This window comes from Streptomyces sp. NPDC026301 (genome assembly GCF_055567935.1).
Genome location: NZ_JBVHPN010000007.1, coordinates 1 through 225,220 on the forward strand (window position 1 = coordinate 1; position 225,220 = coordinate 225,220).

200 protein-coding genes and 12 pseudogenes (1 of these 212 cut by a window edge) are annotated in these 225,220 nt (G+C 70.2%); 109 read left to right on the forward strand and 103 right to left on the reverse strand.

Going from position 1 to position 225,220, the window contains the following annotated elements:
• Positions 1–898, reverse strand: an 898-nt coding sequence (locus ACZ4MH_RS13465; protein WP_467754501.1) for a LysR family transcriptional regulator, incomplete at its 3' end; no start/stop codon positions are given.
• Between the two features lie 126 nt (positions 899–1,024).
• On the opposite strand from ACZ4MH_RS13465, the gene ACZ4MH_RS13470 reads away from it, so the two are divergent.
• Genes ACZ4MH_RS13470 through ACZ4MH_RS13480 form a run of 3 tightly spaced genes read left to right on the forward strand, consistent with a single transcriptional unit; the run spans position 1,025 to position 3,407 of the window.
• Entirely contained in the window at positions 1,025–1,411 is a 387-nt protein-coding gene (locus tag ACZ4MH_RS13470) for a YybH family protein (RefSeq protein WP_351590257.1), read from the forward strand.
• Positions 1,408–2,592 carry a flavin-dependent oxidoreductase gene (locus ACZ4MH_RS13475; RefSeq protein ID WP_351590260.1) on the forward strand — a complete coding sequence of 395 codons (1,185 nt, stop codon included), beginning with the start codon at positions 1,408–1,410 and terminating at the stop codon, positions 2,590–2,592. Before ACZ4MH_RS13470 ends, ACZ4MH_RS13475 begins: the two co-directional genes overlap by 4 nt.
• Positions 2,593–2,624: 32 nt before the next feature.
• On the forward strand, positions 2,625–3,407 hold the full coding sequence (locus ACZ4MH_RS13480; RefSeq protein WP_351590263.1) for a nucleotidyltransferase domain-containing protein: 783 nt from the start codon (positions 2,625–2,627) through the stop codon (positions 3,405–3,407).
• Here ACZ4MH_RS13480 and ACZ4MH_RS13485 read toward each other — a convergent pair.
• Together ACZ4MH_RS13485 and ACZ4MH_RS13490 are read right to left on the reverse strand one after the other, a co-directional pair.
• Positions 3,352–3,852: an NUDIX hydrolase gene (locus ACZ4MH_RS13485; RefSeq protein WP_351590265.1), complete on the reverse strand. Its 501-nt coding sequence runs from the start codon at positions 3,850–3,852 to the stop codon at positions 3,352–3,354. The two genes, ACZ4MH_RS13480 and ACZ4MH_RS13485, sit on opposite strands and share 56 nt — an antisense overlap.
• Positions 3,849–5,402: an ATP-dependent DNA ligase gene (locus ACZ4MH_RS13490; protein ID WP_351590268.1), complete on the reverse strand. Its 1,554-nt coding sequence runs from the start codon at positions 5,400–5,402 to the stop codon at positions 3,849–3,851. Before ACZ4MH_RS13490 ends, ACZ4MH_RS13485 begins: the two co-directional genes overlap by 4 nt.
• Before the next feature lie 244 nt (positions 5,403–5,646).
• On the opposite strand from ACZ4MH_RS13490, the gene ACZ4MH_RS13495 reads away from it, so the two are divergent.
• The 5 genes from ACZ4MH_RS13495 to ACZ4MH_RS13515 all read left to right on the forward strand — a co-directional run bounded on the left by ACZ4MH_RS13495 (position 5,647) and on the right by ACZ4MH_RS13515 (position 9,713).
• Positions 5,647–5,799 (forward strand): hypothetical protein, encoded by a 153-nt coding sequence (locus ACZ4MH_RS13495; RefSeq protein ID WP_181138642.1) that lies wholly within the window; start codon positions 5,647–5,649, stop codon positions 5,797–5,799.
• Positions 5,800–5,853: 54 nt separating this feature from the next.
• Positions 5,854–7,131, forward strand: a complete 1,278-nt coding sequence (locus tag ACZ4MH_RS13500) for a phenylacetate--CoA ligase family protein (protein WP_351590272.1) — start codon at positions 5,854–5,856, stop codon at positions 7,129–7,131.
• Positions 7,132–7,139: 8 nt separating this feature from the next.
• A complete protein-coding gene (locus ACZ4MH_RS13505; protein ID WP_351590275.1) occupies positions 7,140–7,658 on the forward strand; it encodes a glycine-rich domain-containing protein in 519 nt (172 codons plus the stop codon).
• Positions 7,655–8,965: an MFS transporter gene (locus tag ACZ4MH_RS13510; protein ID WP_351590278.1), complete on the forward strand. Its 1,311-nt coding sequence runs from the start codon at positions 7,655–7,657 to the stop codon at positions 8,963–8,965. The genes ACZ4MH_RS13505 and ACZ4MH_RS13510 overlap by 4 nt, the downstream gene beginning before the upstream one ends.
• A 145-nt stretch (positions 8,966–9,110) precedes the next feature.
• Positions 9,111–9,713, forward strand: a complete 603-nt coding sequence (locus ACZ4MH_RS13515) for a carbonic anhydrase (RefSeq protein WP_351590429.1) — start codon at positions 9,111–9,113, stop codon at positions 9,711–9,713.
• 87 nt (positions 9,714–9,800) lie between these two features.
• On the opposite strand, the gene ACZ4MH_RS13520 is transcribed toward ACZ4MH_RS13515, so the two are convergent.
• From ACZ4MH_RS13520 to ACZ4MH_RS13530, 3 genes are all read right to left on the reverse strand, one after another.
• The gene (locus ACZ4MH_RS13520) at positions 9,801–10,349 is read right to left on the reverse strand and encodes a CchlQ (protein ID WP_351590281.1); all 549 of its coding nucleotides are present in this window, start codon (positions 10,347–10,349) and stop codon (positions 9,801–9,803) included.
• A gap of 135 nt (positions 10,350–10,484) precedes the next feature.
• Positions 10,485–10,724, reverse strand: coding sequence for a hypothetical protein (locus ACZ4MH_RS13525; protein ID WP_351590284.1), 240 nt, complete (start codon positions 10,722–10,724; stop codon positions 10,485–10,487).
• 318 nt (positions 10,725–11,042) lie between these two features.
• The gene (locus tag ACZ4MH_RS13530) at positions 11,043–11,771 is read right to left on the reverse strand and encodes an ANTAR domain-containing protein (protein WP_351590286.1); all 729 of its coding nucleotides are present in this window, start codon (positions 11,769–11,771) and stop codon (positions 11,043–11,045) included.
• Between the two features lie 409 nt (positions 11,772–12,180).
• Between ACZ4MH_RS13530 and ACZ4MH_RS13535 the strand changes: the two genes are divergently transcribed.
• From ACZ4MH_RS13535 to ACZ4MH_RS13550, 4 genes are all read left to right on the forward strand, one after another.
• Positions 12,181–12,609, forward strand: a complete 429-nt coding sequence (locus ACZ4MH_RS13535; protein WP_467754502.1) for an STAS domain-containing protein — start codon at positions 12,181–12,183, stop codon at positions 12,607–12,609.
• A 139-nt stretch (positions 12,610–12,748) separates the two neighbouring features.
• Entirely contained in the window at positions 12,749–13,348 is a 600-nt protein-coding gene (locus tag ACZ4MH_RS13540; RefSeq protein ID WP_351590292.1) for a COG4315 family predicted lipoprotein, read from the forward strand.
• 11 nt (positions 13,349–13,359) lie between these two features.
• Positions 13,360–14,442 carry a catalase family peroxidase gene (locus tag ACZ4MH_RS13545; RefSeq protein WP_351590295.1) on the forward strand — a complete coding sequence of 361 codons (1,083 nt, stop codon included), beginning with the start codon at positions 13,360–13,362 and terminating at the stop codon, positions 14,440–14,442.
• Positions 14,442–14,990 (forward strand): cytochrome b, encoded by a 549-nt coding sequence (locus ACZ4MH_RS13550; protein WP_351590298.1) that lies wholly within the window; start codon positions 14,442–14,444, stop codon positions 14,988–14,990. The genes ACZ4MH_RS13545 and ACZ4MH_RS13550 overlap by 1 nt, the downstream gene beginning before the upstream one ends.
• Here the strand turns inward: ACZ4MH_RS13550 and ACZ4MH_RS13555 are convergent.
• Positions 14,977–16,257 carry a cytochrome P450 gene (locus ACZ4MH_RS13555; protein ID WP_351590301.1) on the reverse strand — a complete coding sequence of 427 codons (1,281 nt, stop codon included), beginning with the start codon at positions 16,255–16,257 and terminating at the stop codon, positions 14,977–14,979. The genes ACZ4MH_RS13550 and ACZ4MH_RS13555 overlap by 14 nt on opposite strands.
• A 44-nt stretch (positions 16,258–16,301) precedes the next feature.
• Positions 16,302–17,621, reverse strand: coding sequence for a glutamine synthetase family protein (locus ACZ4MH_RS13560; protein ID WP_351590432.1), 1,320 nt, complete (start codon positions 17,619–17,621; stop codon positions 16,302–16,304).
• Between the two features lie 292 nt (positions 17,622–17,913).
• Here ACZ4MH_RS13560 and ACZ4MH_RS13565 point away from each other — a divergent pair, with 292 nt between their 5' ends.
• From ACZ4MH_RS13565 to ACZ4MH_RS13605, 9 genes are all read left to right on the forward strand, one after another.
• The gene (locus tag ACZ4MH_RS13565; protein WP_351590303.1) at positions 17,914–18,102 is read left to right on the forward strand and encodes a ferredoxin; all 189 of its coding nucleotides are present in this window, start codon (positions 17,914–17,916) and stop codon (positions 18,100–18,102) included.
• A gap of 3 nt (positions 18,103–18,105) precedes the next feature.
• Positions 18,106–19,335 carry an NAD(P)/FAD-dependent oxidoreductase gene (locus ACZ4MH_RS13570; protein ID WP_351590306.1) on the forward strand — a complete coding sequence of 410 codons (1,230 nt, stop codon included), beginning with the start codon at positions 18,106–18,108 and terminating at the stop codon, positions 19,333–19,335.
• A 15-nt stretch (positions 19,336–19,350) separates the two neighbouring features.
• Complete coding sequence (locus tag ACZ4MH_RS13575) at positions 19,351–20,157, forward strand: acetoacetate decarboxylase family protein (protein WP_351590308.1); 807 nt, start codon at positions 19,351–19,353, stop codon at positions 20,155–20,157.
• Between the two features lie 31 nt (positions 20,158–20,188).
• Positions 20,189–21,715, forward strand: coding sequence for an aldehyde dehydrogenase (locus ACZ4MH_RS13580; protein ID WP_351590310.1), 1,527 nt, complete (start codon positions 20,189–20,191; stop codon positions 21,713–21,715).
• Complete coding sequence (locus tag ACZ4MH_RS13585; protein ID WP_351590313.1) at positions 21,708–22,631, forward strand: 3,4-dihydroxyphenylacetate 2,3-dioxygenase; 924 nt, start codon at positions 21,708–21,710, stop codon at positions 22,629–22,631. Before ACZ4MH_RS13580 ends, ACZ4MH_RS13585 begins: the two co-directional genes overlap by 8 nt.
• Positions 22,624–23,472 (forward strand): fumarylacetoacetate hydrolase family protein, encoded by an 849-nt coding sequence (locus ACZ4MH_RS13590; protein WP_351590315.1) that lies wholly within the window; start codon positions 22,624–22,626, stop codon positions 23,470–23,472. Before ACZ4MH_RS13585 ends, ACZ4MH_RS13590 begins: the two co-directional genes overlap by 8 nt.
• 54 nt (positions 23,473–23,526) lie before the next feature.
• A complete protein-coding gene (locus ACZ4MH_RS13595) occupies positions 23,527–24,153 on the forward strand; it encodes a TetR/AcrR family transcriptional regulator (protein WP_351590317.1) in 627 nt (208 codons plus the stop codon).
• Between the two features lie 148 nt (positions 24,154–24,301).
• Positions 24,302–25,465: a S8 family peptidase gene (locus ACZ4MH_RS13600; protein WP_351590319.1), complete on the forward strand. Its 1,164-nt coding sequence runs from the start codon at positions 24,302–24,304 to the stop codon at positions 25,463–25,465.
• A gap of 203 nt (positions 25,466–25,668) precedes the next feature.
• Positions 25,669–26,349: a pyridoxamine 5'-phosphate oxidase family protein gene (locus ACZ4MH_RS13605; RefSeq protein WP_351590322.1), complete on the forward strand. Its 681-nt coding sequence runs from the start codon at positions 25,669–25,671 to the stop codon at positions 26,347–26,349.
• Between the two features lie 4 nt (positions 26,350–26,353).
• Here the strand turns inward: ACZ4MH_RS13605 and ACZ4MH_RS13610 are convergent, their stop codons facing one another.
• Both ACZ4MH_RS13610 and ACZ4MH_RS13615 read right to left on the reverse strand, forming a co-directional pair.
• Positions 26,354–27,241 (reverse strand): serine hydrolase, encoded by an 888-nt coding sequence (locus ACZ4MH_RS13610; RefSeq protein ID WP_467754503.1) that lies wholly within the window; start codon positions 27,239–27,241, stop codon positions 26,354–26,356.
• Between the two features lie 23 nt (positions 27,242–27,264).
• A complete protein-coding gene (locus tag ACZ4MH_RS13615) occupies positions 27,265–28,143 on the reverse strand; it encodes a LysR family transcriptional regulator (RefSeq protein ID WP_351590328.1) in 879 nt (292 codons plus the stop codon).
• A 97-nt stretch (positions 28,144–28,240) separates the two neighbouring features.
• On the opposite strand from ACZ4MH_RS13615, the gene bla reads away from it, so the two are divergent.
• A complete protein-coding gene (gene bla / locus ACZ4MH_RS13620; RefSeq protein WP_351590331.1) occupies positions 28,241–29,161 on the forward strand; it encodes a class A beta-lactamase in 921 nt (306 codons plus the stop codon).
• A 61-nt stretch (positions 29,162–29,222) separates the two neighbouring features.
• Positions 29,223–30,500 (forward strand): APC family permease, encoded by a 1,278-nt coding sequence (locus ACZ4MH_RS13625; protein ID WP_351590333.1) that lies wholly within the window; start codon positions 29,223–29,225, stop codon positions 30,498–30,500.
• Between the two features lie 22 nt (positions 30,501–30,522).
• Here the strand turns inward: ACZ4MH_RS13625 and ACZ4MH_RS13630 are convergent, their stop codons facing one another.
• Positions 30,523–30,990, reverse strand: coding sequence for an SsgA family sporulation/cell division regulator (locus tag ACZ4MH_RS13630; RefSeq protein WP_351590336.1), 468 nt, complete (start codon positions 30,988–30,990; stop codon positions 30,523–30,525).
• A gap of 224 nt (positions 30,991–31,214) precedes the next feature.
• Between ACZ4MH_RS13630 and ACZ4MH_RS13635 the strand changes: the two genes are divergently transcribed.
• Both ACZ4MH_RS13635 and ACZ4MH_RS13640 read left to right on the forward strand, forming a co-directional pair.
• Positions 31,215–32,486 carry a tetratricopeptide repeat protein gene (locus ACZ4MH_RS13635; protein ID WP_351590339.1) on the forward strand — a complete coding sequence of 424 codons (1,272 nt, stop codon included), beginning with the start codon at positions 31,215–31,217 and terminating at the stop codon, positions 32,484–32,486.
• Positions 32,483–33,829 (forward strand): MFS transporter, encoded by a 1,347-nt coding sequence (locus ACZ4MH_RS13640; RefSeq protein WP_351590342.1) that lies wholly within the window; start codon positions 32,483–32,485, stop codon positions 33,827–33,829. The genes ACZ4MH_RS13635 and ACZ4MH_RS13640 overlap by 4 nt, the downstream gene beginning before the upstream one ends.
• A gap of 37 nt (positions 33,830–33,866) precedes the next feature.
• Here the strand turns inward: ACZ4MH_RS13640 and ACZ4MH_RS13645 are convergent, their stop codons facing one another.
• On the reverse strand, positions 33,867–36,476 hold the full coding sequence (locus ACZ4MH_RS13645; protein WP_351590345.1) for a PA14 domain-containing protein: 2,610 nt from the start codon (positions 36,474–36,476) through the stop codon (positions 33,867–33,869).
• A 189-nt stretch (positions 36,477–36,665) separates the two neighbouring features.
• On the opposite strand from ACZ4MH_RS13645, the gene ACZ4MH_RS13650 reads away from it, so the two are divergent.
• The 5 genes from ACZ4MH_RS13650 (at position 36,666) to ACZ4MH_RS13670 (ending at position 42,495) form a co-directional block, all read left to right on the forward strand.
• Positions 36,666–37,682, forward strand: coding sequence for a LacI family DNA-binding transcriptional regulator (locus ACZ4MH_RS13650; protein ID WP_351590347.1), 1,017 nt, complete (start codon positions 36,666–36,668; stop codon positions 37,680–37,682).
• Between the two features lie 197 nt (positions 37,683–37,879).
• Positions 37,880–38,980 (forward strand): ABC transporter substrate-binding protein, encoded by a 1,101-nt coding sequence (locus ACZ4MH_RS13655; protein WP_351590350.1) that lies wholly within the window; start codon positions 37,880–37,882, stop codon positions 38,978–38,980.
• Position 38,981: 1 nt separating this feature from the next.
• The gene (locus tag ACZ4MH_RS13660; protein ID WP_351590353.1) at positions 38,982–40,505 is read left to right on the forward strand and encodes a sugar ABC transporter ATP-binding protein; all 1,524 of its coding nucleotides are present in this window, start codon (positions 38,982–38,984) and stop codon (positions 40,503–40,505) included.
• The gene (locus ACZ4MH_RS13665; protein WP_351590356.1) at positions 40,502–41,464 is read left to right on the forward strand and encodes an ABC transporter permease; all 963 of its coding nucleotides are present in this window, start codon (positions 40,502–40,504) and stop codon (positions 41,462–41,464) included. Before ACZ4MH_RS13660 ends, ACZ4MH_RS13665 begins: the two co-directional genes overlap by 4 nt.
• Positions 41,461–42,495 (forward strand): ABC transporter permease, encoded by a 1,035-nt coding sequence (locus tag ACZ4MH_RS13670; protein WP_351590359.1) that lies wholly within the window; start codon positions 41,461–41,463, stop codon positions 42,493–42,495. Before ACZ4MH_RS13665 ends, ACZ4MH_RS13670 begins: the two co-directional genes overlap by 4 nt.
• A gap of 15 nt (positions 42,496–42,510) precedes the next feature.
• On the opposite strand, the gene ACZ4MH_RS13675 is transcribed toward ACZ4MH_RS13670, so the two are convergent.
• A complete protein-coding gene (locus ACZ4MH_RS13675; protein ID WP_467754504.1) occupies positions 42,511–43,143 on the reverse strand; it encodes a TetR/AcrR family transcriptional regulator in 633 nt (210 codons plus the stop codon).
• A gap of 181 nt (positions 43,144–43,324) precedes the next feature.
• Here ACZ4MH_RS13675 and ACZ4MH_RS13680 point away from each other — a divergent pair, with 181 nt between their 5' ends.
• From ACZ4MH_RS13680 to ACZ4MH_RS13690, 3 genes are all read left to right on the forward strand, one after another.
• Positions 43,325–44,605, forward strand: a complete 1,281-nt coding sequence (locus ACZ4MH_RS13680) for an MFS transporter (RefSeq protein WP_351590362.1) — start codon at positions 43,325–43,327, stop codon at positions 44,603–44,605.
• 47 nt (positions 44,606–44,652) lie between these two features.
• Positions 44,653–47,169 carry a glycoside hydrolase family 3 protein gene (locus ACZ4MH_RS13685; RefSeq protein WP_351590365.1) on the forward strand — a complete coding sequence of 839 codons (2,517 nt, stop codon included), beginning with the start codon at positions 44,653–44,655 and terminating at the stop codon, positions 47,167–47,169.
• Positions 47,170–47,399: 230 nt separating this feature from the next.
• Positions 47,400–49,451 carry an MFS transporter gene (locus tag ACZ4MH_RS13690; protein ID WP_467754505.1) on the forward strand — a complete coding sequence of 684 codons (2,052 nt, stop codon included), beginning with the start codon at positions 47,400–47,402 and terminating at the stop codon, positions 49,449–49,451.
• A gap of 25 nt (positions 49,452–49,476) precedes the next feature.
• Here the strand turns inward: ACZ4MH_RS13690 and ACZ4MH_RS13695 are convergent, their stop codons facing one another.
• The gene (locus ACZ4MH_RS13695; protein ID WP_467754522.1) at positions 49,477–50,757 is read right to left on the reverse strand and encodes a ricin-type beta-trefoil lectin domain protein; all 1,281 of its coding nucleotides are present in this window, start codon (positions 50,755–50,757) and stop codon (positions 49,477–49,479) included.
• A gap of 185 nt (positions 50,758–50,942) precedes the next feature.
• Here ACZ4MH_RS13695 and ACZ4MH_RS13700 point away from each other — a divergent pair, with 185 nt between their 5' ends.
• Positions 50,943–51,422, forward strand: coding sequence for a hypothetical protein (locus tag ACZ4MH_RS13700; protein ID WP_351590374.1), 480 nt, complete (start codon positions 50,943–50,945; stop codon positions 51,420–51,422).
• An 18-nt stretch (positions 51,423–51,440) separates the two neighbouring features.
• Here the strand turns inward: ACZ4MH_RS13700 and ACZ4MH_RS13705 are convergent, their stop codons facing one another.
• From ACZ4MH_RS13705 to ACZ4MH_RS13735, 7 genes are read right to left on the reverse strand one after another with little or no spacing between them, the layout of a single operon-like run.
• Positions 51,441–51,902: a DUF3237 domain-containing protein gene (locus tag ACZ4MH_RS13705; RefSeq protein ID WP_351590377.1), complete on the reverse strand. Its 462-nt coding sequence runs from the start codon at positions 51,900–51,902 to the stop codon at positions 51,441–51,443.
• Positions 51,903–51,951: 49 nt separating this feature from the next.
• Positions 51,952–52,755: an ABC transporter ATP-binding protein gene (locus ACZ4MH_RS13710; RefSeq protein WP_351590380.1), complete on the reverse strand. Its 804-nt coding sequence runs from the start codon at positions 52,753–52,755 to the stop codon at positions 51,952–51,954.
• Entirely contained in the window at positions 52,748–53,776 is a 1,029-nt protein-coding gene (locus ACZ4MH_RS13715) for an ABC transporter ATP-binding protein (protein ID WP_351590383.1), read from the reverse strand. The genes ACZ4MH_RS13710 and ACZ4MH_RS13715 overlap by 8 nt, the downstream gene beginning before the upstream one ends.
• A complete protein-coding gene (locus ACZ4MH_RS13720) occupies positions 53,773–54,654 on the reverse strand; it encodes an ABC transporter permease (RefSeq protein ID WP_351590386.1) in 882 nt (293 codons plus the stop codon). Before ACZ4MH_RS13720 ends, ACZ4MH_RS13715 begins: the two co-directional genes overlap by 4 nt.
• Before the next feature lie 37 nt (positions 54,655–54,691).
• A complete protein-coding gene (locus tag ACZ4MH_RS13725; RefSeq protein WP_351590389.1) occupies positions 54,692–55,642 on the reverse strand; it encodes an ABC transporter permease in 951 nt (316 codons plus the stop codon).
• On the reverse strand, positions 55,639–57,312 hold the full coding sequence (locus tag ACZ4MH_RS13730) for an ABC transporter substrate-binding protein (protein WP_351590392.1): 1,674 nt from the start codon (positions 57,310–57,312) through the stop codon (positions 55,639–55,641). Before ACZ4MH_RS13730 ends, ACZ4MH_RS13725 begins: the two co-directional genes overlap by 4 nt.
• 35 nt (positions 57,313–57,347) lie before the next feature.
• Entirely contained in the window at positions 57,348–59,072 is a 1,725-nt protein-coding gene (locus ACZ4MH_RS13735) for a CocE/NonD family hydrolase (protein ID WP_351590395.1), read from the reverse strand.
• A 122-nt stretch (positions 59,073–59,194) separates the two neighbouring features.
• On the opposite strand from ACZ4MH_RS13735, the gene ACZ4MH_RS13740 reads away from it, so the two are divergent.
• From ACZ4MH_RS13740 to ACZ4MH_RS13755, 4 genes are all read left to right on the forward strand, one after another.
• The gene (locus ACZ4MH_RS13740) at positions 59,195–59,797 is read left to right on the forward strand and encodes a TetR/AcrR family transcriptional regulator (RefSeq protein ID WP_351590398.1); all 603 of its coding nucleotides are present in this window, start codon (positions 59,195–59,197) and stop codon (positions 59,795–59,797) included.
• Between the two features lie 114 nt (positions 59,798–59,911).
• Positions 59,912–61,444 carry an amidase gene (locus ACZ4MH_RS13745; RefSeq protein WP_351590400.1) on the forward strand — a complete coding sequence of 511 codons (1,533 nt, stop codon included), beginning with the start codon at positions 59,912–59,914 and terminating at the stop codon, positions 61,442–61,444.
• Between the two features lie 63 nt (positions 61,445–61,507).
• Entirely contained in the window at positions 61,508–62,494 is a 987-nt protein-coding gene (locus ACZ4MH_RS13750) for an alpha/beta fold hydrolase (protein WP_351590402.1), read from the forward strand.
• A 101-nt stretch (positions 62,495–62,595) separates the two neighbouring features.
• A complete protein-coding gene (locus ACZ4MH_RS13755) occupies positions 62,596–64,647 on the forward strand; it encodes a pectinesterase family protein (protein WP_351590405.1) in 2,052 nt (683 codons plus the stop codon).
• Positions 64,648–64,690: 43 nt separating this feature from the next.
• Here the strand turns inward: ACZ4MH_RS13755 and ACZ4MH_RS13760 are convergent, their stop codons facing one another.
• The 3 genes from ACZ4MH_RS13760 to ACZ4MH_RS13770 all read right to left on the reverse strand — a co-directional run bounded on the left by ACZ4MH_RS13760 (position 64,691) and on the right by ACZ4MH_RS13770 (position 69,031).
• Positions 64,691–66,322, reverse strand: a complete 1,632-nt coding sequence (locus ACZ4MH_RS13760; protein WP_351590408.1) for a Vgb family protein — start codon at positions 66,320–66,322, stop codon at positions 64,691–64,693.
• Positions 66,323–66,368: 46 nt separating this feature from the next.
• Positions 66,369–68,156, reverse strand: a complete 1,788-nt coding sequence (locus ACZ4MH_RS13765) for a flavin-containing monooxygenase (RefSeq protein ID WP_351590411.1) — start codon at positions 68,154–68,156, stop codon at positions 66,369–66,371.
• 101 nt (positions 68,157–68,257) lie between these two features.
• On the reverse strand, positions 68,258–69,031 hold the full coding sequence (locus tag ACZ4MH_RS13770) for an SDR family NAD(P)-dependent oxidoreductase (protein ID WP_351590414.1): 774 nt from the start codon (positions 69,029–69,031) through the stop codon (positions 68,258–68,260).
• Positions 69,032–69,185: 154 nt separating this feature from the next.
• Here ACZ4MH_RS13770 and ACZ4MH_RS13775 point away from each other — a divergent pair, with 154 nt between their 5' ends.
• Entirely contained in the window at positions 69,186–69,845 is a 660-nt protein-coding gene (locus ACZ4MH_RS13775; RefSeq protein ID WP_351590417.1) for a TetR/AcrR family transcriptional regulator, read from the forward strand.
• 29 nt (positions 69,846–69,874) lie between these two features.
• Here ACZ4MH_RS13775 and ACZ4MH_RS13780 read toward each other — a convergent pair whose 3' ends face one another.
• The 3 genes from ACZ4MH_RS13780 to ACZ4MH_RS13790 are packed head-to-tail and all read right to left on the reverse strand — an operon-like array spanning position 69,875 to position 72,682.
• Complete coding sequence (locus tag ACZ4MH_RS13780) at positions 69,875–70,912, reverse strand: NAD(P)-dependent alcohol dehydrogenase (protein WP_467754506.1); 1,038 nt, start codon at positions 70,910–70,912, stop codon at positions 69,875–69,877.
• Complete coding sequence (locus ACZ4MH_RS13785; RefSeq protein ID WP_351590420.1) at positions 70,909–71,682, reverse strand: metal-sulfur cluster assembly factor; 774 nt, start codon at positions 71,680–71,682, stop codon at positions 70,909–70,911. Before ACZ4MH_RS13785 ends, ACZ4MH_RS13780 begins: the two co-directional genes overlap by 4 nt.
• Position 71,683: 1 nt before the next feature.
• Positions 71,684–72,682, reverse strand: coding sequence for an amidohydrolase family protein (locus ACZ4MH_RS13790; protein ID WP_351590423.1), 999 nt, complete (start codon positions 72,680–72,682; stop codon positions 71,684–71,686).
• Between the two features lie 199 nt (positions 72,683–72,881).
• Here ACZ4MH_RS13790 and ACZ4MH_RS13795 point away from each other — a divergent pair, with 199 nt between their 5' ends.
• A complete protein-coding gene (locus ACZ4MH_RS13795; protein WP_467754507.1) occupies positions 72,882–74,366 on the forward strand; it encodes an AAA-type ATPase lid domain-containing protein in 1,485 nt (494 codons plus the stop codon).
• Positions 74,367–74,416: 50 nt separating this feature from the next.
• Here ACZ4MH_RS13795 and ACZ4MH_RS13800 read toward each other — a convergent pair whose 3' ends face one another.
• A complete protein-coding gene (locus ACZ4MH_RS13800; RefSeq protein WP_351585819.1) occupies positions 74,417–75,970 on the reverse strand; it encodes an acetolactate synthase large subunit in 1,554 nt (517 codons plus the stop codon).
• Between the two features lie 233 nt (positions 75,971–76,203).
• On the opposite strand from ACZ4MH_RS13800, the gene ACZ4MH_RS13805 reads away from it, so the two are divergent.
• Together ACZ4MH_RS13805 and ACZ4MH_RS13810 are read left to right on the forward strand one after the other, a co-directional pair.
• Entirely contained in the window at positions 76,204–77,541 is a 1,338-nt protein-coding gene (locus ACZ4MH_RS13805; protein WP_351585821.1) for an MFS transporter, read from the forward strand.
• Positions 77,542–77,736: 195 nt separating this feature from the next.
• Entirely contained in the window at positions 77,737–79,083 is a 1,347-nt protein-coding gene (locus tag ACZ4MH_RS13810; protein WP_351585823.1) for an MFS transporter, read from the forward strand.
• On the opposite strand, the gene ACZ4MH_RS13815 is transcribed toward ACZ4MH_RS13810, so the two are convergent.
• Positions 79,067–80,275: a cytochrome P450 gene (locus ACZ4MH_RS13815; RefSeq protein WP_351585825.1), complete on the reverse strand. Its 1,209-nt coding sequence runs from the start codon at positions 80,273–80,275 to the stop codon at positions 79,067–79,069. The two genes, ACZ4MH_RS13810 and ACZ4MH_RS13815, sit on opposite strands and share 17 nt — an antisense overlap.
• A 183-nt stretch (positions 80,276–80,458) precedes the next feature.
• Between ACZ4MH_RS13815 and ACZ4MH_RS13820 the strand changes: the two genes are divergently transcribed.
• A complete protein-coding gene (locus tag ACZ4MH_RS13820; protein WP_467754508.1) occupies positions 80,459–81,133 on the forward strand; it encodes a helix-turn-helix domain-containing protein in 675 nt (224 codons plus the stop codon).
• 22 nt (positions 81,134–81,155) lie between these two features.
• Here the strand turns inward: ACZ4MH_RS13820 and ACZ4MH_RS13825 are convergent, their stop codons facing one another.
• Positions 81,156–82,952, reverse strand: coding sequence for an acyclic terpene utilization AtuA family protein (locus ACZ4MH_RS13825; protein WP_351585827.1), 1,797 nt, complete (start codon positions 82,950–82,952; stop codon positions 81,156–81,158).
• A gap of 166 nt (positions 82,953–83,118) precedes the next feature.
• Between ACZ4MH_RS13825 and ACZ4MH_RS13830 the strand changes: the two genes are divergently transcribed.
• A complete protein-coding gene (locus tag ACZ4MH_RS13830) occupies positions 83,119–83,724 on the forward strand; it encodes a TetR/AcrR family transcriptional regulator (RefSeq protein WP_351585829.1) in 606 nt (201 codons plus the stop codon).
• Between the two features lie 7 nt (positions 83,725–83,731).
• On the opposite strand, the gene ACZ4MH_RS13835 is transcribed toward ACZ4MH_RS13830, so the two are convergent.
• From ACZ4MH_RS13835 to ACZ4MH_RS13860, 6 genes are all read right to left on the reverse strand, one after another.
• Positions 83,732–84,616: a crotonase/enoyl-CoA hydratase family protein gene (locus ACZ4MH_RS13835; protein ID WP_351585831.1), complete on the reverse strand. Its 885-nt coding sequence runs from the start codon at positions 84,614–84,616 to the stop codon at positions 83,732–83,734.
• Entirely contained in the window at positions 84,613–85,401 is a 789-nt protein-coding gene (locus ACZ4MH_RS13840; protein WP_351585834.1) for an enoyl-CoA hydratase/isomerase family protein, read from the reverse strand. The genes ACZ4MH_RS13835 and ACZ4MH_RS13840 overlap by 4 nt, the downstream gene beginning before the upstream one ends.
• A 61-nt stretch (positions 85,402–85,462) precedes the next feature.
• Positions 85,463–86,500 (reverse strand): LLM class F420-dependent oxidoreductase, encoded by a 1,038-nt coding sequence (locus tag ACZ4MH_RS13845; RefSeq protein WP_351586186.1) that lies wholly within the window; start codon positions 86,498–86,500, stop codon positions 85,463–85,465.
• A 5-nt stretch (positions 86,501–86,505) separates the two neighbouring features.
• Positions 86,506–87,687, reverse strand: a complete 1,182-nt coding sequence (locus tag ACZ4MH_RS13850; protein WP_351585836.1) for a CaiB/BaiF CoA transferase family protein — start codon at positions 87,685–87,687, stop codon at positions 86,506–86,508.
• The gene (locus ACZ4MH_RS13855; protein WP_351585838.1) at positions 87,687–88,451 is read right to left on the reverse strand and encodes a crotonase/enoyl-CoA hydratase family protein; all 765 of its coding nucleotides are present in this window, start codon (positions 88,449–88,451) and stop codon (positions 87,687–87,689) included. Before ACZ4MH_RS13855 ends, ACZ4MH_RS13850 begins: the two co-directional genes overlap by 1 nt.
• A gap of 75 nt (positions 88,452–88,526) precedes the next feature.
• On the reverse strand, positions 88,527–89,288 hold the full coding sequence (locus ACZ4MH_RS13860) for a 3-hydroxyacyl-CoA dehydrogenase (RefSeq protein ID WP_351585840.1): 762 nt from the start codon (positions 89,286–89,288) through the stop codon (positions 88,527–88,529).
• 195 nt (positions 89,289–89,483) lie between these two features.
• Between ACZ4MH_RS13860 and ACZ4MH_RS13865 the strand changes: the two genes are divergently transcribed.
• The 5 genes from ACZ4MH_RS13865 to ACZ4MH_RS13885 all read left to right on the forward strand — a co-directional run bounded on the left by ACZ4MH_RS13865 (position 89,484) and on the right by ACZ4MH_RS13885 (position 95,620).
• A complete protein-coding gene (locus ACZ4MH_RS13865) occupies positions 89,484–90,542 on the forward strand; it encodes an MBL fold metallo-hydrolase (RefSeq protein WP_351585842.1) in 1,059 nt (352 codons plus the stop codon).
• Between the two features lie 67 nt (positions 90,543–90,609).
• Positions 90,610–91,431 (forward strand): acyl-CoA thioesterase, encoded by an 822-nt coding sequence (locus ACZ4MH_RS13870; RefSeq protein ID WP_467754509.1) that lies wholly within the window; start codon positions 90,610–90,612, stop codon positions 91,429–91,431.
• 66 nt (positions 91,432–91,497) lie between these two features.
• Entirely contained in the window at positions 91,498–93,126 is a 1,629-nt protein-coding gene (locus tag ACZ4MH_RS13875) for a long-chain-fatty-acid--CoA ligase (RefSeq protein ID WP_351585847.1), read from the forward strand.
• A 94-nt stretch (positions 93,127–93,220) separates the two neighbouring features.
• Positions 93,221–94,378 (forward strand): acyl-CoA dehydrogenase family protein, encoded by a 1,158-nt coding sequence (locus ACZ4MH_RS13880; protein ID WP_351585849.1) that lies wholly within the window; start codon positions 93,221–93,223, stop codon positions 94,376–94,378.
• Between the two features lie 69 nt (positions 94,379–94,447).
• Complete coding sequence (locus ACZ4MH_RS13885; RefSeq protein ID WP_351585851.1) at positions 94,448–95,620, forward strand: thiolase family protein; 1,173 nt, start codon at positions 94,448–94,450, stop codon at positions 95,618–95,620.
• An 11-nt stretch (positions 95,621–95,631) separates the two neighbouring features.
• Here ACZ4MH_RS13885 and ACZ4MH_RS13890 read toward each other — a convergent pair whose 3' ends face one another.
• Both ACZ4MH_RS13890 and ACZ4MH_RS13895 read right to left on the reverse strand, forming a co-directional pair.
• Entirely contained in the window at positions 95,632–96,582 is a 951-nt protein-coding gene (locus ACZ4MH_RS13890; protein WP_351585853.1) for a TauD/TfdA dioxygenase family protein, read from the reverse strand.
• Positions 96,583–96,726: 144 nt separating this feature from the next.
• Positions 96,727–96,831: a putative leader peptide gene (locus ACZ4MH_RS13895; protein ID WP_351585855.1), complete on the reverse strand. Its 105-nt coding sequence runs from the start codon at positions 96,829–96,831 to the stop codon at positions 96,727–96,729.
• 256 nt (positions 96,832–97,087) lie between these two features.
• On the opposite strand from ACZ4MH_RS13895, the gene ACZ4MH_RS13900 reads away from it, so the two are divergent.
• The 9 genes from ACZ4MH_RS13900 to ACZ4MH_RS13940 all read left to right on the forward strand — a co-directional run bounded on the left by ACZ4MH_RS13900 (position 97,088) and on the right by ACZ4MH_RS13940 (position 109,080).
• On the forward strand, positions 97,088–98,371 hold the full coding sequence (locus ACZ4MH_RS13900; RefSeq protein ID WP_351585857.1) for an ROK family transcriptional regulator: 1,284 nt from the start codon (positions 97,088–97,090) through the stop codon (positions 98,369–98,371).
• 44 nt (positions 98,372–98,415) lie between these two features.
• A complete protein-coding gene (locus ACZ4MH_RS13905) occupies positions 98,416–98,487 on the forward strand; it encodes a putative leader peptide (RefSeq protein WP_351586188.1) in 72 nt (23 codons plus the stop codon).
• A 180-nt stretch (positions 98,488–98,667) separates the two neighbouring features.
• Positions 98,668–100,257, forward strand: coding sequence for an ABC transporter substrate-binding protein (locus tag ACZ4MH_RS13910; protein ID WP_351585859.1), 1,590 nt, complete (start codon positions 98,668–98,670; stop codon positions 100,255–100,257).
• Positions 100,258–100,259: 2 nt separating this feature from the next.
• Entirely contained in the window at positions 100,260–101,204 is a 945-nt protein-coding gene (locus tag ACZ4MH_RS13915) for an ABC transporter permease (protein ID WP_351585862.1), read from the forward strand.
• Positions 101,205–101,209: 5 nt separating this feature from the next.
• Positions 101,210–102,094, forward strand: a complete 885-nt coding sequence (locus ACZ4MH_RS13920) for an ABC transporter permease (protein WP_351585864.1) — start codon at positions 101,210–101,212, stop codon at positions 102,092–102,094.
• A complete protein-coding gene (locus ACZ4MH_RS13925; RefSeq protein ID WP_351585866.1) occupies positions 102,091–104,001 on the forward strand; it encodes an ABC transporter ATP-binding protein in 1,911 nt (636 codons plus the stop codon). Before ACZ4MH_RS13920 ends, ACZ4MH_RS13925 begins: the two co-directional genes overlap by 4 nt.
• Entirely contained in the window at positions 103,998–104,960 is a 963-nt protein-coding gene (locus tag ACZ4MH_RS13930; protein ID WP_467754510.1) for a formylglycine-generating enzyme family protein, read from the forward strand. Before ACZ4MH_RS13925 ends, ACZ4MH_RS13930 begins: the two co-directional genes overlap by 4 nt.
• Positions 104,957–106,765, forward strand: coding sequence for a sulfatase (locus tag ACZ4MH_RS13935; RefSeq protein ID WP_351585869.1), 1,809 nt, complete (start codon positions 104,957–104,959; stop codon positions 106,763–106,765). Before ACZ4MH_RS13930 ends, ACZ4MH_RS13935 begins: the two co-directional genes overlap by 4 nt.
• Positions 106,762–109,080, forward strand: coding sequence for an arylsulfatase (locus ACZ4MH_RS13940; RefSeq protein ID WP_351585871.1), 2,319 nt, complete (start codon positions 106,762–106,764; stop codon positions 109,078–109,080). Before ACZ4MH_RS13935 ends, ACZ4MH_RS13940 begins: the two co-directional genes overlap by 4 nt.
• Before the next feature lie 32 nt (positions 109,081–109,112).
• Here the strand turns inward: ACZ4MH_RS13940 and ACZ4MH_RS13945 are convergent, their stop codons facing one another.
• The 4 genes from ACZ4MH_RS13945 to ACZ4MH_RS13960 form a co-directional block, all read right to left on the reverse strand.
• The gene (locus ACZ4MH_RS13945; protein WP_351585874.1) at positions 109,113–110,288 is read right to left on the reverse strand and encodes a globin domain-containing protein; all 1,176 of its coding nucleotides are present in this window, start codon (positions 110,286–110,288) and stop codon (positions 109,113–109,115) included.
• 95 nt (positions 110,289–110,383) lie between these two features.
• Positions 110,384–110,812, reverse strand: coding sequence for an RrF2 family transcriptional regulator (locus tag ACZ4MH_RS13950; RefSeq protein WP_351585876.1), 429 nt, complete (start codon positions 110,810–110,812; stop codon positions 110,384–110,386).
• 91 nt (positions 110,813–110,903) lie between these two features.
• Complete coding sequence (locus ACZ4MH_RS13955) at positions 110,904–112,139, reverse strand: YncE family protein (protein WP_351585878.1); 1,236 nt, start codon at positions 112,137–112,139, stop codon at positions 110,904–110,906.
• The gene (locus ACZ4MH_RS13960) at positions 112,139–112,942 is read right to left on the reverse strand and encodes a polysaccharide deacetylase family protein (protein WP_467754511.1); all 804 of its coding nucleotides are present in this window, start codon (positions 112,940–112,942) and stop codon (positions 112,139–112,141) included. Before ACZ4MH_RS13960 ends, ACZ4MH_RS13955 begins: the two co-directional genes overlap by 1 nt.
• Positions 112,943–113,042: 100 nt before the next feature.
• Between ACZ4MH_RS13960 and ACZ4MH_RS13965 the strand changes: the two genes are divergently transcribed.
• The gene (locus ACZ4MH_RS13965) at positions 113,043–114,545 is read left to right on the forward strand and encodes an MFS transporter (protein WP_351585882.1); all 1,503 of its coding nucleotides are present in this window, start codon (positions 113,043–113,045) and stop codon (positions 114,543–114,545) included.
• 1 nt (position 114,546) lies between these two features.
• Here the strand turns inward: ACZ4MH_RS13965 and ACZ4MH_RS13970 are convergent, their stop codons facing one another.
• The 4 genes from ACZ4MH_RS13970 to ACZ4MH_RS13985 all read right to left on the reverse strand — a co-directional run bounded on the left by ACZ4MH_RS13970 (position 114,547) and on the right by ACZ4MH_RS13985 (position 121,344).
• Entirely contained in the window at positions 114,547–115,281 is a 735-nt protein-coding gene (locus ACZ4MH_RS13970) for a sugar phosphate isomerase/epimerase family protein (protein WP_351585884.1), read from the reverse strand.
• A 316-nt stretch (positions 115,282–115,597) separates the two neighbouring features.
• Entirely contained in the window at positions 115,598–117,079 is a 1,482-nt protein-coding gene (locus tag ACZ4MH_RS13975) for an MFS transporter (protein ID WP_351585886.1), read from the reverse strand.
• Positions 117,080–117,235: 156 nt separating this feature from the next.
• Positions 117,236–118,846: a carboxylesterase/lipase family protein gene (locus ACZ4MH_RS13980; RefSeq protein ID WP_351585888.1), complete on the reverse strand. Its 1,611-nt coding sequence runs from the start codon at positions 118,844–118,846 to the stop codon at positions 117,236–117,238.
• Positions 118,847–118,857: 11 nt separating this feature from the next.
• Positions 118,858–121,344: a beta-glucosidase family protein gene (locus ACZ4MH_RS13985; RefSeq protein ID WP_351585891.1), complete on the reverse strand. Its 2,487-nt coding sequence runs from the start codon at positions 121,342–121,344 to the stop codon at positions 118,858–118,860.
• A 426-nt stretch (positions 121,345–121,770) separates the two neighbouring features.
• Between ACZ4MH_RS13985 and ACZ4MH_RS13990 the strand changes: the two genes are divergently transcribed.
• Positions 121,771–123,489, forward strand: coding sequence for a sensor histidine kinase (locus tag ACZ4MH_RS13990; RefSeq protein WP_351585893.1), 1,719 nt, complete (start codon positions 121,771–121,773; stop codon positions 123,487–123,489).
• A gap of 196 nt (positions 123,490–123,685) precedes the next feature.
• Here the strand turns inward: ACZ4MH_RS13990 and ACZ4MH_RS13995 are convergent.
• From ACZ4MH_RS13995 to ACZ4MH_RS14015, 5 genes and pseudogenes are all read right to left on the reverse strand, one after another.
• Positions 123,686–123,925: pseudogene (locus tag ACZ4MH_RS13995) on the reverse strand (response regulator transcription factor); the annotation flags it as partial.
• 72 nt (positions 123,926–123,997) lie between these two features.
• Positions 123,998–124,255: an SHOCT domain-containing protein gene (locus tag ACZ4MH_RS14000; protein WP_351585895.1), complete on the reverse strand. Its 258-nt coding sequence runs from the start codon at positions 124,253–124,255 to the stop codon at positions 123,998–124,000.
• A complete protein-coding gene (locus ACZ4MH_RS14005; RefSeq protein WP_351586192.1) occupies positions 124,255–125,172 on the reverse strand; it encodes an FAD/NAD(P)-binding protein in 918 nt (305 codons plus the stop codon). Before ACZ4MH_RS14005 ends, ACZ4MH_RS14000 begins: the two co-directional genes overlap by 1 nt.
• A gap of 32 nt (positions 125,173–125,204) precedes the next feature.
• Positions 125,205–125,657, reverse strand: coding sequence for a cyclic nucleotide-binding domain-containing protein (locus tag ACZ4MH_RS14010; RefSeq protein WP_351585897.1), 453 nt, complete (start codon positions 125,655–125,657; stop codon positions 125,205–125,207).
• 333 nt (positions 125,658–125,990) lie between these two features.
• A complete protein-coding gene (locus ACZ4MH_RS14015) occupies positions 125,991–128,237 on the reverse strand; it encodes an ATP-binding protein (RefSeq protein ID WP_351585899.1) in 2,247 nt (748 codons plus the stop codon).
• 424 nt (positions 128,238–128,661) lie between these two features.
• Between ACZ4MH_RS14015 and ACZ4MH_RS14020 the strand changes: the two genes are divergently transcribed.
• Positions 128,662–129,138, forward strand: coding sequence for a trypco2 family protein (locus ACZ4MH_RS14020; RefSeq protein ID WP_351585901.1), 477 nt, complete (start codon positions 128,662–128,664; stop codon positions 129,136–129,138).
• A gap of 48 nt (positions 129,139–129,186) precedes the next feature.
• Here ACZ4MH_RS14020 and ACZ4MH_RS14025 read toward each other — a convergent pair whose 3' ends face one another.
• Positions 129,187–129,771 (reverse strand): TetR/AcrR family transcriptional regulator, encoded by a 585-nt coding sequence (locus tag ACZ4MH_RS14025; RefSeq protein WP_351585903.1) that lies wholly within the window; start codon positions 129,769–129,771, stop codon positions 129,187–129,189.
• A 304-nt stretch (positions 129,772–130,075) separates the two neighbouring features.
• Here ACZ4MH_RS14025 and ACZ4MH_RS14030 point away from each other — a divergent pair, with 304 nt between their 5' ends.
• The 3 genes and pseudogenes from ACZ4MH_RS14030 to ACZ4MH_RS14040 all read left to right on the forward strand — a co-directional run bounded on the left by ACZ4MH_RS14030 (position 130,076) and on the right by ACZ4MH_RS14040 (position 134,198).
• On the forward strand, positions 130,076–131,029 hold the full coding sequence (locus ACZ4MH_RS14030) for an alpha/beta fold hydrolase (RefSeq protein WP_351585905.1): 954 nt from the start codon (positions 130,076–130,078) through the stop codon (positions 131,027–131,029).
• An 854-nt stretch (positions 131,030–131,883) separates the two neighbouring features.
• A pseudogene (locus ACZ4MH_RS14035) lies at positions 131,884–133,295 on the forward strand (family 2 encapsulin nanocompartment cargo protein terpene cyclase).
• A gap of 6 nt (positions 133,296–133,301) precedes the next feature.
• Positions 133,302–134,198, forward strand: a complete 897-nt coding sequence (locus ACZ4MH_RS14040; protein WP_351585910.1) for a geranyl diphosphate 2-C-methyltransferase — start codon at positions 133,302–133,304, stop codon at positions 134,196–134,198.
• A gap of 87 nt (positions 134,199–134,285) precedes the next feature.
• Here the strand turns inward: ACZ4MH_RS14040 and ACZ4MH_RS14045 are convergent, their stop codons facing one another.
• Positions 134,286–134,459 (reverse strand): hypothetical protein, encoded by a 174-nt coding sequence (locus ACZ4MH_RS14045; RefSeq protein WP_351585912.1) that lies wholly within the window; start codon positions 134,457–134,459, stop codon positions 134,286–134,288.
• Positions 134,460–134,753: 294 nt separating this feature from the next.
• Here ACZ4MH_RS14045 and ACZ4MH_RS14050 point away from each other — a divergent pair, with 294 nt between their 5' ends.
• Positions 134,754–135,020, forward strand: coding sequence for a hypothetical protein (locus ACZ4MH_RS14050; RefSeq protein WP_351585914.1), 267 nt, complete (start codon positions 134,754–134,756; stop codon positions 135,018–135,020).
• A gap of 337 nt (positions 135,021–135,357) precedes the next feature.
• Here the strand turns inward: ACZ4MH_RS14050 and ACZ4MH_RS14055 are convergent, their stop codons facing one another.
• Entirely contained in the window at positions 135,358–135,573 is a 216-nt protein-coding gene (locus ACZ4MH_RS14055) for an EF-hand domain-containing protein (RefSeq protein ID WP_351585916.1), read from the reverse strand.
• 159 nt (positions 135,574–135,732) lie between these two features.
• Here ACZ4MH_RS14055 and ACZ4MH_RS14060 point away from each other — a divergent pair, with 159 nt between their 5' ends.
• Complete coding sequence (locus tag ACZ4MH_RS14060; protein ID WP_351585918.1) at positions 135,733–136,338, forward strand: class I SAM-dependent methyltransferase; 606 nt, start codon at positions 135,733–135,735, stop codon at positions 136,336–136,338.
• A gap of 98 nt (positions 136,339–136,436) precedes the next feature.
• On the opposite strand, the pseudogene ACZ4MH_RS14065 reads toward ACZ4MH_RS14060, so the two are convergent.
• Positions 136,437–136,622: pseudogene (locus ACZ4MH_RS14065) on the reverse strand (DUF1062 domain-containing protein); the annotation flags it as partial.
• 367 nt (positions 136,623–136,989) lie between these two features.
• Here ACZ4MH_RS14065 and ACZ4MH_RS14070 point away from each other — a divergent pair.
• Positions 136,990–137,130 (forward strand): hypothetical protein, encoded by a 141-nt coding sequence (locus ACZ4MH_RS14070; protein WP_351585921.1) that lies wholly within the window; start codon positions 136,990–136,992, stop codon positions 137,128–137,130.
• 257 nt (positions 137,131–137,387) lie between these two features.
• Here ACZ4MH_RS14070 and ACZ4MH_RS14075 read toward each other — a convergent pair whose 3' ends face one another.
• A complete protein-coding gene (locus ACZ4MH_RS14075) occupies positions 137,388–139,133 on the reverse strand; it encodes a hypothetical protein (RefSeq protein ID WP_351585923.1) in 1,746 nt (581 codons plus the stop codon).
• 403 nt (positions 139,134–139,536) lie between these two features.
• Here ACZ4MH_RS14075 and ACZ4MH_RS14080 point away from each other — a divergent pair, with 403 nt between their 5' ends.
• The 5 genes from ACZ4MH_RS14080 (at position 139,537) to ACZ4MH_RS14100 (ending at position 144,500) form a co-directional block, all read left to right on the forward strand.
• On the forward strand, positions 139,537–140,031 hold the full coding sequence (locus ACZ4MH_RS14080) for a Pycsar system effector family protein (protein WP_351585925.1): 495 nt from the start codon (positions 139,537–139,539) through the stop codon (positions 140,029–140,031).
• On the forward strand, positions 140,028–140,762 hold the full coding sequence (locus ACZ4MH_RS14085) for a Crp/Fnr family transcriptional regulator (protein WP_351585927.1): 735 nt from the start codon (positions 140,028–140,030) through the stop codon (positions 140,760–140,762). Before ACZ4MH_RS14080 ends, ACZ4MH_RS14085 begins: the two co-directional genes overlap by 4 nt.
• Before the next feature lie 110 nt (positions 140,763–140,872).
• Positions 140,873–141,658, forward strand: a complete 786-nt coding sequence (locus tag ACZ4MH_RS14090; RefSeq protein ID WP_351585929.1) for a hypothetical protein — start codon at positions 140,873–140,875, stop codon at positions 141,656–141,658.
• Positions 141,658–143,700, forward strand: coding sequence for a hypothetical protein (locus ACZ4MH_RS14095; RefSeq protein WP_351585931.1), 2,043 nt, complete (start codon positions 141,658–141,660; stop codon positions 143,698–143,700). Before ACZ4MH_RS14090 ends, ACZ4MH_RS14095 begins: the two co-directional genes overlap by 1 nt.
• Positions 143,697–144,500, forward strand: a complete 804-nt coding sequence (locus tag ACZ4MH_RS14100; protein ID WP_351585933.1) for a hypothetical protein — start codon at positions 143,697–143,699, stop codon at positions 144,498–144,500. The genes ACZ4MH_RS14095 and ACZ4MH_RS14100 overlap by 4 nt, the downstream gene beginning before the upstream one ends.
• A 1,270-nt stretch (positions 144,501–145,770) precedes the next feature.
• Here ACZ4MH_RS14100 and ACZ4MH_RS14105 read toward each other — a convergent pair.
• Positions 145,771–146,088, reverse strand: a complete 318-nt coding sequence (locus tag ACZ4MH_RS14105; protein ID WP_351585935.1) for a hypothetical protein — start codon at positions 146,086–146,088, stop codon at positions 145,771–145,773.
• 196 nt (positions 146,089–146,284) lie between these two features.
• Here ACZ4MH_RS14105 and ACZ4MH_RS14110 point away from each other — a divergent pair, with 196 nt between their 5' ends.
• Positions 146,285–146,473 (forward strand): hypothetical protein, encoded by a 189-nt coding sequence (locus ACZ4MH_RS14110; protein WP_351585937.1) that lies wholly within the window; start codon positions 146,285–146,287, stop codon positions 146,471–146,473.
• A gap of 44 nt (positions 146,474–146,517) precedes the next feature.
• A pseudogene (locus ACZ4MH_RS14115) lies at positions 146,518–147,234 on the forward strand (transposase); the annotation flags it as partial.
• Between the two features lie 117 nt (positions 147,235–147,351).
• On the opposite strand, the pseudogene ACZ4MH_RS14120 reads toward ACZ4MH_RS14115, so the two are convergent.
• Positions 147,352–148,122: pseudogene (locus ACZ4MH_RS14120) on the reverse strand (transposase family protein).
• 841 nt (positions 148,123–148,963) lie between these two features.
• On the opposite strand from ACZ4MH_RS14120, the gene ACZ4MH_RS14125 reads away from it, so the two are divergent.
• Genes ACZ4MH_RS14125 through ACZ4MH_RS14135 form a run of 3 tightly spaced genes read left to right on the forward strand, consistent with a single transcriptional unit; the run spans position 148,964 to position 154,671 of the window.
• Positions 148,964–149,515, forward strand: coding sequence for a hypothetical protein (locus ACZ4MH_RS14125; RefSeq protein WP_351585939.1), 552 nt, complete (start codon positions 148,964–148,966; stop codon positions 149,513–149,515).
• 25 nt (positions 149,516–149,540) lie between these two features.
• A complete protein-coding gene (locus ACZ4MH_RS14130; RefSeq protein WP_351585941.1) occupies positions 149,541–153,587 on the forward strand; it encodes an nSTAND1 domain-containing NTPase in 4,047 nt (1,348 codons plus the stop codon).
• A 49-nt stretch (positions 153,588–153,636) separates the two neighbouring features.
• Positions 153,637–154,671: a hypothetical protein gene (locus ACZ4MH_RS14135; protein WP_351585943.1), complete on the forward strand. Its 1,035-nt coding sequence runs from the start codon at positions 153,637–153,639 to the stop codon at positions 154,669–154,671.
• Between the two features lie 743 nt (positions 154,672–155,414).
• Here the strand turns inward: ACZ4MH_RS14135 and ACZ4MH_RS14140 are convergent.
• The gene (locus ACZ4MH_RS14140; RefSeq protein ID WP_351585945.1) at positions 155,415–155,903 is read right to left on the reverse strand and encodes a glutathione peroxidase; all 489 of its coding nucleotides are present in this window, start codon (positions 155,901–155,903) and stop codon (positions 155,415–155,417) included.
• Positions 155,904–156,023: 120 nt separating this feature from the next.
• On the opposite strand from ACZ4MH_RS14140, the gene ACZ4MH_RS14145 reads away from it, so the two are divergent.
• Complete coding sequence (locus tag ACZ4MH_RS14145; RefSeq protein WP_351585947.1) at positions 156,024–156,170, forward strand: hypothetical protein; 147 nt, start codon at positions 156,024–156,026, stop codon at positions 156,168–156,170.
• A 303-nt stretch (positions 156,171–156,473) separates the two neighbouring features.
• Here the strand turns inward: ACZ4MH_RS14145 and ACZ4MH_RS14150 are convergent, their stop codons facing one another.
• Positions 156,474–157,316: a helix-turn-helix transcriptional regulator gene (locus tag ACZ4MH_RS14150; protein WP_351585949.1), complete on the reverse strand. Its 843-nt coding sequence runs from the start codon at positions 157,314–157,316 to the stop codon at positions 156,474–156,476.
• Between the two features lie 252 nt (positions 157,317–157,568).
• Here ACZ4MH_RS14150 and ACZ4MH_RS14155 point away from each other — a divergent pair, with 252 nt between their 5' ends.
• Positions 157,569–158,507, forward strand: a complete 939-nt coding sequence (locus ACZ4MH_RS14155) for an SDR family oxidoreductase (RefSeq protein ID WP_351585951.1) — start codon at positions 157,569–157,571, stop codon at positions 158,505–158,507.
• A 70-nt stretch (positions 158,508–158,577) separates the two neighbouring features.
• On the opposite strand, the gene ACZ4MH_RS14160 is transcribed toward ACZ4MH_RS14155, so the two are convergent.
• The 10 genes from ACZ4MH_RS14160 to ACZ4MH_RS14205 form a co-directional block, all read right to left on the reverse strand.
• Positions 158,578–159,972, reverse strand: a complete 1,395-nt coding sequence (locus ACZ4MH_RS14160; protein WP_351585953.1) for an FAD-binding oxidoreductase — start codon at positions 159,970–159,972, stop codon at positions 158,578–158,580.
• Positions 159,969–161,183 (reverse strand): acyl-CoA dehydrogenase family protein, encoded by a 1,215-nt coding sequence (locus tag ACZ4MH_RS14165; RefSeq protein WP_351585955.1) that lies wholly within the window; start codon positions 161,181–161,183, stop codon positions 159,969–159,971. The genes ACZ4MH_RS14160 and ACZ4MH_RS14165 overlap by 4 nt, the downstream gene beginning before the upstream one ends.
• Positions 161,180–162,220 carry an ABC transporter substrate-binding protein gene (locus tag ACZ4MH_RS14170; RefSeq protein WP_351585957.1) on the reverse strand — a complete coding sequence of 347 codons (1,041 nt, stop codon included), beginning with the start codon at positions 162,218–162,220 and terminating at the stop codon, positions 161,180–161,182. Before ACZ4MH_RS14170 ends, ACZ4MH_RS14165 begins: the two co-directional genes overlap by 4 nt.
• Positions 162,217–163,320: an LLM class flavin-dependent oxidoreductase gene (locus ACZ4MH_RS14175; protein WP_351585959.1), complete on the reverse strand. Its 1,104-nt coding sequence runs from the start codon at positions 163,318–163,320 to the stop codon at positions 162,217–162,219. Before ACZ4MH_RS14175 ends, ACZ4MH_RS14170 begins: the two co-directional genes overlap by 4 nt.
• A 7-nt stretch (positions 163,321–163,327) precedes the next feature.
• Positions 163,328–164,329: an ABC transporter substrate-binding protein gene (locus tag ACZ4MH_RS14180; RefSeq protein WP_351585961.1), complete on the reverse strand. Its 1,002-nt coding sequence runs from the start codon at positions 164,327–164,329 to the stop codon at positions 163,328–163,330.
• Complete coding sequence (locus tag ACZ4MH_RS14185) at positions 164,326–165,162, reverse strand: ABC transporter ATP-binding protein (protein WP_351585963.1); 837 nt, start codon at positions 165,160–165,162, stop codon at positions 164,326–164,328. Before ACZ4MH_RS14185 ends, ACZ4MH_RS14180 begins: the two co-directional genes overlap by 4 nt.
• A gap of 14 nt (positions 165,163–165,176) precedes the next feature.
• Positions 165,177–166,079 (reverse strand): ABC transporter permease, encoded by a 903-nt coding sequence (locus ACZ4MH_RS14190; protein ID WP_351585965.1) that lies wholly within the window; start codon positions 166,077–166,079, stop codon positions 165,177–165,179.
• Between the two features lie 99 nt (positions 166,080–166,178).
• Entirely contained in the window at positions 166,179–167,051 is an 873-nt protein-coding gene (locus tag ACZ4MH_RS14195) for a sulfurtransferase (RefSeq protein ID WP_351585967.1), read from the reverse strand.
• Positions 167,048–167,779, reverse strand: a complete 732-nt coding sequence (locus tag ACZ4MH_RS14200; RefSeq protein WP_351585969.1) for an alpha/beta hydrolase — start codon at positions 167,777–167,779, stop codon at positions 167,048–167,050. Before ACZ4MH_RS14200 ends, ACZ4MH_RS14195 begins: the two co-directional genes overlap by 4 nt.
• A 301-nt stretch (positions 167,780–168,080) precedes the next feature.
• Positions 168,081–168,242, reverse strand: coding sequence for a hypothetical protein (locus ACZ4MH_RS14205; protein WP_467754512.1), 162 nt, complete (start codon positions 168,240–168,242; stop codon positions 168,081–168,083).
• 96 nt (positions 168,243–168,338) lie between these two features.
• Here ACZ4MH_RS14205 and ACZ4MH_RS14210 point away from each other — a divergent pair, with 96 nt between their 5' ends.
• A complete protein-coding gene (locus ACZ4MH_RS14210; protein ID WP_351585971.1) occupies positions 168,339–169,217 on the forward strand; it encodes a LysR family transcriptional regulator in 879 nt (292 codons plus the stop codon).
• Between the two features lie 231 nt (positions 169,218–169,448).
• Here the strand turns inward: ACZ4MH_RS14210 and ACZ4MH_RS14215 are convergent.
• The 7 genes and pseudogenes from ACZ4MH_RS14215 to ACZ4MH_RS14245 all read right to left on the reverse strand — a co-directional run.
• Positions 169,449–169,695 (reverse strand): annotated as a pseudogene (locus ACZ4MH_RS14215) (transposase); the annotation flags it as partial.
• Positions 169,696–169,876: 181 nt separating this feature from the next.
• Positions 169,877–170,644: an SDR family NAD(P)-dependent oxidoreductase gene (locus tag ACZ4MH_RS14220; protein WP_351585972.1), complete on the reverse strand. Its 768-nt coding sequence runs from the start codon at positions 170,642–170,644 to the stop codon at positions 169,877–169,879.
• On the reverse strand, positions 170,620–171,600 hold the full coding sequence (locus tag ACZ4MH_RS14225) for a Gfo/Idh/MocA family protein (protein ID WP_351585973.1): 981 nt from the start codon (positions 171,598–171,600) through the stop codon (positions 170,620–170,622). Before ACZ4MH_RS14225 ends, ACZ4MH_RS14220 begins: the two co-directional genes overlap by 25 nt.
• Complete coding sequence (locus tag ACZ4MH_RS14230) at positions 171,597–172,517, reverse strand: sugar phosphate isomerase/epimerase family protein (protein ID WP_351585975.1); 921 nt, start codon at positions 172,515–172,517, stop codon at positions 171,597–171,599. Before ACZ4MH_RS14230 ends, ACZ4MH_RS14225 begins: the two co-directional genes overlap by 4 nt.
• Positions 172,514–173,086: a VOC family protein gene (locus ACZ4MH_RS14235; RefSeq protein WP_351585977.1), complete on the reverse strand. Its 573-nt coding sequence runs from the start codon at positions 173,084–173,086 to the stop codon at positions 172,514–172,516. Before ACZ4MH_RS14235 ends, ACZ4MH_RS14230 begins: the two co-directional genes overlap by 4 nt.
• Positions 173,083–174,078, reverse strand: a complete 996-nt coding sequence (locus ACZ4MH_RS14240) for a LacI family DNA-binding transcriptional regulator (RefSeq protein WP_351585979.1) — start codon at positions 174,076–174,078, stop codon at positions 173,083–173,085. The genes ACZ4MH_RS14235 and ACZ4MH_RS14240 overlap by 4 nt, the downstream gene beginning before the upstream one ends.
• Complete coding sequence (locus ACZ4MH_RS14245) at positions 174,071–175,060, reverse strand: Gfo/Idh/MocA family protein (protein WP_351585981.1); 990 nt, start codon at positions 175,058–175,060, stop codon at positions 174,071–174,073. Before ACZ4MH_RS14245 ends, ACZ4MH_RS14240 begins: the two co-directional genes overlap by 8 nt.
• A 169-nt stretch (positions 175,061–175,229) precedes the next feature.
• Between ACZ4MH_RS14245 and ACZ4MH_RS14250 the strand changes: the two genes are divergently transcribed.
• The 7 genes from ACZ4MH_RS14250 to ACZ4MH_RS14280 all read left to right on the forward strand — a co-directional run bounded on the left by ACZ4MH_RS14250 (position 175,230) and on the right by ACZ4MH_RS14280 (position 181,069).
• Positions 175,230–175,877, forward strand: a complete 648-nt coding sequence (locus tag ACZ4MH_RS14250; RefSeq protein ID WP_351585983.1) for a bifunctional 4-hydroxy-2-oxoglutarate aldolase/2-dehydro-3-deoxy-phosphogluconate aldolase — start codon at positions 175,230–175,232, stop codon at positions 175,875–175,877.
• The gene (locus ACZ4MH_RS14255; RefSeq protein WP_351585985.1) at positions 175,874–176,461 is read left to right on the forward strand and encodes a P-loop nucleotide/nucleoside kinase family protein; all 588 of its coding nucleotides are present in this window, start codon (positions 175,874–175,876) and stop codon (positions 176,459–176,461) included. The genes ACZ4MH_RS14250 and ACZ4MH_RS14255 overlap by 4 nt, the downstream gene beginning before the upstream one ends.
• Before the next feature lie 129 nt (positions 176,462–176,590).
• On the forward strand, positions 176,591–177,388 hold the full coding sequence (locus tag ACZ4MH_RS14260; RefSeq protein ID WP_351585987.1) for an IclR family transcriptional regulator: 798 nt from the start codon (positions 176,591–176,593) through the stop codon (positions 177,386–177,388).
• A gap of 89 nt (positions 177,389–177,477) precedes the next feature.
• Positions 177,478–178,899 carry an MFS transporter gene (locus tag ACZ4MH_RS14265; RefSeq protein WP_351585989.1) on the forward strand — a complete coding sequence of 474 codons (1,422 nt, stop codon included), beginning with the start codon at positions 177,478–177,480 and terminating at the stop codon, positions 178,897–178,899.
• Positions 178,900–178,956: 57 nt separating this feature from the next.
• Positions 178,957–179,769, forward strand: coding sequence for a sugar phosphate isomerase/epimerase family protein (locus ACZ4MH_RS14270; RefSeq protein ID WP_351585991.1), 813 nt, complete (start codon positions 178,957–178,959; stop codon positions 179,767–179,769).
• Between the two features lie 168 nt (positions 179,770–179,937).
• Entirely contained in the window at positions 179,938–180,729 is a 792-nt protein-coding gene (locus tag ACZ4MH_RS14275) for an SDR family NAD(P)-dependent oxidoreductase (RefSeq protein WP_351585993.1), read from the forward strand.
• Positions 180,730–180,934: 205 nt separating this feature from the next.
• Complete coding sequence (locus ACZ4MH_RS14280) at positions 180,935–181,069, forward strand: hypothetical protein (protein ID WP_467754513.1); 135 nt, start codon at positions 180,935–180,937, stop codon at positions 181,067–181,069.
• Between the two features lie 234 nt (positions 181,070–181,303).
• Here the strand turns inward: ACZ4MH_RS14280 and ACZ4MH_RS14285 are convergent, their stop codons facing one another.
• From ACZ4MH_RS14285 to ACZ4MH_RS14295, 3 genes and pseudogenes are all read right to left on the reverse strand, one after another.
• The gene (locus ACZ4MH_RS14285) at positions 181,304–181,693 is read right to left on the reverse strand and encodes a VOC family protein (RefSeq protein ID WP_351585997.1); all 390 of its coding nucleotides are present in this window, start codon (positions 181,691–181,693) and stop codon (positions 181,304–181,306) included.
• Between the two features lie 91 nt (positions 181,694–181,784).
• A pseudogene (locus ACZ4MH_RS14290) lies at positions 181,785–182,544 on the reverse strand (IS5 family transposase).
• A pseudogene (locus tag ACZ4MH_RS14295) lies at positions 182,530–182,820 on the reverse strand (MBL fold metallo-hydrolase); the annotation flags it as partial. The pseudogenes ACZ4MH_RS14290 and ACZ4MH_RS14295, both read right to left, overlap by 15 nt.
• A gap of 49 nt (positions 182,821–182,869) precedes the next feature.
• Between ACZ4MH_RS14295 and ACZ4MH_RS14300 the strand changes: the two are divergent.
• Positions 182,870–183,481 (forward strand): annotated as a pseudogene (locus ACZ4MH_RS14300) (transposase family protein); the annotation flags it as partial.
• A 253-nt stretch (positions 183,482–183,734) separates the two neighbouring features.
• Here the strand turns inward: ACZ4MH_RS14300 and ACZ4MH_RS14305 are convergent.
• Positions 183,735–184,403 (reverse strand): TetR/AcrR family transcriptional regulator, encoded by a 669-nt coding sequence (locus tag ACZ4MH_RS14305; RefSeq protein ID WP_351585999.1) that lies wholly within the window; start codon positions 184,401–184,403, stop codon positions 183,735–183,737.
• A gap of 133 nt (positions 184,404–184,536) precedes the next feature.
• Here ACZ4MH_RS14305 and ACZ4MH_RS14310 point away from each other — a divergent pair, with 133 nt between their 5' ends.
• The 6 genes from ACZ4MH_RS14310 (at position 184,537) to ACZ4MH_RS14335 (ending at position 189,713) form a co-directional block, all read left to right on the forward strand.
• Entirely contained in the window at positions 184,537–184,824 is a 288-nt protein-coding gene (locus ACZ4MH_RS14310; RefSeq protein WP_351586001.1) for a putative quinol monooxygenase, read from the forward strand.
• Between the two features lie 38 nt (positions 184,825–184,862).
• Complete coding sequence (locus tag ACZ4MH_RS14315) at positions 184,863–186,113, forward strand: FAD-dependent oxidoreductase (RefSeq protein ID WP_351586003.1); 1,251 nt, start codon at positions 184,863–184,865, stop codon at positions 186,111–186,113.
• 346 nt (positions 186,114–186,459) lie between these two features.
• Positions 186,460–187,167, forward strand: a complete 708-nt coding sequence (locus tag ACZ4MH_RS14320) for a DUF4158 domain-containing protein (protein WP_351586005.1) — start codon at positions 186,460–186,462, stop codon at positions 187,165–187,167.
• Positions 187,168–187,179: 12 nt separating this feature from the next.
• Positions 187,180–188,304 (forward strand): hypothetical protein, encoded by a 1,125-nt coding sequence (locus ACZ4MH_RS14325; protein WP_351586007.1) that lies wholly within the window; start codon positions 187,180–187,182, stop codon positions 188,302–188,304.
• Between the two features lie 9 nt (positions 188,305–188,313).
• Entirely contained in the window at positions 188,314–188,754 is a 441-nt protein-coding gene (locus ACZ4MH_RS14330) for a Tn3 family transposase (protein ID WP_351586009.1), read from the forward strand.
• Positions 188,697–189,713, forward strand: coding sequence for a hypothetical protein (locus ACZ4MH_RS14335; RefSeq protein ID WP_467754514.1), 1,017 nt, complete (start codon positions 188,697–188,699; stop codon positions 189,711–189,713). Before ACZ4MH_RS14330 ends, ACZ4MH_RS14335 begins: the two co-directional genes overlap by 58 nt.
• A 95-nt stretch (positions 189,714–189,808) precedes the next feature.
• Here the strand turns inward: ACZ4MH_RS14335 and ACZ4MH_RS14340 are convergent, their stop codons facing one another.
• The 5 genes and pseudogenes from ACZ4MH_RS14340 to ACZ4MH_RS14360 all read right to left on the reverse strand — a co-directional run bounded on the left by ACZ4MH_RS14340 (position 189,809) and on the right by ACZ4MH_RS14360 (position 193,255).
• On the reverse strand, positions 189,809–190,918 hold the full coding sequence (locus ACZ4MH_RS14340) for an NADH:flavin oxidoreductase/NADH oxidase (RefSeq protein ID WP_351586011.1): 1,110 nt from the start codon (positions 190,916–190,918) through the stop codon (positions 189,809–189,811).
• An 82-nt stretch (positions 190,919–191,000) separates the two neighbouring features.
• Positions 191,001–191,668 (reverse strand): annotated as a pseudogene (locus tag ACZ4MH_RS14345) (SDR family oxidoreductase).
• A gap of 2 nt (positions 191,669–191,670) precedes the next feature.
• Entirely contained in the window at positions 191,671–192,072 is a 402-nt protein-coding gene (locus ACZ4MH_RS14350) for a RidA family protein (RefSeq protein ID WP_351586014.1), read from the reverse strand.
• 49 nt (positions 192,073–192,121) lie between these two features.
• Complete coding sequence (locus tag ACZ4MH_RS14355) at positions 192,122–192,775, reverse strand: NAD(P)H-binding protein (protein WP_351586016.1); 654 nt, start codon at positions 192,773–192,775, stop codon at positions 192,122–192,124.
• Positions 192,776–192,823: 48 nt separating this feature from the next.
• Positions 192,824–193,255, reverse strand: coding sequence for a VOC family protein (locus tag ACZ4MH_RS14360; RefSeq protein WP_351586018.1), 432 nt, complete (start codon positions 193,253–193,255; stop codon positions 192,824–192,826).
• A gap of 128 nt (positions 193,256–193,383) precedes the next feature.
• On the opposite strand from ACZ4MH_RS14360, the gene ACZ4MH_RS14365 reads away from it, so the two are divergent.
• Positions 193,384–194,046 carry a GntR family transcriptional regulator gene (locus ACZ4MH_RS14365; protein ID WP_351586020.1) on the forward strand — a complete coding sequence of 221 codons (663 nt, stop codon included), beginning with the start codon at positions 193,384–193,386 and terminating at the stop codon, positions 194,044–194,046.
• A gap of 286 nt (positions 194,047–194,332) precedes the next feature.
• Here the strand turns inward: ACZ4MH_RS14365 and ACZ4MH_RS14370 are convergent, their stop codons facing one another.
• The 6 genes from ACZ4MH_RS14370 to ACZ4MH_RS14395 form a co-directional block, all read right to left on the reverse strand.
• Positions 194,333–195,598: an ROK family protein gene (locus ACZ4MH_RS14370; RefSeq protein ID WP_351586022.1), complete on the reverse strand. Its 1,266-nt coding sequence runs from the start codon at positions 195,596–195,598 to the stop codon at positions 194,333–194,335.
• Positions 195,599–195,900: 302 nt separating this feature from the next.
• On the reverse strand, positions 195,901–196,929 hold the full coding sequence (locus tag ACZ4MH_RS14375) for a sugar phosphate isomerase/epimerase family protein (RefSeq protein WP_351586024.1): 1,029 nt from the start codon (positions 196,927–196,929) through the stop codon (positions 195,901–195,903).
• Positions 196,926–198,038, reverse strand: coding sequence for a Gfo/Idh/MocA family protein (locus tag ACZ4MH_RS14380; RefSeq protein WP_351586026.1), 1,113 nt, complete (start codon positions 198,036–198,038; stop codon positions 196,926–196,928). Before ACZ4MH_RS14380 ends, ACZ4MH_RS14375 begins: the two co-directional genes overlap by 4 nt.
• A 41-nt stretch (positions 198,039–198,079) precedes the next feature.
• Positions 198,080–198,982, reverse strand: coding sequence for a sugar phosphate isomerase/epimerase family protein (locus ACZ4MH_RS14385; protein ID WP_351586028.1), 903 nt, complete (start codon positions 198,980–198,982; stop codon positions 198,080–198,082).
• Positions 198,979–199,377: a C-glycoside deglycosidase beta subunit domain-containing protein gene (locus tag ACZ4MH_RS14390; RefSeq protein WP_351586030.1), complete on the reverse strand. Its 399-nt coding sequence runs from the start codon at positions 199,375–199,377 to the stop codon at positions 198,979–198,981. Before ACZ4MH_RS14390 ends, ACZ4MH_RS14385 begins: the two co-directional genes overlap by 4 nt.
• Before the next feature lie 36 nt (positions 199,378–199,413).
• Positions 199,414–200,985, reverse strand: a complete 1,572-nt coding sequence (locus ACZ4MH_RS14395) for a GMC oxidoreductase (RefSeq protein WP_351586032.1) — start codon at positions 200,983–200,985, stop codon at positions 199,414–199,416.
• Between the two features lie 263 nt (positions 200,986–201,248).
• Here ACZ4MH_RS14395 and ACZ4MH_RS14400 point away from each other — a divergent pair, with 263 nt between their 5' ends.
• The 3 genes from ACZ4MH_RS14400 (at position 201,249) to ACZ4MH_RS14410 (ending at position 206,673) form a co-directional block, all read left to right on the forward strand.
• Positions 201,249–202,688, forward strand: coding sequence for an MFS transporter (locus ACZ4MH_RS14400; RefSeq protein ID WP_351586034.1), 1,440 nt, complete (start codon positions 201,249–201,251; stop codon positions 202,686–202,688).
• A 393-nt stretch (positions 202,689–203,081) separates the two neighbouring features.
• Positions 203,082–206,051 carry a glycosyl hydrolase gene (locus tag ACZ4MH_RS14405; protein ID WP_351586036.1) on the forward strand — a complete coding sequence of 990 codons (2,970 nt, stop codon included), beginning with the start codon at positions 203,082–203,084 and terminating at the stop codon, positions 206,049–206,051.
• Positions 206,052–206,352: 301 nt separating this feature from the next.
• On the forward strand, positions 206,353–206,673 hold the full coding sequence (locus tag ACZ4MH_RS14410; protein WP_467754515.1) for an MmyB family transcriptional regulator: 321 nt from the start codon (positions 206,353–206,355) through the stop codon (positions 206,671–206,673).
• A 30-nt stretch (positions 206,674–206,703) separates the two neighbouring features.
• Here ACZ4MH_RS14410 and ACZ4MH_RS14415 read toward each other — a convergent pair whose 3' ends face one another.
• Positions 206,704–207,585, reverse strand: a complete 882-nt coding sequence (locus ACZ4MH_RS14415; RefSeq protein WP_351586040.1) for a helix-turn-helix transcriptional regulator — start codon at positions 207,583–207,585, stop codon at positions 206,704–206,706.
• Positions 207,586–207,810: 225 nt separating this feature from the next.
• Here ACZ4MH_RS14415 and ACZ4MH_RS14420 point away from each other — a divergent pair, with 225 nt between their 5' ends.
• From ACZ4MH_RS14420 to ACZ4MH_RS14445, 6 genes and pseudogenes are all read left to right on the forward strand, one after another.
• The gene (locus ACZ4MH_RS14420; protein ID WP_351586042.1) at positions 207,811–208,131 is read left to right on the forward strand and encodes a carboxymuconolactone decarboxylase family protein; all 321 of its coding nucleotides are present in this window, start codon (positions 207,811–207,813) and stop codon (positions 208,129–208,131) included.
• A gap of 72 nt (positions 208,132–208,203) precedes the next feature.
• Entirely contained in the window at positions 208,204–208,638 is a 435-nt protein-coding gene (locus ACZ4MH_RS14425; RefSeq protein WP_351586044.1) for a cupin domain-containing protein, read from the forward strand.
• Positions 208,635–209,492, forward strand: coding sequence for an aldo/keto reductase (locus ACZ4MH_RS14430; RefSeq protein ID WP_351586046.1), 858 nt, complete (start codon positions 208,635–208,637; stop codon positions 209,490–209,492). Before ACZ4MH_RS14425 ends, ACZ4MH_RS14430 begins: the two co-directional genes overlap by 4 nt.
• Positions 209,493–209,649: 157 nt before the next feature.
• Positions 209,650–210,334: pseudogene (locus ACZ4MH_RS14435) on the forward strand (SDR family NAD(P)-dependent oxidoreductase).
• The gene (locus ACZ4MH_RS14440) at positions 210,331–210,867 is read left to right on the forward strand and encodes a cyclophilin-like fold protein (protein WP_351586048.1); all 537 of its coding nucleotides are present in this window, start codon (positions 210,331–210,333) and stop codon (positions 210,865–210,867) included. Before ACZ4MH_RS14435 ends, ACZ4MH_RS14440 begins: the two are co-directional and overlap by 4 nt.
• Before the next feature lie 184 nt (positions 210,868–211,051).
• Positions 211,052–211,819, forward strand: a complete 768-nt coding sequence (locus tag ACZ4MH_RS14445; protein WP_351586050.1) for an SDR family NAD(P)-dependent oxidoreductase — start codon at positions 211,052–211,054, stop codon at positions 211,817–211,819.
• An 86-nt stretch (positions 211,820–211,905) separates the two neighbouring features.
• Here the strand turns inward: ACZ4MH_RS14445 and ACZ4MH_RS14450 are convergent, their stop codons facing one another.
• Positions 211,906–212,676: a transposase gene (locus ACZ4MH_RS14450; RefSeq protein ID WP_351586052.1), complete on the reverse strand. Its 771-nt coding sequence runs from the start codon at positions 212,674–212,676 to the stop codon at positions 211,906–211,908.
• Between the two features lie 61 nt (positions 212,677–212,737).
• Between ACZ4MH_RS14450 and ACZ4MH_RS14455 the strand changes: the two genes are divergently transcribed.
• Both ACZ4MH_RS14455 and ACZ4MH_RS14460 read left to right on the forward strand, forming a co-directional pair.
• On the forward strand, positions 212,738–213,475 hold the full coding sequence (locus tag ACZ4MH_RS14455; protein ID WP_351586054.1) for a VOC family protein: 738 nt from the start codon (positions 212,738–212,740) through the stop codon (positions 213,473–213,475).
• A gap of 34 nt (positions 213,476–213,509) precedes the next feature.
• Positions 213,510–213,716, forward strand: a pseudogene (locus ACZ4MH_RS14460) (transposase); the annotation flags it as partial.
• A gap of 444 nt (positions 213,717–214,160) precedes the next feature.
• On the opposite strand, the gene ACZ4MH_RS14465 reads toward ACZ4MH_RS14460, so the two are convergent.
• Positions 214,161–215,441: a recombinase family protein gene (locus tag ACZ4MH_RS14465; protein ID WP_351586056.1), complete on the reverse strand. Its 1,281-nt coding sequence runs from the start codon at positions 215,439–215,441 to the stop codon at positions 214,161–214,163.
• 120 nt (positions 215,442–215,561) lie between these two features.
• Here ACZ4MH_RS14465 and ACZ4MH_RS14470 point away from each other — a divergent pair, with 120 nt between their 5' ends.
• Together ACZ4MH_RS14470 and ACZ4MH_RS14475 are read left to right on the forward strand one after the other, a co-directional pair.
• Positions 215,562–216,188: a flavin reductase family protein gene (locus tag ACZ4MH_RS14470; protein ID WP_351586058.1), complete on the forward strand. Its 627-nt coding sequence runs from the start codon at positions 215,562–215,564 to the stop codon at positions 216,186–216,188.
• Between the two features lie 296 nt (positions 216,189–216,484).
• Positions 216,485–217,306 (forward strand): endonuclease/exonuclease/phosphatase family protein, encoded by an 822-nt coding sequence (locus ACZ4MH_RS14475; RefSeq protein WP_351586060.1) that lies wholly within the window; start codon positions 216,485–216,487, stop codon positions 217,304–217,306.
• Positions 217,307–217,362: 56 nt separating this feature from the next.
• Here ACZ4MH_RS14475 and ACZ4MH_RS14480 read toward each other — a convergent pair whose 3' ends face one another.
• The 7 genes from ACZ4MH_RS14480 to ACZ4MH_RS14510 all read right to left on the reverse strand — a co-directional run bounded on the left by ACZ4MH_RS14480 (position 217,363) and on the right by ACZ4MH_RS14510 (position 223,898).
• Complete coding sequence (locus ACZ4MH_RS14480) at positions 217,363–217,614, reverse strand: DUF2277 domain-containing protein (protein ID WP_351586062.1); 252 nt, start codon at positions 217,612–217,614, stop codon at positions 217,363–217,365.
• A gap of 125 nt (positions 217,615–217,739) precedes the next feature.
• The gene (locus ACZ4MH_RS14485; protein ID WP_351586064.1) at positions 217,740–217,925 is read right to left on the reverse strand and encodes a hypothetical protein; all 186 of its coding nucleotides are present in this window, start codon (positions 217,923–217,925) and stop codon (positions 217,740–217,742) included.
• Positions 217,926–218,036: 111 nt separating this feature from the next.
• The gene (locus tag ACZ4MH_RS14490) at positions 218,037–218,609 is read right to left on the reverse strand and encodes a sugar O-acetyltransferase (protein ID WP_467754523.1); all 573 of its coding nucleotides are present in this window, start codon (positions 218,607–218,609) and stop codon (positions 218,037–218,039) included.
• Positions 218,610–218,907: 298 nt separating this feature from the next.
• Complete coding sequence (locus tag ACZ4MH_RS14495; protein WP_467754516.1) at positions 218,908–220,200, reverse strand: MFS transporter; 1,293 nt, start codon at positions 220,198–220,200, stop codon at positions 218,908–218,910.
• Between the two features lie 160 nt (positions 220,201–220,360).
• Entirely contained in the window at positions 220,361–221,233 is an 873-nt protein-coding gene (locus ACZ4MH_RS14500) for an undecaprenyl-diphosphate phosphatase (protein ID WP_351586070.1), read from the reverse strand.
• Between the two features lie 710 nt (positions 221,234–221,943).
• A complete protein-coding gene (locus ACZ4MH_RS14505; RefSeq protein ID WP_351586196.1) occupies positions 221,944–222,486 on the reverse strand; it encodes a flavoprotein in 543 nt (180 codons plus the stop codon).
• A gap of 134 nt (positions 222,487–222,620) precedes the next feature.
• Positions 222,621–223,898: a helix-turn-helix domain-containing protein gene (locus tag ACZ4MH_RS14510; protein ID WP_351586072.1), complete on the reverse strand. Its 1,278-nt coding sequence runs from the start codon at positions 223,896–223,898 to the stop codon at positions 222,621–222,623.
• A gap of 173 nt (positions 223,899–224,071) precedes the next feature.
• On the opposite strand from ACZ4MH_RS14510, the gene ACZ4MH_RS14515 reads away from it, so the two are divergent.
• Entirely contained in the window at positions 224,072–224,542 is a 471-nt protein-coding gene (locus ACZ4MH_RS14515) for an ATP-binding protein (RefSeq protein WP_351586074.1), read from the forward strand.
• A gap of 311 nt (positions 224,543–224,853) precedes the next feature.
• Here ACZ4MH_RS14515 and ACZ4MH_RS14520 read toward each other — a convergent pair whose 3' ends face one another.
• On the reverse strand, positions 224,854–225,220 hold the 3' portion of the coding sequence (locus ACZ4MH_RS14520) for a TVP38/TMEM64 family protein (protein ID WP_351586076.1). The gene runs 344 nt beyond the window's last position; only the last 367 of its 711 coding nucleotides appear in the window; its start codon lies beyond the right edge, outside the window; the stop codon is at positions 224,854–224,856.

The window sequence follows — 225,220 nt, forward strand, 5'->3', positions numbered from 1 at the left end:
GGACGCGGCGGAACAGGACCGGCTGGCGGCCCTTTTCGCCACCACCGATGTCGGCGACGAGTGCCGGGCTGGTCGGCCCGGCCGCCCGCCAGGCGAGGACCAGACGGCCGCGCAGGGCGGGCGGATCGATCGTCAGCGTCCGCAGCTCCTCGCCGCGCGCCGCGGCGAACGCGCCGGGCAGGATCGCCGCGCCCAGCCCCCGCGCGGCCAGCTGTGCGAGCACTTCGGGGTTGCTGGCCTCGAAGGCGATGTCGGGCGTGAAGCCGGCTGCCGCGCACGCCTCGTCGAGCCGGGCGCGCAGCCCCGTGCCGCGCGGCAGGCTGATCAGCGGGCGGCCGCGCAGGGTGTCGAGTGAGATGACCGGGTGGACGGCGAGTTCATGGGAAGGAGCGACCGCCGCGACGACCGGCTGGTCGTCCACCACCTCGATCTCGACGCCGGCCGGGGTCCCGCTGCCCACGCTGACGATCGCCGCGTCCAGCCGGCCCGTCCGCAGACCGTCGAGGAGCTGGTCGGAGTTGGCCTCGGACAGGGTGATCTCGACCGCCGGGTGCGCGTCGTGGAACTCCGCCAGCAGGTCCGGGAGTTCGACGCTGTGCGAGGTCACCGTCCCCACGGCGACGTGCCCGCGGAGCAGCCCGGTCAGCTCGTCCACGGTGAGCCGGACGCCGTCGACCGCGGCGAGCGCCGCGCGCGCGTACGGGAGGACGGCCGCGCCCACCTCGGTCAGCCGTACCGAACGGCCCGAGCGGTCCAGCAGCTCCTGGCCGAGCTCCCGCTCCAGCCGGCGGACCTGCGCGCTGACCCCGGGCTGGGCCACGTGCAGCCGCTCCGCGGCGCGGGTGAAGTTCCGCTCCTCGGCCACGGCGACGAAGTACTGCAACTGGTGAAGCTCCATGGGCAGCGATTCTAGCGACCCAGAAGCATTGCTTCTCGTTCGGATAATTACCATCTCTTGGACTTCTGGCCGGCGCGGGCCGAGAGTGAAGACACAGGGAACAGCCAGTCGGAAAAGAGGGATCCCATGACCGAGACCCGCGAACGCGCCGCCACCCCCGAGGACCTGGCCCGGCTCTTCGTGGCACGGGCCAACGCCCGCGACGCCGAGGGACTGGCCGAGCTGTACGCACCCGACGCCGTGCTCGCCTACCCGCCGGGGTCCGTCACGGTCGGCCGCGACGCGATCCGTGCCGTGTGCGAGCGGCTGGTGGCGCACGCGCCCCTGCCGTTCGTCGAAGAGGAGCCGCTGCCGACGGTCCGGTACGGCGACCTCGCCCTGACCTCGACCAAGCCCGCCGACGGCACGGGCGGCCGGGTGCAGGTCGCGCGCCGGCAGCCGGACGGGAGCTGGCTGCGCGTCATGGACCGCCCCGAGGCCCCCGCGACTCCGGGGACGGCGGCCGGACGATGACCGTAGTGATCGCCGGCGCGGGCATCGGCGGGCTGACCGCCGCGCTGAGCCTGCACGCCGCGGGCATCGATGCCGTCGTGGTGGAGAGCGCCCGCCGGATCAGGCCGCTCGGCGTCGGGATCAACCTGCTCCCGCACGCCGTGCGCGAACTGACCGAACTCGGCCTGGGTGAAGAGCTCGCCGCCCTCGGCGTCGCCACCACCGAGAACGTCTACTACGACCGGTCCGGCCGGCGGCTCTTCGCCGAGCCGCGCGGCCGGGCACAGGGCTACCACTGGCCGCAGTACTCCCTCCACCGCGGCGAACTGCAGCTCATGCTCCTCGCGGCGGTCCGTGCGCGACTGGGCGCCGGCGCGGTCCGCACCGGAACGCGGCTGGTGGACTTCGAGGAGCGGCCGGGCACGGTCCGGACCCGGCTGCTCGACCGGGCGACCGGAGAGACGCAGACGTACGATGCCGCGGCGCTCGTGGGCGCCGACGGCCTGCACTCGGTGGTCCGGGCGCGGCTGCATCCGGCGGGTGGCCCGCTGCAGTGGTCGGGCATCCGCATGTGGCGGGGCGTGACCGTGGCCGCACCCTTCCTCACCGGCGCCTCGGCGGTTCTCGTGCCGGGCGGGGACGCGGAACTGATCGCGTACCCGATCGGCCGTGGCCGCATCAACTGGGTCTGCCAGGTCAGGGTGGCCGAGCCGCAGCCGCTCACCGAGGAGGCGGCCTGGAACAGCGCGGGCCGGCTCGCCGACGTCCTGCCGTACTACGCGGACTGGACGCTCGGCGTGCTGGACGTGCCCGCGCTGCTGGCGGGCAACGACCTGCTCCTGCAGTACCCCATGGTCGACCGCGACCCGCTGCCCGCCTGGGGCCGCGGCCGGGTCACTTTGCTCGGCGACGCCGCCCACCCGATGTACCCCGTCGGCGCCAACGGCGCGTCCCAGGCCGTCGTCGACGCCCGCGTGCTCGCCCACGAACTCGCGCGGTCCGCCGGCGTACCGGACGGGCTGGCCCGCTACGAGGACGCGCGGCGCGACGCGACCACGGCCGTCGTCCGGGCCAACCGGGAGATGCACCGGGCAGGCGGCCGGACCCCGCAGGACCTGGCCCGCATCACCGACACCTACCGGCAGGCCACGGGCAGCGACGTGCAGGAACTCAACTCCCGGGCGTCGCTGACGCTTCGGTGAGGGGGATGCCGCAGGGGGATAAGGTCGGCGGCATGGGAGAGGCTGTGATGACCGACCAGGAGTTCCTGGACCATGTCGCCGACCGGCTCGCGGGGCTGCCCGGGGTACAGGCCGTCACCCTCGGCGGGTCGCGCGCCCAGGGCACCCACACCGCCGACAGCGACTGGGACTTCGCCCTGTACTACCGCGGCGCCTTCGACCCGGCGGAGCTGCGCGCCGTCGGCTGGGACGGCGAGGTCTCCGGGCTCGGCGAATGGGGCGGCGGCGTCTTCAACGGCGGTGCTTGGCTGGTCATCGACGGCCGGCACGTCGACGTCCACTACCGCGACCTCGACGTCGTCGAGCACGAACTCGCCGAGGCCGGGGAGGGCCGCTTCCACTGGGAGCCGCTGATGTTCCACCTCGCGGGCATCCCCAGCTACCTCGTGGTCGCGGAGCTGGCCGTCAACCGGGTCCTGCGCGGCGAACTGCCGCGCCCCGCCTACCCGGAGCCGCTGCGCGCGGCGGCCCCACCGGTATGGCGCGGGCGGGCCGAGCTCACGCTCCGGTACGCCAAGGGCGCGTACGTGCCGCGCGGGCAGGCCACCGAGGTCGCCGGCGCGCTCGCCACCGCCGCCCTGCAGACCGCGCACGCGGTCCTCGCGGCACGTGGCGAGTGGACCACCAACGAGAAGCGGCTCCTGCAGCAGGCGGGGCTGCGCGGCATCGACACGGTACTCACCGGGCTGCGGCCGGATCCGAAGAGCCTCGCGGCGGCCGTCACCGAGGCGGAGGCGCTGTTCGCGGCGGCGTGCACGGCGTCAGGTGGCCGATGAGCCGGTCCACGAAGGCGCGCTGGGCTGTGACGAGCAGTTCCCCGGCCCGTTCCGGGCGGCACCACGCCACGCGGTCGATCTCGGGGAAGGCGCGCAGGACGCCGGAGCCCCTGGGCCACTCCATCTCGAAGGTCCCCGGCACGACCGCCGCCGGGTCGAGGTCCCCCTCGACGGCCCAGACGGTGACCGTCTTGCCGCCCGACTGACGGACGTCGCCCAGGGAGACGTACGGTCCCTCCGGAGGCGGCAGCCCCAACTCCTCCTCGAACTCCCGCCGGGCGGCCGCCTGCGGCTCCTCCGGCGGTACGTACTCGCCCTTCGGCACCGTCCACGCGCCGGCCTCGCGGCGGGCCCACAGCGGCCCGCCCATGTGCGCCAGCAGCAGCTCGACGCCGGTGCGCGTACGGCGGTACAGCAGCAGCCCGGCGCTCCGTTTCGCCGTCATGATTCCGCGTCGTCGTTCGTGTCGTGGGCCGCCAGGATGTCCTGCACCGTGTCGGCCTCCTCCGGCGACTTGTCCTCCCGGTACCGCACCACCCGGGCGAACCGCAGGGTGACGCCCGCAGGGTAGCGGGTGGATGTCTGGAGGCCGTCGTAGGCGATCTCCACGACGAGCTCCGGGCGTACGGTCACGACGTGCCCCCGCTCCTCCACGGCGAGTTCCCGCAGTCGCTCGGTCTGCCAGGCGAGGGTGGCGTCGGTCAGCCCCTTGAAGGTCTTGCCGAGCATGACGAACGAGCCGTCGGGCCCGCGGGCGCCGAGGTGGAGGTTGGACAGCTTGCCGGCGCGCCTGCCGTGCCCCCACTCCGCCGCCAGCACGACGAGGTCGAGGGTGTGCACCGGCTTCACCTTGAGCCAGGAGGCGCCGCGCCGCCCCGCGCTGTAGGGCGCGTCGAGCGCCTTGACCACGACGCCCTCGTGCCCGCGGCGCAGCGTCGCGGTCCAGAACTCCGCCACCGCCTCCTGCGCCGCCGGATCGGCCGGGTCCTGGACGGCGACCCGGCGGACCCGCATCGGCTCGGGCACGATCCGGGCCAGCTCCGTGTGGCGGTCGGCGAAGGGCAGGTCCATCAGGTCCCGGTCGTCCGCCGCCAGGATGTCGAAGAAGACCGGTGAGAGCGGCAGCGCGGCGTGCGCGGCGGCCACGTCGACGCGGGAGCCGAAGCGCCCGGCGGTGCGCTGGAAGGGCAGCGGGCGGCCGTCGGCGTCCAGCGCGATGACCTCGCCGTCGAGCACGAACCGGGTGGCCGGCAGGGCCCGCGCGGCCTCGACGACCTCGGGGAGCCGGTCGGTGACGTCGTCCAGGGTGCGGGTGTGGACGTGCACGTCGTCGCCGTCGCGGTGCACCTGTACGCGGATGCCGTCGAGCTTCTCCTCCACGGCGCAGGCGCCCAGCTTGCCGACCGCCTCGGCCGGCGACTTCGCGCTGTGCGCGAGCATCGGGCCGACGGGCCGGCCCACGGTGAGCCGGAACCCGGCCAGCGCGGTCGGGCCCTCGGCCAGCAGCGCCCTGGCCACTTCCTGCAGCCCGCCGAGCATCACGGCCCGGCGCACGTCCGCCGCGGGCGCCTCCGTCGCGGCGGCGAGCCCCTCGACGGCGAGCGCGTCCAGCGCCCCCTGGCGCACCTCGCCGGTCAGCAGGCCGGTCAGGAAGCGCTGTTCCGGCTCGGTGGCCGTGGCCAGCAGCTGCTGCACCAGCCGCCGACGCTCGGCCTGTGCGCCGGCCCCGGTGATCCGGGACAGCGCGGTGAGCCCCGTGTCGACGCCGCGTACGGTCAGTACGGCCCGGTCGGCCGGGGGAGCCGGGTCGCGCAGCGCGTTCCAGCCGATGCCGATCCGCCCCTGGGGCAGCCGTCCGGCCAGGTAGGGGATGACCACCGGCACGTCCTCGGGCGCGGCCTCGCGGAACAGCCCGGCCAGCAGCGCGACCTTCTTGGTGCGCGCGGAGGTCGCGGCGACTTCTTGGGACACGCGGGCAAGGTGGGCCAGCAGCATACGGCCATCGTGCCTCGCACGGCCCCACTACGCCTCCGCACGGGAGCCGGCCCCTCGTCACGATCGCCGCGATGCGATCCCGCCAAAAGTTGGCGCGCCCGGCGCCCTTCGTGACCTTTGGCCATTGCCATTCGTTGACATCCACTTGGTCAACCTTTTACCTTCGTTCCGTGCGGCAAAACGCGCACGTCAGCGCCGCGTGTGTCGCACGGCCGGCTCCATCCCCCACCTCTCGGAGGCTCGCATGGAACAGCTCATCAAGAAGATGGCCCAGGACGACGTCTGGCAGGGCTGGGTCGCCGCCAACTCGGCCCAGAAGGCGGACAAGGACGGCTGTATCAGTGCGTCCCCCAAGTCCGGCTGCATCAGCGCGACGAAGACCGGCTGCATCTCCTGACCCGTCGCCGCCCGGCATTCCAGGACCGGCCCACGAGCACTGTTGAGGTTTCCCTTGAAGGTTTCCCCGGACGGTCAGCTGAAGGTTTCCCCGGACGGTCAGCCGACGGCCGAGGTCATCGCGCGCGTCAAGGACATTCCGCTCTACCGTGACGCGCTGGCGCGTGGCCATTTCCCGGTACTGGAAAAGACCGAGATCGCGCGCGGCTTCCCGGACAACTGGATGACGCCCGCGCTCGCGACGGCGCTCGCATCCGGCGAGGCGGAATTCGTGCTCTCCACGGGCACCAACCATGCCCGGATGCAGCTCATCCGGCCTCCGTACTTCCTCCTCCGCTCCTATTACCGGCTGTGGAGCGAGCACCCGGACATCCGGGAGACCTGGGAAGCGGACTGCCGGCGTGTCTCGCTGACGACGGTGCTCGCGACGGAACACGTGGCCCGGGTGAATGCCAGGAAACGCGGCGAGGAGCCGCCGCCCGTGCCGCGCGTGGAGGACCGCCGGCTCGACGCCCGCACCTGCTACCTCAATCTCCGCCTCGACCCCGCACTCTGGGAGCGCGCCGACGTCGAGCGGATGCTCGCCGAAATCGAAGCGGCCCGGCAGGCGCATCCGCGCGGCTGGTACCACCTGGACTGTTCCGGCTACCACCTGGCGCATCTGCTGCACAAAATCCATACCTGGGGGCTGTGGGACGCGTTCTCGCCACCGGCGAGCATCATCCACGCCTACGAATACACACCGGTCAATGTGCGGCGGTATCTCCAGCAGCACTTCGCGTGCCCGATCATCGACCTGTTCGGCTCCACGGAACTGGGCTATCTCTTCTACAGCGACCGCCGCGGCCGCTACCACCCCTACCTCGACGACATGAGCGTCGAACTCGCGCCGGTGGCCGAGGGCAGCGGGCTCTTCCATCTCATCGTCACCAGCCTGCGCAACCCGCACATGCCGCTGGTCCGCTACCGCTCCGGGGACTGCGCCCGCACGCTGGACGGCACGCCGGACCCGGCGAAAATCACGCAATTCTGCGGCCGCGAAAAGGAATTGCTGGATTCCCCCGCGGGCCCGGTGTCGCAAGGAGATCTGGACGCGCTCGTCGGCTCCGTCTCGCCCCGCGTCTTCGTCCACCAGCTGCGGGTCCTCGGCCCCGCCGAGGCCGTGCTCGCGTACACCACGTTCGACGGCAAGCCCCTCGAATCCGACCGAGTGGCCACCTTGGGACGCGGCGTACGCGAACTGACCGGCCGGCGCTGCGTACTCGACCACCGGGACCACATTCCCATCGGAAAGTCGGGGAAGTACGCCTGGCTCGCCGCGGACGGAAAGTGAGAGGGACCATGACCACGAAGACGTTCGTGACGGAGGACGACCTCACGGCACTGCTCGGCCCCACGCTGTACGCGGAACTGGTCGGGCACTTCGCGGCCGGCACCGACGCCCCGCGCGCGTACACCGAACGCCAGGCACTGGAATGCCTGCGGTACCTTTACCTGATCTCCAAGTACCCGGAAGAACTCAGCGGGCTCTTCCTCCCCGTGGAGCAGGAGATCGACGAATTCTGGCACTACCTCATCCTGCAGACGCGCGAATACCGCACCCTGTGCGAGGAACGCCTGCCGGGGAAATTCTTCATCGAACACCGCAGCATCGGCTACGAGGAGTACCAGCAGGAGCCGGGGCGCGAGCAGGCGATCGAAGAGGCGCTGCGCTGGATTCCGCTGTACTGCCGGGAATTCGGCCCCTTCGACGAGGGCGCGCTGCCGCACTGGACCATCGTCCGCTTCCTGCACGAGCGGCTGGACATGCCGTTGCCGGACATCTCCGCGCTGGAACCGGCGCAGGGCAGGAATCCATGACCGAACGGACCGGGATCTCCCCGGCACACGGGCCGCCGGTACTCGCCGCGCCGCCCGCGGCCACTGCGGCGGCCACCGCGCAACGCCGCATACTGACCGTCCTGGTGCTCTCCCAGATCCTCAGCGGCGCGGGTCTGGCAGCGGGCATCACTGTCGGCGCGCTGCTCGCCGAGGAGATGCTCGGCTCGACGGGGTCGGCCGGCCTGCCCAGCGCCCTGTTCACCGGCGGGTCCGCCGTCGGGGCCGTCGCCGTCGGCCGGCTGTGCCAGCGCTGGGGCCGGCGCCCCGGCCTCGCGCTGGGCTATGGCACGGGCGCGCTCGGCAGCCTCGGCGTCGTCGTGGCCGCCGCCACCGCCGACCCGGTCCTGCTCTTCGTCTCGCTCACGGTCTACGGCGCGGGAACGGCCACCAATCTGATGGCCCGTTACGCCGGGGCCGACCTCGCGGCGCCCGAACGGCGCGGCCGGGCGGTGAGCACCGTACTGATGGCCACCACGCTCGGCGCGGTGGCGGGCCCGCTGCTGGTGACCGCCACGGGCGAGGCCGCGCACGCGTGGGGCATCCCGCGCCTGGCAGGCCCGTTCGCCCTGGCCACCGTCGCCTTCGCGGCGGCCGCCGTCCTCCTCGGCACGCTGCTGCGCCCCGACCCGCTGCGGCTGGCACGCGCCTTGGCGGAGGCCGCCCCTGGGGCCGCCGGAGTCGAGACGGCAGGGCCCGACACCGCCCGTCCCGACCGGCGCGCCCTCCTCACTGGTACCACCGTCATGGTCCTCAGCCAGCTCGCGATGATCGCGATCATGACCATGACGCCGGTCCACATGCGGGCGCACGGCCACAGCACCGGAGCCGCCGGGCTGGTCATCGCCCTGCACGTCGCGGCGATGTTCCTGCCGTCCCCGCTGACGGGGCTCCTCGTCGACCGGGCAGGGCGGCTGCCGGTCGCGGCGGCGTCCGGCGTGACGCTGTGCGCGGCCGGCGCCGTGGCGGCCCTGGCGCCCGCCCACTCCGTACCGGCGCTCGCCGCCGCGCTCGTACTGCTCGGCCTCGGCTGGAACTTCGGCCTGATCAGCGGTACCGCGCTGGTCACCGACGCGCTGCCGGCGGCCACCCGCGCCCGTACGCAGGGCCTGCTGGACGTGGCCATCGCCGTCGCCGGGGCCACCGGCGGGCTGTCCTCCGGCGTGGTCGTCATGGCGGGCGGCTTCCCGCTGCTGGCCCTCGCCGGCGGGGCGCTGGCGCTGGCGATCGTGCCCGTACTGGCGCTGACCGCACGGCGCCGCCCCGCAGTGCCCGAGGGGAGCCCGTGACATGCCTCGGCCGCACCGCGCATGCGCGCGCTCGCCACCGGCCGCTTCGTACGTCCCCGAACCGCCTCCGCACGGCAACGACCCACCCGCGATCCGCTTCCGCCACGCCCTCAGTGGCACCCTCACCAACAGGAGAGACCTCCTCGTGGAGACCTTCATCCAGCAGGCCAGGGGCCTCAACGCCCGCATCGCCGACCGTCCTGACGAAAGGGAGAGCTTCGGCCGCCTCGCCGCCGGCCAGTCACCGCTCGCCCTGTTCATCACCTGCTCCGACTCCAGGGTCGTACCGTCTCTCATCACCGGCGCACGGCCCGGCGAGCTCTTCGAACTGCGGACGGCCGGCAACGCCGTCCCCGCCTACCAGGAAGGCATGACCGCCTGTGCGGAGGCCGCGACCATCGAGTACGCGATGCGCGTCCTGAAGGTCGCCGACATCGTGGTCTGCGGCCACTCGCACTGCGGCGCCGTCGGTGCCCGGGCACGCGCCGAGGACCTGACCGACGTGCCCGCCGTACGCGGCTGGCTCGCCGAGCAGTTCTCCGCCGAGCTGCCCCGGGACGACACCCCGGCGGTGGCCGGTGCCGTCCAGCGCCACGTGCGCGAACAGCTCGACCGGCTGCGCGGCTACCCCTGCGTCCGCGAACGCATGGACGCCGGTGAGGTGGCGCTGCACGGCTGGTTCTACGAGGTGCACACCGGCCTGGTCATGGCACACGACCAGGAGACCGACGCGTTCCTCCCGCTCTGACCGCTCGCCCGGTCTCTCGGCCGGGTCCTCCGGTCTTGCGGCCGGGCGGGCCCGGGGCCACAGCGTCCCGGGCCCGGCCGGCCCCACTCACGCTTCCTGCGGGGCCGCTTGGCGGCACATCGGACACCGGTCCGTGCCGTCCCACCCGTCCCACCCGAAGGCCGCGGGGGAGAGCGACCGGCCCTCGAGCTCCTCGCGTACCGCCACCCGGTACCCCCACACCGCGCCGATGTACGGGTGGTAAGCGTCGTGGAAGGCCGCTGACGACAGCGAAGCGCCGGCCGCGACGGCCCGCTGCAGGCTGCGGAGCTGCTCGAACATCGCCTGCCCGGCGCCGGCGACGGCCGTGCTCGCCTCGATGAACAGCCGCTCGCGCGCTTCGTAGACCCCGGCATCGCTCAGGGCCGCGCGGGTGGCCGCGTCCAGGCCGGGTCCGGCGGCCGGGTCCTCGGCGAGCTGCCGCAGCCGCGCGTGGCACTCGCCGGCAGCGCCGATGAACTCGATGTACACCGCCCGTCGGCGGTCCCCGGCACTGCGGTCGACCTCATGGCGATGGCGCAGGTGGTCGGCCAGCACAGTGCCGGCGATAGCGATGGAACCGCCGCTGACCGCCGCGGCGAGCGTCCCCCAGTCCACGTCTTCCCCCGTAGTGATCCCGACGTCGGAGTCAGAAGGTACGCGGATCTTCCTGCGGAGAAAAGGGAGAGGGACGTGTCGAGGGGCCCCGCGGTCGTGGCGGGGCCCGTAGGGGGTGGAGACAGGAGAGGTACGTCAGCCGTGGGTGTGGTCGGCGGATTCGCGGCTGCCGCTCTTGGCCAGACCCCGGCTGATCAGATAGCCGATGCTGAGCAGGGTGACGTACAGCCATGCCCGGTCGGCGGGGAAGGGGTCCAGGCGGGTGTCGCTGCCCACCACGGCGGAGGCGACGAGGACGGCCACCACGGCGGCCACGTAGACGAAGAACTCGGTGGTCTTGAAGGACGGTTTGGTCTCGGTGGGGGCGGGTCGCACGGCGGTATGGGTACTCCTCGGCATGCCGGATTCCGAGTACCCGGGGGACGAAGCGGCGGTCATGGTGCGCCTGCTTTCTCACGTGGGTCATCCGGCGGTCGCCGGCTGCGGCGCACGCGTACCCGGGCGCGGAGCACGGGAACGTCGCGCGCCCGCCACCCGCCGGCACCCGGAGGCTGTCGGCCAGTAGCCCGCCCGCCAGGAGACGCCCACTGTGAACAAACGGACCGACGCGAGCCGCCGACGGGACCAGAGATACGGATGCCCGCGCGTCTGACCCCACCCTGCACTCCGACTTTGGCCGGAACGGACCGGCCGTCACACGGAGTCAATGGGGCCCTTGTTCGCGGTGAGGCGGAGTTCGCCGCGGAGTACCGCGCCCGCTACTTCGGTGATGTCGCGGCCTGTCGCGAACGCCTCCGCGCGCAGCCGGGACAGCGCGGCCGGCAGTGGAATGCCGAGCTGGACGGCGATCATGCCGGTGGCCTGGTGCACCTCCGCGCGGTGGAGGTTCACCGTGCCGGCGGTCCTCGGCGGGGTGCGGGCCGCGTCTCCGGGGGCCGCCTGCGGCAGCCGCGTGCGCAGCAGGAAGTCGGTCAGCGCGTCACAGAGCGTCAGCGCGTGCTCGATGCTCTCCCCGCTCATCATTCCCGGCCGGCGGCGATGGCCGGTCAGGGCGCCCACCTTCATGGCCCCCAGCCGTAACGGAAAGGCGAAGACCGCCCGGACGCCCAGCTGTGTGACGGCGGGCAGGAAGCCCGCCCAGCGCGCCCCCGGCGCCGACGACACATCGGCCACCAGGCAGATCGCGCCGGCCCGCGCGGCTTCCAGGCTGGGGCCCTCGCCCAGCGTGAACTGCAGGTCCTCCAGCCGTGCGCTGACCTCCTCGCTGAACCAGATCAGCTCCGGTCCCTCGATGAGCAGCGAGGCGGCGAGCCCGTCCAGGCCCAGCGCGGTTGCCGCCTCCCCGGCCCACTGCGCCGCGAAGTCTCCTTCGTGGCCCTGCGCCAGAACGGCGACCAAGTCCTTGACGGTGCTCTCCACCATCTCGCAGCGCCCCCTCCGAGCCGTACCGTGCCGCTCCTGAGCCGGCATGTCCCACTCCGGTCCGATGGTTCGATGCACCGGCCACGTGGCGTCGTCAGCGTCCACCCCGCGCGGGCCCGGGCACAAGCACTGTGGTGCGTGGTTTTGACGCCCCCCGGCTCGCCTCCCCGGCTCGTCCCCCCCCGGCTCGCCTCCCGCTCGGGCCGCGCTCCCGGGCGCCGAGGGAGGCCCGCGCCCGAGGTTCACCCGTCCGGGTGCAGCGCGATCGTATTGTCACCGTGCGTCGGCCGCGACATTTCCGTCATGTATCCGCCTATGTGGGACACTCGTCTTGTATCACATGCCTGTAGTTCACAGCGTGGAGCCGACGAGCGGCCACCACCAGGGAATGTCCGTGGATCGTCCGTGGATGTCCGTGCGACAGGTGATCGGAGGAGCGATGTCCACGGGCACCGGACGGCTGGCCGTCACCGTTCTCACGCAGTGCGACGCATGTGCCGTGCTGCGCGTCCGCGGCGAGCTCGACCATGCCTCGGAGGAGGCGTTTCTCTCCTCCACCGGCGTCGTCCTCGCCGACGGGTACCGCTATCTCGTCCTGGACGTGGCCGCGCTCACGTTCTGCGACTCCCGTGGCCTGAACTGCCTGCTCGCCCTCCACTGGCTCCTGCGCCGCCGGGAGGGCGCGCTGCTGCTCGCGTGCGCCGGCCGCCGCCTCTCCGACCTGCTGCGCCACACCGGCAGCGACCAGCTCTTCCCGCTCCACACCACCGTCAGCCAGGCCGTCGCCTCGCTCCCCGCCGAGCACCGCCCCACCTGGCCGCCGCTGCCCACGCGGTAGCCCCTCCGGCCGCCGCGGACCCTGTGACGTGGCTCACCCGTCCTCCGGAAAACACTCGCCGCGTCCGCCCCGTATCCCCCGTCGTCGCGCGCACCAGCACGACACGACAGGACACGGCAGACACGGACGGAGTACGTCGATGGGCGAGACGACGGGCGAGATGACGGGCGAGATGACGGTCGCGACGATGGGCGAGCAGGGGAGCCGGCGGACGGGCGGGCGCCGGGGAATCGCGCGGGCCGGGCTCGGCCTGGCGGTGGGCGTCGGGGCGGCGCTGCTGCTGGCGGCGTGCGGGGGCGGCGGGGAAGCGGGGAGCGACGCGGCGAAGAAGGGCTCGTCGGCCAAGCCCTCGGCGAGCGCGCCATCCGCCGAGGGGAAGGCCGGTGGGAAGCAGGACGCCCGGCTGTCCGCCCGGACCACCGGGCTGGGCAAGGTGCTGACCGACGGCCGCGGCTACACCCTGTACACCTTCGACAAGGACACCGCGAAGTCCTCGGCCTGCACCGGGAAGTGCGCCGCGCTCTGGCCGCCGGTGACCGGGACCCCGAAGGCCGGCGCCGGCCTCCCCGAGGACCCGGGCACGCTGGAGCGCCCGGACGGCACCACCCAGGCCACGTACGACGGCCACGCGCTGTACCGCTTCGCCAAGGACACCGCGCCCGGCAAGACCACCGGCGAGGGGGTCAAGGGCGTATGGCACGCCGTGGTGATCGACCCGTCCGCTGACGGTGCGTCATGACGGACGCCCCCATGCCACCCGCTGAGCCGCCCCGCCCGCGGCTCAGCCGGCGAAGCGCGCTGCTCGGGCTCGCCGCGATCGGCGGCGTCGGCACGGCGGGCGTCGGCGGGTTCGCCTACGCAGGCGGCTGGTATCCGGCCGAGCGGCTGACCCCGGCCAAGTTCGCCGACCGCTTCGAGGAGGTGTACGGGAAGCATGCCGGATTCCGGCGCAACCACGCGAAGGGCGTGAGCGTCTCCGGGTACTTCACCGCCAATGGGGCGGGCGCCGAGGTGTCCAGGGCCAGTGTGTTCGCATCCGGCCGTACCCCCGTGACCGGCCGGTTCTCGCTCTCGGGCGGGCTGCCGGACGCCCCCGACGCCACGCCCACCGTGCGCGGGCTCGCGCTGCTCTTCCACCTGCCGGACGGCGAGCAGTGGCGGACCGCGATGATCAACCTCCCGGTCTTCCTGGACCGCACCCCGGAGGGGTTCTTCGCGCGGATGCTCGCGGCCAAGCCGCTGCCGGGAACGGGCAAGCCGGACCCGGAGAAGATGGCCGCCTTCCTCGCCGGGCACCCCGAAACGGCCAGGGCGATGGCCGTCGTCAAGAAACACCCGCCCACGTCCGGCTTCGACGACAGCACCTACAACGGCCTGAACGCCTTCCGCTGCACCAATGATGCGGGCGACACCGTCCCCGTGCGCTGGTCGCTGAAGCCGGTGCAGCCGGTCCGGCCGGGCGGTACCACCGCCCCGCCGGGCCGCGACCACCTCTTCGACGCGCTGATCGCCAAGGTCGCGCAGCAGCCCCTGCGTTGGCGCCTGGTGCTGACGGTCGGCAGGGCCGGTGACCCGACGGACGACGCCACCCGGCCGTGGCCCGCCGACCGGCGCACGATCGACGCCGGGACGCTGACGATCGACTCCGTACAGACCGAGGCGGCCGGCAACGCCCGGGACGTCAACTTCGATCCGCTGATCCTCCCGGACGGGATATCGGCCTCGGACGACCCGCTGCTCAGCGCCCGTTCGGCGGTCTACTCCCAGTCGTTCACCCGGAGATCGGGCGAGAAGAAGACCCCGAGCCCCGTCCACGTCGTGAAGGAGCAGTGATGAGCGGAACGGAGAAGTTCGGCGTTCTCGCCCGCCTGCTGCACTGGGGGATGGCGGTCATGGTCGTCGCCATGCTGTTCATCGGCGCCGCCATGGTGGCCTCCCCGACCGCCTACGACACGCTGCAGGACATTCACCGGCCGCTCGGGATGCTGATCCTCGTCTTCACCGCGCTGCGGTTCGTGAACCGGCTCCGGCACCGGCCGCCGGGCCTCCCGCCCACCATGGGCCGGTGGGAACGCGCGGCGGCGAAGGGCTCGGAGTACCTGCTCTACGCCCTGATGTTCGCGCTGCCGCTGATCGGCTGGGGCATGTTGTCGGCGGCCGGGTACCCCATCGTGCTGTACGGGCCGGTGCGCCTGCCGGGCCTTCTGCCGTCCGACCCGGCCCTGTACGCGGTACTGCGACAGGCGCACACGGTACTGGCGTACCTGCTCTTCGCGGCCTTCCTGGCGCACGCGTGCGCGGTGCTGTTCCACACCCTCGTCCTGCGTGACCGGCTGCTGGCCCGGATGGCATTCGGGCGCGCGGCGGTCAGGCGAGAGTGACCTCGACGGGGAGCTTCTTGATGCCGTTGACGAAGTTGGAGCGGACACGGGGGACTTCGCCGGTGACGCGGATGTCGGCGATCCGCGGGATCAGCTCCTCGAACATGATGCGCATCTCGGTGCGGGCGAGCAGGTTGCCCAGGCACAGGTGCGGGCTGCCCTTGCCGAAGGTGACGTGGTCGTTGTTCTCGCGGGCCACGTCGAAGTCGTAGGGGTTGCCGAAGACCTGCTCGTCGCGGTTGCCGGAGGCGTACCACATGACGACCTTGTCGCCTTCCTTGATGTGCTTGCCGCCGAGCTCGACGTCGCGGGTGGCGGTGCGGCGGAAGTGGTACACGGGCGAGGCCCAGCGCAGGAACTCCTCGACCGCCGTGGGGATGAGGGAGGGGTCCTTGCGCAGCCTGTCGAGCTGGTCGGGGTTGTTGATCAGCGCGAGCATGGCGTGGCTGATGGAGTGCCGGGTGGTCTCGTTGCCGGCGACGACGAGCAGCAGGAAGTAGTTGTCGAAGTCCTGGGCCGAGAGCGGTACGCCGTCGCGCGGGGTCTGGTTGACCAGCCGGGAGATCAGGTCGGTGCCGTCGCCGCCGCGCCGCTGCCGGGCCAGCTCGCGCCCGTACCTGAAGACCTCCAGGGAGGCGGGGGAGCGGAATGGCAGGTCGCGGTACTGCTCGCTCTCCTCGCTCTCCAGCAGCACGTCGGCGTAGTCGGGGTCGGTGTGGCCGATGATGCGGTTGCCCCAGTCGATGAGCTGCTGGTTGTCCTCCGGCGGCACGTCCAGCAGCCGGGCGAGGACGTTGATGGGGAAGTCGGCGGAGACCTCCCGTACGAAGTCGAAGCTCCCCTTGGCGAGCGCGGCGTCCAGCGTCTTCGCGGTCAGGCCGCGCAGGAAGTCCGCGTACTGGTTGATGACGCCGGCGCCGAACTGGCGCTGCAGCAGGCTGCGCATCGCGCGGTGGCGGACGCCGTCCAGCTCCAGCAGGGAGGCGCGCTTCTTGATCTGATCCTCGTCGACCTCCTCGAGGTTGACGAACTTGGTGGAGGTGAAGGTGTCCGCGTCCCGGTCGACGCGAGCGATGTCCGCGTGCCGGGTGACCGACCAGAAGCCGGAGTTGGGCGCCTCCTCCGGCTGCCAGTGGACCGGGTCCTGATGGCGCAGGGTGTGGAACATCCGCCACGGGGTGACGCCGTCGGTGAAGTTGTCCAGGTCGGCGAGGTTCACCTCGTCCAGGGGGAGCGGCTCGTGGACGTCGGGCTGGGTGCTGGTCATCGGTGGCTCCTTGCGGGTCTTGCGCGTACGGGTGGGCGCGGGCGTCACAGGTGGTACGCGTACTCGGTGAACTCCCAGTCCGTGACGTACTGCTGGAAGCGTGCGACCTCGTTGCGCTTGTAGGCGAGGAAGGCCGAGGCGAAGCCCTTGCCGAGGACCGCGGTGAGCGCGGTGTCGGCCTCGAAGGCGTCGAGCGCCGCGGGCAGTGTCATCGGCAGGGTGGCGGCCTTGGTGGTGTCGTAGCCGTAGCCCTCCAGGGGCGCGGGCGGTTCCTGGCCGGCCCGCACGCCGAGCAGCGCGGCCGCGAGGGCGCCCGCCAGCAGGAGGTACGGATTGGCGCCGGCGTCGGCGAGCCGCAGCTCGAAGCGGGTGCCGGCGCCGCGCTCGGGCGGGACGCGGACCATGGCGCTGCGGTTGTCCAGCCCCCAGTCGATCAGCCAGGGGGCGAGGGTGTCGGGCCCGAACCGCTTGTAGGAGTTGACCGTGGGGTTGAGCAGCGCGGTCAGCGCGGGGGCGTGGGCGAGGACGCCGGCGATCGCGTGGCGGGCGGTGGCCGAGAGTCCGTGGGGCGCCGCGGGGTCGTCGAAGGTGTTGTGCCCTTCGCCGTCCAGACAGGAGACGTGGACGTGGAAGCCCGAACCGCCCTCGTCGCTGAAGGGCTTGGCCATGAAGGTGGCCAGCCGGCCTTCGACGCGGGCGAGTTCCTTGACGGCGGCTTTGAAGCGGAAGGCCCGGTCGGCGGCGTCGAGCGCGGGGGAGTGGGTCAGGTTGATCTCGAACTGGCCCGGGCTGAACTCGTGGTTGCCCATGCTGGCGCCGATGCCGAGGTCGCGCAGCTGCCGCAGGGTACGGAGCAGATGGCCGTCCGGGTCGCCGCGGCGGCCCGCGGTGTAGACGTTGCCGGGGGCCTCGGCGTACCGCTTCCAGCCCGAGGGCGAGCCCGGGTCCGGATCGCACAGGAAGTACTCCAGCTCGGGGCCGACCACCGGGGCCAGCCCCTCCTCGGTGCACTGGGCGAGCACGTGGCGGAGCAGGTCGCGGGGGGATTCCGGGGCGGGTGAGCCGGTGGCGGGGTCGAGTACATCGCCGAGGCACCAGGCGACGCCCGGCTCCCAGGGCAGCGGGACCAGCGTGCTCAGGTCCGGGCGGACGGCGATGTCGGGCAGGCCGGCGTCCAGGCCGCCCGCGACCTCGACGACGTCGCCCTGCGGGCTGGTGTGGTAGACGGCCCGACAGAAGGCGAGGCCGTGGTCGCACGCCGAGGGCAGGTGATCCAGCAGGACGTCGCGGGCGCGGTCGGTGCCGATGAGATCGGGATAGGCGACCCGGACGACGTCGATGCCGTCGGCGGCCAGTGCGTCCATCTGCTGCCGGAGCTGGGTCTGCTGCTGGAGCTGGGCGGAATCGTGAGCGCTCACCTGTGTCTCCTCGGACGGGCTGAACGGTGGCGGAGGACGACCGGGGGCCGCGGGGTGGATGCGGTCCAGTGATCGTTTGACGCCAAACGGTAGGGAACGGCAGGGGCGCCCGCAAGAGGCCGGGCGAAAAAATTTATCCACGTGGATAGGTGTTGACCAGGGGTCGCCGTCTTCCTATCTTGTTTGAAGCCAAACGAGTTCCAAGCGACTTATGGGTTCCACCACCAGGAGGCCGGCCATGAAGGTCGTCGTCGACATGAACAAGTGCCAGGACCACGGCCAGTGCGTCTTCGCGGCGCCCGACGTCTTCCAGCTCGACGCGGACGGGCACCTCGGCTACGTCGGCGAGCCCGACGACGCGCTGCGCGAGGACGTCGAGGAAGCCGCCGACGTCTGCCCGCTGCAGGCCATCCGGATCGAGGACTGACCGATGGCCGCCCGCATCGTGGTCGCCGGCGCCGCCATGGCCGGTCTGCGCGCCGCTGAGCAGCTGCGCGCCGCCGGCTGGACCGGCGCGATCACCCTGGCCGGCGACGAGCCGCACATGCCGTACAACCGCCCGCCGCTCTCCAAGGAAGTCCTCGCGGGCAAGGCCCCCTTCGAGTCCCTCGCCTTCCGGCCCCGCGCGAGCGTCGCCGACGTGGAATGGCGCCTCGGTACCAGTGTGACCGCCGCCCGGCTCGCCGAGCGGACCGTGGAGCTGGCGGACGGCGAGCGACTGGCCTTCGACGGCCTGGTGATCGCCACCGGTATGCGGCCCCGGCGGCTGCGCTGCCCCGGCCCGGCCGCCGGCCGCCACACCGTCCGTACGCTCGCCGACGCCCAGGGCCTGCGCGCCGCGCTGACCCGCCCCGGCGCCCGGGTCGTCGTGGTCGGCGCCGGCTTCATCGGCTGCGAGGTCGCCGCCACCGCCGTCGGCCTCGGCGCCGCCGAGGTCACCGTCGTCGACCCCGAGCCGCTGCCGATGCTGCGCCCGCTCGGCGAACTGCCCGCCCGCCTGCTGCACCGCCGGCACGAGGAACGCGGCGTACGCTTCGCCCTCGGTACGGGCGTCACCGCCTTCGAGGGCGGGGACCGCGTCACTGGCGTCGTGCTCGACGACGGCCAGGTGCTGCCTGCCGACGTCGTGGTCGAGGCGGTCGGCTCGGTGGCCAACACCGAGTGGCTGGCCGGCAACGGCCTGGACCTGACCGACGGCGTGCTCACCGACGCACTGCTGCGGGCCGGCGGCCTGCCGTACGCGGTCGCCGTCGGGGACGTCGCCCGCTTCCCCAACGCCCGCTACGACGGCGTCCCGCGCCGCGTCGAGCACTGGTCGATCCCCGGCGACACCGCCAAGCGCGCCGCCAAAACCCTCGCGGCCGACCTGGCCGGCGCCGAGCCCGACCCCACCCCCTTCGCGCCGCTCCCCACCTTCTGGAGCGACCAGCACGACTTCCGGCTGCAGTCTTTCGGCGCCCCGTCCCTCGGCCTCACCGACGTACGCGTCCTGGACGGGGACCCGGACGGCGATCCGGACGGTGACGTGGTCGTCGGCTACCACGCCGACGGCCGACTGGTCGGCGTCCTCGCCCTCGGCGGCCCGGCCGCCGCCTCCGGAGCCGCCCGCTACCGCGCCGAGCTGCTCCAGCAGCCGGCCCCCAGTACCCAGCACGCCTGAAGGAGTCCGACCACCATGGCCAGCGTCCGCGGTTACTTCCACCCCAAGACGGCGACCGGTTCCTCGTCGCTCATCCCCTCGCCCCCCTGGCACTACTCCGGCGACCTCCTCACCGTCGAGTACCGCACCGACCCCGCACGCGTCCGCGAACTGCTGCCCGAACCGCTCGGACTCGCCGAGGAGGACCCCGGCGCCGTCGCCCTCATCTGGGCCGACTGGCAGTCCTGCGCGGGCTCGGGGGAGGAACTGCTCGACCCCGTGCGTGCCCAGTACAAGGAAGTCTTCGCGGTCGTCCGCTGCTCCTACAAGGGCCGTACGTACTCCCGCTGCGTGTACATCTGGGTCGACAAGGACTTCGCCATCGCCCGCGGCCTGCACCAGGGCTATCCGAAGAAGCTCGGCTCGATCCACCAGACCCGCCCGCACCCCTACGGTCCGGCGCCGCGCATCGAGGCGGGCGCCCGCTTCGGCGCCACGCTCGCGGCCGCCGACCGGCGCCTCGCGCAGGCCGTCGTGACGCTGCGCGCGGAATCGGAGAACAACGGCTTCGTCAACGGCCACCCGATGGCCCACCACCGCTGGCTGCCCTCCATCGAGCCGGGCAAGGGCCTCGCCCTGGACGAGCTGGTCGAGAGCGGTGCCGCGTCCTTCGAGGCCGGTCCCGCCTGGCGCGGCGACGCCGAACTGGAGCTGTTCGAGGCGCCCACCGAGGAGCTGGCCCGCCTCGAGATCCGCGAGCCGATCGCCGCGTACTACCGCCAGGTCGGCGTCGTCTGGAACGGCGGCACCCTCCTGGAGTCCGGCACCTCCGCCGCCGAGTGACCGACACCTTCTCACCTCTGGGAGACCGGACATGACCGCACACCGCACCACCGTCGCCGGCGTCGCCGTCGACACCCGGCACTGGATCGGCGGCGCGCGCGTCGCCTCCGCCGCCACCTTCACCGACGTCTCGCCCCTCGACGGCGCGGCCCTGGGCGAGATCGCCCGCGGCACCGCGACGGAGGCCGAAGTGGCCGTCGCCGCAGCGAAGGAGGCGTTCCCCGGCTGGGCCGCCACCCCGCGCGCCGAACGCGCCCGCATCCTGCACGCCATCGCCGACGGCGTCGAGAAGCGCATCGAAGAGCTCGCGATCGTCGAGACCAGCGACAACGGTGCGCTGCTGCGCTCGCACCGGCGCGGTGTGATGCCCCGCGTGGCACACAACTTCCGCTTCTTCGCGGACTGGCTGCTGAAGCTGGAGCACGAGGACTTCACGACGTACACGAGCGGCTCCGCCGCGGGCAGGGGCCACACCAACCACGTCTCCTGGGACCCGGCGGGCCCCTGCGTACTGATCACGCCGTGGAACGCGCCGCTGATGCTCGCGACCTGGAAGATCGCCCCGGCGCTCGCCGCGGGCAACACCGTGATCCTCAAGCCCGCCGAGTGGACCCCGCTCACCGCCTCGCTCCTCGCCGACATCGCGCACGAGGCGGGCCTGCCCGCCGGCGTTTTCAACGTCGTCCAGGGGTACGGCACCGAGGCGGGCAGCGCCCTGGTCGCCCACCCCGACGTGCGCCGCATCAGCTTCACCGGTTCGGTACCCACCGCGAAGGCCATCGCCGCCGCGGCCGCCGCGCACCTCGTGCCGACCAGCTTCGAGCTCGGCGGCAAGTCCCCGCTGCTGGTCTTCGCCGACGCCGACCTGGACCTCGCCGTCGACCTGGCGGTGGAGCAGTACGACAACGCAGGGCAGGTCTGCCTCGCGGCGACTCGCCTCCTCGTCGAGTCCTCGGTCGCCGAGGAGTTCACCCGCCGGTTCGTCGAGAAGGCGTCGCAGCTGACGCAGGGCGACCCCCGCGATGAGGCCACCGACATCGGGCCCAACATCCACCCCCGCCAGCTGGAGAAGATCGACGGCTTCGTGCGGCGGGCGCTCGCGGCCGGCGCTCGCGCGGTCATCGGGGGACACCGCAAGGAGGGCCAGTACTACGCGCCGACCCTCCTCACCGACGTCGCGCAGGACTCCGAGATCGTCCAGGAGGAGGTCTTCGGCCCGGTCCTCACCCTGCAGACCTTCGAGACCGAGGAGGAAGCGGTCCGGCTCGCCAACGACACCCGCTTCGGCCTCGCCGCCACCGTTGCCACCGGCGACCCCGAGCGTGCCGAGCGCGTCACCGGAGCGCTGGTCGCCGGCACCGTCTGGGTCAACTGCTTCTTCGTCCGCGACCTCCAGGCCCCCTTCGGCGGCTCCCGCGAGTCCGGCGTCGGCCGCGAAGGCGGCACCTGGAGCTTCGACTTCTACTGCGACCTCAAGAACACCGTCACCGCACCATTGGGGTCTCCCCTGCTCGAGCGGAGCCGAGAGCTTGGGGAAGGCTGGCGCGACCATGGGTGAAATCGTCGGCGCCGGGCTGCTCGCCCACGTCCCCACCATCGTGCTGCCGGAGGAGACCCGGCGGGAGCTGAACGAGGGCAAGGAGATCACCCTCGTCACCGGCCTGCGACAGCTCCGTAAGGACGTCTTCGAGACCACCGACTACGACACCGTCGTCGTCCTGGACTCGCACTGGGCCACCACCGTCGAATTCGTCGTCACCGCCCAGCAGCGCCGGGCCGGCCTCTTCACTTCCGAAGAGCTGCCGCGCGGCATGTGCCGGATGCCGTACGACTTCCCCGGGGACCCCGAACTGGCCGCCAACATCGCCCAGTTCGCCGACAAGCACGGCACCTGGATCACCCCGATCGACGACGACTACCTGCCGATCTACTACGCCACGATCAACCTCTGGAAGCACCTCGGCGAGGGCCTGCCCGACAAGAAGTGGATCTCCATCGGGGTCTGCCAGACCGGCGACATGGAGGACCACCTGCGCCTCGGCCGCGCCTTGGCCGACGGCATCGCCGCCACCGAGGGCCGCAAGGTCCTGGTGATCGCCTCCGGCGCCCTCTCGCACACCTTCTGGCCGCTGCGGCAGCTGCGCGACCACGAGGCCAGCGACCCCGTCCACATCTTCACGCCCGAGGCGCGCGCGGCGGACGAGCAGCGCATCGCCTGGTTCAAGGACGGCCGCCACGACGAAGTGCTGCGCACCATGCCGGACTTCTGGACGTACAAGCCCGAGGCGAAGTTCTTCCACTACCTGATGCTGGCCGGCGCGCTGGGCGAGGCGGGCTGCACCGCCCGCGGGCGCCAGTACGGGGAGTATGAGAACTCCGTCGGCACCGGCCAGGTCCACCTGTGGTTCGACCGTCCCGAGAACGGCTGGACCGCGCCCCGCCCCCGCCCCTCCAAGGAGACCACCCATGCCTGAGTACCGCCGCATCCTCCTCGACGGCGCCGTCGTCGAGACCGTCCGCGAGGGCAAGGAACTGGTGGCCGGCGACGGCCGCCGCGTCAAGATCGACGATGCCCGGCACCTGCCGCCCGTCGTCCCCTCCAAGATCGTCGCGGTGCACCTGAACCACCGCAGCCGGGTGGCGGAGTTCCAGATCAAGCTGACGCCGACCCCCACGTACTTCCACAAGCCGACCTCAGCGCTCAACTCCCACCAGGGCGCCATCGTCCGCCCCGAGGGCTGCAAGTGGCTGAACTACGAGGGCGAGGTCGCCATCGTCATCGGGAAGACCGCGCGCAACATCTCCCAGGCGGAGGCGGGGGAGTACATCGCGGGGTACACCGTCGCCAACGACTACGGCCTGCACGACTTCCGCGACACCGACGCCGGCTCCATGCTCCGCGTCAAGGGCTCCGACACCCTCTGCCCGCTCGGCCCCGGCCTCGTCACCGACTGGGACTTCCGCGGCAAGTACCTGCGGACGTACGTCAACGGCGAGCTCGTCCAGGACGGCTCGACCGACGAGATGGAGTGGGACATGCACTACCTCGTCGCCGACATCGCCCGCACCATCACCCTGTACCCCGGCGACGTGCTGCTCTCCGGCACGCCCGCCAACTCCCGCCCCGTACAGCCCGGCGACGTCGTGGAGGTCGAGGCCGAAGGGCTGGGCCGGCTCACCAACCACATCGTGACCGGCCCGACCGCGATCCGCGGCGACGTCGGCGCCCAGCCCACCGAGTCCGAGGAGGTCCGCTCCACCGCGCTCGGCGGCGACTGGGAGTTCCGCGGCATCCGCCCGCCGAAGCGCGGATGATGACCGGCTCGGCGGGCCCTCCGGTGGCTGTGACCTGGGGATAGGCTGGCCGGCATGACGGAAGCAGCCAAGGAGGGCAGCGGCCGCCGCGGCCACCGGGAGGTGGGGTACGGCGAGGGCCGGGACGCCCTGCTCAACGCGGCGGTCCGGGTCGTGGCGCGGGGCGGCCTGCGCAAGCTGACCTACCGTGCGGTCGCCGAGGAGGCCGGCGTCACCCACGGCCTCGTCGTGCACCACTTCGGTTCCCGCGACGCGCTGATCGAGGAGGCGCTGGGGTACGTCGTGCGGCAGAGCCTGAGCAGCAGCCTGCTGGAGCCGGGAACGGGCAGGCCCGAGGACTTCGCGGCCGGCGTCTCCGCCATGGTCGAGACCGGCCCCGATCTGCAGGCGTTCCAGTACGAGCTGCTGCTCGAAGCGCGCCGCCGCCCGGACCTGCTGCCCCAGGTGCGCGGCCTGTACGACGCGTACTTCGAGGCCTCCGCGCGCGAGCTGTCCCGGATGCTGCCGCACGAGCCCAGCCCCGCCCTCGCGCGCCTGGTCTTCGCGGCGCTGGACGGGCTCGTCCTGCACCAGCTGACCCTCGGCGACGCGGCGAACACCGCGGCAGCCCTCGACGAGCTGCGGTCCCTGCTGGGCCGGCTGGCCACCGCCGAGGAGCCGGCCGGTCGCGACCCTGCTTGATCACCACCACTTACTTGTTCACCACCACCTACTTGTTCACCACCACCTATGCACGCACTACCTAGCGAATTACGGATTGTTTCGGCCGGCCGGCGGACCGAGGGTGTGACCACTCGCCACACCCCCCTCGTGAAAGGTCCGCCGTTCCATGAAGCGTTCCCACCTCGCCGCCCTGCTGCTGGCGGTGCCCGCGGCGCTCGTCCCGGCCGCCGGCACCGCGCTCGCCTCCGGACAGGACGCGTCCCCCCGGCTCGTGACCGTCGAGCAGGCCCCCGACAGCAAGGCCATCAACGGCAGTTACATCGTCACCCTCAAGCCGGGCACGACGGCCAAGGGCCTGGCGAAGAGAGAGGACATCACCACCCGCCACGTCTACAAGGGCGTCCTCAACGGCTTCTCCGCCAAGCTCTCCGCCGACCAGCTCGCGGAGCTGCGCGGCGACCCGTCGGTCAAGGCCATCGAGGAGGACCAGAAGGTCACCGCCGCCGCCACCCAGTCCAACGCCACCTGGGGCCTGGACCGCATAGACCAGCGCAACCGCCCGCTGAGCGGCACCTACACCTACAACCGCAACGGCTCCGGTGTCACCGCGTACATCATCGACACCGGCATCGACACCAGCCACCCGGACTTCGGCGGCCGCGCCCGCAACGTGTACGACGCCCTCGGCGGCAACGGCCAGGACTGTCACGGGCACGGCACGCACGTGGCCGGCACGGTGGGCAGCAACACGTACGGCGTGGCCAAGGGCGTGGCGCTGCGCGGCGTCCGGGTCCTGGGCTGCGACGGGAGCGGCGCGTACTCGGGCATCATCGCCGGTTTCGACTGGGTGCGTAACAACGCCACGAAGCCCGCCGTGGCCAACGCCTCGATCGGCGGCGGTTACTCCTCCGCCGTGAACGACGCGGCCGCGGCCCTGAACAACTCCGGCGTCTTCCTGTCCGTCGCCGCCGGCAACGACAACGCCGACGCCTGCAACACCTCGCCCGCGAGCGCGCCGGGTGTCCTCAGCGTCGCCGCCTCGGACAGCTCCGACCGCAAGGCGTCGTTCAGTAACTACGGCAGCTGCACGGACCTGTTCGCGCCCGGCGTCTCCATCACGTCCACCCGCCTCGGCGGCGGCACCACCCAGATGAGCGGCACGTCCATGGCCTCCCCGCACGCGACCGGCGTCGCGGCCCTGTACAAGTCGAACAAGGGCGACGCCGCCTCCTCCACCATCAACGACTGGCTGACCAGCAACGCCACGACCAACGTCATCAGCAACCCGAGCGGCACCCCGAACCGCCTGCTCTTCAAGTCCGACCTCTGATCCACCTGCTGACGACACAACGACACGTCGATCCGACGGCGCCGGCGTCTCGTGGAGACGCCGGCGCCTGCCGGTTTGCACCGGATTCCGTTGCTGTGCAGCCTATTGGTGACTGATTCCGTTGATCGATAGCGAATTCACGGCGATATCGGTAGCGTACGGCCAGCCACATCGAGCGCCGGACACTCACGGGGGACAGCACCATGACCGACCACCCACTGCCTGCCACGCTGCCGGAGACGGAGCGCACCCGGCACCGCCGACTGCGGGAGCAGGGGAGCCTCGACCGTGCGGAGCTGGACGCCATCCTCGAAGCGGGGTTCGTCTGCCACCTCGGGGTGATCGTCGACGGGCGGCCGATGGTCGTGCCGACCGTGTACGGGAGCGACGGGCACACGCTGTACTTCCATGGCTCGGTCGCGAGCCGCAGCCTGGTGGCCTCCCCCGAGGCGGCGGTGTGCGTGACGGTCACGCACGTGGACGGGCTGGTCCTGGCCCGGTCTGTGTTCGAGCACGGCGTCAATTACCGCAGCGCCATGATCCACGGTGTGCCCCGCGCGGTCACCGACCCGGACGAGAAGCTGGCCGGGCTGCGCTGTCTGACCGAGCGCGCGGCACCGGGGCAGTGGGACTACGCCCGGCAGCCCAGCCGGAAGGAAATGGCGGCGACGGCGCTGCTCGCGCTGTCGCTGGCGGAGGCGTCGGTGAAGATACGCACCGGCGGCCCCGACGACGGGGACGGGCCCGACGCCGCGCTCGGGATCTGGGCCGGTGTCCTTCCGCTCAACGCCAGTTGGGGCGAACCGGAAGCGGATCCCCTCCTGCCGGCGGGCATCGCGCCGCCCCCGCACGTCAGCGCCCGGGCGCACACCCCCGCGGGCTGAAGCGTCACGTGCCCGCGTTCCCCCGCAGTTCCTCCACGGCGGTACGTGCCGCGGCGCCGATCACCGCGTCGGCCCGCGGCAACACGTTGTCCGCGCGCGCCGCTTGGGTGAAGACCACGGCGGTGTACGTACTGCCGTCGGCCAGCTCGACCACCCCCGCCTCGTGCCGCATCGACCCGAAGGTGCCGGTCTTGCCCGAAACGGTCACGTCGTCGTACGGGAAACCGGACGCCAGCCGGTGCCGCCACGGCTGCCGGCCCATGACCTCGCGCATGAACGCGCAGCGCTCGGGGGAGGCGGCCCGCCCGGTCCAGATCGCCCGCAGCAGCCGCGCCATGTCGGCGGGCGTGGTGGCGGCCTTCGACAAGGGGTTGTAGACGACCTCGGGCACGGTGTCGTCGTTGCTGGAGAGCCGCGCCATCGCGGCCGGCAGCGAGTCCGTACCGGTCTCCGTGAGCAGCCGGTCCCACGTCCCCGCGACCCCGCCGTGGATACGCGTGTCCGGCATCTCCAGATCGCGGCAGACCTCGTCGACCGCCGAGGTGCCGACCGTGCGGAGCAGCGCGTCGGCCGCCGTGTTGTCGGAGACGCTCATCATCATGACCACCAGGTCGCGCAGCGACATCGTGACGGCGTCCCGCAGGATCGAGATGCCGGTGGGACCGGCGATCCGGTCGGGCGGCTCCAGGGTCAGCCGCTCGCGCGGGTCGATCTCTCCGGCGTCCGCCAGCCGGCAGCAGGCCACCATCAGCGGCACCTTGTACACGGAGCCCATGGGCACCGCCTCGTCGGGATCGATGGTCACCCGGGCCGAGGGCCGGTCCAGCTCCGCCACGTGCAGCCAGCCGCGCACGCCCGCGTCGGCGAACATCTCGCGGATCGTGCGCTCCACACCGCTTCCCCGCCGCGTCCCGCTCATGACGCCGCCTGCCGTTCGAGAGTGTCCACCAGTAGCCGGGCCGTGTCCGCGGTGTCCGCCGCGTCCGGCCGCCGGGGGTCCCACACCACCCGTAGCCGCAGGGGCAGCGCCGGGTCGGTCGCCCGTCTCCGCTCCACGCCGTCGGCGGTCAGCGTCGCGTCGGCGGTGACCAGTACCGCCTGTCCCGCCGCGACGAGCGCCAGCCCGGCGCGCTCGTCGGACACCACGACGGTCTCCACCCGCCGGCCCCGGCTGGCCAGCGTGTCGACGAACAGGTCGTGGGCCGCGGGCGCCTCCTCGCGGGGCCGCACGGCGACGGGCAGCTGCCGGGGCACCCCACCGGTCGGCGTCCGGCCGTGCGGGCCGGCGGGGGAGAGCACCCAGCTCGGGAACAGGACCACCGGCCCCGCGGCCAGACCGTGCAGCACCGCCGGATGCCGGATCACCGCGAGGTCCAGCCGGCCCGCCGCGATGTCGGAGAGCAGCGTGGCGGTCGGTGCCGTCAGTACGCCTATGCGGTTCTGTTCCCCCGCGCGTACCGGCGCCGCCGCCACGGCCGCCGCGAGCCCCGCCGGCACCTCCGGCGCCAGCCCGAGCCGGAGCCGACGGCCGTCGGCGTGCTCCCGCGCGCCGATCTCCCGCAGCTCCCCGAGCGCGGCGAGCGCCCTGCGCGCGTGCGGCAGCAGCAGCGCGCCCTCGTCGGTCAGGACCACGCCACGGGTGCGGTCGAACAGCCGCACCCCGAGCAGCGCCTCCAGCCGGCGCAGCCCCTGCGACAGCGGCGGCTGGGTGATCCCCACGCGCTGCGCGGCGGCCCCGAAGTGCTCCTCCTCCGCCAGCGCCACGAAGATTTCCAAGTGCCGTTCCGTCAGCATTCCACTCCTGTGGCGTGCGGTGATATGGCGAGTGAATCGATCGTAGGCCGAGAGCATATTCGACATGGGGAGGGGGGGCCGGGTTCACTTCCTGGCCATGGACACCACACGAGTACGCCCGTCCCGCCGCAGGGTGCTGGCCCTCGGCGCGGGCACGGCAGTGGCCGCCGCGCTCCCCGCCTGCGCGTCGGCATCCGCCCGAACACCGCACGGCAAGGGGCTCTCCGGGCAGCTGAAGCGACTGGAGCAGGAGCACGCCGCGCGGCTGGGGGTGTTCGCCCGCGACCTGGCCACCGGCCGCACGGTGCGGTACCGCGCGGACGAGCGCTTCCCGATGTGCTCGGTGTTCAAGGGCCTCGCCGCCGCTGCCGTCCTGCGCGACCTCGACCACGACGGCGAGTTTCTGGCGCGTCGCATCCACTACTCCAAGAAGTACGTCACGGACGCCGGCTACGCGCCGATCAGCAGCGAGCCCGGGAACATCGCACACGGCATGACCGTCGCCGAACTGTGCTCCGCCGCCGTCAGCCACAGCGACAACGGCGCGGCCAACCTCCTCCTCCGCGAGCTGGGCGGCCCCACGGCCGTCACCCGCTTCTGCCGCTCGCTCGGCGACGGCACGACCCGGCTCGACCGGTGGGAACCGCAGCTGAACTCGGCGGAACCCTGGCGCACGACGGACACGACCACGCCCCGCGCCATCGGCACGACCTACGGCCGCCTCGTCGTCGGCCGCGCCCTCGCCGCCGAGGACCGCAAGCGGCTGACGGGCTGGCTGGTCGCGAACACCACCAACACCAAGCGCTTCCGCGCCGGTCTGCCCGAGGGCTGGACCACGGCGGACAAGACCGGCGGCGGCAGCGAGTACGGCGTCGCCAACGATGTGGGCGTCGCCTGGCCTCCCGGCCGGCCCCCGGTCCTGCTGTCCGTCCTGACCACCACGCACGCACCCGAAGGGCCCTCGGACGACGCGCTGGTCGCGAAGGCCGCCGAGCTGGTGGCGGCGGCGCTGACCTGAGCACGGCCCCGGGGCACGGGATTCCGTATGCTGGCCGCCGCGCTCGCCGAGGAGGGAGTCCATGGAGAAGCCGACGGCCGACACCGGTGCCCCGCACGCACTGCAACGGCGCCTGGGCACGACGGACGCCGTGCTGATCGGCCTCGGGTCGATGCTCGGCGCCGGCATCTTCGCCGCCCTCGCCCCGGCGGCGGCCGCTGCCGGTTCCGGGCTGCTGCTCGGCCTCGCACTGGCCGCGGTGGTGGCGTACTGCAACGCGACCTCCTCGGCGCGGCTGGCCGCCCGCTACCCGGCCTCCGGCGGCACGTACGTGTACGGCCGCGAGCGGCTCGGCGACTTCTGGGGCTACCTCGCCGGCTGGGGATTCGTGGTCGGCAAGACCGCCTCCTGCGCCGCCATGGCGCTCACCGCGGGCGCGTACCTCTGGCCGGGCCACGCACACGCGGTCGCGGTCGCCGCTGTGGTGGTACTGACCGCCGTGAACTACGCCGGGGTGCAGAAATCCGCCCGGCTCACCCGCGCCGTGGTCGCCGTCGTCCTGGCCGTGCTCGCCGCAGTGGTGGCCGCCGTGCTCTTCTCCGGCGAGGCGGACGCCAACCGGCTGGTGCTCGGCGCGGACATCACCGGCGGCGGGCTGCTCCAGGCTGCGGGCCTGCTGTTCTTCGCCTTCGCCGGATACGCGCGCATCGCCACGCTCGGCGAGGAGGTCCGCGAGCCCGCGCGGACCATCCCCCGGGCCGTCCCGATCGCGCTCGGGATCACGCTGGTGGTCTACGCCATGGTCGCCGTCGCCGTTCTCATGGTGCTCGGCCCGGGCGGACTGGCCGGTGCCGCGGCGCCCTTGTCGGACGCCGCGCGGACCGCCGGCGCAGCTTGGCTCGCGCCCGTGGTCCGCGCCGGCGCCGCCGTGGCCGCGCTCGGCTCGCTGCTGGCACTGATCCTCGGGGTGTCGCGCACCACCCTGGCCATGGCCAGGGACCGCCACCTGCCGCACGCCCTGGCCGCCGTCCACCCGCGCTTCAAGGTGCCGCACCGCGCCGAACTCGCGGTCGGCGCGGTCGTGGCCGTCCTCGCCGCGACGGCCGACCTGCGCGGCGCGATCGGCTTCTCCTCGTTCGCGGTGCTGGCGTACTACGCCGTGGCCAACGCCGCGGCGTGGACCCTCACCTCCGCCGAGGGCCGCCCGCCCCGCGTCGTCCCGGCGGCCGGCCTCGCCGGCTGTCTGACCCTGGCCTTCGCCCTGCCCGTGTCCTCCGTCCTGGCGGGCACGGCGGTACTGGCGGCAGGCGCGGCCGTGTACGGCATCCGCCGCACGACTGCCGGACGCCGCGAGCCGTAGCCGGCGGCCGGGCGGCCCGGGCCTACGGCGCGCGCAACGGCCCGGACGTGAGCGGTACTACGGGGATCTCCATCCGTTCGTCCCCGGGTGGCACCATGCGAAGGGTGCGCTCCAGCCACGCCGAGACCGGCAGGGCCGGCGCGCGCAGCATGGTGAGGCCGGCCGGCGCGGTGAGCGACAGGCAGACCACGGCGCGGTCCGCATCGCTACGGGCCGGCCAGATCCGCACGTCGCCCGACCCGCTGGGGCGGAAGAGGCCGTCGATGAGGAGGCTGCGGGCAAAGGTCCAGTGGACGGGGTGGGGAGTGTCGATGTGGAAGGAGAGGCGGACCGCGAACGGGTCCCGCGCGAGGTAGCGCAGCCGGGCGGGGACCGCCACAGGGGAGCGGACCACGTACCGGGGCGCGAGCAGAAGCTCGAATTCCAGCTCGCGTTCCGCCGAGCGGCGGTCTTCCGCTTCATACCGTACGGCGGGGTCGTGCTCAGGCATGTCAAGGGCTCCTCACCCAAGAGAGCGATGTTCCGGCAGTCACTCAACTCGACCTCGCCCGCGGTGAATAGCCTCCTCCTGTCGGCAAGCCGCTTAGATCGCTTAAACCCCTCGGAGGCGTGGTGCGCACGAGGAACGAGTCCTTGGACCGGGCCATTCGTGAAGCCGGTTGCAGTTACGCGGAGTTGGCGCGGGAGGTGCGTACGGTCGCGGCGGAGAGCGGCGTGACAGTACGCACCAACTCCTCCGCCGTGGCGCACTGGGTCGCCGGCACGCGGCCGGCGGACAGCACGGCCGGTCTGATCGCCGAAGCCCTGGCGCGGCGGCTCCAGCGGCCCGTGACACCCGTACAGCTGGGGCTGCGCTCCCCGGAGAGCGGGTCTGCCGACACCGCGTTCGGACTGCACGTCGACCGCGACCCGCTCGACGTCCTGACCGCGCTGGGCCGCGCCGACATCGAGCGGCGCCCCGAAGCGCGTGCCGCGCCGTACAGCGTCGCGGTCGCGTCCCTCGCGCTGGACCTCGACGCCCAGGAGGCGGCGCACGCTTCCGCGGTGCGTCAGGCCGGGACCGCGGGGGAGCCCGAGGTACGCGCCGTGCGGGAGCTGACGGAGCTGTTCACCGCCGTCGACGAACGCCACGGCGGACAGCACGGCCGGTCGGCGCTGGTGCAGTACTTGACCAGTGATGTGGCCGCCCTGTGCCGGGCCCGGTTCCGCACCGAGGAACTGAAGCGGCAGATCCTCTCGGCCGCCGCGTGCGTCGCCTACCTCTCCGGCTGGAAGGCGTACGACGCCGGCGAGCAGGGCCTGGCGCAGCGGTACTACCTCCAGGCGTTCCGGCTCACCCGGGAAGCGGACAACGACCTGCACGGAGCGTTCGTGCTGCGGGTCCTGGCACACCACGGCATGGAGACGGGCCGGGCCGAACACGCGCTGGCGCTCGTCGACGCGGCACTGCACCGGGTCAAGGGACGCACGGACCCGGCCACGGAGGCGCTGTACGTCGCCACCCGGGCCCGCGCGCTGGCGATGGAGGGCAGACGGCGCGAAGCGGTCGCGGAAACCGCCCGCGCGGCCCGGCTCGTGGACGGGGCCGACGAGCGGGAGATGCCGTACTGGGCCGCGCTGTGGGGATCGGCGCAGGCCTGCGTGGGCACCCATACCGCCAAGACGGCCCAGCACATGGGCGCCTACGACATCGCCGAACAGCACTTCAGCCGGGCGGTGTGGAGCCGGACGGGGGCCGACTACCGGCGCATCGCCGCGCTCAGCCTCGCCCACGCCGGGACCATGCAGTGCCGACAAGGACGGGTGGAGCAGGCGTGCGCCACCTGGAGCGAGGCGCTCCGGCTGATGGACGGGGTGCGGTCGGCCCGGGTGCGGTACGTGGTGGCGACGATGAGCCAGGAACTCGGCCCTTACCGGAACCGGCGGCTCGCCGCCGCCCTGGAGCTGGACGAAAAGATCCGTCTCTGGTCGCAGGAGGGACCATGAAGTCCGTCGGGAAGAACGGCCGGCGCGGGCCGGAAAGCAGAACAGCCGCCCTCAACCGGATCACCGCTGCCGGCCTGATCGGCACCGTCATCGAGTTCTACGATTTCACCCTGTACGCCATCGCGGCCGCGCTCGTCCTCGGCCCGGTGTTCTTCCCGCACTTCGCGCCCGCCGCGGGAACCCTGGCGGCCATGGCCACCTTCGCCACCGGCTTCCTGGCCCGACCCGTGGGGTCGGCCGTGTTCGGGTGGATCGGCGACCGGCTGGGACGCCGCGCGATGCTGCTGGGCACGGTACTGACCACGGGCGGCGCCACCCTCGGGGTGGGCCTGCTCCCCGGTTACCAGGAACTGGGGATGGCGGCGCCCGTGTGCCTCGTCGCGCTGCGCCTCCTGCAGGGCGTCGGGATCGGCGGGGAGTGGACGGGGGCCGTCGTCCTCGCGACCGAACACGCACCGGTGAAGCGGCGCGGGCTGTGGGCCTCCTTGCCGCAGACCGGCCCGGCCCTCGGGTTCCTGCTGGCCAACGGCGCAATGCTGGCGCTCTCCGGGACGCTGAGCGCGGAGCAGTTCCGGACCTGGGGCTGGCGGGTGCCCTTCTGGTGCGCGGGCGTGCTGACGCTCGCCGGGTACCTGCTCCGGTCCTCGCTCACCGAGTCCCCCGCGTTCCGGGCGCTCGTCCAGGAGGGCGCCCTGTCCCGTTCCCCCGTCCGCCTCGTGCTCAGGCGGCACCGTGGCCGGGTCCTGCTCGTCGCCGGGGCGGTCACCTGTTCCTACGCCGTCCACTACACGGCGACGACGTGGGCGATCTCCCACGCCACGCGGACCGTGGGCCTGGACCCCACCGGGACGCTGCTGTGCGTCATGGTCGCGATGACGGTGATGGCGGTGGCCACGCCCGTCGCCGCGGTGTGCGGCGACCGTTTCGGCCGCCGCAGGCTCAGCATCATCGGATGCGCCGCCATGGCCGCCTGGACGGTCCCGTACCTGGCGCTCCTGGAGACCGGGAGTCTCATCGCGCTCACGGTGGGCACCACCGTCATGCTGCTCACCTTGATCACCACGCTCGGGGTCCAAGGGGCCTACATCCCCGAGCTGTTCGAGGCTCGCATCCGTACGACGGGCACCGCGCTCTCCTACAACCTCGGCGCCGTACTCGGCGGCGCCCTCACCCCCTTGATCGACAGCTGGCTGTCCGGCCTCTCCCGCACCGGCCTCCCCTGGGTGACCGGCGCCTATGTGATCTGCCTGTGCGCGGCGAGCCTGGCCTGCCTGCTGCGGCTGCCCGATACCCGGGCACCGGACGGAGCCCGGGACGGCCCCGCTCTGCCGGTAGCCGTCTGACGGTTACCGGCAGAGCGGGGCCCGAGCCGCCCGCTTCCTAGCGGCAGCCCGCGGGTGTCGCCTGCGACGCGTCGTGGATCAGCGCTTGGTGGGCGGCCTTGAGCCGCTTCACATCCGGCTTGACCACCTTGCGGTCGTACGTCACCAGGCCGTTCAGCTCGCCCTCGACGTCCGAGATCTGCGTGTAGACGGCGCCGTTGCCGCCCCGGCAGGCCAGCTGGCGCACCTCGGCGAGGCGCTTCAGATAGTCGTCCGTGTACGTCGCCGGGTCGACATCGACGTACGACTGCTGCACCGACCACGCGTGTCCGGGCACGCCGAGCCCGAGGCCGCCGTACTCGCCGCTGATCAGGGCGCGTTTGCCGTCGGGGTGCGGGGGCAGGGCCGGGCTCGGGTAGCCGTGCTCGTCCATGATGTCGCCGGTGCCGCCGTCACGGCCGAGGTTGAGGCCCGACTGGCCGTTGATCAGGCGCGTCGGGTCCCAGGACTTGGCCTGGTCGGCGATCCGGGCCTCGTCGTACTGGCCCCAGCCCTCGTTGAAGGTGACCCACATGATCACCGAGGGGTGGCTGTCGTGCTGGTCGATCATCGTCTTCATCTCCCGCTCGTACTCGGCGCGGGACGCGGCGTCCGGGTTGGTGCCCGCCGTCATGGCCGGCATGTCCTGCCAGACGAGCAGGCCCAGCTTGTCCGCCCAGTAGAACCAGCGGTCGGGCTCGACCTTGATGTGCTTGCGTACGGAGTTGTAGCCCAGCTGCTTGTGCAGCTTCAGGTCGTACGCCAGCGCCTCGTCGGTCGGCGCCGTGTGCAGCCCGTCGGGCCAGAAGCCCTGGTCGAGCGTGGCCATCATGAAGACGGGCTTGCCGTTGAGCACGGTGCGCGGGGTGCCGTCGATCTTCTCCACGGCGATGGAGCGCATCCCGAAGTAGCTGCCGACGCGGTCGCTGCCGACGCTCACCTTCAGGCCGTACAGGAACGGGTCGTCGGGGGACCACAGGTGCGGGTCCTTGATCTTCAGCGTCAGCGGCTCGCCCGTGCGGCCGCTCACCGTCGCCACCCGGCGCTTGCCGTCGTACGCGGTGGCCGTGACCGGCACGCCGTTCCGCACGCCGCGCGGCTGGACCGCGACCGTGCCGTCCGCGACCTTCGGGGTGATCTTCAGCGAGTCGGCGTGGTCGGCCGCGACCGGCTCCATCCACACCGTCTGCCAGATGCCGGACGAGGGGGTGTACCAGATGCCGCTCGGGTCCAGGCGCTGCTTGCCGAGCGGCGGATTCTCGCCGCCCTTCGCGTCGGTCGGGTCGTAGACGCCGACGATCAGCTCCTGGGTCTTGCCGGGCTTGAGCGCGTCGGTGATGTCGGCGCTGAACTTGTCGTAACCGCCCTTGTGCGCGGCCACCTTGGTGCCGTTGACGTACACCTCGGCCTGCCAGTCGACGGCGCCGAAGTTCAGCCGGAGCCGCTTGCCGTCGCCCACCTTCCAGTCGTTCGGGACGGTGAACGTGCGGCGGTACCACATGCGGTCCTCGTGCCGCTCGATGCCCGAGAGCTGCGACTCGACCGGGTACGGCACCAGGATCTTCTCGCCCAGCTTCTTGCCGACGGGCGGCTGCTCGCCGGACTCGGCGGCGGCGAACTGCCAGGAGCCGTTGAGGTTGCGCCAGGCGTCGCGCGTCAGCTGCGGGCGCGGGTACTCGGGGTGGGCGTTCTTCTCGCTCACGTCATCGGCCCACTTGGTGCGCAGCTCGTACGTGGACTTGTTGGCGCCGCTGGACCAGAACCGGCCGATCCGCTCGCCGTCCGCGCGGGCCAGGCCCGCCTCGCCGTCGTAGCGGAGCTCGACGTCACCGCGCGCGGTACCGGTCTTGTTGCCGACGACCGGTTCCTTGAGCCCGACGAGCAGCGCCTTGGGGTCGGACGGGTCCGCCTTCGCGGCGCCCAGCGGCCAGGCGCTGCCGCCGATGACCGCGTCGAGGTGGTCCGTCAGACCGGCCGGCGGTGCGGCCAGTCGCTGCGGGAAGTCCAGCTTGAGCGTGCGGCCGTCGCCGAGGACGGTGGCGGCGGTCGCGCCGTCGTAGTCGAAGCCGTCGGGCAGCCGGAACGCCGACTGCGGGACGGCGGCCTTGTTGCTGCCGGGCGGGGTCCAGCGCAGGTGCAGGTTGGACCCGCCGAAGTGCTCGAAGTACTCGACCTTGATGTCGTAGGCCTTGCCCGCGGTCAGCTCGACCGGCCGGGACGTCTGCTCCTTGTCCCAGTCGTCCACCCAGTGGTCGATGGCGATCTTCCCGTCGACCCACAGGCGGAAGCCGTTGTCGGCGCTGAGGGAGAACGTTGTGGGACCGGTCTTCGCGGGGACGATCTTCCCGGTCCAGCGGACGCTGACATCGTCGTTCTGCCCGGTGGCGTAGCCGAGCCGGGGTTCGAGGTTGTCGAAGTCGAGGTCGGGGTCGACTCCGGTGGACTTCAGCTCGTGGAAGTCGAAGGCCCCGGGCGCCGATTGGGTGTAGTACTCGCCCTTGAGGCCGTGGACGGCGTCGGGCTGCGGCTCGTCGGCCGCCGTGGCGGACGGCGCGGCGGCGAGTCCCGCGGCGCCCAGCGTGGCCGCGAGCAGCAGGCCGAGTCTGTCTCTGAACCGTTTGGTGCGCACGGATCCTCCTTGTCGAGGAAGGGTGGCGGCTCGTTGCATCAGTCTGTACAACGTTGGAAGGAACGGCAGTTGGCATGACAGCACGGCTCCCCGATCCTGTCCAGGTGCGGCACAGAAGCCGGGCGGGAGAGTGTCACACCAGCCGGGCGGGGGAGCGCTGCGCGCACCGTCGATACCGAGGAGATCCCTTTGCGAGTGAGCCTGAAAGACGTCGCGGAACGCGCCGGTGTCTCGATCAAGACCGTTTCGAACGTGGTGAACAACTATCAGCACGTCACCCCGGGGATGCGGGCCCGGGTCCAGGCCGCCATCGACGAGCTGGGCTACCGGCCGAACATGACGGCACGACACCTGCGCAAAGGCCGCACGGGCATCCTCGCGCTCGCCGTTCCCGAGCTCGGCAACCCGTACTTCGCGGAGCTCGCGGGCGCCGTCATCGACGTCGCCGCCGAGCACGACCTGACCGTGCTGCTCGACCACACCGGCGGCGATCGCGAGCGGGAGGTCCTGGTCAGCCAGGGTTTCCGGGCCGGCGTCATCGACGGCCTGATCCTCAGCCCGCTGGAGCTCGAAGTGGAGGACCTGCGGGGCCGCGAGGACGACGTCCCGCTGGTGCTGCTCGGCGAGCGCGAGTACGACCTGCCGTACGACCACATCGCGATCGACAATGTCGCGGCGGCGCGCATGGCGGTGCGCCATCTGCTCGGCCGCGGCCGCACCCGCATCGCCTACCTGGGAGCCCGTACCGACTCGGCGAACCGCCCCGCGCACCTGCGGCTCGCGGGCTGGCGGACGGAGCTGGCGGAGGCGGGCGTGCCCGCGCCGGACAGCCTGATCGGCCCGACCGGGGGCTGGGACCGGGGGGACGGGGCCGAGGCGATGGCGCGGATGCTGGATGCCGGTGTGCGGCCCGACGCGGTGTTCGCGTACAACGACCTGGTGGCCATCGGCGCGATGCGGGTGCTGCACGAGCGGGGGCTGCGGGTGCCGTGGGACGTGGCGGTGGTCGGCTTCGACGACATCGCCGAGGGGCGGTTCGGTGCCGTCAGCCTGACCACGGTCTCCCCGGACAAGCGGTCCATCGCCCGGCTGGCCGTCGAGTCGCTGCTGCGCACGCTGGAGAACCGGGCGGACCGGCCCGTGGGGCGGGAGTTGGTCGCGGAGTTCCGGCTGGTGGAGCGGGAGAGCACGCTGGGCCGCCGCTGATCCCGCACCAAGTCGGGGCCGTCGGGCCGTGGTTGCCGAGGCGGGCGAATCGGTGGTGGCGCCCGGCATTTCGTACGCGGAGGGTTGTCAGCGTTCTTTCAACGATGTAAAACCCTCACCTGAGCCACCAGTTGCCTGCACGTTCCGAAGTCCCCGCGAGCGCTCCGCGCGCCGGGGCCGTGCCATTTGGGGACCCCATGAAGCCGACCTCCTCTCTTCGCCGCACCTCCGCGAGAGCCCTGCTCGCCACCGGCCTCATCACGAGCCTCGCGCTCGTCTCCGGCTGCGCCAAGTCCGAGGACGACGCCGCGGCGGACAAGAAGCCCGCCGCGCAGGACGGCTCCGGCGGGGCCGCCGCCGCGTCGGGCACCGGTGCCGGCGGGAAGACCTGCACCCTTGACGCCTTCGGCGGCAAGAAGCTCGACCTCGAGCACGCCACCGTCGGCTTCTCCCAGTCCGAGAAGGAGGCGAACCCCTTCCGGATCGCGGAGACCGCCTCCCTCAAGGCCGAGGCGGCCAAGCGCGGCATCAAGCTGCTCACGGCCAACGGCCAGTCGCAGTTCTCCAAGCAGATCAGCGACGTGCAGGACCTCATCGCCAAGGGCGCGGACCTGCTGGTCATCGCCCCGCTCAACTCCGACGGCTGGGAGCCGGTACTGAGCTCCGCGCGCGCCCGGCACATCCCCATCGTCACCGTCGACCGCAAGATCAACGGCACGGCCTGCAAGGACTACGTCAGCTTCATCGGCTCCGACTTCGTCGAGCAGGGCAAGCGCGCCGCCGACCGGATGATCGAGGCGACCGACGGCAAGGGCGAGATCGCCATCCTGCTCGGCGCCGCGGGCAACAACGTCACCACCGAACGCACCAAGGGATTCGAGCAGCGCCTCAAGGAGAAGGCGCCCGACCTGAAGGTCGTCTTCCAGCAGACCGGCGAATTCTCCCGCGAGAAGGGCCAGTCGGTCACCGAGCAGCTCATCCAGTCCAAGCCCGGCATCGACGGGATCTACGCCGAGAACGACGAGATGGGCCTCGGCGCGGTCAACGCGCTCAAGGGCGCGGGCAAGCAGCCCGGCGACGTCAAGATCGTCACCGTCGACGGCACGCGCAGCGCCGTCCAGGGCATCGTGGACGGCTGGATCGACGGCGTCATCGAGTCCAACCCGCGCTTCGGCCCGCTCGCCTTCCAGACCCTGGACGCCTTCACCAAGGGCGAGAAGGTGCCGCAGGACATCGTCATCAAGGACAGCGCGTACGCGAAGGACAACGCCAAGGCCGACCTCACGAAGGCGTACTGAGGTGCTGTCGGTCACCGGCATCAGCAAGACCTTCCCCGGCGTACGGGCGCTCGACGGCGTCGACTTCACCGCCCGCGCTGGGGAGGTGCACGCCCTCATCGGCGAGAACGGCGCGGGCAAGTCCACCCTCATCAAGGTCCTGACCGGTGTGTACCGGCCGGACCCGGGGGCCGGGACGATGACGTACGACGGCGCGGACGTCGCCTTCGCCACCCCGCTCGAAGCGCAGCACGCGGGCATCTCCACCATCTACCAGGAGGTCAACCTCGTCCCCCTGATGAGCGTGGCCCGCAATCTCTTCCTCGGCCGCGAGCCGCGCGGCCGCCTCGGCCTGATCGACTTCCGCCGGATGCACCGCGCGGCGGACGAGGCGCTGCGCGAACTGGGCGTACGCGTCGACGTCCGCCGCCCGCTGCGCGAACTCGGCGTCGGCGCGCAGCAGATGGTGGCCCTGGCCCGCGCGGTCTCGGTGGACGCGCGCGTCGTCATCATGGACGAGCCGACTTCCTCCCTCGAACCGCGCGAGGTGCGCACCCTGTTCGGCGTGATCCGCATGTTGCGCGAGCGCGGCATCGCCGTCGTCTACGTCAGCCACCGCCTGGAGGAGCTGTACGAGATCTGCGACGCGGTCACCGTGCTGCGCGACGGCAGCGCCGTCCACACGGGCCCCATGACCGGCCTCGACCGGCTGCGGCTGGTCTCCCTGATGCTGGGGCGCGATCCCGGCGAGGTACGCGAGGAGGGCCGTACCGAATTCACCGGCGGCCACCACGCCAAGGACACCGAACCAGTCTTGTCCGCAAGGAACATGACGGTACGTCACCACCTCCGCGGCGTCGGTCTGGACGTACGGCCCGGCGAGGTCGTCGGCCTGGGCGGGCTGCTCGGCTCCGGCCGCAGCGAGACCGCGAAGGCGATCGCCGGCGCGCTGCCCCTGGACTCCGGAACGGTCGTGGTGGCGGGCGCCCCCGTCCGCACCGGCTCCACACCCGCCGCGATCCGCGCCGGCATCAGCCTGCTCCCCGAGGACCGCAAGGCCGAGGGCATCGTGCCGGGCCTGTCGGTGCGGGAGAACATCGCGCTCGCCGCGCTGCCAGGCCTGTCCCGGTTCGGCCTGGTCGACGAGGCCCGCATCGACCGGATCGTCGACACCTTCGTCCAGCGGCTGCGCATCAAGGCGGCGGGGCCGCACCAGAAGGTGGGCGAACTCTCCGGCGGCAACCAGCAGAAGGTGCTGCTCGCCCGCTGGCTCGCCATGCACCCGAAGGTACTGCTGCTCGACGAGCCGACCCGCGGCATCGACGTCGGCGCCAAGGCCGAGGTGCAACGGCTCATCGACGAGCTCGCCGCCGACGGCCTGGGCGTCCTGCTGATCTCCTCCGACATGGAGGAGCTGATCGAGGGCTCGGACCGGATCGTCGTCCTCAAGGACGGCGCCGTCGTCGAGGAGCTGACCGGCGACGCCGTCACCGCAGACCGCCTGATGCGCGCCATCGCGACCGCACCCGCGGGAGGCCCCGCATGACCGCACTGTCCCTGGGCCGGGCCACCGCCGACCGCGACCGGCTCCGCAGCCTCCTCCAGAACTACGGCGTCTACGCGGGCGTCGCCGCACTCCTCCTCGTGAACATCCTCTTCACCCCGCACTTCCTCTCCGCCGAGAACTTCCGCACCCAGGCCGTGCAGGTCGCGCCCGTCCTGATCGTCGCGCTCGGCATGGCGCTGGCCATCGGCACCGAGGGCGTCGACCTGTCCGTCGGCTCAGTGATGGCCCTGGCCACCTCACTCGTCTCGCTCTACCTCGGGTACGGGCCGTGGATCGCGCTGCTCGTCGCGGTGGTCGGCGGCATCGTCGTCGGCCTCGCGAACGGCTCGCTCATCGCCTTCGTCGGGGTGCAGCCGATCGTCGCCACCCTCGCGCTGATGGTCGCCGGACGCGGCCTCGCACTCGTCCTGCTGCCCCAGCTCAAGCAGGTGCACGACCCCGGCATGGCGGCCCTCGGCTCCGGTGCCGTACTCGGCGTCCCGTATCTCGTCCTGATCGCGGCGGGCCTCGCGCTGCTCACCGCCTTCGTCGTCCGCCGCACGACCTTCGGCCGGCAGCTGCTCGCCATCGGGGACAGCCGCCCGGCCGCGCGCCTGGCGGGCCTGCCGGTACGCCGCGTACTGATCCTCGTCTACGCCGCCTCCGGGGCGCTCGCCGCGATCGCGGGCGTGCTGGCCACGGCGCGGCTCACCGCCAGCGACCCCACCTCGCTCGGCACCCTGATGGAGCTGTCCGCGATCACCGCCGTGGTCGTCGGCGGTACTCCGCTCAGCGGCGGCCGCGTGCGCATCGGCGGCACCGTTGCCGGCGCCGTCCTGATCCAGCTGCTGACCGCCACACTCATCAAGCACGACCTGCCGCCGTCATGGACCCAGATCGCCCAGGCCGCGGTGATCGTTCTCGCGGTCTACGCGGCCAGGGAACGGGGGAAGCGATGACCACCGCCGATGTCCGCGATCCGGTGCCGGTGCCGCCTGTTGCCGGGGCCGAGGAGGCGGCGGTCGACGCGCCGCGGCCCGCCGAGCGGCTCAGCGCGCTCGCCCAGCAGCACGGCGCGCTGGTCACCCTCGTACTCGCCGTGATCGTCGCGGCGCTCACCTTCGAACCCTTCCTGACGGCCGACAACGTCCAGAACATGGCGCTGTCGTCCGCGTTCCTGGCGGTCGTGGCGCTCGGCATGACGTTCGTGATCGTCACCGGTGGCATCGACCTGTCGGTGGGCTCGCTGTTCGCGCTCGGCGGCGTGCTCGCGGCGTGGGGATCGCGGTACGGGACGGCCGTGGCGCTGCTGCTCCCGCTCGCCGTCTGCGGCCTCATCGGCCTGCTCAACGGGGTGCTGATCGCCCGGTCCCGGCTCGCCCCGTTCATCGTGACACTCGCCGCGATGCTCGGCGCGCGCGGCCTGCTGCTCGCCGTCACGGACGAGGGATCGCAGACGTACCTCGTCGACAAGGGCACGTTCTTCGCGACGCTCGGCCAGGGCAGGCTGCTCGGGGTCGGCGTGCCCGTGTGGATCGCGCTGGTGCTGTTCGCGGCCGGCGCGCTGGTGCTCCGCCGCACCCGCTTCGGCCAGTACGTCTACGCGGTCGGCGGCAACGAGGACGCCGCGGCGCTGATGGGTGCGCCGGTCGACCGTACGAAGATCATCGTGTACACGCTGTCCGGCCTGTGCGCCGGGCTCGCCGGGGCGCTCAACGCGGCCTGGCTGGTCTCCGGCGTCACCATCCTCGGCTCCGGCATGGAGCTGGAGGCGATCTCCGCCGTCGTCATCGGCGGCACGCTGCTGACCGGCGGCTCCGGCTTCCTCAGCGGCTCGCTGGTGGGCGTCCTCCTGCTGAAGGTCATCCAGAACGTCATCAACCAGATCGGCTCCCTCGACTCCGCCTATCAGCAGGTGGTCAGCGGCGCGTTCCTCGCGGTGGTCGTGATCGCCCAGACGTGGCTGGGGCGGCGGGGGCGGCGGACCTGAACGAGCAGCCGGGCCTCAGTCCTTGGGCTCCGTCCGGCCCAGGAGCTGGACCAGCGTGCGGAAGGCGGCCGGCATGTCCACGGCCGCGGGGTCCAGCAGCCACTGGAACTGCAGGCCGTCCATCACCGCGATGAGCAGCGGCGCCGCCTCCTCCGGCGTACGGCCGCCGGGGAGCCGGTCGCCGAACTCGGCCCGCAGCGTGGCGGCCGCCGACTCGCGCACCGTCGCATAGCGGTGGGCGAAGAACTCCCGCGCCGGGTGGTCCTCCCCGGTCACGCTCTCGCCGAGCAGGGCGGAGAAGGTCTGCACGATGCCCGGGCGCATGGCGTTGTACTCGACGAGCGAGGCGTACAGGTCCAGCGGCCAGGGCTCGCCGCGCCGCGGGGAGCCGCCGCCGGTGTCCCACGCGTCCCGCGCCTCCAGCACGGCGACGAGCAGCGCCTCCTTGGTGGGGAAGTGGTGCAGCAGGCCCTGCTGGGTGATGCCGACCCGTTCGGCGACCGCGCTCAGCGAGGCGCCTCGGTAACCGCGCTCGGCGATCACCTCCAGCGCCGCCCGGAGGATCTCCGCGCGGCGGTCCTCGCCGCGCACGGCCCACCCGCGCCGCGCTTCCCGTTCCTTCGCCACGGACCGTTCGTTCGCTGCCACGGGCCCGAGCCTAATCGACGAAACGGTCCGGACCCCTGAAGGTAACGAAGACATTACAAAGCCTACCGCTCACCAGGTGGCTGGGACACGATGCTGCGAACCGCAGGGAGCCCGCCGTCTCGTGGCGTGATTCCTCCCTGCCTTCGAGCCGCTTTCTTCACCTCAATGAGGAGGTACGGCAGTGGATCAGGCAGCTGTCCCCGCTCCAGCCACCACGCCTGCCGAGCCCGCGAGCACCGACCCGGACGCGGAAAGAGCCCCGCGGGGCTTCGTACTCCGCCTGGGCCTCGCCAACTTCGGCCTCTACAGCGCCCTGTTGACGCCCGTCATCGTCACCATGGCGCTGCGCGTCGCGGACATCGCGCCCCGCGACAAGGAATCGGTACTGGGCCTCGTGCTCGGCGTCGGCGCCGTCTTGGCGGTGATCGCCAATCCGCTCTTCGGCAGGCTCTCGGACCGCACCCGCTCCCGCTTCGGGCGCCGCCGGCCCTGGCTCGTCGGCGGACTCGTCGGCGGCCTGCTGGGCCTGACGGTGATCGCCTTCGTGCCCTCCGTCCCCGCCCTCGTCATCGGCTGGGCCGTCGTCCAGACCTCCTTCAACGCCGTGTACGCGGCCCTCATGGCGACCATCCCGGACCAGGTGCCCGAAGCCGCCCGGGGCAGCGCCTCCGGGGCCATCGGCACCGGCCTCACCGCCGCCGTACTGGCCGGCTCGGGCATCGCCGCGCTCAGCACCGACGCGCGGGTGATGTTCCTGCTGCCGGCCGTGCTGACCGTCGCCCTGGTCGGCTGGTTCGTGCTCACGCTGGACGACCGCGCGCCGGCCGGGCCGCCCGAGCCGTTCTCCGTGCGGGAGTTCCTCGGCAGCTTCGTGTTCGACCCGCGCCGCAGCCCGGACTTCGGCTGGGCCTGGCTCACCAAGTTCCTGGTCATGTTCGGCTCCGTCGCGCCGATGACCTACCTGGCCTACTACCTGCCCTTCCGGATGGGCGTGAGCGCCGCCGCCACGGCGGGCACCGTGGCCGTACTGGTCGCCGCCGGCTACGCCGTCCAGTCCGTCACGGCCGCGGCCGGCGGCCGGCTCTCCGACCGCTTCGGCCGCCGCAAGCCCTTCGTCGTCGCCTCCGGGCTCATCGTCGCCGCCGGCCTCGCGCTGCTGGCCCTCGCCCCGGACCTCACCTGGATCGTCGTCGCCCAGTTCGTCATGAGCGTCGGCGGCGGCCTTTTCTACGCCGTCGACATGGCGCTGATCACCCACGTCCTGCCCGACCCCGACAACCCCGCCAAGGACCTCGGCATCGTCAACATCGCCAACGCGCTGCCGCAGTCCCTGATGCCGATGATCGCGCCGTTCGTGCTGGCGATCGGCGGGGGAGGGAACTACCCCCTGCTGTTCGGCGTGGCCGCGGCCGCCGCGCTGATCGGTTCGGTACTCGTCACCCGTATCAAGGGCGCGCGATGAGCCGGCCCGCGCCCGTCGCACCATCCCTTCGCACCAAGGAGTCACGCATGACCCCGTACGACACGACCATCGAGGACGCGCTCGGCAAGCTGGACCTCGACGCCAAGACCCGGCTGCTGGCCGGCCGCAGCATGTGGGCGCTGCCCGCGCTCCCGGAGATCGGGCTGCGGTCCCTGGTCATGTCCGACGGCCCGGTCGGCGTGCGCGGCGTGCGCTGGACCGCCGACGACCCCTCCGTCGCCCTGCCCAGCCCCACCGCGCTCGCCGCGACCTGGGACCCGGCCCTCGCCCGCCGCGCCGGGCACCTGCTCGCCCAGGAGGCCCGCCGCAAGGGCGTGCACGTCCTCCTCGCCCCGACCGTCAACCTGCACCGCTCCCCGCTCGGCGGCCGCCACTTCGAGTGCTACTCGGAGGACCCGCACCTCACCGGCGCGATCGGCACCGGATACGTCACCGGCGTACAGGAGGGCGGCGTCGGCACCACCGTGAAGCACTTCGTCGCCAACGACGCCGAGACCGAGCGCTTCACCGTCAACAACACCGTCGCCCCGCGGCCGCTGCGCGAGCTGTACCTCGCGCCGTTCGAGACGATCGTCAAGAACGCCCACCCCTGGGGCATCATGGCCGCCTACAACTCCGTCAACGGCCCCACCATGACCGAACACCGCTACCTCCAGAACGAGGTGCTGCGCGGCGAGTGGGGCTTCGACGGCTTCATCGTCTCCGACTGGATGGCCGCCAGGTCCACCAAGGGCGCCATCGAAGGCGGCCTCGACGTGGCCATGCCAGGGCCGAAGACCGTGTACGGCAGCGCGCTCGCCGCCGCCGTCCGCGCGGGCGAGGTGGCCGAGTCCCTCGTCGACGACGCGGTACGCAACGTCCTGCGGCTCGCCGCCCGCGTCGGCATCCTCGACGGCGCGCCGCCCGCCGTCGCCCCCGCCGACCTCCCGGCCCAGGTCGACGGCGCGGCACTGGCCCGCGAGATCGCCCGCCGCGCCTTCGTCCTCGTACGCAACGAGAACCGCACCCTGCCCCTCGGCGGGCCCGCGCAGGCCGGCACCGTCGCCCTCATCGGCGCCGCGGCCCGCGACGCCCGCGTCCTCGGCGGCGGCTCCGCGCAGGTCTTCCCCGACCACATCGTCTCCCCGCTGGACGGCCTGCGCGCCGCCCTCCCCGAAGGCGACCTCACCTACTGCGTCGGCGCCGACCCGAGCGATGAACTCGCCGCTGCAGGACAGGGGTTCACGCTGCGGGCGGTCTGCCGGGACCGGCACGGGCGGGTACTGGGGGAGACCTCGCTGCCCAGCGGCGCGGTCCAGTGGCACGGCGACGACCTGCCCGCGGGCGTCACCCACGAAGAGCTGCACACCGTCGAGATCGCCGGCACCTTCACCCCGCGCGAGAGCGGCGCGCACTGCTTCGGCACCAAGGGCATCGGCGGCTTCCGGCTCACCGTCGGCGACCGCGTGCTCCACGAGGACGTCCAGACCCCCGACCACGACGACCCGTTCGAGGCGTTCTTCGGCGCGCCCGTGGAACGCGGCCAGGTGGAACTCACCGCGGGGCAGCCGGTCGAGGTCGGCCTTCTGCACACCGTGCCCGACCTCCCGGACGCGCCGATCCAGGCCGTCGGCTTCGCCCTCGTCCACCGCGAGCCCCGGCGCGACGCCGAGGAGCTCATCGAGGAGGCCGTGGCCGCCGCGCGCACGGCCGGCACCGCGGTCGTCGTGGTCGCCACCACCGAGCGTGTGGAGAGCGAGGGCTTCGACCGTACGGACCTCCGGCTCCCCGGCCACCAGGACGAATTGGTCCGGCGGGTCGCCGCCGCCAACCCCCGAACCGTCGTGATCGTCAACTCCGGCTCCCCGGTGGAGCTGCCGTGGCGGAACGACGTGGCCGCGGTGTTGCTCAGCTGGTTCCCCGGCCAGGAGGCCGGCGCGGCCCTCGCGGACGTCCTCCTCGGCGCCGAGGAGCCGGGCGGCCGGCTGCCCACCACCTGGCCCGCCCGACTGGCCGATGCCCCCGTCACCCGCGTCACCCCAAAGGATGGCGAACTCCCCTACTCCGAGGGCGTCTTCATCGGCTACCGCGCCTGGCAGCAAGCAGCCGCCGAGCCCGCGTACTGCTTCGGACACGGCCTCGGCTACACCGACTGGGAGTACGAGACGGCCACCTACGCCCCCGCCGCTGACGGGGACCGACTGGGCACCCTCACCGTACGCGTGCGCAACACCGGTGAGCGCCCCGGCCGCGAGGTGATCCAGGTCTACCTCGCCACCCCGGACACCGACACCGACACCGACACCGACACCGACACCGACACCGACGCTGACACCGACACCGTCGACCGCCCGGCTCGCCGCCTCGCCGGCTTCGCCTCCGTCTCCGCGGCCCCCGGCGAGACGGCCGAAGTCCGCATCCCCGTCCCCCGCCGCGCCGCCGAGATCTGGGACGAGCAGGCACAGGACTGGCGGCTGCTCCCCGGCATATACACCGCCGAAACCGGCCGCTCCCTGACCGACGTACGACTGAGGACCGAGGTGCCGGCTGGGGGCAGCCGGTAGTCAGTAGCCAAGAGCCGGTCAGCCGTCCTGACCTCCGAGGCCGCTACCCTCCGACGCTCAGTTGAATGCAGCAACCAAATTAATTATGGTTGCGTTGGCCAACTAGGGCCGGAGGGGGCGGCAAGAGGAAGGTCATGAGGACGACAACGGCATCAACTGCATCGACAGCGTCCGAGGGTGTGCAGTCCGGCGGGGCCCGGCACGGGGGACACGGTGCGCACGCCGCGGCCATGTCTCATCGGCAGATCATGGAGGCGCTTTCCGGGCTCATGCTCGGGATGTTCGTTGCGGTGCTGTCCTCCACCATCGTCTCCTCGGCGCTGCCGACCATCCTCGCCGACGTCGGCGGCGGGCAGAGCGCGTACACCTGGGTCGTCACGGCGGCCCTGCTCTCGGTGACGGCGACCACCCCGTTGTGGGGCAAGATGTCGGACCTGGTGAGCAAGAAGCTCCTGGTCCAGTTCGCGCTGTTGCTCTACATCGTCGCTTCGATCGTCGCGGGCTTCTCGCAGAACGCCGGGATGCTGATCGCCTGCCGCGTGGTGCAGGGCATCGGCGCGGGCGGGCTGTCCGCGCTCTCGCAGGTGATCATGGCGGCCATGGTGTCGCCGCGCGAGCGGGGCCGGTACAGCGGCTACCTCGGTGCGACGTACGCCGTCGGTACCGTGTCCGGCCCGCTGATCGGCGGTGTCATCACCGACACCAGCTGGCTCGGCTGGCGCTGGTGCTTCTACGCGGTCGTGCCCTTCGCCGTGATCGCGATGGTCGTGCTGCAGAAGACCATTCACCTGCCGGTGGTCAAGCGCCAGGTGAAGGCCGACTGGCTGGGCGCCTTCTTCGTCACCGCCGCGGTCTGCCTGCTGATGGTGTGGGTCACGCTGGCCGGCGACGCGTACGACTGGCTGTCCTGGCAGAGCTGTGTGATGGTGCCCGGAGCGGTGCTACTGGGCCTGATCTTCCTGTTCGTCGAGACCCGCGCGAGCGAACCGATCATCCCGCTGCGCCTGTTCCGCAACGCGACCATCACACTCACCTCCCTCGCCAGCGTCTTCGTCGGTGTCGCCATGTTCGCCGGCACCGTCTTCCTCAGCCAGTACTTCCAGCTCTCCCGCGGCAAGACGCCGACCATGTCGGGCGTCTCGACCATCCCGATGGTGGCGGGACTGCTGGTCGCCTCGATGGGCTCGGGCCGGATCATCACCCGCACCGGACGCTGGAAGATATTCCTCGTCGGCGGCGGGCTCTTCCTGACCGGCGGCGCGGCCACGCTGAGCCTGATGCGGTACGACACCCCGTACTGGCAGGTCGTCGTCTACATGACCGTACTCGGCATCGGCATCGGCCTGATGCAACAGAACCTGGTGCTCGCGGTGCAGAACCAGGTCGCCCCCAAGGACCTGGGCGCGGCCAGCTCACTCGTCACGTTCTTCCGCACCCTCGGCGGCGCCATCGGCGTCTCCGCCCTGGGCGCCGCGCTCTCCACGCGGATCGGCCAGTACATGAAGGACGGCTTCGCCTCGCTCGGCATACCGATGCCGCACGCGGGCGGGGGCGACATCCCCGACCTGAAGACACTGCCGCCCACCGTGCGCGGGGTCGTCGAGAGCAGTTACGGGCACGGCATCGCCGATGTCTTCCTGTACGCCGCTCCGTTCGCCTGCATGGCATTTTTGCTGGCGCTCTGCATCAGGGAGGTGCCGCTGAAGACGGCCAACTCCTTGCAGGAGGCCGCGGGCACGGAGGGCCACATCGGTACTGGAGGGAGCAGGGTTCATGGCTTTGTGCGGGATGCCGAAGGGGGAGCGGTCGGTAGCGCGACCGTCACCCTGATTTCCCCGCAGGGGCGGCAGTTGGGGCGTATGCCGGTGGGGCCGGACGGTGGGTACGACTTGGCCGTACCCGTCGCCGGCAGCTATGTGCTGATCGCCACTGCCGACGGGCGCCGGCCGCAGGCGTCCACCGTGCTCGTCGGTGACGGGCCGCTCGGCCATGACGTCCAGCTCTCCGGCGCCGCCGGCCCGGCCGCCGGTACGCACGTCCGGGGAGCGGTCAGGGCCGGCGCCGACCACGGCCCGCTGGCCGGCGCGCGGGTCACGCTGGTCGACGCGGCAGGCGATGTCGCGGGCACCGCGACCACCGGCAGCGACGGCCACTACGCCTTCAACGGCCTGACCCCCGGCGAGTACACGCTGATAGCCGGCGGATACCCACCGGCCGCCGACCCGCTGACCGTGAATGGACACGGAGTGATCAGCCACGATGTGGACCTCGGCCACGAGTGAACCGATGAAGACCGCCGGCGCTGCCTCACGGCGCCAGTGACCACTTCTGGTTGGCGCTGCCCGTGCAGGTCCAGAGTTGTGTCGGCGTGCCGTCCGCCGGGTTGCCGCCGACGACGTCGAGGCATTTGTCGGCGGGCAGGTTGACCACGTCGTGGGTGGCAGCGTTGTACGACCAGCGCTGCGCACCCGTGCCGTTGCAGTCCCACAGTTGTACGCGCGTGCCGTTCGCCGTGCCCGCCGAGGCGGCGTCGAGGCACTTGCCGAGCGCCCGGATGGTGCCGTCGGTGCCCACCGTCCAGCGTTGTGCCGCGTTCCCGTTGCAGTTCGCGAGCTGCACGGGCGTGCCGTTGGCGGTGTTGGCGCCGGCCACGTCCAGACACTTGCCGCCCGGCCCGCGGAGAGTACCGGCGCTGCCGGCCGTGTCCGAGGTGGTGACGCGGACGTGGTCGACGACGAGCTGCTGCGGGAAGGCGGTCGAGCCGTCGGGGTCGCCGGGCCAGTAGCCGCCGACGGCCAGGTTGAGGATGAGGAAGAAGGGCTTGTTGAACACCCAGGTCTTGCCGCCGAGATCGGCGGGCGTGCGGCGCTGGTAGACGGTGCCGTCCACGGACCAGGTGATCGAGTCCGGCGCCCAGTCGATGGCGAAGGTGTGGAAGGCGTCGGCGAAGACCTGCCCGTTCGGGAGGGAGTACGGCGCGCCGATGCCGCCGCTGCCCGAGTAACCGGGGCCGTGGAGCGTGCCGTGCACCGTACCCGGCTCGAAGCCGACGTTCTCCATGACGTCGATCTCGCCGCTGTTCGGCCAGCCGACCTGGCCGATGTCGTTGCCGAGCATCCAGAACGCCGGCCACATGCCCTGGCCGCGCGGCACCTTCATCCGGGCCTCGACGTGGCCGTAGGTGGAGGTGAAGCGGCCCGAGGTGTTCAGCCGGGCCGAGGTGTACTCGCAACGCCCGTACCAGCACTGGTAGTTGGCGGGGTTTTCGCGGCGTGCGGTGATGACCAGCTGGCCCTGGCCGTTCAGCGCGGCGTTGGCGTTGCCCGCCGTGTAGTACTGCCGCTCGTGGTTGTTGACGTTGTCGCCGGCCTCGGTCTGCCACTTGCCGCCGTCGACCGCCGACCCGGCGGGGCCGTCGAAGGTGTCCTCGAAGGTGGCGGCGAGTATCGACGCGTTGGGTGCGTCCGGTGGGGGCGCCGCGGCGGCGGAACCGGGGGCCCAGCTCAGTGCGGCGGTGAGTGCCGCGGTGGCCAGGGAGATGCCGCGGAGAGGGCGCCGGCGCTTCCCTGGGGACACGTTGAAGGACATGCGAAGGGACATGTGACCCGCCTCGATTGGTCCGGACCTGCCTTCAGGAAGTGAAGCGGTGCTGACGCGTCCCTGTCAATACTTGGGTGAGAGCGCTCTCGGGGAAGGACTCGCGGCGCTGGTCCCACCAGAAAAGCCGGTCTCCTCAGTAAAGTGGCGGCACGGCGAGCCAGGGGAGCGGAAGCATGGCACAGCGCATCGGACGGTTCCTCGCCCTTCTCACGGGTGTGCTGCTGTTGGTCGGCTGCGGGGAGTCCGTCGCGTCCGGGAACGACTTCGGGGATGCGTCCAAAGAGGTGAGTCTCAGCGTCAGCGGTGGGATCGCGGGGGTCCGGCGTGGCATCGAGGTACGGCCCGACGGGTCGGTGCTGCTCACCGACTGGAAGGGCAGCCATCCGGGCCGTGACCTGACGGGAGCCGAGCGCGAGAAGCTCGGCTCCCTGCTTGGCGCCGTCGACTTCGCTGCCCTTCCCTCCCGCAGCGTCTCCGAGGGCTCCGCTGACCGCTTCGAGTACCGACTGGTGCACGACGGCCACACCCTGGTCACCGACCGCAGCACCGGCCTGGGGCCGGCCGATGACCTCATCGACCACCTGGAGAGCTGCATGAAGGCGCGTCAGCTGCGCGGGATGGGAGCCCTCCGGCAAGCACCGGTGCGTTTCTGACCCGTGCTACGGGCGCGGTTACTTGAGCGCGTACATGCGGATCGCCACCGTGTCCTCCCCCTCGGGGCGGGCGAGGCCCACGAAGACCGTCTCGGCGAGCCAGCGGTGCTCCGGTGCGTCGGTGCGGAAGACGGGGGAGGTGCGGTAGTAGTGCCCGGAGTGTGTGACCTGGAGGCCGTCGTCGTACTGGTCGGGGCTGTCGGGGGCGGGGTGGTAGTAACCGCGGTTCACGATGTCGATGACGGCGCCGTCCTCGGCCTGGATCAGATAGCGCGCGTCGAGCTGGCAGATCTCGCCGCGGGTGCTGCTCCAGTCGCCGCCGCCCGCGAGGACCTTGCCGCGCAGCAGGGGGCCGTCCACGGTGCCGCCGACGATCGGGGTGAATTCGGTGACTTCGCCGTCGCCGTGGCCGATGTGCAGGGACGCGTTGAGGTGCGCGCGGATCTCGAACGCGTAAGTCAGAGCGGGAGAGAAGGACATTGCGTAACTCCGGTGGTGTAGAGGGGCGTTGGGGTGCGGTCGCGGAGAGTCAGGCCGTGGCGCGGCGCTTCGGTTTCCAGCCCTGGCGGGGTACCGAGTCGATCAGCTCGCGGGTGTACGCGTGCTGGGGCCGTTCGAGTACGGAGACCGTGGGACCCCGTTCGACGATCCGGCCGCGGTGCATGACCGCGATCTCGTCGCAGAGGTGCTGGACGAGGCCGAGGTCGTGGGTGATGAAGAGGTAGGCGATGCCGGACCGTTCGCGGAGCTCCGCCAGCAGGGAGATGATCTGCGCCTGTACGGAGACGTCCAGCGCGGCGACCGCCTCGTCGAGTACCAGGACGCGCGGCTGGACGGCCACGGCGCGGGCGATGGCGACGCGTTGCCGCTGTCCGCCGGACAGGGCGCGGGGCAGGGAGCGGGCCTGCCGCGGGCCGAGCCCGACCTGGTCGAGCAGCTCGGCCGTACGCCGGGTGAGCGCACGTCCGGTGAGGTCGGTGTGGAGCGCCAGTACCTCGCCGATGCAGTCGTCGACGCGCTGGTGCCGGTCCAGTGAGGCGTACGGGTCCTGGAAGACCATCTGGACATCGCGGGCGAAGCGCCGGCGCTCGGCGGCGCGGGCCCGGCGGCCGGGCAGGCCGTGACCGTTCCACCGGAGGGTGCCGGTGGTCGGCACGTCGAGCCCGGCGATCATGCGGGCGGTGGTGGTCTTGCCCGATCCCGACTCGCCGACCACGGCCAGTGCGGCACCGGCGGGAAGAGTCAGGCTGACGTCGTCGACGGCGAGGAAGTCACCGAAGGCCTTGCGGAGACCTACTGCCTCCAGGGCGGGCGGCACGGCGGTGTCAGGCATGGTACGCGCTCCTGTCCGTGTCGCTTGTGTCGTCCGGCTGGGCGTGCGGCAGATGAGGGAAGTGGCAGGCGGTGCGGCCGTCGCCGGTGGGTTCCAGCGGCGGGCGCTCGGCAGCGCAGATGTCCTGGACGGCCGGGCAGCGGGGCGCGAAGGCGCAGCCGGGGCCGGCCTCGGACGCCGACAGGGGCCTGCCCCCGATCGCCCGCAGCGGCTGCGCACCGGCTCCGAGGTCGGGCCGGGAGGCCAGCAGGGCGCGGGTGTACGGATGGCAGGAGCCCTCGTACAGCCGTCCGGCCGGCAGCACTTCGACCACCGAGCCGGCGTACATGACCGCGATGCTGTCGCAGACGGCCGAGGCCAGGGCGAGGTCGTGGGTGATGAAGAGCAGCGCGAGCCCCCGCCGCACGCGGGCCTCGTCGATGACGGCCATCACCTCGGCCTGCGTGGTGACGTCCAGCGCGGTGGTGGGCTCGTCCGCGAGCAGCAGCCGGGGCTCGCCGAGCAGGGCCGCCGCGATCATCACGCGTTGCAGCAGCCCGCCGGAGAGCTCGGCCGGGCGCTGCCGCAGCCGCCGCGGCGCATCGGCGATCCCCACCTCGCGCAGCAGCTCCGTGCCTCGGGCCTCGGCCGCCCTGCGGCGCACGCCGCGCGTGGTGATCAGACCTTCGGTGAGGAAGTCGCCGATCGTGCGCAGGGGATTGATGTGCGCCCGGGGGTCCTGGAAGATCATCGCCACGTCGCGGCTGCGCAGCGTACGCAGCGCGGCCGGATCCATGGCGGCGATCGAGGCGCCCTCGAAGCGGACCTCGCCGCTGAGGCGCGCGCCCGGAGGCAGCAGGCGCAACACCGAGCGCGCGGTGAGCGACTTGCCGGAGCCGGACTCGCCGACCAGCCCCACGGCGCCGCCGGCCGGGACGGTCAGGTCCACCCGGTGGATGACGGCGCGGTGCCCGCCCTGGACAGGGAGGGTGATGTGCAGGCCGTCGAACCGCAGCAGGGGTGGCACGGTGGTGGGGTTCATCGGTCCGCTCCCGAGAGCCGGCGGGACAGGCCGCTGCCGAGCAGATTGCAGGCGACGACGAAGACGACGATGACCAGGCCGGCGCAGAGGGACTGCTCGGGCTGTCCGGCGACGATGTCCGGGGCGCCGTTCGCCACCATCAGGCCCCATTCGGCGGTGGGCGGCTGGGTGCCGAGCCCGATGAAGGAGAAGGCCGCCACGTCGAGCATCGTGTAGCCGAAGGAGGTGGTCGCCTGCACCAGGACGAGGGGCAGCAGGTTGGGCAGGAGATGTCGCAGGCAGCTCCGCCGGCCGGACATGCCGAGCATGGTCAGCGCCGATACGTACGGCAGTGCGCGCTCGCGCAGCGCCGCACCGCGTACGACGCGGGCGATGTACGGCAGGTAGGCGAGGGAGAGGGTGGCCACGGCGATGTCCAGGCCGGCCCCGAAGACCGCGGCGCCGACCACGGCCAGTACGAGGCCGGGGAAGCCGAAGACGAGGTCGAGGAAGCCGGCGACGACCCGGTCGTACCAGCCGCCGAGCCAGGCCGCCGACACCGCGAGCGCGGTGCCCACCGTGCCCGCGAGCACGGTGACGAGGGCCGGCGCGAGCAGGCTGGGCCGCGCCCCGTACAGCAGCCGGGACAGGATGTCGCGCCCGGTGTTGTCCGTACCGAGCCAGTGCGCCGCCGAACCGCCTTGCGAGACGGCCATGGGGTCCACGGCGTTGGGATCGTACGGCGCGAGGAGCGGCGCGAACACGGCGGCCAGGATGATGAGGGCGATGACGGTTCCGGCGGCGATCAGTGTCCCTCGACCGCGGGCGAGGGCACGGACGCGGGCGCGGCCGAGCGACAGCCGGCCGTCGGCCTCGGCGGCCAACTGATAAGTACTCACTGGCTTCCTCCCGGCCTCAACTGTCTTTCTTCGAGCCTCACTGGCTTCCTCCCAGCGGAACGCGGTGGTCGAGGGCGGCGGTGAGCACGTCCACCACGGTGTTGATCAGGGCGAACGCCACCACCGTCAGCAGCGCCACGGCCTGCACCACGGCCAGGTCCTGCTTCGCGGCGCTCTGGATCAGCAGCGCGCCGACGCCATTGAGGCCGAATGCCTGTTCCACGATCGAGGAGCCGGCGATCAAGCCCGCGACGGCCACCCCGGAGACCGAGGCGATCGGCGCGGAGGCGTTCCGCAGGATGTGCTTGCGGATGAGGAAGCGCTCCCCGATGCCGCGGCTGCGCGCTGTCTGGACGTGTTCGGAGGCCAGTTCGGCGCGGACCGCGGAGCGGGACACCTGCGCGACGTACGCGAGCCACGAGGCGGCGAGCGCCAGGGCGGGCAGGGTGAGGTGCTCCAGCCGGCCGGCGAGGCCGACGCCGGTTCCGTAGGCCGGGAACCAGCCGAGACGCACCGCCAGTACCCAGGTCAGCAGCACGGACATGACGAAGACGGGGACCGCCATGAGGGTGGTGGAGACCACCGTCACGGCCGTGTCGACCCACCTGCCGCGCAGGGCGGCGACGGTGCCCAGGGTGACGCCGAGGACGACGATGAGCACGGCGGCGTAGCCGATGAGGAACAGGGTGTTGCCGACCCGGTCGGCCAGCAGGTGGGTGACGGAGTCCTGGTAGCTGAGCGACTGGCCGGCGTCGCCGTGCACCATGCCGGTCAGCCAGCGCCAGTAGCTCTCCAGGAACGGGTCGTCCAGGTGGTACTGGCGGTGGATCTCGGCGAGCAGTCCGGGGCCGGGCTCCTTGCCGCCGCCGGCCAGCAGGGTCGCGGGGTCGCCGGGGGAGAGGAACAGCGCGCCGTAGATGGCGATGCTCGCGATCAACAGGGTCACCGCCAGTGTGGCCGCGCGGCGGACGACGAAGCGGGCGATCACGAGGCGTCCTTGCCGGTGCCGCCGAGGTAGGCCGCCCAGGGCATGTTGAGGTAAGCGAAGGACGCGGGAGCGCCGCTGAGCCGCTTGTTCAGGAACATCCGCTCGTGGGGCGAGGCGAGGGGCACCACGGGGAGGTCCTTGCTGTAGAGCGCCTGGGCCCGGGTGAACAAGGCGGCCGACTCGGCGGGCCGCATGGTGGCCTGGGCCTGATCCAGCAGCGAAGTCGCCTTGGAATTACGGTAGTTGGTCCAGTTGAAGAGGGACTTGGGCGCCGTGAGGAGCTGCGCGTAGGAGACCGGGTCGGGGATCTCGACGTAACCCATCACCATGGTCGCGTCCAGGCCCTTGCGCAGGGAGGCGTCGAAGAACAGCCCCGACATCTGCGTCGGCTGCAGCTGCTTGATGACCACCTCGATGCCGATCCGCTCGGCCCCCGCCTGCAGGAAGGTGAGGGTCTGCTGGGACTGCTGGTCGCCCGCCGGCACGGCGACGGTGAGGGTCCGCCGCTTCGTACGTGCCTGGGCGACCAGCTTCTTGGCCCGGTCCACATCGACCGCGGGGACGGCGGGCAGGGCGTCGTTCCCCTTGGCGTAGACGGCCGAGGCCGGGCCGTGCTGCCACACCAGCGGCGGGATGAAGGTCTTGAGCTGCTGCGCCGCGCCGTCGTAGACGTTCTTGATCAGGGCGTCCCGGTCGAGGACGAGGGACAGCGCCTGAACGATCTTGTGATCGGCGAGCGGTGAGCCGGGGCCGATGGCGGAGATGAAGTTCGTCTGGGCCGACGGGCCGTAGTGGACGGTGCCGACGTCGGAGGCGCTGAGGGCACGGGCGCCGGACGAGCCGATCTCGTAACTGCCGTCGACCTGACCGGAGAGCAGGGCGCTGGTCAGGGTGGAACTGTCCGTGATGAACTTGAAGGTGAGTGTGGTGACCTTGGGCCGCAGGGCGGCGTCCCAGTAGTGCGCGTTGCGGGTCGCGGTGAGGGACTCGCCCGGCTTCCACGCCGTCAGCTCGAACGGGCCGGTGCACATCAGGCCGCCCCTGGCGCTCCCGTAGGAGCGTCCCGCCTTCTTCAGATACGCGGCCTCGTTCACCGTGCCGAAGCTGGTCGCGAGGGACTTCAGGAACATCTCGTCGGGCGCCGTGAAACGCACCGTCACCTGATGCGGACCGGTCGCGGCGATCGTCCTTACGTGGGTCAGCAGGCTGGCGTTGACACTCCGCGTCGCGGGGTCTTTCTGGCGCAGCAGGCTGGTGACCACGTCATGCGAGGTCATGGGGTGGCCGTTCCAGAACCTGACGCCCTTGCGGAGGTTGAGGACGAGCGTGGTGGCGTCCGGCCGGCTCCAGGAGGTGGCGAGGCCGGGGCCTGTGGAGTAATCGGGCTTCAGCCGCAGCAGGGAGTCGCAGAGGTTGGCCTTGACGGTACTCGGCGAATAGTCGGCGACCCGCGCCGAATCCAACGTCGTGGGCTCGCCCATGGGCAGATTCCACGTGACGCTGTCGAGGGCGCCGGTGGCCGCGGGTGTGGTCAGGGTGAGCTTGTGGGCACGCGGCCCGGGACCGGCGCCGGAGCCCGACGTGCCTGACGTACCGGACGTACAGGCGGTCGCTGTCAGCAGGACGCACAGGGCGCCGGCGACCGAAGCGATGGTTCTGGGAGCTTGCATGAGGGAGCTCCTCGGGGAGGCGGATGCGGGCCGGCTCAGGGGGCGTCCTGAGGTGCGACCGTGACGGTCAGGCGGGACGGGAAGGCTCCGCCGGTGTGCAGGGTCTGGGTGCTGGGCTTCGTCGTGACGGCGGTCCAGGGGTTCTCGCCGGTACCGGGGGCCGGCAGGAACAGCGGGTCGTCGCTGCCGGTCAGGACCAGCGCGAGCCGGTGCCCGGGGCGCAGCCGGTAGCCGGTGTGCCCGAGCTCGATACGGAACTCGCGTGATGTGTCAGCCGTACGGATCTCGCCGGACGTCTTGGCCGTGCGGATCGAGACCTGCCCCCGGGCGATCAGCTGGGCCCGGCCGTCCGGATCGAGGTCGAGGACCTTGGCGAACACGTCGAACACCGGGGCAGTACTGGTGACATGCAGGTCCAGCGTGATCGGCCCGGCCAGATCCAGCGGCTCGGCCAGTACCGGCCCGGAGAAGGCCAGTACGTCATCGCGCGCCGCGACGGGCGCCAGGTCGGGATAGGTGCGCAGGTACGCGAACGAATCGTCGACCAGCGAGGGCACCGGTGCGTCCGGGTCGTGGACCCACTGCGCCGTCCGCTCGGCCTCGGCGGGCGCGTCGGCCAGGGGAGCGCCCGGCAGCGGACCGGTCGCGCGGGCCGGGTCGGTGAGCCAGCAGGTCCGTACGGTACTGCCGGGCGGCGGCCAGGCGGTCGCGGTCCGCCGGCCGGCGTGGCCGAGCTCCCAGACCACCTTGGCCAGCGAGGCGACCGGCCGGACGCCCTTGAGGAAGACGTCGAAGAACGCGATCGCCGGATTCACGTAGTCCGGCAGCATCCGCGCGAGGGCGTCCTCGCGGGCGTTGTGGTCGTCCTCCTCGGAGACCGGGGCCTGCGACAGGCGGTAGTTCTCGTGGTCGACCGCCCCGGCCCACAGATACTGAACGGCGTCCCAGCCCGGCCGGGAGGCCAGTTCCAGGTAGTCCCGCAGGTGCGCGGTGACGATGTTGTCGAACCAGCCGACGCAGTGCAGCACCGGTACGGGCCGCGCGTCGAAGGGGTGCAGCCCCGGCTGGGTCGACAGGCCGGCGTGCCGGGGAGCGAGCAGGTCGAACCAGAAGGAGCGGGCGCCGATGGCCCGGAACGCCTCCTCGTACCGCTCGATGACGGGCCGTCGGGAGCGGTCGATCCGGTACTCGTACGTGTCCCGGTCCACCCAGTGGTGGGCGAAGTACTCGACGCCCTCCAGCCAGACCGGCGAGGGCAGGGCCGGGGGCGGGGGCTGCCAGATCGTGTTGAAGTCCGCCGCGGTGACCCGCGGGACGATCGCGCGCAGCGCCGGGTGCTGGGAGGCGACGGCCGCCCACTGCGTGAAGCCGTAGTAGGAGTCGCCGAACATGCCCACGCTCCCGTCCGACCAGGGCTGGTGGACGATCCAGTCGATGGCGTCGTAACCGTCCTGCGGCTCCCGGAGGAAGGGGACGGTGCTGCCGCCGGAGCGGAACTTGCCCCGTACGTCCTGTACCACCACGGCGTAGCCCCGCGCGGTGAACAGGCGGGCCGCCCGGTCCAGGTACACGTACCGGCTGTTCTTGTCGTAGGGCAGGCGGACGAGTACGGCCGGGAAGGTGGCGGCGTCGCTACCCGCCCGGCCCGAGGGGAGGTAGACGTCGGTGGCCAGTCGCACGCCGTCGCGCATACGGGCCATGTGCTGCCGGGCGTCCTCGGCGACCGGTGCGGCACCGATCCGCTCGAAGGTGAAGGGCATGGGGGCATCTCCCACCGAATGAGATACAACGGCGTTGTGTAACGTCGTTGTATGACAACATTGCAGCAGTTCGCCACCCCGTCAACACTCCTTCCGCCCCTACTCCTTCAGAGGTCGATGACATGCCGATCGAGGTAGACACGGTCCAGCGGCTCGACGAGATCGCCGAGGCCACCATCCGCGTGGCCCGTGAGCGCGGCGTGCGGGCCGTGACCATCCGCGCCGTCGCCGAGCAGCTCGGCGGCTCGACGGCGATGGTCACCAACTACGTACCGAGCCGGTCCGACCTCATGGTCAACGCGTTGCGCCACGCGGAGAAGGAATGGGCGCGCGAGGTGGAGGGCGTACTCGAAGGGGTGCGGGGATCCGAACGGCTGGCGGAGTTCTCGCGCTGGATGTGCACCACCGCGGACGACGACGAGGTGATGCGCCGACTGCTGATGGAGATCGTCGCGGCCGGGCCCGGGCCCGGCGCCGGGCGCGAGGTCGAGCAGGTACGGACCGTGGCGCGCACCCAGCGCGAGGAGCTGGCGGGCGTGGTCGCCGAGGCCGGCACGCCCGCCCCCGCGCTGGCCGCGGACATCCTCCACCTGCTCTTTCGCGGCTACTGGCTGTCCACGCTGGAAGATCCCGAGGGGTGGTCGGCCGAGCGCGGGACGCGGACGGTGCTGGCGGCGGTCGATCTCCTACTGGGGGCCGCGCCCGCGGATGCCGCGGAGGCGTGAGGCCGCCCTCGCGGCCGCTCGGGTCTTGACAAGCGGGGTGGCGGAGTCGACTCTGAGGCGCCAATAAAACGCTGTTGTATGACGGCGTTGTGTCTCCGGAGGCGAGAGGCGACCATGGAAATCCAGCACGCGACTGCCAACTCCCCAGCTCGGGCTGGTCAGTTGTGGCAGCGCACCGCCACCGACCTGGCCGGCGCCATCCGCAGGCGCGAGATCTCGTCCGTCGAGGTCGTGCGGTCCTGCCTGGCGCGGATCGAGGAGACCAACCCGTACCTGCGCGCGCTGGTCGACATCCGCCCCGACGAGGCGCTGGCCGATGCGCGCCGCGCCGATCAGGCCGTCGCCCAGGGCGGCGAACTCGGCCCGCTGCACGGCGTTCCGGTGTCCATCAAGATCAACACACCGCAGCGGGGCTATGTCACCAGCCACGGCGTGGCCGCCCTCGCCGGTCCGCCGGCGGACGGCGACGCGGCGTGCGTCACGGCTCTGAAGGAGGCCGGCGCCATCCCGCTCGGCCGCAGCAACGCCCCCGCCTTCTCCTACCGTTGGTTCTCCACCAACGAGCTGCACGGCCGCACGCTCAACCCCTGGGACGCCGCCCGCACCCCTGGCGGCTCCAGCGGCGGCGCGTCCAGCAGCCTCGCCGCGGGCATGACGCCCCTGGCGCAGGGCAACGACATCGGGGGATCGATCCGTTACCCGGCGGCCTGCTGCGGTGTGGTCGGCATCCGCCCCACCGTCGGCCGGGTCTCCGGCTGGATGCCGCCCGCGTACGCCGACACCCCCGCCGGCAAGGTCCGGATCGACTTCCCGCCCACTGTCCAGGCGTGCGCGGTCGAGGGGCCGTTGGCCCGCACCATGGCCGACGCCCGCCTCGCGCTCGATGTCATGACCACCCCTGACCTGCGCGATCCGTACGGTATCCCCGCCCTGCCGGCCCGGCTTCCCGAGGGCGTGCGGGCCAAGGTCAGCGTCGTGCGCAGCATCGGCACCGTCAAGAACCACCCCGGCGTCGACCAGGCCGTGACCGACGCCGTCGCCCGGCTGACCGATGCCGGGTACGAGGTCGAGGAGCTCGACGGCGCACCCCTGCTCGCGGAGGCCGCGCGCATCTGGTCGCTGCTGATCTACGAGGATTTCCGCCCGATGCTGCCGCTGGTGAACGAGGTCGGCGACGACGACATCCGTACCTCGCTCACGTACTCCGTCGCCGCCGCCTCGGCGGTCTGGGGCGAGCGCCCGTCGCTGGAGACGTACATCAAGGGCTGGGCCCGCCGCGCCTCCCTCGTCACGCAGCTCCAGGAACTCCTGGGTACGGACCGGATATTGCTCACCCCGGTCTCGGCCGAGCTTCCCTTCGAGCAGGACGCCGACATCGCGGGGCCCGAGCGCGCCGCCGAATTGATCGCCGCCATGTGGCCGATGACCGCCGTCCCGGTCCTGGGCTTCCCGGCCGTCACGGTGCCGTCGGCCCTCAGCGCGGGCCTGCCCGTCAGCGTCCAGCTCATCGGCGGCCGCTTCGCGGAGGACCGCATCCTCGACGCAGCACAGGCCATCGAGGACCGCACTCCCCGCTACTCACCGCCCACCATCGGTGCCATCGGGGCTGTCGGAGCCATCGGGGAGGGACGGCCGTCGGGTCAGTAGCGCTCGGTGGCATGATCGAACCGGACCGCACTGCCCGGACGCACGTCAGGAGAACCCCCACCCATGGCTGCCGAGTACGCCGACATCAAGCACAGCTCCGTCGAGGTCAACGGAGTCACACTGCATATCGCCGAGCAGGGCCAGGGCCCGCTGGTCGTCCTGCTGCACGGTTTTCCGGAGAGCTGGTACTCCTGGCGGCACCAGTTCGCGCCGCTGGCCGCGGCCGGATACCGGGTGGTCGCACCCGACCAGCGCGGCTACGCCCGCAGTGAGCAGCCCGCCGACGCCGACGCGTACAGCCTGCTGCACCTCACCGGCGATGTGATCGCCCTGATCCACGCGCTGGGCGAGGAGCAGGCCGTGGTCGTCGGCCATGACTGGGGCGCACCGGTCGCCTGGACGACGGCCATGCTCCGCCCGGACGTCGTGCGGGCCGTCGCCGGGCTCAGCGTCCCGCCGGTGCTGCCCGGCGGCATGGCCCCGCCGTCGGTCACCCGCCGGCAGTACGGTGACCGCTACTACCAGGTCTACTTCCAGGAACCGGGCGTCGCCGACGCCGAGTTGGCGCGGGACATCACCTCGACCTTCCGCCGCACGCTGTTCAACGGTTCGGGTGACAATCCGGCCACCGCCCGGCCGCGTCCCTGGATCGTCCCGGAAGGCGCCCCGCTGCTCGGCACCGGACCGGACCCGGAGCTGCCCGCCTGGCTCACCCCGGAGGACATCGACGCCTTCGCCGACGACTACGCCCGCCACGGGGACCGGGCCTTCACCGGCCCCCTCAACTGGTACCGCAACATCGAGCGCAACAACGAACTCCTGGCCGTCTTCCGCGGCCGCGGCATCGACGTCCCGGCGCTGTACGTCGTCGGCGACCGCGACATGGTCACCTCGCTGCACGGCATCGACCGGGTCATCGACTCCCTCGACACCATCGCACCGAAGCTCCACCGCAGCGTGACGCTCCCCGGCTGCGGCCACTGGACCCAGCAGGAACGCCCCGAAGAGGTCAACGCGGCACTGCTCGACTTCCTCAGCCACCTGCGGTGACTTCCGTGAGGTGAATGGCGAGGGCCGGGTCGGCAACCTTCTCGGCGTGACCGGCGACCACCGCACGAAGGTATTCATCAACTTCGGACGGGAGACGGGACATGTCGTCACATCGCAACCCCGCGCGGCACGGGCGGCGCAGAGCGGGCATTCGGGTGGGCGTGCCGCTGGCCGTCGTCGTCGCTGCGGGGCTCGCCTACGGCGGTGCTTTCGGGGTGTTCGGCGCGGCCGGTGCCGATCACGCGTCCGCCGCTGCGGCGCCCGCATGGGCCGAGGCGGCGGCGGACGGGTTCGCCTCCGTCGACGCGCTCGGCCAGGACGGAACCTACGGCGGGCGGGGCGGGCAGACCGTCACCGTACGGTCGCTCGCCGAGCTGGAGAAGTACGCGACCGCGCCGGATCCGTACGTCATCGTGGTCGACGGGGCGATCGCCATGGACCCCAAGGGGAAGGAGATCAAGGTCGCGTCGGACAAGACGATCGTGGGGGCCGGGACGTCCGGCGAGATCGTCGGCGGCGGCTTCTTCCTCGGCCAGGGCGTCCACAACGTGATCATCCGCAATCTCACGATCCGCGACTCCTACGCCGGGACCTGGAACGACAAGGACCACGACTGGGACGCGGTACAGATGGACGGCGCGCACCACGTGTGGCTCGACCACAACGACCTGCGGCACATGGCCGACGGACTGATCGACAGCCGCAAGGACACCACCTACCTGACGGTGTCCTGGAACCGGCTGGAGAACCACAACAAGACGTTCGGCATCGGCTGGACCGAGAACGTCACGGCCGACATCACCGTCCACCACAACTGGTTCCGCGAGACCGAGCAGCGCAACCCGTCGACGGACAACGTCGCGCACGCCCACCTCTACAACAACTACCTCCAGGACGAGCCGGGCACCGACATCACGTCCTCGTACGGGAACTACGCCCGCGGCAGGACCAGCATGCTCCTGGAGAACAGCTACTTCGAAGGGGTCAACAACCCCGTCATCAAGGACGACACCGCATCGCTCGTCCAGCGGGGCAACCTCTTCAAGGACGTCAAGGGCCGTAACGAGAGCGGGGGTTCGGCGTTCGACCCGAAGAAGTACTACCCGTACTCGCTCGACGCCGCCGCCGACGTGCCCGCCCTCGTCAAGGCGGGCTCCGGGCCGCGCGCCTCGCTGACCACCGCGGCGGCCGCCGCTGCCACCACCCTCACCGTCGCCAGGGACGGCAGTGGGCAGTACTCCACCGTCCAGGCCGCCGTGGACGCGGTGCCGTCCGGCAACACCTCGCGGATCGTCATCGCCGTCGAGCCCGGCACGTATCGCGAGGCGGTGAAGATACCGGCCGACAAGCCGCACATCACACTTCAGGGCACCGGCAAGCACGCGGCGGACGCGCAGCTCGTCGAAGGCCGTTCCGCGGGGACGCCGAAGCCGGGCGGCGGCACGTACGGGACCTCCGGCAGCGCCACGCTCGCCGTGGAGGCGGACGACTTCCAGGCCCGCAACCTCACCGTCACCAACGACTTCGACGAGGCCGCCCACCAAGGCCAGGAGGGCCACCAGGCCGTCGCCCTGCGCACCGCCGCCGACAAGGTGGTGCTCCAGAACCTCGTCGTCGACGGCGATCAGGACACCCTCCTCCTCGACACGGCCGCCAAGGACAAGCGGGGCCGCGTCTACGTCGACCGGTCCCACATCGCCGGCAACGTCGACTTCGTCTTCGGCCGGGCCACCGCCGTTTTCAACAAGTCGGTGTTGACCCTGAAGAAGCGGTGGGACGGCACCTCGGCGGGGTACGTCACCGCGCCGTCCACGGCCGGCGGCAGCAAGGGCTTCCTCATCACGAACTCGACTGTCGACGGTGCTGTCGGCGAGCGCAGTTTCCACCTCGGACGGCCCTGGCACGCGGGCGGCGACGCCACGCTCGACCCGCAGACCGTCGTCCGGAACACGCAGCTGAGCGCCGCCGTGAAGACCGCTCCCTGGACGGACATGGGCGGCTTCTCCTGGAAGGACGACCGTTTCGCCGAATACGCTAACACCGGACCGGGCGCGGGCCCGGCCGGCGCTGACCGGCCGCAGCTGACGGACCAGCAGGCGGCCGACCACGAGATCGCCGACTGGCTCGGCGACTGGACGCCGTCCGCGTCGTAACACCGCTCGGGCAGGGGGATGAGCCGCGGCGGACCCGCCGCGCTCACCCTCCCGTGTCGTCGCGCGGGGACAGGCGCAGCACCGTGCCCTCGCCGTTGGCCGAGAGGAGGAGGGCGCCGTCGGGGGCGAGGGCGAGACCGGCAAAGTGGCGGGGGCGGTGCGGGACGCCGGGTACGGGGGCCGGTTCGGTGCGGGTGATGCCGGGCGGCAGGCCGACCGGGAGGCCGTCGGCCTCCGTGGTGACGGCTCCGGTGGTCAGGGAGACCGAGCTGAGACGCCGGTGGGCGGTTTCGACCGTGAAGAGTTCGTCGCCCACGATGACCAGGCCCTGGGGTGCGCCGAGGCCGTCCGCGACGGTGACCGTCTCGCCGTCCTCGTGCTCGCCCAGGCGCAGGACGGCGCCGAGCCCGTCGTCGCTGACGTAACACCGCTGTTCCGCGTCGAGGGCCACGTCCACCGGGTGGTCGAGCCCGTCGGTGAGTACGGTGACGGTGTCCGCCGCGTCGATCCGCAGGACGCGCCCGGCACCGGTCTCGGCCACCACGAGGCAGCCGTCGGGCGCGACGGCGATGCCGGTGGGGTCGTTCAGGCCGGTCGCCCGTACCCGGGAGGTCTTCGTCTCCGGCTCCCAGGTGCGGACCTCGCCGAGCCCGGTGGTGACGTGGAGGACGGCGCCGTCACCGTCCGCGGTGACGCCGCGGGCGAAGTGCAGCAGGTCCACGGTCAGCGCGTCGTTCTCCCCCGCACCCTCGCGGTCGTCCAGGCGGGCCAGGCGGAAGTGGTCGGCCGCGTACACCGTGCCGCCGCGCCCGGCCGTCACGCCGAACGGGCCGTTGAATCCGCGCGGGACGAGCGCGCGGGTGCGGCCGTCGGTGTGCATCTCGGTGATGCCGCCGCCCGCGTAACTGGAGACGAACATCCGGTTCTCCGCGTCGAACGCCGCGTTGTCCAGGCCCGCCAGGCCGCTGGCGGTGACCGTACGCGCCCCGGTGGCCAGGTCGATGCGGGTGACGATGCCGGCCGGGCCGCGGGAGAGGACCACCAGGACGCCGCCGAGGTCGAACCGGACCGCGACCGGGTCGTCCACCTCCTCGGCGACCAGCTCCGGCGCTCCGCCGTCGGGCGAGATCCGCCACACCTGATTGCCGATCATGTGCGGGTAGTACAGCAGGCCGTCCGGGCCGAGCTGCATGGCGTTGCCCAAGGCCAGCCCGTCGGTCAGCACCACCGGCTCGCCGCCGTCCGGGAACAGCTCCAGCAGCCGGCCGTTGGTCCGCATCTCGTTGACGAAGAGCCGGTCGCCGACGCAGGTGATGCCGTTGGGCACCGTGACCGCGTCACTGACCAGGGAGTACGCGCCTTCGGGGGTGCGGCGCCACACCCTGCCCGGCGTCAGGTCCGCGATGTACATCGAACCGTCGGCGCCGAAGGCCAGGTCGTCGGGGGCCTCCACCGGGCCGTCCAGCGGCACCACCACCTCGACGTCACCGGACGCCGGATCCACGGCGCTGATCTGCCCCGCGAGGAACTGCGCCACGTACAGCCGGCCGTCCGGCCCGAAAGAGACGCCGTTCGAACCCCACAGCCGATTGGGCGGGTTCAGCCTCGCCACGTGCCGTCGCTCGCTGCTGCCGGGCCGCAGCCGGCCGGTGTCGTCGTACCGGCTGGGTTGCATCCGCACTTCTCCTCAAGTCCGCAATTTCCGCATGTCAGCGCGCCCGTCACTCGACGAGGACGTCGCTCATGTCGGTCTCGGAACGCCAGCGCCGCAGCCGCTCATAGAACTCGACCGGCCCGCCGCCGTACGACTCGCTGCGCCCGCTCGGTTTGCCCTCGTTGTTGTAGTAGCTGGGCGTGCACTCGGCGAGGAACTTGCCGGCGTCCGGTGCCGTCTCGCGGATGGTGGCGACCCAGGCGGCCACCGCCTCGGCGGTCGGTTCGACGTAACGGGCCTGCCGCTTGCGTGCCTCGGCGACGACCTCGGCGATGTGCGTGGCCTGCTCGTCGAGGACGTGGACGTAGTTGACGGAGACGGCGTTCTGCACCGAGCCGAGCTGGAAGAAGTTGGGGAAGCCGTGGCTGTAGAACCCGTGCAGGGTCTGCGGCCCGTCCCGCCACGCGTCGGCCAGGGTGACACCGTCGCGGCCGCGCACCGGGAGCCCGAGCCGTTCGGCCGGCGCCACGCCGATGTCGAAGCCGGTGGCGAAGACGATGCAGTCGACCTCGTACGCGGTGCCGCCGATCACCACCGCGTTCTCGGTGATGCGCTCGACGCCGCGGCCCTCGGTGTCGACGAGCGTCACATTGGGCCGGTTGAAGGTCTGGAGATAGGTGTCGCTGAACGTGGGGCGCTTGCACATGTAGCGGTACCACGGCTTGAGCGCCTCGGCCGTGGCCGGGTCCTCGACGATGCCGTCCACCCGCGCCCGTATCTCGTTCATCTTCCGGAAGTCGGCCAGCTCCGCCTGCACCCACCGGTCCTCGGGGGACAGTGCGGCGTCGGCCGTGCCGGGCAGCAGGCTCTGCAGCAGCCGGGCGCTGGTGGTCCACCCGTCGCGGACCAGGTCCTCCTCCGCACTGCCGCCGGTGACGTGCGCGAGGAAGTTGTCCCGGCGCCGCCGGTGCCAGCCCGGGGCCAGGGAGTCCGCCCACTCGGGGTCGGTGGGCCGGTTGCCGCGTACGTCCACCGAGGACGGCGTGCGCTGGAAGACGTAGAGGTGCTGAGCGTCGTTCCCCACGTGCGGGACGCACTGGATGGCGGTCGCACCGGTGCCGATCAGGGCGACACGCTTGTCCGCGAGCCCCCGGAGATTCCCGTTCGCGTCGCCGCCGGTGTAGCCGTAGTCCCAGCGGCTGGTGTGGAAGGTGTGCCCCTGGAAGCTCTCGATGCCTGGGATGCCGGGCAGCTTCGGCCGGCTGAACGGGCCGCTGGAGACCACCACATAACGCGCCCTCATCAGGTCGCCGCGGTCGGTGCGCACCACCCACTCGCGGGCGGCCTCGTCCCAGCGCAGGTCCGTGACCTCCGTCTGGAAGCAGGCGTCGCGGTAGAGGTCGAAGTGGTGGCCGATCGCCCGCGCGTGCTGCCGGATCTCCTCACCCGGTGCGTACTTCCAGCGCGGCACGTAGCCGAGCTCTTCGAGCAGCGGCAGATAGACGTACGACTCGATGTCGCAGTGAATGCCCGGGTACCGGTTCCAGTACCAAGTGCCGCCGAAGTCCCCGGCCTTGTCGGTGATGCGGATGTCCGCCAGACCGGCCTGGCGCAGCCGCGCGGCCGCGAGCAGCCCGCCGAAACCACCGCCGATGACCAGGGCTTCGACCCGGTCGTTCAGCGGCTCCCGGGTGAAGCCGGGTGCCACGTACGGGTCGTCGACGTAGTAGCCGAAGTCGCCGGTGGTGCGCTGGTACTGCTTACTGCCTTCAGGGCGGATCCGGCGGTCGCGCTCGGCGCGGTACCGCGCGCGCAGCGCGTCGGGGTCGAACCCCAACTCCTCCGGTTCACGCACTGTGGGCTTTTCCGTTGGCGACACTCGCTGTCCTTTCCGGGCAGTCGGTGGGGGGTGATGGCGCGGGGCGGCGGCCGGTACGCCGATGAATCTCGGGAGCGTCAGACGGCGGACCAGCCGTCGTCCACGGGCAGTACGGCGCCGTTGATGTTGACGGCGGCGTCCGAGGCGAGGAAGACGATGGCGGCGGCCTGCTCCTCGGCGGCGGCGATCCGGCCCATGTTCCCGAAGTGACCGCCGAGGACCGTCGGCCCGTGCGTGTCCGCCCGGGCGTCGACCTGTATGGCGGTGGCCGTGCCGCCGGGGGCTATGGCGTTGGCGCGGATGCCCTTGGCCCGGTACATCACCGCGAGGGACTTCACCAGGCCCACGACGCCGTGCTTGGAAGCGGTGTAGGCGGTACCGGCCGCACTGCCGCGCAGCGCGGCCTCGGACGCGGTGAAGACGATCGCGCCGCGCTCGGCGGCCAGCATGTGCGGCAGTGCGGCGCGGGTCAGCAGGAAGGGAGCCGTCAGGTTGACCCGCAGGACGCGCTCCCACTCGGCGTCGTCGGTGTCCGCGGCGGCCGAGAACCGGTCCATGATGCCCGCGTTGTTCACCAGTACGTGCAGGCCGCCGAATTCCGCCACCGCCGTGTCGACGACCCGGTCCACCACGGGCTGTTCGCTGAGATCACCGACGACCGCGCGTGCCGTGCCCCCTTCGGCGGCGATCGTTGCGACGACACCTTCGGCGCCGTCCTTGTCCAGGTCCGCCACCAGCACCTTCGCTCCCTCACGGGCGAAGGCCAGGGCCGCGGCCCGGCCGATCCCCGAGCCGGCTCCGGTGACGACGACGCTGCGCCCTTGAAAGCCGGTGCTGCTGGTGCTGCTCACGCGGCGCTCCCTTCTCCGAGTTCACGCGGATGTGCGTGTCCATCGACCGTAACAGTTTTTGGCAGTCACTGCCATGATGGCATTGACAGGCAAAAAATAGATGTCCGGGGCGCTGGTTAGGGTGGAGACACTGGTAAGCGGTTGGGGACGGCGGATGGACATCACGGTGGAGCAGGCGGGAACGCGGGACGCGGAGCGGGAGGACGCGCCCCGTCCGTCCGGTAGGCCGCCGCTGACCGAGCGGCGCAAGGCGGAGACGCGGCTGGCGATCGCCCACGAGGCGGTACGGCTGTTCGCCGAGCACGGCGTGGCGGCGACGTCGGGCGAGGAGATCGCCCGCGCGGCCGGGATTTCACCCCGCACTCTGTGGCGGTACTTCCCGTCCAAGGAGGAGTGCGTACGCCCCTTGCTGTCCGCGGGTCTGGAGAGCGCGGCCCGGCGGCTGCGCGAGCTGCCCGCCGGCCGCCCGCTGTGGGAAGGGCTGCAGGCGGGCGTGCCCTCGGCCGCCGAGCGCGCTGACGTCACCTCGGCGCTGCTGCGGCTGATCCGCCTGCTGCCCGACGAGCCGGGGCTGCGCGCCGTCTGGCTCCGGGTCCACCACGACGCAGAGCGCGTCTTCACAGAGGTCATCGCCGCGCGCACCGGCGCCGATCCCGACGGCCTGGTGCCGCGGCTGAAGGCCGTGATGCTCAACGGCGCCCTGCGCGTGGCGGCGGAGGAGTGGGCCCGACGGTCGGCGGAAGCGAACCAGGCGGCCGGCGACGAAGCCTTCCGCCGGGCGCTGCTGCAGGCCACGGACTCACTGGGCATCTGAGGCCGTCAGGCCGTCAGGCCCTCAGGCCCTCAAGGAATGAGGATCGCGCGTCCGCGTACCGTGCCCGCGGTGAGGTCGTCCACCGCGTCCTGGAAGCGGTCCAGCGGGTAGGCCGCGGTGTGCAGCCGTACGCGGCCCTGAGCGGCGAGTGTCATCAGTTCGCACAGGTCGTTGTAGGAGCCGACCAGGTTGCCGATGAGGTTGATCTCGGTGGAGATGATGTCGATGGTGGGGATGTCGATGTTCTCGCCGTAACCGACGACGTGGTAATCGCCCGCCCGGCGCAGCATGGCCACCCCGTCCTTCGTCGCACCGCCCTCGCCGACGAAGTCGATGACGGTCTCCGCTCCGTGCCCGCCGGTCAGTTCGAGTACCTCCTCGACGTGCTCGCCCGCGGCGACGACGCCGTGATCGGCCCCGATCGACGTGGCCAGCTTCGCCGCGTCCGGATTCCGGTCGACGACGATCAACTCCGCCGCGGTCAGGGCCTTGAGGACCTGTACGCCGATGTGGCCGAGCCCGCCCGCGCCGATGACCACGCAGCGGTCGCCCGGCCGCAGCCGGCGGGCGGCCTTCGCCGCGGCGTGGTACGCGGTCAGGCCCGCGTCGGCGAGGGCGGCGACGTCCGCCGGCTGGAGCGCGTCGTCGATGCGGACGACGCTGCGGGCCGAGGTCTTGAGGTACTCCGCGTAGCCGCCGGCCGTGTCGATGCCGGGGAAGGCGCTCTGCTCGCAGTGCACATCGTCACCGGACCGGCAGGCCCGGCACAGACCGCAGGTGATCAGCGGGTGCACGATGACCTTGTCGCCCTCGGCGACGTTCGTCACCGCGCTGCCGACCGCGTGGACCCACCCGGCGTTCTCGTGCCCGATGGTGTATGGCAGGGTGACGCCCGACTTCTGTGCCCACTGGCCCTCCAGGATGTGGAGGTCGGTCCGGCACACCCCCGCCCCGCCGATCTTCACGAGCACGTCGTACGGACCGGTGATCTCGGGCATGGGAACGTCGGTGAGCCGCAGTTTCTCGCCGTATCCAACGACCTGTACGGCCTTCATTACGGACGTCATGAGGTCCGCCCCTTCGCAGTGTGGTGTGTGGTGTCGTGCGGGGTTTCCTGTCCGCGCTGCGCCTGGTCGTCGGCCGCGTCCGGATAGCGGGTGCGGAGCAGGCCGCGGCAGAAGTGCGCGTTGCCGTCGATCGAGATGCGGATCGATCGCGCGAACCGCAGCCGTACCGGGATGTCGTCGACCGGGTACGGCTCCCCGTGGTCGTCGACGAGAACCGGGGCCGTCGGCGCGGTGCTCAGGCCCAGCGCCGCCCGCCTCCGTACGAGGGCGTGGGTGGTCGGCGCGTCGGGCAGGTCGGCGAGGACGACGGCCGGCAGGTCGCGCTCGGCCAGGTCCGGCGTCTCCCGCAGCAGCCGCGTCAGCGCGCGCTCCATCGCCGCGGCGTGCGCCTTGCGGCGGAAGGTCAGCCGCAGCTCGTCGAGACCCTCCTGCGCCTCCGCCCCGAAGGTGCCCAGATAGCCCGCGTCCGCCGCCAGCCCGCGGTTGATCATGTCGGAGTCGTGGTGGTCGTCGAGCAGTACGACGACCTCCCGTGCGGCCGGCAGCCGGGTGAGTACGTCCTTGGCGTCGGAGGCCATCAGATAGGCGAAGTTCGGCGAGCAGAAGGAGGTCGGCAGCCGGAGGTGCACGGTCACCCGCCGGTCGGGGCTCACTTCCAGCGAGCGGACGAAACCGAGGTCGGTGATGGGCTCGTCCAGCTCCGGATCGAAGACCTCGTCCAGCGCCGCGCGCGCCGCGCATTCAAGTGTGCCGGTGTCGATGGCGGGCACGTCAGGCCGCCACCGGCTGCGGGAGGCCGAGGCCGGCCGGTACGTCGATCCCGTACATGGCCGCCGCGTTCAGCCCGAGGATCTTCTTCTTCTGCGCCACGGTCAGCGGCGGGTACTCGGTCATGTCCGCGGGGATCTGGAAGTCGACGAACCGCTCGACCAGCCAGCGCGGCGTCCACAGCGCGTAGTCGCTGGAGAACTGGATGCGGTCCTCGTCCAGCCAGTACAGCAGCTCGCCGATGATCTGCGCGAAGTACCGCGGCCGGGAGTGGATGAACGGCATCGCCACCGCCAGACCGGCGTGCACGTTCGGCTCCTGTGTGGCGATCCAGCAGAAGTCCTCCAGCCGGGGCAGCCCGCAGTGCTCGACGACGAAGTTCAGCTCGGTGAAGTCGGAGGCGGCCGCGTCCACATCGGCGACGTCGAACGCGTCGCGGTCCAGCGGCCGGATCGTCGGCCCCTTGTGGATGTGGATGTTCTTGATCCCCAGCTCCTGGCAGGCTTCCAGATAGCGGTAGGTCCAGGGGTCGTTGAGCTTGTAGCCGCGGGAGTCGCCCTTCCACTCCGCGGTGTACAGCTTCACGCCCTTGAGCCCGAACCGCTCGGCGTCGCGCCGCAGTTGCTCCAGACCGGCCTGCTCGAAGCGCGGGTCGAAGCAGTGGTTGTACGTCAGCTTGTCGGGGTGCTGCCGCGTGAGCGCGAACGCCTCCTCGGCCTGCCCGAAGCCGCGCTCGTAGAAGGCGCCGAGGTGGGCGGGCTGGAAGATCGCGTGGTCGACATGGCCGTCGGCGAACAGGTCCTTCATCAGGCGCTCGCCGCCGTAGTAGCGGAACTCCTCGTACGGCCAGAGCTCCGATTCCGGGCTCAGGTTGCGGTGGTAGTCGTAGAAGCAGTCGATGAACTGCTTGCCGTGGATGTTGAGCTGGTTCTCGGGGCGCGCGTCCCACAGCGCGATGTGCGCGTCGACGATGAAGTAGTTCTCGCCGTCCTTGCTGTACATGGTTCCTCCACCTCACGTGGCAGCTGCGGCTCGTTCGGTAGGGACGCTAGGCATCCCGGCGCAGGCCGGGGAGGCTGCGGCTGTCTCACTTTGAGACACCTGGCCGACTGGTTCCGGCCGCCCCGCTGAGTAGCCTGATGAAGGTCAGCATCCGGTCAGCGTCCGGTCCGGCGCAGCGTCGCGTCGTGTGGAGGTCGAGATGGCAGAGATAGCCCCGCGACTGCGCGCGTCGTGGCAGCGCAGCGAGCGGTACGGCGTACCGGCCGACGAGGTGCAGCCCGTGTACCTGAGCTCCATGGACACCGACTCGCTGCTCTACACCTGCGGACAGGAGGTCCTGCAGCAGCTGCGGACCACGCTGGCGGGGGAGCCGGTCAGCTTCATGCTCACGGACAGCGAGGGGCTCGTACTGAGCCGGCTCTGCAACGACGCGGCGATGGCCCGCTCGCTGGACCGGGTCCACCTCGCCCCGGGCTTCTACTTCGCCGAACGCAACGCGGGCACCAACGGACTCGGGCTCGCCCTGGCCGACCGTACGCCGTCCCTGGTCAGGGCCGATGAACACTACTGCACGGGGCTGCGCTGCTACACCTGCGCGGCCGTCCCCGTCCTGGACCCGCTGACCGGGCAGGTGGCGGGCACGGTCAACCTCACCACGTGGTCGCAGTCCTCCCCGGCGCTGCTGCTGGCCCTCGCCCAGGCGGCGGCCGGCAACACGACCGCGCTGATGCTGGCCCGTTCCACCGGGCGGACCATGCCCGTACAGCCGCGCGGTGAGGTCCGCCGGGTCTACCGCGAGCGTTTCCCCCAGGACGACGGCGACGGCCCGCGGCTGTCCCGTGCCTGGCGGAACGCGGTGGCCGAGGCGCGCGCCGCGCTCGCCGCCGGCCGTGTCGTGGCCGTCGTCGGCGAGCGGGGAGCGGGCAAGGCGGCGCTGGCCGCGGCGGCCCGCCAGGGGCTGCACGCGCGAGAACGCCTGCTGCGGGCCTGCCCTCCTGCCGCCCATGACGTCGAGTCCTGGCTGACCCTGTGGACCGCCGAGCTGGGCAAGGAGCACACCTGCGTCATCGTCTCGCGCGTGGACACGCTGCCGGCCTGGGCGGCGGCCGAGCTGACCGACATCTTCACCGGCCTGCGGCGGGCGCCGGGCGGGGGGCCCGGCCCGGCGCCCGGGGCGGAGCCGACGCGTACGCAGCCCTTCCTCATCACCGCCGAGGAGTACGACGCGATCCCGGAGCCGATGGCCGCACTGGTCGATTCGGTGATCGAGGTGCCGCCGCTGCGCCTGCGCCCGGACGACATCCTCCCGCTGGCCCACCACTTCGCCCACCAGCGCCGCGGCCGCCCGGTGCGCTTCACCCGCGCCGCGGCCGACGCCCTGACCTCGTACCCCTGGCCGGAGAACGCCACCCGGCTGCGGCAGGTGATACGCGAGGCGGCCTCCCGCGCCGACACCGTCGACCTCCGGCACCTACCGCCGGAACTCCTCACCGGCACCGGCCACCGCCTGACCCGCCTCCAGGTCCTCGAACGCGATGAAATCATCCGCTGCCTGACCGAGCCGGACGCCACCGTCGCCCGCGCGGCGGCCCGCCTGGGCGTCGGCCGCGCGACCGTCTACCGCAAGATCGCCCAGTACGGCATCCAGCTCCCGCCCCGCCCGGACCGACCGGGGAACGTCTGACGCATTGTGCGGACCCGTGTTGTGCGGATTCGTGGCGCTGAGCGTGGGCTCTACAGCGCCGCCGGGACCACGGCCTCGATCAGGTGTGGTCCCGGTTCCGCCAGGGCGCGCCGGAGTTGGTCGGCGAGCTCTTCGCAGGTGGTTGCCCGGGATGCCGGAACGCCCATGCCTTCGGCGATCCTGACGAAGTCCAGCGCGGGGGAGGAGAGGTCGAGGAGCGTCTTGGCGGCGGGGCCCGACAGGTCGGCGCCGACGCGTTGCATTTCCAGGCGCAGCACAGCGTAGGCGCTGTTGTTGAGGATCACCGTCGTGACGTCGAGGTTTTCGCGCGCCTGCGTCCACAGCGCCGAAATGGTGTACATCGCGCTGCCGTCGGCCTCCAGGCTGATCACCGGGCGGTCCGGTGCCGCGATCGCCGCTCCGGTGGCGACCGGCATGCCCTGGCCGATCGCGCCGCCGGTCAGGGTCAGTACATCGTGCCGGGACGCGCCGGCCGTGGCCTGCGGCAGGGACGCTCCCGAGGTGTTCGCCTCATCGGCGATGATCGCACCGTCCGGGAGCAGCGCGCCGACGACATCGGCCCAGTTCTTCCTGGTGAGAGGGCCGCTCGGCAGCGCCGGCCGGGCGGGTTCCGCCACCGTCGGCGCGGTGTCGGCGGCCACCTGCTCGGCCAGCGCCTCCAGCGCGGCGACCACGTCCTCGCCCTGGCCGGCGAGGGTGTGCACGCGGGCTCCCGCGGGCACCAGGTCGCTCGGCTTGTCCGGGTAGGCGAAGAACGACACGGGAGAGACGGTCCCGGCGACGACCAGGTGGGTGACACCGTTCAGTTGCTTGGCGGCCTGCTCGGCGAAGTAACCGAGCCGTTCGAGGGCGGGCACGCCCGCGCCCCGTTCCAGCCGTGCGGGGAAGGTCTCCACGAACGCCCGCGCGCCGGTGGCGTTCGCGATGCGGCTCGTCGCGCGCAGCCCCGCTGCCCGGCACGCCCGGCCGCCGATCAGTAGCGCGACGGGTTCGCCGCCGCGCAGCACGTCGGCGACGGCCGACACCGCCCGGGAGTCGGGAGCCGCAGGGGTACGTACGGGCAGTGGTTCGGCGACCTCGCCGCCCTCGCCCCAGGAGGCGTCGGCGGGCAGGATGAGCGTCGCGATCTGCCCCGGCGGTTCCATCGACGCCGCCACCGTCGCCGCCGCGTCGGCTCCGACGTCGGCGACCCGGTCGCACCGCCGCACCCAGCCGCTCACCGACCCGGCCACCGGCTCGATGTCCGACTCCAGCGGCGCGTCGTACTTCTTGTGGTACGTGGCGTGATCACCCACCACGTTCACGAGCGGGGTGTGGGCGCGGCGGCCGTTGTGGAGATTGGCCAGCCCGTTCCCGAGACCGGGGCCCAGGTGCAGCAGGGTGGCCGCCGGTTTGTCGGCGATCCGCGCGTAGCCGTCGGCGGCTCCGGTGACGACGCCCTCGAACAGGCCGAGCACTCCGCGCATGTCGGGTACCGCGTCGAGCGCGGCGACGAAGTGCATCTCCGACGTACCGGGATTGGCGAAGCACACGTCCACGCCGGCACGGACGAGAGTGCGGATCAGCGACTGTGCGCCGTTCATGGACAGCCTCTCTCTAGACGGCTCAACCTCGGATACTAAGCGGTCGTTAATTAAGTGTCGAGAGGGTGCCGAGACGGTTCCGAGGCGGTTTCCAGCGTTGACCGTGCCGCACCGATCGTCGATGTCCGTGAGCCTTGACGACCATGGGCACTGCCTCTAGCGTCCGGTGCCTGCCGCCCCTCATCGGCTTGCCCTTTCGCATGCAGCACCCGAGCCAACAAGCCGGAGGTTCGATGCAATCCACCCTTGCCAGAAGCCGATGGGCGATCTTCCTGCTCATGCTCTTCCTGGCCATCAACTTCGCGGACAAGGCCATCATCGGTCTGGCGGCAGGCCCGATGATGGAGGAACTGGGCCTGTCCGCAACCCAGTACGGCTCCATCGCCAGCTCCTTCTACCTCCTGTTCAGCATCTCCGCGATCGTCTTCGGCTTTCTCGGCAACCGGCTCTCCGGCAAGTGGCTGCTGGCCGGCCTCGCGGTGGTCTGGTCACTCGCCCAACTGCCGGTCCTCCTCCCGGCCGCCGGCGTGACGGTGCTGCTCGCGACCCGCATCCTGCTCGGCGCCGGTGAAGGGCCCGGGTTCCCGCTCGGTACCCACGTCGCCTTCGGCTGGGTCCCGGAGAAGAACCGCGGCCTGACCGCGGCGCTGATGACCATCGGCTCCGGACTCGGCGTCATCGTCGGCGCGCCGCTGCTCAACGCGGCGATCGGTGCCTATGGCTGGCGAACCGCCTTCGGCCTTCTCGGAGTTGCCGGCCTCGTCTGGGTGGCCGCGTGGCTGACCCTCGGCGGCGACGGACCGTACGCGGCCCGCCCGGCGGCCGCGCCCGACCGGCAGTCCCGGGCGGTGCCGACCGCCGCGCCGCGGCAGTCCTACTGGCGCCTGCTGTGCACCGGAACGTGGCTGGGCACCGTCTTCGCGGGCTTCACCGTCTACTGGGGGCTCGGCGTCGGGATCGCCTTCCTGCCGCTGTACCTGGAGCAGGTCGCCGGCTTCGGCCACGGCTCGGTCGGCTTCGTGGCGAGCGTGCCGGCCTACGCCAGTATCGCGTTCATGCTGCTGGGCGGCGGTGTCTCCCAGCGGCTGATCAAACGCGGCGTCTCCCGGCGCCTGGCGCAGGGGGTGTTGGGCGGTGGCCTGGCACTGCTCGCCGGGGTGTGCACGCTCCTGATGACACGGGTCGGGTCGCCCGCGTTGGTACTGCCGCTCATCGCGCTGGCCTTCGGCGTCGGCAACGCCCAGACGCCGCTGTCACAGGCCGCTGTCGCCGACACCGTGCCCGCTCGGCAGCGGGGCGCCGCCCTCGGGATCTGGTACGCCATCGTCACGCTCGCCGGCGTCGTCGCGCCCATCGTGACCGGCATGTTGATCGACAACGCCGCCACCAAGGCGGCCGGATACGGCCTCGCCTTCGATCTGGCCGGTGGGCTGGTGATCCTCGGCGGGTTGGCGTCCCTCCTGGTCGTCCGCCCCGACCGGGACGCGGCCCGGCTGGGCACCGGTACGGCTGCTTCCGAGTCCGCTTCCGCACCGGAGGCGCGTGGCGCGCGGCAGCGGGGAAGCAGGTAACTCGGCACCGGGGACGCAGGTAACGCGGTACCGAGGAAGCAGGTAACTCGGTCGCATCATGTCCGGGACGTGGACAGACCTTGACTCGCCAATTACCTTAGCGATCGTTCGTCTGGTTTTCTCGCCAGACTGTCCACCGGTGCCGCCGCGGATTGACCGCCCGACGAGGCGTACCCCTCCCCGAAGGAGACACCCGTGCCGACAACCGATGTGCCCGGTACCCGTGCCGCCGCGGTCCCGTCCGCCGGTGAATCCCGGGCCAAAGCCTGGGGTTTCACCGGCCTGCTGATGGTGCTGTACATCGTGAACTGGGCCGACAAGGCCGTGTTCGGCCTCGTGGCCCAGCCGCTCGCCGAGGAGCTGGGCCTCAACTCCTCGCAGATCGGTCTGATCGGCAGTTCGTTCTTCCTGACCTTCACCGTCGGCAACCTGGTCGCGGGCCTGCTCAACCGCTGGATGGCGCTGAAGTGGTCGCTCGCGCTCCTCGCGGTCGGCTGGTCGGCCGCCATGCTCCCGTTGGTCGTCTCCGCCACCTTCACCGTTCTGCTGCTGAGCCGGATGCTGCTCGGCTTCCTGGAAGGGCCGTCGGGCCCGATCATCCACACGGCGCTCTACTCCTGGCACCCGCGCGAGAAGCGCGGCCTTCCTTCGGCCTGCATCACGGCGTGCGCCTCGATCGCCAAGATCGCGGTCGCCCCCGGGCTGGCGGTCGTGGTCGCCGCCTACGGGTGGCGGACCGCCTTCCTGGTCCTCGCGGCCGCGGGCCTGGTCTGGCTGGCGCTCTGGCTCCCCACCTGGAGCCCCGGCCCGTACGGTGAGGACAAGGCGGCCGGGGCGACAGGGGCGACCGGGGTTGCCGACGAGCCGGCCGTCCCGTGGGCCAAGGTGATCCTGTCGCCCACCTTCCTCGGCGGCGCGCTCGCGACGATGTCGATGTACGCCCTGGTGACCGTGGTGCTGACCTGGCTGCCGTCGTACTTCGAGACGGGCCTGGGCTACAGCAGGGTGCAGGCGGGCACCATGTTCGGCTTTCCGAGCATCGCGTCGCTGGTGGTCATGTTCGGGCTCTCCTGGATCGGCGACCGGCTGATCGGGCGCGGCGCCACCTCACGCGTCCTGCGGGGCGTCGTCCCCTCGGTGGCCCTGCTGGTGTGCGGCGCCACGATGGCGCTGCTGCCGAGCATCGGTACGCCGGCCGCCGCGGTCGCCGTCGTCTCGATCGGCTACGCGTTCGGCGCGAGTATCTTCCCGCTGTTCAACGCCGGCCTGGCGGAGATCGTCCCGCCGCGTCAACTCGCCAGTACCCTCGGCATCTTCATGGCCCTGATGTCCCTAGGCGGGGTCTACGGCCCGTACCTCACCGGCTGGATCGTCGACCAGGCCGCAAACCCCGCCGTCGGCTACGGACGCGCCTTCCAGCTCTTCGGGGCCATGGTGCTCGTGGGCGGGCTCGCGGCACTCCTCGGCGTCAACCCCGAACGGGACGCGGCCCGACTGCGCGGACCGGACCGTCACCGGACCCCGGTCACACGTCCCAGGTGACCGGGAGGCTCTTGACCCCGTAGATGTCCGCGGTCTCCGGGCGCAGGGCGACTTCTTCGGCCGGTACGGCCAGGCGCAGCGTGGGGAAGCGGTTGACCAGGGCGGAGAACGCGACCCGCATCTCGACGCGGGCCAGCTGCTGACCCAGGCACTGGTGGATGCCGTGACCGAAGGCCAGGTGCCCGCCGTCCTGCCTGCGCAGGTCGAGCACATGAGGGTCGGCGAAGCGCTCGGGGTCGCGGTTGGCGGTGTGGTACGACAGGATGACGGGCGCGCCGGCCTCGATGGTCCGGCCGCCCAGCTCGACGTCCTCCAGCGCCGTCCTCATGAACGTCTTGGCGACGCTCAGATACCGCAGCAGCTCCTCCACGGCTTGGTCGGCGAGCGCGTCATCGGCGCGCAGCGCGGCCAGTTGGGCCGGGTTCTGCAGCAGCGCGAAGGTGCCCAGCGCCAGCATGTTCGCGGTGGTGTCGAAGCCGGCCGCCAGCAGGATCAGGCTGATTCCCTTCAGTTCCTCATCGGTCAGGTCGCTGTCGGTGAGGTCGCTGAGCACGTCGTCGGTGGGGTTCGCGCGCTTGGCGGCCACCAGCTCCGCGAGGTAGTCCTGGACCGCGGTGTAGGCCGCGATCAGGTCCTCGTCGCTCGTCTCTCCGCTCATGAACGACTCGACGTTCCCCTGGAAGGAGCCCCGGTCCTCGTACGGCACCCCCAGCAGCTCACAGATCACGATGGCGGGGATGGGCTTGGCGAACGCGGTCACCAGGTCGGCCGGCGGCCCGGTTTCCTCCATGGCGTCCAGGCAGTCGGCGGTGATCTGCTCGATGCGCTCGGTGAGCAGGCGCATTCGCCGTACGGTGAACTTGCCCGCCAGCGGCTTGCGATAGCGCCTGTGCTGGGGATCGTCCATGAGGAGGAATTCGCCGGGCGGCGCCGGAGGTACCTCGATGTCGCCGTAGTCGATGGTCGGGTGATAGCGCATGAGTTCCTTGCGCGAGCTGAACCGCGAGTCGGCCAGGACCGATCTGACCAGGTCGTATCCGGTGATCAGCCAGCCGGGTTTTCCGCCGGGGAAGGTGTAGCGGCTGATGGGGCCGTGCCGCCGGGCGTCGGTCAGCTCGGCCGGCGGGTCGAAGGGGCAGCCGGGCTGACGTGCCGTCGGCAGCGTCGTGACGGTGTGCAGGGATTCCCCCATTGCCATTCCTCATCTCGCGATAGGACGTGTTTGGCGTATCGCGAAAGCTACGTTGCATTCAGAGTGGCGTCAATCCATGGAAAGGGATTTACGCAGGTCAGTGGCTGCAATTTGATGCAATGACGCTGGGCTCGAATGCAATGCTGCGTTGCAATGAATGGCGTCGAAGGCAATACTGACGGCATGCCAGGAGGACGATTGACCCAGCAGGAGCGCCAGCGCATCGCGGCGGGGCTCGCCGACGGGCTCTCGTACGCGGAGATCGCCAGGCGGCTCGACCGGCCGACCTCGACGATCAGCCGGGAGGTCGGACGCAACGGCGGCCCCGGCGGCTACCGGCCCCAGCAGGCGCACCAGGCGACGGTCCAGCGGGCGCGGCGTGGCACACCGGCCCCCGCACGCGCGGCCGGACCGCCGGGCGGCGCGGTGGAGGAGGAGATCATCGAGGTGGCGGTCAGGTCGGGGCTGCCGAGGATGACGGCGCGTGTGCACGTCGACCTGTTGTTGTCCGAGGACGGCAGGCGTACCGCGGCCGAGCTGACTCGTCGGCTGAACGTCAGCCCGGCCTCCGTCTCCGTGTCCGTGAACTACCTGGTACAGCACGGATATGTCCGGCGCGAGCGCGATCCGCAGCGGCGTCGCGACATCTACGTGGTCGACGACGACGCCTGGTACAACTCGATCGTGATCAGCTCACGGCAGACGCTCGAGGCGGCGCAGGCCTCGATGGCGGCGGCGGAGACGCTCGGGCTCGACAGCCCCGTGGGGCAGCGGCTGGCCAAGGGAGGGAAATTCCTGGAGCGGGTCATCCTGGACATGGTCGAGTCGGCCGACCGCTGGCGCACCCTCCTGTCGTGACGGGGCGACTGGACGGCACCGGTCACCGGCCCCGCGCCGCCCCGCGTCGTGCCAACAGTTCGACCGGGATGTCCGTGAGCCGGGTACGGATGTACTCGCCCACGGCCTTGCCGACCTGGTCGGCGCGGAGGTTGCTGGAGCCGCCGGTGCCGAGCAGGCCGCGCAGTACGAAGTGGACCGCGTGCAGCTGCGGGAACTCGTGGCGGACGATGTCCAGTTCTTTCGCCTCGGGGACCATCCGCCGCAGCTCGTCGGTGCTCAGCGTGGCCCGCAGCCACGGCCACGCCTCCGGATCGGCCACCCAGACGCCGACGTTGCTGTTGCCGCCCTTGTCGCCGCTGCGGGCGTGCGCGATCCGGCCCAGCGGGGCACGCTCGGTGGGACCGGTCCGCGGGTACGGGTCGGGCTCCGCGTGCACCGGCTGGCCCGTCGGCGCCTGGGTGACGGCGGGCGGCGCGACGGCGATGCGGCGCCCGTCCGGCAGCACGACCCGCTGCTCGACGGCCGTCATGGGCAGCAGCCCGGGCCAGTACTCGATGCGCGGCTGCGGTCCGGTGACCCGCTGCGCGCCGGTGTCGTAGAAGAAGCCCGGGACGCTGCACAGGAACAGCCCGCCGATCCGGCCCGCGAAGTGGGGGTACTCCAGCGGCTCCGGCTCCCGGGCGGTGGCCATGACGCGTACCGGTACGGTCGCCTCCCACTGGCTCTGCGGATCGGCCGCGACGGTACCGATCATGCTGATGTCCAGCTCGTCCACCCCGGGCCCGGCCACCTGGTCCCGGATCTGGGTGCGCAGCAGCTCGTACTTCTCCTCGATGTCCAGGCCGGTCAGATACACCGTCAGCACGATCTGGTGGCCGATCGGGGCGAAGATCGCGACCTTGGTGGTGTGCGGCGGCGGGGAACCGGCCGCACCGGAGACCTCGACCCGGTCGGGGCCCGCCTGGCTCAGCCGGACGCCGTCCAGGTGGACGGTCACATCGGGGTTGAGGTAGCGCGGGCCCTGGATCTCGTACACCAGCTGGGCGGTGACGGTGTCGACGGTGACCGCGCCGAGATCGCGCCCGTGCTTGGTGATCACGCTGCTGCCGTCGGCCGCGACCTCGGCGACCGGGAAGCCCGGCCGGTGCGCGCCGGGGATCTCGGTGAAGCCGGAGAAGTTGCCGCCCACGGCGTGCGGCCCGCACTCGATGATGTGTCCGGCGACCACGGCTCCGGCCAGCTGGTCCCAGTCCTCGGTGCCCCACTCGTGCCACCAGGCCGCCGGGCCGGCCGTCAGCGAGGCGTCGGTGACCCGGCCGCAGACCACGATGTCGGCGCCCTCCCGCAGCGCCGTGGCGATGCCCCAGCCGCCGAGGTACGCATTGGCGCTGATCGGCTCGGCGTCCCAGGACGACAGCGGCTCACCGGTGTCCAGATTCTCCAACTGGTGCCCTGCTGCCCGGAGTTCGCCCAGCCGGGGCAGGAGATTGTCACCCTCGACATGGGCCACCCGGAGCGGCACACCCGCCTCCGCGATCGCCTCGCGCAGGGCGTTCGCCAGCGCCTCCGGGTTGAACGCCCCGGCGTTGGTCACGACCTTCAGGCCGCGCTCGGCGAGGGCGGCGAGGTGCGGGCGGATCTGGCGGAGGAAGTAGGTGATGTATCCCTTGGACGAGTCCTTCGTGTACAGCGGCGACATCGAGGCCAGGGTGATCTCGGCGAGGTAGTCGCCCATCAGCACATCCACCGGGTCACCGGCCATGGCCTCGTCGAACGCGGTGTAACGGTCGCCGTAGTAGCCGGAGAAGTTCGCGATGCGGACCGGCCGTCGGTTCATGTCATTCATTCTGGCCTCTCCTGGTGTCTCCCGGTGAATGAACGATCGTTCAGGTCATGAGGATGCCGGGCGTCGGGGAGGGTGGCAAGCCCCGCGGCGCGCAGACCTCCGGCGCGGCGTGGACGCGTACACTGACCGACGTTCGTTCAGGCGTGAGGAGGGCACCGTGCGAGGTGCAGGCCAGCAGGCCATTCTGGAGGCCGCCCGGCACGAGTTCGCGGAGCGCGGGTACGCCGCCGCGTCGATCCGGGACATCGCCCGGCGGGCCGGCGTGAGCCTGTCGGCGATGTACCACTACTACACCGGCAAGCAGGAGCTGCTGCACGCGCTGGTGAACGACAGCGGCCAGGCGTACTTCGAATCCTGCCGCAAGGAGCTGGAAGCCGCCGGCGACGACCCGGGGGAGCGGCTGGCGGCGCTGGTGCGGGCCACCGTGCGGTACCGCGCGGAGTACCGGCTGGAGAGCAGCCTGACGCTCACCGAGTGGCGCAGCATGTCCGAGGCGCAGTTGGAGGACTTCCAGCGCCGCCAGTTCGACGGCTCCCGGATGTTCCAGCAGATCGTCGAGGACGGGGTGGAGCAGGGCGTCTTCCGCACCCCGCACCCCGAGGACGCGCGGCGCGGGGTGATCGCGATGTGCAACGCCATCGCCCAGTGGTATCGCGAGGGCGGCGAGCTGAGCGTGGACGAGCTGGCCGAGCGTTACGTGGAGCTGGCGCTCGTACTCGTGGAGTACCGCCCGGCGGGCCGACGCCCGCGCCACTCCGCCTGACTGTCCGCTACATCCCCTCGGGGCGGCTCGGCCACGCCGGTACGACATCGAGGTGGTCGGCGATCCGCGCGGGGAACTTCGGCGGTCGCTTCTCCAGGAACGAGGTGACGCCCTCGGCCGCGTCCGGGCCCTGGCCGAGCCGGGTCATCGCCCGCGAGTCCAGCCGGTGCGCCTCCCACGGCGACGCGGCGCCGAGCATCGACCACAACAGCTGCCGGGACAGCGCGACCGACACGGCGGAGGTGTTCTCCGCGATCTCGGCGGCGATCCCGTACGCGGTCGGCAGCAGCTCGGCAGCCGGTACGACCCGCGAGACGAGCCCGCCCGCCAGCGCCTCCGACGCGTCGAAGACCCGCCCGGTCGCCACCCACTCCATCGCCTGCGAGATCCCGACGATCCGGGGCAGGAACCAGCTGGACGCGGCCTCCGGCACGATCCCGCGGCGGGCGAAGACGAACCCGAACCGCGCCGTGTCCGAGGCGATCCGGATGTCCGCCGGGAGCGTCATGGTGGCGCCGACCCCGACCGCGGGCCCGTTGAAGGCCACGATCACCGGCTTGCGGGAGGCCGCGATCCGCAGCGACACGCAGCCGCCGCCGTCGCGCGGCGCCCCGCCGACGGTGCCGAAGTCGGCACGCTCGGCGGCCCGTTGCGGGTCGCTGTGGTCGAAGGTCGCGGCCCCGCCCTGGAGGTCCGCACCGGCGCAGAAGCCCCGCCCGGCGCCGGTGAGCACCACGGCCCGTACGGTGTCGTCGGCGTCGGTGGCGTCCAGCGCGGCGATCAGCTCGGCGGCCATCGTGGTGGTGAAGGCGTTGAGCCGTTCGGGGCGGTCGAGGGTGATCGTGGCGACGCCGTCGGCGACCTCGTAGGCGATCTGCGTGTAGTCGGTCACTTGACGGCCCACTTTCCCGTGAATTCCGGTTCCCGCTTCTCGTTGAAGGCCGCGAAGGCCGCCGGCGCGTCCTCGGTCGCGAAGTTGACCGTCTGGGCGCGCGCCTCGCTCGCCAGCGCGTCCCGCATCGTCCGGTCGGCCCCCTCGTTGAGCAGCGCCTTGTTCTGCGCCAGCGCCACCGGCGGCCCGGCGGCCAGCCGCTCGCCGAGGCCGGTGACGAACTTGTCCAGCTCATCCGGCTCGACCAGCCAGGTCACCAGGCCCAGCCGGTGCGCCTCGTCCGCCTCGATCATCTCGGCCAGCAGCGCCAGCCGCTTGGCCTGCTGCAGCCCCACCAGCTTGGGCAGCAGCCACGAGCCGCCGAAGTCCAGCGACAGGCCGCGGCGCGCGAAGATCTGCGAGAACCGGGACTGCGGGGTGGCGACGACGAAGTCGCAGCCCAGGGCGAGATTCCAGCCCGCTCCGACCGCTACGCCGTCGACCTTGGCCACGGTCGGTACGGGCAGCTCGTGCAGCCGCAGCGCGATCTCGTTGATCCGGTGCATCCGGGACAGCGGATGGGCCTCGGCGCGCCGGCCGGAGAGGTCGGCCCCGGCGCAGAACGCCCCGCCGGCCCCGGCCAGGACGACCACCCGCACTTCCGGGTCGTTGCCCGCCGCGGTCAGCGCCTCGCCCAGCGCGCCCCACAGCTCGTCGTTGATGGCGTTCTTGCGGCTCGGGCGGTTCAGGGTCAGCGTCAGGACGCCACCGGCGCGGTCGGTCAGCAGAACAGGATCGTCGGTCATGACGTCGGACCCATCCTTTCTCACGGAAGGAGAACCTCACGGGATCGCGGGCTCGCCGGCGCTACACCATGGTCTTGAGCTTCTCCAGGTCGGCCAGGCGCCGGGCGGGATCGGGCGATACGGGGTTGACCTTGAGGGTGGTGACCCCGGCGGCCCGATAGGCGTCGAGGCGTTCGGCGACGTAGGAGGCGGGGCCGATCAGCGAGATGTCCCGCAGCAGATCGGCGGGCACCGCGGCCGCCGCCTCTTCCTTGCGGCCGGCCAGATAGAGATCCTGGATCTTGGCCGCCTCGGCCTCGTAGCCGTAACGGCGCGCGAGGTTGTTGTAGAAGTTGCGGCCGCGCGCGCCCATGCCGCCGATGTACAGCGCGAGTTGCGGCCGGGCCAGGTCGACCAGTTCGTCGACGTCCTCGCCGATGGCCAGCGGTGCCTGCGCCACGATGTCCAGCGGTCCGAGCGCCGGGTCGCGCCGGGCCGCGCCCTCGGCCAGCGACGGCCCCCAGACCTCGCCCGCCTTCTCCGGGTGGAAGAAGATGGGCAGCCAGCCCTCGGCGATCTCGGCGGTCAGCGCCACGTTCTTCGGCCCGATCGCGGCGAGGATGACGGGGACGCGGTCACGTACCGGGTGGTTGATCAGCTTGAGCGGCTTGCCCAGCCCCGTGCCCCGCTCGGCCGGGAGCGGGATCTGGTAGTGCCGGCCATCGTGGACGACCTTCTCGCGGCGCCACACCTGCCGGCAGATCTCGACGATCTCCCGGGTACGCGCCAGCGGAGCGTCGTACGGCAGACCGTGGAACCCCTCGATCACCTGCGGCCCCGAGGCGCCGATCCCGAGCGTGAACCGGCCGTCGGAGACATAGTCCAGGCCGGCCGCCGTCATCGCGGTCAGGCTGGGCGTCCGGGTGTAGATCTGGAGGATGCCGGAGGCGATCTCCAGGCGCTCGGTGCGCGCGGCGATGAAGCCCAGCTGGCTGATCGCGTCGTAGGAGTACGCCTCCGGCACGAAGACGATGTCCAGCCCGGCCTTCTCGTAGTCGCCGAGCACCTCGACGGTCTCCTTGAAACCGCCGCTGTAGCTCAGCATCATGCCGATTCTCATCCCGGTCATCCGATGACTCCTCGTGCAGTCAGGTTGTCGATCTCGGCGGTGGAGAAGCCCGCCTGGGCCAGTACGGCCCGGGCGTCCTCGCCCGCTTTCGGGGCGGGCCCCGGGGCGGTGGCCGGGGTGGCGGAGAACCGGGGGGCCGGGGCGGGGCGCAGCGGGCCGTCGCCGTCGAGGAAGGTGGAGCGGGCGGCGTTGTGCGGGTGGGCAGCGGCCTCGGTCAGGGAGAGGACGGGCGTGACACAGGCGTGGGTACCGGCGAAGTGCTCGGCCCACTCGTCCCGGGTGCGGGTCGCGAAGATCCCGGCGAACCGCTGCCGTACGACGGGCCAGCTCTCCTGCGCGCCCTGAGTACCGCACTCGGGGTCGTCGGCCAGGCCCAGTCCGCGCACCAGGTCGGCGTAGAACCGCGGCTCGATCGCGCCGACCGCGACGTGATTGCCGTCCGCGCAGCGGTAGGTGGTGTAGAAGGGCGCGCAGCCGCTGAAGAGGTTGACGCCGCGTTCGTCCCGCCACATTCCGTGGGCGAGGAACCCGTGGGTCATGGCGAGCAGCAGGGCGCTGCCGTCGGTCATGGCCGCGTCCACCACCTGGCCGCCGCCGGTGGCGCGGGCGTGCAGCAGCGCGCTGACCACGCCGAGCGCCAGCAGCATTCCGCCGCCGCCGAAGTCGCCGATCAGGTTGAGCGGGGGAACGGGGTCGCCGCCGGCCGGGCCGATCGCGTGCAGCACACCGGTGAGCCCGATGTAGTTGATGTCGTGGCCGGGGGCCCGGGAGAGCGGCCCGTCCTGGCCCCAGCCGGTCATCCGCCCGTACACCAGGCGCGGGTTACGGGCCAGACAGTCCTCCGGGCCCAGGCCCAGCCGCTCGGCGACACCCGGCCGGAACCCTTCGATCAGGGCGTCGGCGGAGTCGGTCAGGCGCAGTACGGCGGCGGCGCCCTCGGGGTCCTTGAGGTCGACCGTCACCGACCGCCGGCCGCGCAGCAGGATCGTGTCGGCGGCGCTGGCGCGTGCGCCGGGCCGCTCGATCCGTATCACCTCGGCGCCGAGACCGGCGAGCACCATCCCCGCGAACGGGCCCGGGCCGATACCGCCGAGTTCGATGATCCGTACGCCGGCGAGCGGCCCGCCGGACGCGTCCTGTGCGCCGGACGGATCCTGCGCGTCCTGTGCCGCGTTCATCAGCGGCCGGTCCAGCGCGGGGCGCGCTTCTCGGCGAAGGCGCGCGGGCCCTCCTTGGCGTCCTCGGAGACGAAGACCGGCTCCACCAGGGCCTTCTGGCGCTCCTTGGCCTCGGCGGCCGGCCAGACGGTGGAGCCCACGACGACCTCCTTGCTGACCCGGACGGCGAGCGGGCCGTTGGCCGCGATGGCGGCGGCGAGCTCGCGGGCGCCGTCCAGCGCGCCGCCGGGCTCGGTGAGCCGGTTGACCAGGCCGTAGCCGTGGGCGCGGCGGGCGTCCAGGAAGGCGCCGGTCAGGGCCAGTTCCATGGCGATCTGGTACGGCAGGCGCTGCGGCAGCCGCAGCAGTCCGCCGGCGGCGGCGACCAGCCCGCGCTTGACCTCGGGGAGGCCGAACTGCGCGTCGTCGGCGGCCACGATCAGGTCGCAGGCGAGGGCGAGTTCACAGCCGCCGGCCAGCGCGTACCCCTCGACCGCCGCGATCAGGGGCTTGCGGGGAGGTGCGTCGGTGAGGCCCGCGAAACCGCGCCCCTCGATGCTGGGGCGCTCGCCCTTGAGGAACGCCTTGAGGTCCATCCCGGAGCAGAAGGTGCCGCCGGAGCCGGTGAGGACGCCGACGGTCAGGTCGTCGCGGGCGTCCAGCTCGTCGAGCGCGGCGGCGACGCCCTCGGCGACGCTCAGGTTGACGGCGTTGCGGGCCTCGGGGCGGTTGATCGTGATCACGGCGATGCCGTCGGAGAATGTGGTGCTGACCGCATCGGTCATCGGTGGCTCCGTAGGGGGTCGGCGGCCGGGAAGGGCCGGTGCGGGTGCGCTTTCCTTGGGCCCCTCGGGAGGTACTTACTTGGGCGCCATCCGGATGGCGCCGTCGAGGCGGATGACCTCGCCGTTGAGCATCGGATTGTCGACGATGTGCGCGACCAGCGAGGCGTACTCGTCCGGGGTGCCGAGGCGCGACGGGTGCGGCACCTGCTGGCCCAGCGAGTCGCGCACCTCCTGCGAGGCGCGGCCCAGCAGCGGGGTGTCGAACAGGCCCGGCGCGATCGTCGTCACGCGCACCTGACGGTTCGCCAGGTCGCGGGCGATCGGCAGGGTCATGCCGACGACACCGCCCTTGGAGGCGGAGTACGCGGCCTGGCCGATCTGGCCGTCGAACGCCGCCACCGACGCGGTGTTGACGATGACGCCCCGGTCGCCGTCCAGGGGCTCGTTGCCGACCATCTCCGCCGCGGCCAGCCGGATCACATTGAAGGTGCCGATCAGGTTGACCGTGACCACCTTGGTGAACCGCTCCAGGTCGTACGGGCCTTCCCTGCCGACCGTACGGCCCGCGCCGCCGATACCGGCGCAGTTGACGGCCACCCGCAGTGGCGCCGGCCTCGCCGCGGCTTCCACGGCACGCGTCACATCCGCCTCGTGGCTGACGTCGCCGGCGACGAACGCCGCCCGCTCGCCCAGTTCCTTGGCCACCGCCTCGCCGTCGGAGGTCGGTAGGTCGAGCAGCACCACATGGGCGCCCGAGGCCAGCAGTTTCTTGGCGGTGGCCAGGCCGAGGCCGGAGGCCCCACCGGTGACAAGGGCGGAAACACCGTCGGTGCGCATGAAACTCCCCACTTTCTTCCCTGTGGCGGGCCGCCACCGGAGGGCGGCCGGGTGGGAGCCCCCGCGACGAGCGCACCGCGCTCCCGGCGGAAGGGCTGCCGGCGCCGCACCTGGTCTGCTAACTTAACGAGCGTTCGGCAACTGCCGCCCACAGGCAACCACAGCCCCATGGCGGTGTCAACGGAAAGGACAGCCGTGGCACTTGAGATCAGCGGCACCGTGCAGTGGCAGGCGTGGCAGGACCGCGTCCTGCCGCCGGTCGAGCGCGTACGCGACGGACTGTGGTCCCTTCCCGTACCCATCCCCGACAACCCGCTGCGCTACGTCCTGGTGTACGCGCTCGAAGCCGGCGACGGCATCGTGCTCATCGACGCCGGATGGGACGCCGAGGTCTCCTGGCAGGCCCTCAACGACGGCCTGGCCGGGATCGGGACCGCCGTCGAGAACGTCAAGGCCGTCCTCGTCACCCACAGCCACCCCGACCACCTCGGCCTGGCCGGCCGGGTGCGCGAGGCGTCGGGGGCGTATGTCGCCCTGCACGCCCTGGACGCCACCCTCCTGGGCGCGGACACCGACACCCGGGAGAAGTGGCACAGCGGCCAACTGCGCCACCTGATCACGCACGGGGTGCCCGGCACCGAGGCCGCCGCCACGGTGGACGGCATGAACAGCGACCTGCTGTTCCGGGCCGCCCGCCCGGACGTCCTGCTGCAGGACGGGGAGCGGATCAAGCTGCCCGGCCTGGACCTGCGGGTGGTGTGGACACCGGGGCACAGCCCCGGCCACTCCTGCTTCTACGAGCCCGAGCGGCGGCTGCTGTTCTCCGGCGATCACGTGCTGCCCCGGATCACCCCGGCGGTCGGCGTGTACGCCCAGACCCCCGGCGACCCGCTGGCCGACTTCCTGCTCTCGCTGGAGCGGCTGGAGCGGTTCGACGTGGAGGAGGTGCTCCCGGCGCACGAGTACCGCTTCCGCCGGCTGGACGAGCGGCTGGTCCAGATGGCGCGGCACCACACCGAGCGGCTGGCGGAAACGCTCGCCGCGGTACGGGCTGCGCCCGGCGCCACCGCGTGGGAGCTGGCGGCCCGGCTGAAGTGGTCGCGCCCGTGGGCCGCCTTCGGCGCGCAGCAGCGACGGTTCGCGCTGGGGGAGACGCTGGCCCATCTGAAGCTGCTGGCGGCCAGGGACGAGGTCACCGAGGTCGGCAGCACGCCCGGCGGAGGCGGCCCGGCCCGTTGGCACCCGACTCGTTGACACCGCCGCCGTCCGTTGGGAAGAGTGCAGCTCTGTCGAACGACCGTTTAGCTGAGAGGCGCTGAGCGTGATCAAGGCCAGATTCCCCCAGCCGCTGCCGCCGCCGGCGCCCGCAGGGGTTTCACTGTTGGAGCTGCTTGACCTGGAGGCGGTGGACCGCGATCTGTACCGCGGAAACGTCGTCTTCGACGAGCCGTTCGCGCTCTTCGGCGGGCAGGTCGCCGCGCAGGCGCTGATGGCGGCGGGGCGGACCGTCGACCCGGACCGCGCGCCCCACTCGATGCACGGCTACTTCCTGCGCGCCGGGGACTCCGGCCGCCCGACCGTGTTCCGCGTCGAACGGGACCGGGACGGCCGCTCGTACTCCGCGCGCCGGGTGGTCGCCCTGCAGGACGGCGAGGTCATCTTCAGCATGTCCGCGTCGTTCCACGTCGCCGAGGACGGCAGGGACCTCCAGGCGTCGCCGGTACCGGACGCGCCCCCACCGGACACGCTGCCGACCGGGACGATGCCGCGGCTGGCCTCCTTCGAGGCCCGCCAGCCGCGGCAGCCCTACCCCGAGGCGTCCTGGCCGACCCGGTTCTGGGCGCGCTGCACCGCTGACCTCGGGGACGACCCGCTGCTGCACACCGCCGCGCTGGCCTACCTCTCCGACGTCCTCAGCGGCCTCGCACCGCTGCGGGACGCGAGCTGGACCCCGATGAGCAGCCTGGACCACGCGGTGTGGTTCCACCGCCCGGTCCGGCTCGACGACTGGGTGCTGCTCGACCTCGTACCGCATACGACGGGCGGCGGGCGCGGCTGGTACACCGGCACGGTCAGCAGCGCCGACGGCGTCCTGCGGGCGAGCCTCACTCAAGAACAGCTGTACCGGCAGCGCCGCAGCTAGCCGGAGACGGGCCCGGAGTCGGAACCGGAGCCGGTGACACAGACGGAGAGGGAGAGGGAGAGCCGCATGCAGGCACACGACAACGACGCCGTGTCCGCCGCCCGCCGGATGTCGTACGGGGCACAACTCGCCCGCTGCGCACGCAAGTTCCCCGACCGCGTCGCGTTCCAGCACGGGACGCGCGCGGTCACCTTCGCGGAGCTGGACGAGCGGGTCAGCCGGCTGGCGAACGCGCTGAGCGCCCGCGGTATCGAGCGCGGCAGCCGGGTCGCGGTCGCCATGTACAACCGCATCGAGGTCGCCGAGAGTTACCTGGCCGCGGCCCGGCTCGGAGCGATCGCGGTACCGGTCAACTTCCGGCTGGTCGCCGCCGAGATCGCGTACATCCTCGCCGACTGCGGTGCCACCGCGCTGCTGGCCGACGAGCGGACGGCCGCCACCTGCGCGGAGGCGGCCCGGGACGCGGCGGGGCCGCGCGCCGTGCTCGTCGCCGGTGACCCGGCCGCGTACGGTCCGGACGCCGAGCCGTACGAGGCCGTACTCGCCGCCGCCGCGCCGCAGGACCCCGGTGTCGACGTACCGGAGAACGACCCGGCGTTCCTCATGTACACCTCCGGCACCACCGGCCGCCCCAAGGGCGCGGTGCTCACCCACTTCAACCTGGTCATGGCCGCCTTCACGGTGCTCTCCGCGACCGGCGGCGTCCGGCGCGAGCCCGACAGCACGTTGCTCGGGGTGCCGATGTTCCACATCGCCGGGCTGGGCGTGACCCTGCGCGGGCTGCTCGACGGCGGCCGGGTGGTGATCGACGCATCGTCGGCGTTCGATCCGGCGGCCCTCGTCGACGTGCTGGAGAAGGAGCGGATCACCCACTGCTTCCTCGTGCCGAGCCAGTGGCAGGCGGTCTGCGCGGTACCCGGGATCAAGGACCGCGAGCTGGCGCTGCGCACGCTGATCTGGGGTGCGTCGGCCGCGCCGCCGTCCGTACTGGAGTCGCTGCGGGAGTGTTTCCCGGAGGTCCCCGCATACAGTGCGTTCGGGCAGACCGAGATGAGCCCGACCACCACGGTGCTGCGGGCCGAGGACGCGGTGCGGAAGACGGGGTCGGTCGGAACGCCGCTGCCGGGCATAGAGGCGCGGATCGTCGACGAGGAGATGCGGGACGTCCCGGTCGGGGACATCGGCGAGATCGTCTACCGCGGGCCGACGACGATGCTCGGGTACTGGAACAAGCCGGCGGAGACCGCGGCCGCGTTCGCGGGCGGCTGGTTCCACTCCGGTGATCTGTGCCGGATGGACGAGGACGGCTTCATCTACGTCGTCGACCGCAAGAAGGACATGATCATCTCCGGCGGGGAGAACATCTACTGCGCCGAGGTCGAGGCCGTCATCGACGCGCACCCCGGCGTCGCCGAGGTCGCGGTGATCGGCGTCGACCACCCGAAGTGGGTGCAGACGCCGCGCGCGGTGGTCGTCCCGGCCGACCCCGCGAACCCGCCGGCCGAGCAGGAGCTCATCGACCACTGCCGCGGCAGACTCGCCTCGTACAAGAAGCCGACGTCGGTGGTCTTCGTGGCCGCGATGCCACGCAACGCGAGCGGGAAGATACAGAAATTCCGGCTGCGCGAGCAGTACGGCACCGAGGAAGCAGCTGGGCCGTCAACTCCCGGGCGTGCGCAGTCACTTGGTGAGTGACCCGACCCTGGACAGGTGTGCAGCACAGGTATAACTTAACGATCGTTCGAGAACGTAATGGCCGTGCACAACGTTGCCATGCAAAGGGGTTGCTGTGCGCCTTTCGGTGTTCAACGAGGACCACGAGGCTTACCGTCAGACGCTGCGGGACTTCATCGAGAAAGAGGTCGCGCCCGTCCACCACGAGTGGGAGGAGCAGGGCCACCCGCCGCGGGACTTCTACCGCAAGCTCGGTGAGCTGGGCGTACTCGGCATCCAGGTGCCGGAGGAGTACGGCGGCGCCGGCGAGAGCAGCTTCAAGTTCGCCGCGGTCACCATGGAGGAAACGGCCCGCGCCGGCGTCTCCTTCGGCAACTACTCGGTCCACGCCAACCTGATCCTGCCGTACCTGATGAAGTACGCCACCGAGGAGCAGAAGCAGCGCTGGCTGCCCGGCTTCGCGAGCGGCGACATCATGACGGCGATCGCCATGACCGAGCCCGGCACCGGCTCGGACCTGGCGAACATCCAGACCAAGGCACAGCTGTCCGCGGACGGCCGGCACTACGTCCTGAACGGCGCCAAGACCTTCATCACCGGCGGAGCGCTGGCCGACCTCGTCCTGGTCGTGGCGCGCACCACCCCGTACGACCCCGAGGACCGCCGTGCGGGCCTGTCCATCCTGTGCGTGGAGACCGCCGCCGAGGGCTTCGCGGTCGGCCGCAAGCTGCAGAAGATCGGGCTGAAGGCGTCCGACACCGCCGAACTCTCCTTCACCGACGTCAAGGTGCCGGTGGCGAACCTGCTCGGCGAGGAGGGCAAGGGCTTCTCCTACCTCTCCCACAACCTCCCGCAGGAGCGGCTGTTCATCGCGCTGGGCGCTGCCGCCGCCGCTGCCGCCGCGCTGCGCTTCGCGACCGGGTACGTCAAGGACCGCACGGTCTTCGGCAAGCCCGTCGCGCACTTCCAGAACACCAAGTTCGTACTGGCGGAGTGCGCGACCGAGGTCGAGGCGGCGCAGCTGTTCGCCGACCGGGCCCTGGAGCTGCACGACGCCGGGGAGCTGAGCGTCGCCGATGCCGCCAAGGCGAAGCTGTACTGCACCGAGGCGGCGGGCCGGGTCATCGACAAGTGCCTCCAGCTGCACGGCGGTTACGGCTACATCACCGAGTACCCGATCGCCCGCCTGTACGCCGACACCCGTGTCTCGCGCATCTTCGGCGGCACCAACGAGGTCATGAAGACCATCATCGCCAAGTCGCTCGGCCTGTGACACCACCCTTCCCCGCAGACGCACCGAGATACACCGAGACGCACCGAGACGGACCAGAGGAGCACCTTCATGCGTGACGCAGTCATCGTCGACGCCGTACGCACCCCCGTCGGCAAGGGCAAGCCGGGCGGCGCGCTGTCCGGCATCCACCCCACCGACCTGTCGGCGCACGTCCTCAAGGCGCTGGCCGAGCGCAACGGCCTGGACCCGGCCACCGTCGACGACGTGATCTGGGGCTGTGTCTCCCAGGTCGGCGAACAGGCCGGCTGCATCGGCCGCTACTCCGTACTCGCCGCCGGCTGGCCCGAGCACGTCCCGGGCCTGACCATCGACCGCCAGTGCGGCTCCTCGCAGCAGGCCGTGCACCAGGCCGCCGCGGGCGTCATCGCAGGTCAGTACGACATCGCCATCGCGGGCGGCGTCGAGTCGATGTCCCGGGTGCCGATGGGGGCCAGCCGCTCCGGCGGCCAGTACGGTGAGGCGTACGGCCCGCTGGTCGCCGAGCGCTACGACCACTACCGCTTCAACCAGGGCGTCGGCGCCGAAATGATCGCCGAGGAGTTCGGCCTCAGCCGCGCTGAGCTGGACCAGCACGCCCTGGACTCGCACGCGAAGGCGGCCCGCGCCATCGACGAGGGCCGCTTCAAGGGCCAGATCGCCCCCGTCACCGTCACCGACGCGGACGGCAACGAGCGGGTCTTCGACACCGACGAGGGCGTGCGCCGCGGCGGCACGCTGGAGAAGCTGGCCGGCCTGCAGACCCCGTTCAAGGAGAACGGTGTCATCTCCGCGGGCAACGCCTCGCAGATCTCCGACGGCGCAGCGGCCCTGCTGGTGACGACCCGCCAGGTCGCCGACCGCAACGGCTGGACGCCGATCGCCCGCTTCCACACCGGTACCGTCGTCGGCGCCGACCCGATCACCATGCTCAAGGGCCCGATCCCGGCCACCCACAAGGTACTCGACCGGTCCGGCCTCACCCTGGCCGACATCGGGACCTACGAGATCAACGAGGCGTTCGCCTCCGTATCCCTGGGCTGGCAGCGCCGGACCGGCGCGGACTACGACCGGCTGAACCCCAACGGCGGCGCCATGGCCCTCGGCCACCCCCTCGGCGGCTCCGGCGCCCGCCTGATGACCACCCTCGTCCACCACATGAAGGACAACGGCATCCGCTACGGCCTCCAGTCCATGTGCGAGGGCGGCGGCATGGCCAACGCGACGATCCTGGAGCTGCTCTGAAAGTACGGTTCTTACGACTCGGCCGCCGTGGTGGAGGCGCCGGAGGCCGGGCCGAAGGCGGGGGCGGGTACGGATTCCGGGGACAGGAGTACGGAGGGCCGGCCGTCCACGCCCACCGGTACGTCGCCGTCGATGGTCACCCGGCGCAGCTTGCGTACGTGGTCGTCGGAGTCGTCGACGCCGTAGTGCTGGGTGGCGCGGTTGTCCCAGATCGCCACGTCGCCGACCTGCCACTGCCAGCGCACGGTGTTCTCCGGCCGCTCGATGTGCGACTGGAAGAGGTTCACCAGGGCGCGTGAGTCCGATCCGGTGAGGCCGGCGATGCGCTGTGCGAAGTTGCCGAGGAGCAGGACGCGTTCACCGGTCTCCGGGTGCACCCGGACCACCGGGTGCTCGGTGCGGAACTTCGTGGCGGTGAAGACCTCTCGGTAGTGGGTCAGCTGCTCGGGCACGGCATTCGGGCGCAGCGCCGCGTAGTCGTAGTCGTTGGTGTGCACGGCCCGGAGGCCGTCGGCGAGGGCGCGCAGCGGCTCGGGCAGATTGCTGTACGCCGTCGCGGTGTTGGCCCACAGGGTGTTGCCGCCGTAGGGCGGGATGACGACGGCGCGGAGGATGGAGAAGGCCGGGTAGGCGGGGACGAAGGTGACGTCGGTGTGCCACTGGTTGGCCCGGCCGCCGTAGTCGGAGTCGATCGGCAGGGCGTAGCGCCCGTCGGCCGAGGGGACGGTCGGGTGCGCCACCGGGGTGCCGAGGAGCGTGGCGAACTGCTCGTGGCTCTCCTCGTCCAGGTGGTGCTGGTCGCGGAAGAAGACGACCTTGTGTTCCAGCAGGGCGGCGCGGATCGCGGCGACCGTCTCGGGCGCGAGGTCGCCGCCGAGGCGCACCCCGGAGATGACGGCGCCGAGGCGGCCGCCCACCTTCTCCACGGTGAGCTGTGCGGGGGCGGTCGTGGTGGAGGTCATGGCGGGTGTCCCTTCGGGAGACGGGCGTGGACGTGGGTGCGGACGACGTCCGGGCGTTGATTCGACTCGGAGCGGAAGTAATTCGGTCGTGGAGAGGCCGTACCGCGGGTGCGACGGCAGGCCGGAAGAACTCGGCGATGTCGCTCAGCGGCAGCAGCGTGCCGCGAGGTCGCGGCTCGTACACGCTGCCGAGGCCAGGCGCCCCAGGTCGACATGGAGCCGCGGGACGAGAACGGTCGTCGCGGTCATGACCGGGAGCGTGGCAGCGTCCGCCGAGGTGCGTCAAGCACCCGCGATCTCCCCGCACAACGCGTCCGGATGGTTCAATCGGCCTCTGCGCCGGGGCCGTTGCGCAGTGCGCGTACGGCCGTGAAACCGGCCCTGACCAGCGGTGATGGCTGCAACGCCGAGGCGGTGCGGGAAGCGCGGAGCCGCTCGGGCGCCCGCCGTCGTCCCGGCGGCGGGATTTCACACTGCGGCAATGTGAGACCAGGAAGGCCGACCGATGACACCTGCCAACCCCACTCCGCGCATGGCGGGCGACGGACGCCGCGAGGCCAATACCGCCGCCGTGCTGAAGACGGTGCTCGATCACGGCCCCGTGGCGCGCAGCGGCATCGCCAGGCTCTCCGGGCTGAGTCCCGCTGCCGTCTCCCGGCAGTGCACCGATCTCACCCGGCTCGGCCTGGTGCGCGAGGTGCCGGGCCGCGCCGAAAGCGGCGCTGTGGGCCGCCCCCAGGTCCCCGTCGACCTGCACACCGCCGACGGCGGACCGGTCGCGGCGGGCGTCCACATCGGCGTGCCCGCCTCGACCTTCGGCATCGTGGACCTGCGCGGCACGGTGCTGGCGAAGGAGGTGTTCCCGCACGAGGGGATCGCCGCCGAGCACCTCCAGAACCAAGTGCTGGACGCGCTGCGAGAGTTCGTCGCGGCGGCAGGGGCCGGGCGGCCGTTGCTCGGGGTGGGCGCGGCGATGGGCGGGTGGATCGAGCCGCGCGAGGGCACCGTGGTCCGGCACGACCTGCTGGGCTGGCGGGGCCGCCCGCTCGGCGCCGCCCTCGCCGCGCGGCTGGGCCTGCCCGCCGCGGTCGACAACCACGCCCGTGCCATCGCCCAGTCGGAGATCCTCTTCGGCAGGCCGGCGGCCCGCCGCAGTCTGGTGCACCTCTTCGTCGGCAATGTGGTCGACGCCGCGGTCGGCATCGCGGGCGTGGTGCACCGCGGGCCGCGTGCGGGCGCCGGCGACGTGGCCCATCTGCCGGTGCCCGACTCCACGGTGGCCTGCGACTGCGGGCGCGTCGGCTGTCTCGGGGCGACGGCGTCCGATACCGCGATCGCGCGTACGGCGGTGCGCCGCGGCATCCTCCCCGAGCCGGATGCCACGCTGCTGGTGGAGGCCGCGGCGGCCGGGGACGCGCGGGCCGACCGGCTGCTGCGCGAGCGGGCCAGGGCGGTGGGGCGGGCCACCGCGCTGCTGCTCGATGTGCTCAACCCCGACCTCGTGGTGATCACGGAGATGTCCAGCGGTCGGGATGCGACGTATCTGGAGGAAATCCGGGGTGCCGCGGTCGATCTGTCGCACGTGTGCGACGACCCGGAACGCATCGTGAGTCCACATGCCGGACGGGAGGTGCTGCCGGTCGCGGCCGGCACCGTCGTACTCAATCCCCTGTTCCGGCGGCCTCTTCGGGCCCTGGGGGAGCGGACGACATATGAGGCACATGCGCGCGCAACAGGGGTACACACGCCCGCAACAACTGACGGTGCGTCGGCAATGGACGCCGGTTGACCGGTCGCAGGACTCACTGTCATATTGCTCGCGTGAATCCGGACATGCGCCTCATCGCCCGCAGGCACGTCGACCTCTGTCGACAGGCCAGCGCGGTCTGTGCTGTCCACAGCTGATTCCTCCTCCTCTCACCATGCCTTGAGGCCGTACCGCCTGCTTTTCGCGCGGGCGTCGGGCCGTTGCATGTCCCTCAGTCGCTCCGGGTGTGAGCCCCGTCGGCACTTAATTTCTGCCGCAGCGAAAAGAACGCCCACGGTCGACAAGCCCCACCACCACTCCGTCATCAGGCAGGCCCCATGACCGAGCCGTACCCTTCTCCGTCTCCCCACCCCTCCCGGCGCAGCGCCCTGCGTGCCACCGGCGCCGGTGCCCTGCTCCTCGGATCGGTCCTGACCGGCTGCCGTTCGGCGGTGTCCGCGTCGACCTACCGGGCCGGGGACGGTGGCGGCCCCCGGCGGGGCGGCACCGTCAGCGTGGCCATCAACAGCGACTTCACCCCGAGCCTGCTGTTCTCCCAGAGCTCACAGGCCCTCCAGAACCGGCTGCTGTTCAACACCCTCACCCGGTACGACGACGCGCTGCGGCCACACCCCGAACTCGCCACGTCGTGGACGTACGCGCAGGACGGCCGCAGCATCACCCTGCGGCTCAGGGACGATGTGACGTACCACGACGGCCGCCGGTTCACCGCCGACGACGTCATCTTCGCGGTGCGCAACCTCCAGGACCCGCAGCGCGCCGCCCAGTTGAGAGCCACCGCGGCCGCCGTCACCGGCTTCGAGAAGCGCGACGACCACGAGCTGGTACTGAAGCTGGCCCACCCGGTGACCAACCTCTTCGACCTCTTCGAATTCATGATCATCCCGGACCGGCACACCGTCGAGCAGGCCGTCTCCGGCAAGTGGCTCAACGGCACTGGGCCCTTCCGCCTGAAGAAGTGGAGCCCCGGCTCGACCCTGAGCCTGGTCCGCAACGACAGCTACTTCAAGCCCGGCCGCCCCTACCTCGACGCGGTGGAGCTGCGCGTCATCCCGCAGGCGGAGGCCCTGATCTCATCCCTCCGCTCCGGCCAGTCCCACCTGTCCTACCAGGTGCCCGGAAAGAGCATCCGCACCGTCCGCGACAATCCCGATCTGGTGGTCACCACCTACGACACCGGCGCCGGAGCCAGCTACCTCGGCGTCAACACCACCATCGCCCCCTTCGACGACAAGACCGTCCGCCAGGCGCTGGCCTGGTCGGTGGACCGCGACCGCATCCTGAAACAGTCACTCGGCGGCTACGGCCTGGCCTCCGCCGCCCCCTGGCCCAAGTCGTCCCCGGCCTACACCGAGGCCAACCGCACCCACTACACCTACGACCCCGCCAAGGCGCGCCGGCTGCTGAAGTCCGCGGGCCACAACCGGCTCACGGCACCGCTGCTCCATCTCAACTCGCCCGAATCCACGGCCATCGCCGAGGCCGTCCAGTACGACCTCCAGCAGGCGGGTGTCCGCGTCACACTGCAGCCCACCGACCCGGCCACCGCGCAGAAGAAGCTCATCTCCCAGGACATGCCGGCGCTGTGGACGATGGACCACGGCTTCGCTCAGGTCCGGCCCGCGACCCTCGCCGTCAGCGCGTATCCCTTCAACGAGGCCAAGAACACCTCGAAGTACCGCTCGGCGCACTACACGCAGGTCGTACGGGAGGCGTGGACGGCCGCCGGGGCCGGCACCGCACGACAGCACGCCCTGGCCCAACGGGTCTCCGACGTCCTGCTCGACGAGGCGTTCATCATCGACCTCGTCGTCCAGGGGAGCGTGCAGGTCGCCAGCAGCAAGCTGCACGGCGCCACGCTCAACAAGTTCATGTACCTCAACCTCGACAACGCCTACCTGGTGTGATCATGCGCAGCTACCTCCTCAAGCGGCTGCCGTCCGCGCTCCTCGTCCTCCTCCTCGCCTCCTTCTTGATCTTCGGCATCCTGCGGCTGGTCCCCGGCGACCCCGCGAGCGCCCTCGCCGGGCCGGACGCCGACGCCGCCACCGTGGCCGCCATCCGCGACCGGCTGGGCCTGAACGAACCCCTGCTCGCCCAGTACGGCTCCTGGATCGGCGGACTGGTCAGCGGCGACCTCGGCCCCTCGTACGTGATCGGCGGCGACACCGCCGACCTCATCACCGGCGGGCTGGGCGCCACCTTCGAACTCACCCTGGGTGCCCTGCTGTTCGCCGTCGTACTCGGCGCCGCGTTCGGTGTACTCGGCGCGACGGCACGCAGCCGCTGGGTCCGTACCGCCGTCCGCGTCGCCACGACCGGAGCGCTGGCCGTGCCGCCGTTCGTCACCGGAGTCCTGCTCGTCCTCGTCTTCTCGGTGGCCGTCCGCGTCCTGCCCTCCGGCGGGCGGGTGTCGCTCCTGGAGGCGCCCGACCTCGCCGTGCAGTACCTGTTGCTGCCGTCGCTGTGCCTCGCCCTGCCCAGCGCCGCCGTGCTCGGCCGTTACCTCAAGGACGGCATCGAGCGGACCCTCGGCGAGGACTACGTCCGTACCGCCACCGCAGCGGGCGTCGCGCCGCGCAGGCTGCTGTGGCGGCACGCGCTGCCCAACGCGCTGCCACCGGTCGTGACCGTCCTCGGCATGCAGATCGGCCAACTCCTCGGCGGTGCCGTCCTGGTGGAGGCGATCTTCGCCTGGCCAGGGCTCGGCCAGCTCGCCGAACAGGGCCTCGTCCGCCGCGACTACCCGGTCGTCCAGGACCTGCTGCTGCTCCTGGTCACCGTCTTCGTCCTCGTCCAACTGCTCACCGACCTCGTCTACGCCTGGCTCGATCCCCGGATCAGGTGGGAGTGACCGCCATGACCACCATCACACCGACCGCCGGTGCCGCCCCGAGCACCGCGCCCGCCGCCCGCGCGGCGCGGGCCCGCCGCCATCCGTACCTGACAGCGCTGCGCACCCCGCGCGGCCTGACCGGCCTCGCCCTCGTCGCGCTGATCGTCCTCGGTGGACTCCTCGCACCCCTGCTGAGCGGCCACGATCCCACCGCGCAGAGCGGCCTGGGCCTCGCCGGGCCCGGCACCGCGGGGCATCCGCTCGGCACCGACGACCTCGGCCGCGACCTGCTCGGCCGGGTACTGTACGGAATCCGCACCGACCTGGGCGTCATCGCCGTGGCCGTGCCGATCGGTGCGCTGCTCGGCTGCCTCTTCGCGCTGCTGGCGGCCGTCCACCCGGTCGCCGACACCGCCGTACAGCGGATCTTCGACCTGATCCTCGCCTTCCCCGGGCTGATCCTCGCGCTCGCCGTCACGGCCGTGCTCGGCCCGGGCCGGCTGCCCGTGATCCTGGTGATCGCCCTCGCCGAGATCCCCGTCTTCGGGCGGCAGCTGCGCGGCGGCATCCTCGTCCAGCGGGAACGCGAGTACGTCGTCGCAGCGCGCGTCGGCGGCACGTCCAGCTCCCGCGCACTGGTCCGCCACATCCTGCCCAACGCGGCCGACCCGCTCGTCGTGCAGCTCGCCCTCTCGCTCACCGTCGCGGTCTTCCTGGAGGGGGCGATGAGCTTCCTCGGCGTCGGCGTCCGGCCCCCGGAACCCACCCTCGGCAGCGTGCTCAACCAGTCCATGCCCTACCTCGCCGACGCTCCGCAGTTCGCCGCGGGGCCGCTGCTCGCGGTGACCGCGCTCGTCCTCGGTCTCTCGCTGGTGGCCGATGCCCTGAACCGGGAGATACGCCGATGACCACCACCGAGTCCAGCCCCCTGGCCAGTGAGCGGGCAGCGGATACCGACACCGAACTGCTCGAAGTACGCGACCTCTCCGTCGAGTTCACCGCGCCCGACGGCCGGCCGGTGCGGGCCGTGCGCGACGTCTCGTTCACACTGCGGCGCGCCGAGACCCTGGCCATCGTCGGTGAATCCGGCTCCGGCAAGTCGACCACCGCGTACGCGGTCGCCCGGATGCTGCCCGGCACCGGACGCGTCACCGGCGGCTCCGTACTCCTGGACGGCGAGGACCTGGCAGCGGCCGACGAACGCCGGCTGCGCACCGTGCGCGGCGCCCGCATCGGCATGATCTTCCAGGACCCGATGACGTCCCTGAACCCGGTGCTCACCGCGGGCACCCACCTCGACGAGGTGCTCCGCGCCCATGGATACGGCGACCGGAACGCACGTCGCGCCCGCGCCGCCGAACTCCTCGGCCTGGTCGGCATCCCCGACCCCGAGCGGCGCCTGGACGACCACCCGCACCGTTTCTCCGGCGGCCAGCGCCAGCGCATCCTCATCGCCATGGCCCTCGCCGGTGAACCGGACGTCCTGATCGCCGACGAACCCACCACGGCCCTCGACGCCACCGTCCAGGACCAGATCCTGACCCTGCTCACCGACCTCAACCGACGCACCGGCACCGCACTCGTCCTCATCTCCCACAACATGGGCGTGGTGGCCCGCACCTGCGAGCGCGTCCTGGTGATGTACGGCGGATCGGTCGTCGAGGACGGCCCCACCGACCGGGTGCTGACCCGGCCGCGCCACCCCTACACCGCGGGGCTGCTCGCCGCCGTACCGCGGCTCTCCGCACCCTCGGGCACCCGCCTGACCGGCATCCCCGGCAGCCCGCCCGACCCCGCACGGCCGGTGGCGGGCTGCGCCTTCGCGGAGCGGTGCGCCTTCGTCGAGGACCGCTGCCGCACCGCCCGGCCCCCGCTCGTAACCCTGGACGACGGGCTGCGCGCCGCCTGCCCGCCCGCCGCCGACCGTACGGAACCGCTGCCCGCCCCCGTCGCCCCCGAACGCATCGACCGGCCGGCGCCCGGCGGCACCGTGCTGGTCGCCGAGAACATCCGCAAGGTGTACGGAGGGCGTGGCCTCACCGGGCGCGCGAAGGGCTTCACCGCGCTGGACGGCGTGTCCCTCACCCTCGCGGCAGGGGAGACCCTCGGCATCGTCGGCGAGTCCGGCTCGGGGAAATCGACGCTGGCCCGGGTCCTCGCCCACGCGCACCCCTCGGACGGCGGCACGCTGCGGCTGCGCGGCCAGGACATCACCCGGCCGTCGCGCGGGGAGCTGCGTGCGGTACGGCGTGCCGTCCAGATGGTGTTCCAGGACCCGTACGCCTCCCTCAACCCGCGAATGACGGTGGGTCAGATCGTGGCCGAGCCGCTGATCTCGCTCGGCCTCGGTGACCGCCGGGCGCGGGAACAGCGGGTCGCCGAGCTGCTCCGGCAGGTCGGACTCGACCCGGCCGTGGCCGCCCGTCACCCGCGCGCCTTCTCCGGCGGCCAGCGGCAGCGCATCGGCATCGCGCGCGCCCTGGCACCCGAACCCACCGTGCTCATCTGCGACGAACCCGTCTCCGCGCTCGACGTCTCTCTTCAGGCGGGGATCGTCAACCTCCTCGGCGACCTGCAACGCGACCTCGGGCTCGCGCTGGTCTTCATCGCCCACGACCTCGCGGTGGTCCGCCAGGTCAGCCACCGCATCGCCGTGATGCACAACGGGCGGATCGTGGAGACCGGCAGCGCCGACGAGATCTGCGAGAACCCGCGCGATCCCTACACCCGGGCGCTGCTCGCCGCGGCCCCGGAGCCCGTGCCCGTCGCGCCGCGCGAGCGAGCGCAGTACGCACCGAGCGGGGCGCGGGCATGACCGCCCAGGGCATGGTCACCACCGCCTCTTGTTGTGCGCCGCACCGCCCTGGGACGGCCCCGGCCCCTTCGCCCGTACCACTGGAGTTCGCGCCCCGCGGCGTCCCGGCCGGACACCGCATGGCCGACTTCCCCGGCGGCGCCTTCCGGATGGGCGACGCCTTCGGCGAGGGGTACTGGGCCGACCGCGAGGGACCCGTCCGCGAGGTGACCGTAGCGGCCTTCGCCATCGACACCACCGCCGTCACCAACGCCCAGTACGCCGCCTTCACCGCCGCCACCGGCTACGCCACCGACGCCGAACGCCTCGGCAGCTCCTTCGTCTTCCACCAGCTCCTCGCGCCCACCGCCCGCCGGCACGTCCTCGGCCGGGTGGCGGGCGCACCGTGGTGGCTCGGCGTCGAGGGAGCGGCCTGGCACGCCCCCGAAGGCCCCGGCTCGCACGTTGACGACCGCCCCGACCACCCCGTGGTCCACATTTCGCACGCGGACGCCCGCGCCTACTGCGAATGGGCCGGGCTGCGGCTGCCCTCTGAAACCGAGTGGGAGTACGCGGCGCGCGGCGGCCTCGACGGCGCCCGCTTCCCGTGGGGCGATGACTTCACCCCCGGCGGGCGCGAAATGTGCAACACGTGGCTCGGCGACTTCCCCCGCCGCTCGGCCCGCCCCGGCGGCCGCACCGGCACCGTCCCGGTCACCGCGTACGAACCCAACGGCTTCGGCCTGTACAACACCTCGGGCAACGTCTGGGAATGGTGCGCCGACGCCTTCGGCCCCGGCGAGCGGGTCATCCGCGGCGGCTCCTACCTGTGCCACGCCTCGTACTGTCACCGCTACCGGGTCGCGGCCCGCTCCCACAACACCCCCGACTCCTCCACCGGACACGGCGGCTTCCGCTGCGCCCGCGACCTCCCGCAGCCCCGGCTCCCGCAACCCCCGACGGAAGGAACCACGCCGTGAAGGCCGTCATGGTCATGTTCGACAGCCTCAACCGGCACCTGCTGCCGCCCTACGGCGCCGACTGGACGCACGCGCCGAACTTCTCCCGGCTGGCCGAACGCACCGTCACCTTCGACAACTGCTACGCGGGCTCGATGCCCTGCATGCCGGCCCGTCGCGAACTCCACACCGGCCGCCACAACTTCCTGCACCGCAGCTGGGGACCGCTGGAGCCGTTCGACGACTCCATGCCGGAACTCCTCAAGCAGCACGGCGTGTACACCCACCTCGTCAGCGACCACCAGCACTACTGGGAGGACGGCGGGGCGACCTACCACTCCCGGTACAACACCTGGGAGTTCTTCCGCGGCCAGGAGGGCGACCCGTGGAAGGGCCACGTGGCCGACCCTGAGCCGCCGCGTGACCTGCACTCCGGGCGGGGCGAGATCTGGCGGCAGGACTGGGTCAACCGCCAGTACCTCGACACCGAGGCCAAGCAGCCGCAGACCCTCACCTTCGACGCGGGCCTCAAATTCCTCCGCGTCAATCACACCGAGGACAACTGGTTCGTACAGATCGAGACCTTCGACCCGCACGAGCCGTTCTTCACCCAGCAGCACTACAAGGACATCTACCCGCACGACTACGACGGGCCGCACTTCGACTGGCCCGACTACACCAAGGTCACCGAGACCGAGGAGCAGCAGGCCCACGCGCGTTATGAGTACGCCGCGCTGCTGTCGATGTGCGACCGCTCACTCGGGCGAGTCCTGGACGCGATGGACGAGTACGGTCTGTGGGACGACACCCTGCTGATCGTCTGTACCGACCACGGCTTCCTGCTCGGCGAGAAGGGCTGGTGGGCCAAGGTCGTCCAGCCCTGGTACAACGAGCTGGTCCACACCCCGCTGTTCGTGCACGACCCGCGCCGCCCGGAGGCCGCCGGCAGCCGCCACGACGGGCTCGTGCAGACCATCGACCTCGCGCCCACCCTGCTGGAGTACTTCGGCGTCCCGCCCACCCCCGACATGCAGGGCCGCCCCCTCGGCGAGGCACTGGCAGGCCAACTGCCGCGGGAATCAGCGCTCTTCGGCATGTTCGGCGGCCACGTCAACATCACCGACGGCCGTTACGTCTACATGCGCGCCTGCCACGACGACACCAACGAGCCGCTGTACGAACACACCCTGATGCCCACTCACCTCCGCGGCCGCTTCTCGCCCGAGGAACTCTCCGACATCCGCCTCGCCGAGCCGTTCCCCTTCACCAAGGGAGTGCGCACCCTCCGTGTCGAGGCCCGCACCTCACCGCTGCTCGGCCCGGCCCGCTTCGGCACCCTCCTCTTCGACCTGGAGACCGACCCCACGCAGGAGCACCCGCTCGCCGACGACGAGGTCGAGCTCCGGATGCTGCGGCTCCTGGTCGAGCAGCTGCGCGCGGGCAACGCCCCGGACGACCAGTACGAACGCCTCGGGGTGCCCCACGACCCGGCCGCGGTCACCGAGAAGCATCTGCTGGTCACCGCGCAACGCGAGCGCGCCGACGCGGCACGCGTGCCGGCACCGCGCTCCGACGAATTCCCCGAGGGGCGGCTGAACCTCCGTACCCCGTTGGTGGAGCTGCTGTCCGAACCGGCGGCCGTCGAGGCGGTACGCAGACTGCTGCCCGGCTTCCTCGACACCGAGCTGCTCACCGTACGCGGCGGCGGCTCCCTGCTGCAGCTCGCCGCCGCCACCGGCCATCCCGCGCACGACCAACTGACGGCCCTGGCCGACGAACTCGCCCGCCTGTACCCGACCCACGCCCAGGAGATTCCCGCACCGTGACCACCCGCCGCGACCCCTACGAAGGCTTCCCCGGCCGCATCGGCCGCACCTTCGCCGCCTCCGAGCCCGCCTGGCCCGCACGCCGCACCGCTCCCGCCGACGCACCCAACATCGTCGTGGTCCTTGTGGACGACATGGGCTACAGCGACATCGGCCCGTTCGGCTCGGAGATCCCCACTCCCACCCTGGACCACCTCGCCGACCAGGGCGTACGGCTCTCCAACTACCACACCATGCCGCTGTGCTCCCCGGCCCGCGCCGCCCTCCTCACCGGCCTCAACCCGCACCGCGTCGGCTACGCCCACGTGGCCAACTCCGACCCCGGCTTCCCCGGCTACGGCATGACGATCGCGGAGGACGTGCCCACGCTCGCGGAACTCCTGCACGACCAGGGGTACGCCACCTACGCCGTCGGCAAGTGGCATCTCGTACGCGACTCGGCCTCAAACGCCGCCGACGACCGCGCCAACTGGCCGCTGCAGAAGGGCTTCGACCGCTACTACGGCGTACTGGAAGGGCTGACCAGCCTCTTCCACCCGCACCAACTGGTCCGCGACAACAGCCCCCTGGACATCGACGAGCTGCCCGAGGGCTACTACTACACCGACGACATCACCGACCAGGCCATCTCCATGGTCAAGGGCCTGCGCGCCCACGACCCCGACAAACCCTTCTTCCTCTACCTCGCCCACAACGCCGTGCACGGTCCCCTCCAGGCCAAGGAGGCGGACATCGCCCGCCACCGCGGCCGCTACGACGAGGGCTGGGACGCACTGCGCGACGATCGCTTCGCCGCCCAGATCGCGGCCGGCCTCTTCCCGCCCGGCACCGGCCTGCCCGACCGCAACAGCGAAGCCGGACTCGACGTACCCGCCTGGGACTCCCTCACCGAGGACCAACAGCGCCGCTACGCCCGCTACATGGAGGTGTACGCGGCGATGGTCGACAACATCGACCAGAACCTCGGCCGGCTCACCGCCACCCTCGAAGCGCTCGGCGAACTCGACAACACCGTCATCGTCTTCACGTCCGACAACGGCGGCACCGGCGAGGGCGGCGCGGAGGGCACCCGCTCCTACTTCAGCCGCTTCGTCCACCACCCGCGGCTGCCCGGCGACTGGGAGCCCGACGTCGACCGCGACCCGGACCTCATCGGCGGCCCGCGCAGCCTCGTGCACTACCCGCGCGGCTGGGGCATGGCCTCCAACACGCCCTTCCGCCTGTACAAGGGACACACCTACGCGGGCGGGGTGCGCGTACCGTTCGTGCTGTCCTGGCCGCGCGGCGTCCGCGACGGCCGCCTCGATCGGGGCCTGCGCACCCAGTACCAGTACGTCACCGACATCGCCCCCACCCTCCTCGAACTCGCCGGCACACCACGTCCGGACGAGCGCCGCGGGGTGCCCCTGCAGGAGGTGGACGGCGCGAGCTTCGCCCCGGTCCTCGCCGACCCGGCCGCCGGCTCCACCCACCCCGAGCAGTACTGCGAGATGACCGGGAACCGCAGCTACTACCGCGACGGACACAAGCTGGTCACCCTGCACCGCCCCGGCACGCCCTACGACGACGCCGAGTGGGCCCTGTACGACCTCCGCACCGACCCCACCGAGATCCACGACCTGGCCGGGCAACGCCCGGATCTGGTAAAGGAGTTGGCGGACGCCTGGGAGCAGGCCGCCTGGCGCAACGGCGTCTTCCCGCTCCCCGACGGCAGCGGCGCGCTCACCCACCGCCACCCCGCCGACGAGCGCTACACCCGCGAGCTGCGGCTGCTGCCCGGCACCCCCGAGCTGGAGCGCTACCGCTCCTCCCGGCTGATCGCCTTCCGCTCCTTCGCCATCGCCGTCCGCCTGGAGTCGTACGCCGACGGCGACCGCGGCGTCCTCGTCTCGCACGGTGACCAGGGCGGCGGCTACAGCCTCTACGTCGAGGACGGCCGGCTGTACTTCGCCTACAACGAGTACGGCCGGCTGCACGAGACGGACGCCGGGGCGCTGCCGCCCGGCACCCGTGACATCCTGCTCACCGCCACCGCCGAGGAGGGGCTGCGCTGGCGCTTCACGCTCACCGTGGACGGCGTGGAACGGCCGGCGCCGGGCAGCGTGCACCAGCTCATCGGCATGGCGCCGTTCCAGGGCATCAGCGTCGGCATCGACCGCAAGTCACCGGTCTCCTGGCCGCTCCACGAGCGCCACCGCTCCTTCCGCTACGACGGCCGGCTGCACTCGGTGACCTACCGCCCCGGCGCATTCGGCCCCGACGCGCCGGAGACCGTGGCGCAGGCACTCCGGGAGGCGGCCGCCGCCTTCGAGTGACCACCCCGGTACGGCCCCGGGCGCGGCGTGGTTCAGGCGGTGGCCAGCCACAGGTCGGGGCCGAACACCTCGTAGTGAATCGCCGCGGCGGGTACGCCGCGCTCCAGGAGCTGGGTGCGCACGGCCCGCATGAAGGGCAGCGGACCGCACAGGTAGGCCTGCACCCCGTCCGGCAGGGTCACGTCACCGAGATCCACCAGGCCGGCGCGGTCGCCGTCCTCGGCGTCCTCGGTGTTCTCGTACCAGAAGTGCACCGCGCCGTCCGGCAGCTTGCCGGTCAGTGCGCGCTGTTCGGTGCGCAGGGCGTGGTCGGCGGGGGAGCGGTCGCCGTGCACGACGGTCACGGGGGCGGTGTATTCCGTCTCCGCGAGGTGGTCGAGCATGGCCAGCATCGGGGTGACGCCGATCCCGGCCGACGCGAGGAGTAGCGGCGTCCGGGTGTCCGGCAGCACGAGATCGCCGTAGGGAGCGGACACCTCGAGCCCGTCGCCCGCACTCACGTGGTCATGGAGGTGGGCCGAGACCTCGCCGTCGCGCTTGACGGTGATGGTGCGGGTCTCATTGCCGGGGGCGCCGGAGAGGCTGTACTGACGGATCTGCCGGGCGCCGTCCGCGAGGGGGACGCGCACCGAGACGTACTGGCCGGCGCGGGCGGTCGGCAGCGGGCCGCCGTCGGCCGGGCGGAGGCGGAAGGTGACGACGTCGGGGGTCTCCTGGGTGCGCTCCGTGACCTCCCAGGGCCGCCAGGTGTCGCCGACCAGCACGCCGTGCTGGGCGTACAGCCGCACCTCGATGGCGATGAGGGCGTTGGCCATGAGCCAGTAGACGTCGTCCCACGCGGCGGCGACCTCCTCGGTGACCGCGTCGCCCAGCACTTCGGCGATGGCGGCGAAGAGGTGGGTGTGGACGACCTCGTACTGGGCGGGGGCGACGCCGAGCGAGGCGTGCTTGTGCGCGATGCGCTCCAGCATGGCGTCCGGGCGCTGCTCGGGGTGCTCCACGAGGGCGGTGGCGAAGGCGGCGATGGCGCCCGCGAGCGCCTGCCGCTGGGTCCCGGCCGCCTGGTTGCTCCGGTTGAACAGGTCCCGCAGCAGCTCGGGGTGGGCGGCGAAGAGCCGGTCGTAGAACCGCTCGGTGATGTCGCCGATGGCCGCGCCGACGGCGGGCAGGGTGGCGCGGACGGTGGCAGCCGAAGCCGGGGAGAGCATGAGGACTCCGAATCTGAAGCTGAATCTAATATTCGTATTTACGGGCGAGGGAAAGCACCCATGGCAGCACCTGGCGCCCCTGGCGGCGTGGCGGCTCAGGGCCTCGACAGGGTGAGGAGTACCGGGCCGGCCGGCGAGGCGGTGAGGTCGTCCACGGTCAGCGGGGCCAGCGTGGCGTAGAACGCCTCCTGGGCGTCGCGCAGCGCTCTGCGCAGCCGGCAGGTGCCGGCGAGAGGGCAGGGTGGGTCACCCTCGCAATCGACCACATCGCCGACGCCCTCCAGCTCCCGGACCAGCCACCCGACCGACGCCGTCCGCCCGGCGGCGGTGAGCGCGAGCCCGCCGCCCCGGCCTCGGCGGCCTTCGACGATCCCGAGATGCTGCATCCGCGCGGCGACCTTGGCCAGATGCGAATGCGGCACCTGCATCGCCTGCGCGACGTCGCGGGCCGTCGACGCGGTGTCGCGTACGGCCAGGAACATCAGCGTCCGCAGCGCGAGGTCGGTGGACTTCGTCAGGCGCATGCCGGAACCGTAGTAAATGCGAATATGGGATGCAAATTATGGTGCGGTGATCGGCGTCACGACGGGCACCGGGTAGGGCCCGTGCGGGCGATCACCGGAAGATGCCCGTGTGCCCGAGCGAGTAGCGGCCCGGCTGCGGATAGACGGCGAGGCCGTGCGGTCCGCGGCCCACGGGGATCTTGGCCAGCGTGCGCCCGTTGCGGGTGTCGATGGCGTACACCTCGGCGTCGTAGCGCCCCGAGAGCCACAGCACCTTGCCATCGGCGGACAGCCCGCCCATGTCCGGGCTGCCGCCGCCGCGGAGGTGCCATTTGCCGACGAGCCGGCCGCTGTCGAAGTCCAGCAGGGAGATCGACCCCTCCTCCCGGTTCGAGATGTACATCGTCCGCGAGTCCCGGCTCACATACAGGCCGTGGGTGCCCTTGCCCGTGTGCAGCAGCCTGGGCTCGGTGAACCGGTCGCCGTTGAGCACCCACACCCCGTCGGACATCATGTCCGCCACGTACCAGGTCCTGCCGTCCGGCGAGATCTTCACGTCCTGCGGCATCGAGCCCTTGCGGGGCAGGCGCTGCTTGCCGATGACCGCCATCCGTGCCGTGTCGACCTTGAGGAGTTCACCGGAGAACTCGCAGGAGACGATGAAGTACCGGCCGTCCGGCGAGAAATCCGCGTGGTTGACCCCGGCGCAGTCGACGGAGAGGGCCTTGCGGACCTTCAGCGTCCTCGGGTCCCGGAAGACCAGCTGGCGGTCCTTGGAGGCCATGACCACCGCGTACTTGCCATCGGGGGTGAAGTAGAGGTTGTACGGGTCGTGCGTGTCGACCGTGCGGCCCTTCTTCCCGGTGGCGGGGTCGATGGCGGTCAGGGTGTTGCCGAGGTCGTTGTTGACCCACAGGGTCTTCAGGTCCCAGGAGGGCACCACGTGCTGCGGCTGCCGCCCCACCCGGATCGTCCGTGTCACCTTGTACGTCCTGGGGTCGATCACACTGACCGTGTCCGACTCGGTGTTGGGCACGTACACCCGCGACGGGAAGTCCCTGACCACCGGAGAGAGCTTGTTCGGCCGGTCCGCGGCGTACAGGTCGCGCGGGTTCAGAACCGGTGGCATCCCGGGCAGCGCGCGTGCCGCGGCGGTGCGGGAGACCTGGGGCGAAGCGCTGTGGTCGGCGCCGGCGTCCGGCGTGTCCTGCCCGCCGCATCCCGCGGCCGGGAGGACGGCGGCGAGGGCCGCGGCGGCCGCGAGGCGTCGCCGGCCCGCCGGCCGCCTCCCGGCGGCGCTTCGCGACGGAAAACGGACCTGGAAGGCGGTACGGAACGCTGCCGGCATCAGGTCATCAGCTCCGTTGTCGTCACCGGGCGCAGACCGCGCCGGTGCAGGCCGTCGAGGATCGCGGGCAGCGCGGCGCGGGTGCCGCCGTGCCCGAAGTGCAGACTGACCACCGAACCGGCGCGGACGCGGTCGAGTACCGCGTCGCGCACCGCGTCCGGCCCCGGGTCCTCGAAATCGTGGGAGTCCACGTCGTACGAGAGGACGTGCGGGTAACCGGCGCGCTGGGCCATGCGGGTGACGAGGCGCGTCGCGGTACGCGCCTGCGACGGCCGGAACCAGCTGCCGATGCCCCCGGTGAGGCGGCGCAGCCGTTCGGCGCACTCGGTGATCTCCGCATACGCGTCGGCGGGCGGCATGGCGCAGACAGCGCGGTGCCGCATGGTGTGATTGCCCAGTTCGTGGCCGCCGTCCAGGACGCGGCGGGCCATCTCGGGGTGCTCATCCAGCCAGGTACCGACGGCGAGGACGGTGACCCGGGCTCCCGACCTCTCGGCTTCGGACAACACCGCGCCGGCGAGCTTCGGATCCCCTTGGCCGTGGAACGTGAGGGCCACCCCGTGCCCGTCCCGCGGCCCGTGCTCGATCTGCCGCGGCGAGCCGGGGAAACGCCGCGGGGACGTCCCGGGAGGGGCGGACGGTGTGGCCGTTGCCGAGCGCGCACCTGAGGGGGCGGCACTGGTGGAAGCGGGCGGCCCGGACGAGGAGGGCGCGGCACCGCGCCCGCAGGCCGCCAGGCTCGTCGTGGCGGCCACGGCACTGCTCGCGGAGCGCAGGACGGCACGCCGGGAGAACGATGGCATACGGGTATTCATGCACGGTTGTGCTACGCGTTCAGCGTTTCACAGCTATTTGGGTGGATCTGCTCGGTGGCGGCACGCTCCCCGGGTGCATGCTCGCCCTATGAGCAACCTCGCAGCACCCGGCACCGTACGGATGGCCACCGCCCAGGGCCGCTGGGTCCTGCTCACGGCCGTCCTCGGCTCGGGCATGGCGATGCTCGACAGTACGGTCGTCAATGTCGCCCTGCCCCGTATCGGCACCGACCTGAACACCCCCTTGGCCGTCCTGCAGTGGACCGTCAACGCCTACCTGCTCACCCTGGCCGCCCTGCTCCTGCTCGGCGGTGCCCTCGGCGACCGCTACGGCCGCCGCCGGATCTTCCTCATCGGCACGGTGTGGTTCGCGGCGGCCTCCCTGCTGTGCGCACTGGCACCCAACGCCGCGGTACTCCTCGCCGCCCGGGCCCTCCAAGGCATCGGCGGCGCCCTGCTCACCCCCGGTTCGCTCGCCCTCATCCAGGCCGTCTTCCACCCCGATGAGCGGTCCCGCGCGGTCGGCGCCTGGTCCGGCCTGGGCGGCGTGGCCACCGCGATCGGCCCCTTCCTCGGCGGCTGGCTGGTGGACGGCCCCGGCTGGCGCTGGGTGTTCTTCCTGAACGTGCCGCTGGCGGCGGTCTGCGTACCCATCGCCGCCCGTCACGTGCCCGAAACCCGTGACCCCACCACTCACGGCCGCTTCGACGCCCTGGGCGCCGCCCTGGGCGCGGCGGCGCTCGGCGCGGTGACCTACGCGCTGATCGCCGCACCCGGCCGGGGCGCGGCACCCGACGTGCTGCTCACCGCGACCGCCGGCGTGCTGCTCGCGGTGGCCTTCCTCCGGGTCGAGCGGCGGCACCCCGACCCCATGCTGCCGCCGTGGCTCTTCACACTGCGGCAGTTCACCGCGGTCAACGCGGTCACCGTCTGCGTCTACGCGGCCTTCGGCGGCTTCTTCTTCCTCACCGTGCTGTACCTACAGGTGGCCGCGGGCTATTCGGCGCTCGCCGCCGGAACCGCGCTGCTCCCCACCACCGTACTGATGCTGCTGCTCTCGGCCCGCTCCGGCGAACTGGCCCGGCACATCGGCCCGCGCATACCGCTGACCCTGGGCCCACTGCTGTGCGCCGCGGGGATGCTGCTGATGACGCGGGCCGGTACCCACGCCTCCTACCGCACCGACGTGCTGCCCGCCGTGACGGTCCTGGGCTGCGGCATGGCACTCCTGGTCGCGCCGCTCACCGCGACCGTACTGGCCTCCGTCGACGTCACCCGTGCCGGACTGGCCAGCGGCGTCAACAACACCGCGGCGCGCGCGGCCGGCCTGCTCGCCGTGGCGGCCCTGCCCCTCCTGGCCGGCATGGGCCCGGAAACATACCTCTCGGCCACCGCGTTCGCCACCGCCTACCGGCGCTCCCTCCTCCTCTGCGCGGCCCTCCTGATCGTGGGCGCGGTCCTCGCCTGGCTCACGGTCAAATCCCGTGCCCCGGACCGCACCCAGTGCACCTACCACCACTGCGGCGTATCAGCCCCGCCCCTCGACCCCGGCACCCCCGCACCGACCCGCACGCGGAAGAGCGGCGATTGACCTAGCGGCGGCCATGCCCCGGAGCGGGGACGCGCAGGGCGCGGAAGTAGTCGTAGGAGACGTGCGCGGTGCGGACCGGGTCGGGCTGCTGGTCCCGCTCGATGACGTAGTGGTGGGCGGGCAGGCGGCGGAGCTGCGCCAGAATGCCGGCGAAGTCGACCGCCCCCTCGCCCAGGTCCGTCTCGATGCTCTCCCGCGGCACGCCGTCCTTGATGTGCAGCATCGGGAACCGCTGTTCGTACGACCGCAGATAAGGCGCCGGATCGGCACCAGCCCGAAGGATCCAGTACAGGTCCATCTCGAACCAGACCAGGTCGGGATCGGTCTCCTCCAGCCACACGTCGAACAGTGGCCGGCCGGTCTGCGGGTCGGTCTGGAACTCGTTGTCGTGGAGGTGCGCGTACCACCGCAGCCCGCGGGATCTGGCTGCCTTGCCCCACTGGTTCATCTCGCGCGCCATGGCGCGGTACCCCTCGGCCGTCTGGGGACCGTCCATGTAGGACACGCCGACGTACTGCTGCCCGAGCGCCAGAGCGTTGTCGAACGTCTGCTGCGCCCGAGCGCCCCGGAAGTCGTCCGGCGCGTGATGGCTGCCGATCACCCGCAGCCCGTTCGCCTCGACGATCCGGTGGAACTGCGCGGCGGTGCGTCCGCCATAGGTGTACGCGGGCTCGATCTCCGCGTATCCGGCCTCGGCGACCATCGCGATGGTGCCCTCGGGGTCGGCATCGAGCATGTCGCGGACCGTGTAGAGCTGGAACCCGATGCGCTCCCTCGGGACGCGCCTCCCTGCTCCGCCGGACGTCGCGCCGATGGCCGGCGAGGCGTACGAACCGAGGGTCAGAGCGGCGGCGGACGCGACCGCGCCCCGGAGGAATCGACGGCGAGCGGCAGACTTTCCATGAGCTGAGTGCATCTTTGTCCCTCTCTCAGCGAAAGTTGAGGAGATGCTATTGAGGGCACTCACAGCGGCACAAGAGTCGTGCCGTGACTCTGACGCCGGTCGACACAGGCGAAGTGCTCTGTCCCGGGCCGACGGCCCCGCCCGCCCTTCAGCTGCGGGCCGACTCCCGCTCGACGCGGGCCCGTTCCTCCGCGTCCGCGTCGAAGCCGACCGGTTCCCAGCGCTTCACGAGGAGCGCGGTCAGGCCGAGGACGGGCGCCGCGAGGATGACCCAGTACACATCCGTGCCGAGGCCGCTGCTGAGGACGGGGAAGAAGAACAGCGTCAGGGTCGAACCGAGCCGCAGCACGGCCTGGTTGAAGCCGATGCTGACGCCGCGCATCGAGGTCGGGAAGCCCAGCGAGGCGTAGCTCATGATGTGCGCGCCAGGGCCGAAGCCCTGGGCGAACATGAAGGCGCCGAGCATGAGGATCCCCGCCGTCACGACGGCCGTCCCGGACGGCTGCCCGATGAGGCCGAGCAGGGTGATGGCGACGAGCTGGATCGCGAAGCCCAGCGTCATCATCGGCCAGGCGCCCTTCGTCGAGGCCCAGCGGATGCCGAGCAGCCCGCCGGTGAGGGCGAACACGAGGTTCAGGGCGAAGGAGGAGGCGATCGTGGTCAGCGGGCCCTGCGTCATCAGCGTGGCGATGATGATCGGCAGCCCGAACGCGACCGCGTTGTAGCCGAAGGTCTCGGCCACGCCGACCGTCACCGACTGGATCGTGCGCGCGCGGTACGGCGGGGTGAAGAGCCGTGCGTACGAGGCGAGCCCGGGCCGGGACGGGCGGGGTGCCGTCGCCGGTACGTCGTCGGCGACGCGCGCGTCCACGCCGTACGACTGCCGCAGGATCTTCGCCGCGCCCGCCAGGTCGCCCTGGTCGGCGGCCCAGGTCGGGGACTCGTTCATGTAGCGCCGGCGCAGCAGCAGTACGAGCAGCGCGGGCACCGCGCCGAAGCCGACGGTGAACCGCCACAGCCAGCCCAACTGGGCATCCGGCAGCAGGAAGTACAGCAGCATGATCACCAGGTAGCAGCCGCTGGTCGCGGCGTACCAGGCGGGCGACCAGGCGGCCGTGCGGGAGCCCTTGCTGCCCTTGCCGCGCAGCCGGGAGAACTCGGCGAGGAACGCGATGGCGACCGGGATGTCCATGCCGACGCCGATGCCCATCACGAAGCGCGCGCCGATCAGCGTCCACGCGTCCTGTGCCACCGCGCATATCAGCGCGGTGACGACGAAGAAGAGCATGTTGGCCATGAAGACCCGGTAGCGGCCGATGCGGTCCACCAGCCAGCCGCCGACCAGCGCGCCCACCAGCGAACCGACGCTGATCGAGGCGGTGACCAGCCCCGCCATGGACGCGCTCAGGCCGAACTGCTTCGTGATGTCGGGCAGCCCGTACGCGAGGGAGCTCAGGTCGTACGCGTCGAGGAAGATGCCGCCGAGCGCGATGATCACGATCATCCTGGCGTGCCGGCCGCGTGCCGTGCCCGAGTTGACCAGATCCGAGACGTCGGCCGCCGAACGGATCAGCACCGTGCCGGACGCCGTCTCCGGCGACGTGGCGGACGGGGGAGGGGTGGAGCTCACGGGTGCCTTCCGGTGCGGTGCGGGGACGTACCGGCGAATCGTATGCACTGTCCGGAATCCGCCCGCGCGAGTGTCCGCATAGCGGGCACTCGCGCGGACAGGGTGCGCTGACGACAGCCTGGTGTCCGTACCGGCCGGAGTCTCCCGGCCGAGTCCTCAGCGCGCGTCGTCCCAGAGATCACACAGGTGATCGGCGTGAAGGGAGGTGGTCACCGCGTTGCCGCCCGCCGAGGCGGTGCGCAGGGAGAGGGCGCGCCCCGGCTCGGTGCGCTGGTCGGGAAGGTCCGGCTCGCCGGTGACGTGCGGGGTGCCGGTGCGGATGAAGGACGTCCAGTAGGCGGTCATCTGCCCGGCCAGTACACGCTGCTCCGCGTTGAGCGGAGCGTGGTGGCCGAAGTGCCGGAAGAGGTACTGCACTTCGTTGACATGGGTCGCGCCGAAGGGGAAGTCGGTGCCGAGGTTGCGCAGCGACTCGAAGGGCGGCGAGGTCCGGTCGGCGAACTCGTACGCGTACACCGGGGTGCGCGCGCCGAGCCGGGCGTCCAGGCGCAGCGCCGGGCAGGCCATCAGCTGGTCGCCGACGGTGGCGGCGTAGGCGAGCGTCGGCGTCGGGTGGTCGGCGAGCGGATAGCGGGCGAGGGCCTTCTCACCGGTCTCCGGGCCGTACGCGGTCCGCAGGGCCTGCGGATACTGGTCGGCGGTGAGGGGCTTTCCTTGCGCGTCGTAGCTGCTGAAGGCGAAGAGGGTGCCTTCGTCGCGGTTGGCGCCGTTGATCACCGGTACCTTCGCGTAGCGGCCGCTCGCGAAGGCGGCGGCGGGCTGTTCGGGGAGGAAGGAGCCGCCCGTCACCGGCCCCCAGTCGTGGCCCGCCTGAGCGGCCAGAATGTCCTTCGCGGGCGTGCGGCGCAGACACGCCACCGCCGTCCGCGGGTCGTCGCAGCCGACAGCGGCGGCGAAGTCCGTGCCGTCGGCGTCGGCGGCACGGCGCGTACGGGCGCCGCAGTCGTCGTAGGCGCCGCTCTGGATGATCGCGCGGTGGAACAGGCCACGCGCGGTGGGCGAGGCGAGGTGGGTGCAGACGGAACGGCCGCCGGCCGATTCGCCCGCGATGGTCACCCGGTCCGGATCGCCGCCGAACCGCGCGATGTTGGCGCGCACCCAACGCACCGCAGCCTGCTGGTCCTGCATGCCGAAGTTCCCGGAGGTGCGGTCCCCGCTCTCCTCGTCCAGGCCCGGCGTGGCGAGGAACCCCATCGCGCCGAGGCGGTAGTTGAGGGTGACGGCGACGATCGAGCCCTTGGCGGCGAAGGCGTCGGGGACGACGTCGGCGCCCGCGCCGCCGGTGAGCCCGCCGCCGTGGAGCCACACCATGACCGGGAGTTTCCGGTCGGAACGGGCGGCGGCGGGGCTGTAGACGTTGAGGTTGAGACAGTCCTCGGTGTGAGTGGGCTGTTCATAGCCGGGGTCCCAGCCGGCGGACTGGACGCAGCGGTGGCCGAAGGCGGTGGCGTCACGTACCCCGGACCAGGGAGCCACGGCCTTCGGGGCCCGCCAGCGCAGCGCACCGACGGGCGGGGCGGCATACGGGATGCCGAGGAACTGGCGCCCCTCCGAGGTCGCCTCGCCCCGCACCCAGCCCTGCTGGGTGCGCACGGTGGTGTCCGGTTGTGGTTGTGGTGCCGCGGCGCCTGCCTGCGGTGCGGCGAGCGCGAGCAGTGCGCCCGTCAGCAGGGCGGTGCAAGCACGGCGCCATCGGGTGGTGAGCATGGGCGGCCCTTTCAGCGGACGGTGGCGGTGGTGGTGAGGCGCAGGTCGCCGGCCGACGCTCCGGCCCGGACGGTGCGGCGGCCGGTGCCCAGGACCCAACGGTGCCGGTCGGGATCCCAGGAGGACAGGGTGCGTGCGTCGACGCGGATCACGACCTCGCGGGCCTCGCCCGGCTTCAGCTCGACCCGCTCGTACCCGATCAGGGCCTTCTTCGCCTGACGCAGCTTCAGGTCGGGCGACGGACCGGCATAGACCTGTACGACATCGCGGCCGTGGCGGCGGCCGGTGTTGCGGACGGTGCAGCGGACGCGGAGACCGTGCCCGTCGCTCTCCGCCCGCAGGCCGGAGTAGCTGAAGTCGGTGTACGAGAGCCCGTGGCCGAAGGGGAACAGGGGCTCGACGCCTTCCTCGTCGTACCAGCGGTAGCCGAGGTGAATGCCTTCCGAGTAGCGCTCCTCGCCGTTGACGCCGGGATAGCGGTGGGCGTCCCCGGCGACGGGGTGCCGGTCGTCGGAGACCGGGAACGTCTGGGTGAGCCGGCCGCACGGGTTGGCGTCGCCGAACAGCAGGGCCGCGGTGGCGGCCGCGCCCTCCTGGCCCGGGTACCACATCTGCAGGACGGCGGGGACGCGCCGCAACCACGGCATGCTCACGCACGACGAGGTGTTGAGCACCACAACGGTATTCGGGTTGGCCCTGGCGACCGCTTCGATGAGGGCGTTCTGGTGGCCGGGCAGGGCGATGGTGGAGCGGTCCTGGCCCTCGGTGGCGTCCTCGTACGCGAAGAGCACCACGCTGCGGGCGCCGCGCGCGGCCTTCACGGCCTCGGCGACATCGGCGGCGCGGGTGGCACGAGTGATCCGGTTGAGCCGGAAGGTGAGGCCGTCACCGCCGCCCTCGGCGAGCACGCTGAGCCGGTGCCTGCCCGCGCCGAGCCGCACGGTCTTCCGGCGGACATGGAGGCCGTCGGGGGCCTCGGAGACGAGGGCGCCGCTGAAGGACTCGCCCCAGCCGGGAGCCTGCGGAAAGAGCTCGATCCCGTCGAGGGCGACCTTGGGACGGTTGGTGTGCTCGCCCGTGTAGTGGAGGACGAAGGTCCACTCGTCGTCCTCGTCCAGGGTGAGCTCCCCGTCGTACGTGTACGTCGCGTCGGCGGCGACCGTACGGTCGAGGGAGGCGGCGGGCGACAGTGCCTCGGCGGGCAGCCGCTTGCCGTACAGGTCCTCGCCCAGGGCATGGGTGACGTGGGCCCCGCGCCCGGCCCGCGCGCGGAGGGCGTCGAGCGGGCTGTCGGCGTGGTCCGGTATCACGTGCGCACTGCCGCCGCCGCTGACGAACGGCAGGGTGCCGGTCGGGCCGATCACCGCGATGCTGCGCGCGTCCGGTCCGGTGAGCGGCAGCGCACCGTGCTCGTTGCGGAGCAGAACGCCGCCCTGGAGGGCGATCTCGCGTGCCGTACGGGCACCTGCCCGGGCGTCGCGGTCAGGACGCGCCGGGGCGCTGCCGTCGAGCAGCCCGAAGCGGTCCATCACGGAGAGGATGCGGCGCACGGAGCGGTCGACGAGCGCCTCGGGCACGCGCCCCTCGCCGACGGCCTTCTTGAGCGCCGCGCCGAAGTACTTGCCGTCCGGCATCTCCATGTCGAGCCCTGCGGCGATCGAGGCGACGGTGCTGTGGGCCGCGAACCAGTCGGTCATCACCCAGCCCTCGAAACCCCATTGCCCGCGCAGGATGTCGGTGAGCAGGTCCGGGTTCTCGCAGGCGAAGGTGCCATTGACCTTGTTGTACGCGCCCATGACCGCGCCGGCGCCGGCGGTGACGGCGGCTTCGAAACCGCGGAGTTCGGCCTCGTGCATGGTCCGCTCGTCGGCCACGACGTTGATCGAGTTGCGTTCGTACTCCTGGTTGTTCAGGGCGAAGTGCTTGACCGTCGCGATGAGGCCCTGATCCTGGATGCCGCGGATCTCGGCGGCCACCATGTCGCTCGCGAGCAGCGGATCCTCGCTGAACGTCTCGAAGTTGCGTCCCGCGTACGGGGTACGGATGAGGTTGACCATCGGCGACAGCAGGACATCCTGGCCGAGCGCGCGGCCCTCGCGGCCGATGACCCGGCCGTACTCCTGGGCGAGAGTGGTGTCGAAGGTCGAGGCGAGGGCGATGGGCGCGGGGAGCGCGGTGGCGTGGGCGGTGACGCGGACGCCGGCCGGCCCGTCCGCGAGCCGCAGCGGAGGGATGCCGAGGCGGGGCACGCCGGGTATGTAGCCGGCCTGGCCGAGGTCGGCGGGGTCGGTCGCGCCGTGCAGGAACGTCAGCTTCTCGTCGAGGCTGAGCCTGCCGAGCAGCGACTCGACGCGCCGGCCCGCGGCCCGGCCGGGGGCGCGGGTGCCGAGGGCGGTCGCGCGGGGCGGGGCGGTCAGGCCGGTGGTGGCCGCGGCCGCGACAGCGATCGCTCCGCCGAGGAGGCGGAGCGTGGACCGACGGGAGACGGATTCGGGCATGGTCCGTTACTCCTTCTCCGCGCGGGCACGACGAAGCGCCCCGTGCGCGGTGTGCGGGTAAGAGGGGGAAGAAAGCCGTACGAGCAGCTATGGAGTTACAACTACTGAACGCATGGAACGCACTGATGGGCGACGGCCGGCCGGCTCCCGCGGGCTCGCCCTGCCCACAGGTGTACTGGCTGACCATCAGGCGATAAAAGTTGCATCGGAAAGCTACGGCCGCAGTCCAAGTCGGTCAATAAGTTGAACAAGAAAACTTTGGGCCCGAATAAGCGTCGTTGTATGAGCCATAGCGCTGATCGCATCGGTCCTCACCCCTGGACTTTGACCGGGCAGGTTCGCGGCGGGATGAACCGTCGCCTCCGCGTTACGCTGCCGGGAGATGAGCTATCCGCTGTGCACGGGGGAGCAGGGAGGCGCGCTCCAATGCCGGATTCGGTGGACAAGCAGCGGCGTCCTGCGCTGCCTCAGGAGCCTCCGGATGAACTCCTCGACGAGTTGCAGTCCCGGCTGGACTCCGCCAGGGCGATGCACGACCGCATGCAGAGCCTGCTGGACGCCGTGTTGAGCGTCGGCGGTGACCTGGACGTGGAGCGGGTGCTGCGGCACATCGTCGAGGCCGCGGTGGTGCTGGCCGACGCGGAGTACGGCGCGCTGGGCGTGATCGAGAACGGCAGGCGCCTGTCACGGTTCCTGACCGTCGGCATCTCGGACGAACTCACCGCGAAGATCGGCCCGTTGCCGTCCGAGCACGGCATCCTCGGCGAGCTGATCCGGCACCCGGAACCCTTGCGTCTGACCGATCTGACCGAGCACCCCGACAGGTACGGGTTCCCCCCGAACCATCCGCCGATGCGGACGTTCCTCGGGGTGCCGATCCGGGTCCGCAACGAGGTCTTCGGCAACCTCTACCTCACCGACAAGCGGGGCGGTGCACGGTTCGACGCCGACGACGAAGCCATGCTGTCGATGCTGGCGTTCGCCGCGGGCGTGGCCATCGACAACGCCCGGCTCCACCACGAGAGCCGCAGGCGGGAGCAGTGGCTGGAAGCCCTCGGTGAGATCACCCGAGTCCTGCTCTCCGGGGCCGATACCCGTGAGGCGCTGGCTCTGATTGCCTGCCGCATCGGAGAGCTCGCCGACGCGGACTCCGTGGCCGTCTACCTTCCGGACGTGAGCACGGGTGAGTTGACGGCAGTGGTCGTGCACGGCACGGATTCCGAACACCTCACCGGCTCTGTGGTGCCGCGGCACGGGTCACTCGCCGGGCTGGCGGCCCGTACCGGGGAGCCGGTGGTCAGCGCCGACATGACCACCGATCCGAGGGCTTTCGGGTTGCGGGCGGAGGCTCAGGACACGGGCCCGGCGGTCGCCGTTCCGCTGCTGAGGGAGGAACAGGAGGCGGGATCGCTGCGCCTGAGCCGTGCGCCGGGGCGCCGGCGGTTCTCCGAGAGCGACGTCGCGCTGATCTCCGGCTTCGCGGAGCAGGCCGCGCTCGCTCTCGAACTGGACCGCAGGCGCCGCGAGTCGGAACAGATGGAGGCCTTGCGGGAGCGGGACCGCATCGCCCGGGACCTGCACGACCTGGCCATACAACGCCTGTTCGCCACGGGGATGACGCTGCAGAGCGCCGGCCGGCTGATCGAGCGGCCGGAAGCGGCGCTCCGTGTGTGCCGGGCGGTGGACGACCTGGACGAGACGATCAAGATCATCCGTTCCACCATCTTCGGCCTGCGGACGGCCTCGGACGACAGGGCCGGCGCCGGCCTCCGGCGGCGCATCCTCGACGTGGTGGCGACAGCGGGCGAGGCGCTCGGGTTCGCGCCGTCGCTGCGCATGGAGGGCCCGGTCGACACGGACGTGCCCGCGTCGGTGGCCGAGGATGTCATCGCGGTACTCAGCGAAGCGCTGAGCAACGCCACCCGGCACGCGGCCGCCCACAAGGTGGACGTGGCCCTGACCGTGGCGGACGACATCGTCCTCGGTGTCACGGACGACGGGGTGGGGCTGGAGTGCGGTCCGACGACGAGCGGTGGCCTGGACAACATGCGTGCCCGGGCCGAACTGCTCGGCGGCGGCATGCGACTGGAAACCCCGCCCGACGGCGGCACGCGCGTCATCTGGCACGTACCCCTGAGCCGGTGACACCGAACTGCCGGGCGCGCGGGCCGTTCCGTACGAGACCGTTCCGTGCGGAACCGCTCCGTACGGGGCCGCTCGGTACGGGACCGCTCCGTACGGGACCGAGGCGTGCCCGTGCCCCGTGCCGGTTCCCCGCACCGCTACCTACACCTACGTACCTGGGTGCTCCTCCCTCTCGCGTCGCAGACGCTCGGCCCATGATGCCCTCGTGGTCCCCGCTGTCCGCCGTGGAGCCCAGACGCACGTCGAGCACCGCGACATCCGGGCGCAGCGCGGGCCCGCGGGCGAGCGCCTGGCGGGCATCGGCCGCGTCACCGACCACTGTGATGTCCGGCTCGGAGTCGAGCAGATCGCGCAGCCCCCTGCGGACGACCTCGTGGTCGTCGAGCAGGAAGACCCGGATGCGGCGGTCGTCACCGGCTGTCGATGCGGTGTTCATGCGGCTCGGCTCCGTTCCTGGGTGTCGCTTCCGCTCCGCGAGGGGTCGGTCAACCCCTTCGCAAGGCGGCGGTCAACCGCCTCGCAGGGTGGAGAGGCGGCGTCGGTACTCCTCCTCGTCCATCTCCCCGCGCGCGAAGCGTTCCGCCAGCACCTGTTCGGGTGCCTGGTGGACCGGCGGCGCCTGGTTGCCCGGGCGGCTGCGGGCCAAGTGACGTACGAGGAAGGCCACCCCCACGATCAGCATCCCCCAGAAGAGGACTTGGACAATCATGACGACGTAACCCCAACCGCTCATGCCGTATCCATAGCCGTACATCACGTCACTCATCACTCCTCACCCATCTCTCGTCGCTCATGGCCTTGCTGACACGTCGTCAGCGCGCATCCGCGGACACCGTGCGAAGCGCGTCCGTCCCGGCCGTCCCGGCCGTCCCGGCCGGTCAGGAGCGGTTCGGCCCGGTGCCAGCCGAGGACCAGGCCGTCCCGGCACAGCGGGGCCGGGCCGAGCCGGCCGTGACCGCACTCGCCGGTTCCACAGCGCATGTCGTGTGCGAGCGAGACGCGGATACGGTGCGCCGGTACCCCGCGGCCGACCAGCTCGCGGGCGGTCGAGCGGATCATCGGCTCCGGCCCGCAGACGTAGGCGACGGTGTGGGCGGGCTGGAAGACGGCCCGGTCCAGCAGCCGGTCGACCACGCCCACCGAGCCGCGCCAGCCCGGCGCCGGGCGGTCCACCGTGACCGCCACGTCCGCCGCTGCTTTCCAGACCTTCGTCTGCAGCTTGTACAGCAGGTCCGCCGGGGTCCGTGCCCCGATCAGGACGCTCAGCGTGCCGAAGTACCGCGGATCGGCCAGGACTTCGAGCACGACCGTCCGCAGCGGTGCCAGCCCGGTGCCGCCGGCGACCACCAGCACGTCCCTGCCCTCCGCCGCCGCCAGATCCCAGCCGGTGCCGAAGGGGCCCCGCACGCCGACGGTGTCGCCCGTGCGCAGGGAACACAGCGCGTCGGAGACGGGGCCGACCGTCCGTACGGTGTGGATGAGCGTGTTCTCCCCGAGCGGCAGGCCCGAGACCGGCACCGGCATCGCACCGATGCCGAAGGCGTACAGCATCGCGAACTGACCCGGCACGAAGCGCGGCAGGGCCGGCCCGACGGGCGTCAGCTTGAACGTCGTGGTGTCGGCGGTCTCGGGAAACCGCCGAACCACTCGGTACGGGACCGGGGCCGACGGCGCACGGACCATCCTGGCGTGCGGAGTTTCCACACCGACGGGCATCACACACCACTCCCGTACGGCCCGTAGAGGTCCAGCAGCCGAGTACGCGCGCATTGCAGCCGTTGGCCGATCACCTCGGCGCAGACCAGTATGAAAGCGTGTCCCAGGCGAGGGTTCTCGTGGCACAGCCCGCGGACGGCTTCCGCATCGAACTCCCAGGCCCGTACGGTACTGAGTGCCGCCGCGCCCAAGTGCCAGCTGCGCGGCGGGAACAGCCAGGACCAGCCCAGCAGGTCCCCGCTCCCCAACGTCTCGATCACCGCGGGGCGACGGCCCGGGGCGCGGAGATCGAGCTGCACGGTACCGCTGCGAATGATCCAGAAGCGGTCGGCCTTCCAGCCCTCCTCGAAAATGCGGGCGCCTGCGTGGAAGGACACGTCGCGGCCCAGCGACATCAACTTGCGGCGGTGCTCAGCGGGGAGCACCCCGAGCCGCCCCGTCACGCTTGTCATCGGTCCCCGCCGCCTTCCTGTCCGTCGTATCGCACGGGGGATGGCGTCCAGCTGGACATGGTGCCGGTCATCGTCCACCACGGCCTCCGCCCCACTGCCCGGTCACTCCCAGAGTCCTCCGCGCTACCCCTCTTCAGCCACGGGCCGAAGAGCCCTCCCCGGGGCCGATCAGCCCGATTCGGCGGTCGTGGGTTCGCACGCGGGTGCACCCATGCCAGGAAATCGCCAGTACCGCTCGACCTCGGCCCCCACCCACGGCCAACCATGGGCTCCAGCATGGCCGTGGGTGGGCCGTGGCGGTCCACCCACGCTCAATGGGGCTTCAGCCGATACTCAATCAGGCTGCGGGCGGTCGAGGGCGTATGTGATGCCGGTGTCGAGGTCGGTTCCGTGGCCGGTGTGGAACGCGGTCTTGTAGGCGTGGTCGCCCAGCGCGTCGTGGACCTGCTGCTCGCAGGAGCGGCGGGCGGCGACAAAGGGCGGGATGCCCGCCTGGGGCCGGCCGATGGTGTCCCAGATGTGCTGGGCCAGCCCGAGCAGCCAGGCGGCGTGCTCTCTCTGCCCAGTGGCGCCGCTGGCCACCGCGAGCACGTCGACGGCCAGGGCGCACCCCAGGCTGTCGTGCAGCCGCTGCTTGACCTCCAGGGCCGCCTGCGCGTGCCACAGCGCGGTCTCGGGCCGACCGCAGGCCAGTTCGGCATGGGCGCGCATGACGTCGCCGTAGGAACGCTGCCATTGTTCGCCGTACCGCCCGCACTCGGTGCGCATGGCCTCGAGCATGGCGATGGCTTCGTCGGGACGGCCGTCGGCGGTGAGCGCGATGCCGGCCAGTATCCGGGCCAGGAGCCTCGGGAGGGTGAGCGGCTCGTCGAGCTCGCCGTCCGCTCGTGATGTGGCGGCGAGCAGATGTTCCGACAGGGAGTACACCCGCCCCCGGTCGCCGAGCATCGTGGCCGCACACAGCAAGCAGCCCTGGGCGTTGGCGGCCGCGTCGGTGTCGCCGAGCCGTTCGGCCTCGGCGAGGCACTGGTCGGCCCAGGCCGTGCCGGCCGCGGTGTCGCCCTGGCACAACAGGACCATGCTGCAGACCCACAGGGCCTTGTTACGGGCCGGGCTCGGGTCGCTGCCGAGGGCGAGCGCCCGTTCCAGGTAGTGCTGTCCTTCCTTGAGGTGTCCGCAGGGGTACCAGAAGAACCACAGTGCCCCGGCCAGTTCCAGCGCGGTGGGCCCGTCCTGCCGGGCCAGGGTGTACTCCAGCGCAGTACGGAAGTTGGCGTGCTCGCTGGTCGCCCGGTCGTACCAGGCGTATTGGTCGGGGCCGATCCAGGCGGCGTCGCCGCGGAGGGCCAGTGCGAGGTAGAAGTACCGGTGGCGGTGGCGCAGCCGGTCCTCCTCGCCAAGGCGGCGCAGCCAGGTCGCGCCGTACTCGCGGATGGTGTCGAGCATGCGGTAGCGCTCTCCGCCCGCGGTCGGCACCCGGATCAGGATCGACTTCTCCGCCAAAGCGCTCAGCAGGCCGGGGATTTCCTCGTACGGAAGGTGCGCGCCGGCGCAGACCCGGCTTGCTGCCCCGGCCTCGAAGGTGCCGGCGAAGACGGACAGCCGGGCCCACAACAGCCGCTCGGCCGGGGTGCACAGTTCGTGGCTCCAGCCGATGGCGGTGAGCAGGGCCCGGTGCCATGGGGGTCGCTCCCCGCTCACGAGGGTCGCCCCGCTTGAGCGAAGCCGGGGGTGGGGGAGAAGCCCAGAGCTTGGGGGAGGCGCGGCGTCGGTGGTGACGTCGTCGGTGTTGCCGAGGATGGCGAACCGATCGTCGAGCTTCTCGGCCAACTCCCGTACGGACAGCTCGCGCAGCCGGGCCGCGGCCAGTTCCAGGGCCAGCGGCAGGCCCTCCAGCCGCCGGCACAGCCCCAGCACATCGGCCCGGTTGATGTCGGTGATCTCGAAGCCCGGTACGGCCTGGGCGGCCCGCTCGGCCAGCAGCACCACTGCGTCTGCCCCGGCCGCCGCACCGTCGTCCGTCCCCGGCACCGGTAGCGGGTCGATCATCACCAGCCGTTCGTCCGCCATGCCCAGCGGACGGCGGCTGGTGACGAGTATCCGCAGCCCGGGGGCAGCCGTCAGCAGGGTCCGGGCGGCTACTGCGCAGGCGTCGACGAGGTGCTCGCAGGTGTCCAGTACGAGCAGCAGCTCCCGGTCGGCCAGGTACTCGCCCACCACATCGATCATCGGGCGGGTGATCTCGTTGGGTACCGACAGCGCCTGGCCGATCGCATACGGCAGCAGCGCACCTTCTCGAAGGGGCGACAGCTCGACCCACCAGGCCCCGTCGCGGAAGGACGGCCGCAGCCCGGCCGCAGCCGCCTGCGCCAGCCGGGTCTTCCCGACCCCGCCGACCCCGGTGAGGGTCACCAGCCGTGACCGTGCCTCCCCCTCGTACAGCCGCTGGATCTCCGCCAGTTCCGTACGGCGCCCGACCAGACCGGTCTTCGGTACGGGAAGGCTTCCGGCGAGGTGTGCGGGCTGATTCTCGGGCAGGTCGCCGGATACGTTCCCCGCCTGCCATGCGTCACCGGTCACGATGGTCCGTCCTTCGCCCGTGCGTCCTTCGCCCTTTCGGTGCCCCTGTAGGCGCACCGCAGGGACAGCCTGCGGCAGCCTTTCGACTCCTGCTGCTCTGCATGACCATTGACGGGAAAATGACCGTTAGTGACGCTTACGGATCGTGGCGGATCGAAGGGTGGACGGGGTGGATATCGAAGGGTGGCGGGGTGGATAACCGGGGTGGATAACGTGGACGAGCGGGGGTGGCTGAGGGCGTGTGTCTGCAAGTGGAGGAAACGACGGGCGTCCGGATGAACCGGATGAAGGAGCCGTGTCGTACGTCGTTCGCACCACGCGCTCCGTACTGGCATGCGTGAATTCGCGGCCCACTGGGATAGTTGTCTCCACGGCGCGGCGTTCTCGGGCGACAGGCCGAGTCGGCCGGCTGCATGGGGGCGAGATGAAGATACCCCTGGCGGACGCGGTGGCAGCACTGCGCGACGAGCTTCTGGAGGCCGTCGGGCGCGGGGCAGGCCAGGACCTGGCCTTCAAGGTCGGACCGGTGGAGCTGGAGTTCACCGTCGAGCTGCGTGAGGACGTGAAGGCCAAGGGCGGATTCACGGCGTGGGTGGTATCCGCCGGGGCGGAGGCAGGGGTTGCGCGCGGAGATGCCCAGCGGGTGATGGTCACTCTCACTCCCCAGGGCCCCGGTGGCGGTGACCTGCTGGTTCACGGGGATTCCGAGCGTCGCGGCAAGGGGCCTGGGCCCACCTCCGCGTACGAGCGCGGCTCATCCGGTGGCGCGAACGAGTGCGGGCCGCTCCGTCATCCGGGAGCCGCCGGGGTCCTCATCTTCGACGAGACCGGGGATCTGGAGAAAGGCCAGGCCACGGCAGGAGTCGGAAGACAGTGCACCGCGCACGCCTCGAACTCATGAAATGACTGTGCGTATCAGGCTGCGAGTCCGATGGCCGTGTCAGATTCGTTACGCGCGCCACGCCTGCGACAGCGCGTCCACGGTCACGCCCACGATAGCCAGGAGCTGCGCCGGGCTCGCCCCGGCCCTGCTCATGACGGCGAGCGACTGGTTCACAGCCGCCGCGTGTACGGCGAAGGCTTCGGCGTCCCGGTCGGTCAGTCGGCCGGCCTTCAGCGCGGTGCGCAGGCGCCGGCGCTGGAAGCCGAGCGCCTGCCCAATGTGCGCTGCGACGCTTGGACTCAGTACTGGGATCGCCATGGCTGACTGGGCAATCAGACATCCATCAGGTAGTTCGGGATCGGCGATGCGCTCGAGCGTGACGTCGAAGAACGCACGAACAGCGGCAACGGGTTCCGGGGCTGCACACGACAGGGCGGCGTCGTACTTCTCGCCATAGCGCGCGGCGTAGAGATCCAGGCAGCGCAGGAAGAGCGTGTCCTTGTCGCCGAGGGAGGAGTAGATGGAACTGCGGTTCAGGCCGGTTGCCCGGGACAAATCGTCCAATGAGGTGTCGGCGTAACCGTCGCGCCAGAACTGGATCATCGCGGCGTCGAGCGCCGTGTCCATGTCGAACTGCTTCTTGCCTGCCACGCGGCACTTCCTTGCCGATGCGTCGATGGTTCGGACCGTGTTGCGCACCATTCTATCTTGTACTGACCAGTTCAAGATGTGTAGCCTTCGAGCGTGGTCATGGCCAGGCGTACCGCGCACTTCGCGACCGCGCGAGAAACACATCACGCGACCGGGCGAGAAACACACCACGCGACCGCGTGAGAAACACGCCACGTGGTCCCAGCCACCGCCGTCAGCTACACCGTCCCAACCGCACACCGCACACCGCACACCGCACACCGCACACCTGACACCGCACACCTGACACCGATGGAGGGTCCCCGTGACCGGCCCAGCAACCAGCGCTCCGCATGTCTCCGAAAACAACCCCATCCCCGACCTGCCCCTGCAGCAGCTGGCCGGATTCACGCACCGCTGGGTCGACGCGGACGGCGTCCGCCTTCATGTCGTCGAAGGCGGACGGCCGAGCGGCCCGGCCGTCGTCCTGCTCGCCGGATTCCCGCAAACCTGGTGGGCTTGGCGAAAGGTGATGCCCGGCCTCACCCACCGGTTCCGCGTCATCGCGATCGACCTGCCGGGGCAGGGCCACTCCGAGCGTCCGGAGCGCGGCTACGACACGCACGCGGTCGCCGCGCACGTCCACACCGCCGTGCAGGCTCTCGGAGTGTCGACCTACTCCCTGGTCGCCCACGACATCGGCGCCTGGGTCGCCTTCTCTCTCGCCCTCAACTTCGAGAGCCACCTGCGCGGGGTCGCTCTGCTCGACGCCGGAATTCCCGGTATCACTCTCCCGGAGGCGATTCCCACCGACCCGGATCGAGCGTGGAAGACCTGGCATTTCGCGTTCCATATCGTGCCCGACCTGCCCGAGACGCTGCTTGCCGGCCGCGAACGCGATTACGTCGGCTGGTTCCTGAAGATGAAGGCCCTGTCTCCCGACACGTTCGACGACGCCGAGATCGACCACTACGCGGCGGCCGTCGCCGTCGACGGCGGCCTGCGCGCTTCCCTCGCGTACTACCGAGACGCCGCGGAGTCAGCGCGCAAGAACCGCGAGGCGCTCAAGCGGCGGCACCTGACTGTGCCGATCCTCGGAATCTCCAGCAGCCACGGCTCCGTTCCGGACATGGCCGCCTCCATCAGCCCATGGGCCGGCAACACCACCGGAATCGTCGTGCCCGACGCTGGACACTTCATCCCCGACGAGCAGCCCGAAGCCATCACTGCCGCGATAGCAGACTTTATCGCCGACCCGGAGCCGAAGCGGGTTCGGTAGGGCCGGCCAGGTGCCGTAGACCGCCACGCGCGTTCTCGGGCGAGGATCTCCGCGCTGCCGTCCGGCGCCACCAAGGTCAGACGCTCGCTGCCGGGCTGCCACGGCAGCTCCACGAACCCGGGGATCTTCGCCCTGCGGGGCAGCCTCCGCTGCCGCTCGTGCCGCTCGTCCGTGGCGGGAACGCCGAGACGAGCGGTGCCGAGCCTTGGCAACGTCTCGGCGGCGCGCACCCGCCGCCCTCGCCGCATGCCGCGCCTGCTGCCACGTATGCGGTCGCCCGAAGGTCACGACGGCCTCGACGACCAGCCCGCCGTACAGGCGCAGCCCCGAACCTGGCCTTCCGCGACCGAAGTTCGCTCCTCCCCGACGAAGCGTGGCCGGATTTTGCCGTGTCGTCTCCACGACTGGGCACGGGCCGGGCGGTCGGCTCTTGCCGTGTCCTGACCGACAGGAAAGCCGGTAGCTGATTCGTGATTCGCGGGCTGCCACATCAGGCCGCAGACGGCAAAGGTGAGTGCCCGATGGGGCAACTCTGCCGTGCGTGAAACACATTCTCGGTCAGGTAGTCCGAATGTCATCGGTCATCCGGATAAACCCCATGCGGAGCAAGGTCACTGCATCGAGGTAACTCCAACGGTCTCACGGGCGAGCCGGCTGTGCCGATCGTTATTGTTTCCTGGTGTCCGGACAGACGGATTCTCGGATATTCGTTCTCGATTACCAGATATTCGCAGCTCTTCCCCAGCTCTTCCCCAGCTCTTCCCCAGCTCTTCTCCAGCTCTTCTCCTCTTTCGCCGCTTGACGCCAGGCACACCGATCACCGACCTCACGAAGGAGAGCCAGCCCGATGGCCGTTGACTGCCTTCACCTCCAGCGGCAGAACCGTTACGGCGTGGCCGGCGCAGCGATGCCGGTGCAGATCGCGCGCAGACGCGACTAGGGCGTGTCCGAAAGGCCCCGTCCGGCGGCCCAGCACCGCCCGATCCCTTCCCGAGCCGGGCAGCAGGCCCGGACTCCGGGTCAGCACACCCACCTCACCAAGGAGTTACGGATGCCCGATCCCGGGAGTCCTCCCCTGCCGTCGAGCCTGCCCGGACCGAACCCCGCGCTGGAACGGATCCTGCGTGGGCCCAGTGGTCTGGGCACGGCCAGCCTGCACTTGGCCCGGCGCGAGGAGCTGCCGGAGCCTCCGGCACCCGAGACACCGGCGCCCGAGACACTGGCGCTCGAGACACCGGCACCTGAGACACCGGCGCCCGAGACACCGGAGCCCGAGCCGGCGGCGGAGGGCAACCCGATTCCGGGCCTCTACTACCACCCGATCCCGGAGCCCGACCCGGCGCGGGTGGCGGAGGTCAGCCGCCGGATCAAGGCATGGGCGGTGGACGAGGCCCAGGTCTATCCCCCGGAGTGGGAGGACCAGTTCGACGGCTTCTCCGTCGGCCGGTACATGGTCGCCTGCCATCCGGACGCGCCCACCGTCGACCACCTGATGATCGCCACGCGGCTGATGGTCGCCGAGAACGCGGTCGACGACTGCTACTGCGAGGACCACGGCGGCTCGCCCATCGGTCTCGGCAGCCGCCTCCTGCTGGCGCACACGGCTCTCGACCCGCTGCACACGACCGAGGAGTACGAGCCGGCATGGCTGGAGTCGCTCCAGTCGGACGCCCCTCGGCGTGCCTACCGCTCCGCCATGGCGTACTTCCTCGAGACGGCCACCCCCTCCCAGGCCGACCGGTACCGGCACGACATGGGCCGGCTGCACCTGGGGTACCTCGCGGAGGCCGCTTGGGCCCAGACGGACCACGTGCCCGAGGTGTGGGAGTACCTGGCGATGCGTCAGTTCAACAACTTCCGCCCCTGCCCGACCATCACCGACACCATCGGCGGCTACGAACTGCCGGCGGACCTGCACGCACAGCCCGCCATGCAGCGCGTCATCGCGCTCGCCGGCAACGCCACCACCATCGTCAACGACCTGTACTCGTACACCAAGGAACTCAAGAGCCCTGGCAAACACCTGAACCTGCCCGTGGTGATCGCCGAACGCGAGGGCCTCTCCGAAAAGGATGCCTACCTGAAGGCGGTCGAGGTCCACAACGACCTCATGCACCGCTTCGAAGCCGAGGCCGCCGCCTTGGCCACCGACTGCCCCGTCCCGACCGTGCTGCGCTTCCTGCGCGGGGTGGCCGTATGGGTCGACGGCAACCACTACTGGCACCAGACCAACACCTACCGCTACAGCCTGCCCGACTTCTGGTAAGAGGAAATGGAATTATCTGTGGCCAGCACCGAGTTCAGCACCATGAACGGCACCTCCGCCTTCGTCCCCGCCCCGGCATCGCCCTACCAGGGTGAGATCGCCCGTTACTGGGATCAGGAGGCCAGGCCCGTCAACCTGCGTCTCGGCGACGTCGACGGGCTCTACCACCACCACTACGGCATCGGCGACGTCGACCACGTCGCCCTCGGGGATGCCGACGCCGGCGACTACGAGAAGAAGCTGATCGCCGAGCTCCACCGCCTGGAGTCGGCGCAGGCCGAATACCTCCTGGACCATCTCGGCTCCATCGGGCGTGACGACACGCTCGTGGACGCCGGCTGCGGCCGGGGCGGTTCGATGGTCATGGCCCACCAGCGGTTCGGATGCCGGGTCGAGGGCGTCACCCTGTCGGCCAAGCAGGCCGACTTCGCCAACCAGCGCGCCCACGAACTCGGCATCGAGGACCACGTCCGGGCCCGTGTGTGCAACATGCTCGACACACCGTTCAGGACGGGGCAGGCCGCGGCCTCGTGGAACAACGAGTCGACCATGTACGTCGACCTGCACGACCTCTTCGCCGAACACTCCCGCATCCTCGGGGTCGGCGGCCGCTACGTGACCATCACGGGCTGCTGGAACCCACGTCACGGCCAGCCCTCGAAGTGGGTCTCCCAGATCAACGCACACTTCGAGTGCAACATCCACTCCCGCCGGGAGTACCTGCGCGCCATGGCCGACAACCGTCTCGTACCGCAGGCCGTCATCGACCTGACTGCCGCGACCCTGCCCTACTGGGCGTTGCGAGCCACGTCTTCCCTGGTCACCGGCATCGAGGAGGCGTTCATCAACTCCTACAAGGACGGCTCCTTCCAGTACGTCCTCATCGCAGCCGACCGCGTCTGACCGCTCGCCGACAACTGAAAGGGCCGGCCCCCTCACCCGACGCTCCGGCCCTTTCCCCACATCACCAGGACGACTTCCCCGGTTCGCTCAACTCCCCGCACTCCTGGCGTAGGCCCGCACATCGGCATCCGTGTCCACCGTCGCGGAACGCAGCGCCTCACGCGCCGCGGACGAGCCTTCGGCATGACCCAGCAGCGCGAGGACGGCCGCCTTGCAGACATCGGCGTGCGGCGGCGAGGGGAGCCGGGTGTTCGCGGACACGGTCGAGTGACATGCCAGGGACGCTAGCCCGGCTTCCGTACAGCGGTATTGCCGCAACATTGCGCCACTCCGCCGCCTCGTCCCTGGCCACTGACCAGCGGTTCTGAGGCTGGAGGCAGCGGATCCGCCGCCGGCGCGGCCGGGTGCGCCGACCGTCGGACGCTGTCCCGGACAGGCGGCTGACCAGCATGGACACGAGGCAGGGTGTCCGGGACACTCGTTCTCCGTTCCCACCGCGCTCGCCTTGCCCAACGATCGTTCCGACAGCCACCTCGGACCGATGGAGGGAACAACATGCGTACTCGTCTCGCGCTTACCGGAGCCGCTCTGGGGGCCACCCTGCTGACCGGTGCTTCGGTCGCCACCGCGCAGGCCGCTCCGGTGTCTTCCGATACCAGCACGACGACGGCCGTGGCGTCGGGCGCCTACTCGTGGATCTACGTCGGCACCTACCGTACGCACGCCGAGTGCTACGCCGACGGGAGGAACTCCGCGTACTCCCAGTGGGACTGCAAGCCGGTCAACGGGAAGTACCAGCTCTGGGTGAACGACGCATCGTAACCACCCGCTGACGGCCTGACCACCTCGGGGCACTCAGGCGGCTCAGCATCTCGGTCTCACGCTCGCTCTGGTCGGCGCTGGAGCCGGTTTCGGCAAAGGTGTCCAGGGAGTACAGGCCACCGGCCTGGTGGGCACACGCGGCACGTTCACCGTCTCCTACCGCACCGACACCCATCCCAGCGGGAAGAATTTCGATGACGAGTGCGGGGGCGATTTTGTCCCTCGGGACGGCACTGCCGACGACGGGTGGAGCGGGACGCTCGAGAACGCGGACGACTACTCGGCCGGCGAGATGACTGGTCGGGTCCGGCACGCTCACGTGCCGGACCCGGCTGTGTCAGCGATTCAGCGCTGCCCAGAACTCCTCGAAGGACATCTGGCGATCGCCGTTGGTGTCGAGCGAGTCGATCAGCCCCTGGGCCTCCGACTCGGTGACCTCCGAACCCAACTCCGACACGACCTTGCCGTATTCCTCCGCGGTGACCAGGCCGTCCCCGTCGAGGTCGTAGCGGTCGAAGACCTTCCGCGCCGCTGCCTCCACGATGTCTGCCATGTGTTCCACCCTTCTGTGATCTTCGCTGACGCGCCCAGGCTATCCGTCCGTCCGGAACCCGGCGGGGGCCGCCCCACCTGCCCGAATCGGGCGGAGGAGAGGGGCAGGATGCCTGGTGAGGCAGGGGAGAGTCGGTCGCAGCGATCTATAGTTGGTCTCATGAGCCGTTGGCAGGAGCTGACCGGGGAAACGTCCGGCAATGACTACGCCGCACGGTTTGCGGCGCTGGCCCGTAGCGGCAAGGACGTGCACGGTGAGGCGCGGCTCTGCGCGGCTCTCGTGCCTGCCGGAGCGCGGGTGCTGGACGCCGGGTGCGGCACGGGCCGGGTCATGATCCGGCTGACGGAGCTCGGGTACGACTGTGTCGGCGTGGATCTCGATGCGTCGATGTTGGCAGTGGCGCGGGAGCAGGCGCCGGACCTGCCCTGGTTCCAGGCCGATTTGGCCGAGTTCGAGCCGGACTTGCTCGGCATCGCAGGGGACTTCGATCTCGTGGTCGCTGCGGGCAACATTTTTCCGTTGCTCGCTGCCGGCACCGAGGCCACGGTGGTCAAGCGCTTGGCCGCGGCCTTGCGCCCGGGCGGTCTGATGGTCGCCGGCTTCGGCCTGGACGCAGCCCACCTCCCTGTGCCGCCCAGTATCACGCTGTCGGAGTACGACGACTACTGCGCCGCAGCCGGCCTCACCCTCGTTGACCGCTTCGCTACCTGGAACGCCGACCCTTACGACGGCGGCGGCTACGCCGTCAGCGTCCACCGCCGGTGAGAACCGGTGAGAACCGCTCGGCATCCGCAGCCCTGAGTGCCTACTCTCTGTGTCCGATGCGCCCCAAGGACAGGCCCCTGGCCCCGGGGGAGGGCACAGCGCTCGAGCGTGAAGGCGAAGTCGCCGGAGAGCTTGCCGCTCAGCCGGCATGCCGAAACGAGCTTTCCCTCCGTGATCAGCCTCTCGCCCTCGGCCCGCGAAGGACCGCAACCTTCAGCGATCAGTCTCACCGGCCGGACCACGATCCGCGCCGTGAAACGGACCGAGACGTCGATCTTCCCTAAGCTCTCGGCTTCGCCCGAGCAATGGAGACAAGACCCCATCCACGGTCCAGGTGATCCGATCCGCCGGTGTCGCGGCGATGACGGCCGTGTCAGAGCCCAGCGGCATCCACGTAGCCGACGATGACCCGAGCCGGCCCCCCCCAGGCCGCTACCGCCATCGATGCACTCCGGGCAGTGGTACCTGGGCTGTTCGTGATCCTGCATGTGGTGACCCGGGAGAGCCGGCCTACCCGGAACCAGCGGATCTTCCGGGACCACTGCGCGCCCATCCCGCGGACGCGACCCGCTACGCGCAGCTCAAGCGGGTTGGGTGGTGCCGTCGATTGGCGGTTAGCCTGCGGGGTTGTCCTTGGGGATACTGGCGATCATGCGTATCGAGATCGATCCTCAGACGGTGTCCCGCAACGACTTCTATCGGGTGTTGACCGCTACGGTCGTGCCGCGGCCGATCGCGTGGGTGTCGACGGTCGCCGAGGACGGCGGCGTCGCCAACCTGGCCCCTGCGTGATTCGGCGGACAGTGGTATTGGTGAGTCGCGACGTTAGTACAGGTCAGGGTGCTGATGCAATCGGTGGTGGCTTAGATGGAGCTCCCGACGATCAGCCCAGCGGTGGCGTGGCCTCGCCGTCCAGTCTGTGACAGGCCCTTCCCTGCAGAAGGGGAACAACGCTTGCTTGTCGTTGATCATCACGCTATCTCGGCGCTGCTGCCAGGCGCTGCCGATGACCTGCCGGTTTCAGGCCTGGCGCCTGGTGTTGTGAGCTTCTAGGAGCGGGTGAGTCGACGGGTGATGCTGGTGATGACGGTGGTACCGAGTAACCAGCCTACGAGGGAGCTGACCCAGGAAATCCAGGCAGTGGTGCCGACCGGGGTGAACGCCTTTTCCTGCCCGAGGTCGAGAACGGGCAGGATGAGATCTAGAGCGAAGACGACTGGTTGAAAAACTGGGCCGTCGGATTGGGTCGGCCGCGGCGGTGTTAAGGAAAAGGCTGTGGCGGCAACCGTGGTTAGCGCCAGGAGCCATATGAGCGCGCGCCCCGGTCTGTAGCCGTACCCGACAGTGGCGTCCTCCACGTATCCCCACAACCGGGCCGGCGCGCGCAGACTGCGTCGTCGTTGTCGATGCTGCGCCAGGAGTACTGCCCGGGCGTCTTCGTCGTGGCCCAGTTGCCGGTAGTAGGTAGCCAGCTGTTCATAGGGCTGAGGGTGGTAATCCGTGCCACGGTGCAGCCAGGCCAGACGGTGGCTGGCGGGCAGCACTGGGCGGAGGGCCTGGTAGGTGAGCGCGGTCAGCGCAATGTGTGAGGGCCATGAGTGCGCAGAATCGGTAATGGCAGTGATGTTGGCAGAGCTCAGGTCGAGCGTTGCTGGTGGTGAGAGGGGGGACTCCATGCTGAGCGCTCCCAGGGTGGCGCGTTCAAGGTCGACGGTCGTTGCCTCGGAGAACGTCGTCTCGGTAAGTGAAAGTGTGCCTTTGGCTTCGGCACGCGTAAGGACGATGTCGCCAACGATGCGCGTCGCGTCGCCCAGAGTGATGTTTGCTTCCACGCGGGCGTCAGGAGCTCGAAGTGCATACCGGCGGTAGGGGAGGAGTGTGCTGGCAGTGAGTTCTATGGATTCCCCGATGACGGCGGCGAAGAGATTGATACCCCCCTCGACGGTTAGACCGTGAGCGTAGAAACCACCACCGACGGTGAGTGTGGGAGCGGCGATGGCCCACCCGGTGCTGCTACGTACATCGGCATTGACCAGCCAGAACTGGCCGCCGATCGTCGCGCCGAATAGATGGATGCCTCCGTCGTCGACCAGCAGATCGGTACAACGGAGGTCTTGAACGAGGTGCAGGCCATCGCCGCGGAACGCCGGACGCGCTTCCCCGGTCAGGTGGGCATGGCTGACCTCGATGGTGAAGGCATGGGCACCCCACAAGTTCACTCCGCCCGTCACGTGAACGGAGTGGGCATACAAGCCGCCGTCGATGCGCAGCTGCGGCCCGTTCACGGCATAGCCGGAGCCGTTCCCTGCGATGTGGGCGGCAGTCAGCCACAGATCGCCTCTGACCTGTGCGCCGAAGAGGGAGATCCCTCCACTAATCAGCCGGGTGAGCGTCAGATCACCGTCCACACGCAGTCGGTCTGCGCTCAGGTGAGGTATGTGGCAGCCCCTGAAGTCCGCCGCACGCAGCGAGGCATCAGCGAGCTCCACCGGCGCGTCGAAATGGCAGTCGACCAGGGAGAAGGGGATCTCGACCGTGGCGTATTGCAGATGAAGGCAGCCGGTTATGTGCGCTCCGACCAACTGCAGCCTTGGTATGGCGCTGTCTTCTGCTGCAGGGGGCTGCAGCAGAAGAGTGGCGATAACCTCGGCAGGGACTTCTGGGCGCACAGAGCCCGGGTCTTGTGCTGTGCCTTCGGGCCGCGCGCCGGCGAAGTCGAGAACCTCGCCGTCGCGTACGGCTTGCCACAAGCGCTGCGAGGCCGGATTCCAATGGACGGGTGGTGTGGTCGTCACCCTGACCATGGTGCCCGTCCGCGACTGTCCAGCGTGTACCCGTCACGATCTTCGGCGGCGCGAAGCCGAAGGTGCGGGTGTCGTCCTCGTTGGGATGCAGGCGTCTGAACGGCTGATAGTCGGCCCACTAGCTTGGTCGATCGATGGTGTGTGAGAACTGCTCGGTGCGGTGTCCCAGCCTCCGGCGTCAGGCGCTTGCGGGGCGCGAACGGGGCGGCCTCGCTGATCGCGGTTGCCCGTGCGCGCCGGAGATGGCCCTTTCTGCAGGCTAGTTGCTTCACGTACGGGTGTCCGTTCCCGGCCAAAGTGCTCTAAGTGAGGTTTTCGGGTCTTGTGCACGGTCAAGGCTTCTGCCCGAGCCGGCAGGTGAATGCCCTGCCTGGGGCTGAGGGGGGGAAGGTCGATGGCGGGCGAGCCGACAGAGATTGCGTGGCGGATTCAAGCAGCGGTTGCGGATTTGACGGCCAAGGCCGATTCGAAGGCCTCGTTTGCTCTGACCATGCAGTCCACGGCATTGGCTGTCTTAGGCATCCTGGCCAGTTCCCGGCGAGCGGCGGGTGGTCTCGACTCGGGCGCATCACAGTTGCTGCTGTGGTGTGGCGTCTTGCTCATGGTCAGTGGAGCAAGCTGCGCGGCTTGGGCCATCTCGCCGAACCTCCGCAAGGAGCGGCGGGGGCCGGAACATGACGATGACTTCCTATATTTCGGCCATGTTCGGCACTTGGAACCGACGGCCCTCGAGGCCATCCTCCGGGGCAAAGATCCGCTGCCGCCTCTGTCCCGGCAACTGGTGGTGATGAGCGAGATCGCCTGGACTAAGCACCGCCGCGTGCAATGGTCACTCATGTTGGCAGTTGCGGGCTGCACCGCCTTCGCTCTCGCGGCCGTGGCCGGATGACATACCAGGAAGGCAGGACGCTGATGAACTTCCGGTCCCTGGTATCCGCCGACGTATGGCGCGACCTTGTAGAACGCGGGCGTCGGCGAACGTTCGGGCGTAGATCCGTGCTGCTGCGTCAAGGAGAGTCGCCGGACGCCGTCATCGCGCTGGTCGAAGGTTTGGTGAAGGTGGCCCAGAGCAATGAGTGGGGGGACGAGCTGACGCTGACGCTGCGGGGACCAGGAGAAGTTCTCGGGGAAATGGGCGCCTTACTCGGACGCCCACGCTCGGCCACCGTCACCGCGGTCTATCCGTGTACAGGGTTTGTTCTGCCGGCTCACGCCTTTCGCGGCTACGTAGAGCGCCATCGTTTGGAGGCGGTGGTGTATCAGCTGACCGTAGAACGGCTGAACAGCCACGAACGCTTGCGAGCGGACCTCGCGCACCTGCCACGCGTGGCACGTATGGCCCGAATTGTTAGTCATCTCGCGGACGAAATCGGCTCTACCTACGGCGACGACGGCTTGGTCGTCGAGTTGGGCATGGCCCGGACGGAGCTGGCCACTATGGCGTCCATGAGCCGCTCATCAGCACTTGATGCTCTCAGCCAGCTTCAGGTGGCCGGTGTCCTCACACTCGGACGCCGGAACCTGATCATCAACGACGTAGCCCACCTCAAGGCCGCCGCCCGGGACGAGAAGCAGCTTCCGGGTGATACCGGCTGCCAGGGCGACCCATCCGCCATGTGACACAGGGCACGTTCGTACCGTCCAATGCTGGACCATCTGATCCCTACTGCTCCACGAAGGTGGCACTGGCCGCGATTTCGCGACACACCACCCGACGAGAGGAGCGGCACATGCTGCCGTCATGGGAACCGTTGTGGCCCTACCGGGCCGTGCTGGCCGTGGACGCCCGCAACTTCAGCGCGCTGGACAGCAAGGGCATGCAACAGGTGAACGCCGATATCCCACCGTTGCTGTCCCAGGCGCTCAGCGTCAGTAACGTGAGCGCTCACTGGGAGCGGCGGATGTTCGGCCAGCATGCCGGCGACAGCTACGTTGCCGGCATGGACCCAGAGGTTCTGCCCGCGCTGGTGGGCTGCTTCCCCGACGCCCTCCGGCAGGCTTTGGCCCGTCGACGCGCTGATGCCCCCGCCAGCACCCCCCTGCAGCTCAGGGTCAGCATCCATGTCGGCCCGCTGCCGCACACTGGTCTGGGCGTACCAATGGTGCACACCCACCGACTCCTGGACGACGACGCACTGCGCACTCTGCTGAACCGCGCGAACCCGGAGATCACCAACACCGCAGTGATCATCTCGCAGCGCGTCTATGAGGACGTCTTCGAAAGCGGCTGCCTCAACGGAGACGTCTTGCCCGACCAGTTCATGCGACACCTGGTGAAGGTGAAGAAGTTCCGGCAGCCGGCGTACGTCCACATCCCCGGCTTCGACTGGCGGCTCGCGGACCCGGATATCTTCGAACCCCTCGACAGCACAGACGCGGCTACTGAGCAGCTGCCCCCTGCCCCCGGAGCATCACCTCAGCCGGCTTCTCCCGCCCTGGGCACGGTGAGCTTCAGCCATTCCGGCGAACACGGCATTCAGGCATACAACCACTTCGGCGCTGGACGGGGGCAGTGATGATCGACGACAAGCAAGGTCAGCAAGACCGTGCGGAGCCCACCTCACCGTCGGCGGAACGCGCCGAACCGAACGAACCCACAGGCTCCCTTCAATCGCCGAAAAACGGCCAGTCGCCCTCCCGCTCGGTGCACTTCGCTCACTCCGGCGAGCACGGCATTCAAGCATACAACCTGCACCTGAACGGCGATCAAGCGGTCCCCATTCCCATCACCGAGAGTGACGCCGACTACAAGGCGAGCCATGACAGCCGATTTGTCCCGCCGCGCAACGCAGACCAGTGGGTGGAAGCTTCCGCACTGCTGGACAAATACGGAATCATCGTGCTCTGCGCAGCCCAGGGCACCGGGCGACACACGGCTGCCATACGTCTGCTGCGTACGGTGCCCCCCCCTCCGCAGGCCATCTTTGACCTCGACCCGGAATGGTCCAAGCCCTCGGTCCGCCCCCTGCCGAAAGAGGCAGGTACGGGATACATCCTCGACCTCTCCGACCTCACAGAGAACCCCGGCGAACGGCTGGGCACCGACCTGGTCGGCTATGGGGCGGAGCTGCGCAAGAACAACTCCTTCCTGGTGATCTTGGCCACGCCCGCCGACTGGCATGGTCACTGGGTCGAACCCACGATGCCCTTCACCGTCCGGCTCGAGTCTCCGGACGCGAAGGCCCTCGTCACAGCAGAATTCCGGGGGCACTATCGCGGCGACCGTGTGGAATGGTTGGACAGGAAGGAGCTTGTTGACATCTGGGAGGCCAACCCATCCGCGCGTGCTGCGTGGCGCCTGGCCGACCGCCTCATGCGCGCCTCCGGTCCAGAGAAGATCCAGGGGATTGTCGATGAGTTCGGTGACTGGCACACGGAAGTCGAGAATCTCCTCGGAAGGAACCGGGCGAGAGAAAGCGACACACAGCTGCTGTCCACCTGGGTCACGGTCTGGGCCGGCGCCCTGCTACACGGAGGGCAGCGCAAGTCCGTCATCAAGGCAGCCGACGACCTCCTGGCCCAACTCGGATTCAAGCGCGACCCCGCCAACGTCCTGACGGACGCTACGACAACAAGCAGACTGGACGCCGCAAAAATCACCCGCAACGGGGACCGCGCTTTTCACGACAAGAATATGGAAGGCCTGCCCGCGGCCATCCTGCGCCATCTGTGGGACGAGTTCCCCACCCAACACAAACTTCTGCGCACATGGGCCATCGGCATTGCCGCAGACCGCACCATCCCGGAAGAGGACGCCCGCCGAGTCACTACTGCGCTGTTGAAGCTGGCGGTCCATCGCCACGACCGGGATGTCCTCGACGGGCTGGCCAGTGACCTACAAGGCCCCCGACGGCGCCTAGCCGTGGAGGCCCTGACCAAAGCAGCAGAGGATGCCGAGTTCGGCCGCTACGTGAGGAATCGCCTGCGTCAGTGGATGGACAACAAGGCCCCTTCTGACAACAAAGTCGACCTCGTCATCGAGATCTGCGCAAGCACCTGGGGAATCAACCAGCCGGCTCTCGCACTGACACGTCTAGGCAAGGCGGCAGGCCACAAGGACTTCGGCTCCGAGATGGTCGTCCACGCCTTCCAGCAGCTCGCCCTGCAAAACCCGGAGCAGGTGCGCAAAGCCGTCGATCAATGGCTCAGTGACGCCGAAAGCGAACAAGCCGACGAGGCTGTGCAACGCCAGACGCTGCGAGCGTTCATCGCTCTCGTCTCCAGCGACGAGGGAACAGATCTTATCTTGAACGATGTCCCCACCCCCGAGGCCCGCCTGCGCCTCGTCTGCGCTTGGCGGAAGCTGCTGTCCACCGACGCCGCTGTGGAGGCGGTCGGCAGGCAACTGACCCGGTGGCAAAAACGCTTCCAGGGCGACCGCGAGCTCCGGGAACCAGTGCTGGACCTGCTCGCGGACATTTTCACCCCACCCAGCCGCCGCTCCGGCCTCGACGGGCTCATGGTGACAGAAGAGTCGGCGATCGATCCGTTCTGGCGGGAGGTCCTGGAACGGGCCGCCTACCGCTACCGGACGTCCGAGGGGGCATCGACTCCTTGACGATCGACGGACCCGGCCCGTGGTGGAGCCGTCGGCGCAGTCGGATCCGAACCCAGTGGCCCACAAGCCTGCCCGGCATCCGCTTCTGCGCCCGTGGCACACTCACCTACCGAGCACACACGCTCGTTAAGGCTGGCAGCACAGCTGCCGCGCGGGCCGCCGCACGACTGGCCCTGGACGAACTCGGCCGCGGCATCACCCAGCGCCACATGCCCGAACAGCTCACCACCGCACAGGAACGCCTCACGCTTGCCGTGGCGCACTGGCACACCCCTGAGAACATCCCTGGCCTCTGGCTGAAGGCGCATATCACCCTGATGCTCACCGAGCAAGATGCGGGGCGGGCCCAGAGATACCAAGACGCCTTGCGCGAAGTGGCACTCCAGCTTGCGCAAGAAGACGAACGCCGAGAACGGTTCAGGCAAGTGGTCTTCGACAAACCGGACGCCACACGCATCTGGTGGCTCGACCGCCACCTGGACGATCTCGACTCCCTCGACTGGGACGTCTTCAAGGAGAAGATCCTTCCGCTGGTCGGTGCGGCCGACGACACCCAATCCAAGGCCGAACGCATCGCCCAAACGCTCATGTACGTCTGGGAGAAATTGGGTGACAAACCAGGGCAACATGCGCGCTTCACCACCACAGTGCGTACCGTTCTGGACCAGATGGGATGGAACGACGCGATCGACTGGCTGGCGCCGGAAGAACCGTCAACCGCTGATTCGCCCGGAAGTGGCCGCGACGACGGGGGAGAGGGAGAGCCATCCTCAGTGGCTAAGGCGGGCGCAGCCCGATGAAGCTACCGGCCCTGCGCTGGCTGCTCGATCCGGCAACCAGCCTCCTAGCCTTACGGATCCGTGCTCAGGAACGCGGTCGAATATCCCACGACGCGGCCTGGCGGCTGGCCCGTGTGACACGCCATCCCGACGAAATGGTGTATCGGCATCACGGGCACCTTGTCGAGGACACATCCGACGAAGCGACGTAGCAACACCGCATGGAGCCATCCGGCCGGGATGCTGGGCTGTCCCGGAGGGTCGACCTGGTAGCCGAGCGCGCTCTCGCCGCGATTCAAATGCGGATGGGTATCTCACCGCCTACCGGGTCCGCGGCTTCGCCGGGTCCGATCCCGACTCGACGGCACTGCCTGTGAGGTCATTTTGACCCCGCCTGGTTCCTTGCTTGGCGGTGCTGCTGGAAGGCGACGTCACCTGGTGTGGAGCGGCTGCTGGTGCCGTGGGCGTATTGGGGCCGTCAACACGCTTCGCCGGCGCGCCGGTGGGTGACGGAAGGTCGTTGCCCGTCCAGCGTCGGCGATGGTGGTGAACGTACTGGGTGCCAGTGCCCCGGCGGATGATCCGCAGCAACCGCCGACCCTCGTCACCATCGATCTCACGAACCTGCACACGCCCAGCCACGTGATCATTCTGACCCGGTCGCCGCGCAAGGAAACGTCCACGCGGCGAACCTTCACGAAGCAGACATTGTCAGCGCGCGGGTCAGTTCGGCGTCGTATTGATCAGCGTCGAAGTGAAAAATCGGAGGGCGCGCCTCATCAACGGGCACCTGCCAGTCAGACCACTCCACGGTCCCGCCGTGACGCTGCACGAACACGGACAGGTAGCCGCAGCATCCGTCCGTGCACTCGGGCTCACCCAGCACTACACGTTGTCCCTCGCCGGTTGCCCAGAGGGGCCCTGGCCATCGGCCGGCAATGCCTCCTCGGCAAACGGGCCGCGGCCTCCCTCTCCGATCGAGGCTGCTACTACTTCCTCGCCATCGATCCGGAAAGACAACTGGGCGGCCCATCGGGGGCCTGGTGGCAACACACTGATCTCAAGCCGATTGAACACCCAAGCACCCTACGGGAGTACTGGCAGCCTCAGTTCCGTTCCTACGACCGGATACCGACTATCAGGCAACGTCCGGAGAAGCGAACGTTGCCTGATGCGGAATTAGTAGTCACGGCACTGCCGACGCCTCATCGCATAACAGAAATGAGGCGTCGGCTTGCAGGTCAAAAGCCCATTTTGTAGCTAACCAGACGGCGAAGCCCGTTGAACTGGGCTAGGACATACGGATGCATACGGCGTAGACCTGGACAGCCTTGCTCCAGCTGCCGTCCTCGCTCAGATTACTCTCCCGCTTCATTTCGACGACCCACCCCTTACCGTCATCTGTCGGATGGCTGCTCTTCGCTGAGAATTCCGGATGCCCAAAGTTGAAACCACCGCTGATCACGCGGAAGCCCTGCGGAGCGCGAGCAGTTACCACGTCATCCGGCCCCCCTTCAGCCGTCATCACAGTGAAGACCGTGTTCTTGTCCACCTTGCCGTCCAAGGCGGTGAAGGCGGTGTCGCGCAACTGTCCCAACGGATTCGTCATAGTGCCCCCCCTGTTGGCCACTGATTGCGTTGAACCATCGGAAGCGTCTCACGCAGCGTCATCCACAGGCCGCCGACTCTCGGGCGATGTGAGGGCATTTCCACTTATTGGCTATCCCGCAACAAGAGGCACACCGGCCCTGCCCGGCCCGCCAATACCGCGTCTGCGGGCGCCACCCCCAACTGAACGGACACCCGTGAACGACCGCACCCGCCGAGCCGCCCGCACCGTCGTGCAGATCATCATCAGTCTCGCCGCCGCGCTCCCCCTTCTGGTCGACGCGTCCGGCATCCCCGAGACCGCCGCGGGCGTGGGCGTCGCCCTGACCGTCGCCGCCGGCATCACGCGCCTGATGCAGCTGCCCGCCGTACAGCCGATGCTGTGATGGCTCGGCATCGATATACGCAACGAGAGCGGAGGGAGCGCGTCCTGCGCATCCTGCTCCGCGAGGAAGGCGTCTCCTTTCAACGTCTGAAGACTTGGAAGACCTCCCGCGATCCGGACTATGCGGCCAAAAGGCCCGCGTCGAGCACCTCTACGCGATCGCCGATGGCGAGGTCATAGCCGAGGACGGCGAACCCGAAGACATCTTCTGCATGGACGGGTTCGGGCCGCTCAACCTGATGCCCCACCCGAGCCGACCAGTCGGCCGAACGCGGGCAAGTACAAGGGCCCCGTCCGCGACCCCGCCGATGGCGCCGGGCGGCCTACAACCGCTACGGCGGGGTCCGGCATCTGTTCGCCGCCCTGGGCCGAACCAAGGACAAGCCCTACGGCCACACAAAGCCGATCAAGAGGCGGACCCAGTTCATGGAGTTCTGCCGCTACCTCCGCACGCTTTACCCACGAGAGGTGCGGATCGCGATCGTCAGCGACAACTTCTCCCCGCACCTGACCACGAAGAAGTGCCAGCGCGTCGGCACCTCGGCAAACAACGTCGAGGTGGCCTACACCCCGACCAACAGCTCCTGGCTCAACCGCGTCGAGGCCCAGCTCACCGCCCTGCGCTACTTCACCCTCGACGTCACTGACCACGCCAGTCACAAAGAGCAGGGCAGCATGATCCGCCGCTACATCATCTGGCGAAACCGCCACGCCGACGACCAGCGCCTACGCGCCGTCGTCGACAGGGCGAACCTTGCCTGATGTGGCACTAGCACCTGCGTGGTTCGGCGGACGGTGGTATCGGCCAGTTGGGACATTAAAGCGTTTTGTGCAAGGCCGCGTTAGGGCAGGCCAGGGCTCGTGAGGACAGTTCTCTGGTCATGATGCGAGCGCGAGGTTGTGCATGTGGGCGACGGCCTGGACGGCGTGATGAAGGCCGTCGCCACGTTGCCGGCAGTCGCGGAGAATCTTGTAGTTCTTCATCCGGCCGATCACGTGCTCCACCCGGGCGCGGACCTTGCGGTGCGCCGCATTGTCATCCTCCTCGCCCTTGAGGAGCCCGCGGCCGGGGCGCTTGCGGTGCGGCACGACCATGCCGCAGTTGAGGTAGGCCCCGTCGCCGAGGACCGTGACGCCCTGGCAGTGGTTGGCCAGGCCCGAGCCTCGCCAGGCGTGAGCGTCGGCCGTGGTGCCGGGCACCGGCCGTGCCGCGTCGATCACGAGACGCGTGTCGGCGTCGACGATGACCTGCACGTTCGCGGAGAACCGGCAGTTGCGCGACGACGTGCCGATGTGTCGATCCCGGACCGGGGCCAGGGTGCCGTCCACGATCCACAACCGCTCCGCGGTGTCGCCGGGACGTGTCATGGGCTCCAGCGCCAGCAGCGGTCCCAGCCGTTGGATCACCCGGCACACGGTCGAAGAGGAGACCCCGAACGGCGGCGCCAGCTGCCGCATGGTCAGGTTCGTGCGGTAGTACACGGCGACGATCAATACGCGTTCGGCCAGCGGAAGACTCCATGATCAACCATGCGGGGTGCCGTTGCCACCCCGCTCCCGCACCACTTTCAGCAGCCGCCCGAACTGATCCACTCGCAGCCCGGTGAACGTCTCCACCCCACACCGATCGGCCCTCAACACCCCATTCATACACCGGAGATGCCCAGTTCACGGCCTTGTGCAACACGCTTTAGGCAAGGTCAGAGACCTACGCAAGGCCATTTTTCTTCACTGGGGGGAGGGGCCGGCAGGTGAGAACATGCGGGCGCCGGTCGACGCACCCGGCCCCAGTCCGGTCTTGGTGGCGTGTGTGTCTGAGGCCGGGCAGCGCGCAGGGCTGGGAGGCCACCTAGGACAGTGCCCCTTCTTCCGTGCGTCGCCTCATACCCGATGCGTGGCGTATATACTGGTTTGTTCCCCGTCGATTGGCTAGATCCAGAGGGGCGCTTGCGCCGCCCGCTGAGGGCAAGCTGCACATGCATCGTGGCGGGGCGGATGCCGTCGCATCGTGGTACCGAGCCTGTGGCTCCACCTGCCGCCCTACGGGCGCTGGAATCACCCGGTGGACGGTCCACGACAGTCGCCTGACGCCGGGCACTCCGCACGTCACATCGTGACTCTTGGAATGAGACGAGCCTGCGGTACGGACGTCGGCTGACGCAATCTCATACCGACTCCTTTGTTCTTGGGTGTGGAGCACAGGAAGTGTGCGTTCGGAGTCGCTGGAGTGGGGCACCAGGTAGCACAGGTAACACAGCCGTCTTCCGTATTTCGCTGGTCAGCGTGCTGTCCTGTTCGGGGATGGAGGTTGGTGCATTTATCTGAAATACCTGTGAGGTGCGGAGGGTGAGTTTCCGATTTCAGCGCGCGCTCTTTATTTGGATGGCGCAGAGTATTCATTCTCTTGACCTGTCGGGCGGCAGGGGTACGCTCGGCTGTCACGCGAACTGATTATCGCGCGCTCGTCACATCGATCGCGAAGGGCACAATCATGGACCGGAGATTGTTTGATAAACGTCGTACGATTCTAGCCCTCCCGCTGGCCGGCGTCCTTGGTGCTGTGCTCGTTGTGGGAACGGCTACCGATGCGTCTGCCAAGAGGTACAGGCAGGCAATGAGCGGCTCGTTCGCCATGTTCTCGGATTCTTATAAGCCACGGAACTTCCTGGACTGCAGGTACGTCGACAAGGAGAACAATAAGCTTGTTGATGATTATCGGTGTTCGGATGGAAGCGGGAAGTCGCGCCTTCTGGCCACCATCCTGATGCCGGACCTGGATAAGACAAATCACAGGCCGCTGCCACCCGACTACTCGGGATGGAAATATCTGGCTGCTCCCGATCACTTCAAATGCGTCTGGAACAAGAATAACCAGGGCATCAAGACCGCGGAGACGTTCAGGTGCAGCTATGGCAGCCGTCACTTCCCGCTCGACTGGATGGTTCTCGCCACCCAGGATGTCCCTCAGGGAGTTCCGCCGCGAGACGCAGCTTGGTACGTCCCGAGCGGCAAGTGCTGGATCCCGAGCGGCAAGTGCTGGTAAGCCACGCACCCGGAACGGCTGACCCGTGGTTGCCCTGTTCATAAGCCACAGCGGCCGGGACCGGGCCGTGGCGAAGCGGATCGCAGGCCGGCTCAAGGCAGCGGGGTTCGCCGGGCTGTTCCTCGACTTCGACCCCGAGCTGGGCATCCCGGCCGGTCGCTCCTGGGAACGGGAGCTCTACACCCAACTTCGCAGAACCGACGGCGTGGTCTTCGTGGCCAGCGAAGCTTCCACCGCATCGTCCTGGTGCTTTGCCGAGGTCGCTCTGGCCCGCTCGTTGGGCACCCCCGTCTTCCCATTGCGCATCGACAACACCGCACGGCTCAAGCTTCTGTCCGAGGTTCAGTGGGTGGACCTCGCGGACGGTGAGGAAGCCGCACTCGACCGCCTCCTCATCGGGCTGCAGCGCGCCGGGCTGAAGGCGTCCGACTCCTTCGCCTGGGACCCCACCCGCGCCCCTTACCCGGGCCTCGGTCCGTTCGCGCCCGAGGACGCCGCCGTCTTCTTCGGGCGTTCGGACAAGACCGAGGAGCTGCTGAAGCAGCTGCAGCCGACGCTCGCGCACGGCGCAGGACGCTTCGTAGCGATCATGGGCCCTTCAGGAAGCGGCAAGTCCTCGCTGCTCCACGCGGGGCTGCTGCCGCGCCTGTACGAACGCCCCCGCCGCTGGGAGGTACTGCCGCCGATGCGGCCCGGTCAGTATCCGACCCGGGAGTTGGCCCACGGACTGGCCCTGGCGTTCGGCAACCATGGCTTGGTGCGTTCTGCGGACGATGTGATGAGGAGGCTGGAACAGGGCTCCATCGCGTTGGTGGACCTCGTGGGCGAACTCAGCAGGGCCGGGGAGGAGGGCGCCGCCGGAGGCGAACGGCGCAGTGTCCTCATGGTCATCGACCAGGCCGAGGAGCTCATCAGGCGCACCGGTGTCGAGGAGCGGCGGTCGTTCCTGCGGCTCCTGAGCGGCGCGTTGAGTGAGGAGAGCCTGTTGTGGGTCGTGGCGACCGTACGCTCGGAATTCCTGAGCGCCGACCCGGAGCGTGCCGGGCTGACGGAAGCGGTCGACGAGACGCTCTCCATAGAACCGCTGAGCCGGGCCCTGCTGCCCGAAGTGATCGGCCTCCCTGCGCGCCGGGCCGGGGTGGAGATCGCCCCGGGGCTGGTCGAGCGCATCGCCGAGGAGACCACGGGCGGTGACGGGCTGTCGCTGATGGCGTACACCCTGCGCGAGCTCTACGACCGGGTCGGCCCCGAAGGGATGATCACCGCGGCCGACTACGAGGCGGTGGGTGGGGTGGTGGGTGCCATGGAAGGCCGGGCCGACGCGCTGCTCGACGACCTGACCCGACGCGGGCACGGGGACGCCGTACTGCCGACGCTGCTGAAGCTGGCGACGGTCGAGGGTGATGAGGAGCCGACGCGAAGGCGCCTGCCACGCAGCGCCCTGAGTGGGGATGAGGCGACGGTGGTGGACGCCTTCGTCGACGCCCACCTGCTCACCAGTGGAAGCGGCGGGGGCGTGGCTGAGGGGACGGCAGGTCGCGAGGCGGCGGAGGAAGCCACGGTCGAGGTGGCCCACGAAGCTCTGCTGCGACAGTGGCCGCCGCTACGAAAGGCCATCGATGACTCTCGCCGGTCGCTTCGGCTGCGTTCGGAGCTGGAGCGTCTGGCGGCCGACTGGAACCGCGGCGGGCGCGACGATGCGTATCTGTTGCGCGGCGGGCGGCTGGCCGACTTCGGGGACTGGGCCGCCGAGCACACCGGCGAACTCACCCCCGTCGAGAGCCGGTTCCTGGCCGCCGGCCAGGCCCTGGCCACACGTGAGCTCAATGCGGCGCGGCGCTCGAACCGCCGGCTGCGCGGTCTGGCGGCCAGCCTGGCCGTCCTGCTGATTCTCACCCTTTTGAGCGCCGGCCTCGCGTACATGAGCAACCAACAGGCCCAGTCCCGCGCCCGCCTCGCCCAGGCCGACGCCCTGGCGCTCCGGTCAGATTCCCTCGTACGCAGCAGGCCCGACGTAGCCATCCTGGTGGGCTTGGAAAGCCTCAGCGTGGCCCGTGCGGACCGGCCTGAACCGCAGCCTCCAGCAGGACTCGTCACCGGTCTGGCCCGGGTCACTCACGTCTCGACATTGCTCCGCCACGGCGGTCAGGTGCAGGGGGCAGCGGTGAGCCCGGACGGCAGGGTGATCGCGACCTGCGGCTGGGACCGGAAGGTGCGGCTGTGGGACCGCGCGTCGGGAAAGCCGCGTGGCAAGCCGCTGACCGGGCATCGTGGTGCGGTCATGGACGTGGCCTTCTCTCCTGACGGGGCACTGCTCGCGACAGTGAGCCTCGACCGCACGGTGCGCCTGTGGAATGCATCGACGGGCGAGCCGTACGGGAGGCCCCTGCGCGGTCATCGGAGCGGAGTGCAGGACGTGGCATTCTCCCGTGACGGCAGGCTGCTGGCCACTGCCGGACAAGACGGCACTGCGCGGCTGTGGGACGTAGCGGCCGGGAAGCGGCGGGGCGTCGCGACGGCCGGCACGGCAGAGGTGACCGGCGTGGCATTCAGCCGCGACGGACGCTTCCTCGCCACCTCGGGCAAGGACGGCAGGGCGCGTCTGTGGCAGCTGGGGTCGGGAGACCCGCGGCAAACACGGGTATTCGTCAGCAGTCACCACGACTGGCTGCGGGCGGTGGCCTTGAACCGGGACGGTACGCTGCTGGCCGCGGGGAGTTCCGACGGAAGGGCCCGGCTGTGGCGGGTGGCCTCGGGAAAGCCGGACGGTCGGCCGCTGGGCCGCCAGGGTCTCAACGTATGGGACGTGGCCTTCAGCCCCGACGGGAGGCTGCTGGCCACGGCCGGGGGCGACGGCACCGTCCGGCTCTGGGATGTGGCGACGCACCGTCCGAAGGGACAGCCGCTCGTCGGACACACGAACCTGGTGAACCGTGTGGTCTTCACGCCCGACGGCAAGCAACTCCTCACGACGAGCTGGGACTCCACCGCGCGGCTCTGGGAGCTCGCCGAGACCCCTTCGATCAGCCGGCCGCTCACCGGACACGATGGGGATGTGGACGGCGTCGCCTTCAGCCCCGACGGCAGGCTGCTGGCAACCGCGGGCGACGATGCGACGGCCCGTCTGTGGCGGGTTGGCTCCGGTGAACCGTTCGGCCGTGTGCTGCGGGGGCACAAGGGCCCGATATACAGGATTGCGTACAGCCCCGACGGGCGGCTCATCGCCACAACCAGCATGGACGAAACGGCGCGTCTGTGGGACGTGACCTCCCGCGGACAGCACGTCCGTAAACTGACGGCACATCAGAAAATGTTGATGGATGCGGCCTTCAGCCCCGACAGCGAACTGCTTGCCACCGCGGGCGGCGACGGCAGCGCGCGTCTGTGGTCCGTGCGTACGGGTAAGCCCCTCGGTGAGCCTCTCGTCGGGCACACCGAAGCGGTGAACGCACTGGCCTTCAGCCCCGACGGCCAGCTGCTCGCGACGGCCGGCAACGACCAGATGACGCGCCTGTGGAACATACCGTCGGGAGCGCCGCATGGGCGGCCGCTGAGGGGTCACACCAACGAAATCACTGCCGTGGCCTTCAGCCCGGACGGCGCCCTGCTCGCGACGGGGAGCGCCGACGGTACCGTACGGCTGTGGAACACGGACTCCGGGAAACAGGTGAGGAAGCCACTCACCAGCAATTCCAGTGCGGTGGCGGACGTGGACTTCAACGCGGAGGGCAGGCTGCTGGCGACGGCCGGCAACGACGGCTCGGTGCGAGTGTGGAACGTGGCGGACGGACGGCCGGAGGGCCCCGCGTTGACCGGACACCAGGGAGAGATCTTCGCGGTCGCCTTCAGCCCGGACGACGCGCTGATCGCCTCCGCCGGCGCCGACGACACCGCGAGGATCTGGCGTCTGAACTTCACGGCGTGGGCGGAATACGGCTGTCGGCTGGTCAACCGCAATCTGTCGACATCGGAATGGGAGCAGTTCGTACCGGGCGTCGATTACCGGCGCACCTGCCCGGGTCTTCCGTCCGGCCCGGGAGCGCCGCGGGAGGCACCGGCCTCTCGCTACTGACGCAGTCGGCTGTGAACGGGAGCGGGGCAGGGTGGATATGTTGGTCGCCGTGATCGGCAGCGCCGACCCAGGGCGGTGCTATGAGCCCGCGGTGCGTGATCCCACCCTCGCGGTCACGGCAGCCGAGGAGATCGGCCAGGAACTCGCTCTGCGAGACTGCCGAATTGTCGTGCACTCCGGTCGTGCAGCATTCATTGAAGCGGCCGTGGTTCGCGGGTACATAGCATCGGGACGAGCGCGGCCGCGCTCCATCCAGACCTACGGCCGCTACGGTCGCGACGACACGGACTATCGTGAACTCGCAGAGCATGATGAGACGTTTGATATGCATCCCGAGGCGTCGGCGGACTGGGAAGTGAGCTACTACCGCTCCTTGCTCTCTGTCGATGCGGTTCTCCTCATCGGCGGTGGGCGATCCACCTTCACCGCCGGCCTGATCGCCTTGTCCCGGCGCATTGCCCTCGCTCCGATCGCAGCCTTCGGCGGCGCGGCCGAAAAAGTCTGGCACCGTTTCGCCCATGAACGGGGCTTTGCCACCGAGGAGGATGTCACCGTCACGGCTGCCGGTTGGCGGCCCGGTTCCGCTGCGGACGTGGTGTCCTGTCTCGTCGGCCAACACCGCCGTCAGGCCCTGCAACAGGACGAGGAAGCTCGCCGTCGGCGCCGGGCCGACCGGAACGCGGCGGTCGGCCTGGCGGTCGGCCTGGCTTTGCTGGTGGGGACGTTGACCACCGTCCCCTTGACGTACGGACTGCAGCCGGGAACGCCGGGCAGCATCACGTCTCTGGTAGCGGCCCCGCTGTTGTCCGCCACTTGCGGCGCCATCATCCGTAACTCCTTCGATGAGGCACACAGCTGGCTCAGTACGACGGTACTGGGCACCGTAGCCGGCGCCATCACCGCTTTGCTATTCATCGCGGCGCAACTGGTCTCCACTCCCGATCTTCTCAACGGCGAAGCCGCCCGCCGCATCATCTTCTTCGTGATCCCCGTCGGATTCATCGGCGGCCTCACTTTTGATGCGGTCTACGCAAAATTGCGCACGCAGGATATCGCTCAGGCATCAGTGATAGGCAGAGAGTGACTGCCTCTGCGGCGGAGGTATGCCTCCAACAAGTCGTTCTCGGAGGAATTGCAGGGACTATTTGCAGATCATTTCATTTAGTGTGTTCGTTAGCCTGCTGCGGGTGGGAATCGTTGAGCGGCTGGTGTCGACCGGAACTTTCCTCACGAGCAAGCTCGCTCTCGTCACCGGCGCGACCTCCGACATCGGCAAGGCATTCGCCGAACACTTCGCCTGCGTGATTCGGTGGACAACGGTATCGGGGAAATGTGGACGTTAACGCTCGTCAGGTCGCTGATGCAACGGTGGAGGCCGGAGCGGCGGAGTTTTCGACGACCAGCCCAGCAGTGGCGCGGCCTTGCCCCCCCCGCCAGCCTTCTCCGCACACCGCAGGCCCTCCCCTCGGACAGTGAAGGAGTAGCGCTTGCCTGTCACCCTCGTCGCCGTTCAAGGGCGTCCACGTTTACGTGGCCGGAGCTTCCCATGGCCTCCCCGGCAGGGCCGCTCTCCGCAGAAACGTCCCGGGGGGGGCGTGGGAGAGCAGCCCTCTGCCCAGACTTGTTTTCTCCGCACCCAGAACGTTGCCGCGACCTGGCTTGCCAGGCGGAAGGCCTCGACACGGCCCGCAGGCAACAACGACATGATGTCCCTCGCGGTGTCAAGCAGGCGGGCTGTGATGACGGCCTGGCCTCTGGACGACGGGGGCAGGGAGTAGGCGTCGGTCCGGCGGTCGGGTGCGGGGCCGCCCCCGACCAGCAAGGGCGTCAGGCGGGAAGGATTTCCTCCAGGGCCTCTACGACCTCGAAGGAGTCCGGGGTGGTCTGCGGGGAGAAGCGGGCGGCGACGGTGCCGTCGGGGGCGAGGAGGAACTTCTCGAAGTTCCAGCGGATGTCGCCGCTGTGCCCGTCCGCATCCGCGGTGCGCACGAGTTTCGCGTACAGCGGGTGCCGCCGGGGGCCGTTCACCTCGACCTTCTCGGTCAGCGGGAAGGTGACACCGTACGTGGACGAGCAGAACTTGGCGATCTCCTCGGGTGTTCCGGGCTCCTCCTCCGCGAACTGGTTGCACGGGACGCCGAGGACGGTGAACCCCCGTGCCGCGTACTTCTTCTGGAGCTGTTCCAGCTCGGTGTACTGCCGGGTGAGGCCGCACTTGGAGGCGACGTTGACGATGAGGACCGCCTTGCCCCGGTACTGGGCGAGGTCCGAGGGACCGCCCTGGAGAGCGTCGATGTGAACTTTGTAGAGAGACATGCCGGAGATGTTAGGGCCACTCGTTCGGATTTTGCCGGTCCCGCCGGCCGGCACCGCACCGAACCGCCTCGACTGGCGCCTACGCACCGGATCGGACGGGCGGGCACCGCCATCGAGGGGGTGAGCATCACGCCGCTGCGCACCGAGGCCTTGGTCTCCGTGCTGTCGGCCCACCATCCGCTGGCCGACAGCCGGCAGATCTCGCTGGCGGGGCGACCTTTCTTAGTCCATCCAGTGCAGCAAGTGGCCTCGGTTATCGAGGAGTGACCGGGCGGCGGGCGGGGAGGGCTCAGGCGCCTCGGAGCAAGGTGGACCGAGCCGGTTCGGCTCCGCGTGACGTGTGGACGCCGCCGCTGGGGATGGGTACCCCAGCGCACGGGAGATTCCACGAGCGGCCGCCTGGGCGGGAGGGATCAAGACGGGGGTGTGGGCGGTGCGGGCGTGCGCGACGATCGAGACCGCCGCGACCCCGGACCGGTGGCTGTGGGACTTCGCCGAGTTGCCGCTCAAGGAGCCCGGCCGGGTGGCTGGTTCCTCCGCCGCGCGTCTGACACCGCATCCGGGACGGAGTCAGCCGACTGTCTGGGTGCCGATGACGGAGAGCAGGCGCAGCTTGTCGTGGCTCTCGGAGCCGGGGGTGGCGGTATAGACGAGCAGATGGTGTGACTGGTCGGGGTCGAGGAGGGTCTGGCAGTTCAGCTCCAGGGGCCCGACCTCAGGGTGGAGAAAGTGTTTGACCTGGGCGGGGCGGACGCCCACCTCGTGCGTATCCCACAGGCTGCGGAACTCCTCGCTGCGTTTCAGGAGGAGGTCGGCGTAGTGAGCCGCCCGGGAGTCCGGGCCTCTCAGGGTGGCGATCTGGCGCAGTCCGGACGTGAACATGCGGGAGAGCAGGGCATGGTCCTGCGGCGCGTACAGTGCGCGGGTGGCCGGCAGGGTGAACCAGCGGAAGCCGATGCTCCGTTCCGGTCCGGTGAACCGGGTGGTGTCGCCGGTCAGAGCCACGCCGAGCGGGGTCTGGCGCAAGGTCTCCCCGAGCTCGGTGACGATCTCGGCGGGGGTGTCGGTCAGGCGGTCGAGGATGCGCAGCAGGCCGGGGCCGATGTGTTCGCCGGCCGCGCCGCGGACGGGTGGGTTGTGTCCGGCCAGACGGAACAGATGGTCACGCTCGTCCAGGGACAGATGCAGGCCCTGTGCGATCGAGGCGACCATCTGTTCGGAAGGCTGCGGGCCGCGCTCCCGTTCCAGCCGGGCGTAGTAGTCGGTCGACATGTGGCACAGTGCCGCGACCTCCTCGCGGCGCAGGCCACTGGTCCTGCGGCGCTGTCCCCGTGGGAGTCCGACGTCCTCGGGCTGTAGCAGCTCCCGCCGGCGCCGGAGGAAGGCAGCCAACCCGGTCCGATCGATCTCCATTGGACCCTCCCCTGTGTGCTCTCTTTGTGTCGCTCCCTTTTCTATCGCCGCTGCGGAGGCGCAGCCACGGACCGTCGATCCCCCTCTCCGGTACCCAAGGCGGCCACAGTCTGATGGGCAACCGGCACTGGCCTGCGTAAACGGCAGGAGGCCGCCGTATCCACGGCCTCCGGATCAGGGGATCGGCAGGCCCTGCACCACGTCTGCGGATTCGGTCACGGTGGAAGCAACGACACCGAGGGAGTTTCACCCATGCCACGCACCGACTTCGACATCACCGTCCCCGATCTGTCCGGCAAGCGCGCGGTGGTCACCGGCGCGAGCGACGGCATCGGACTCGGCATCGCGACCCGCCTCGCGGCCGCCGCCGCAGAGGTACTCCTGCCGGTCCGCAACCCGAGCAAGGGCGAGGCGGCTCTCGACGCGATCCGTGCGCAGGTCCCCGACGCGGACGTGTCGCTGCGTACGCTGGACCTGTCCTCGCTCGCATCCGTGGCCGCGCTGGGCAGGACTCTGCTGGCGGACGACCGCCCGATCCACCTGCTCGTCAACAACGCCGGCGTCATGACACCACCCCAGCGGCAGACGACTTCGGACGGATTCGAGCTGCAATTCGGCACCAACCACCTCGGCCACTTCGCCCTCGTCGCACATCTGCTGCCTCTGTTGCGGGCCGGTCGGGCACGCGTGACGTCGCAGATCAGCGTCGCGGCGAACCGGAACGCCATCAACTGGGACGACCTGCACTGGGTACGCTCCTACGACGGCATGCGCGCCTACAGCCAGTCGAAGATCGCGTTCGGCCTCTTCGGCAGGGAACTCGACCGCCGCAGCGCAGCCAATGACTGGGGCATCACCAGCAACCTGTCCCACCCGGGCGTCGCCCCCACGAACCTGCTCGCCGCCCGCCCCGAAGTGGGCCGCGCCCGGGACACCTGGGGCGTACGCGCCATCCGCGCCCTGTCCGCCCGCGGCATCCTCCTCGGCACGGTCCGCACCGCACCGCTCCCCGCGCTGTACGCGGCCACGTCGCCGCACGCCGAACGCGGAGCGTTCTACGGCCCCAGCGGCCCGGGCCACCTGGGCGGCCCACCCGCGCAGCAGAAGCTCTACAGCCGTCTGCGCAGCACGAACGACGCCCATCGCATGTGGGAACTGTCCGAGGAGCTGACCGGGGTGCGCTGTGCGTGACGGACCAGGTCAAGGTCACCGCGACGCTGCCTCGGTCGGTCGTCGCCGACGACCCGGGCCGACAGCCGCCTCACAGTGCCTTTCCCGGGTTGAGGGTGTCGTGCGGGTCGAAGGCTGCCTTGAGACGGCGTTGCAGTGCGTGCTGTGCCGGGCCGAGTTCGGCGCCCAGCCACTGCCGCTTCAGGGTGCCCACGCCGTGCTCGCCGGTGAGTGTGCCGCCGAGGCGGAGCGCCGTGGTGAAGATGTCACCCGCCGCGCGCCAGGCCGGGGCGGGGATCTCCGGGAGGTCCGGGTCCACGACGAGGATGGGATGGAGATTGCCGTCGGCGGCGTGCGCGAAGGTGAAGATGCGTACGCCGTGCCGATCGCCGGCGGCCGTGATTTCCCCTACCGCTTCGGCGAGTCGGGCCCTGGGCACGGCGATGTCCTCGATCAGTACGCGTCCCAGCCGCTCCAGGGAGGGCAGGGCGAGCCGGCGTGCGGCGAGCAGCCGGTCGGCCTCCGCCGGGTCGTCGGTGATCTCGACGGTGGCCGCCCGGTCGCGCAGCAGTGGTACCGCCAGCTCCGCCTCGGCCGCCGCGGCCCGGCCGTCGCACTGCAGGAGCAGCAGCGCGTCGCCGCGCGACCGCAGGTCCGTGCCCTGCGCCTCGTCCACGGCGGCCAGCACCGGCCCGTCCAGCAGCTCCGCCATGGCGGGTTCGACCCGGGCGGCGATGAGCGCGGAGACGGCCTCGGCCCCCTCGGCGAAGGTGTCGAAGGAGGCGGCGACGGTGACGGTCGTCTCGGGCACCGGCCGCAGTCGTACGGTCGCGGCGGTGATCACGCCCAGGGTGCCCTCGGAGCCCGTGAGCAGCGCCGTCAGGTCGTAACCGGTGACGCCCTTGACGGTGCGTCGGCCGGTCCGTACCGGCGTCCCGTCCGCGAGCACCACATCGAGCCCCAGCACCGCGTCCCGGGTGACGCCGTACTTCGCGCAGCGCAGCCCACCCGCGTTGGTCGCGATGTTCCCGCCCACGGTGGACAGCGCCGCGCTCGCCGGATCGGGTGCGTATCGAAGGCCGAACTCGCCTGCGGCGTGGTCCAGATCGGCGGTGATCACGCCCGGTTCGACGACGGCGAGCTGGTCCTGGGGGTTCAGTTCCAGGATGCGGTTCATACCTGACAGGTCGATGACGACGCTGCCCGTTCCCGCGTTCGCACCGCCCGACAGGCCGGTCCCCGCCCCGCGCGGCACCACCGGTACCCGCAGGGCGTCGGCGTGCCGCAACGTTGTCCGTACGTGGTCGGCGTGCGCGGCGTGCACGACGGCCAGGGGCGCGCCCTCGGCATGGCTGCCGGAACGGTCGGCGGCGTACGGGGCGGTGGCCTCGGGGCCGATGGTGAGGACGTCGTCGGGCAGTTCGCTGCGCAGTGCGGTCAGCAGCGCTTCGGCGTTACGGGGGCGCGACGCCAGGGGGAGAGTCATGCTGCTGCCTTTCCGGGCCGGGCTGTCTTTTCGTGCCGGGCACTCCGTGTCTCCAGTGCCCGCTCGCCGATGGTGAGCAGGGCGGTGTCCGCCTGCGGGGCGTGCACTGGGGCGCACTGGATGTCGCGGAAGTGGCGCTCAAGAGGGTTGTCGCGGGTCAGGCCCGGATTGCCGAGGAGGCGTACGGCGAGCTGCACCGCCTCGGTGGCGTGCCGGTCGGCCAGGACGCGGGCTCCCAGGGCCTGTTCGGGTGTGTAGGTGCCATCGGCCGCGTCCACTCGCTCGGCGCCGCCGAACACCAGTTGTTCGGCCGCATCGAGGCGCAGTGCGATCTCACCCGCCGTGCGCCGGAAGCGTTCCGTACGGGCCACCGGGTGGCCGAGGTTGGCGGGCACTCGCTCGTGCGCGAAGCGGTGGAAGTACTGCTGCGCTGCACGGGCCACGCCCAGGTAGAGGGCGGCGAGCGGGAGGTGGAGGGCGGCGCCCGCGCGGTTGTCCTGCTCCGCGGCCGTGCCGTGCGGGGCGATCTCGACCACGTTCCCGGCCGGGATCTCGACCCCGTGCAGTGTGATGTCGTGGCTGCCACTCGCACGCAGCCCCAGATGGTCCCAGCGGTGGGTGACCTCGATGCCCGGGGACGCACCGGATACGGCGAACGTACCGACGCGCGGCGTGGGCTCGTCAGTGGTGGCCCACACCAGTAGCCAGTCCAGCCCGTCCACACCGGTGGCGAAGCGTTTGCGGCCGGTGAGGCACCAGCCGCCGGCGGTGCGCCGGGCCACTGTCGCGGGCAGCCCGCCGCGCGCGGGGGAGCCCAGTTCGGGCTCCCCCCGGATGTGGTTGAGCAGTACGGGGCGGTGTGCCGCGTCGGCCAGCAGCCGTGCGTAGAGCGCCTCCGGCCAGTGCGGGCGTACCGCCTGGCGGTGGTGGATGGTGAGGCTCATCGCGGTGATCAACGCGACCGAGGGGTCGCCCGCGCCGAGTGCGTGCAGGATGCGGGCGGTGGCGGCGACGCCGAGCCCTGGACCGCCGTACCGTTCGCCGACAGTGGCGGTGAGCAGTCCCGCCTCGTGCGCGGCGCGGATGCCCTCGGCGGGGAAGGCGCCGCTGCGGTCGTACTCGGCGGCGGTGGCGGCGAGCCGCTCGGTGACGGGCGCGAGGGCCGTGAGGTCGGGGACGGGGAGCAGGGCGGGAGGAGCGGATGCGGTCATGAGGAGAGGGCCTTTCGCAGCGGGGCGTTCAGGGCGTTGCTCCAGAAGCCGTTCACCTTCGGTGCCCGCCGCAGCGCGCCCAGGTCGTGGAAGGAGTCGGCGACCTCCTGCTGGGAGGCGGTGGCCCGGGCGTTCACCGGCCGCATCTCGGTCCGGCGCTGCGCCTCGGCGGAGCTGAACTCCGCCAGCGCCTCGTCCACCGGCTGATGGGTCGCGGCGGCGGTGACCTTCGCGAATTCCTTCTCGTGGCCGTCGCGGACGTATCCGTACGCGCGGTCGATGCGGGCGAGCAGATCGGCCAGCGCCCGGCGCGCGGCCGCGCTGCCGAGAGTGCCGTCGGAGGCGGTCCACAGAAAGTTGCCGGAGAGGATGTCCCTGGCCGAGCCGATGGTGCGGGCGCCCTGCTGATGGGCGGCGATGACCGAGTTGCCGTATCCGGCGAAGGCGTCGACGGCTCCGCCGTTGAGCGCGGCCATCCCCTTGTCGGGCTCCAGCGGGGCGGCGGTGATGTCGTCCCACTGGAGCCCGGCCTGCTTCAGCAGCCGGTAGAGGAAGTAGTGGGCGGTGGTGTTCTTGACGTACCCGACCTTCTTCCCCTTGAGCTGCGCGATCGTTGTGATCTTCGAGCCCTTGGGGGCCACGACCTCCTGGTTGAGGGTGTTGCCCCGCTGTACGGCGACCACCTTGAAGTTGGGTCTTCCGTCGGCGGCGGCGAAGACCGGCGGGATCTCGCTGGACTCCGCCACGTCCAGCGCCCCGGCCCGTACCGCCTCCAGTTGCTTGTCGCCACCCTGGAAGAGGCTCCAGCGCACCTGGTACGGCGTGTCGTCCAGCCCGGCGAACTTCAGCAGCGCCTCTTCCCGCTTCCAGCCGGTCGCGCCCACCCGCAGAGTGACCGACGACAGGCTGTCCCCACTGCCCCCGGTCCCTTCCGCGCCGGCCGGCCCGCCGCATCCGGTGAGTGTGCCCGTCAGCAGGACGGCCGCGGCGGCGAGGGAGAGTGCGCGTCCGGCCGCCCGGACTCCGAGTATCCTCACGCGGCCGCTCCCGTGGCAGCGCGGTGTGCCAGTTCCTGGCGGACCAGCGGCAGGACATGACGGGCGTAGTCGATCGCGTCGTTGAGCGGGTCGTAGCCGCGGATGGAGAGCAGTTCGCAGCCGATGTCGACGTAGTCCAGCAGCGCCTTGGCAACTGTCTCCGGGGAGCCGACCAGTGCGGTCGAGGCGCCGGCGGCATTGGTGGCCGCTGCGGGCGCGGTCCACAGGCAGCGGTCGTGCACCTCGCCGCGCTCGGCGGCGGCCAGCAGCCGCTGCGAGCCGATGTTGGCCGGGGTGCCCTGGCCGACCGCCGGATAGTGCCGCTGCGCGGCGCGCTCCGCATGCCGGGCCTTGACCGTGCCCAGGATGCGGTGCGCCTTCTCCCAGGCCAGCTCGTCGGTGGGGGCGATGATCGGGCGGAAGGAGACCCAGATGCGGGGCCGCGGCCGCCCGGCGGCGTCCGCATGGGCGTTGACGGAGGCGATCTGCTCCGCGGTCTCCTTCAGCGGCTCGCCCCACAGCCCGAAGATGTCGCCCTGCTGCCCGCCCACCCGGTAGGCGTCCTCCGAGGAGCCGCCCACCGAGATGGGGATGGTGTCCTGGTATGGCTTCACGTCCGAACGGAAGCCCTCGAAGCGGTAGTACGGGCCCTCGTGGGAAAGCGGCCCGTCCGCCGTCCACACCTTGCGCAGGATCTGTATGTACTCGTCCGAGCGTGCGTAACGCTCGCTCTTGCCCAGGTAGTCGCCCTCGCGGCGCTGCTCCTCGTCGTTGCCGCCGGAAATGATGTGCACCGCCAGCCGGCCCTTGCTGATCCGGTCCAGCGTGGCCAGGGCCCGGGCCGCGTGGGTCGGGAAGATCACGCCGGGGCGGTGTGCCAGTACCGGCTTGATGCGCTCGGTGTGGTTCGCGACGAACTGCGCCAGCTGCAGCGCGTCGGGAGCGGCCGAGTGGTACGTGACGAGGGTGTAGTCGAAGCCGCCGTCGTCCAGGGCACGGGCGTAGCGGCGGGCGTAATCGGGGTCGATACCCGATCCCGCCGTGGGGTCGCCCTCGGTGGCGGGGTTGGGGTGGACGGCGCTGATGAACTCGACGGGCATGGCGGGGTCACTCCTTGAAGAGGCTGGGGTCGACGTGGTCGGCGAGCTGCGGATTCGGGGTGAGGACACCGATGCGGTGCATGGTGTCGCCGACCTGCTGCACGTCCCGGGTCACCCGGTCGCTCACCGGCAGCAGATCGCTGTTGGACTGGCTCACCAGCGTCCTGGCGATCTCCGCGGAGGCGCCGTTCTGCTGCCGGATGGCCTTCGCGTACTCACCGGGGTGCTTCCGGGACCAGGCCAGTGCCTTGTCCAGACGGCGCAGGAAATCCGAGATCGCGGCCTTCTTGCCCTTGTCGGCCAGCGCCTTCTCGGAGGCGCCGAGGAAGCCGTAGCCGCTGATGCGTCCGTCGGTGCCGTTGACGAGGAGACGGCCGCCCTGCTGCTCGGCCGCTGCCTTGTAGACGCCGAAGGTGGCCCAGGAGTCGATCTTCCCGGAGGCGAAAGCGGCCTGGGCGTCGGTAGGCAGCAGGTACTGGACCTTGACGTCGGAGTAGCGCAGCCCCGCCTGCTCCAGCACGTGCGCGAGCAGGTACTCGGCGATGGAGCCCTTGGCCGAGGAGACCACGACCTTCTTCCCCTTGAGGTCCTTGACGCTCCGCACCTGCGAGCCCTTGCGGACCACGATCCCGGTATGCGAGCCGTCGTTGTGCAGCGCGCCCACGGCCTTGACCGGCACCCTGCCGGAGAGTGCCTGCAGCGTGGGGAGGTCGGCCGCGTACGAGGTGTCCGCCGCGCCTGCCTGCACGGCCTGGAAGAGCGGCGCGGCGCCTTCGAACTCCGCCCACCTCACCTTGTACGACGTACCCTTCAACGCTCCGGAGGCGGTGAAGAGGGTCTGCAGGTTCCTGGCCTGGTCGCCGAGGGTGAGTGTCACCTGCGACGTGCCCGTACTGGACGCCGCCTCGGTACTGCCGCAGGCGGTGGTGGCGAGCAGCGCGGTGACCGACAGCGCGGCACCCAGCATTCGCACCGCGCGCGGGGTCGTACGGCTGGTCGTACGGCTCATACGGTCGTTGCCTCTTCCTGATGTTCCTGATGTTCCTGATGTTCCTGGCGTTGCTGGCGTTGCTGTCCCTCCGGACCTCCGTGACGTGCGGCGGCGTCGCGGACGCCCAGCCGGTCCAGCAGCTCGCCCCGCAGCCGCACGAACTCGGGTGACCCAAGGTCGCGCGGCCGCTCCAGGCCGACTTCCGCCTCGTACGCGATCCGTCCGCTGTCCATCACCAGCACCCGGTCGGCCAGCAGCAGTGCTTCCTCCACGTCGTGCGTGACCAACAGCACCGAGCAGCCGTGCCGCTGCCACAGGTCGGCCACCAGTCGCTGGGCCTTGCCTCGGGTCAGTGCGTCCAGCGCACCGAACGGCTCATCCAGCAGCAGCAGTTCGGGCTCACGGACGAGCGCCCGGGCCAACGAGACGCGCTGGGCCTGACCGCCGGAGAGTGTCTTGGGCCAGGTGCCGGCGTGGTCCTCGATGCCGACCTCGGCGAGGTAGCGCCCGGCGAGCGCCCGGTCCGGTGTGCCGGGCAGACCGAGCACGACGTTCCGCCACACCCGCAGCCACGGCATCAGCCGCGGCGTCTGGAAGGCCGCCGACCGGCGCTCCGGCACGCTCACGTCACCGTCGGCCTCGCCGTCGAGACCGGCGAGGATCTTCAGCAGCGTCGACTTTCCGCACCCGCTCTGGCCGAGCAGAGCGACGAATTCACCCTGCCGGATGGTGAGATCGAGGCTGTCGATGACGGTCGTCCCACCGAAGGCGCGGCTGAGACCGTGGACCAGGACGCTGTTCTTGTCGCTCTCCCTGTTGTTCTTGCTGCTCTCACTGTTCCTGCTGCTCACCGTGGGCACTGTGGTCACTCTCCTTCGCCCTCGAACGACGCCCGCCAGGCCAGCAGCCGCCGGGACAGCAGCCGTACGGCGAAGTCGCACAGCAGCCCCAACACCGCGTATACGGCGAGGCACAGGACGATGACGTCGGTCTGGAAGTACTGCTGGGCGTTGCTCATCAGATAGCCGATGCCGGCGTCCGCGTTGATCTGCTCGGCGAAGACCAGGGCCAGCCATGCGGTGGACAGCGCGTACCGCAGCCCCACCAGCGCGCCGGGCAGTGCGGACGGCAGGATCACGTAACGGATCAGGCCGATGCGGCCGAGCCCCAGCATCCGGCCGGCCTCGATCAGTTGGGCGTCCGCGGACCGGATGCCGCCGTAGATGTTGAAGTACAACGGGTACGTGACACCGAGCGCCACCAGCGCGATCTTCGGGGTCTCGTCGATGCCGAACCAGACGATGAACAGCGGAATGAGCCCCACCCAGGGGATCGCCCGGAACATGCCCATCGACGCATCGATGACGTCCTCGCCCAGCCGGAACAGCCCGGCTGCCAGCGACAGCGCGAGTGCCACCACCGCACCGATGAGGAATCCGGTCGCCGCGCGTCGGCCCGAAGCGGCGATGGCGTGCGGCAGCTCGCCGGTACCGGTGAGGTCGAGCGCGCGCTGGACGACATCGATCGGAGAGGCCAGCACGGATTCGGGGAGCAGACCCGTGGTGCTCGCGAGGAACCAGAGCGCCACCAGCCCGACGGGGCCGGCAACCCGTCGCACACCACGCGGCACACGCCGGGCGGGGCGCTTCTCCTTGGGAGCGGCCGGCTTGGTGACCGGAGCGGTCCGGTTCGCTGCGGCGGCCGGTAGCGGCGCGGAGGCGGGTGCCGGCGGGGAGCTGCCGGAAACGGCGGTGGGCGGGGAGGACATGGAGAGCCTCTCGGTCGGGGGAGGAGTGTGAGTGGGATGAGCGAAGTGGGATGAGCGAAGTGGGATGGGGGCCTGTACGAGGTGTCCCGCCGGTGCGGCTCAGCCCGGTTGTGGTCCTTCCGCAACAGGTCGTGCGGGGTCGGCGGACCAGGCGGACCAGGAGCCGGGGTAGAGGGCGGCCGGGATGCCGGCGTGGGCGAGGGCCGCGATCTGATGGGCCGCTGTGACACCGGAGCCGCAGTAGACCCCGACCTCGGTGGCGTCGTCCGCGCCGAGTGCGGCGAAACGCAGCGTGAGCTCTTCCGAGGGGCGGAAAGCACCGTCAGCGGTGAGGTTGTCGCCGGTCGGTGCGGAGCGGGCGCCGGGGATGTGCCCGGCACGCGGGTCGACGGGCTCGCTCTCGCCCCGGTACCGCTCGGCGGCCCGGGCATCCAGCAGCACACCGGTACGGGCCATCCTGGCGGCCGCTTCGGCGTCCAACACCGGCAGGTGCCCCGGTGTGAGCACGATGTCGCCCGGCTCCGGAGGGACAGCCTGGCCGGTCTCCGTGCGCAGCCCTGCCGCACGCCAGGCACCCAGCGCTCCGTCGAGCAGTGTGACCTGCTCGATCCCTGCCCAGCGCAGCAGCCACCAGGCGCGGGCAGCGGCCGTGTTGCCGTTGTCGTCGTACACGACCACCGGGCGGCCCGCGGTGAGTCCCCAGCGGCGAGCCGCCGCCTGCAGGGCGGCGACGTCCGGCAACGGATGGCGGCCTGCGTCAGGCGTGGGCGGAGCGGCGAGTTCGGTGTCCAGGTCGACATAAAGAGCGCGCGGGATGTGCTCCTTGAGGTAGTGCCCGTGGCCGTCCGGATCACCGAGCTGCCACCGTACGTCGAGGATCACGGGCGCCGGGTCGTTGGTGTGCAACCGAGCGTAGAGCTCGGCCGCGGTGATGAGGACGGGAGCGGTGGACCAGGGCGTCGGGGCGGTCATCCGAGGTCCTCCGTGGCGGCGATCGACGGCAGCTCGGGAGAGAGCCGCAGGCGCTCGAGGAAGAGCACGACGGTGGCAGCGACCGTACGGTGGGTAGCATCGTTGAGGACGTCGTGTCGTGTACCGGCCAGGCTCACCAACTCCGCGCGGGGGAACGGTCGGTAGGCATGGCGGGCCTCCTCGAGGGGGCTGACCGTGTCGTCCGCGCCGTGCAGCCCGAGCACCGGCAGTGCGACCCGGGCCGACGCGGGCAGCTCCGGCGGCGGCGCGTCCGCCAGGGCGCGGCGCCGGAACGTGGGGTCGGCGGAGAGCCGGCCCCGATGCGTGGGGCACGCGGTGCGCTGCGCGAGTTCGCTTTCCCAGTCCGGGCCCGTCGCAACGGAGTGCGGGCCGGCGGGCAGCCCCGCGAGGACCAGCGCGTCCAGACCGGGGGCGGCCCGCGCGGCGAGCTGCGCGGCGTACGACGACCCGGTGTCCGAGCCGACCAGCACCCGCGGCCCGGGCAGTGTCTCGTCGCGCAGCAGTTTGGCGGCCTCGTCGGTGACCGCAGCCGGGTCGAGGGTGGCGTCCCCCAGGGCCCGTACGCGATAGCCGTCGGCAGCGATTCGGCGGCCGAACCGCTCGTACACACCGCCGTGTTCACCACGGCCGGGGAGCAGGACGAGAGTTCCGCGCGGCGCGATTCCCTCTGGTTCGTCCCAGGAGTGGACAGGCTGAGGAGAGCTCATGGTGACTCGATTCGTCGAAAGGTCGAAAGGTCGAAAGGTCGAAAGGCGGAGGCGAAGGCGAAGGCGAAGGCCCTGCGGCCGGGGGAGCCGATGTGCGGAGTGACGGGATACAGAGCGGGATACAGAGATCGCCGCAGACCTGGCGATGCAACGAAGTGCCGACACAGCGAGGTACCGACACAGCGAAGTACCGACACAGCGACGTAACGACCCGGAGCCGCCCGGCGTTGGGAGCGGACGCAGTGAGGGCGAAAAGGTCTCCTTCGCCCTGCGTTCCCGCCGGGCGAAGAGAAAGAAAAGGTCAGCGACAGCGCATCGCGCACACGCGGCCGAAGTCGACCACGCGCCGCTGCGTCAGCCAGGTGCCTGCGCCACAGCACACCACGGCACCGGCGGCCGACGGCCCGGTTCCGGCGTGGTGGAGGCGCGGCTCGCAGGCCGGCGCGATGGCTGTATGCAGCATGCGCTCAGCATGCCGGAGGCGGGAACCGTACGTCCAACGACGATTCGCCATCAAAATCGATCACGATTCATAATCAATTAATGCTAGCCTCGGCCCATGCGACCGACCCTGGACATCGTGGCGCTGCGCAGCCTCGTCGCCGTAGCCGACTACGGTGGCTTCCACCGCGCGGCCGGTGCGCTTGCGCTCAGCCAGTCCGCGGTCAGCCAGCACGTCCGACGGCTGGAGAAGACCCTCGGAGCTCCTGTCGTCGAACGCGACGGACGCAGAACCCGGTTCACCGCCCACGGCACCCAGCTCCTCGAAGAAGCCCGGCTGATCCTTGGTGCGCACGACGGGGCCGTCCGCCGGCTGCTCGGCGAAGACGGGCCCGCGGCCGCGACCGTCGTCATCGGTGCCACCGAGCACGGCGCCGACCAGATCCTCCCGGTGCTCACCGAGGCGGTGCGGGCGGTGCGTCCGGGTGCCGAGGTCCGGGTACGGATCGACCGCTCGGTACGCCTGACGGACGCGGTCGAGCGTGCCGAAGCCGACCTCGCCGTCTACGTCACCGAGGCAACCGCCGCCGCGGGCACCCCTGTCGGTGCCCTCCCGTTGCGCTGGTACGCGGCCCCCGGCTGGACGGCGTCCGCCGCCACCTCGCTGCCATTGGTCGCCATCAACGAGCCGTGCGTCATCCGCCGCCGTGCCCTCACGGCGCTGGCCGCCCATGACATCCCGGCCACCGTCGTCGCGGAGGCCGGCTATCTCGCGGGCGTCCTGGACGCCGCCCGCGCCGGGCTCGGCGTCGCCCTGCTTGCGGTTCCCGGCGGCCAGCCCCCCGAAGGGCTCGTCCCGCGCGACGACCTCCCCGCCGTCTCTCCGGTGCCGCTCAGCGCGCGCCCCCGGCGCGGCGCCGACCCCTCCCTGATCGGCACCGCCATCGAGGCCGTGCGCGCCCTCCTCGCCTCCCGCGAGACCGACCGCGCGGCATGACGCAACGGGCGCATGGCGCCGCTACGAAGGCGTCATCGCGGCAGAGGCCAGGCGCTCCGCCCCTGCCATGACCGGCTCTTGACCCACGGTTGGCGATTGCCGGGGTGCGGGAAAAGAATCGACGCGGACGGATGGCGCGGGCCAGTGGGAATCAGATGCACGCCGCCCGGTGCTCTGACGATTTGTCTCCTCGACTGCTCATCTCCGGCCGCTCGGCACTCGTCGAGGGGCCGCTCGAGACCAGATGAGGAAGTGGCGGTGGGCGGTGGGCGGTGGACTTCGAGACGCCGAAACACTGTGGCAGGGCCCGCCACGCGAACCCACTCACCAGCACGTAGATGATGGCGGCGAACAGCGTCTCATCAGGCGTGTTCGCAGTACCACCACCCTGCGGCCGCAGCCGATCCTCCGGAATCAGCGGCCGGGCCATCTCCCACAAACCATCCGGAACAATCCAACTCCACGCATCCCGCCCCATGGCAAGCTCAACGAGCGATCACCACATATTGATCAGAAACTCATGGGGTTCTCGTTCAGACCACCAACGCGGCCACCGCCCGCAACCGCAAGGCCTCCTGCGTCGACGGCGACGGATGCCGCGCGTCCCCCACCAGATCGCTCACACACCACCCACGACCCAGAACCCAAACCGTTTCGGATCAGGACCCCATACCGAGATGCGCTCCACCGGCGACGTCGAGAGAGACGCCGGTGATGTACCGGTTGGCCCGGTCCGTGAGGAAGCCGATCGCGTTGGCGACCTCGGTCGGTTCGGCGAAGCGGCGCATGGGGAGCTGCGCGGCGCGAGCGTCTCGTGCTGCCTGCGCGGAGCCGGACTGGTCGGCGAGCTGTGACCACATCGGCGTGTTCACTGGTCCGGGATTGACGGCGTTGACCGAGATCCCGTCCGGTCCGAGGATCTTCGCCATCGACCACATGATGTGCAGCACGGCGATCTTGCTGGCGTTGTACGGCAGGTAGTCGATCCGCGCTTCCTTGGCCGCGACCGACGACAGCAGCAGAATGGTGCCCTTCGTGCCGGTGTCCCGCATGAGGTTCGCGACCTCGCGCGTGATGGTGAACGTGCCCGTGGCGTTGATGCGCATGGTGCGCTCGAACTCCTCGGTCGTGGTCGCCAGCGGATCGGGGGTGCCGCCCAGCACCCCCGCGGCGTGGACGAGGACGTCGATGCGGCCGTGCTCGGCGACGGTCCGGCGTACCACTTCGGAGGTCTGCTGCTCGTCGGTGACGTCGAGCTCGGCGAAGCCGGCGATGTCCTGGCCGTCGAGCGGTGCGAGGTCGGCCCCGACGACGATGTCCCCGCGCGCCTGCAGCGCGTCGACGGCGGCCGCGCCGATGCCGCCGCTGGAGCCGGTGACCAGGGCGACCTGGGGCTGCGGCGCTACTGCACTGCTTTGCTGGACCACGTGCGTCCCTCCTGTTCCTCGGTGGGCAGGCCTGCCGCCGCGAGGATCTTGTCGAGTAGCTGCTGGGTCTTGACCGCTTCCCATCCGGAGGTCAGCGGCTGCTGCCGGTCCTGAACGCGGTCGAGGAAGTGGCGGACCGCGTCGGCGAAGCCGAAGGTCTCGGTCGCGGTCGCCCAGCCGAACGCCTCCGGGCTCATCGACCGGACGGTGCGGACGCCGTCCGCCGTCACCGCGACGGTGTCGGGGGCGACGACCTCCGCCGAGCGCAGCTGCCCGTACGCGTCGAGCTTCTCACCCCACGCGCCGGCGGTTCGGGCCGCGACCAGCAGGCCCGTGTTCCCGGTCGAGAACCGGATGAGGGCGGCCGTGCCGTCCTCCTCCCAGGGGTCGGTTCCGGCGGCCGCGCTGGTGACCTCGACGACGTCTCCGCCGCAGAACCAGCGGAGGAGGTCCACCATGTGGATCGCGTTCTCGAACGTGGCCCGGTACTCGGAGCCGGCGCGGTTCTTCTGCGCGACGCAGAACGACGCTCCGGCCGCACCGAACGCTTTCCGCGCGGCGACGTACACGGGCGCGAACCGCCGGTTCAGGCCGACCATCAGGATGCGGCCGTGCTTGTCGGCGAGCTCCGCGAGGCGGACCGCGTCGGAGGTCGAGGTGGCGAGGGGCTTCTCGCAGAACACGTCGATGCCGGCGCGCAGGGCGCTCTCGACGGCCGCGACGTGCTTGGAACGGGGAGTGAGCACGAAGACGGCGTCGAGTTCTTCGGCGTCGAGCATCGCGTCGACCGTGCGGTACACGTTCGCGAACCCCCACCGACGCTGCAACGGGCTCGGGTCCTCGCGCCGCGAGACCAGGGCGCGCAGTTCGATGTCGTCGCGCTGTACAAGGGTGGGCAGTTGCGCGATGCTGGCGATGTTGCCGGCGCCCACCACGCCGACGCGGAGTGCGGTCACGAGCGGACCTCGGCCTTCTGGCCGGCCGCCTCGACATCGAGCTGTCGCAGCAGCGTACGGAGGTGCTCGGCGCCGCGTCGGAATCCGATCTCGGGGGCTTCGAGATCCTGCGGATGCCACCGGTACTCGTATTCGAGCGAGAGCACGTCGTCGTAGCCGACCTCGCGAAGGCGTCGCAGGATGGACGACCAGGCGAGGATGCCGTCGCCGACGACGCGCGACATGACGGCGCGTTCCTCGGCGTGCACGCGCGCCGTCTCGGACGCGACGAACGGGGCGTTCGGGTCCTTGAAGACAAGGTCCTTGACGTGCACGTGGCCGATGAGATCGCCCTGGACGGCGAAGGCGTCGTCGAAATCCTCGTCGTGGGTGAAGGTGAGGTTCGCCTGGTCGTAGAGGACGCGGACGGCGGGCGAGTCGACCGCGCGGATGAGCTTGGCGGTGTCACGCGCGGTCTGCGTCATGGTGCCGAAGTGGTTCTCGGCGCAGAGCACGACGCCTGCGTCCGCCGCAGGTCCGGAGAGCTCCTGGAGCGAGCGGACGAGCTGCGTCCAGTGCGCGGCGTGGTCCTGCCGGTCCGGCTGCCACGCGCCGGAATAGACGCGGATGCGGTTCGCGCCGACGGCGTGGGCGATGTCGATGGCCGACCGCAGTTCGTCGACGGCTGCTCCGCGTATGCGCTCGTCGGTCGCGTTGATGGCGGTCGTGTACGGGGTGAGCCCGATGACCGGGATGCCTTCGCCGTCGGCGACGCGTGCCGCTTCCGCCGCTGCCGCGGCACCGCCGATGGGCAGACCGCTCGTGTAGTCGTCCTGGTAGATCACCTCGGCGGCATCCAGGCCCGCTCGGGCGAAGAGTTTAAGCGCTTCGGGAACGGTGTGGTCGGGGGTGCCGAGGGTATGGCCGGCGATCTTCACGAGGGTGTCTCCGAGGTCTTCGAGGTCTTCGGGGTCGAGTGGGTGTGCCAGTCGTGGGGGCCGACGAGACGCGGAGGATCGACGACCCGCGAGCGGTCGACGAACTCGAGGATGAGCCCCCAAGAGGTGCGGGCGTACACCCACCGGTTCCCGGCGACAGCGGGGCTGTCGCCGCCGACCTCCTTGCGCGCACCGAGGATCTCGATGCCCCGGAGGTCGGCGACCGCGGCGACGACGTCGTCCACGTCGTCGACGACGAAGCAGAGATGGTGCCCGCCCGCATCGCTGGCCCGCGGGAACTTGGGGGAGCGGTCCTCGCTCCACCACTGGAACAACTCCACGTTCAGATTCGGCGGCAGCCGGAGCATGCGCAGCTCCAGGTGCGCGTCCGCGGGCACGCCGAAGTGCTCCGGCATGACCGCGGCATCGGGTCCGCGGGTGGAGCGATAGAGCTCCTCGGCGCCGAGCAGGACGGTGAACAGGCGGGTGGCGTCGTCGAGGTCGGGGACGGTGAAGGCCACGTGGTCCACGTATTGCAGACCGGGAAGGCGACCGGGGTTCGGATTCATGAGCGCAGTTCCTGGGTGGAGGAGCGGATGAGAAGCGATGGTTCGAGCACGACGTGGTCGGGCGGGCCGCCGGCGATGAGGGCCTCACCGAGTTCGATGGCGATCCGTCCGAGGTCGGTGATTGGTTGTCGGACACTGGTCAGCCGGGGGTTGAACTGGGCGCCGAGGTCGAGGCCGTCGAAGCCGATCACCGACAGGTCGGCGGGCACGGTCAGTCCGCGCGAGCCGAGCTCGGAGATCATGGCGAATGCGATGAGGTCGTTGGAGGCGATCACGGCCGTCGGGCGGACCGGTTCCCGCATCCAGTGGTCCACGAGCCCCGGCCCCGGTTCGGCGCCGGGCGCCGCCTCCAGGACGACGGGCGGGATGGCGTGACGCTCGGCGGCGTGGTGGTAGGCGTCCCAGCGATCCTGGGCGGTGTACGTGCCGACGATCCCCGGGGCGTAGGCGATGTTCGTGTGGCCGAGACCAAGGAGGTGGTCGAAGGCCAGGTCGATGCCCCGGGCGCTGTCGACAGTGACGGTGGGCACGGCCGGGTCGTCTTCGACCCGGTCGATGACGACGACCCGGTTCGGAAACGCGTACCGGCGGAGCGCCTCGAGGTTGACCCGGGTTGAGGGGGCGACGATGCCGAAGGGGGAGTACATGGACTGCATCGCGCTCACGTAGTCGGCGGTCTGCCCGGTGTCGCCGTCGGTGATGCAGAGCATCAGCTGGTAGCCGCGTGCTTCGGCGGCGGCGGCGGTCGTGCGCGCCAGCTCGGCGAAGAACGGGTTGGTCAGGTCCGGAACGATCAGCGGGACGAGGTTGCTCGAGCCGCGGCGGAGAGCCTGCGCGAGGGGGTTCATCGAGTACCCGAGCTCGGCTGCGACACGCAGCACGTGTTCCCGGGTCGCCGCGCGCACGGCATCCGGCTTCGAGAACGCACGCGACACGGTCGAGCGGTGGACGCCGGCCGCTTCGGCGACGTCGTCGATGCTTACTTCAGCCACGACGCGCCGTCCTCTCCAGGTGCGGCGACCAGATGAGCTCCATAGTGGTCAGAAGCTCGGCGAGCGTCGGCAGGCCCGCGAACCCGGTCGTGAGCGTGTCGGCGACGCCGGTGACGAACACGTCGTACAGCGGGTCGCTGTCGACCTCGAGGACGGCGCTCTTGGTGACGCCGGATTGGTCGGTGAATGTCGCGTCGCCGTTGGTGTCGACGGTGGCGAACCCGTTGGTCCCGGCCGCGGTGAAGCTGCAGTACCGCTTCAGCGGCGAGTTGGGGAACGCGTAGCCGACCTCGACGATTGCCTCGCGGCCGGTGGCGGTGGTCAGGATCATCGTGGCGTGGTCGTCGACCGCCTCGCCGTGCAGCGTGGTGGAGAGCTTCCGGACGACGTCGACGGGATGTCCGAGGTGACGGATCGCCAGATCGACGAAGTGCGGGCCGAGGTTCATCAGGCTGCCGCCGCCCGAGAGGGCGGGTTCGAGCATCCACGGGTTGCCATTGCTCCGATACCGCGAGGGCGGACCGGCGACGAACGCCATCCGTTCGTAGACAATGTCGCCGGCCTGTCGCAGCCACGTGTCGATCGGGGCGCCGCGCTGGACGAGCGGCACGGTCGCCGGCACGGCGGCCGAGCGCGCCTCCTCTTCGATCGTCCGAAGGTCGTCGAGGCTCGCACCGGCGGGCTTCTCGATCACGAACGGGATGCCGCGCTCGATGAGTTCTCGGCCGACCGCGAGCATCTCGTGGTGCGGGCAGAACACGAACGCCACCTCGATGCCGTCCTGGTCCAGAGCCTCGTCGACGCTCGCCGCGACAGGTGCGCCCAAGGGCTCGGCGAATGTCCGAGAGACCGCGGGGTCGGGGTCCTGCACCGCCGTCACGCGGAAGTGTCGAGCCAGCCCGGCACGGTACAGCGGCGCGTGCCAGTGGGACGCACCCAGCACCACGGCCGAGGGCCGAGGGGCCGAAGAGGAATGATCCACCGCCGTGGACTCCTTCGCTTCGATGAGGATCCCGGCGCATCAGTCGCTCGCGAATGAGAACGATTGCTGAGATCGATTGCAGAACAGGGTGCAACACCTCGCCGCGATCCGTCAACGCCTCCTGGACGCGGCTCGCGAAGCGCGTGAAAGTGGTGTATCCATCAGGGCCATGTTCCAGAAACTCCACGTCATAGAGACGATCCGCGATTCCGGCAACGTCCTCATCGTCCGCCTCGACACCGCCGAGGAGGCGTTCGAGGTGGCCTCGGCAGCCGTCGCCGGCGGCATCCGCGCCCTCGAGATCACCCTGTCGATCCCCGGCGCCCTCACCGTGATCGAGCGCCTGACCGAGCGCTTCGCCGGTGAAGACGTGGTCTTCGGCGCGGGCACCGTCCTCGACGGGTACGCCGCCTGGTCGAGCATTCAGGCCGGCGCGCAGTTCCTCGTCAGCCCGAACCTCAACCCTGAGATGATCCGCGTCGCCAACCGCTACCAGATCGCCACCATCAGTGGTGCGTACACGCCGACCGAGATCCTCGATACGGCCGAGGCCGGCGCGGACATCGTCAAGCTCTTCCCCACCGAAGCCGGCGGCATCCCTTACGCCAAGGCGGTCCTGGCGCCGCTCGCGCACATCCCGATCCTGCCGGCGGGTGGCGTCACCACCGCCAACGTCGGCGACTGGTTCGCCGCAGGCGTCGCGGCGGTCGGAGTGGGCAGCGCCATCACCAAGGCCGGCCGCCCCGACGGCGACATGGGCAAGGTCACCGCAGCGGCGAAGGAGTTCGTGGCCGCGATCGAGCGAGTGAAGCAGTGACACCCGACGTCCAGGCCCTGCCCGTCGCCTACATCACGCTCGGCGGGGCGGGGTCGGGTAAGTCGACCCTGTCGAGACACCTCAGCTCCCTCACGGGCGCGGCGTATCTCGACAAGGACACGCTCGCCGGGCCCCTGGTGCGAGTGGCTCTCGAGGCGTTCGGGCAGGATCCCTCCGATCGGGAATCGAACGAGCTGTACCTGCGGAAGGTCATGCCGGCCGAGTACGAGACGCTCTTCGCGACCGCCGGCCGGAATCTGGAACTCGGCCACTCCGTCGTCCTCGATGCACCGTTCGTGGCGTACCTCGGAGACCCCGACTTCCTGCGTCGCTCGACCGAGAATGCAGGCTGGCCCGCCGCTCGCATCCGGGTGATCCACGTGCGCACCTCGCCCGAGGTCGTGCGGCAACGGTTGATCGAGCGCGGCAGCGAGCGGGACCGGGTCAAGCTCGCCGGATGGGACGTCTACTGGGAGCGATTCGGTGCTCTCGAGTGCCGCTGGAACACCGGCGAGCACGACATCGTCGTGAACGACGACGAGTCGGCGTTCACGCGCCTGCGCGAGCTGGTTCAGCACAACTGACCGCTGCGTTCCCGGGGTTCGACGACCAGGGTGACCGCTGGGTCTTGACAGCGAGGGCGGACGCGTGTGACTTTTCGTAACGGCGTTACAGGTAACGCTGTTACTCCACGATGGCGAGGAGACGAAGACATGGCACTGGCCGGTGACGTCACAAATGCGATGCGTGTGCTCGAACTGCTGGCGCCGCATCCCGAAGGCCGACGCGTCACGGAGATCGCCGAGCGCCTGGGCGTCAACAAGGCCATCGCTCATCGCCTCCTCGCCGCCCTGGTCGATGCGGGCTATGTGAATCAAGACCCCCGCACCTCCAGCTACTTCGCCACTCACAGCCTCGGCGCCCTGGGGCTCCGCCAGCTGTCCTCGTCAGGAGTGGGAACGTGGGCTCAGCGAAGCCTGGACTCGCTCGCGGCGGAGTGTGAAGAGCTCGTTCGCCTGGCAGTAGTCAGCAACGACTCCTTGAAGTGGATCGCCAAGGCCCAGGGGGCGAACTCGTCCCTCCGCATCGACCCCGTCATGGGCCAGGACGCGGTCCCCCACGCCACTGCATCCGGGAAGGCGTGGCTCGCCACTCTTTCTCCGGACCGAGTCGCGACCGTGCTGGCGCACGAGAGCCGTCTCGACGTCACCCCCAGATCCCCCCTCGATCGGTCCGCTCTCCAGGTCGAGCTCGACGAGGTTCGTCACCGCGGGTACGCCACGACGATTGAGGAGATGGATCTCGGTATCAGTGCCGTGGCGGCCGCCATCCACGGAGCCGGACCGGGCCGGGAGGCCACCGGGACGATCAGCATCGCGGGCCCCTCCGTGCGGATGACCCGAGCGCGCATGGCCGAGCTGTCGCCGCCCCTGCTCGCGGCCGCGGCTGACCTCTCCCGGAGCTGGCCGAGCTACACCTACCTCGTCGCAGACGAGGAACTCTCCGCCTAGACAGGCAGACACCCCTTTTCAACAGGTTCAGCGACCCTCGGCCCGGGCGTTGGGATGCTCACTCGCGCCCAAATTCAAAGGAGAATTCAATGACGGCCTCACGTCGCGCGCCCAGTACATCCGCCCCCGACAGCACAGACCCTGTCCCGCGTAAGAGACAGGCCCGTAACCTGCTCGCCGGGACCGTCGGGCACTTTGTCGAGTGGTACGACTGGTATGTATACGGTCTTCTCGCCGCTGTCTTCTCCGCGCAGATCTTCCCCTCGGGCTCCCAGTTCGCGTCCCTTATCGCCGCGTTCCTCACTTACGCCATCGGGTTCATCGTGCGGCCTCTGAGCGGCATCATCCTCTCCCCGCTTGCCGACCGGTACGGGCGCCGACGCGTCCTGTCTCTCGCGGTCTCGGGGATGGCTCTCGGCGCGTTGATCATCGGGTTTACACCCCCGTACGCGACCATCGGCTACTTCGCGCCGATCCTGTTCGTCGTCGCCCGCATCCTCCAGGGCATCTCCGCCGGCACCGAGGGGCAGAGCGCCATCGCGTTCATGGTGGAACACGCTCCAGCCAACCGGCGCGGACTTTTCGGCTCCTTCACCAACATGGCCAGCGGGCTGGCAACCCTCGCCGCAACGGGCGCCGCAGCCACCGTCACCTCTGTTTTCGCCGCCGACACCCTGGCGTCCTACGGATGGCGGATCCCTTTCATCATCGGTGGTGTGATCGGCGTCGCTGGACTCATCCTCCGCGCCCGCTCGGACGAGTCTCCGGAGTTCGAAGCCAGCACGCTCGTCGAGCAGAAGTCCGCACCCGCGAAGCTCCTCCAGCTGCTCCGCGAGCACCCCAAGGCGATCCTGCAGACGGCTGCCCTGTCCGCTCCCGCCGTGGCCTACTACACCTGGGCGACGTTCCTGCCCACCTACGCCAACCTCACCTCGGGCCGAGACCTGTCCTCCACCCTTGCCGGCAGCGTGATCGGCCTGGCGCTGCTGGTTGTCGTCGTCCCCGCCGGCGGCTACCTCTCCGACCGTCTCGGTCGCCGGAAGATCTTCCCCATCATCGGCGCCATCGGAATGATCGTCCTGTTCTATCCGCTCCTTCTCCTCCTGCAGGCGCCCGGTTTCGGTGTCTACGTCATCGTCGCCGCCTCCGGATGGGTAGTCCTCGGAATCTGGCAAGGCGTCTACCCCACCATCCAGGCTGAGCTGTTCCCCGCCTCGGTCCGCGTCTCCGGAATCGGATTCGCCCATCAGATCGTCATCGCCCTCTTCGGCGGCACCGCACCCCTCATCGCGTCCGCGTTCGTCGGCGCCGGACGGCCCATGTACCTGGCGATCTACATGATCGTCATCGTCGCCCTGTGCCTCATCGTCTACTTCACGCTCCCGGAGACCGGCAGCCGTGCCCCGCGGGAGATCGTTTCCGCGACCGACACCATCGCCGTCGTCATGAGCGAGGACTCGTCCACTGCTGCCAGTTCAGCCCCTGAACAGCACATGGAGCCCCGGTCGTAGCCGCCCCTGCTCCCGAGCGCGCGATGGGGGCACCTCAAAGATGGAACGGAAATTCATATGATCATCAACACTTTTTCGTACCTTTGGTCTGCAACGGCGATCGATGCGATATCCGAGTTGACCCAGAATGGGTACAACACCTTCGAGGTTCCCATCAGCTCCCCACATTGCTGGCCGGAAGAGATCTCCAGCACCGAGCGTTCGGAAATCCTGGCGACGCTCAACGAGAACGGCGCCAAGATCCGATCGCTGAACGCCGGCGGATACGACATCAATCTGGCCAGTCCTGCTGCCAGCATGCGCCGGAAGAGCATCGAGCACATCACGTCGGTGATCGATCTTGCGGTGGCTTGGGATGTCCCGGAAGTTGTCATCTCACCCGGCACACGGCGTCCTATGATCTCGCCCTCGCTCGAGAACGTCCACGGGTGGATGTACGAAAGCCTGGAAGAGCTGATCCCGCTGGCCAAGCGGGCGGGAAAACGACTCCTCTTCGAGAACACTCCCTACTGCTTTGCTCCCACGATTGGGGAGCTGGCAGATATCGTCGGCACGGTCAACGATGACGCACTAAAAATCGTGTACGACGTCGCGAACGCTGCTTATATCGGGGAGGACCCCGTATCGGGTCTGCGCTCACACCACAGGTCGATTGCACTCATGCACATATCCGACACAGGTACGGAAACGTGGGGCCACGACCCCATCGGCACTGGGGTGATCGATTGGAACGGCCTGGGTAAAGCAGTCCAAGAAACCATCGGGGTGGACAACGTCGTGCTCGAAATCATTCGCGAAGAGAACACCCTGGAAGTATTCGCGAAGGCGATGGTTGATCTCAGTGAAGAGGGCTGGAATCTCGGAGAGTAATTTCAGCTCCCCGGGATTCAGAATGACTCCGAGGGTCATCGAACAGTACGGTGACAGTTCTCAATCATCGGTGCGAGTCGAAGTGCTTCGAAACGCGCCAGATGCAGCTGTCACCACTTGCGTGGCCTGCTGAGTATGCCCGCTGGAAATATACAAGGAGAGTGTGCAATGAGGGTTCTGGTCAGTGGTGGAAGCAGCGGCATCGGCGCGGCTGCAAGCCTGAGGCTCGCAGAGGCAGCGCTTGCCCGCGGCGAGAAGCCGATGATCGCGGTATCCGGCCTTACTGCGAACGCGCGACAAGACGAGGTCGTCCGGTCGATCCAGTCGATGGGCGGAAAGGCCATTGCATTGACAGGAGACCTGGGTGATCCCGACGTGCCCGGTCAGCTGATAACCGCTGTGGTTGACGAGTTCGGCGGCTTGGATGCGCTGGTGGCAAATGCCGGAATCGCCAGCCCTGGCGCGCTCAAGGATCTCTCCCTGGAGGACTGGAACGACATGTTCTCCGTCAACCTCCGCGGGGCGTGGCTACTTGCCAAAGCAAGTCACGCGCACCTGAAGGATAGCCGCGGGTCCGCCTGTTTCACCTCTTCAATGTCCGGCCAGCTCCCACATGCCGGATCAGGTGCATACAGTCCGACCAAGGCTGCGCTCACGATGTTGGCTCAGACACTCGCGCTGGAATGGGCACCTGACGGAATCCGCGTGAACGTGGTATCCCCGGGCATGACTCGCACGCAGATGACTGAACAAATGTACCTCGACCCCGAAGTCAAGAAGGCAAGGGAAGAAATCATCCCGTTGTCGAAAATTGGCGACCCGATGGATATCGCGAACGTGATCGAGTTTCTTGTCAGCCCGCTGGCAGGATATGTCACCGGCCAAGATGTCTGCGTCGATGGGGGTTTCTCCAAGTCCATCCTCAGCCACATTCCCGGTCGGCCCAGCTCCAAGTCCTGACGGGGTTCTTCCTCTGGCCACCGAGGCCGATCGTGAGCGGCTCCGCCGCCCACTCTCTGGTCCGAAACAGTTTGGGTTCTGGGTCATTGGTGGTGTGCGAGCGATCTGGTGGGGGAGATGCGCGGCATCTGTTTCGCCGTCGGCGCAGGAGGCCTTGCGGTTGCGGGCGGTGGCCGCGTTGATGGCGGGGCGGGACCGTGAGGATGTGGCGGCGTTCTTCTTCTTCTTCTTCTTCTTCTTCCGCAGACGCCAACGCCAACGCCAACCGCACATCGTCCGCGGCTACTTCGGCGGCCCACACGTCCGCTACGTCCTGAACGAGAACCCCATGAGTTTCTGATCAATAGGACATGGTCTTAGCCAACGGCCTCTCCTGTGCCGGAAGCCGGAGGGACAGGAAACCACCGGATGTGCTGAGGGGCACTGCGGTCTTAAGACGTCGTTTCCTTTGGTGCTGATGGTGCCCGCCGGGCGGCGAGGCATGTCGGCCAGGCGTCGGCCGTGAATCGCATGGGACACAAGCAGCGGTCGAGGGCCGCATCCCGCGCTGGGATGCGGCCCTCGATGCGTGTGGTTACGAAGTCCAGCCGCCGTACGGCACGGTGATGAGTTCCATGGCGTGGCCCGCCGGGTCCATGAAGTACATGCCGTGGCCACCGTCGTTGTGGTTGATCGCGCCGGGCTGCTTCCGGTGGGGGTCGGCGTAGTGCTCGATGCCGCGCTGGCTGATCTGCGCGTACGCTGCGTCGAACACCTCCTCGGAGACCAAGAAGGCATAGTGCTGGGGGGTGATGCTGTGCGCGGGAACCGTGGCGAAGTCCAGAGTGACGCCGTTGCTCAGGTCAACCGCGATGAACGGGCCCCACTCGGCGGTAATCTTGAGGCTGAGCAGGTTCGCAAAGAATTCTGCGGACTCCCGGTTGTCCCGGGCATGGACGATCGTGTGGTTCAACTCGACTGACAAGGAATGCCTCCGAAGGCATGTCCCGACACCTCCATGTCTCACCCAGCCGGTGACCGACACGCGATGCCACCGTAGATTCTAGCCCTGTCGTCTACGCAGCAAGCCGACGGTAGTTGATGAGGGCTGCGGCCATACCGACGAAGGCAAGGAAGTGCTCGGCCTTACGTTCGTAGCGGCGGTGCAAGCGACGGCATCCGGCCAGCCAGGAGACGGTGCGCTCGACTACCCAGCGGTGTCGGCCCAGGCGCTCGGAGGATTCGATGCCCTTGCGGGCGATGCGGTGGCGGATGCCACGCTCGCGGAGCCATTTCCGCAGGTGGTCGTAGTCGTAACCCTTGTCGGCGTGGAGCTTGGCCGGCCGTCGGAGACGGGGCCCGCGGCGGGAGCGGAGGGGAGGGATGCCCCGCACGAGCGGCTGCAGCCCAGGCTGTCGTGGGTGTTGGCGGCGGAGATGCCCAGCGACAGGGGCACCCCGTTGCGGTCGGTGAGCAGGTGGATTTTCGATCCGGACTCGCCGCGGTCGGTCGGATTCGGTCCGGTCAGAGGCCCCCTTTTGCCGCCCGCACGCTGACGGAGTCGAGCGCACACCGCGACCAGTCCAGCTCGCCGCGGGCGCCGAGTTCATCCAGGACCACGCGGTGGAACTTTGCCCGGACACGGCCCCGGCTCCATTGGGCGAACCGCCGGTGGACGGTCGGCCAGGCCGGACCGAACACCGGAGGAAGCTGCCGCCAGGTGCAGCCCGAGGTCACCAGAAAGGTGATCGCGGCCAGCCGATGGTGGCCTGCTGGTGCATCATGCGGATGGTGCCCTCGGTCGCATAAGCGACGGCGACCGGGGAAGCGTTCGATGAGCTGCGCCGTGCCGAACCAGTGGTCGCCGTGGCCATGCGTGGCGTAGATGGCCGCGAGCCGCTTGCCGGACCGCTCCACCCAGTCGCCGACCTGCCGGATCCGGTCGTGAGTGAAGGGCGGGTCGACCAGCACGGCGTCCTTGTCGCCGTAGATCAGCGTGGACGTGATCGGGGACGACACGATGGGGTTGCCGTTGGGCATGCGCTGGTCGCCTGCGCGAGGGGCGCCCGGGGAGACGAAGACTTCGTAGGACAGCGGGGCGGATGTGGCCATGTCGGCCAGCTCCTTTCGGTGTATCGGACGGTAGGTGCGAGGTGGCCGACTGCTGGCCGAGCGTGGCTTTGCCGTTCCCGACCGGCCTGGCCTGCGGCTTCGGACACTGGAGGACGTGTTTACCTACGCGCAGGCCGAGGGCGTCGAGCTGAGGCTGGTCGCCACCGAGATCCAGGTCCGCCGCCCGGTCGCGAGCCGTGGAGGCCGTCGGGCGTTCGTGTCGGGCAAGAAGACGCAGAACACCATGAAGGCCACCGTCATCGCCGACCACGACGGCCGCACCCTGTGGACGGACGCCCTGAGGCCGGGGCGGATGCACGATGCGACCGCGGCTCGCACGGTGGGCATCACCGGCTGCATTCACCACTTCGGACTGGTCGAAGTTCTCCTCGACGACGCATATTTGGGCCTGAGCCGCGATCACCCCGGCCAGGCTGTCACCCCGCCCAGACAGCCACGGCCCGGAGCGCTGCCGGGCAGAGTCGAACAATGGGAACGTGACCGGCACGACCACTCCAGTGACCGCATCAGCGTCGAACATGCACTGGCCGACCACAAACGCTGGAAGCAACTCATCCGCTGGACCCACCGCCGCGACTGCCTGCCCGACACCTACCGCGCCATCGCCGGCCTCGTCTCCGACCGCGGCGTCACCGTCTGAGACCCAGCGACCGCGCGACCCGGCACGTCCCGCCCGCAATCACGCACCAACTCGTAAGCCAAGGCCGACTCCCGCGGCTCCGACCTGGCAAACCGCCCCGCGAACCGCTCATGCACAACCGTCAGTTCATCAGCCCACAACCGAGCCTCTGCAACGTCCCCACCCATAACCAGAGCCGCAACCAACATGCTCCTGATCAGAGCCACCGGAAAGACCTGACGAAGCCCTGCCAGAGCGCCGGGCCGCCCCGCACTCAGTGCCCGGTGGCCGGGAAGGCGCCCAGCAGGCTGCGGCTGGCCGTCAGGGCAAGGTAGTCGGTGAAGGTGTCGTGATCCACCGCTTCAGTTGCGAAGTCCGCGCCGTGGGCGGTGCGTACGACACACGCGGAGAAGACAGTGGCGAAGCACTGCCGTATGGCCGTTTCCGGTTCAGGGTGTGTGATCTCGTCGCGGACGCTGAGCAGCAATGCGGTGAAGGCCCCGGCGAGGGCGTGCACATGAAGTCGGCCGCGACGCAGCACTTCCGGGTGGGCGCCGGACAGCAGGAGCACCGGCTTGAGGAAGGCTGCGTGGCGTCGGAAGAGGGCGGTCAGTTGACCGACCGCACCCCTGATCAGGGCGTCCGCGGTGAGGTCTCGCCACCGGGCCATGTCGGTGAAGGCCTGTTGGTCGGCGGCGAGGCGGGAGATGCCGTGCTCGTAGACGGCGAGGAAGAGTGCGTCCTTGTTGGCGGTGCGGTCGTAGAGGGCCCTGGGGGCCACCTGTGCCTTCTCGCAGAGGGCGGAGATGGTGAATGCCTCGTAGCCGCCCTCCTCGATGAGGGAGACGCCGGCGTCCAGAACGCGGGCCCAGGCCTGTCTGGTGCGTTCCTGGCGTGGCTCGCGGATCTCCAGGTCTTCGGTGCGGTGTTCGGTGGTGGCCATGCAGGCATTCTCGCTTCCACTCCTGGCGGACTTCTTTCCGCCTGACCGTTGACACGTGACCCCCGTGTCCCGGTCTAATGACTCCCGAACAAAACCGTATCGCACACTACGCTTTCTGGGGGGGGGGGCGCCGATGCTGATCGTTCTCAGCCGTGCCCGTGCCGCCGTCGGCGCACGTGACCGGATAGTCGCCACCGCCGTGGAAATGGCCGCTGCCGCCCGCGCGGACCCCGGGTGCCTGGCCTACACCTTCGCCGCCGACCTCGAGGATCCGGACGTGATCGTGTGCACCGAGCTGTGGCAGAGCAGCGCAGCCCTCGACGCGCACATGGCCCACCCCCACACCGCTGCCTTTCTGCACCGGGTCCACGGACTGACCGACGGTGAGCCCACCCTGATCCGCCACGCCGTCACCGGCTGATCCACCCACCGACCAGCTCGCCTCGCAAGGAGCCGCACATGTCGCACACCCCACCATCACCCGCTTCGCCCGGCCGGATCGCTGTCGTCGGCGCCGGCCCTGCCGGTATGGCCGCGGCGCTCTCCGCCCACCAGGCCGGCCACCATGTCACCCTCTTCGAGCGTCACGCGCAGGCGCGGCCGGCCGGCAACATCCTCAATCTGTGGCCCGCTCCCATCAAGGCCCTCGGCCTGCTCGGCGTCGACATCGACGACCTCGGCGCGCCCTGCCAGAGCGAGTTCCGCAACATGCGCGGCAAGCGGCGAGTTCAGGTCCGGCTGCCTGCGGATGTCGTACGCGACTACGGCGGCGGCTTCATCGGTCTGCTCCGCCCGGACCTGTACGAGCGGCTGCTGGCTGCTCTCCCACCGGGCATGCTGCGCACCGGCCTTGCGCTGGAGGGCGTGGAGTCGGACGACCGAGCGGTCCGTCTGCTGATGGCCGACGGAACCGTGCACGAGGCCGACGTCCTGATCGGTGCTGACGGGATCAACTCACTGGTGCGCCGCACACTGTGGGGCGACTCCCCGATCCGTCCCCACAATCTGCAGCTCTACGGCGGATACACCCTCGCCGAGAACGTATCCGCCCCCCGTGGCCTGTGTGTGCTCACACACAGCCCCACCGTGCAGGGTGCCTGGACCGCCATCCGCAGCAAGGGCCGCGACGGCTTCCAGTGGTGGGTTCTCACCGCCCACGATGCCCAGCGCCCCCTGCCCAGCGATCTCCACGGCGCTGCCGTACGCCTCGCCCACGACTTCCCGGAACCACTGCCCGGTCTCATCGCTGCGACTGATCCCGCTCACGTGCAGAGCTGGCCCATACGCGACCGCAAGCCGCTCAAGCAGTGGTCAAAGGGCAGGATCACCCTGATCGGAGACGCGGCCCACCCCACGTCCCCGTACGCCGCCTACGGTGCCGGCATGGCCACTGAGGATGGCTATTTCCTCGGTCGGCGGCTGGCAGGTGTGGACCTGACCGACCCTGACGCAGTCCACCGCGCGCTCAACGACTTCGAGGTCACTCGTAAACCCCACACAGCCCGGCAATCCCAGACGGCCTGGGCGCTCGGAAAGGTCTTTCACCACGCCCCCGCGCCTCTGCGTCGGCTGCGTGACGCCGTTCTCGATCACACACCGCTGCTCCAGAAGGTCGTCGGCGAGGGCACGCCCGGGGAAATCCTCAAGCAACTGGGGGAGATCGACCGCGCCGAGAGTGCCTTCACCGTCTCGCGTGGCGGGACTGCCTGAAAGACGTCGCTGTCCTGTCGCACAGCGGGCCTGGCCTCAGCCCGCGTGTGACGGACGACGTCGGCAGAGACGTTCTCCTCACCCGGCAGTGCGCAGGCCGGACGCCCGCTCATGGCCTGCGCCTTCCGCTGGCTTGTGCGCGCCCCCATGGCGAGTGCAAAGGGGGTAGCGCCGAGGTAAGCCCAAAAGCCGCCAGTACTTGGTCTTGGCGCCCTGTTCGGTAGTGGCCGTCACCCATTCGGCCGAAGGTCGTTGGTGCTGATACTGACTGATCCCTGGGCCTGGGGCCGACTTGTGACCTCGATCGAGCGGACCGCGTACCCGCGGTTCAAGCGGCTGATCACCTATGGGCCGGTTCCCGGAGCAGGACGAGTATCCGGAGATGGTGGTCGACTTCGTCCGCCGTACGGTCGAGCTACCGGAGGGCACACTCCCGCTGTACGAGACGTGCCGTACCGCTGAGCGGCAGCGTACGGAGGCGCGCCAGCGGGTGGGGACGAAGTATCAGCAGGCCCAGGCCCGGCAGATTGCTGAGGCGGCGATCCGCAAGGAGGCCGCTGCGAAGAACCGCCCCGCCGTCCTGATCAATATCGCGCTGGAGAAGGTGGTGGCGGCCGGGCTGGAACTGCCGGCGTTCTCCACCTTCGACACGATGACCTCCACGATCCGCACCGAGGTGAACACCTGGATCTGCTGCGGCATCCACGACCGGATGAGCCTGACCGAGCAGGCGGCGATGCTGCGGTTGTTGGAAGAGCGCGACAGCGACGGCACCACGCAGTTCAACCGGCTGAAGCAGACCGCCCAGGGCCCGAGCTGGTCACACTTCAAGCGCCTGTTCACGCGCCTGGAGTGGCTGGACGAGCTCGGCGACACCTCGGCGTGGGTGGACGGCGTCGCGGCGCCGAAGGTGACCGACTTCGCCGGGGAAGCGGACGCGGCGGACGCCTCCGAACTGCGGGGCTACGCGGCCGTCAAGCGGATCCCGCTGCTGGCCTGCCTCGCTCACAAGGCGCGGATGCGGGTACGGGACGACCTGGCGACGATGTTCTGAAAGCGGGTCGCCATGAAGATCAAGAAGACCAAGGAGGAGTTGGAGGAGAGCCGGCTCGCCGAGCGGGGGATCGTCGAGGCCCTGATCGGGAACTACTGCACCGTGCTCAAGAACCTCGACGACGGCGGCCCCGCCCAGGAGGCGTTGGCGAAGGCCGCGGCGATGACCGCCGAGGCCGTGAAGGCCCTGGAAGGGCTGGACGAGGCGGCGCCGGTGGAGGAGGTCGCCCGGCGCCTGGGCGGGGGGCTCCCCGGTCGTGCTCGCCCTGGCAAAGGCTCAGCTGATGCAGGCCGGCGGCCTGGGGGCGGTTACCGAGGCGGTGGAGGGCTTCGGCGGGTTCGCGGGGCAGTACGAGCAGATCGAGAAGGTCTCCGGGCATCACGGCAACCTCTGGCAGGTGTTGCTGTACGGGCAGCTCGGCCGGGACCGGTCGGTGATGTTCGACCTGGCGGAGAAGCTTTCGACCTGGCGGAGAAGCTGGAGTTCACCACCACGTCCGAGGACAGGCGGGTGCTGGACGCGCTCGCGCACGCCATACGGCACGAGAGCGCCCGCGGCGAGTACGTCACCGCGCTCGGCGAGAACGGCAAGACCGTCGACATCTCCTTCGCCACGCAGAACTGGCGCAAGGCCGTGCTCGACAAGACGCGGCCGGGCCGGTTCGTCCGCAAGCACTTCGAGGCGATGGTCTTCACCCACCTCGCCGAGGAACTGCGCACCGGGGACGTCGCGGTAGTCGGCTCGGAGGAGTACGCCGACTGGTCCGAGCAGCTGCTCGCGTGGGAGGACATCCAGGAGAAGCCGGCCGACTACCTGGTGGAGGTCGGGCTGTGCGAGGAGGGCGAGGCCGGTGCCTTCGACGCGGCGTCTTTCCGCCAGCAGCTGGAGGACAAGCTGCGCGGCGCCGCCGCGGCGGCGGATGCCGGGTATCCGGACAACGAGGGCCTGGTCATCGACCCGGAGACCGGTATCCCGTCACTCTGGGTGGAGTGGTGGCGCCGCTTCGGTCCGCCCTCGGGCAACGCCCCGAAGCTGAAGGACCCGTTCGGCCGGTACGTGCTGACCACGTTCGTCAAGGGCACCAACATGGGCCCGTACGAAGCGGCGAAGCACATTCCCGGAGTGTCCGGGCATTAGCTGTTGTACGTGGCCAACCGGCACTTCTCCATCGCGCTGCTGAACGGTGCCGTCGCCGACCTGGTCAACGCGTACGCCCGCCTCGACATCTCCCAGGCGTGGGGCGACGGCACCGCCGTGGCGGCGGACGGCACCCACATGGACACCTACCTCAACAACCTGCTCGCCGAGACCTCGGTGCGGTACGGCAAGGCGGGCGGGATCGCCTACCACCACATCTCGGACACCTATATCGCGCTGTTCACGCACTTCAACCCGTGCGGGTTTTGCATCAGCGTCGCGAGGATGCTTCTCACCGGGTCGAGCTGCTCGATGGCGATGGTGAGCCGATCGAGGTGGTCTCGGGATTCTTGCGGTTCCTGGCCGCTCGCAACTGCTCTCCGAACACGCTCGTGTCGTACGCGTACGACCTCCGCCACCTGTGGCGATTCCTCGGCCAGCGGGGTCTGACCTGGGACGTGTTTGCCCCGCCGCATGCGATCCCGCTGCTGGAGTACCTGCGCTCGGTGCCGTTCCGGCGGCCCCGGAACCGCATGGTGCTTACCGTGGCGACGATCGGCGCGGACGGACCGGCCACGAAGCTCGCGGCGACCACGGTGAACCGGATCCTGGCGGCGGTTTCCTCGTTCTACGAGTTCGCCATCCTGGCCGGGCTGCTGGACCGCGCGAACCCGATCGAGAAGCGCCCGGACCCGGCCTCGCAGCGGGTGTCCGAACGGCACCGTCCGTTCATGGGGCGGGCCAGCCGTCAGCGGCCCGTTCGCCGCGCGGTGCGGGTCAAGACCGTCCAGGCCCTGCCCCGTCCGCTGGACGATGCCCAGGTCAAGGCCCTGCTCACCGAGTTGCGGTCGGTGCGCGACCGGGCCCTGATGCTTCAAGGCGGGATGCGGCCCGGCGAGGCCCTTGGGCTGCACCTGGAGGGCATCACCTACGGTCGGCGCCGCGTCGTGGTCCGCCACCGCGACGACCACCCCAAGGGCGCGCGGTCGAAGTCGCGTTACGAGCGGGTGGTCGACCTGCACGAGCCCGGGGCTCTGGTCGCTGTCAGTGCCTACGTCATGGGTGATCGACCCACCGACACGGACACGCCGCTGGTCTTCCTCATCGGTAACCCCGCACGCGCTGCGGCACACCCACGCCACACGGATGTGGGAGGGCGGGATGTGGGAGCTGACGGTGCAGAAGCGACTCGGTCGCGCGTCTCCGGAGTCGACTCGTCTTTACACCCGTGTCTCCGATCCGGCTGTGGTCGACGAGTACAACCACGCTCTAGGCAGGAAGAACGTGTCGGCAGAGGGGGCGAAGTGAGGCTGAAGGGGGTGTCCACGGCGGCCATCCTGGCCAGTTCCTTGGCGCTGACGGCGCCGATGCCGGAGGAGGCGCCGGTGATGACGACGACCTTGTCCTGAAGGTGGTTCATGGGGGAGATCTCCCTGTGCGGTGCTTGGCGCGTTGTCCCTGGTAAGGGCGGTACGGCCGGTGGTGCGGAAACGCGGAAGGGAGGTCAGCGCTTGCGGCGCTTGACGACGTAGGCGTACTGGTCCGGCCAGGTCGGCTCGGCATCGAGTGCGAGGGCGGCGTGCTGTGCCCAGTACGGGTTGCGCAGCAGTTCACGGCCGAGGAAGACGGCGTCGGCCTGGCCGGAGGCGATGACGTCCTCAGCCTGCTGCGGCTCGGTGATGATGCCGACGGCGGCGGTGGGGATGCCGGCCTGGTTGCGGGCCTGGGCGGCGAAGGGGACCTGGTAGTTCGGCCCGGCGACGATCTTGGCGTCGCGGACCATGCCGCCGGTGGACACGTCGAGCAGGTCGACGCCGCGGGCGGTCAGTTCCTTGGCGAGGCGGACGGTGTCCTCGCCGGTCCAGCCCTCGCGGGGGTCCTCGGGGTTCTCGGTGAGCCAGTCGGTCGCGGAGGTGCGGAAGAAGACCGGCAGCTCGGCGGGCCACACGGCGCGCACCGCGTCGACGACCTCCAGGGCGAAGCGGATCCGGTTCTCGAAGCTGCCGCCGTAGGCGTCGGTGCGGTGGTTGGAGGCCGGGGAGAGGAACGAGTTGATCAGGTAGCCGTGGGCGCCGTGCACCTCGGCGACCTGGAAGCCGGCGGCCAGGGCACGCTTGGCGGAGTCGGCGAAATCGGCTACGAGCTGCTGGATCTCGGCGACGGTCAGCTCGTGCGGGACGGACAGGCCGTCGTACGCGATGGCGCTGGGCGCCACCGTCTGCCAGCCGCCCTCGCTCTGGGGCACGTACCGGTCGGACAGCCAGGGCTTGTCCACTGACGCCTTGCGGCCGGCGTGGGCGAGCTGGATGGCCGGGACGGCGCCGTGCGCCTTGATGGCCGCAGTGATGCGGGCGAACGCTTCCTGCTGACGGTCGTTCCACAGGCCCAGGTCCCAAGGGCTGATCCGCCCGTCGGGGCGGACCCCGGTGGCCTCGGCCATGACCAGGCCCGCGCCACCGGCGGCGCGTGAGGCCAGGTGGGTGAGGTGGAAGTCGGTCGGCGCGCCGGTCTCCGGCCCGTCAGGGGCGGCGGAGTACATGCACATCGGCGACATCCACACCCGGTTGGGTATCTGGAGGGAGCGCAGCTTGAGGGGGGCGAACAGAGTACTCACGGTGTTTCTCTTTCGGGTGGGGCATCGCCGGCCGGGACAACGCCGTCGATGGGGAGATGAGGGGAGACGCGGAGCGGGCGGTTCAGTGGGCGGCGTGGGCTGCCACGGCGTCCGCGATGGGGGTGCTGCCGCCGATGACCTCGACGGTCCGGCCGGTCAGCCGCGGTTCGACGAGCAGCGCCAGCAGGACGGCTGCGACATCGGCCCGGGAGATAGGGCCCGGGCCGGTCCGCTCGGCGAGCGTGACCCGGCCGGTGCCGGGGTGTCGTTGAGCAGGCCGGGGCGGACGATCGTCGCCCGGAGCGCGGTCCGGGACCGGATGGCGTTCTCGGCCGCGAGTTTGGCCTGCAGATAGGTGCGGAAGACCGGGTCGAGGCTTTCGTCGTCGACGGCCCGCAGATCGGCGCCCATGGCGGAGAGCAGCAGATAGCGTCCGACACCGGCACTCTCGGCGGCGTCCGCCAGCAGGATCGCCGTGCCGCGGTCCACGCTGTCCTTACGGCCCACCGAACTCCCGGGGCCCGCTCCGGCGGCGAACACCACTGCGTCGGCACCCGTCAGATGCCGGGCGACCTCGTCGCTGGTGGCCTTCTCCAGATCCACGAGCCGGGCCTGGGCCCCGGCCTTCTCCAGCGCCTCGGCTTGGGCCGGGTTGCGGATGAGGCCGGTGACCGTATCGCCGCGTTCGGACAGGAGCTGCTCCAGGAGGAGGGCGATCTTGCCGTGCCCTCCGGCGATGACGACCTTCATGATCAGGCCGGCAGGCGGGTGTCGAGGACGAAGCTGACCTCGATGAGCTGGCCCGGGAAGAACAGCGAGGCGACGCCGATGGTGGAGCTGGTGGGGCGGTGGTCGCCGAAGTAGGCCAGGTTCGCCGCGGCCATCGCCATGTTGTACTTCGGCAGGTCCACGATGAACTGGGTTTCGGAGACGACCTGGTTACGGGTGGCGCCGTAGTGGGCGAGCACCTTTTCGAAGTTGGCGTAGGACTGCTTCAGCTGGGCGTCGAAGTCGTCCGGGTAGAGGAAGTTGCCCTCCTCGTCGTGGGAGAGCTGCCCGGAGACGTGGATGGTGTCGCCGACCTTGATGGCCTGGGCGAAACCGAACTCCTTCTCGCCGGAGACGCCGTGGCTGTAGGAATCGATGGCGGTCATGGTGCTTCTCCATGCTGGTAGTGCAGTTACTGCGGACAGGAGTGGGAGGTCAGGCGGCCGCGAGGCGGGTGACGGCGTCCGAGACGGGCGTGTCGCCGGAGGTGAGCTCGACGATCACGCGGCTGAGGGCCGGTGCGTGCAGGGCGGCGTCGAGGAACGCGGCGACGTCGTCGCGGTGCACGTCGCCGTACTCGACGGCGGGACCGGCGGTGACCCGGCCGGTGCCGGGGGTGTCCAGGAGGGTCCCGGGGCGGACGATCAGCCAGTCCAGGTCGGTGCGTGTCAGATAGACGTCGGCGGTCTTCTTGACCTTGACGTAGTGCTCGAAGCCCTCACTGCGCGTCCCGTCACGCAGTGCATCGGGGAACACCGAGACGAGGACGAACCGTGATACCCCGGCCAGCGCGGCCGCATCGGCGGCCTTCTCCAGGCCACGGCCGTCGATCAGGGTCGTCTTGTCCTGACCGGTGCCGTGTGCGCCGGCCGAGAAGACCACGGCGTCATGGCCGCGCATCTTGCCGGCCAGGTCCTCGACCGAGTCGGCGATGAGATCACCGATCACCGGAGTCCCGCCGGCCGCCTGTACGGTCTCGCCCTGAGCGGACCTGCGGTGCATGCCGGTCACGACGTCACCGCGTTGGGTCAGGAGTGGAGTGAGGCGGCGGCCGACTCCTCCGGCGGCGCCGATCTGGAACACCTTCATGAGCTCGTCCCGTCTTTCGCGTGTGGGGTGGGTGGTGCCGGCCGCCGGTCAGGCGGCGAACACCTGGGAGTCGTCGGCGAACGCCTTGAACTCCAGTGCGTTGCCGGCCGGGTCGAGGAGGAACATCGTCCACTGCTCGCCCTTCTGACCCGCGAAACGCACGTACGGCTCGATGACGAACTCGGTGCCCGCCGCCCGCAGCCGCTCGGCAAGCTCCTGGAAGGCATCGACCGTCAGGACCAGACCGAAGTGCGGCACGGGCACGTCGTGGCCGTCGACCGGGTTGTGTATGCGCTGCGCGCGCTCCGGCGTGAGGTGCGTGACGAACTGGTGGCCGTGCAGATTCCAGTCCACCCACGTGTCCGCGCTGCGGCCCTGCTCCAGGCCCAGGATGTCGCCGTAGAAGCGACGCGCGGCGGCCAGGTCGTCGACCGGCACGGCCAGGTGAAAGCGGGGGATCGGGGGGACGAGAACGGTCATGGCACTGCCTTCCTGCCGGGGAGCGGAGCGGCCCGTGAGCGATCCTGCTCGACTTGTCCTAATGTTGACATCACGACAACGTCTGAATGTTAACATTAGGTCATTGGTGGAGGAGGTGTAATTCGGGCATGGGTGATCAGGGCAAGGTAGCCCCGGCCCGCCGCCGGGGTCTGGCCGACGAGGTCGCGGACCGCATCCGCGAGGCCATCTTCAACGGGGCCTACGCCCCGGGCGAGCAGCTGCGCGAGGTAGAGCTGTCCAGCGAGATGGATGTCAGCCGCGGCCCGGTGCGCGAGGCGCTGCGGCTGCTGGAGCGCGAGGGCCTGGTGCACTGTGCCTGGCACCGGGGCACGACGGTGACGACGCTGTCCGCCGAGGACGTGGCCGAGCTCGACAGCCTGCGTGGCGCACTGGAGGACCTCGCCGTCCGCCAGGTGATCGCCCACGCCTCGGACGAGGACCTGACGTCCATCGCGAAGACGGCAGACATGATGGATCGAGCCGGCGATGCGCACGAAATGGTGCGCCTGGACATCGCCTTCCACGACGCGGTGTTCGCCGCCGCAGGACACCAGCGCCTCGCCGACGCCTGGGACGGCATACGGTGCCAGGTCCACCTGTTCCTGCTGACCCGGATCAGCCGTAGCACCGCCGGCTACCTCGACTGCATCCCGCGCGAGCACCACGGGCTCGTCACCGCACTGCGCGCCCGGGACACCAACACCGCCCTCGACCTCTTCGCAGCACACCGTCGCCACGCCGTTGACGTGCTCGCCGGAACCACCGCCTGAGTGTCGGCAAGCGTTCGAATAACGACAGGCGCGACGGGCGTCCAATGAACCCGGACTTTCCCGGGCCCGACGGCGGCGCCGATCCAAGCAGATCCGATGGTGGCTGATGACAGGGTTTGCTGACAGTTGGAGTCGAATGCGACCCCCGACACGGGGAGTGGCATGGCCAATCCGGTCTACAAGCGGATGTCGACCGACCAGCAGTCGACCGACCCGTCAGATGGAGCGGGGTGGGCTGACCGCTGCCGCATCCAGGCGAAGGCCCGATGTCTTTCGACAGGCCGAATCAGGCGAGGTCGACGGAGAGTCGCTGGAGGGTGGTGGCGTGACCGAGCGGGCTGCCGCTTTCGACCCAGTGGCTCAGTGGAGTCGTGGCAAACAGGCCCGAGCGCGCCAGGAGTCCAGCGCCGATGACGCCTTCGGCATGGTCGAGCGATGCGGCGCGGACAGTCAAGCCGGCAGTGACGAGGCGATTGCATCGCGTGTGTACCGCCGAGGAGACGACGTCGACGAACCGGGTTCCGGTTCGAAGTACACCACCGCCAAGGACGAGCACTCCGGGATTGCAGAAGTTGACCAGATTGGCGATGACCTCCGCGACGAGGCGGGACCTCTTGTCGATCATTTCCAGGGCCAGGCTGTCCGCAACCACTGCGGCGGCACCGACGTCTCCGAGGGTGAGGGTTCCGGTCCGGCCCAGCACCTTGGTGAGGTAGGGACTTTCCTCCACCCGGCGGACGGACTCTTCGAGCATGGACCAGCCGCTCGCGACGGCCTCCAGGCAGCCGGTTCGGCCGCACCGGCAGACCGCCGATGGATCGTCGACGACGTGGGTGTGGCCGATGTCGCCGGCGGCACCGCGGTCCCCACGGAGGAGGCGTCCCCGGGTGACCAGGCCCGCCCCGATGCCTGTGCCGACCTTGATGAAGAGCATGTCTCGTTCGTCGCGCGGCGTTCCGGACGTCCATTCGCCCAGCGCCATGAGGTTCACGTCGTTGTCCACCCAGACGGGCGCGTCGTAGTGCTCGCGGAGCCAGGCCCTGACGCTGAAGCCGTCCCAGCCGGGCATGATGGGGGGAGCGACAAGGTGGCCGGAGGCGAACTCCACCGGCCCGGGCACCCCGACCCCGATCGCCCAAGGCCTGCCCAGCCCGGTCTTTCGGGCAAGGGCGGCGAACGCCGACTGGACCTGCCGCATGGTGGGTTCGGGGCCGGTCTCGACCGCCCAGTCCTCGTGATGGGAGGCGACAATCGTGCCCGAGAGGTCCATGACAGCGGCGGTGAACTCGGACGCACCGACCAGGGCGCTGTAGATGTGTCCTGCCCCGGATCCGAAGCGCAGCGTGCGGGCCTGCCGACCCCCGGACGAGGGCGCCAGCTCACCGACTTCGAGGAGCCCGAGCGAGAGTGCCTGCTCGACGCGTTGGGTGACTACTTTGCGGCTGAGGCCGGTCGCGGTGACCAGCTCCGGCCGGGTCGCGACGCGGCCGGAGCGCACGAGGTCGATGATCGTGGCAAGTGAGGTCGCTTCCTGCGTGGGCGGCTCGGACACCAGGGGAATCCCGATTGCCTGCTCCGGGAGCGGAGCGGTGCTGATCGGGACCGGGCGGCCCATGTCTTTCCCCGTTCGTCGTTCCAACGTTTACTTCTCACCGGGATGTTACGACAGGGCCGTATCGGCCCGAGCGCCGTCGCCGACTCGGCGGCCACGGTGACGACGGTCCAGAGCATTCCCGGTCCGACCGAGTACTCCGCATGGCCGGGGTAGTTGTCCGCGGACCGTGAACGTCTACCTGTTTCTGTCGCCGACCGGTGTGCTGTCCGGCCCTGCGGCCGAAGGCCCGTCGAGTACTGTCATTGGTGGGCGAAAGCCGCGTCGAAGGAGGCCGTGGGCAACTGCCACAACAAGGACCGGACGTGCTGGACGGCCTCGGCGGCTCCGCGCATCCGGTCCATTCCGGCATCTTCCCACTCCACGGAGACGGGGCCGGTGTAGCCGATCGAGGCGAGGGCGCGGAAGGCGTCCTCCCAGGGGACGTCGCCGTGCCCGGCGGAGACGAAGTCCCAGCCCCGCCGCGGGTCGCCCCATGGCAGGTGGGATCCGAGGACTCCGGACCGGCCGGTGGCGGGTCGGACACGGGTGTCTTTGCAGTCGACGTGGTAGATGCGGTCGGCGAAGTCGTTGATGAACCCGACGGTGTCGATGCCCTGCCACAGCATGTGCGAAGGATCCCAATTGAATCCGAAAGTCGGACGATGGCCGATGGCTTCCAGGGCGCGGACGCTGGTCCAGTGGTCGTAGGCGATTTCTGCGGGGTGCACTTCGTGGGCGAAGCGGACCCCTTCGTCGTCGAAGACGTCGAGGATCGGGTTCCAGCGACGGGCGAAATCGGCGTAGCCGTCGTCGATCACCGACGGGGGGACGGGCGGGAACATGGCGACGTAGGGCCAGATCTTCGAGCCGGTGAAGCCGACGACGACGTCCGCACCGAGTCTGCGGGCCACCCGGGCTGCGCGCTTCATATCCTGCGCGGCACGCTGCCGTACGCCTTCCGGCTCTCCGTTGCCCCAGGTGCTCGGCCGCAGGATCGCTTTGTGACGGAAGTCGATGGGGTCGTCGCAGACGGCCTGGCCGGTGAGGTGGTGCGAGATCGCCCAGCAGCGCAGGCCGTGCTTGTCCAGGATGTCGAGCCTGCTCTGCAGGTAAGAGGGGTCGGCCTCGGCGCGTTCCAGGTCGAGGTGGTCGCCGGACGCGGCGATTTCCAGACCGTCGTAGCCCCACTCGCTTGCCATCCGGGCGACCGTCTCGAAGGGGAGGTCTGCCCACTGCCCGGTGAACAGGGTGACGGGCTGGCGGGAGACTGGTTGCTGTGAGGTCGTCATGTCATCTGCTCCTGGTGGTCGGTCGGAACTTCGATCCAGGTTCCGGAGGCGGCCGAGGCCAGGACTGCCTCGGTGATCCGGGCGGCGCGCAGGCCGTCGGCGAAGCGGGGAAGCCGGTCGACGGACTCTCCACGGAGCGCGGCGTAGGTGTCGGCGATGAAGTCGGTGAAGCACTCGTAGTAGCCCTGGGGGTGGCCCGCGGGCAGCGCTCCCCGTGGAGCAGGCGGGTATCCGGGGCGTCCTGGATCGCGGGCCACCGTCCGGTTCGCTTCCCGGCCGCCGATCCAGAGAGTCTCCGGGGTTTCCTGCCGGAATCCGTAGCTGGCGTCCGGCCCGTCGAAGGAGAAGGACAGGGCGTTCTTGCGGCCAGCGCTCGCCTGGCTGATCACGACACTGCCCAGAGCGCCGGTGTCAGTGGTGAAGGTGACGGTCGCACCGTCCTCGGTGGTGACCGGAACGAGAGCGCCGTCGGGACCGGGCCGGGCCGATGCGGAACGGCCGAACTGGGCGTTCACGCGGACGATGCGCTGGCCGGTGACGAATTCCGCCAGGTCGCACCAGTGGACGCCGATGTCGGCGAACGCGCGGCTGGGTCCGCCGACGTGCGCCTCGACCCGCCAGTTCGTGGCGCCCGGGTCTGCCAGCCAGTCCTGCAGATAGCTGCCGTGCAGCAGCCAGGGTGGTGTCGCGCCCGGGGCCTGGATCCGTGCCCGCGCTTCCTGGACGGAGGCGTAGTAGCGGTAGACGAACGGCACGGTGGCGATCAGTCCGCTTTGGGCGGCCAGGGTTGTCAGGGCGGCCGCGGTGGCCGCGTCCGTGGCGAGTGGCTTCTCGCACACCACGGAGCATCCCGCCTTCAACGCCGCCCGGACGAAGTCGGCGTGAAGGGCGTTGGGCGTGCAGACGTGCACGACATCCACTCCCGACTCGAACGCGGCGTCCAGGGAGCCGAGACCCGACGCTGCCCCGAACGCTTCGGCACCTGCTCGCCCCTTCTGCGGGCTGGAGCCGACGACGGCGACCAGGTCACCGCCGGCGGCGATGATCGAACGCGAGTGAACTGCTCCCATGAAGCCGGTTCCGACGACGGCAGCGCGCACTGTGCGCATGAGACCTCGCTTCTCGTGTGGCTGTTCGGGGCGGGCGGACGTCAGCGCCTGCGAGCGTCGTTCTCCAGGGACCTCAGCAGGGCATGCTGGCGGCGGACCTGTTCGAGCGAGCGGTAGGGGACGCGATCGCCCTCGTACTCACTGGAGAGGTAGCCGGTGTAGCCGTGCTCGACGAGTGTCGTGATGATCTCCTGCCACGGGATGTGCGGGTCGCTGAGTTCGTCGGTGATGTCGAAGAACTTCGCCTGGATGAAGGCGACATACGGCAGTACCGCCACCAGATCGGCCATCGGTACGGCCAGCGGTCGGCGCCAACCGGCCTCCTGGGCCTCCTCGTCGAGCCCCGCGTGGTGCGCGTCGGTCGCGGCGCGCTGGAAGATGCCGGTGTCGATCAGCAGCCGGAAATGGTCGGTCCCTGTGCGTTCGATGAACGCGAGGTAGTCGTCGACGACCTCGTGCCTGATCGGGGTCGGCGCATGAATTTCGGGGCAGATGACGACGCCGAGTTCGGCAGCACGGTCCAGGACGCGTTCGATGACCTTTTCCCAGATGGGATGCGGCTTGAGCTCCATCGAGACCACGCCGATCTTGGGGCGCAGGGTGGTGAAGCCGAGGGTCGAGGCCAGGTCCAGGTCCCGGCGCAGGATGGTGACCCCCTCGTCGACGGTCAGGTCGCGGTCCTGCCACATCCGCGAGTCGATCCAGGAGCCGTAGTTGGTGGCGGTCAGCTGGTGGCGTTCCAGGCCGGCGTGCCAGTCGTCGATCCATTGTGTGCTCGGCGTGGGATAGCCGCTGATGTTCCCCTCGCCGAGGATCTCGATGCCACTCGCGCCGAGGTCGGCGATCTCGGCCATGGCGTCGTCGAGGGTGAGCAGGGTGTACATGTCTCCGGTGTAGCTGTACAGGGAGACGCCGTACTTCAGGGTGTCGTGCCCGCTTGTCACAGGAGGGTGACCTTTCGCTCGGCGTGGAAGACCGAAGGCTGGAACTCGGCCGGGATGTACGGGGCCTGGAGGGCGATGTCGACCTCCAGCAGGTGCACACCCGCGGGCAGGCCGCCGGGGTGCGGGACGGTGATCGTGGCCGGCTCGTCGAGCTGCCAGCGCACATCGGTCGAGGTGCGCAGTTCGGCGCAGGTGAAGTCACGGCCCTGCAAGGTCCACCGGGGTGTCTCCCGGTCCCAGACGAGATCGCCGACCCGAACCTCGACGCCCTCGATGAGGCTGCCCCACAGGCCGCGATAGTTGGGCATACGGAGTCGGAACTGGAACCCGATGGTCTCTCCGTCGGCGACGACGTTGCGCACGCCGCGGTTTTGGATGATGTCCCGGTCCAACATGGGGTCCTCCGGTGGAAGGGGAAGGGATGAGAGGAGTCAGCGTTCGGCATCGGCGATGCTGCGTGCGCCGCCGATGGCAAGGGCGACCGCGGTCAGCGTGGGATTGCAGGCCGTGGCGGTGGGGATGACACCGTTGCCTGCCACGAACAGGCCACGCACCCCCCACACCTGGCTGGTCGGATCGCAGACCGAGGTGCCGTCATCGGTGGCGCCCATCCTGACGGTGCCCTGGTAGTGCAGCGAGGCGCCCGCCGGGAAGATCAGGGGCGGGGTGTCGTCGAGCGGCTCGCCGAGGGCGGCCGCAGCACGCAGGATCTCCGTTCGGGCGTCCGCGATGGCGGCGTGGTCCGCCTCGGTGAGCCGGTAGTGGATTTCCATCGCGGGCATGCCGTACCCGTCCGGCTCGTCGTCCCGGAAGGCGACCCGGTCTTCCGCCCGGAGGTCCTTGGCGCAGAACCAGCCGAGCCCGACCACCGATCCGGGCACCAGGTTCTCGTCGGCCAGGGGAACCGGTGAGGCATCGAGCTGCATGACCTGGCCGTGGAAGGGGTGGCTGTCGGTGAAGGGCACCCAGGTGACGCCACTGCTGGCCGTGACGCCCCCGCCATCGTCCTGTGTCGTGGGGCGGTCGGGCAGATCGCGCATCCGTACGGCGTACACGATCTGGGGCTGGTCGTTGAGGTAGCGGCCCAGAGCGGCGGGGCGTACTTCGGATGCGTGCAGCAGCTGCGGAGTACGCAGACTGTCGCCGGCCACCACGACGTAGCGCGCCGCAATGTCGTGGTCAGTGCCCGTGCGCTGGTCACGGACCCGCACCCCGCGTACGGCCGTCCCCTCCTCGGCGAGCAGGACACGGGTCACCAGCGCTTCGGCGAACAGCGAGAAGCGGGGATTGGCCCGGGTGGCGTCGCCGAATACCACGTCCGCACCGCACCACAGGAGCCGTCCGTCGGGCGTGCGCTGCACGGCAATCGGCATTGGCTGTACTTGCCGGTCGCCGGCGCGGTCGTGGTCGAGGGCGACCGAGAGCCGTTTGCGGACCGTGTTGGCGAACGGGGCATCCGCCAGCACCTTGCCCGTGACGCCGAGCAGCCGCTCGGCCTCGTCCAGCAGGGCGGACAGCTCTGGCAGGAAAGGAATGATCTCGCTGTCTCCCGGGCGGGGGCACGCCCCCGTCCAGTGCGCCCCCATTCCGCCCACGTTGCTGGACATCGCGGCGGCCGGCAATCCGTCCTCGCCGTCCTGCTGCCACCCCTCCTCCAGCAGGAAGGTGCCCGGACGCTGCAGCCTTCGCTGGTCGCTGGCGTAGCCATCCATCGTGTCGGTCGACTGGGCCTCGACGAACGGGTGTGGGCCCTCGGAGGCGCGCTGCGCCGCCGCCCGCCGCTCGGCGTCCTCGATGTTCTTCACATGGGCGCCCGGCGGATCGCTGATCAGCGGTCCCACCTCGAAGGCGGCAACTGTCAGCTGGGGGGCTAGTTCGCTGAGCACCCGGGCGTAGGCGGCCCCCGCCGGACCGCTGCCGACGATCGCCACATCGACCTCGTCAGGAAACCTGGCTCCCCCCTCGGAGGCGGTGCTCTCGGCGGTATTGGCGGAACGGGGCATCCGGGGCCTCCTCGGGCGCCGCATGACGTGCGGGCACCTGTTCTCAGAAACGGTTACGTCGACGCAGCAGACACACTTCCGCGCCGCGTGCTCGACCGATGCTCAACTTAGGTGCCTGTGGCACCAAAGACAACCCGTTGGGTTCTCGAACAGGAAAAGAAGGCGCTACAGAGGTCTTGTTCAGAGCATTGACTTAGGTTCCGTCAGGTCACAAGATGCGCCAGAAGCCGTCCAGGCAATGACGCTGACGTGAGGACTCGACGATGAGCACCAGGCAGCCCGGCGCGCCGGGCAAGGGCCCGCTAGGACCGAAGTCGGCCGCTGAAGGCGGCACCGCCGTTGTACCGCTCGACCCAGCGGATGACCCGCGGGCCGTACGCCGGAGTGAACGAGCGGCTTTCGTGCTGGGCGACGTGGCGTCCAACCTGACATGGACCACGATCTCCAGCTACTTGCTCTTCTTCTACACCGACGTCGCCGGGATCGTGGCCGGGGCTGCGGGCACTCTGATGCTGATCGCGCGCCTGCTCGACGCCCTCTTCGACCCGACGGTCGGACTGGTCCTGGACCGCACCGCCTCGCGGTGGGGGCGCGCCAGGCCCTACCTGTTTGTCGGGGCGCCGCTGCTCAGCGTCCTGACCCTGCTGACGTTCCTCACTCCAGGGGGCGGCGGCACGGCCGCGCTGATCTACGCCTACGCGACGTTCGTCCTCGTCGGCCTGGCGTACTCGCTGGTCAATGTCCCCTACGGCGCGCTCATGGCCATGACGACCCGCGATTCCGGAACGCGGATGCAGTTGGCCGGCATGCGTTCGTTCGGAGTCGGCATCGGCCTGATCGTGGTCTCCACGGCGACCCAGCCGCTGATCAACCTGTTCGGCGGCTCGTCGACGTCCCGGTCGGGATTCGCCTGGACGGCCGGCCTGTACGCGGTGATCGGCATGGTCCTGTTCTGGGCCGTCTTCTCCCTCGTCAAAGAGCGTGTGCCCGCCGCGCCCGTGGTCGAGGACCGGGCAGGTATCACGGACTCGATCAAGGCCCTGGCCGGGAACACGCCGTGGCTCACCGTGTTCATCTTCTCCATCCTGTCCTTCGCCCGGCTCGGCGTCATCACCGGCGGCGCCGTGTACTTCGCCTTGCATGTGCTGGACAAGCCCGCAGCCGTCTCGATCATTCTGCTGGCCTTCTCCTTGTCCGCAGTGCTCGGTTCCCTGGTCACCGCGCGGGTTCTTCGAGCGCTCGGGCACCGCCGAGGGATCTTGCTGGGCCTCGTCACCTGCATCGCCCTCTCCGTCCCCCTGTTCTTCCTGCGCGATGACCTCGTTGCCTTCACCGTGGTCTTTTTCGTGGCCAACCTCGTCGGCGGGCTGGGATTCGTCGCAGTCCCCGCGCTCGTGGCGGACACGACTGAGTGGCATGAATGGCGCAGCGGTCGCCGCGACGAGGGCCTGTTGTTCGCCGGCTACAGCATGAGCACCAAGATCGGTGCCGCACTGGGTTCGGCCTGTCTTGCCTGGGGCTTGGCGGGTATCGACTACCGGCCCGACGCGGTCACCCCACAGGTGAGCGAGGGCATCGGCCTGCTCTTCATCGGCCTGCCCGCTCTGATCGCAGCCCTGCAGGCCGCAGTGATCGCGACGTACCGCCTGGAGGCGAAACTGCCCGGCATCAAGGCCGACCTCCACCTCCGCAAGAAGCGGTAGTACTGACAGCCCACCCCGTTGGACCGCCGTGCGGCCACCGGCTGGTATGCGCCCGGCGACCGGCATGAGAAGCTCACCGGCCGCAGCCGACAGGCCGGCCCCACCACCGGTCACAGCTTCGACACCGGGCGAGCAGCAACCACCTGTGAGGCCTCCCTCGCCTCCGGCTCCGGTTCGGCGGCTGCCACTCGAAACTCTTGGCCCTGGCAACGAGCGACCTCGCCGGCGTACGACCGCCTGCACAGGCGACCTTGACTTCAGATGACGTGCGAGACGGGCGGTCCCTGGCAGTGCCTCGCCCCCCGTCCCACCTCGACCTCTCCAGGAGAAGCCGCTGTGAGTACACCTCTGTCTCGACGCCGAATGCTCCGCTGGGCAGCCGGAAGCGCAGTGATGAACCTCAGCGCACAGCTGCTGCCAGGAACTACGGCCCACGCCGCGGCGCCGCGTAAAACGTTGCCCGTCACCAAGGGCCTTCGCCGAGACCTGGCCGCATCACCCGCGGCGGTCCGCCCCAAGTTCCGCTGGTGGTGGGCTCCGCCCTACGGGAAGGAAGGCTTCGAAGAGGAGGTGGCGGCCTTTGCCGACGCGGGCTTCGGAACCGTGGAGATCGCCTTCAACGAGGAAGGATGGGCCACACCGAGCCAGCGGCAGACGCTGCGGACGGTACTGCAGCACGCTGAGCGTGCCGGAATCAAGGTCGACTTGACGCTGGGGGCGGCCTGGCCCGTGACAACCCCCAACACCTCGAAGAACCGGCTGTCCCAGCAGGAGCTGATCTACGGCCGCCACGACCTCGAAGGCGAAGGCCGGTTCCATGGCCCTGTCCCAAGGCCCCTGGACGACGCGGGCACCACCCGCAACGCGAAGCTGATCGCCGTCACCGCCGCCCGGGTGCTGAGCCCAGGACCGGCCGTCACCGAGGTCGGCACTCCGCCGGCATCCACCACGGTGCTCGATCCCGACAGCCTTGTCGACCTGACCGCTCTGGTACGAGACGGCGTCCTCGACTGGACCGCGCCGACCGGCCCACACGTGCTGTTCGCCTTCTGGCAACGCAACTCCGCCCAGGACATCAGTGACGTGCTCAATGCCGAGAGCGTCGCCGCTGTCACCGACTACATCGAGCGCGAACAGATCGGCAGGGAGAACCTCGCAGCGCTCCGGTCGGTCGGGAACCACTTCTTCGAGGACTCCCTCGAATGTGAGACGACCCTGTTCTGGACCTGGAAACTGCTCGAGGAGTTCCAGGCTCGCCGCGGTTACGACCTCGTACCGTACCTGCCGTTGGTGTTCGTCCAGGGCAGGGACGGCTACTGGGTGCCGGACCCTCTACCGCGACCCGACTTCGACCTGCCACAGGAAGCGGGCGAGCGCGTCCGTCGCGACTTCTACCGGACGCTGACGGACCTCTACGTCCACCAGCACCTCCTGCCCCTGCAGCGATGGGCTTCGACACTGGGCATGCGCTTTCGCAGCCAGGTCGCTTTCGGCAACACCTTCGACGCCATCAGAAGCGCACGGGAATTGGCGCGCTCGGGCGGTGTAGTCGATGACGAGACCCTGAACGCCGGTGACTTCTGGCCACTGAACAACGAGAACCTCGCCTTCACCCTGGACCACTACCGCTCGCTCGCCGGCGGCTCGCACCAGGGCGGCGGCAACCAGGTATCTCTGGAGACCGGCGCCGAGATGCTGCGTGCGAACAAGGAATGGCTGAGCGACTACAAGAATTTCGTGGACAAGGCATGGGCCTGCGGCATCACCCGCCCGGTCATCCACGGCTACGGGCACCAGAGCCCCGACTCACCGTGGCCAGGGTGGGACAGGTTCGGCGGTCTGACCTCGGAGAGCTGGAACCACCGCACGTTTCCGCAATGGGACATGTGGAAGCCCCTGGCGAACTACTGGGCCCGCGGAGCTCTCCTGCTGGAACTGGGCCGGGCCCGTGTCGACCTCGCCGTCTACCGCGACGGCTTCCTCACCACCGCAGCCCGCGCAGGCTGGCAGCAGTTCGTACTGGGCGACGCCTCCGAGGAAGACCTTGCCAAGGCCGAGCGGCCAACCGCGTTCTTCGACTCCGTCGCAATCGAGAACGCCGGCTACTCCCTCGAGTTCATCGACCCTCTGGGAATCACCGATGCCGCAGCGCAGGGCAACGGGATGCTCTACCCGCAGGGCCCTCGCTACCGCGCACTGATTGTCGACGAGCGTGCATTGCCAGGCAACGTCGCACAAGCTCTTCTTCGCCATGTCCGTCGCGGTCTCGCCGTGGTGTTCGTCGGCTCCCTGCCGCAACGCGGAACCGGGAACACCGACGCCGGGACCGAGGACCACGTGGTCCGGGAGTCCGTCCGGCAGATCATGCGGTCGGGACGCGCCCTCCGGGCGGCCGAACCGTCCGATGTCCTTGCCGCCCTGAACTCTCTCAAGATACGCCCGGCCGCCGCCTGGGACCGTCAGGTGCCGGTGTACTCCCAACGGCGCGATCTCGGCGACACCGAGCTGTTCTACCTGTGGAACGCCGGGCAGAACAGCGAGTCCTTCACCGCATCCTTCGCGGTCGACGCGGGCGCTCCACAGGTGATCGATCTGTGGACCGGCAAGACAACCGATTGTGCTCAGTACAGCCAGGACCAGGGCCGTACCCGGATGACGCTGACCCTGGAACCGGGCGAGACACTCATGCTCATGTTCGGTGGGGCGTCATACCTGCACGCGGTGGACGGTTCAGCCCACCTCTTCGCAACAGAGCATGGCCAGCTCGAGGCACGAGAGACCTCCCCGGGAGCGCGGCACGTCCGTCTCAGCGACGGCAGCGCCAGATCGTTCACGGTCCCTGCACTTCCCGATGCGCGCAGCCCCGAATCCTGGCACCTGCGGGTCGAGGAAGCCGCCCCTCACGGCACCGTCGTCCACGGGGTCCGCCTGGACACTCTCAAGGACTGGCGCGAGATCGAGGCTCTCGCGTCGGTGTCCGGCCGGGGAAGATATACCGCGGCGGTGCACATACCGGGAACCTGGCTTGAGGCGTCCCGCGGCGTTCGTCTCGAACTCGGTGAGGTCCACGGTTCGATCCAGGTCCAAGTGAACGGCTCCCTGGTGACCCCTGGCATCCTGCCGACATCAATGGATGTGACGGAACTGCTGCGGCCGGGAACCAACCACCTGACCGTGGACCTGACGACCACCCTGCGAAACGAACTAGTAAGAGTCGCCCGCCAGAGCAGCGCGGAAAACCTTGCGCTCTACGCGAAGTACCCCAGTACACAGCCCTACGGGCTGCTCGGCCCGGTCAGGCTGCTGCCCTACGCCAGAGTGAAGGTCGCACCATCTACGACGTCCCGCATGCGCTCGCGGTGAGCACCGCAGAAGCGTTCGCTGAACCGCGGTAGGCCAGACAGCACCAGCTGCAGAGCCGGTAGCCGCACTAGCCCGCCGCCCGCGGAAGCTCTCCACGGGCGGCGGGCTCAGTGGTGCACAACCGACAGCGGCCGGGGCATGTTGCGATCAGCGGCCGCGCCTGATCCAGTCGCCGAGGCGCGGTGCCTGGTCATCATGCACCAAGGGCCCGGTCGATCCCCACCGCAACCCCGTCTACCTCCCCGGCCTCTACACCGCCAGCCCGACTGGGGCGATCCGGTCCGTAACACCGTCGCCGCTGTTGCGGACGGGCGTCGGGACGGTGCTGGATGACCAGGCGATGAACGAGTCGGTGGAGGAGTCGTCGGCGGTCGGCGAGCCGTTTGGCGGGTGCTGGCGCGATCACGAGGTGAGGCTGCACCGGAGGGGAGTGAAGGGGTGCGAGCATCCTGCGGCGCGGCGGCTGAGTCTCCCGTTCGAGCCCCCAGCGCTCCCGGGGCGGCCGGACCTGATGCTGTCGGTGACAGCCGAGCCCGTCAGCGAGTCGGCGCGCCGCGTGCGGCTGCTGTCCGACGGGGACGATGCGCATCCCACGCTGGCTGTGCCCACAGCTGTGAGCTGACCTGCTGGTTTTGGGCGGGCCCTGAGCACGTCAGGAGCGGGCTGGGTCGTCCTTGTGTTCCTGGTCAGTAGCGGCCCAGGAGGCGAGCAGGCGCAGGGCGTCGTGCTCGGGTGTACCGGGTTCGGCGCTGTAGGCGGTCAGGGTGAGGCCGGGCTGTGCGGGCAGTTCCATGGCGTCGAAGTCGAGGGTGATCTCGCCGATCACCGGGTGGCGGAAGGGTTTGCGGCCGGTGTGGTGCAGGCGCACGTTGTGTTTCGCCCAGGCCGTGCGGAACTCGTCGCTGCGGGTGACCAGCTCGCCGATCAGTCCGGTCAGCTCGGCGTCGCCCGGGGCGCGGCCGGCTTCGGTGCGCAGCAGCGAGACGGTGGTGTTGACGGCGGCGTTCCAGTCGGGGAAGAAGTCGCGGCTGGTGGGGTCGAGGAACTGGAAGCGGGCGATGTTCACGGGGCGTGCCTGGCTGGTGAAAAGGGGGGCGTAGAGGGCGCGGCCGAGCGGGTTGACCGCGAGGATGTCGAGGCGTCCGTTGCGGATGAAGGCCGGGGCGTCGGTCATGGAGTGCAGGATGCGGGTGAGGCTGGCGGGAACGGGGGTCTTGGTCCTGCGCGGGGTGCGGCGGGCCGGGCGGTGGCGCTGGGCGGCGGCCAGGTCGTGGAGGTGGGCGCGTTCGGCCTCGTCGAGCTGGAGGGCTCGGCTGAGGGCGTCGAGGACTTCCTCCGAGGCGCCCGCGAGCCGGCCGCGTTCCAGGCGGGTGTAGTAGTCGATGCTGACACCGGCGAGCAGGGCGACTTCCTCCCGGCGCAGCCCGGGGACGCGGCGGTTGCCGCCGCCGAAGGCGGGCAGCCCGGCCTGCTGCGGGGTGATCTTGGCGCGGCGGGTGGCGAGGAACTCGCGGATCTCGTGGGCGGTGTCCATGCCGTCCAGGCTAGGCGCGGTGGAGCAGGGCTGGGGGGTTCTGTCAGTACCTGTAACGGCAGTGCCTTCCGCACGGCTGTGAGCTGCGGTTTCCTCGATGGTGGCAGTGGATGTGGCTGCGGTCCGCGAAGGGTGGGAACCCGTCTGCGGATGCCGTCGGGACCGGCAGGGCCGACGGTGAGAAGTGCCGCATCCCGTGTTCGAATGATCGTAGGGAGTCCCCTCATGGCGAAGCAGTCCGCACCCCAGGAGCTGGCCGGTATCGCGCCGAAGCTGGTCGAGATCACCAACGAGGTCCTGTTCCAGGACGTGTGGGAGCGGCTCGGGCTGTCGCCGCGGGACCGCAGCCTGGTCACCGTGAGTGTGCTGGCCGCCCTCTACCGCAGCGAGCAACTGCCCTACCACCTGGGTGTGGCCCTGGACAACGGGCTCACGGTGGAGGAGCTGTCCGAGGCGATCACGCACCTGGCCTTCTACGCAGGGTGGCCCAATGCCATGACCGCGATCACGCAGCTCAAGAAGATCGCCGACGAGCGGGCCGCCTGATCACCGGCGCGACCCGCGCAACGATGCCCCGCACGGTCAGCGGGGCGTGTCGAAATCAACGGAGAGAACGAGATGTCCGTCAACGGATTTGATCAGATCTTCCCCCTCGGGGAGAAGAACGACGCCTTCGCGCAGTACTTCATCGGCCAGAGCTACCTGGCTCCGCTCGCCTCGGGGAGCGTTCCCGTCAGCAACGTCTCCTTCGAGCCGGGCTGCCGCAACAACTGGCACATCCACCACGGCACGGGCGGCGGCGGTGACCAGATCCTGCTGTGCACGGCGGGCAGCGGCTGGTACCAGGCCGAGGGCGAGGACCCCGTCAGCATGGAGCCGGGAACGGTGGTCCGCGTTCCGGCGGGCACGAAGCACTGGCACGGCGCGAAGGCCGACTCGTGGTTCTCCCACGTCGCCTTCATCACGCCGGGCGAGGACGTCAGCAACGAATGGCTTGAGCCCGTAACCGACGAGGTGTACTGCAAGCTGCCGAAGAACGGAGCGACCGCATGACCATCCTGGACGAGACCTACACGCTGGCAGGCGGCGTCGAGATTCCCAGGCTGGGGCTCGGTACCTGGTTCATCGACGACGACCAGGCGGCCGAGGCGGTCCGCACGGCCGTGGAGATCGGCTACCGCAACATCGACACCGCCCAGGCCTACGGAAACGAGCGCGGCGTCGGCGAGGGCGTGCGCACCGCCGCAGTACCCCGCGACGAGCTGTTCGTCTCGACCAAGCTCGCCGCGGAGATCAAGGACTACGACCAAGCGGTCGCCGCGATCGACGGCTCTCTCGCCACGCTGGGCCTGGACCACATCGACCTGATGATGATCCACAGCCCGCAGCCGTGGGACGACTTCCGGGGCGGCGACTACGCCGAGGGCAACCGCGAGGCATGGCGTGCCCTGGAGGAAGCCCACCGGGCCGGCAAGATCCGGTCCATCGGCGTCTCCAACTTCCGGCAGCGCGATCTGGAGAACATCCTGCGGGGCGCGACCGTCGTCCCGCACGTGAACCAGCTGCTCGTGCACGCCGGGAACACCCCCTCCGACCTCCTGGCCTACTGCGAGAGCAAGCAGATCCTCGTCGAGGCGTACTCTCCGATCGCCCACGGCGCGATCCTGAAGAACGCCGAAGTCCAGGCGATGGCAGAGAAGTACGGCGTGTCCGTCCCCCAGCTGTGCATCCGCTACACCCTTCAGCTGGGCACCGTGTCGCTGCCCAAGACGGCGAACCCCGAGCACATGCGCTCCAACGCTGAGGTCGACTTCCAGATCTCCGACGACGACATGGACGCCCTGCGGGACCTGCGCGACGTGGACTACGGCGAGCACAGCGCCTTCCCCGTCTACAGCGGCAAGTGACACCGGACGAGAGCCACCTGGAGCCGGCACGGGTTCGGCCATGACGCACCGAGCCGGACGCATCCGCGCCGAGGTGCCAATGCGGGAGCCGCGCGGATCGGATTCGTGATCACACAGCGCCCCGGCCTCCTCATCCACACCTCCTGAAAGGCTCACCATGACCACGTTCGCACTGGTCGGCGCAGGACCCGGTCTGGGTCTGGCCGCCGCCCGCCGCTTCGGCAAGGCGGGGCACACCGTCGCACTCCTGGCCCGCGACCGGGGGCACCTCGATGACCTGGTGGTCGCGCTGGACGGCGACGGAATCCGGGCCCCGCGGCTACAGTGCCGATGTCCTCAACCCCGACGCGCTGGCCGGCGCCCTGCGCACGGCTGCCGAAGACCTGGGGCCGATCGAGATCCTGCAATACAGCCCCGTGCCACGGCCCGACTTCATGAAGCCCGTGCTGGAGACCACAGCCGCCGACTTGGACGCCTCGCTGGCGTTCTCCGTGAAAGCCCCGGTCACCTGCGTGAACGTGGTCCTGCCGGGGATGCGGGACCTCGGTCGGGGCACGCTGCTGTTCGTCAACGGCGGCAGCGCCGTACGCCCCAAGGGCAGCGTAGCCGGAACTTCGATCGCGTTCGCCGGCGAGAGCGCCTACGCACACCTGCTCCACACCGCGCTCGCGCCGGAGGACATCCACGTCACTCAGCTGATCGTCCCCGGAGCGATCAGCCCTGACTCCGCGACCTCCAGCCCCGAGGTCCTGGCCGAGCGGCTGTACGGCCTGCACACCGCCCGCGACGGCTTCCGACACTACGCCGAGCCCATGCCCGACCCGCAGGACAGCACCCCATGACTTCCACCCTCCGCCGGGCCCTGACGACCACCGCCATTGCCGGCGCGCTGCTGCCGGCCGCGACCGCCTGCTCCGACGGCTCAGCCGAGCAGGCCCCCGCCACCGGCTCCGCATCGTCGTCCGCCCCGGCCTCCGCACAGACTTCGGCATCAGCGAGTCCGACCGGCTCAGACAGGAACGCTCCAATGGACATCCGCGTCACCCTCGACGGCCGGCCCGTCGGCGCGACCCTGAACGACAGCCCCGCCGCCCGCGACTTCGTCTCCCTGCTCCCGCTCCACCTGGACCTGGAGGACTTCCACAGAACCGAGCGGATCGCCGACCCGCCGCGCAAGCTGACCACCGACAACGCCCCCGAACCGCAAGCACCCAAGACCGGGGACCTCACCTACTACGCCCCGTGGGGCAACCTCGCCATCTTCTACAAGGATGGCCCCTCCGCCTCCGAGGACCTGCTGATCCTCGGCCACATCGACGCCGATGCCCGCCAACTGTCCCAGGCGGACCGCATCACCATCGAGGCCGCCTCCTGACCCCGACCACTACTCCTCTCGTATGGGAAGAAGCACTTCGCCCTCGCCCTCAGCGGAACAGGCAGCCCCACGTGCATCGTCGCCCAGCGCGCCCAGACCACCGAGCAGCCTGCGGGGCAGACGCCGGCGGCAACCTCGCACCGAACAACGTCCGCCCCGCACGACCTCGTTGGGAGAAACCCTGATGAACCCCACCTACGACTTCACCGGCAAGGTCGCCTTCATCACCGGCGCCGGCTCCGGCATGGGCCTGGCCACAGCCCGCGCCTTCGCCGCCTCGGGAGCCGCCGTCGCCCTCGCCGACATCGACGCGGACGCCGTCAACGCCGCCGCCAAGCAGCTTGCCGACGACGGCCACCAGGCCCTTGCCCTGGTCTGCGACGTCGCCGACGAGAACCAGATCGCGGCAGCCGTCGACCGCACCGTGGAGACCTTCGGACGCCTCGACATGGCCTACAACAACGCCGGCATCATGCCCCCGCCCACCGACGCGGCCGACGAGATCGCCGAACAGTTCGACCGCGTCCAGAACATCAACCTGCGCGGCATCTGGGCGTCCATGAAGCACGAGCTGCGCCACATGCGCGACCAGGGCAGCGGCACCATCGTCAACTGCTCAAGTCTCGGCGGCCTCGTCGGCAACCCCGGCCGCGCCGCCTACCACGCCACCAAGCACGGCGTGCTCGGCCTGACCAAGAGCACCGCCCTCGAATACGGCTCCCGCGGCGTCCGCGTCAACGCCGTCTGTCCCGGCACCATCAGCACCCCCATGGTCGACGCCATGATCGAAGGCGGAGAACTCAACCGCGACCAGGCCGAAGCCGGGCAGGCCATCGACCGCCTCGGCACCGCCGACGAGATCGCCCAGGCCGTCCTGTGGCTGTGCAGCGACGGCGCCAGCTACGTCACCGGCATCGCTCTCCCCGTCGACGGCGGCTACACCGCCCAGTGACGTCGCTGGCCGGAAGAGCGAGGCAAAGTCCCGTAAATGATCTTTGCTGAGCCGGGGACACGGATGCTGTCGGGCGGGTGGTTTGCTCAGCCCGTCAGGGCGAGGTTGTGCAGGCGTGCGATGTCGAGTATCGCGTGGTGCACACCGTCGCCCTTGAGGCGGCAGTCGCGCAGGATCTTCCAGCCCTTCATACGGGCGAAAGCATGCTCAACGCGTGCGCGAACTCGCTTGTGGGAGCGGTTGTGTTCCCGCTTCCAGCCCGGGAGTTCGACCTGACCTTCCGCGCGGCGGTGCGGCATTACCAGGCCGGTGCCGGGGTAGCCGCCGTCGGCGATGGTCGTCGTGGTGCCGACGGCGTCCTTCGCGCCGGACTCCGCCCACGCCTTGCAGTCGTTGCGGTTGCCGGGCAGCGGCCGGCCGACCACGATGACGAGCCGGGTGTCGGCGTCGATGACGATCTGGTGGTTGGTCGAGTGGCGGTAGTTCTTCGACTGCTCGGCCATCGTGTGGTCGCGGGTGGGCACGAGGGTGCCGTCCACGATGAGCACGGTGTCCTTCGCGAACCGCTTGCGCGGCTGAAGCGCGAGCTTGGGGCCTAGGTGATCGATGATGCGGTCGGCAGCCGACTTGGAGACGCCGAAGAGCGGAGCGAGCCGGCGCAGCGTCAAGTTCGTGCGCCAGTAAGCGGTGACCAGCAGAACCCGGCCCTTCAGGGGCAGGCTCCACGGACGTCCGAGCCGTGCCTCGTTCGCGGTCTCGCGGCGCACCAGGGTCACCAACTTGCCGAAGCAGCGCGGGCTCAGCCCGCTGAAAGGGGCTGTCCAGGACGGCTCCGACGCCGTGATCACACCAGCCACGCCAAGACCATCTCAGCCGTGACCAGGCATTATAGGACAACCAACCCTTAGGGTATGCAGCATGACGCTGCAACTTGTTCAGGTGAACCTCAAGGCCCGGGACGACTCGGCGCTCGGCCAGTTCTGGGCGGAGGCGCTCGGCTGGGGTGTTTCCAGCGAAGGCCCTGGAGTCACCAACCTGGAACCCGTGGGCTTCGACTGGCCGGACCCGTCCGCCGTCTGCGTCGATCTCGTCCGCGTCCCGGACCCGGAGACGGTGAAGTACCGCGTGCACATCGAACTCGCTACCACCTCCGACGCCCATCAGGCGGAGTTGGTAGCACGCCTGAAAGACCTCGGGGCGACGCCCGTCGACGTGGGCCAGGGCGACGTGCCGCGGACGATGTTGGCCGACCCGGAAGGCAACGTGTTCAGCGTCCTGGAGCCCCGAGAGCTCTACCGGGACACCGGGCCCATAGCCGCCGTGGTCGTCGACTGCGCCGACCCACGGGCCATGGTCCGGTTCTGGGGCGAGGCGATCGACTGGACCGTCCATGAGCTGACCGACGACCGCGCCCTGCTGCGCTCCGTCAAGCACGTCGGGCCGTACCTGGAGTTTCGCCGCACGCCGGATGACAAGGTCGTATGGAGCCGCGTCCATCTCGACGTGATGTCCGACCCTGTCGAGGATCAGGCGAAGGAGGTCGCCCGGCTCGAAGGTCTCGGCGCGACACGGGCCGATGTGGGTCAGGGTGACGTCTCCTGGGTCGTCCTCGCCGACCCGGAGGGCAACAAGTTCTGCGTCCTCGGCCGGGGCTGACGCGGAGCTCCGTCCGCTCCCGCGCGGCGGTGCGCACCGCCGCGCGGAAGGCCAGGCCGAACTCCCGGGCTGGAAACGGGAACACAACCGCTCCCACAAGCGAGTTCGCGCACGCGTTGAGCATACTTTCGCCCGTATGAAGGGCTGGAAGATCCTGCGCGACTGCCGCCTCAAGGACGACGGTGTGCACCACGCGATACTCGCCATCGCACGCCTGCACAACCCCGCCCTGACGGGCTGAGCAAACCACCCGCCCGACAGCATCCGTGTCCCCGGCTCAGCAAAGATCATTTACGGGACAACCCTTAGTGGGCGATCTCTTCGGGTGTTTTCCACGATGGGGCGAGACGTTCCTTCACGGTCTCACTGCGATTGAATCCTTGGAGTGGAGGAGTAGGGAGAATCATGATGTGGTGGAGGTATCGCCTGATTATCGCACGTCGTTGATGTAGCGTACCTCCTTCCCAATTCTGGATGAGTTGATCGATTGAGATGTTGGGAGGTGGGTTGCCTTCCAGCTCTTCTATCTGTGTGCGAGCCCTGGATATCTTCCGGTTCAGCCCGGAGAGCATCGCGAAGTAGTCCTCTTCGGACAGGTCCGTCTCATGAAGGGCTCCGCTGGACCAGCGTTGAATGAGATCGCTTTTCCGAGCGAGGTCTTGGTCCACACGTGCCTGCAGGGCCGTCATGGCGTCAGCAGTGCTCTCCTGGTTGTCTGCCGCAGTTCGGAGCTGCTTGCGCAGGAAGGCGCTGATGGCTTCTTCAATTGCCGCATCTGTGGTGCCGGCAACGATGGATGTTCCGCCGCAGCCTCCTCGGACGGTGGGTGGGCAGATGTAGTCGCGGACGACCTTCCTGTCTTGCGTTGCTTGTAGGCGTGGCCGACCAGGCCACGATCGCACTTTGAGCAGCGGAGGACGGCCGAGAGGAAGTACTTTCGAACAGGGGCGGGTCGGGCCTTGCCGGGCTGGATGCCGGCCTGTTGGCGGCGCCGCTGCAGCTCGAACTGGACCTGCGACCAGAGCTTGGGCGCGATGATGGGTTCCCACGAGCCGAGGTAGGGACGTCCGTCGTCGTCGAAGAGCACCAGTGACCAGCCGTCATCATTCCGCGCGCCTCCGACGCGGTGCCTTCCGCCGTAGGCGACCATTCCTGCATATCGCGGATTGCGCAGCATTTTGTTGATCATGTTGGACGACCAGGTGCGCGCCTCGGGAGGCTTGATTCCCTCGGCGTTGAACCGCCTGGCGATGGCGTATGCGGACTCGCCGGACAGGAAGTCCTGGTAGATGCGGACGACGAGGTCGGCTTCGTCAGGGATCAGCTCGCCCTTGTGCTCTCCCTTGCGGACCCAGCCGTAGGCGATGCGGCCCTGGGCCATGCCGTTCTGGGCGGCTGAGAGGTGTTGGCGCGCCACGCGGCGGGCGGTTTCCTCGGAGGACTTCAGCGCCATCACGCACATCATGCGGGCCATGTGCCGGTCGCTGTCGTTGATCAGGTTCATGCGGCCGCCGGTGGCGCCGGTGACCGGTCGCTTGACGTATTCGACGATGTCGATGAGGTCTTCGAGATCGCGGGGCTGGCGTACGAGGCGGTCGAGGTCGTAGAAGATGACGCCGGCGGCCAGGTCGGCGAGGAGCTGTCGGAACTCCGGGCGCAGGACGATCCAGTCGATGGCCCCGGCGGGGCGGATGACCTTGCGTTTCTTGAAGGCGGAGGTGTCGTTCTCCTTGTAGAGCTTGGCGAACGGTCCCCAGCGCAGACGCTTCCGGGAGTCCTCGGCGTCTTCGAGCTGGCGGTCGACGCCGGCTTCCAGGCCGAAGCGGTCGGAGGAGATGCGCAGGTAGGCGCCGGGACGCTTGGGGGCGTACGCGGCGAGGTGGTCGTAGAGGTTGAGGGTTACCTGACCGCCTCGGGCGTGGGCGGGTACCTCGAAGTCTTCCCAGAGGGGCTGGACGGCTGTCACGGTTCGGCTCCTGGTGCTCGGTGAGTCCGATACCGGGCACTGTCTGCCGAAAGTGGGGGTTGGGTGATGCCGTCGATCTGGGGTTAGCCTGCGCGGTTGCGTCTGGGGATACTGGTGATCATGCGTATCGAGATCGATCCCCAGCAGGTATCCCGCAACGAGTTCTATCGGCTGTTGACCGCTACGGTCTTGCCGCGGCCGATCGCGTGGGTGTCGACGATCGCCGAGGACGGCGGCGTCGCCAACCTGGCCCCGCATTCGTTCTTCACCATCTCGTCCGTCTCGCCGCCGATCGTGCAGTTCACCTCCGTGGGGCGGAAGGACTCGCTGCTCAATGTCGAAGCCAGTGGGGAGTTCGTCGTGAACCTCGCGCCTGAAGGGCTCTTCGAGCAGATCAACGAGACGGCGACGGATTTCCCGCACGGGGTGAGCGAGTTCGAGGAGGTGGGGATCGCCACGGAGCCGAGCCGGTATGTGAAGCCGCCTCGGGTGGCCGCTTCGCCGGTGGCGCTTGAGTGCCGGCTGCACAGCACGCTGCGCTTCGGGGACTCCACGGTCGTCTTCGGGCAGGTCGTGCACGCCGTGGTCGCCGAGGACGTCATGACCGACGGGCATCCGGACATTCGCAAACTGCGCCCGCTGTCCCGGCTGGGCAGGGACGAGTGGGCGACGGTGGGGGAGGTACGGGAGATCTCCCGCATCCGGTACGCGGACTGGGAGGGACCTTCGAACAGCAGCGGTGGCTGAGGGGCTCGTCAGCCATTGATGCGTTGCGGGGCGGCTGGTGTTCCCGGCGAGCGCCGGGCCCGGCCGGGGGCGTCCTGGCGAATTCCGGTGGGTGCCGGTCGGTGGCTACTTCCACATCACGGGGAGGGCTGAGACTCTCCGGTGTTCTGGAGGGAGAGGGTGGAAGAGCAGGAGAGCGGAAGGGCGGTAGGGCGATAGGGCTCGGATCGTTGGCTGGAGGCGATGTGGTCGCAACTGCATCCGCACGTGCGAGTGTGTCCGTCGGTGGGGCCAGTGGGGCCGGTGGGGTCGCTCAGGTGGTGGCTGTGGAACGGCGGACGGCTGCGGGAGGAGGCGTCGGGCAGCGGCTGCGGGCCATGACGTTCAATCTGCGGTACGCCTCGGAGGAGCGGCCGAATTCCTGGGATCGGCGCCGCCCGATCATGCGCGAGCTGCTGCGGCGGGAGGCGCCGCACCTGCTGGGGACGCAGGAGGGACTGTACGGGCAGCTGCAGGAGATCGCGCAGGACCTGGGAGCGCGGTACTCCTGGCTAGGGACCGGGCGTGCGGGCGGCAGCCGCGATGAGTTCGCGGCGATCTTCTATGACACGCGGCGGCTGCGGCCTGTTGAGTACGACCACTTCTGGCTGTCCGGTACGCCGTATGTGATCGGCTCGGCGACCTGGGGAAACACGGTCATCCGGATGGTGACGTGGGTACGCTTCCGCGACCTGTTGGCCGGCACGGACTTCTACGCCCTCAATACCCATCTTGATCATGCGCACCAGGGCTCGCGAGAGCGTTCCGCTGGGCTCATCACCGACCGGCTGCGCGGCCTGGAGGCGGGGCCGCCCAGGATCGTGACCGGCGATTTCAATGTCGCCGCGCACGGGAATCCGGTGTACGAGACGATGCTGCGCGCAGGGTCGCTCGTGGACTCCTGGGACGTGGCGGAGGAGCGCAGCGCGCAGTACGCCACGTTCCACGGCTACCGGCCGCTCGTCCCGGACGGCGACCGCGTGGACTGGCTGCTCACTTCCCCGTCCGTGCGGACGCTGCGCGCCGAGATCAACACCTTCGCGCAGGACGGACAGTATCCGAGTGATCACCTGCCGGTACAGGCAGATGTGGGGTGGTGAGTGGTGAGTGATGGGCGGTGAGCGGGGAGTAGGCGGTGAGGGGGTGGGGGTGGTGCTCAGGTCGTCGAGTGTGTTGGGTGTGTTGCGCGTGAGGGTGGGGTGCTGCCGCGTACGTGGAGGTCCGCCAGGAGGTCACGGGTCGCGGCGGTGACGGCGTCCACGGCCTGGTCGAACACCTCGCGGTTGTGCGCGGCGGGTGCGCGGAATCCGGAGACCTTGCGTACGTACTGCAAGGCCGCAGCGTGAATGTCCTCCTCTGTCACGTCAGGGGTGGTCGGTGGGCGGAGCGTCTTGATACTGCGGCACATGGAGCCAGTCTCCCTCGTCGCGCGGCCGGGCGCGCGACGTGCGGTGTCGTCGTCGTGGCGTCGTCCTGCCGTTGTCCTGTGTCGTCCGTCCTGTACGTCGCCGGTCCGGTCCGGCCCGTCCTGTCTCAGGCCGCCGTGACGATCTCGTCCCGCATCGCCGAGGTCCATGCCGCGAGAAGGTGTGCGTACTCCTCGCGGTCCTCGGCCGTCCAGGCACAGCCACGCCGAGCCCGGACGAACCGCCGTATGCAGTCGTTCACTTCGGCGGCAGAGGGGCGGACTTGGCCCGGAAGGAGATGAGTTGCGGACATGGGACACATATTAGGGGGAAGCACTGACAATCGACTGTGAGTTATGTCTGGGGCCGGATGCCGGATGCCGGATGCCGGATGCCGGATGCCGGACGCCGGGCTGCCGGGCCGTCAGTTCGTGTCGTTCGTCGTCTCGTCCAGCTTGCGCAGCACGCGGGCGGGGTTGCCTACGGCGAGAACGCCCGGCGGCAGGTCCTTGATGACCACCGCACCGGCGCCCACCACGGTGTTCTCACCGATGGTGACGCCCGGACAGACGATCGCCCCGCCCCCGAGCCAGACGTTGTCGCCGATCGTCACCGGTAGGCCCTTCTCCCAACCGGCCCGGCGTCGCTCGGCGTCGAGCTCGTGGGTCGGGGTCAGCAGCTGTACGTTGGGGCCGATCTGGACGTGGGCGCCGATGGTGATGGGCGCGGCATCGAGGAAGACAGCCCCGAAGTTCACGAACGTGCCGGAGCCGATGCTGATGAGGTATCCGTAGTCGCAGTGGAAGGGCGGGCGGATCCGTACGTTCGTACCCACCGAACCGAGCAGCTGCGCCAGCACCGCGTCGCGCCGGGCCGGGTCGTACGTGCCGGGCGTGTGTCCGGCGGTCGCGTTGAACGCCGCGCAGAGTTCGATGCGGCGTTCGGTGTCCGCGAGGAGTTCGGGGTCATCGGCGATGTACCAGTCACCGGCCAGCATGCTGTCCTTGTGTTTGCCCACGGGGCTCCTTCTTCTTCGATCGGCAGGCCCCGGAGCCCGGGCCTGGGCCCCGGGTCGGGCTCCGGCTACGTTTTCGGAGGGGGACGGGTGCGTCAAGGAGTAGGGGAGCGTGGCGAGTTCACTCCTGCGGGCGAATTGCCGACGGCGGGGCCCTTGGAATTGCTGGGCGAACTCGGTGACCGGGGCGTCCCGAAACGGTTCGCCCGGCCGGCGGCGCGCCCGCGGTTGTCAGTGGCCCCCGCTACCGTGAGCAATGTTCCTATCCGAGCTGCTGGCGCTACTCGGACCGGCCCCACTCCCTGACAGCGCGGGGAGTGGGGCCACCGGGAACGACCGATTGCGGGGACACGCGGCCCCGCGCTCGCATGACGATGTAAGCCGCAGCAGCGCAGAGTTGGAGGGCAGCGATGATCAGGAGGAGGACCGGAGCCGGCAGCGCGGTGGCCGCGCCGGTCAGCGCCGCGCCGCAGGCCGCCGCGGAGATCTTCAGCCCTGCCCCCAGCGTGAAGACCTGGGTGCGGACGGACGGTGGCGCGTGGGCGGCGCGAATACGCAGCGTGGCGCTGAGCAAAGGCCCGTCGAACAGCCCCGCTGCTGCGAAGAGCGCAGTGCTCGCGGCGAAGGAAGGGAGCGCGGCGGCGGCCATCAGGGCCAGTCCCGTGCCCACGAGGCTGTAGTTGACGAGGCGCTGTGGCGGCAGGGCCGGATTGCGGCGGGTGAGAAGCAGCGACCCCGCGAGGGCGCCGATCGCGAAGACGGTCATCAGCACGCCGCCGCCCTCCGGCTGCCCGTGGTGTTCGGAGAGGAGTACCGCCGTCGTGGTCAGGCCGCCCACGCCGACGAAGGCGAGAGATGTGGCGGCGGTGATGGCGCGCAGCTCGGGGACGCGCCACATGGCTTCCCCTCCGCTCGCGACGCTCTTCACCAGGCTTCGCGCCGAACTTTTCACCGGATTTTTCACCGGATTTTGCACCGGACTCTTCGCTGGACCTTTTGCTGGACGCTTCGCTGGGGCTTGGGTGCCCGGGGTGCCTGGGGTGTGGTGCAGGGGGAGGACGGTGGTCAGGGACGCGGAGGTAGCTGCGATGACGGCGAGGGCGAGTGTCGCGATGGCGGGGGAGGAGATACCGGCCAGGAGGCTGACGACGGCCGGGCCGGTCACCGAGGCCGCGTTGTACACCGCGGCGTCCAGTGCATACGCACGTGCGCGGCTGGTGTCGTCCGGAGCCAGTACGGCCACGAGGCTCGACAGGCCACCGGAGACGACCGGGCCACAGCTCCCGCCCAGAAGGGCGATCGCCAGCGTCGGGCCGGTGGGCGCTCGGCCGACCGTGAGCGCCAGTCCGCCGATCGCCAGGGCGAAGCCGGTCAGCGCGCCGCAGTAGAAGAGGCGCGGTCGCCGCATCCGCGCCGCGACGGCCCCGGTCAGCGGTGCGGCGACGGCGTGCGGCGCCATCCACATGGTGAGGAGTAACGCCCCGTGCGCCGCACTCCCGGTGCGCTGCATCGCGAGGAGTACCAGCGCGACGGCCATGCCTTCCTCGGCCAGCCGCGCCCCGAACGCCGTCATCAAGTAACGCTTCATGGAACCCGCCCGTCTCCCCGAACCCTCGTACAGTCCACCCCTCTTACTGAGGCTTACTGGGTCTTACTGGGTCTTTTTTTACTGGGTCTTACTGGGGCCGGGGTGAAGGGCCGGGGCGAAGGGTCGGCTTCCTTTCGGCCGGGGGTCAGCCGGCCGACTCTCCCGCGTGGGGGCTCAGCACACCCGCTCCGATCAGTACGAACAGCGCGATGCCCAGCAGGACGCGGTAGATGACGAACGGCATGAAGCTCTTGGTGGTGATGAACTTCATGAACCACGCGATCACCGCGTAGCCGACGACGAAGGCGATGATCGTGGCGAAGATGGTGGGGGGCCAGGACACATGGCCCTCGCCCGCGTCCTTCAGCTCGTAGACGCCGGAGGCCAGTACGGCGGGGATGGCCAGCAGGAAGGAGTACCGTGCGGCGGCCTCCCGGGTGTACCCCATGAGCAGACCGCCGCTGATCGTGGCGCCCGAGCGCGAGACGCCGGGGACCAGGGCCATCGCCTGGCAGACGCCGAAGAGCAGACCGTCCTTGACGCTGAGGTCGGTGAGCGTCTTGCGCTGCTTGGCGGCCCGGTGGCGGCCGCCGGTCTCGTCGCGTGCCGCCAGGCGGTCGGCGATGCCGAGGACGACGCCCAGCACGATGAGCGTGGTGGCGATCAGGCGGAGGTCGCGGAACGGGCCCTCGATCGCGTCCTTGAGGGTGATGCCGAGAACGCCGATCGGGATGGAGCCGATGATGACCAGCCAGCCCATCTGGGCGTCGTGGTCCTGCCGCATCGCCTTGTTCCCCAGCGAGCGGGCCCAGGCCGAGATGATCCGGACGATGTCCTTGCGGAAGTAGATCAGTACGGCCGTCTCGGTGCCGATCTGGGTGATCGCGGTGAACGCGGCGCCGGGGTCGTGCCAGCCGGCGAAGGCCGCGGTCAGGCGCAGATGCGCGCTGGAAGAGATCGGAAGGAATTCGGTCAGGCCTTGGACAAGCCCAAGGATGAATGATTCAAACCAAGACATGGGTAGTACGCCATCCGGAAGGTGATCGTGCCGCGACCAGCAAATGCGCAGGTCGGCAGGGAGTTCGGGGTGGCGGCCGTCATGCGTGCGGCCGCGGTGCGTGCCGGTTCGGGGGAGGGGATCGGGGTCGGCGTCGTGGTCGTCGTCCTCGGGCTCGGCCGTTTGCTGGCGTTGCTGGCTGGGTCGGGCGGAGCTGATGCCGCATCAAGCAACCTGAGGCGTGACGCGCAGGGCGCGCTGCGTACGACACGGGGCGCGGGACGCGGGACGCTGGGCGCGTACGCGTGCAGACGCACGTGCGGATCACTGATGGATGGCACAGCTGGTGAGTGGTGTGGCTCGTGGGCGGGCTGCGACGCGATCTTGCGCCGGTCGTAGGGCAGCGTAGCGTCCCGAAGTGACGGGCAGGCGATCGGCCCGGTTCTGGCCCGGTCTGCCCCTGCGCCCGTGGCTGCGCTGGCCCCGGCGCCTGTGGCTGCGCTTGCCCCGGCGCTTGTGGCCGCGTTTGTGGCTGCGGTTGTGGCGGTCCTGGTCCGATTCTTGTAACCGCCCGGCTCACCGGCTCGGTATTCGTGACGGTCGTACCCGGCCCTGTACCCACGAGGGGCGTACCCCGGCCCTGTGTTCGTGACGGCCTTGCCCGGACCGGCGCACGCACGGTCCGGGTACGGGATCCGGGGTACCCTCCGCCTGGCTGCGCCTAGTTGCGCTCAGGCTCGCCTCAGCTTCGGTGCCAGCAGGTCGAGTGCCTGTTCCCAGCGGAATCGGATGCGGCCGCCGCCCGTGCGGGGCGGGTGCGGGGCGTAGTCGCCGAGCAGGACGCCCATGCGGCGCAGCCGGGCCAGGCTCTGTGCGTACGCGGGGTGCGCGGCTTGCGCGGCGTTCAGGTAGGGCAGCGCGGCAACGGGGATGCCGAAGCCGTGTGCCTCGCACAGGATGCCGAGGGCGAGGGTGTCGGCGATGCCCTGGGCCCACTTGTTGATCGTGTTGAACGTCGCGGGGGCGACCGCGATCGCGTCGGCGGGCGGCAGCGGGCGCGGCTCGCCCGGCGCGCGCCAGGTCGACTGCACGGGAAAGCCGGTCTGGGCCTCGATCGCGGTGGCGTCGATGTACTCCAGACCGCGCGGCGTGGCGATGACGCCGACGTGCCAGGTGCGTTGCTGCGCGGAAGTGATCAGCTTGTCCACGTCGTCGGCGATGCCCGCCGCGCAGAGCACGACGTACAGGAAGGGCTTCCGGCGGCTGCCGGTCACGTCTGAGTCCCTGCCGGGCACGCCCGGGTCCGAGTCCCTGCCGGGCACGCCCGGATCGGCGTCGCCATCAGGCGCGATCGCGTCCCTATCGGGCACGCCCGGATCCGCGTCCCCGTCGGCCACGTTCGGACCGCTCACGCCGGTGCTCCCAGGCGGCGGCTGAAGAGGTGCAGTTCAGGGAGGGCGCGGTGGCGGTCGCGGGCGGCCATGTCGGCGACCATCTCGCGTACCGCGGGCCGGCGGATGTCCTGGGACGCGCAGCGTTCGGCGATGCGCAGTGCCTGGAAGGCGTCGGCGAGCTTGCCCTGCTGGCTGTACGCACGGGCCACGTCCACCCACAGGCCCGCGCGGCGCTCCGGTACGGGGATGTGACGGCGCATGAGGGGGCGTGCGGCCTCCAGCGCCTGCCCCGCGTCGCCGAGCGAGACGGCCGCGCTGACGGTGTGCAGCTCCACGTTGGTGGGGCTGAAGTTGGCCCAGGCGTCCGGCCGGTCGTGCGAGACGTACCGCGCGACCTCCCGTGCCTCGTCGAGCATTTCGCGCGTCGCGGCCCGGTCTCCGCTGCTGCTGGCCGCGGTGACCCCGCGCAGCAGCATCAGTCCGAACGCGGCCAGATAGCGCGGCGTACGGCGGTCGTAGGAGCCCGAGAGCTGATCGGCGGTGTGCCGGACGATCGCCACGGCCTGCGCGGCGTGCTTCTCGCGTACCAGGACGTGCGCGTGGACGCGGACGCTGGACGCGAGCACCTCCGGATCCTCCGAGCGCTCCGCCTCCGCCATCGCGCGGCCCACCGCGAGCCAGGCGTTCCCGTGGTCGCTCTGCTTCAGGAGCAGGCCGGCCGCGGTCTGGTACGCGGTGGCAAGGAGGCCGGAAAGCTGCGAAAGCTCGGCCGAATTGCCGTCGGTGGCGTGCCGGAGATCGGCGATCACGTCGGGGAGGGCGCCCTCCAGTTCCTTGTAACTGCAGTTGTAGAACAGGCGGCGCACGGCGGCCACCCGCTCCCGCAGCTCGGCGAATTTCAGTGCCGGCCGGGCGGCTGCCTTGCCCGGTCCGGGAAGAAGCGAACGGACCAGGTCGTCATGGGCGACGGGCGCGGGTACGTCCGGTGTCGCGAGCGCGGCGATGCTCGCGGCGAGGAAGGTGCGGCGGTACATGTCCTCTGCCTCAGGGTCGGCGGTGCTTACATCCGGGGAGGCAGCAAGGCCGAGACTGTCCAACGGAATACCGAGCACCTGTGCGACTTCACGCAACAGGCGGGTGTCTTCGGTACCCCGGCCGCCTTCGAGGCGGCTCACCTTCGACTGGTGATAGCCAAGCTCTTTGGCGACATCCGCTTGCGAGCGCTTCTTCAGCACTCGCGCCCGGCGGATCACTTCGCCCAGCCTCTTCGCTTCACTTTGTGCGTCGACCATGTGTGCCACGGCCCCTTTGCCGTCGCCGATCCTGACTGCTCAACCGAGCGTAATGAAACCATAATCGAGAGTGATGCAGCCTCTGCATGAGTCATGCAGCCGCCGCGTCCGATCTGGCCATCGCGGCCGTATCGCTGCTTGCCTGAGTTGCCCACTCAGTCAGGAGGCCACTCATGCAAGCGCACGGGCTCACCTTCTCCGTGCCTGGTACGCCCGCCGCCGCAGCAGCAGCGCGGCGCCGGGTAGTGAGCGACTTACGGGGCTGGAGCGTGCAATTCGACGCCCAGTCACTCGATAACGTCGAACTGGTAACCAGCGAATTGATCACCAACGCGGTCCAGCACGCGGGCGGCGGACCCGTCGCCGTCAGCGCACGACTGGACGGTGAGGCCCTGCTGATCGAGGTTTCCGACTCCAGTACCGAGCTTCCGAGCGCGTGCCTCGCGGACATGGACGACGAGGGCGGGCGAGGGCTGTTCCTCGTCGCGGCGTTATCCGTCGACCACGGCGCCGAGCGCACGCCGACGGGCAAGCGGTGCTGGGCGGAGATCCCGGTCAGTTGGGTACCGCGTACGACCGCTCCGACCGGAGGCGGCACGGCGGCGCACCTCGCCGGCGCACGCGTTCCGCTGCGCTGTGTCTGACGGCGCGTCGGTGACGCGGCGCGGACGGTAAATGGAATGGCTCGTACCGGGCAGGCAATTGACCGGAATCGATTGAGGCTGAGTTCTACTGCTCAGCACTGGTCAGGGGAATAGCTGACGGTGAATGAGAATGTGCGACTGGTGCTGCCTGGCCCCCGCAGCGCGCGGTCGCTCTTCTTGTCTCCCGATATCCCGAGTGATCCCTCAGCCCGTTACCGTGTGCTATACGGGGACGGCAAATGAAAAACGCATATGCACGTGCGGATGCATGTGTGTAAGTGCAGCGATAACAAACACGCATGCGATTGCGCTCAGGAATCCGAACTGCCGCGCAGTGCGCCGCGCTTCCACCATGCGACGGCGACCGCTGCGAGACCCGTGACGGCGATGAAGCCCATCGAGATCAGAAAAGCCGGTGACGTGGGCGTGGACGCGCGGGCGCCGGCCACCACGTACGCGGCGGTGTTCGGGATGCTGCCGAGCGCGGTCGCGAGGAGGAACGCGGGCCACCGCATACGGGACACCGCGGCACAGTAATTGGTGGCCGCGAAGGGCAGACCGGGGAAGAGCCGGATGGCCAGCATCGAGCGGAAGCCGTGCCGGCTCAACTGCCGGTCGGCCGCGGAGAGCCAGCGGGTGCGGAGCAGCGGCCGCAGGGCGTCCTGGCCCAGCAGCCGG

What these genes read in the sequence shown, in the direction of transcription:
- ACZ4MH_RS13470 (WP_351590257.1), top strand. Translation starts at nt 1,025, where the DNA reads ATGACCGAGACCCGCGAACGCGCCGCCACCCCCGAGGACCTGGCCCGG.
- ACZ4MH_RS13475 (WP_351590260.1), top strand. Translation starts at nt 1,408, where the DNA reads ATGACCGTAGTGATCGCCGGCGCGGGCATCGGCGGGCTGACCGCCGCG.
- ACZ4MH_RS13480 (WP_351590263.1), top strand. Translation starts at nt 2,625, where the DNA reads ATGGGAGAGGCTGTGATGACCGACCAGGAGTTCCTGGACCATGTCGCC.
- ACZ4MH_RS13485 (WP_351590265.1), bottom strand. Translation starts at nt 3,852, where the DNA reads ATGACGGCGAAACGGAGCGCCGGGCTGCTGCTGTACCGCCGTACGCGC.
- ACZ4MH_RS13490 (WP_351590268.1), bottom strand. Translation starts at nt 5,402, where the DNA reads ATGCTGCTGGCCCACCTTGCCCGCGTGTCCCAAGAAGTCGCCGCGACC.
- ACZ4MH_RS13495 (WP_181138642.1), top strand. Translation starts at nt 5,647, where the DNA reads ATGGAACAGCTCATCAAGAAGATGGCCCAGGACGACGTCTGGCAGGGC.
- ACZ4MH_RS13505 (WP_351590275.1), top strand. Translation starts at nt 7,140, where the DNA reads ATGACCACGAAGACGTTCGTGACGGAGGACGACCTCACGGCACTGCTC.
- ACZ4MH_RS13510 (WP_351590278.1), top strand. Translation starts at nt 7,655, where the DNA reads ATGACCGAACGGACCGGGATCTCCCCGGCACACGGGCCGCCGGTACTC.
- ACZ4MH_RS13530 (WP_351590286.1), bottom strand. Translation starts at nt 11,771, where the DNA reads ATGGTGGAGAGCACCGTCAAGGACTTGGTCGCCGTTCTGGCGCAGGGC.
- ACZ4MH_RS13535 (WP_467754502.1), top strand. Translation starts at nt 12,181, where the DNA reads ATGTCCGTGCGACAGGTGATCGGAGGAGCGATGTCCACGGGCACCGGA.
- ACZ4MH_RS13540 (WP_351590292.1), top strand. Translation starts at nt 12,749, where the DNA reads ATGGGCGAGACGACGGGCGAGATGACGGGCGAGATGACGGTCGCGACG.
- ACZ4MH_RS13545 (WP_351590295.1), top strand. Translation starts at nt 13,360, where the DNA reads ATGCCACCCGCTGAGCCGCCCCGCCCGCGGCTCAGCCGGCGAAGCGCG.
- ACZ4MH_RS13550 (WP_351590298.1), top strand. Translation starts at nt 14,442, where the DNA reads ATGAGCGGAACGGAGAAGTTCGGCGTTCTCGCCCGCCTGCTGCACTGG.
- ACZ4MH_RS13555 (WP_351590301.1), bottom strand. Translation starts at nt 16,257, where the DNA reads ATGACCAGCACCCAGCCCGACGTCCACGAGCCGCTCCCCCTGGACGAG.
- ACZ4MH_RS13560 (WP_351590432.1), bottom strand. Translation starts at nt 17,621, where the DNA reads ATGGACGCACTGGCCGCCGACGGCATCGACGTCGTCCGGGTCGCCTAT.
- ACZ4MH_RS13565 (WP_351590303.1), top strand. Translation starts at nt 17,914, where the DNA reads ATGAAGGTCGTCGTCGACATGAACAAGTGCCAGGACCACGGCCAGTGC.
- ACZ4MH_RS13570 (WP_351590306.1), top strand. Translation starts at nt 18,106, where the DNA reads ATGGCCGCCCGCATCGTGGTCGCCGGCGCCGCCATGGCCGGTCTGCGC.
- ACZ4MH_RS13575 (WP_351590308.1), top strand. Translation starts at nt 19,351, where the DNA reads ATGGCCAGCGTCCGCGGTTACTTCCACCCCAAGACGGCGACCGGTTCC.
- ACZ4MH_RS13580 (WP_351590310.1), top strand. Translation starts at nt 20,189, where the DNA reads ATGACCGCACACCGCACCACCGTCGCCGGCGTCGCCGTCGACACCCGG.
- ACZ4MH_RS13585 (WP_351590313.1), top strand. Translation starts at nt 21,708, where the DNA reads ATGGGTGAAATCGTCGGCGCCGGGCTGCTCGCCCACGTCCCCACCATC.
- ACZ4MH_RS13590 (WP_351590315.1), top strand. Translation starts at nt 22,624, where the DNA reads ATGCCTGAGTACCGCCGCATCCTCCTCGACGGCGCCGTCGTCGAGACC.
- ACZ4MH_RS13595 (WP_351590317.1), top strand. Translation starts at nt 23,527, where the DNA reads ATGACGGAAGCAGCCAAGGAGGGCAGCGGCCGCCGCGGCCACCGGGAG.
- ACZ4MH_RS13600 (WP_351590319.1), top strand. Translation starts at nt 24,302, where the DNA reads ATGAAGCGTTCCCACCTCGCCGCCCTGCTGCTGGCGGTGCCCGCGGCG.
- ACZ4MH_RS13605 (WP_351590322.1), top strand. Translation starts at nt 25,669, where the DNA reads ATGACCGACCACCCACTGCCTGCCACGCTGCCGGAGACGGAGCGCACC.
- ACZ4MH_RS13615 (WP_351590328.1), bottom strand. Translation starts at nt 28,143, where the DNA reads ATGCTGACGGAACGGCACTTGGAAATCTTCGTGGCGCTGGCGGAGGAG.
- bla (WP_351590331.1), top strand. Translation starts at nt 28,241, where the DNA reads ATGGACACCACACGAGTACGCCCGTCCCGCCGCAGGGTGCTGGCCCTC.
- ACZ4MH_RS13625 (WP_351590333.1), top strand. Translation starts at nt 29,223, where the DNA reads ATGGAGAAGCCGACGGCCGACACCGGTGCCCCGCACGCACTGCAACGG.
- ACZ4MH_RS13630 (WP_351590336.1), bottom strand. Translation starts at nt 30,990, where the DNA reads ATGCCTGAGCACGACCCCGCCGTACGGTATGAAGCGGAAGACCGCCGC.
- ACZ4MH_RS13640 (WP_351590342.1), top strand. Translation starts at nt 32,483, where the DNA reads ATGAAGTCCGTCGGGAAGAACGGCCGGCGCGGGCCGGAAAGCAGAACA.
- ACZ4MH_RS13655 (WP_351590350.1), top strand. Translation starts at nt 37,880, where the DNA reads ATGAAGCCGACCTCCTCTCTTCGCCGCACCTCCGCGAGAGCCCTGCTC.
- ACZ4MH_RS13665 (WP_351590356.1), top strand. Translation starts at nt 40,502, where the DNA reads ATGACCGCACTGTCCCTGGGCCGGGCCACCGCCGACCGCGACCGGCTC.
- ACZ4MH_RS13670 (WP_351590359.1), top strand. Translation starts at nt 41,461, where the DNA reads ATGACCACCGCCGATGTCCGCGATCCGGTGCCGGTGCCGCCTGTTGCC.
- ACZ4MH_RS13685 (WP_351590365.1), top strand. Translation starts at nt 44,653, where the DNA reads ATGACCCCGTACGACACGACCATCGAGGACGCGCTCGGCAAGCTGGAC.
- ACZ4MH_RS13690 (WP_467754505.1), top strand. Translation starts at nt 47,400, where the DNA reads ATGTCTCATCGGCAGATCATGGAGGCGCTTTCCGGGCTCATGCTCGGG.
- ACZ4MH_RS13695 (WP_467754522.1), bottom strand. Translation starts at nt 50,757, where the DNA reads ATGTCCTTCAACGTGTCCCCAGGGAAGCGCCGGCGCCCTCTCCGCGGC.
- ACZ4MH_RS13700 (WP_351590374.1), top strand. Translation starts at nt 50,943, where the DNA reads ATGGCACAGCGCATCGGACGGTTCCTCGCCCTTCTCACGGGTGTGCTG.
- ACZ4MH_RS13705 (WP_351590377.1), bottom strand. Translation starts at nt 51,902, where the DNA reads ATGTCCTTCTCTCCCGCTCTGACTTACGCGTTCGAGATCCGCGCGCAC.
- ACZ4MH_RS13710 (WP_351590380.1), bottom strand. Translation starts at nt 52,755, where the DNA reads ATGCCTGACACCGCCGTGCCGCCCGCCCTGGAGGCAGTAGGTCTCCGC.
- ACZ4MH_RS13715 (WP_351590383.1), bottom strand. Translation starts at nt 53,776, where the DNA reads ATGAACCCCACCACCGTGCCACCCCTGCTGCGGTTCGACGGCCTGCAC.
- ACZ4MH_RS13730 (WP_351590392.1), bottom strand. Translation starts at nt 57,312, where the DNA reads ATGCAAGCTCCCAGAACCATCGCTTCGGTCGCCGGCGCCCTGTGCGTC.
- ACZ4MH_RS13735 (WP_351590395.1), bottom strand. Translation starts at nt 59,072, where the DNA reads ATGCCCTTCACCTTCGAGCGGATCGGTGCCGCACCGGTCGCCGAGGAC.
- ACZ4MH_RS13740 (WP_351590398.1), top strand. Translation starts at nt 59,195, where the DNA reads ATGCCGATCGAGGTAGACACGGTCCAGCGGCTCGACGAGATCGCCGAG.
- ACZ4MH_RS13745 (WP_351590400.1), top strand. Translation starts at nt 59,912, where the DNA reads ATGGAAATCCAGCACGCGACTGCCAACTCCCCAGCTCGGGCTGGTCAG.
- ACZ4MH_RS13750 (WP_351590402.1), top strand. Translation starts at nt 61,508, where the DNA reads ATGGCTGCCGAGTACGCCGACATCAAGCACAGCTCCGTCGAGGTCAAC.
- ACZ4MH_RS13755 (WP_351590405.1), top strand. Translation starts at nt 62,596, where the DNA reads ATGTCGTCACATCGCAACCCCGCGCGGCACGGGCGGCGCAGAGCGGGC.
- ACZ4MH_RS13760 (WP_351590408.1), bottom strand. Translation starts at nt 66,322, where the DNA reads ATGCAACCCAGCCGGTACGACGACACCGGCCGGCTGCGGCCCGGCAGC.
- ACZ4MH_RS13775 (WP_351590417.1), top strand. Translation starts at nt 69,186, where the DNA reads ATGGACATCACGGTGGAGCAGGCGGGAACGCGGGACGCGGAGCGGGAG.
- ACZ4MH_RS13780 (WP_467754506.1), bottom strand. Translation starts at nt 70,912, where the DNA reads ATGACGTCCGTAATGAAGGCCGTACAGGTCGTTGGATACGGCGAGAAA.
- ACZ4MH_RS13790 (WP_351590423.1), bottom strand. Translation starts at nt 72,682, where the DNA reads ATGTACAGCAAGGACGGCGAGAACTACTTCATCGTCGACGCGCACATC.
- ACZ4MH_RS13795 (WP_467754507.1), top strand. Translation starts at nt 72,882, where the DNA reads ATGGCAGAGATAGCCCCGCGACTGCGCGCGTCGTGGCAGCGCAGCGAG.
- ACZ4MH_RS13800 (WP_351585819.1), bottom strand. Translation starts at nt 75,970, where the DNA reads ATGAACGGCGCACAGTCGCTGATCCGCACTCTCGTCCGTGCCGGCGTG.
- ACZ4MH_RS13805 (WP_351585821.1), top strand. Translation starts at nt 76,204, where the DNA reads ATGCAATCCACCCTTGCCAGAAGCCGATGGGCGATCTTCCTGCTCATG.
- ACZ4MH_RS13815 (WP_351585825.1), bottom strand. Translation starts at nt 80,275, where the DNA reads ATGGGGGAATCCCTGCACACCGTCACGACGCTGCCGACGGCACGTCAG.
- ACZ4MH_RS13820 (WP_467754508.1), top strand. Translation starts at nt 80,459, where the DNA reads ATGCCAGGAGGACGATTGACCCAGCAGGAGCGCCAGCGCATCGCGGCG.
- ACZ4MH_RS13825 (WP_351585827.1), bottom strand. Translation starts at nt 82,952, where the DNA reads ATGAACCGACGGCCGGTCCGCATCGCGAACTTCTCCGGCTACTACGGC.
- ACZ4MH_RS13840 (WP_351585834.1), bottom strand. Translation starts at nt 85,401, where the DNA reads ATGACCGACGATCCTGTTCTGCTGACCGACCGCGCCGGTGGCGTCCTG.
- ACZ4MH_RS13845 (WP_351586186.1), bottom strand. Translation starts at nt 86,500, where the DNA reads ATGAGAATCGGCATGATGCTGAGCTACAGCGGCGGTTTCAAGGAGACC.
- ACZ4MH_RS13850 (WP_351585836.1), bottom strand. Translation starts at nt 87,687, where the DNA reads ATGAACGCGGCACAGGACGCGCAGGATCCGTCCGGCGCACAGGACGCG.
- ACZ4MH_RS13855 (WP_351585838.1), bottom strand. Translation starts at nt 88,451, where the DNA reads ATGACCGATGCGGTCAGCACCACATTCTCCGACGGCATCGCCGTGATC.
- ACZ4MH_RS13860 (WP_351585840.1), bottom strand. Translation starts at nt 89,288, where the DNA reads ATGCGCACCGACGGTGTTTCCGCCCTTGTCACCGGTGGGGCCTCCGGC.
- ACZ4MH_RS13875 (WP_351585847.1), top strand. Translation starts at nt 91,498, where the DNA reads ATGCAGGCACACGACAACGACGCCGTGTCCGCCGCCCGCCGGATGTCG.
- ACZ4MH_RS13885 (WP_351585851.1), top strand. Translation starts at nt 94,448, where the DNA reads ATGCGTGACGCAGTCATCGTCGACGCCGTACGCACCCCCGTCGGCAAG.
- ACZ4MH_RS13890 (WP_351585853.1), bottom strand. Translation starts at nt 96,582, where the DNA reads ATGACCTCCACCACGACCGCCCCCGCACAGCTCACCGTGGAGAAGGTG.
- ACZ4MH_RS13895 (WP_351585855.1), bottom strand. Translation starts at nt 96,831, where the DNA reads ATGACCGCGACGACCGTTCTCGTCCCGCGGCTCCATGTCGACCTGGGG.
- ACZ4MH_RS13900 (WP_351585857.1), top strand. Translation starts at nt 97,088, where the DNA reads ATGACACCTGCCAACCCCACTCCGCGCATGGCGGGCGACGGACGCCGC.
- ACZ4MH_RS13910 (WP_351585859.1), top strand. Translation starts at nt 98,668, where the DNA reads ATGACCGAGCCGTACCCTTCTCCGTCTCCCCACCCCTCCCGGCGCAGC.
- ACZ4MH_RS13915 (WP_351585862.1), top strand. Translation starts at nt 100,260, where the DNA reads ATGCGCAGCTACCTCCTCAAGCGGCTGCCGTCCGCGCTCCTCGTCCTC.
- ACZ4MH_RS13920 (WP_351585864.1), top strand. Translation starts at nt 101,210, where the DNA reads ATGACCACCATCACACCGACCGCCGGTGCCGCCCCGAGCACCGCGCCC.
- ACZ4MH_RS13925 (WP_351585866.1), top strand. Translation starts at nt 102,091, where the DNA reads ATGACCACCACCGAGTCCAGCCCCCTGGCCAGTGAGCGGGCAGCGGAT.
- ACZ4MH_RS13930 (WP_467754510.1), top strand. Translation starts at nt 103,998, where the DNA reads ATGACCGCCCAGGGCATGGTCACCACCGCCTCTTGTTGTGCGCCGCAC.
- ACZ4MH_RS13945 (WP_351585874.1), bottom strand. Translation starts at nt 110,288, where the DNA reads ATGCTCTCCCCGGCTTCGGCTGCCACCGTCCGCGCCACCCTGCCCGCC.
- ACZ4MH_RS13950 (WP_351585876.1), bottom strand. Translation starts at nt 110,812, where the DNA reads ATGCGCCTGACGAAGTCCACCGACCTCGCGCTGCGGACGCTGATGTTC.
- ACZ4MH_RS13955 (WP_351585878.1), bottom strand. Translation starts at nt 112,139, where the DNA reads ATGCCGGCAGCGTTCCGTACCGCCTTCCAGGTCCGTTTTCCGTCGCGA.
- ACZ4MH_RS13960 (WP_467754511.1), bottom strand. Translation starts at nt 112,942, where the DNA reads ATGCCATCGTTCTCCCGGCGTGCCGTCCTGCGCTCCGCGAGCAGTGCC.
- ACZ4MH_RS13965 (WP_351585882.1), top strand. Translation starts at nt 113,043, where the DNA reads ATGAGCAACCTCGCAGCACCCGGCACCGTACGGATGGCCACCGCCCAG.
- ACZ4MH_RS13970 (WP_351585884.1), bottom strand. Translation starts at nt 115,281, where the DNA reads ATGCTCGATGCCGACCCCGAGGGCACCATCGCGATGGTCGCCGAGGCC.
- ACZ4MH_RS13980 (WP_351585888.1), bottom strand. Translation starts at nt 118,846, where the DNA reads ATGCTCACCACCCGATGGCGCCGTGCTTGCACCGCCCTGCTGACGGGC.
- ACZ4MH_RS13985 (WP_351585891.1), bottom strand. Translation starts at nt 121,344, where the DNA reads ATGCCCGAATCCGTCTCCCGTCGGTCCACGCTCCGCCTCCTCGGCGGA.
- ACZ4MH_RS13990 (WP_351585893.1), top strand. Translation starts at nt 121,771, where the DNA reads ATGCCGGATTCGGTGGACAAGCAGCGGCGTCCTGCGCTGCCTCAGGAG.
- ACZ4MH_RS14000 (WP_351585895.1), bottom strand. Translation starts at nt 124,255, where the DNA reads ATGAGTGACGTGATGTACGGCTATGGATACGGCATGAGCGGTTGGGGT.
- ACZ4MH_RS14005 (WP_351586192.1), bottom strand. Translation starts at nt 125,172, where the DNA reads ATGGTCCGTGCGCCGTCGGCCCCGGTCCCGTACCGAGTGGTTCGGCGG.
- ACZ4MH_RS14010 (WP_351585897.1), bottom strand. Translation starts at nt 125,657, where the DNA reads ATGACAAGCGTGACGGGGCGGCTCGGGGTGCTCCCCGCTGAGCACCGC.
- ACZ4MH_RS14020 (WP_351585901.1), top strand. Translation starts at nt 128,662, where the DNA reads ATGAAGATACCCCTGGCGGACGCGGTGGCAGCACTGCGCGACGAGCTT.
- ACZ4MH_RS14040 (WP_351585910.1), top strand. Translation starts at nt 133,302, where the DNA reads ATGGAATTATCTGTGGCCAGCACCGAGTTCAGCACCATGAACGGCACC.
- ACZ4MH_RS14050 (WP_351585914.1), top strand. Translation starts at nt 134,754, where the DNA reads ATGCGTACTCGTCTCGCGCTTACCGGAGCCGCTCTGGGGGCCACCCTG.
- ACZ4MH_RS14055 (WP_351585916.1), bottom strand. Translation starts at nt 135,573, where the DNA reads ATGGCAGACATCGTGGAGGCAGCGGCGCGGAAGGTCTTCGACCGCTAC.
- ACZ4MH_RS14060 (WP_351585918.1), top strand. Translation starts at nt 135,733, where the DNA reads ATGAGCCGTTGGCAGGAGCTGACCGGGGAAACGTCCGGCAATGACTAC.
- ACZ4MH_RS14070 (WP_351585921.1), top strand. Translation starts at nt 136,990, where the DNA reads ATGCGTATCGAGATCGATCCTCAGACGGTGTCCCGCAACGACTTCTAT.
- ACZ4MH_RS14080 (WP_351585925.1), top strand. Translation starts at nt 139,537, where the DNA reads ATGGCGGGCGAGCCGACAGAGATTGCGTGGCGGATTCAAGCAGCGGTT.
- ACZ4MH_RS14085 (WP_351585927.1), top strand. Translation starts at nt 140,028, where the DNA reads ATGACATACCAGGAAGGCAGGACGCTGATGAACTTCCGGTCCCTGGTA.
- ACZ4MH_RS14090 (WP_351585929.1), top strand. Translation starts at nt 140,873, where the DNA reads ATGCTGCCGTCATGGGAACCGTTGTGGCCCTACCGGGCCGTGCTGGCC.
- ACZ4MH_RS14095 (WP_351585931.1), top strand. Translation starts at nt 141,658, where the DNA reads ATGATCGACGACAAGCAAGGTCAGCAAGACCGTGCGGAGCCCACCTCA.
- ACZ4MH_RS14105 (WP_351585935.1), bottom strand. Translation starts at nt 146,088, where the DNA reads ATGACGAATCCGTTGGGACAGTTGCGCGACACCGCCTTCACCGCCTTG.
- ACZ4MH_RS14125 (WP_351585939.1), top strand. Translation starts at nt 148,964, where the DNA reads ATGGACCGGAGATTGTTTGATAAACGTCGTACGATTCTAGCCCTCCCG.
- ACZ4MH_RS14140 (WP_351585945.1), bottom strand. Translation starts at nt 155,903, where the DNA reads ATGTCTCTCTACAAAGTTCACATCGACGCTCTCCAGGGCGGTCCCTCG.
- ACZ4MH_RS14150 (WP_351585949.1), bottom strand. Translation starts at nt 157,316, where the DNA reads ATGGAGATCGATCGGACCGGGTTGGCTGCCTTCCTCCGGCGCCGGCGG.
- ACZ4MH_RS14155 (WP_351585951.1), top strand. Translation starts at nt 157,569, where the DNA reads ATGCCACGCACCGACTTCGACATCACCGTCCCCGATCTGTCCGGCAAG.
- ACZ4MH_RS14160 (WP_351585953.1), bottom strand. Translation starts at nt 159,972, where the DNA reads ATGACTCTCCCCCTGGCGTCGCGCCCCCGTAACGCCGAAGCGCTGCTG.
- ACZ4MH_RS14165 (WP_351585955.1), bottom strand. Translation starts at nt 161,183, where the DNA reads ATGACCGCATCCGCTCCTCCCGCCCTGCTCCCCGTCCCCGACCTCACG.
- ACZ4MH_RS14175 (WP_351585959.1), bottom strand. Translation starts at nt 163,320, where the DNA reads ATGCCCGTCGAGTTCATCAGCGCCGTCCACCCCAACCCCGCCACCGAG.
- ACZ4MH_RS14180 (WP_351585961.1), bottom strand. Translation starts at nt 164,329, where the DNA reads ATGAGCCGTACGACCAGCCGTACGACCCCGCGCGCGGTGCGAATGCTG.
- ACZ4MH_RS14190 (WP_351585965.1), bottom strand. Translation starts at nt 166,079, where the DNA reads ATGTCCTCCCCGCCCACCGCCGTTTCCGGCAGCTCCCCGCCGGCACCC.
- ACZ4MH_RS14195 (WP_351585967.1), bottom strand. Translation starts at nt 167,051, where the DNA reads ATGACCGCCCCGACGCCCTGGTCCACCGCTCCCGTCCTCATCACCGCG.
- ACZ4MH_RS14200 (WP_351585969.1), bottom strand. Translation starts at nt 167,779, where the DNA reads ATGAGCTCTCCTCAGCCTGTCCACTCCTGGGACGAACCAGAGGGAATC.
- ACZ4MH_RS14205 (WP_467754512.1), bottom strand. Translation starts at nt 168,242, where the DNA reads ATGCTGCATACAGCCATCGCGCCGGCCTGCGAGCCGCGCCTCCACCAC.
- ACZ4MH_RS14210 (WP_351585971.1), top strand. Translation starts at nt 168,339, where the DNA reads ATGCGACCGACCCTGGACATCGTGGCGCTGCGCAGCCTCGTCGCCGTA.
- ACZ4MH_RS14235 (WP_351585977.1), bottom strand. Translation starts at nt 173,086, where the DNA reads ATGAATCCGAACCCCGGTCGCCTTCCCGGTCTGCAATACGTGGACCAC.
- ACZ4MH_RS14250 (WP_351585983.1), top strand. Translation starts at nt 175,230, where the DNA reads ATGTTCCAGAAACTCCACGTCATAGAGACGATCCGCGATTCCGGCAAC.
- ACZ4MH_RS14260 (WP_351585987.1), top strand. Translation starts at nt 176,591, where the DNA reads ATGGCACTGGCCGGTGACGTCACAAATGCGATGCGTGTGCTCGAACTG.
- ACZ4MH_RS14265 (WP_351585989.1), top strand. Translation starts at nt 177,478, where the DNA reads ATGACGGCCTCACGTCGCGCGCCCAGTACATCCGCCCCCGACAGCACA.
- ACZ4MH_RS14270 (WP_351585991.1), top strand. Translation starts at nt 178,957, where the DNA reads ATGATCATCAACACTTTTTCGTACCTTTGGTCTGCAACGGCGATCGAT.
- ACZ4MH_RS14275 (WP_351585993.1), top strand. Translation starts at nt 179,938, where the DNA reads ATGAGGGTTCTGGTCAGTGGTGGAAGCAGCGGCATCGGCGCGGCTGCA.
- ACZ4MH_RS14305 (WP_351585999.1), bottom strand. Translation starts at nt 184,403, where the DNA reads ATGGCCACCACCGAACACCGCACCGAAGACCTGGAGATCCGCGAGCCA.
- ACZ4MH_RS14310 (WP_351586001.1), top strand. Translation starts at nt 184,537, where the DNA reads ATGCTGATCGTTCTCAGCCGTGCCCGTGCCGCCGTCGGCGCACGTGAC.
- ACZ4MH_RS14315 (WP_351586003.1), top strand. Translation starts at nt 184,863, where the DNA reads ATGTCGCACACCCCACCATCACCCGCTTCGCCCGGCCGGATCGCTGTC.
- ACZ4MH_RS14320 (WP_351586005.1), top strand. Translation starts at nt 186,460, where the DNA reads ATGGGCCGGTTCCCGGAGCAGGACGAGTATCCGGAGATGGTGGTCGAC.
- ACZ4MH_RS14325 (WP_351586007.1), top strand. Translation starts at nt 187,180, where the DNA reads ATGAAGATCAAGAAGACCAAGGAGGAGTTGGAGGAGAGCCGGCTCGCC.
- ACZ4MH_RS14350 (WP_351586014.1), bottom strand. Translation starts at nt 192,072, where the DNA reads ATGACCGCCATCGATTCCTACAGCCACGGCGTCTCCGGCGAGAAGGAG.
- ACZ4MH_RS14355 (WP_351586016.1), bottom strand. Translation starts at nt 192,775, where the DNA reads ATGAAGGTGTTCCAGATCGGCGCCGCCGGAGGAGTCGGCCGCCGCCTC.
- ACZ4MH_RS14360 (WP_351586018.1), bottom strand. Translation starts at nt 193,255, where the DNA reads ATGACCGTTCTCGTCCCCCCGATCCCCCGCTTTCACCTGGCCGTGCCG.
- ACZ4MH_RS14365 (WP_351586020.1), top strand. Translation starts at nt 193,384, where the DNA reads ATGGGTGATCAGGGCAAGGTAGCCCCGGCCCGCCGCCGGGGTCTGGCC.
- ACZ4MH_RS14375 (WP_351586024.1), bottom strand. Translation starts at nt 196,929, where the DNA reads ATGACGACCTCACAGCAACCAGTCTCCCGCCAGCCCGTCACCCTGTTC.
- ACZ4MH_RS14380 (WP_351586026.1), bottom strand. Translation starts at nt 198,038, where the DNA reads ATGCGCACAGTGCGCGCTGCCGTCGTCGGAACCGGCTTCATGGGAGCA.
- ACZ4MH_RS14390 (WP_351586030.1), bottom strand. Translation starts at nt 199,377, where the DNA reads ATGTTGGACCGGGACATCATCCAAAACCGCGGCGTGCGCAACGTCGTC.
- ACZ4MH_RS14395 (WP_351586032.1), bottom strand. Translation starts at nt 200,985, where the DNA reads ATGCCCCGTTCCGCCAATACCGCCGAGAGCACCGCCTCCGAGGGGGGA.
- ACZ4MH_RS14400 (WP_351586034.1), top strand. Translation starts at nt 201,249, where the DNA reads ATGAGCACCAGGCAGCCCGGCGCGCCGGGCAAGGGCCCGCTAGGACCG.
- ACZ4MH_RS14405 (WP_351586036.1), top strand. Translation starts at nt 203,082, where the DNA reads ATGAACCTCAGCGCACAGCTGCTGCCAGGAACTACGGCCCACGCCGCG.
- ACZ4MH_RS14415 (WP_351586040.1), bottom strand. Translation starts at nt 207,585, where the DNA reads ATGGACACCGCCCACGAGATCCGCGAGTTCCTCGCCACCCGCCGCGCC.
- ACZ4MH_RS14420 (WP_351586042.1), top strand. Translation starts at nt 207,811, where the DNA reads ATGGCGAAGCAGTCCGCACCCCAGGAGCTGGCCGGTATCGCGCCGAAG.
- ACZ4MH_RS14425 (WP_351586044.1), top strand. Translation starts at nt 208,204, where the DNA reads ATGTCCGTCAACGGATTTGATCAGATCTTCCCCCTCGGGGAGAAGAAC.
- ACZ4MH_RS14430 (WP_351586046.1), top strand. Translation starts at nt 208,635, where the DNA reads ATGACCATCCTGGACGAGACCTACACGCTGGCAGGCGGCGTCGAGATT.
- ACZ4MH_RS14440 (WP_351586048.1), top strand. Translation starts at nt 210,331, where the DNA reads ATGACTTCCACCCTCCGCCGGGCCCTGACGACCACCGCCATTGCCGGC.
- ACZ4MH_RS14445 (WP_351586050.1), top strand. Translation starts at nt 211,052, where the DNA reads ATGAACCCCACCTACGACTTCACCGGCAAGGTCGCCTTCATCACCGGC.
- ACZ4MH_RS14455 (WP_351586054.1), top strand. Translation starts at nt 212,738, where the DNA reads ATGACGCTGCAACTTGTTCAGGTGAACCTCAAGGCCCGGGACGACTCG.
- ACZ4MH_RS14470 (WP_351586058.1), top strand. Translation starts at nt 215,562, where the DNA reads ATGCGTATCGAGATCGATCCCCAGCAGGTATCCCGCAACGAGTTCTAT.
- ACZ4MH_RS14480 (WP_351586062.1), bottom strand. Translation starts at nt 217,614, where the DNA reads ATGTGCCGCAGTATCAAGACGCTCCGCCCACCGACCACCCCTGACGTG.
- ACZ4MH_RS14485 (WP_351586064.1), bottom strand. Translation starts at nt 217,925, where the DNA reads ATGTCCGCAACTCATCTCCTTCCGGGCCAAGTCCGCCCCTCTGCCGCC.
- ACZ4MH_RS14490 (WP_467754523.1), bottom strand. Translation starts at nt 218,609, where the DNA reads ATGCTGGCCGGTGACTGGTACATCGCCGATGACCCCGAACTCCTCGCG.
- ACZ4MH_RS14495 (WP_467754516.1), bottom strand. Translation starts at nt 220,200, where the DNA reads ATGACGGCGTTCGGGGCGCGGCTGGCCGAGGAAGGCATGGCCGTCGCG.
- ACZ4MH_RS14500 (WP_351586070.1), bottom strand. Translation starts at nt 221,233, where the DNA reads ATGTCTTGGTTTGAATCATTCATCCTTGGGCTTGTCCAAGGCCTGACC.
- ACZ4MH_RS14510 (WP_351586072.1), bottom strand. Translation starts at nt 223,898, where the DNA reads ATGGTCGACGCACAAAGTGAAGCGAAGAGGCTGGGCGAAGTGATCCGC.
- ACZ4MH_RS14515 (WP_351586074.1), top strand. Translation starts at nt 224,072, where the DNA reads ATGCAAGCGCACGGGCTCACCTTCTCCGTGCCTGGTACGCCCGCCGCC.